At 46.7% G+C, this 230,686-nt stretch carries 200 protein-coding genes, 5 pseudogenes and 3 riboswitches (2 of these 208 only partly in view); of the genes and pseudogenes, 80 read left to right on the top strand and 125 right to left on the bottom strand.

Features of this window, described 5'->3' with window-relative positions:
* Positions 1-860: the 5' portion of an ROK family protein gene (locus ABN764_RS10345; protein ID WP_446671970.1), read on the bottom strand. Its footprint begins 115 nt before the window's first position; 860 of the gene's 975 nt are visible here — the first part of the coding sequence; the start codon lies at positions 858-860; its stop codon lies beyond the left edge, outside the window.
* Positions 861-1,261: 401 nt separating this feature from the next.
* On the opposite strand from ABN764_RS10345, the gene ABN764_RS10340 reads away from it, so the two are divergent.
* Positions 1,262-1,471 (top strand): hypothetical protein, encoded by a 210-nt coding sequence (locus ABN764_RS10340; RefSeq protein ID WP_021254746.1) that lies wholly within the window; start codon positions 1,262-1,264, stop codon positions 1,469-1,471.
* 185 nt (positions 1,472-1,656) lie between these two features.
* Here ABN764_RS10340 and ABN764_RS10335 read toward each other — a convergent pair whose 3' ends face one another.
* The 3 genes from ABN764_RS10335 to ABN764_RS10325 form a co-directional block, all read right to left on the bottom strand.
* Entirely contained in the window at positions 1,657-2,349 is a 693-nt protein-coding gene (locus ABN764_RS10335) for a YkyA family protein (protein WP_268625645.1), read from the bottom strand.
* A 23-nt stretch (positions 2,350-2,372) separates the two neighbouring features.
* The gene (locus ABN764_RS10330) at positions 2,373-3,233 is read right to left on the bottom strand and encodes a polysaccharide deacetylase family protein (RefSeq protein ID WP_021254750.1); all 861 of its coding nucleotides are present in this window, start codon (positions 3,231-3,233) and stop codon (positions 2,373-2,375) included.
* Positions 3,234-3,625: 392 nt separating this feature from the next.
* Entirely contained in the window at positions 3,626-5,773 is a 2,148-nt protein-coding gene (locus ABN764_RS10325; RefSeq protein WP_446671818.1) for a DNA topoisomerase III, read from the bottom strand.
* A gap of 134 nt (positions 5,774-5,907) precedes the next feature.
* Between ABN764_RS10325 and ABN764_RS10320 the strand changes: the two genes are divergently transcribed.
* The 5 genes from ABN764_RS10320 to serS all read left to right on the top strand — a co-directional run bounded on the left by ABN764_RS10320 (position 5,908) and on the right by serS (position 10,468).
* On the top strand, positions 5,908-6,639 hold the full coding sequence (locus ABN764_RS10320; protein WP_268625649.1) for a TraX family protein: 732 nt from the start codon (positions 5,908-5,910) through the stop codon (positions 6,637-6,639).
* A gap of 98 nt (positions 6,640-6,737) precedes the next feature.
* Positions 6,738-7,463, top strand: a complete 726-nt coding sequence (locus tag ABN764_RS10315) for a TraX family protein (RefSeq protein ID WP_446671817.1) — start codon at positions 6,738-6,740, stop codon at positions 7,461-7,463.
* 422 nt (positions 7,464-7,885) lie between these two features.
* Complete coding sequence (locus tag ABN764_RS10310) at positions 7,886-8,365, top strand: glutathione peroxidase (RefSeq protein ID WP_021254754.1); 480 nt, start codon at positions 7,886-7,888, stop codon at positions 8,363-8,365.
* Between the two features lie 21 nt (positions 8,366-8,386).
* On the top strand, positions 8,387-8,863 hold the full coding sequence (locus ABN764_RS10305; RefSeq protein ID WP_446671816.1) for a MarR family winged helix-turn-helix transcriptional regulator: 477 nt from the start codon (positions 8,387-8,389) through the stop codon (positions 8,861-8,863).
* A gap of 321 nt (positions 8,864-9,184) precedes the next feature.
* A complete protein-coding gene (serS, locus tag ABN764_RS10300; RefSeq protein ID WP_174809957.1) occupies positions 9,185-10,468 on the top strand; it encodes a serine--tRNA ligase in 1,284 nt (427 codons plus the stop codon).
* A 53-nt stretch (positions 10,469-10,521) separates the two neighbouring features.
* Here serS and ABN764_RS10295 read toward each other — a convergent pair whose 3' ends face one another.
* From ABN764_RS10295 to ABN764_RS10285, 3 genes are all read right to left on the bottom strand, one after another.
* Positions 10,522-11,040 (bottom strand): VanZ family protein, encoded by a 519-nt coding sequence (locus ABN764_RS10295; RefSeq protein WP_021254757.1) that lies wholly within the window; start codon positions 11,038-11,040, stop codon positions 10,522-10,524.
* 13 nt (positions 11,041-11,053) lie between these two features.
* Positions 11,054-12,019: a copper amine oxidase N-terminal domain-containing protein gene (locus ABN764_RS10290; RefSeq protein ID WP_446671815.1), complete on the bottom strand. Its 966-nt coding sequence runs from the start codon at positions 12,017-12,019 to the stop codon at positions 11,054-11,056.
* 319 nt (positions 12,020-12,338) lie between these two features.
* Complete coding sequence (locus tag ABN764_RS10285; protein ID WP_446671814.1) at positions 12,339-13,004, bottom strand: tetratricopeptide repeat protein; 666 nt, start codon at positions 13,002-13,004, stop codon at positions 12,339-12,341.
* A gap of 168 nt (positions 13,005-13,172) precedes the next feature.
* Between ABN764_RS10285 and maa the strand changes: the two genes are divergently transcribed.
* The gene (maa, locus tag ABN764_RS10280; protein ID WP_446671813.1) at positions 13,173-13,739 is read left to right on the top strand and encodes a maltose O-acetyltransferase; all 567 of its coding nucleotides are present in this window, start codon (positions 13,173-13,175) and stop codon (positions 13,737-13,739) included.
* Between the two features lie 176 nt (positions 13,740-13,915).
* Here maa and ABN764_RS10275 read toward each other — a convergent pair whose 3' ends face one another.
* Positions 13,916-14,875 (bottom strand): MraY family glycosyltransferase, encoded by a 960-nt coding sequence (locus tag ABN764_RS10275; protein ID WP_021254761.1) that lies wholly within the window; start codon positions 14,873-14,875, stop codon positions 13,916-13,918.
* A gap of 252 nt (positions 14,876-15,127) precedes the next feature.
* Between ABN764_RS10275 and ABN764_RS10270 the strand changes: the two genes are divergently transcribed.
* Positions 15,128-16,048: an aldo/keto reductase gene (locus tag ABN764_RS10270; RefSeq protein ID WP_446671812.1), complete on the top strand. Its 921-nt coding sequence runs from the start codon at positions 15,128-15,130 to the stop codon at positions 16,046-16,048.
* Positions 16,049-16,312: 264 nt separating this feature from the next.
* On the top strand, positions 16,313-16,939 hold the full coding sequence (locus ABN764_RS10265; RefSeq protein WP_090509824.1) for a nitroreductase family protein: 627 nt from the start codon (positions 16,313-16,315) through the stop codon (positions 16,937-16,939).
* A gap of 147 nt (positions 16,940-17,086) precedes the next feature.
* Here the strand turns inward: ABN764_RS10265 and pstA are convergent, their stop codons facing one another.
* The 7 genes from pstA to ABN764_RS10230 form a co-directional block, all read right to left on the bottom strand.
* Positions 17,087-17,968 (bottom strand): phosphate ABC transporter permease PstA, encoded by an 882-nt coding sequence (gene pstA, locus ABN764_RS10260; protein ID WP_174809707.1) that lies wholly within the window; start codon positions 17,966-17,968, stop codon positions 17,087-17,089.
* Positions 17,965-18,918, bottom strand: a complete 954-nt coding sequence (pstC, locus tag ABN764_RS10255; RefSeq protein ID WP_090509827.1) for a phosphate ABC transporter permease subunit PstC — start codon at positions 18,916-18,918, stop codon at positions 17,965-17,967. Before pstC ends, pstA begins: the two co-directional genes overlap by 4 nt.
* An 82-nt stretch (positions 18,919-19,000) precedes the next feature.
* Positions 19,001-19,864, bottom strand: a complete 864-nt coding sequence (locus ABN764_RS10250; RefSeq protein WP_090509840.1) for a phosphate ABC transporter substrate-binding protein — start codon at positions 19,862-19,864, stop codon at positions 19,001-19,003.
* A gap of 26 nt (positions 19,865-19,890) precedes the next feature.
* Positions 19,891-21,333, bottom strand: a complete 1,443-nt coding sequence (locus ABN764_RS10245; RefSeq protein ID WP_446671811.1) for a stalk domain-containing protein — start codon at positions 21,331-21,333, stop codon at positions 19,891-19,893.
* Positions 21,334-21,620: 287 nt separating this feature from the next.
* The gene (locus ABN764_RS10240; RefSeq protein ID WP_446671810.1) at positions 21,621-22,334 is read right to left on the bottom strand and encodes a class I SAM-dependent methyltransferase; all 714 of its coding nucleotides are present in this window, start codon (positions 22,332-22,334) and stop codon (positions 21,621-21,623) included.
* Positions 22,335-22,360: 26 nt separating this feature from the next.
* Positions 22,361-22,990: an HXXEE domain-containing protein gene (locus tag ABN764_RS10235; RefSeq protein ID WP_174809709.1), complete on the bottom strand. Its 630-nt coding sequence runs from the start codon at positions 22,988-22,990 to the stop codon at positions 22,361-22,363.
* 128 nt (positions 22,991-23,118) lie between these two features.
* Positions 23,119-23,724 carry a TetR/AcrR family transcriptional regulator gene (locus ABN764_RS10230; RefSeq protein ID WP_446671809.1) on the bottom strand — a complete coding sequence of 202 codons (606 nt, stop codon included), beginning with the start codon at positions 23,722-23,724 and terminating at the stop codon, positions 23,119-23,121.
* 255 nt (positions 23,725-23,979) lie between these two features.
* On the opposite strand from ABN764_RS10230, the gene ABN764_RS10225 reads away from it, so the two are divergent.
* From ABN764_RS10225 to ABN764_RS10215, 3 genes are all read left to right on the top strand, one after another.
* A complete protein-coding gene (locus ABN764_RS10225; RefSeq protein ID WP_021254771.1) occupies positions 23,980-24,738 on the top strand; it encodes a DeoR/GlpR family DNA-binding transcription regulator in 759 nt (252 codons plus the stop codon).
* A 22-nt stretch (positions 24,739-24,760) separates the two neighbouring features.
* Entirely contained in the window at positions 24,761-26,035 is a 1,275-nt protein-coding gene (locus ABN764_RS10220; RefSeq protein ID WP_446671808.1) for an NUDIX hydrolase N-terminal domain-containing protein, read from the top strand.
* A 90-nt stretch (positions 26,036-26,125) separates the two neighbouring features.
* A complete protein-coding gene (locus ABN764_RS10215) occupies positions 26,126-26,704 on the top strand; it encodes a thymidine kinase (protein WP_446671969.1) in 579 nt (192 codons plus the stop codon).
* Between the two features lie 78 nt (positions 26,705-26,782).
* Here the strand turns inward: ABN764_RS10215 and ABN764_RS10210 are convergent, their stop codons facing one another.
* Positions 26,783-27,814, bottom strand: a complete 1,032-nt coding sequence (locus ABN764_RS10210) for a polysaccharide biosynthesis protein (RefSeq protein WP_446671807.1) — start codon at positions 27,812-27,814, stop codon at positions 26,783-26,785.
* 49 nt (positions 27,815-27,863) lie between these two features.
* The gene (locus tag ABN764_RS10205; RefSeq protein ID WP_446671806.1) at positions 27,864-28,184 is read right to left on the bottom strand and encodes a hypothetical protein; all 321 of its coding nucleotides are present in this window, start codon (positions 28,182-28,184) and stop codon (positions 27,864-27,866) included.
* 202 nt (positions 28,185-28,386) lie between these two features.
* Here ABN764_RS10205 and pepV point away from each other — a divergent pair, with 202 nt between their 5' ends.
* A complete protein-coding gene (pepV, locus tag ABN764_RS10200) occupies positions 28,387-29,817 on the top strand; it encodes a dipeptidase PepV (protein WP_174807986.1) in 1,431 nt (476 codons plus the stop codon).
* A gap of 68 nt (positions 29,818-29,885) precedes the next feature.
* Here pepV and ABN764_RS10195 read toward each other — a convergent pair whose 3' ends face one another.
* From ABN764_RS10195 to ABN764_RS10170, 6 genes are all read right to left on the bottom strand, one after another.
* A complete protein-coding gene (locus tag ABN764_RS10195) occupies positions 29,886-30,251 on the bottom strand; it encodes a YybH family protein (RefSeq protein ID WP_446671805.1) in 366 nt (121 codons plus the stop codon).
* 135 nt (positions 30,252-30,386) lie between these two features.
* A complete protein-coding gene (locus ABN764_RS10190) occupies positions 30,387-31,850 on the bottom strand; it encodes a PAS domain S-box protein (RefSeq protein ID WP_268625682.1) in 1,464 nt (487 codons plus the stop codon).
* Positions 31,851-32,422: 572 nt separating this feature from the next.
* Positions 32,423-33,175 (bottom strand): iron ABC transporter ATP-binding protein, encoded by a 753-nt coding sequence (locus ABN764_RS10185; RefSeq protein WP_021254779.1) that lies wholly within the window; start codon positions 33,173-33,175, stop codon positions 32,423-32,425.
* On the bottom strand, positions 33,172-34,236 hold the full coding sequence (locus tag ABN764_RS10180; protein ID WP_021254780.1) for an iron chelate uptake ABC transporter family permease subunit: 1,065 nt from the start codon (positions 34,234-34,236) through the stop codon (positions 33,172-33,174). Before ABN764_RS10180 ends, ABN764_RS10185 begins: the two co-directional genes overlap by 4 nt.
* Positions 34,233-35,243 (bottom strand): ABC transporter permease, encoded by a 1,011-nt coding sequence (locus tag ABN764_RS10175; RefSeq protein WP_370510394.1) that lies wholly within the window; start codon positions 35,241-35,243, stop codon positions 34,233-34,235. The genes ABN764_RS10180 and ABN764_RS10175 overlap by 4 nt, the downstream gene beginning before the upstream one ends.
* A 34-nt stretch (positions 35,244-35,277) precedes the next feature.
* Positions 35,278-36,291, bottom strand: coding sequence for a siderophore ABC transporter substrate-binding protein (locus ABN764_RS10170; RefSeq protein WP_028532135.1), 1,014 nt, complete (start codon positions 36,289-36,291; stop codon positions 35,278-35,280).
* Positions 36,292-36,758: 467 nt separating this feature from the next.
* Here ABN764_RS10170 and ABN764_RS10165 point away from each other — a divergent pair, with 467 nt between their 5' ends.
* A complete protein-coding gene (locus ABN764_RS10165) occupies positions 36,759-37,493 on the top strand; it encodes an endonuclease/exonuclease/phosphatase family protein (RefSeq protein ID WP_446671804.1) in 735 nt (244 codons plus the stop codon).
* On the opposite strand, the gene ABN764_RS10160 is transcribed toward ABN764_RS10165, so the two are convergent.
* The 6 genes from ABN764_RS10160 to ABN764_RS10135 form a co-directional block, all read right to left on the bottom strand.
* On the bottom strand, positions 37,463-37,855 hold the full coding sequence (locus ABN764_RS10160; RefSeq protein WP_446671803.1) for a hypothetical protein: 393 nt from the start codon (positions 37,853-37,855) through the stop codon (positions 37,463-37,465). The genes ABN764_RS10165 and ABN764_RS10160 overlap by 31 nt on opposite strands.
* Before the next feature lie 14 nt (positions 37,856-37,869).
* Positions 37,870-38,610, bottom strand: a complete 741-nt coding sequence (locus ABN764_RS10155; protein ID WP_446671802.1) for a MerR family transcriptional regulator — start codon at positions 38,608-38,610, stop codon at positions 37,870-37,872.
* A 19-nt stretch (positions 38,611-38,629) separates the two neighbouring features.
* Positions 38,630-38,944, bottom strand: coding sequence for a magnetosome magnetite crystal formation protein family (locus ABN764_RS10150; RefSeq protein ID WP_174807979.1), 315 nt, complete (start codon positions 38,942-38,944; stop codon positions 38,630-38,632).
* A 509-nt stretch (positions 38,945-39,453) separates the two neighbouring features.
* Positions 39,454-40,266, bottom strand: coding sequence for a DNA alkylation repair protein (locus ABN764_RS10145; protein ID WP_446671968.1), 813 nt, complete (start codon positions 40,264-40,266; stop codon positions 39,454-39,456).
* Positions 40,267-40,508: 242 nt separating this feature from the next.
* A complete protein-coding gene (locus ABN764_RS10140) occupies positions 40,509-41,438 on the bottom strand; it encodes a manganese-dependent inorganic pyrophosphatase (protein ID WP_446671801.1) in 930 nt (309 codons plus the stop codon).
* Positions 41,439-41,555: 117 nt separating this feature from the next.
* Positions 41,556-42,188: an NAD(P)-dependent oxidoreductase gene (locus ABN764_RS10135; RefSeq protein ID WP_446671800.1), complete on the bottom strand. Its 633-nt coding sequence runs from the start codon at positions 42,186-42,188 to the stop codon at positions 41,556-41,558.
* A gap of 253 nt (positions 42,189-42,441) precedes the next feature.
* Between ABN764_RS10135 and ABN764_RS10130 the strand changes: the two genes are divergently transcribed.
* The 7 genes from ABN764_RS10130 to ABN764_RS10100 all read left to right on the top strand — a co-directional run bounded on the left by ABN764_RS10130 (position 42,442) and on the right by ABN764_RS10100 (position 49,305).
* The gene (locus ABN764_RS10130) at positions 42,442-43,536 is read left to right on the top strand and encodes an ABC transporter substrate-binding protein (RefSeq protein WP_021254789.1); all 1,095 of its coding nucleotides are present in this window, start codon (positions 42,442-42,444) and stop codon (positions 43,534-43,536) included.
* Positions 43,526-44,386, top strand: a complete 861-nt coding sequence (locus ABN764_RS10125) for an alkaline phosphatase family protein (RefSeq protein ID WP_446671799.1) — start codon at positions 43,526-43,528, stop codon at positions 44,384-44,386. The genes ABN764_RS10130 and ABN764_RS10125 overlap by 11 nt, the downstream gene beginning before the upstream one ends.
* Before the next feature lie 329 nt (positions 44,387-44,715).
* A complete protein-coding gene (locus ABN764_RS10120) occupies positions 44,716-45,561 on the top strand; it encodes an ABC transporter permease (RefSeq protein ID WP_174807976.1) in 846 nt (281 codons plus the stop codon).
* Positions 45,558-46,415 carry an ABC transporter permease gene (locus ABN764_RS10115; protein WP_446671798.1) on the top strand — a complete coding sequence of 286 codons (858 nt, stop codon included), beginning with the start codon at positions 45,558-45,560 and terminating at the stop codon, positions 46,413-46,415. The genes ABN764_RS10120 and ABN764_RS10115 overlap by 4 nt, the downstream gene beginning before the upstream one ends.
* A complete protein-coding gene (locus ABN764_RS10110; RefSeq protein ID WP_446671797.1) occupies positions 46,416-47,432 on the top strand; it encodes an ABC transporter ATP-binding protein in 1,017 nt (338 codons plus the stop codon).
* Positions 47,416-48,201: a DeoR/GlpR family DNA-binding transcription regulator gene (locus tag ABN764_RS10105; protein ID WP_446671796.1), complete on the top strand. Its 786-nt coding sequence runs from the start codon at positions 47,416-47,418 to the stop codon at positions 48,199-48,201. The genes ABN764_RS10110 and ABN764_RS10105 overlap by 17 nt, the downstream gene beginning before the upstream one ends.
* Before the next feature lie 87 nt (positions 48,202-48,288).
* Positions 48,289-49,305: a histidinol phosphate phosphatase domain-containing protein gene (locus ABN764_RS10100; protein ID WP_446671795.1), complete on the top strand. Its 1,017-nt coding sequence runs from the start codon at positions 48,289-48,291 to the stop codon at positions 49,303-49,305.
* 88 nt (positions 49,306-49,393) lie between these two features.
* Here the strand turns inward: ABN764_RS10100 and ABN764_RS10095 are convergent, their stop codons facing one another.
* Positions 49,394-50,317: a MerR family transcriptional regulator gene (locus tag ABN764_RS10095; protein ID WP_446671794.1), complete on the bottom strand. Its 924-nt coding sequence runs from the start codon at positions 50,315-50,317 to the stop codon at positions 49,394-49,396.
* 200 nt (positions 50,318-50,517) lie between these two features.
* A riboswitch (TPP riboswitch) is annotated at positions 50,518-50,620 on the top strand.
* Positions 50,621-50,751: 131 nt separating this feature from the next.
* Between ABN764_RS10095 and tenA the strand changes: the two genes are divergently transcribed.
* From tenA to ABN764_RS10070, 5 genes are all read left to right on the top strand, one after another.
* Positions 50,752-51,453, top strand: a complete 702-nt coding sequence (gene tenA, locus ABN764_RS10090) for a thiaminase II (RefSeq protein ID WP_446671967.1) — start codon at positions 50,752-50,754, stop codon at positions 51,451-51,453.
* Positions 51,450-52,295, top strand: coding sequence for a hydroxyethylthiazole kinase (gene thiM, locus ABN764_RS10085; RefSeq protein WP_446671793.1), 846 nt, complete (start codon positions 51,450-51,452; stop codon positions 52,293-52,295). Before tenA ends, thiM begins: the two co-directional genes overlap by 4 nt.
* On the top strand, positions 52,286-53,110 hold the full coding sequence (gene thiD / locus ABN764_RS10080; RefSeq protein WP_446671792.1) for a bifunctional hydroxymethylpyrimidine kinase/phosphomethylpyrimidine kinase: 825 nt from the start codon (positions 52,286-52,288) through the stop codon (positions 53,108-53,110). The genes thiM and thiD overlap by 10 nt, the downstream gene beginning before the upstream one ends.
* Positions 53,107-53,820, top strand: a complete 714-nt coding sequence (thiE, locus tag ABN764_RS10075) for a thiamine phosphate synthase (RefSeq protein ID WP_446671791.1) — start codon at positions 53,107-53,109, stop codon at positions 53,818-53,820. Before thiD ends, thiE begins: the two co-directional genes overlap by 4 nt.
* A gap of 128 nt (positions 53,821-53,948) precedes the next feature.
* Positions 53,949-54,953, top strand: coding sequence for a linear amide C-N hydrolase (locus ABN764_RS10070; RefSeq protein ID WP_446671790.1), 1,005 nt, complete (start codon positions 53,949-53,951; stop codon positions 54,951-54,953).
* An 81-nt stretch (positions 54,954-55,034) separates the two neighbouring features.
* On the opposite strand, the gene ABN764_RS10065 is transcribed toward ABN764_RS10070, so the two are convergent.
* The 4 genes from ABN764_RS10065 to thrS form a co-directional block, all read right to left on the bottom strand.
* Positions 55,035-55,760 carry a polysaccharide deacetylase family protein gene (locus ABN764_RS10065; RefSeq protein ID WP_065290116.1) on the bottom strand — a complete coding sequence of 242 codons (726 nt, stop codon included), beginning with the start codon at positions 55,758-55,760 and terminating at the stop codon, positions 55,035-55,037.
* A 4-nt stretch (positions 55,761-55,764) separates the two neighbouring features.
* Complete coding sequence (locus tag ABN764_RS10060) at positions 55,765-56,352, bottom strand: YkoP family protein (RefSeq protein ID WP_446671789.1); 588 nt, start codon at positions 56,350-56,352, stop codon at positions 55,765-55,767.
* A 268-nt stretch (positions 56,353-56,620) separates the two neighbouring features.
* Positions 56,621-57,556: a GNAT family N-acetyltransferase gene (locus ABN764_RS10055; RefSeq protein ID WP_446671788.1), complete on the bottom strand. Its 936-nt coding sequence runs from the start codon at positions 57,554-57,556 to the stop codon at positions 56,621-56,623.
* Between the two features lie 48 nt (positions 57,557-57,604).
* Complete coding sequence (gene thrS, locus ABN764_RS10050) at positions 57,605-59,518, bottom strand: threonine--tRNA ligase (protein WP_446671787.1); 1,914 nt, start codon at positions 59,516-59,518, stop codon at positions 57,605-57,607.
* 585 nt (positions 59,519-60,103) lie between these two features.
* On the opposite strand from thrS, the gene ABN764_RS10045 reads away from it, so the two are divergent.
* Both ABN764_RS10045 and ABN764_RS10040 read left to right on the top strand, forming a co-directional pair.
* The gene (locus ABN764_RS10045) at positions 60,104-60,625 is read left to right on the top strand and encodes a TetR/AcrR family transcriptional regulator (protein ID WP_021254806.1); all 522 of its coding nucleotides are present in this window, start codon (positions 60,104-60,106) and stop codon (positions 60,623-60,625) included.
* A 107-nt stretch (positions 60,626-60,732) separates the two neighbouring features.
* Positions 60,733-61,905 carry a YhgE/Pip domain-containing protein gene (locus ABN764_RS10040; protein ID WP_446671786.1) on the top strand — a complete coding sequence of 391 codons (1,173 nt, stop codon included), beginning with the start codon at positions 60,733-60,735 and terminating at the stop codon, positions 61,903-61,905.
* Between the two features lie 112 nt (positions 61,906-62,017).
* Here the strand turns inward: ABN764_RS10040 and ABN764_RS10035 are convergent, their stop codons facing one another.
* The 6 genes from ABN764_RS10035 to ABN764_RS10010 form a co-directional block, all read right to left on the bottom strand.
* A complete protein-coding gene (locus tag ABN764_RS10035; protein ID WP_446671785.1) occupies positions 62,018-63,115 on the bottom strand; it encodes an iron-containing alcohol dehydrogenase family protein in 1,098 nt (365 codons plus the stop codon).
* A 5-nt stretch (positions 63,116-63,120) separates the two neighbouring features.
* Positions 63,121-63,966 carry a MetQ/NlpA family ABC transporter substrate-binding protein gene (locus ABN764_RS10030; RefSeq protein ID WP_446671784.1) on the bottom strand — a complete coding sequence of 282 codons (846 nt, stop codon included), beginning with the start codon at positions 63,964-63,966 and terminating at the stop codon, positions 63,121-63,123.
* Positions 63,967-64,133: 167 nt separating this feature from the next.
* Entirely contained in the window at positions 64,134-64,799 is a 666-nt protein-coding gene (locus ABN764_RS10025; RefSeq protein ID WP_028532156.1) for a methionine ABC transporter permease, read from the bottom strand.
* Positions 64,789-65,802 carry a methionine ABC transporter ATP-binding protein gene (locus ABN764_RS10020; protein WP_446671783.1) on the bottom strand — a complete coding sequence of 338 codons (1,014 nt, stop codon included), beginning with the start codon at positions 65,800-65,802 and terminating at the stop codon, positions 64,789-64,791. Before ABN764_RS10020 ends, ABN764_RS10025 begins: the two co-directional genes overlap by 11 nt.
* A gap of 95 nt (positions 65,803-65,897) precedes the next feature.
* Positions 65,898-66,005: riboswitch (SAM riboswitch) on the bottom strand.
* 132 nt (positions 66,006-66,137) lie between these two features.
* Positions 66,138-66,620 (bottom strand): DUF6773 family protein, encoded by a 483-nt coding sequence (locus tag ABN764_RS10015; protein ID WP_446671782.1) that lies wholly within the window; start codon positions 66,618-66,620, stop codon positions 66,138-66,140.
* 4 nt (positions 66,621-66,624) lie between these two features.
* Positions 66,625-66,816, bottom strand: coding sequence for a helix-turn-helix transcriptional regulator (locus ABN764_RS10010; protein ID WP_072727527.1), 192 nt, complete (start codon positions 66,814-66,816; stop codon positions 66,625-66,627).
* A gap of 289 nt (positions 66,817-67,105) precedes the next feature.
* Here ABN764_RS10010 and gnd point away from each other — a divergent pair, with 289 nt between their 5' ends.
* The 4 genes from gnd to gntK all read left to right on the top strand — a co-directional run bounded on the left by gnd (position 67,106) and on the right by gntK (position 71,894).
* Positions 67,106-68,005, top strand: a complete 900-nt coding sequence (gnd, locus tag ABN764_RS10005) for a phosphogluconate dehydrogenase (NAD(+)-dependent, decarboxylating) (protein WP_268625711.1) — start codon at positions 67,106-67,108, stop codon at positions 68,003-68,005.
* Between the two features lie 140 nt (positions 68,006-68,145).
* On the top strand, positions 68,146-68,823 hold the full coding sequence (locus ABN764_RS10000; RefSeq protein ID WP_028532157.1) for a GntR family transcriptional regulator: 678 nt from the start codon (positions 68,146-68,148) through the stop codon (positions 68,821-68,823).
* Positions 68,824-68,950: 127 nt separating this feature from the next.
* Entirely contained in the window at positions 68,951-70,312 is a 1,362-nt protein-coding gene (locus tag ABN764_RS09995) for a GntP family permease (RefSeq protein ID WP_446671781.1), read from the top strand.
* A 34-nt stretch (positions 70,313-70,346) separates the two neighbouring features.
* Entirely contained in the window at positions 70,347-71,894 is a 1,548-nt protein-coding gene (gene gntK, locus ABN764_RS09990) for a gluconokinase (RefSeq protein WP_446671780.1), read from the top strand.
* A 95-nt stretch (positions 71,895-71,989) separates the two neighbouring features.
* On the opposite strand, the gene fabF is transcribed toward gntK, so the two are convergent.
* Positions 71,990-73,225: a beta-ketoacyl-ACP synthase II gene (gene fabF / locus ABN764_RS09985; RefSeq protein WP_446671779.1), complete on the bottom strand. Its 1,236-nt coding sequence runs from the start codon at positions 73,223-73,225 to the stop codon at positions 71,990-71,992.
* A 335-nt stretch (positions 73,226-73,560) separates the two neighbouring features.
* Between fabF and ABN764_RS09980 the strand changes: the two genes are divergently transcribed.
* From ABN764_RS09980 to ABN764_RS09970, 3 genes are all read left to right on the top strand, one after another.
* Entirely contained in the window at positions 73,561-74,169 is a 609-nt protein-coding gene (locus ABN764_RS09980; RefSeq protein ID WP_446671778.1) for a class I SAM-dependent methyltransferase, read from the top strand.
* Between the two features lie 183 nt (positions 74,170-74,352).
* Positions 74,353-75,213 (top strand): helix-turn-helix transcriptional regulator, encoded by an 861-nt coding sequence (locus ABN764_RS09975; protein WP_446671777.1) that lies wholly within the window; start codon positions 74,353-74,355, stop codon positions 75,211-75,213.
* 345 nt (positions 75,214-75,558) lie between these two features.
* Positions 75,559-75,984, top strand: coding sequence for a hypothetical protein (locus ABN764_RS09970; protein ID WP_446671776.1), 426 nt, complete (start codon positions 75,559-75,561; stop codon positions 75,982-75,984).
* A gap of 277 nt (positions 75,985-76,261) precedes the next feature.
* Here ABN764_RS09970 and ABN764_RS09965 read toward each other — a convergent pair whose 3' ends face one another.
* The 11 genes from ABN764_RS09965 to ABN764_RS09915 form a co-directional block, all read right to left on the bottom strand.
* Positions 76,262-77,155: a DUF2268 domain-containing putative Zn-dependent protease gene (locus tag ABN764_RS09965; RefSeq protein WP_446671775.1), complete on the bottom strand. Its 894-nt coding sequence runs from the start codon at positions 77,153-77,155 to the stop codon at positions 76,262-76,264.
* A 123-nt stretch (positions 77,156-77,278) separates the two neighbouring features.
* Positions 77,279-78,418, bottom strand: coding sequence for a Ger(x)C family spore germination protein (locus ABN764_RS09960; protein WP_446671774.1), 1,140 nt, complete (start codon positions 78,416-78,418; stop codon positions 77,279-77,281).
* Positions 78,415-79,524: a GerAB/ArcD/ProY family transporter gene (locus ABN764_RS09955; RefSeq protein ID WP_268625718.1), complete on the bottom strand. Its 1,110-nt coding sequence runs from the start codon at positions 79,522-79,524 to the stop codon at positions 78,415-78,417. Before ABN764_RS09955 ends, ABN764_RS09960 begins: the two co-directional genes overlap by 4 nt.
* A 19-nt stretch (positions 79,525-79,543) precedes the next feature.
* Positions 79,544-80,998, bottom strand: coding sequence for a spore germination protein (locus tag ABN764_RS09950; protein ID WP_174810488.1), 1,455 nt, complete (start codon positions 80,996-80,998; stop codon positions 79,544-79,546).
* A 170-nt stretch (positions 80,999-81,168) separates the two neighbouring features.
* Positions 81,169-82,818 carry a methyl-accepting chemotaxis protein gene (locus ABN764_RS09945; protein WP_446671773.1) on the bottom strand — a complete coding sequence of 550 codons (1,650 nt, stop codon included), beginning with the start codon at positions 82,816-82,818 and terminating at the stop codon, positions 81,169-81,171.
* Between the two features lie 167 nt (positions 82,819-82,985).
* Positions 82,986-83,345, bottom strand: coding sequence for a hypothetical protein (locus tag ABN764_RS09940; protein WP_021254824.1), 360 nt, complete (start codon positions 83,343-83,345; stop codon positions 82,986-82,988).
* A gap of 244 nt (positions 83,346-83,589) precedes the next feature.
* A complete protein-coding gene (locus tag ABN764_RS09935; protein ID WP_446671966.1) occupies positions 83,590-90,324 on the bottom strand; it encodes a non-ribosomal peptide synthetase in 6,735 nt (2,244 codons plus the stop codon).
* Positions 90,315-91,070, bottom strand: coding sequence for a 4'-phosphopantetheinyl transferase family protein (locus ABN764_RS09930; protein ID WP_072727542.1), 756 nt, complete (start codon positions 91,068-91,070; stop codon positions 90,315-90,317). The genes ABN764_RS09935 and ABN764_RS09930 overlap by 10 nt, the downstream gene beginning before the upstream one ends.
* An 83-nt stretch (positions 91,071-91,153) precedes the next feature.
* Positions 91,154-91,240, bottom strand: a riboswitch (cyclic di-GMP riboswitch).
* Between the two features lie 570 nt (positions 91,241-91,810).
* Entirely contained in the window at positions 91,811-94,903 is a 3,093-nt protein-coding gene (locus ABN764_RS09925) for a stalk domain-containing protein (RefSeq protein ID WP_446671772.1), read from the bottom strand.
* A 222-nt stretch (positions 94,904-95,125) separates the two neighbouring features.
* A complete protein-coding gene (locus ABN764_RS09920; protein ID WP_072727544.1) occupies positions 95,126-95,332 on the bottom strand; it encodes a CatA-like O-acetyltransferase in 207 nt (68 codons plus the stop codon).
* A gap of 24 nt (positions 95,333-95,356) precedes the next feature.
* Positions 95,357-96,385: a LacI family DNA-binding transcriptional regulator gene (locus ABN764_RS09915; RefSeq protein WP_072727545.1), complete on the bottom strand. Its 1,029-nt coding sequence runs from the start codon at positions 96,383-96,385 to the stop codon at positions 95,357-95,359.
* A 235-nt stretch (positions 96,386-96,620) separates the two neighbouring features.
* Between ABN764_RS09915 and ABN764_RS09910 the strand changes: the two genes are divergently transcribed.
* Positions 96,621-97,670: a 2,3-butanediol dehydrogenase gene (locus tag ABN764_RS09910; protein ID WP_268625723.1), complete on the top strand. Its 1,050-nt coding sequence runs from the start codon at positions 96,621-96,623 to the stop codon at positions 97,668-97,670.
* Between the two features lie 108 nt (positions 97,671-97,778).
* Here ABN764_RS09910 and ABN764_RS09905 read toward each other — a convergent pair whose 3' ends face one another.
* The 7 genes from ABN764_RS09905 to ABN764_RS09875 form a co-directional block, all read right to left on the bottom strand.
* A complete protein-coding gene (locus ABN764_RS09905) occupies positions 97,779-98,774 on the bottom strand; it encodes a YdcF family protein (protein WP_446671771.1) in 996 nt (331 codons plus the stop codon).
* 204 nt (positions 98,775-98,978) lie between these two features.
* Complete coding sequence (locus ABN764_RS09900) at positions 98,979-100,085, bottom strand: hypothetical protein (protein ID WP_446671770.1); 1,107 nt, start codon at positions 100,083-100,085, stop codon at positions 98,979-98,981.
* A gap of 169 nt (positions 100,086-100,254) precedes the next feature.
* On the bottom strand, positions 100,255-101,838 hold the full coding sequence (locus tag ABN764_RS09895; protein WP_446671769.1) for a response regulator transcription factor: 1,584 nt from the start codon (positions 101,836-101,838) through the stop codon (positions 100,255-100,257).
* 20 nt (positions 101,839-101,858) lie between these two features.
* A complete protein-coding gene (locus tag ABN764_RS09890; RefSeq protein WP_446671768.1) occupies positions 101,859-103,664 on the bottom strand; it encodes a sensor histidine kinase in 1,806 nt (601 codons plus the stop codon).
* The gene (locus ABN764_RS09885) at positions 103,645-105,009 is read right to left on the bottom strand and encodes an extracellular solute-binding protein (RefSeq protein ID WP_446671767.1); all 1,365 of its coding nucleotides are present in this window, start codon (positions 105,007-105,009) and stop codon (positions 103,645-103,647) included. Before ABN764_RS09885 ends, ABN764_RS09890 begins: the two co-directional genes overlap by 20 nt.
* Positions 105,010-105,444: 435 nt before the next feature.
* Positions 105,445-106,200, bottom strand: a complete 756-nt coding sequence (locus ABN764_RS09880; protein ID WP_446671766.1) for a hypothetical protein — start codon at positions 106,198-106,200, stop codon at positions 105,445-105,447.
* A gap of 209 nt (positions 106,201-106,409) precedes the next feature.
* Complete coding sequence (locus tag ABN764_RS09875) at positions 106,410-107,564, bottom strand: epoxide hydrolase family protein (protein WP_446671765.1); 1,155 nt, start codon at positions 107,562-107,564, stop codon at positions 106,410-106,412.
* A gap of 245 nt (positions 107,565-107,809) precedes the next feature.
* Between ABN764_RS09875 and ABN764_RS09870 the strand changes: the two genes are divergently transcribed.
* A complete protein-coding gene (locus ABN764_RS09870; protein WP_446671764.1) occupies positions 107,810-108,373 on the top strand; it encodes a CGNR zinc finger domain-containing protein in 564 nt (187 codons plus the stop codon).
* 95 nt (positions 108,374-108,468) lie between these two features.
* On the opposite strand, the gene glyA is transcribed toward ABN764_RS09870, so the two are convergent.
* On the bottom strand, positions 108,469-109,728 hold the full coding sequence (gene glyA / locus ABN764_RS09865; protein ID WP_446671763.1) for a serine hydroxymethyltransferase: 1,260 nt from the start codon (positions 109,726-109,728) through the stop codon (positions 108,469-108,471).
* A 191-nt stretch (positions 109,729-109,919) separates the two neighbouring features.
* Here glyA and pdxR point away from each other — a divergent pair, with 191 nt between their 5' ends.
* The gene (pdxR, locus tag ABN764_RS09860; protein ID WP_174809456.1) at positions 109,920-111,350 is read left to right on the top strand and encodes a MocR-like pyridoxine biosynthesis transcription factor PdxR; all 1,431 of its coding nucleotides are present in this window, start codon (positions 109,920-109,922) and stop codon (positions 111,348-111,350) included.
* Between the two features lie 86 nt (positions 111,351-111,436).
* Here the strand turns inward: pdxR and ABN764_RS09855 are convergent, their stop codons facing one another.
* The 6 genes from ABN764_RS09855 to ABN764_RS09830 all read right to left on the bottom strand — a co-directional run bounded on the left by ABN764_RS09855 (position 111,437) and on the right by ABN764_RS09830 (position 115,902).
* Entirely contained in the window at positions 111,437-112,180 is a 744-nt protein-coding gene (locus ABN764_RS09855; RefSeq protein ID WP_446671762.1) for a YggS family pyridoxal phosphate-dependent enzyme, read from the bottom strand.
* 13 nt (positions 112,181-112,193) lie between these two features.
* Positions 112,194-112,730: a pyridoxamine 5'-phosphate oxidase family protein gene (locus tag ABN764_RS09850; protein WP_446671761.1), complete on the bottom strand. Its 537-nt coding sequence runs from the start codon at positions 112,728-112,730 to the stop codon at positions 112,194-112,196.
* Between the two features lie 251 nt (positions 112,731-112,981).
* Positions 112,982-113,554 carry a hypothetical protein gene (locus ABN764_RS09845; protein WP_174809459.1) on the bottom strand — a complete coding sequence of 191 codons (573 nt, stop codon included), beginning with the start codon at positions 113,552-113,554 and terminating at the stop codon, positions 112,982-112,984.
* Positions 113,555-113,556: 2 nt separating this feature from the next.
* On the bottom strand, positions 113,557-113,889 hold the full coding sequence (locus tag ABN764_RS09840) for a PadR family transcriptional regulator (protein ID WP_021259639.1): 333 nt from the start codon (positions 113,887-113,889) through the stop codon (positions 113,557-113,559).
* A gap of 200 nt (positions 113,890-114,089) precedes the next feature.
* Positions 114,090-114,980 (bottom strand): GNAT family N-acetyltransferase, encoded by an 891-nt coding sequence (locus tag ABN764_RS09835; RefSeq protein ID WP_446671760.1) that lies wholly within the window; start codon positions 114,978-114,980, stop codon positions 114,090-114,092.
* Positions 114,981-115,146: 166 nt separating this feature from the next.
* Entirely contained in the window at positions 115,147-115,902 is a 756-nt protein-coding gene (locus ABN764_RS09830; protein WP_174811182.1) for a cyclase family protein, read from the bottom strand.
* A 271-nt stretch (positions 115,903-116,173) separates the two neighbouring features.
* Between ABN764_RS09830 and ABN764_RS09825 the strand changes: the two genes are divergently transcribed.
* Positions 116,174-116,647 (top strand): GNAT family N-acetyltransferase, encoded by a 474-nt coding sequence (locus ABN764_RS09825; RefSeq protein ID WP_021254129.1) that lies wholly within the window; start codon positions 116,174-116,176, stop codon positions 116,645-116,647.
* 332 nt (positions 116,648-116,979) lie between these two features.
* Here the strand turns inward: ABN764_RS09825 and ABN764_RS09820 are convergent, their stop codons facing one another.
* A complete protein-coding gene (locus ABN764_RS09820; protein ID WP_446671965.1) occupies positions 116,980-117,156 on the bottom strand; it encodes a DUF6054 family protein in 177 nt (58 codons plus the stop codon).
* A 264-nt stretch (positions 117,157-117,420) separates the two neighbouring features.
* Between ABN764_RS09820 and ABN764_RS09815 the strand changes: the two genes are divergently transcribed.
* Together ABN764_RS09815 and ABN764_RS09810 are read left to right on the top strand one after the other, a co-directional pair.
* Positions 117,421-118,515 carry an ATP-binding protein gene (locus ABN764_RS09815; RefSeq protein WP_446671759.1) on the top strand — a complete coding sequence of 365 codons (1,095 nt, stop codon included), beginning with the start codon at positions 117,421-117,423 and terminating at the stop codon, positions 118,513-118,515.
* The gene (locus tag ABN764_RS09810) at positions 118,464-119,465 is read left to right on the top strand and encodes a hypothetical protein (RefSeq protein ID WP_446671758.1); all 1,002 of its coding nucleotides are present in this window, start codon (positions 118,464-118,466) and stop codon (positions 119,463-119,465) included. The genes ABN764_RS09815 and ABN764_RS09810 overlap by 52 nt, the downstream gene beginning before the upstream one ends.
* 28 nt (positions 119,466-119,493) lie before the next feature.
* On the opposite strand, the gene ABN764_RS09805 is transcribed toward ABN764_RS09810, so the two are convergent.
* Positions 119,494-119,637 (bottom strand): hypothetical protein, encoded by a 144-nt coding sequence (locus tag ABN764_RS09805; protein WP_446671757.1) that lies wholly within the window; start codon positions 119,635-119,637, stop codon positions 119,494-119,496.
* A gap of 257 nt (positions 119,638-119,894) precedes the next feature.
* On the opposite strand from ABN764_RS09805, the gene ABN764_RS09800 reads away from it, so the two are divergent.
* From ABN764_RS09800 to ABN764_RS09785, 4 genes are read left to right on the top strand one after another with little or no spacing between them, the layout of a single operon-like run.
* On the top strand, positions 119,895-120,812 hold the full coding sequence (locus tag ABN764_RS09800) for an ABC transporter ATP-binding protein (protein ID WP_446671756.1): 918 nt from the start codon (positions 119,895-119,897) through the stop codon (positions 120,810-120,812).
* A complete protein-coding gene (locus ABN764_RS09795) occupies positions 120,809-121,558 on the top strand; it encodes an ABC transporter permease (RefSeq protein ID WP_446671755.1) in 750 nt (249 codons plus the stop codon). The genes ABN764_RS09800 and ABN764_RS09795 overlap by 4 nt, the downstream gene beginning before the upstream one ends.
* A gap of 13 nt (positions 121,559-121,571) precedes the next feature.
* Complete coding sequence (locus tag ABN764_RS09790; RefSeq protein WP_446671754.1) at positions 121,572-122,303, top strand: ABC transporter permease; 732 nt, start codon at positions 121,572-121,574, stop codon at positions 122,301-122,303.
* Positions 122,304-122,327: 24 nt separating this feature from the next.
* A complete protein-coding gene (locus ABN764_RS09785) occupies positions 122,328-122,681 on the top strand; it encodes a YxeA family protein (RefSeq protein ID WP_446671753.1) in 354 nt (117 codons plus the stop codon).
* A gap of 198 nt (positions 122,682-122,879) precedes the next feature.
* Here the strand turns inward: ABN764_RS09785 and ABN764_RS09780 are convergent, their stop codons facing one another.
* Together ABN764_RS09780 and ABN764_RS09775 are read right to left on the bottom strand one after the other, a co-directional pair.
* On the bottom strand, positions 122,880-124,280 hold the full coding sequence (locus tag ABN764_RS09780) for a sensor histidine kinase (RefSeq protein WP_446671752.1): 1,401 nt from the start codon (positions 124,278-124,280) through the stop codon (positions 122,880-122,882).
* A 4-nt stretch (positions 124,281-124,284) separates the two neighbouring features.
* Positions 124,285-125,007, bottom strand: coding sequence for a response regulator transcription factor (locus ABN764_RS09775; RefSeq protein ID WP_268625745.1), 723 nt, complete (start codon positions 125,005-125,007; stop codon positions 124,285-124,287).
* A 280-nt stretch (positions 125,008-125,287) separates the two neighbouring features.
* Here ABN764_RS09775 and ABN764_RS09770 point away from each other — a divergent pair, with 280 nt between their 5' ends.
* Entirely contained in the window at positions 125,288-125,842 is a 555-nt protein-coding gene (locus tag ABN764_RS09770; protein ID WP_174811253.1) for a DJ-1/PfpI family protein, read from the top strand.
* 176 nt (positions 125,843-126,018) lie between these two features.
* Here the strand turns inward: ABN764_RS09770 and ABN764_RS09765 are convergent, their stop codons facing one another.
* Both ABN764_RS09765 and ABN764_RS09760 read right to left on the bottom strand, forming a co-directional pair.
* Entirely contained in the window at positions 126,019-126,879 is an 861-nt protein-coding gene (locus ABN764_RS09765; RefSeq protein WP_446671751.1) for a stalk domain-containing protein, read from the bottom strand.
* Between the two features lie 45 nt (positions 126,880-126,924).
* Complete coding sequence (locus ABN764_RS09760; protein ID WP_446671750.1) at positions 126,925-127,311, bottom strand: winged helix-turn-helix transcriptional regulator; 387 nt, start codon at positions 127,309-127,311, stop codon at positions 126,925-126,927.
* Between the two features lie 146 nt (positions 127,312-127,457).
* On the opposite strand from ABN764_RS09760, the gene ABN764_RS09755 reads away from it, so the two are divergent.
* Positions 127,458-128,270, top strand: a complete 813-nt coding sequence (locus tag ABN764_RS09755; RefSeq protein WP_446671749.1) for an alpha/beta fold hydrolase — start codon at positions 127,458-127,460, stop codon at positions 128,268-128,270.
* Between the two features lie 87 nt (positions 128,271-128,357).
* On the opposite strand, the gene ABN764_RS09750 is transcribed toward ABN764_RS09755, so the two are convergent.
* The 4 genes from ABN764_RS09750 to ABN764_RS09735 all read right to left on the bottom strand — a co-directional run bounded on the left by ABN764_RS09750 (position 128,358) and on the right by ABN764_RS09735 (position 134,951).
* Complete coding sequence (locus tag ABN764_RS09750) at positions 128,358-130,079, bottom strand: fibronectin type III domain-containing protein (RefSeq protein WP_446671748.1); 1,722 nt, start codon at positions 130,077-130,079, stop codon at positions 128,358-128,360.
* Positions 130,080-130,298: 219 nt separating this feature from the next.
* Positions 130,299-132,878 carry a metallophosphoesterase gene (locus ABN764_RS09745; RefSeq protein ID WP_446671964.1) on the bottom strand — a complete coding sequence of 860 codons (2,580 nt, stop codon included), beginning with the start codon at positions 132,876-132,878 and terminating at the stop codon, positions 130,299-130,301.
* A complete protein-coding gene (locus tag ABN764_RS09740) occupies positions 132,862-134,154 on the bottom strand; it encodes a class I SAM-dependent methyltransferase (protein WP_446671747.1) in 1,293 nt (430 codons plus the stop codon). The genes ABN764_RS09745 and ABN764_RS09740 overlap by 17 nt, the downstream gene beginning before the upstream one ends.
* Positions 134,154-134,951 (bottom strand): nucleotidyltransferase domain-containing protein, encoded by a 798-nt coding sequence (locus ABN764_RS09735; protein ID WP_446671746.1) that lies wholly within the window; start codon positions 134,949-134,951, stop codon positions 134,154-134,156. Before ABN764_RS09735 ends, ABN764_RS09740 begins: the two co-directional genes overlap by 1 nt.
* A gap of 306 nt (positions 134,952-135,257) precedes the next feature.
* Between ABN764_RS09735 and ABN764_RS09730 the strand changes: the two genes are divergently transcribed.
* Both ABN764_RS09730 and ABN764_RS09725 read left to right on the top strand, forming a co-directional pair.
* Positions 135,258-136,568 (top strand): helix-turn-helix transcriptional regulator, encoded by a 1,311-nt coding sequence (locus tag ABN764_RS09730; protein ID WP_446671745.1) that lies wholly within the window; start codon positions 135,258-135,260, stop codon positions 136,566-136,568.
* On the top strand, positions 136,555-137,361 hold the full coding sequence (locus ABN764_RS09725; RefSeq protein ID WP_446671744.1) for a WYL domain-containing protein: 807 nt from the start codon (positions 136,555-136,557) through the stop codon (positions 137,359-137,361). Before ABN764_RS09730 ends, ABN764_RS09725 begins: the two co-directional genes overlap by 14 nt.
* 78 nt (positions 137,362-137,439) lie before the next feature.
* On the opposite strand, the gene ABN764_RS09720 is transcribed toward ABN764_RS09725, so the two are convergent.
* The 8 genes from ABN764_RS09720 to ABN764_RS09685 form a co-directional block, all read right to left on the bottom strand.
* Complete coding sequence (locus ABN764_RS09720) at positions 137,440-137,976, bottom strand: tubby C-terminal domain-like protein (RefSeq protein ID WP_446671963.1); 537 nt, start codon at positions 137,974-137,976, stop codon at positions 137,440-137,442.
* 236 nt (positions 137,977-138,212) lie between these two features.
* Positions 138,213-140,204, bottom strand: a complete 1,992-nt coding sequence (locus tag ABN764_RS09715; RefSeq protein WP_446671743.1) for a methyl-accepting chemotaxis protein — start codon at positions 140,202-140,204, stop codon at positions 138,213-138,215.
* Between the two features lie 394 nt (positions 140,205-140,598).
* Positions 140,599-141,513 carry a DUF5655 domain-containing protein gene (locus ABN764_RS09710; RefSeq protein WP_446671742.1) on the bottom strand — a complete coding sequence of 305 codons (915 nt, stop codon included), beginning with the start codon at positions 141,511-141,513 and terminating at the stop codon, positions 140,599-140,601.
* A gap of 112 nt (positions 141,514-141,625) precedes the next feature.
* On the bottom strand, positions 141,626-143,872 hold the full coding sequence (locus ABN764_RS09705) for a homing endonuclease associated repeat-containing protein (RefSeq protein WP_446671741.1): 2,247 nt from the start codon (positions 143,870-143,872) through the stop codon (positions 141,626-141,628).
* Between the two features lie 72 nt (positions 143,873-143,944).
* On the bottom strand, positions 143,945-147,082 hold the full coding sequence (locus ABN764_RS09700; RefSeq protein WP_446671740.1) for a type I restriction endonuclease subunit R: 3,138 nt from the start codon (positions 147,080-147,082) through the stop codon (positions 143,945-143,947).
* A 20-nt stretch (positions 147,083-147,102) separates the two neighbouring features.
* The gene (locus ABN764_RS09695) at positions 147,103-148,380 is read right to left on the bottom strand and encodes a restriction endonuclease subunit S (RefSeq protein ID WP_446671739.1); all 1,278 of its coding nucleotides are present in this window, start codon (positions 148,378-148,380) and stop codon (positions 147,103-147,105) included.
* Entirely contained in the window at positions 148,370-149,893 is a 1,524-nt protein-coding gene (locus tag ABN764_RS09690) for a class I SAM-dependent DNA methyltransferase (RefSeq protein WP_446671738.1), read from the bottom strand. The genes ABN764_RS09695 and ABN764_RS09690 overlap by 11 nt, the downstream gene beginning before the upstream one ends.
* Before the next feature lie 16 nt (positions 149,894-149,909).
* Positions 149,910-151,502 carry a restriction endonuclease subunit S gene (locus tag ABN764_RS09685; protein WP_446671737.1) on the bottom strand — a complete coding sequence of 531 codons (1,593 nt, stop codon included), beginning with the start codon at positions 151,500-151,502 and terminating at the stop codon, positions 149,910-149,912.
* A 624-nt stretch (positions 151,503-152,126) separates the two neighbouring features.
* Between ABN764_RS09685 and ABN764_RS09680 the strand changes: the two genes are divergently transcribed.
* The 10 genes from ABN764_RS09680 to ABN764_RS09635 all read left to right on the top strand — a co-directional run bounded on the left by ABN764_RS09680 (position 152,127) and on the right by ABN764_RS09635 (position 163,557).
* Complete coding sequence (locus ABN764_RS09680; RefSeq protein ID WP_446671736.1) at positions 152,127-153,356, top strand: hypothetical protein; 1,230 nt, start codon at positions 152,127-152,129, stop codon at positions 153,354-153,356.
* Positions 153,357-153,808: 452 nt separating this feature from the next.
* On the top strand, positions 153,809-154,213 hold the full coding sequence (locus ABN764_RS09675; protein WP_446671735.1) for a hypothetical protein: 405 nt from the start codon (positions 153,809-153,811) through the stop codon (positions 154,211-154,213).
* Between the two features lie 96 nt (positions 154,214-154,309).
* Positions 154,310-155,539, top strand: a complete 1,230-nt coding sequence (locus ABN764_RS09670) for a hypothetical protein (protein WP_446671734.1) — start codon at positions 154,310-154,312, stop codon at positions 155,537-155,539.
* A gap of 26 nt (positions 155,540-155,565) precedes the next feature.
* A complete protein-coding gene (locus ABN764_RS09665) occupies positions 155,566-157,974 on the top strand; it encodes a hypothetical protein (RefSeq protein ID WP_446671733.1) in 2,409 nt (802 codons plus the stop codon).
* 5 nt (positions 157,975-157,979) lie between these two features.
* Positions 157,980-158,852, top strand: coding sequence for an ABC transporter ATP-binding protein (locus ABN764_RS09660; RefSeq protein WP_251488458.1), 873 nt, complete (start codon positions 157,980-157,982; stop codon positions 158,850-158,852).
* 418 nt (positions 158,853-159,270) lie between these two features.
* A complete protein-coding gene (locus ABN764_RS09655; RefSeq protein WP_446671732.1) occupies positions 159,271-160,533 on the top strand; it encodes a threonine synthase in 1,263 nt (420 codons plus the stop codon).
* A 1-nt stretch (position 160,534) separates the two neighbouring features.
* Positions 160,535-161,200 carry an amino acid ABC transporter permease gene (locus ABN764_RS09650; protein WP_446671731.1) on the top strand — a complete coding sequence of 222 codons (666 nt, stop codon included), beginning with the start codon at positions 160,535-160,537 and terminating at the stop codon, positions 161,198-161,200.
* The gene (locus ABN764_RS09645) at positions 161,181-161,837 is read left to right on the top strand and encodes an amino acid ABC transporter permease (protein WP_446671730.1); all 657 of its coding nucleotides are present in this window, start codon (positions 161,181-161,183) and stop codon (positions 161,835-161,837) included. Before ABN764_RS09650 ends, ABN764_RS09645 begins: the two co-directional genes overlap by 20 nt.
* Positions 161,838-161,872: 35 nt before the next feature.
* Positions 161,873-162,640 carry an amino acid ABC transporter ATP-binding protein gene (locus ABN764_RS09640; protein WP_446671729.1) on the top strand — a complete coding sequence of 256 codons (768 nt, stop codon included), beginning with the start codon at positions 161,873-161,875 and terminating at the stop codon, positions 162,638-162,640.
* Positions 162,637-163,557 (top strand): transporter substrate-binding domain-containing protein, encoded by a 921-nt coding sequence (locus tag ABN764_RS09635; protein ID WP_446671728.1) that lies wholly within the window; start codon positions 162,637-162,639, stop codon positions 163,555-163,557. Before ABN764_RS09640 ends, ABN764_RS09635 begins: the two co-directional genes overlap by 4 nt.
* Positions 163,558-163,719: 162 nt before the next feature.
* Here ABN764_RS09635 and ABN764_RS09630 read toward each other — a convergent pair.
* The 3 genes and pseudogenes from ABN764_RS09630 to ABN764_RS09620 all read right to left on the bottom strand — a co-directional run.
* Positions 163,720-164,052: pseudogene (locus ABN764_RS09630) on the bottom strand (Fic family protein); the annotation flags it as partial.
* A 75-nt stretch (positions 164,053-164,127) separates the two neighbouring features.
* Positions 164,128-164,820 carry a YjjG family noncanonical pyrimidine nucleotidase gene (locus ABN764_RS09625; protein WP_446671727.1) on the bottom strand — a complete coding sequence of 231 codons (693 nt, stop codon included), beginning with the start codon at positions 164,818-164,820 and terminating at the stop codon, positions 164,128-164,130.
* Positions 164,821-164,906: 86 nt separating this feature from the next.
* A complete protein-coding gene (locus ABN764_RS09620) occupies positions 164,907-165,059 on the bottom strand; it encodes a hypothetical protein (protein ID WP_268625770.1) in 153 nt (50 codons plus the stop codon).
* 129 nt (positions 165,060-165,188) lie between these two features.
* On the opposite strand from ABN764_RS09620, the gene ABN764_RS09615 reads away from it, so the two are divergent.
* Positions 165,189-167,774, top strand: a complete 2,586-nt coding sequence (locus ABN764_RS09615) for a TPM domain-containing protein (RefSeq protein ID WP_446671726.1) — start codon at positions 165,189-165,191, stop codon at positions 167,772-167,774.
* Between the two features lie 333 nt (positions 167,775-168,107).
* Here the strand turns inward: ABN764_RS09615 and ABN764_RS09610 are convergent, their stop codons facing one another.
* The 4 genes from ABN764_RS09610 to ABN764_RS09595 form a co-directional block, all read right to left on the bottom strand.
* On the bottom strand, positions 168,108-168,557 hold the full coding sequence (locus ABN764_RS09610; RefSeq protein WP_446671725.1) for a DMT family transporter: 450 nt from the start codon (positions 168,555-168,557) through the stop codon (positions 168,108-168,110).
* A gap of 12 nt (positions 168,558-168,569) precedes the next feature.
* Positions 168,570-169,271: a Crp/Fnr family transcriptional regulator gene (locus tag ABN764_RS09605; protein WP_446671724.1), complete on the bottom strand. Its 702-nt coding sequence runs from the start codon at positions 169,269-169,271 to the stop codon at positions 168,570-168,572.
* A 26-nt stretch (positions 169,272-169,297) separates the two neighbouring features.
* Positions 169,298-169,723 carry a DMT family transporter gene (locus ABN764_RS09600; RefSeq protein WP_446671962.1) on the bottom strand — a complete coding sequence of 142 codons (426 nt, stop codon included), beginning with the start codon at positions 169,721-169,723 and terminating at the stop codon, positions 169,298-169,300.
* A gap of 166 nt (positions 169,724-169,889) precedes the next feature.
* Positions 169,890-170,546 (bottom strand): DUF2306 domain-containing protein, encoded by a 657-nt coding sequence (locus ABN764_RS09595; RefSeq protein WP_174807641.1) that lies wholly within the window; start codon positions 170,544-170,546, stop codon positions 169,890-169,892.
* 265 nt (positions 170,547-170,811) lie between these two features.
* Here ABN764_RS09595 and ABN764_RS09590 point away from each other — a divergent pair, with 265 nt between their 5' ends.
* Together ABN764_RS09590 and ABN764_RS09585 are read left to right on the top strand one after the other, a co-directional pair.
* Complete coding sequence (locus ABN764_RS09590) at positions 170,812-171,429, top strand: ArsR/SmtB family transcription factor (RefSeq protein WP_446671723.1); 618 nt, start codon at positions 170,812-170,814, stop codon at positions 171,427-171,429.
* Between the two features lie 31 nt (positions 171,430-171,460).
* A complete protein-coding gene (locus ABN764_RS09585) occupies positions 171,461-172,294 on the top strand; it encodes an MBL fold metallo-hydrolase (protein ID WP_446671722.1) in 834 nt (277 codons plus the stop codon).
* A gap of 64 nt (positions 172,295-172,358) precedes the next feature.
* On the opposite strand, the gene ABN764_RS09580 is transcribed toward ABN764_RS09585, so the two are convergent.
* The 3 genes from ABN764_RS09580 to ABN764_RS09570 form a co-directional block, all read right to left on the bottom strand.
* Positions 172,359-172,784 carry a GNAT family N-acetyltransferase gene (locus ABN764_RS09580; RefSeq protein WP_446671721.1) on the bottom strand — a complete coding sequence of 142 codons (426 nt, stop codon included), beginning with the start codon at positions 172,782-172,784 and terminating at the stop codon, positions 172,359-172,361.
* 168 nt (positions 172,785-172,952) lie between these two features.
* Positions 172,953-173,825 (bottom strand): pentapeptide repeat-containing protein, encoded by an 873-nt coding sequence (locus ABN764_RS09575; protein WP_446671720.1) that lies wholly within the window; start codon positions 173,823-173,825, stop codon positions 172,953-172,955.
* A gap of 125 nt (positions 173,826-173,950) precedes the next feature.
* Positions 173,951-174,601 (bottom strand): MBL fold metallo-hydrolase, encoded by a 651-nt coding sequence (locus ABN764_RS09570; RefSeq protein ID WP_446671719.1) that lies wholly within the window; start codon positions 174,599-174,601, stop codon positions 173,951-173,953.
* A gap of 515 nt (positions 174,602-175,116) precedes the next feature.
* On the opposite strand from ABN764_RS09570, the gene ABN764_RS09565 reads away from it, so the two are divergent.
* A complete protein-coding gene (locus tag ABN764_RS09565; protein ID WP_446671718.1) occupies positions 175,117-176,253 on the top strand; it encodes an amidohydrolase family protein in 1,137 nt (378 codons plus the stop codon).
* A 214-nt stretch (positions 176,254-176,467) separates the two neighbouring features.
* On the opposite strand, the gene ABN764_RS09560 is transcribed toward ABN764_RS09565, so the two are convergent.
* Complete coding sequence (locus ABN764_RS09560) at positions 176,468-177,382, bottom strand: DMT family transporter (protein ID WP_446671717.1); 915 nt, start codon at positions 177,380-177,382, stop codon at positions 176,468-176,470.
* A gap of 252 nt (positions 177,383-177,634) precedes the next feature.
* On the opposite strand from ABN764_RS09560, the gene ABN764_RS09555 reads away from it, so the two are divergent.
* Positions 177,635-178,861 (top strand): MFS transporter, encoded by a 1,227-nt coding sequence (locus ABN764_RS09555; protein ID WP_268625780.1) that lies wholly within the window; start codon positions 177,635-177,637, stop codon positions 178,859-178,861.
* A 32-nt stretch (positions 178,862-178,893) separates the two neighbouring features.
* Positions 178,894-179,553 carry a PadR family transcriptional regulator gene (locus tag ABN764_RS09550; RefSeq protein WP_268625781.1) on the top strand — a complete coding sequence of 220 codons (660 nt, stop codon included), beginning with the start codon at positions 178,894-178,896 and terminating at the stop codon, positions 179,551-179,553.
* 113 nt (positions 179,554-179,666) lie between these two features.
* Here the strand turns inward: ABN764_RS09550 and ABN764_RS09545 are convergent, their stop codons facing one another.
* From ABN764_RS09545 to ABN764_RS09520, 6 genes are all read right to left on the bottom strand, one after another.
* Entirely contained in the window at positions 179,667-180,113 is a 447-nt protein-coding gene (locus ABN764_RS09545; RefSeq protein WP_021254086.1) for a hypothetical protein, read from the bottom strand.
* A 233-nt stretch (positions 180,114-180,346) separates the two neighbouring features.
* Positions 180,347-180,574, bottom strand: coding sequence for a hypothetical protein (locus tag ABN764_RS09540; protein WP_021254085.1), 228 nt, complete (start codon positions 180,572-180,574; stop codon positions 180,347-180,349).
* Between the two features lie 128 nt (positions 180,575-180,702).
* Positions 180,703-181,431 carry an ABC transporter permease gene (locus ABN764_RS09535; protein WP_446671716.1) on the bottom strand — a complete coding sequence of 243 codons (729 nt, stop codon included), beginning with the start codon at positions 181,429-181,431 and terminating at the stop codon, positions 180,703-180,705.
* Positions 181,432-181,442: 11 nt separating this feature from the next.
* Positions 181,443-182,156 (bottom strand): ABC transporter ATP-binding protein, encoded by a 714-nt coding sequence (locus ABN764_RS09530; protein WP_174807650.1) that lies wholly within the window; start codon positions 182,154-182,156, stop codon positions 181,443-181,445.
* On the bottom strand, positions 182,157-182,627 hold the full coding sequence (locus ABN764_RS09525) for a DUF3021 domain-containing protein (RefSeq protein ID WP_446671715.1): 471 nt from the start codon (positions 182,625-182,627) through the stop codon (positions 182,157-182,159). It lies immediately after the preceding gene.
* Between the two features lie 11 nt (positions 182,628-182,638).
* Positions 182,639-183,079: a LytTR family DNA-binding domain-containing protein gene (locus tag ABN764_RS09520; protein ID WP_446671714.1), complete on the bottom strand. Its 441-nt coding sequence runs from the start codon at positions 183,077-183,079 to the stop codon at positions 182,639-182,641.
* A 568-nt stretch (positions 183,080-183,647) separates the two neighbouring features.
* Between ABN764_RS09520 and ABN764_RS09515 the strand changes: the two genes are divergently transcribed.
* Positions 183,648-184,049 carry a RidA family protein gene (locus tag ABN764_RS09515; protein ID WP_446671713.1) on the top strand — a complete coding sequence of 134 codons (402 nt, stop codon included), beginning with the start codon at positions 183,648-183,650 and terminating at the stop codon, positions 184,047-184,049.
* Between the two features lie 173 nt (positions 184,050-184,222).
* Here ABN764_RS09515 and ABN764_RS09510 read toward each other — a convergent pair whose 3' ends face one another.
* The 9 genes from ABN764_RS09510 to ABN764_RS09470 form a co-directional block, all read right to left on the bottom strand.
* Complete coding sequence (locus ABN764_RS09510) at positions 184,223-184,846, bottom strand: response regulator transcription factor (RefSeq protein WP_446671712.1); 624 nt, start codon at positions 184,844-184,846, stop codon at positions 184,223-184,225.
* Positions 184,836-187,103, bottom strand: a complete 2,268-nt coding sequence (locus tag ABN764_RS09505; protein WP_446671711.1) for a sensor histidine kinase — start codon at positions 187,101-187,103, stop codon at positions 184,836-184,838. The genes ABN764_RS09510 and ABN764_RS09505 overlap by 11 nt, the downstream gene beginning before the upstream one ends.
* Before the next feature lie 67 nt (positions 187,104-187,170).
* Positions 187,171-187,971: a CPBP family intramembrane glutamic endopeptidase gene (locus ABN764_RS09500; protein ID WP_446671710.1), complete on the bottom strand. Its 801-nt coding sequence runs from the start codon at positions 187,969-187,971 to the stop codon at positions 187,171-187,173.
* Positions 187,972-188,357: 386 nt separating this feature from the next.
* Entirely contained in the window at positions 188,358-189,662 is a 1,305-nt protein-coding gene (gene hutI, locus ABN764_RS09495; protein ID WP_446671709.1) for an imidazolonepropionase, read from the bottom strand.
* Between the two features lie 126 nt (positions 189,663-189,788).
* Complete coding sequence (gene hutU / locus ABN764_RS09490) at positions 189,789-191,453, bottom strand: urocanate hydratase (protein WP_446671708.1); 1,665 nt, start codon at positions 191,451-191,453, stop codon at positions 189,789-189,791.
* 53 nt (positions 191,454-191,506) lie between these two features.
* Positions 191,507-193,075: a histidine ammonia-lyase gene (gene hutH / locus ABN764_RS09485; protein WP_446671707.1), complete on the bottom strand. Its 1,569-nt coding sequence runs from the start codon at positions 193,073-193,075 to the stop codon at positions 191,507-191,509.
* Positions 193,076-193,295: 220 nt separating this feature from the next.
* On the bottom strand, positions 193,296-194,243 hold the full coding sequence (locus tag ABN764_RS09480) for an alpha/beta hydrolase (protein ID WP_446671706.1): 948 nt from the start codon (positions 194,241-194,243) through the stop codon (positions 193,296-193,298).
* A 66-nt stretch (positions 194,244-194,309) separates the two neighbouring features.
* The gene (locus ABN764_RS09475) at positions 194,310-195,371 is read right to left on the bottom strand and encodes an LLM class flavin-dependent oxidoreductase (protein ID WP_446671705.1); all 1,062 of its coding nucleotides are present in this window, start codon (positions 195,369-195,371) and stop codon (positions 194,310-194,312) included.
* A gap of 171 nt (positions 195,372-195,542) precedes the next feature.
* Complete coding sequence (locus ABN764_RS09470; protein WP_446671961.1) at positions 195,543-196,805, bottom strand: MFS transporter; 1,263 nt, start codon at positions 196,803-196,805, stop codon at positions 195,543-195,545.
* A 250-nt stretch (positions 196,806-197,055) separates the two neighbouring features.
* Here ABN764_RS09470 and ABN764_RS09465 point away from each other — a divergent pair, with 250 nt between their 5' ends.
* The gene (locus tag ABN764_RS09465; protein ID WP_021259688.1) at positions 197,056-197,637 is read left to right on the top strand and encodes a TetR/AcrR family transcriptional regulator; all 582 of its coding nucleotides are present in this window, start codon (positions 197,056-197,058) and stop codon (positions 197,635-197,637) included.
* Between the two features lie 149 nt (positions 197,638-197,786).
* On the opposite strand, the gene ABN764_RS09460 is transcribed toward ABN764_RS09465, so the two are convergent.
* The 4 genes from ABN764_RS09460 to nadB all read right to left on the bottom strand — a co-directional run bounded on the left by ABN764_RS09460 (position 197,787) and on the right by nadB (position 202,274).
* Positions 197,787-198,443 (bottom strand): DJ-1/PfpI family protein, encoded by a 657-nt coding sequence (locus ABN764_RS09460; protein WP_446671704.1) that lies wholly within the window; start codon positions 198,441-198,443, stop codon positions 197,787-197,789.
* 198 nt (positions 198,444-198,641) lie between these two features.
* A complete protein-coding gene (nadA, locus tag ABN764_RS09455) occupies positions 198,642-199,739 on the bottom strand; it encodes a quinolinate synthase NadA (protein ID WP_446671703.1) in 1,098 nt (365 codons plus the stop codon).
* Positions 199,740-199,761: 22 nt separating this feature from the next.
* Positions 199,762-200,595: a carboxylating nicotinate-nucleotide diphosphorylase gene (gene nadC / locus ABN764_RS09450; RefSeq protein WP_446671702.1), complete on the bottom strand. Its 834-nt coding sequence runs from the start codon at positions 200,593-200,595 to the stop codon at positions 199,762-199,764.
* Entirely contained in the window at positions 200,577-202,274 is a 1,698-nt protein-coding gene (nadB, locus tag ABN764_RS09445; RefSeq protein WP_446671701.1) for an L-aspartate oxidase, read from the bottom strand. Before nadB ends, nadC begins: the two co-directional genes overlap by 19 nt.
* Before the next feature lie 235 nt (positions 202,275-202,509).
* Here nadB and ABN764_RS09440 point away from each other — a divergent pair, with 235 nt between their 5' ends.
* Positions 202,510-203,655: an IscS subfamily cysteine desulfurase gene (locus ABN764_RS09440; RefSeq protein ID WP_446671700.1), complete on the top strand. Its 1,146-nt coding sequence runs from the start codon at positions 202,510-202,512 to the stop codon at positions 203,653-203,655.
* A complete protein-coding gene (locus tag ABN764_RS09435) occupies positions 203,645-204,187 on the top strand; it encodes a transcription repressor NadR (RefSeq protein ID WP_021259883.1) in 543 nt (180 codons plus the stop codon). The genes ABN764_RS09440 and ABN764_RS09435 overlap by 11 nt, the downstream gene beginning before the upstream one ends.
* A 243-nt stretch (positions 204,188-204,430) precedes the next feature.
* Here ABN764_RS09435 and ABN764_RS09430 read toward each other — a convergent pair whose 3' ends face one another.
* Both ABN764_RS09430 and ABN764_RS09425 read right to left on the bottom strand, forming a co-directional pair.
* Entirely contained in the window at positions 204,431-205,594 is a 1,164-nt protein-coding gene (locus tag ABN764_RS09430) for an Ig-like domain-containing protein (RefSeq protein ID WP_446671699.1), read from the bottom strand.
* A gap of 304 nt (positions 205,595-205,898) precedes the next feature.
* Complete coding sequence (locus ABN764_RS09425) at positions 205,899-206,498, bottom strand: nitroreductase family protein (RefSeq protein ID WP_021254066.1); 600 nt, start codon at positions 206,496-206,498, stop codon at positions 205,899-205,901.
* Between the two features lie 338 nt (positions 206,499-206,836).
* Between ABN764_RS09425 and ABN764_RS09420 the strand changes: the two genes are divergently transcribed.
* Positions 206,837-207,796, top strand: a complete 960-nt coding sequence (locus ABN764_RS09420) for an NADP-dependent oxidoreductase (protein WP_174807293.1) — start codon at positions 206,837-206,839, stop codon at positions 207,794-207,796.
* Positions 207,797-208,160: 364 nt separating this feature from the next.
* Here ABN764_RS09420 and ABN764_RS09415 read toward each other — a convergent pair.
* Positions 208,161-208,911 (bottom strand): annotated as a pseudogene (locus ABN764_RS09415) (serine hydrolase domain-containing protein); the annotation flags it as partial.
* Positions 208,912-209,045: 134 nt separating this feature from the next.
* Between ABN764_RS09415 and ABN764_RS09410 the strand changes: the two are divergent.
* Positions 209,046-213,350: an S-layer homology domain-containing protein gene (locus ABN764_RS09410; protein ID WP_446671698.1), complete on the top strand. Its 4,305-nt coding sequence runs from the start codon at positions 209,046-209,048 to the stop codon at positions 213,348-213,350.
* 217 nt (positions 213,351-213,567) lie between these two features.
* Here ABN764_RS09410 and ABN764_RS09405 read toward each other — a convergent pair.
* The 3 pseudogenes from ABN764_RS09405 to ABN764_RS09395 all read right to left on the bottom strand — a co-directional run.
* Positions 213,568-214,432: pseudogene (locus ABN764_RS09405) on the bottom strand (alpha/beta hydrolase).
* 214 nt (positions 214,433-214,646) lie between these two features.
* A pseudogene (locus ABN764_RS09400) lies at positions 214,647-214,889 on the bottom strand (sensor histidine kinase); the annotation flags it as partial.
* Positions 214,879-215,289 (bottom strand): annotated as a pseudogene (locus tag ABN764_RS09395) (response regulator transcription factor); the annotation flags it as partial. The pseudogenes ABN764_RS09395 and ABN764_RS09400, both read right to left, overlap by 11 nt.
* Positions 215,290-215,534: 245 nt before the next feature.
* Between ABN764_RS09395 and ABN764_RS09390 the strand changes: the two are divergent.
* From ABN764_RS09390 to ABN764_RS09355, 8 genes are all read left to right on the top strand, one after another.
* The gene (locus ABN764_RS09390) at positions 215,535-216,896 is read left to right on the top strand and encodes an FAD-dependent oxidoreductase (protein WP_446671697.1); all 1,362 of its coding nucleotides are present in this window, start codon (positions 215,535-215,537) and stop codon (positions 216,894-216,896) included.
* 541 nt (positions 216,897-217,437) lie between these two features.
* Positions 217,438-218,433 (top strand): beta-ketoacyl-ACP synthase III, encoded by a 996-nt coding sequence (locus tag ABN764_RS09385; RefSeq protein ID WP_446671696.1) that lies wholly within the window; start codon positions 217,438-217,440, stop codon positions 218,431-218,433.
* Positions 218,423-219,739: an ATP-grasp domain-containing protein gene (locus ABN764_RS09380; RefSeq protein WP_446671695.1), complete on the top strand. Its 1,317-nt coding sequence runs from the start codon at positions 218,423-218,425 to the stop codon at positions 219,737-219,739. Before ABN764_RS09385 ends, ABN764_RS09380 begins: the two co-directional genes overlap by 11 nt.
* Positions 219,736-220,752 carry an NAD-dependent epimerase/dehydratase family protein gene (locus ABN764_RS09375; protein WP_446671694.1) on the top strand — a complete coding sequence of 339 codons (1,017 nt, stop codon included), beginning with the start codon at positions 219,736-219,738 and terminating at the stop codon, positions 220,750-220,752. The genes ABN764_RS09380 and ABN764_RS09375 overlap by 4 nt, the downstream gene beginning before the upstream one ends.
* Complete coding sequence (locus tag ABN764_RS09370) at positions 220,743-221,633, top strand: MBL fold metallo-hydrolase (protein WP_446671693.1); 891 nt, start codon at positions 220,743-220,745, stop codon at positions 221,631-221,633. Before ABN764_RS09375 ends, ABN764_RS09370 begins: the two co-directional genes overlap by 10 nt.
* A complete protein-coding gene (locus ABN764_RS09365) occupies positions 221,626-222,945 on the top strand; it encodes a F390 synthetase-related protein (protein ID WP_446671692.1) in 1,320 nt (439 codons plus the stop codon). The genes ABN764_RS09370 and ABN764_RS09365 overlap by 8 nt, the downstream gene beginning before the upstream one ends.
* Positions 222,942-224,099, top strand: a complete 1,158-nt coding sequence (locus ABN764_RS09360; RefSeq protein ID WP_446671691.1) for a GNAT family N-acetyltransferase — start codon at positions 222,942-222,944, stop codon at positions 224,097-224,099. Before ABN764_RS09365 ends, ABN764_RS09360 begins: the two co-directional genes overlap by 4 nt.
* Positions 224,100-224,127: 28 nt before the next feature.
* Entirely contained in the window at positions 224,128-225,006 is an 879-nt protein-coding gene (locus tag ABN764_RS09355) for an SDR family oxidoreductase (protein ID WP_446671690.1), read from the top strand.
* Positions 225,007-225,093: 87 nt separating this feature from the next.
* Here the strand turns inward: ABN764_RS09355 and ABN764_RS09350 are convergent, their stop codons facing one another.
* Together ABN764_RS09350 and ABN764_RS09345 are read right to left on the bottom strand one after the other, a co-directional pair.
* The gene (locus ABN764_RS09350) at positions 225,094-225,954 is read right to left on the bottom strand and encodes an AraC family transcriptional regulator (RefSeq protein WP_446671689.1); all 861 of its coding nucleotides are present in this window, start codon (positions 225,952-225,954) and stop codon (positions 225,094-225,096) included.
* A gap of 202 nt (positions 225,955-226,156) precedes the next feature.
* Positions 226,157-227,185 (bottom strand): alpha/beta fold hydrolase, encoded by a 1,029-nt coding sequence (locus ABN764_RS09345; RefSeq protein WP_446671688.1) that lies wholly within the window; start codon positions 227,183-227,185, stop codon positions 226,157-226,159.
* A gap of 559 nt (positions 227,186-227,744) precedes the next feature.
* Here ABN764_RS09345 and ABN764_RS09340 point away from each other — a divergent pair.
* Positions 227,745-228,824: an LLM class flavin-dependent oxidoreductase gene (locus ABN764_RS09340; protein WP_446671687.1), complete on the top strand. Its 1,080-nt coding sequence runs from the start codon at positions 227,745-227,747 to the stop codon at positions 228,822-228,824.
* Between the two features lie 181 nt (positions 228,825-229,005).
* Here the strand turns inward: ABN764_RS09340 and ABN764_RS09335 are convergent, their stop codons facing one another.
* The 3 genes in view from ABN764_RS09335 to ABN764_RS09325 are tightly spaced (at most 9 nt apart) and all read right to left on the bottom strand, a layout consistent with a single transcriptional unit that may run on beyond the window.
* Entirely contained in the window at positions 229,006-229,368 is a 363-nt protein-coding gene (locus ABN764_RS09335) for a hypothetical protein (protein ID WP_446671686.1), read from the bottom strand.
* On the bottom strand, positions 229,365-230,039 hold the full coding sequence (locus tag ABN764_RS09330) for an ABC transporter ATP-binding protein (RefSeq protein WP_446671685.1): 675 nt from the start codon (positions 230,037-230,039) through the stop codon (positions 229,365-229,367). Before ABN764_RS09330 ends, ABN764_RS09335 begins: the two co-directional genes overlap by 4 nt.
* A gap of 9 nt (positions 230,040-230,048) precedes the next feature.
* On the bottom strand, positions 230,049-230,686 hold the 3' end of the coding sequence (locus ABN764_RS09325) for an ABC transporter permease (protein WP_446671684.1). Its footprint extends 796 nt past the window's final position; the window shows 638 of its 1,434 coding nt (coding positions 797-1,434); the start codon falls outside the window, past its right edge — the gene reads right to left on this strand; its stop codon occupies positions 230,049-230,051.

Here is a 230,686-nt window from a genome sequence, read left to right as displayed (position 1 = left end):
CCGTGATATACATAACGCTTCAAGGTGTCTCGTACAGGCTTCATAATACGTTCGCCCGCGAGTGCACCGCCGCCGCCGATTACAATCATATCCGGGCTGAGCAGCGAGATGGAATACGCCAAGCCCTTGCCCAGCACCTGTCCTGTATGCGTCATTATCTCGATTGCGAGCTCATCACCCTTATCGTAAGCCTGCGAGACGTGAGCTGCGGTCAGTTCACCGCGCTCATATGGTGTGCGCAGCAAGCTCTCGCGCCCCTGCTCAAGCGCTTCCTTCGCTTGTCGCGCAATGCCCGTGGCGGATACGACCGTCTCTAGACAGCCCGTCAAGCCGCAACCGCATGGCGTCGTCTCGCCATCAATCGCTACATGCCCCAATTCGCCTGCCATGAACCCACTTCCATAGTGAAGCTCTCCATTGACAACCGTCGCAGCCGCAAGCCCCGTACCAATCGTTATCCCGTGTACAACTCCTGCACCGCGTCCTGCACCGCTCATCGCCTCACCAAATACGTACATACGCACATCATTATCAATAAAAACTGGTACGCCTACCTTAGCGCCAAGTCGACCAGATACATCTACGTTGTCCCACTTCAAGTTGGATGCAAACACACATACGCCGCGCACTGGATCAATGAAGCCCGGAATCCCAGCTCCAACCGCTATAAGAAGACTGCGATCCACCCCTGCCGTGATGAACAGTTCATCAACCATATCAGACATTTTATTCAATACATGCTCTACACCAAGATCAACCTCTGTCGGCCGCTTTACCTTGGCTATCAGCTCATATTGCTCATTGACCAACCCACATACAATGTTCGTCCCGCCCAGATCAATCCCAACCATATACTGCACCATTGATTGCTCTCCTCGCCTTCCCATTCTTTCTATTTGTTTTTTTGTAACTGCTTACATCACCAAATATACTCATATGTCGTATTTCGATTATAGCATGATGCCTTCCATCATTTGTGTGAAGATATCCTTTCATTTAATCATGGTTCACACGTATATGATCACATCGTACAATCCGTGATTCGAACCTGTCAATGCTCGCTTGCATCTCCTTCCATCGTCATAATTTCGCCTTAAAATCGCCTTAATATTGGAAACGAATTAACAGACGAGCGGCTATGAAATCGATATAATAGAAACTGTGATCCTTATCACACTGCCAGGTAGGAAGACTAATGATTCAGGTTAGACAATCGATACTGTCTTGCTTGATGGCAACGCTTATAAAGAGGTGTATATCCATGACGTATGTAGATATCAGTTCAATCTCGCCACAATTGTTCGTAACGATCCTATTTTTCCTGCTCATCGTCTGTCCGCTGCTTAGTCTTGGCGTTGTGCGCTTATTCCAGCAGCGAATCAAGGTAGGGATAACGTATATTGCATCGGCACTTGTCTCTTACGTTATCTTTCTCATTGTGGCAGACTTCGTACACCGAACATGGAGCTAGAGACAGAGCTCATTCCATGTGTTTACCTGTTCGAATTCGGTGCTCTTATACCATACAAAAAGACCGTTCCAAAGCAGTCCAGCTGCTTCGGAACGGTCTTCTCTTTTCTAAACGATAAGGGTGATTCTCCTATACGATTGCCCGCTTCTTGCTGACACGGTATGCCCGGCTCCACTTCGTATCACTTACGAAGTTGCACCTTCGCCTTCTTTCTTCTCTGTGCCAGTTACTTGCATTCCTGCCTCTTTGTAGAATTCAGACTTCTTCGTATTGAACGATTTCGTATAGTCATTGAACTGGATCTTCAACTGCTCAACCTGACGATAAGCCTCATTGCGATCAGATACAGCCTTCGTAATCGTCTTCAGCTTCGTATCCTTCTGCTTCAGCTCGTTATACAAGGCTTGCTCTTGCTGAATCCATTTCCCATACTTCTCGTACATGGAAGTGAAGGTTTCGTAGCGCTTCACATAAGCGTTATATGCCTCTGTTGCTTGCTTCTTCAAGCCTTCTTCCTTCAAATTGCTGATTGCGCCGTCGAGCTCGCCCATCTTCTTGCGAGCGTCGTCCAGCATGCTCTTCAGTTGATCCATCGCCTGTGTCCGCTCTTCAAGCGACTTGCTCGAATTGTCGATCAGCGTCTGTACATTGCGATTGTCCTGCTTGCCCTGAGACAGGATGTTGTTGTATTGCTTGCTGTCCTTCGCTTCCAGCGTGCTCAGCGTCTTCACCGCTTCAGCAACATCCGCTTCCGCTGCGGATGCCTTCTCGAAGCCTTCAAATATTTGTGTCGTCGGTGCAGCGCCGCATCCAGTCAAGCCAATAAGCAGAACGGATGCCAACGCGACAGCGGCGGTTAGCTTTTTCCAACTAGCCAATGTGTTAACCTCCTATCCCTATGCTACAATCGTTTGTCGTGATGGAAATTGCATACGAAATGCGCATTCGGGTCGTACACTTCGAACTCGTAGCCCTTGCTTTGAATGTAATCAATAATGGCTGGCAATGCATCTAAGGTCTGCTGACGATCATGAAGCAAAATAACTTCAACATCTTCCGTCAGACCTGCCTTTACTTGCTCTAGTACTCGATTTGGTTGACCGATATATTTCCAATCCCAGGAGTCGAGTGTCCAATCCCACATTTTAAACCCTGCATCTGCGATATCCTTACGGAATGACTCACCAATTTGCGGAGCGCTGCCATATGGGGCACGAATCATCGTAGGCTTGAAGCCTGTCAATTCTTCAACGATTCCCTGCGCTTCCTTGAATTCATTAATGAAGTTCTGGGAGCCGCCGCTCTTGTACAGCTTCGCATAATCATGTGTCATACTGTGAAGTCCTGGGTAATGTCCATCTTTCATCATGCGCTTCACGGCATCCGGGTATTGTCTCATGTTATCGCCAAGCATAAAATAAGTAGCTTTAATATTATGCTTATCCAATAAGTCCATCATATCATTGGAATATTTGCTCGGCCCGTCGTCAAATGTCAAGTAAGCGACCTTGCGCGTTAAGCCGTTATACTCCTTCGGTGATTCCTTCTCTTGTGATACTTGTGCTGCTGTTCCAAATGGAACGACTTCTGTCACGATCAATTCGCTGCCAGATGCTGAGTCTGATCCGAGCAAGCTCTTCGCTCCAGCGTATATTCCGACGCCGACGGCGACAAGAAGCATGAGCAATACGGTGCGTCCAATTAACTTTTTGCGTTTTTTACGGCGACGGTTGCCGGCCGACACCACACCTCGATCCATCATTATCCTTATCCACTTCCTTCTAGCGACTTGTTTCGACAACTACTATAATATAAATCTACCATTAGGGCATTACAGAAACATTACAACTCACTATATTTTATCAAAAAATAGAGACAATGTTGTTACCATTTCAAGAAAATGGTTACAAGACTATGAAAAAGTTAACAAAAAGGCCCTCTGACCACGAAGAATCGGTACAGAGGGCCTATCTATGACAATGAAGTATGTGCTCATATAGGCCATACGACCCTCCTAAGCCGCTTCATTTTACAAGTATGATGTCGCCTGTTTACGGTTCAACACCATTTGCTATTGTTTGACTCAATTCGAAGTCCCACAGTAAACACAATGGTCTCTTTTATCTATTTCTGCTCTTGATGCTCTTGCAGCTTTTACTTCTCCTCCTGCTTCGCCATCGCTGCCTTCAGCAGATCACCTAGACTGTTTCCAATTGGCTCCTGCTTCTCGTATTTCTTAATCAAATTCCGTGTCTCATGCTTGCGCGCCTTGCCTCCGCCCTCTTCCAGCTTCTCTGTAATATTGCATGCGAGACATTGTACATACTTGCCTGCCTTGCCGATCTTGAACTCCATCTTCTTATGGCACTGCGGACAACGGCGATTCGATAGCTGCTTCTCGTCAGAGCGCTTATATTCGCAAGACTTGCTGGAACAGATAAGACGTGTTCCACGTTTCGACTTCCGTTCCATCAGACGCGAGCCGCATTCCGGGCAATGACGGTTCGTCAAATTATGCGGTTTGTACTCGGCGCTGCTCGTCTTCACTTCCTTGACCAACTGCTCGGTCATATCCCGAATCTGATTCATGAACGATGATGTGCGCGCTTCGCCGCGGGCAATGCGCTCCAATTCCCGTTCCCAACGTGCAGTAAGCTCCGGTGAACGCAGCTGTTCAGAGGTAAGGCGAATCAACTGCTCTCCCTTGCCAGTCGGTTGAAGTGAAGCTCCTTGGCGCTCAATCGTATCCGAAGATACCAGCTTCTCAATAATATCCGCACGAGTTGCTGGCGTACCAAGACCGTGCTTCTCCATCTGTGTCAGCAATGTCGCTTCCGTATAGCGTGCCGGCGGCTTGGTGCGGTCTCTGCGCGTCATGACCCGCTTGACTGCAAGCTTCTCCCCTTGCGTCAAGCTCGGGAGACGCTGATCCTTATTCCACGCCGATTGATTGTCGTGCTCTTGCTCCTCATTCGAGGACGCATCGTCCCAATCGCCTTCATAGGCTTGGCGCCAGCCGCTGTCCAGCATCGTGCGGCCCTTTGCATATAGTCGTTCGCCGCCAATCTCGATGGTAACTGCAACTTGCTCGTACTTCGCTGCAGGCAGGAACAGTGCCAGATAACGCCGCGCGATCAGGTCGTACAGCTTGCGCTCATCTGTAGACAACGCTGACAACCGCAGCGGCTCATCAGTTGGAATGATCGCATGGTGATCCGTTACCTTGCTGTCGTCCACAATACGCTTCGTAACAGACAGACTGCCGCGCATGAGTGACTTCGCAACCGCAGCATATGGACCGATCGCCATCGCGCTCAATCGCTCCTTCAATGTACCGACCATATCTGAGGACAAGTACCGGCTGTCCGTTCGCGGATACGTGACGAGTTTATGCTGCTCATACAGACGCTGCAGTACATTCGAGGTTTGCTTGGCTGAGAATCCATAACGGCGGTTCGCATCCCGCTGCAGTTCCGTTAGGTCATAAGCGAGCGGGTGCGGCTCACTCTTCGTAGACTTCTTCAGTTCCGTCACGACCGCTTGCCGACCATTCTGCAGCTTAGCTGCTGTTGCCTGCGCTGACTGTTCGTTGAAGATGCGGCCATCTCCATTCGCACCGCGCCATACCGCTTCGAAACCGCCGCAATCGACGTGAATGGTGTCATACTCTTCAGAGCGGAAATTCTTGATCTCCTGTTCACGCGACATCATCATCGCAAGCGTTGGCGTCTGTACACGCCCTGCGGATAATGGAGTCTCGAACTTGCAGGTTAAGGCGCGAGTCACATTCAAGCCGATCAGCCAGTCCGCCTCTGCCCGGCAGCGAGCAGACTCATACAGCCGATCGAATTGATTGCCTGGCTTCAGCTGGCGGAATCCTTCCTTAATCGCCTTATCCGTCTGCGACGAGATCCATAGGCGGCGGAACGGCTTGTTCCACTTCACCATTTCCATGACCCAGCGCGCCAAGAGTTCTCCTTCCCGGGCGGCATCTGTCGCAACAATCAGTTCCTTAATATCCTGTCGCTTACACAGCTGCTGAACAACCTTAAATTGATGAGACGACTCCCGCAGCACCTTTAGCTTCATCTTCTGCGGAACCATCGGTAAGTCTTCTAGATTCCATGTCTGATACTTCTTATCATAGTCTTCTGGCTCCGCCAATCCAACCAAATGGCCTAATGCCCATGTGACAACATATTCAGGTCCTTCAAAATATTGTTTATGAGACGTGCGGCATCCAAGCACCCGGGCGATCTCACGACCGACCGACGGCTTCTCTGCAAGTACGAGTGATTTCATACATCCATTCCTTCCCTTCATTCTGCTGCCCCTATTATAGCATGACCTTCAACCGACTTCTGGCTTCTGATATGATAAGGGTGTTGTGTTTAGCAATTTGCATGGCATATGTAGGGAAAGGAGAAACTAAAGTTATGTCGTTCAACGCCTTTCAGCTGAAGCTGCTTGCAGCCATGCTCATGACATTGGATCATATACAGGCATACTTTCCGGACTCCGTACCTCTCGCTTTTCATTGGCTCGGCCGCATATCAGCCCCCATCTTTTTCTTCCTGCTTATCGAAGGCTATACATACACCCGCAATCGGAAGCGTTATATGCTCCGTCTTGCTGCTGGAGCTGCCAGCATGGCTATCGGAAGCACATTGCTCCTCCAGTTGCTGCCCGGCGGCTCGATCCCGAACAATATTTTTCTATCAATGCTCGGGGCGCTAGTCCTACTGGCATCCTATGAATGGTCGCTGCGTTCCGAATCCGGTGCTGCAGGATGGATGCTCTGTTGTGCGGTAGCCGCTGCTATGGTTGTTGGCGTCGAATTCAGCTGGCTAGCCGTATCCATGACCCTCGTGTTCTATTTGTTCCGTGGATGCAAGCGTGCGATGGCAATTGCATATATCGCCTCGTCTCTCGTGTTCACAGTCGGGCTCGATTTGTTCGATATGTTCATTTACGGTGGGACAGCGATGTGGGTCAATGAATATAGCTTGTGGACCTATTCACAGTGGATGATGGTATTCGCCATTATTCCCATTGGACTATACAATCAGCGCCGCGGGTATCAGTCCATGTGGGCCAAATATGGATTCTATTTGTATTACCCGCTCCATATCTGGATCCTGTATGCAGGCAGTATTATGTTTGAATGAAAGAAATCTATGAGCCAACGTTGACTAGCTCCCATTCTACAGCGAATTAAGCTGGCATCTACGAATAACAACATCAGAATAGAATTGGAGGATTCAATGTGCGTTTGGATGGTTTCAAATTAAAACTGCTCGGCATGACGCTTATGCTACTTGACCATATGAAGCAGTTTCTGCCGGATATGCCTATATGGTTCGGATGGCTTGGCCGCATTGTCGCTCCGATCTTCTTCTACTTCATCGTGGAAGGCTTCTTCCACACACGGAACCGAGGCAAATACATGCTCCGCTTATTTACATGGGCGGTCATTACCAAACTTGGCAGCACACTGCTTACGCTCTCCCTGCCAAGTGAGTCTGTCAGCATCATGAACAATATCTTCTTATCCTTGCTGCTGGCGCTTCTTCTCCTAACTGCTATCGAATGGACGAAACAGACTCGCAACTATGCGCTAGGAACCCTGTACATCATTCTTGCTATTATGGGCGGATCAATTACAGAAGCATCCATACTTGGTGTGGCCATGACGCTGATCTTCTACCTGTTCCGCGAGCGCAAGGGACTGATGGCATTCTCATACGTAGTCGTAATGCTGCTTATCTCCTTAGGGCTCGGATCACTCGGCGTCCCAATTGAAGAAGTATTCTCCTATGACAATTTATTTGTCCTGAACTACCAGTGGATGATGATATTCGCAATTATCCCGATACTGCTCTACAACGGAGCACGTGGTTATCATGCCAAGTGGTCCAAGTATATGTTCTATGTATTCTATCCAGCGCATATTTGGATTCTATATACAATCGGAATGCTCATTCGAGGATAAAGGGATTGGGCTATCTCTCCATAGTTATTGAACCACCATGGAGCGGGGTAGCCCTGTTTCTGTTGAACGCGATTGGATGGATAATGTGAACAATGAAACACTATGATTTTTCACCTAAATACGACAGCAACCTTCCATTTGGATCGCCTTTGAAAGCACAGCTATCTTGTGTGCAGTTGTTGCGGATGTACAATCAGAGGTACCACCACTCCTGTTAAATTGTACACAATTAAATTTTGTAAAATACAATTGCATCTATTCGTGTTCCATGCTATAACTATTACAACAACTATGCCACATCCCTTCCCTCACAGCTGTCACATGTTTGGCGTGACCGATTTGAAGGAATGAAGCGTGTATGTACGTGTAAACTGCCATTCATCATTTCATCTTAATGATGACAACAAAGGAGAGAACGAATAATGACTACGGTATATGATTATTCCGTTAAGAAGCCTAATGGAGAAGTAACATCGTTGGATAGCTATGAAGGTCATGTGATCCTTATCGTCAATACTGCCAGCAAATGCGGCTTCACCCCTCAATTTACTGAGCTTCAGCAATTGTATGATCAGTATAAGGACAAAGGGTTGGTCGTTCTCGGGTTCCCTTGTGACCAGTTCGGCAATCAAGAGTTTGGAGACATGAAGGAGACGATGGAGTTCTGCCAATTGAATTATGGCGTCAACTTCCCTATGTTTGCGAAGGTAGATGTGAAGGGCGACAATGCAGAACCGCTGTTCCAACACTTGGTAACAGAGAAGAAGGGGCTGTTGGGAAGCACTGATATTAAGTGGAACTTCACGAAGTTTCTCATCGACCGCAAGGGCATTGTCGTGAAGCGATACGCACCGCAGACGTCCCCATCTAAGCTGAAGGAAGATATAGAAGCCTTGCTGTAAGGCACAACAGGAGATGAAACCATGACTTCTAAGCCGGACAACACCATGCAGCCTAGCGACATGCTCAAGCTGGATCAACAGCTCTGCTTCGCCATCTACGCAGCATCCAAGGAAGTAACGAAGCTCTATCGGCCTATGCTGGAGAAGCTGGAGCTAACTTATCCACAATACATTACACTGCTTGCATTATGGGAGCAAGACAATGTCACCGTGAAGGAGCTTGGCCAGCAGCTGTTCCTCGACTCAGGGACATTGACACCTATGCTCAAGCGGATGGAGCAGCAGCAGTTGATTGAGCGGAAGCGGGGCGCACAGGACGAGCGGCAAGTATTCATTACCTTAACGAATAAGGGACGTGACTTGAAGTCAGCTGCCAGCTGCATTCCAGCGGAGCTCGTCAGCAAAGCGGCTGGCGCCGATATTCCAGTTGACAGCTTGATGCGCAATCTTAAGGAGCTTACCGCTTATCTGCAAGCTATCAACCATGTGGGCGAATAGTGCGTTGACTTTTGGGAAAGATGCTATATAATGATATCAACAAATTAGATACGGTTATTCGCCAATGAAGAGCATCCAACTCGGAGGCGTTCTCGTCAAGGCGTCGGCTTGCCCGGCGTGCCCTAAGTGAACCGGCACCGCCCGTTACCGCGGAACCAAGAGGATCTTCAGCATGCTTCCGGTGTGCTATCTGCTTACTTGCAGCGCTGAAGATCAAGTTGGGTGGCACCGCGAGCTAGCGCTCCTCGTCCCAATCGGATGAGGAGCGCTATTTGTATTTCTATTCGTACAATATCACTCGTGGTAAAGGAGACGGTTCACATGCTAGATATGAAATGGGTTCGCAATCATCCAGAAGAGGTGCAGCTGGCAGCTCGGCAAAAAGGAATAGACTTCAATGTTCAGGAACTGCTTGCATGCGATCAGCTTCGCCGAGAGCTGCTGCAGAACACGGATGCCTTGCGACAGGATCGCAATACCCTGACCTCCCGGATCGCAGCAGCGATGCGCCTAGGAGAACAGCAGAACGAAGTTGACACATGGAAGGCGCAAGTACGCCAATGCAACGACAAGCTCTCACAATTCGAAGCGAAGCTAACCGAGGCCGAGCAACAGTTCAGCCGCCTACAGCTGCTGGTGCCGAACATCACATCTGCAGATACTCCGGTCGGCGCTTCGGATGAAGATAATATAGAAGTGCGGCAGATCGGGGAAATCCCCAGCTTCGAATACCCACTGCTTGATCATGTCGAGCTTGGCGAGCAGCTGGGCCTCATCGATCTTCGCCGCGGGGTTAAGGTGGCAGGCTCTCGCGGCTACTATCTTAAAAATGCTGGACTGCTTCTTCATCGTGCTGTACAGCAGCTCGCACTCGACCTGCTCATGGATCATGGGTTCACTGTAATGGATGTTCCACTCATGGTTCGTCAGGACGCGCTCGTCGGTACCGGATTCTTCCCGCTTGGCGAGGATCAATGCTATGCCCTGCCGGAGGATGGCCTGTGGCTTGTCGGCACATCGGAAGTAAGCCTCGTCTCCTATTGCAGCAACGAAATTGTAGACGTCACCGAGCCGATTCGCATGGCTGGCGTATCTGCCTGCTTCCGGCGCGAGGTAGGCTCCGCGGGCAGAGATGTTCGCGGCCTATACCGCGTCCATCAATTTGCAAAGGTTGAGCAAGTCATCATTGCACCGAATGATGCCGAGATGTCGAATCAGCTGTTGGAGGAAATGGTAGGCTACTCGGAAGCCATCCTGCAAGCGTTGGAGCTTCCTTACCGTGTAATGGCGGTATGTACCGGGGATATGTCGCAGAAGACGCATAAGCAATATGATATCGAGACATGGATGCCGTCGCGTCATCAATTTGGAGAGACGCATTCTGCATCGAACTTGCTAGATTTCCAAGCTCGCCGCTGCAACATTCGCTATCGCGACGAAGCGGGAGATCTCCAATACTGCCATACGCTGAACAATACAGCAGTAGCCAGCCCACGCATTCTTATCCCACTGCTGGAGAATCATCAGCAGGCTGATGGATCCATTCGCATTCCAAAAGCCCTTCAGCCGTATATGCGTGGTATGGAAGTAATCAAGCCGCAATAAATTACAAGAAGGCCGCTGGAGATCATGCCTCCAGCGGCCTTGCTTCCTTAGCTTTATGGAAAATGCAGCCCTCTTCCCTTCCCCTTGCGGCGGCTGAACAAGCCTGCGATGAGGAACAACAGCACGACGAGCACAACCCCAATCGAGTCTACCGCGACGTCAATCGCATGTCCGGTTCGATTCGGGACGAAGCTCTGATGCCACTCATCGGATGCTGCATATGCTATAGAAATGACGGCGCCAATAACAATGGCCATCCAACGTTCCCATCTCATAGCGAGCAATGTTCGAATGACAAGAAAAGCTAATATCGCGTATTCCGTTACATGTGCTCCCTTACGAATGAAAAACTCCACAAAATCATAAGGCTGCTTCCAAGTCACCAAGCCTCCATCATACGTAAACTCAATATGCGGCAGCCACTGCTCCAGTATTGGCAGCGGCAGCCAGGCCGCGAGAGTCGGCCGTAGATCTTGGTCTGCATACGTCTGGGAAGACTTATAGAAAATAAAAGCCATCCATGCTGCTGTGGCAACCAGCCACCATACCATTTTCTTATTCCGTACCTTCATGTGTACTCCTTCCTTACATGTGCTCCTCCAGAAGAGGTCGCACATCCGTCCGCTTCTCTCCTCGAATAGACATTACTGCGTCGGCATTTGATCGCAGCTTCATCTTCACCTCGAACTTGCCAAGCTCCGTCGAACGGCCTTGCGCGTCTATTTTACCATATGTAACGAAATCCTCTACGGGGAAGGAATGACGGAAGTATACCAACGCTGAGCCGAAGTCTGGCTTGCTTCCGATTTCTTCAATAACCTTGTCTGCAGTCGAACCCGTTCTCCCCTGCCATATGACCTCGGCCAATCCGTCCTCTGAAATCGCAATGATGCTTGTAACATCCTTAATATGATAGCGGTAGCGAAGCGCCTCCCCTTCTGGGAACACAATGTTCGCCTCGAAACCTTCTGACCGCGGCTTGATCTCCCGGTTCGGATAGACAAGCGGCAGACGCAGCGCTTCCTGTCGGGCTGTTTCCAGGTCTCCCGCCCGTATCAACTCGTCACGCTTCACCCGCTCCGGTGTGCGAATGATGGCGGCCCTCTTCTTCACATCCCATTTGACCTTGCCACCGAGCGCTTCACTAATGAATCGCAGCGGCACATAAGTATGGCCCTCTATTATTCGAACAGGGGCATCAAGCGCCACCTTTTTCCCATTTACCCAAGCGATAGGCTGTTCCGCAACCAGCTTAATCGTACGTGATTTATCGGCAGAGTATACCCATACCGTTTTGGCAGCTGAATCCCATTTGTAGGTGATATCCTGCATGCCTTTATTGCCATCCTGAATGAAATAGCTATAATCATCAAATGCAAACAGCGGAACGACGATATGCTGCTGATCCCATCGCCACTCCGTTATATCGTATCCATTGAAGTACACCTTCGTCTGCTGCTTAGCGGATGGTGCTGCTTGTTCGGCCTGTGCCTGCATTGAGGAACCGAACCATACCAACATGCTTATCATGATGAGCAGCCACTTTCTCATATTCGTTCCGCTCCTTTCACAATCTTTACTTTCCTTAGGGATTCTACTTCTTTAGACATATCCCTGCTAGAAAAAGTTTCAAATTTCGACGAAAAACGAGGATAATGAGGCTCCAATCAGCAACATTTAATGTCTTGCAAGGAAACATGCAAATGAACAATCACTGTTCAATTTCTTCTGATGACCTAGCAATGATAGTATGCTTATGTCCTTCGAACGAAATCTGCATCGCACATCGCCAAAAAAGCTCTGTCATTCGACAGAGCTAGTTCAAACATAATTTGTTATTCATACCACTTTCATTCATGTGCCATGTTTGCTATTTCTTCATTGCACATCGCAGCATCCATTTGCGTTCCTTGCGCTTCATATATCGAGGCAGTCCCCGGTAAATATGGGTGCCCTCTTCCCATGCCTTCTTCGCATCTTCCTTCTGTCCCATCTGCTCATACAACACACCAAGCCGATAGTAAGCTTCACAAGAGGAAGCGTGAATATCTTGAAAAGACTGCAAGTAAGCTACAGCCTTCGCCTTATCCGCATTGGAATATATCGCAGCAAGCCGCAAATAGGGCTGCCCGTATTTGACTCGGGGATTCAATTCTAATGCGCGAACAATAGCCGCTTCTCCCAATTCGTTGTCCCCTGTACGTATATAGCAAGTTCCTAGATCATCCCAATACTCTGCTGATTGCTCCATTCGCTCCTGCAATGGTTCGAGATATTCGCGCGCTTCACGATAGCGTTTGCGTTCCATCAGCAGCCTTGCTAGTTCATGCTTGGTTGATACATCGTGGGGATTCGCCACCAGCTGCTGCCGAAGCTTCGAAGTCCGACTCCATCTCTTAAGCGGTTGGAAGATACTCGGGGATAATCCAATGAACTGCCGATCAACAAAGTATACAATCATTAGCAATACGATGATCGCAAGAAATGGATTGCCAAGCAGCCAAGTAAGCATTCCGAAGGCTAGTAATTTACTCAACGTTGTTTCACACCCTCTACTAAGGATGCAACTATCATACCATATTTTGGTGCACCAAAAATAGAATAGATTCTCTTCCTTGCAAATGATGCTGTCACCATCGATAATAACGGTATTACACAACCCCCCCCCTGCTTATTACAGGGATATGGAGAGGAGCAACACACGATGACCATACGTACAGAGAAAGAAAAAATGATAGCAGGCGACATGTATATGGCCGCAGATGAAGAGCTAGTTAGAGATCGTGAACAAGCGAGACGCCTAACCCGCATGTTCAACCAAACGATCGAAACAGACTATAGCGAACGAACAGAAATACTTCAAAAGTTATTCGGTGCCGTTGGTGAAGGCGCATACATTGAACCTACCTTCCGCTGCGATTATGGCTATAACATTTATCTTGGCAAAGGATTCTATGCGAACTTCGACTGTGTAATGCTGGATGTATGCGAGATTCACATTGGGGACAGCTGCTTCCTCGCACCAGGCGTTCATATCTATACAGCGACTCACCCATTGGATCCCATGGAGCGAATCTCCGGCGTTGAATTCGGCAAGCCAGTTACAATTGGAGATCGCGTATGGATTGGCGGTCGCGCGATCATTAATCCAGGCGTCAATATCGGCAATAATGTTGTTGTGGCATCCGGTGCAGTGGTTACGAAGGATGTACCGGACAACGTTGTCGTTGCTGGCAACCCTGCACGAATTATTAAGCATATTGAAGTCTAGCACGATGATAGAACAGGTCCCGAGCCAGTAAAGGTCGAGGCCTTCATTGCTTTGTAATGGGACATACGGACGCTCCGATAAAAGATATATCCACCTTACCAGCAACCCATTTGCTAAAATCGCAAAAAGAGCCTCTCCTGAACGGAAAGGCTCTCTGTCATCATGTATGAATTATCTTATACCTGAAGCAATGTCAAAATAATGGACGTTAATCCGAAGCACAGATTAACTAAGCACAACACGGCCACAACCTGCTTCTGATTCAGACCGCCTGCCAGCAGCCGGTAATGAGCTTGTGTAGCATCGGCTTTGTAAACAGGCTGGCCATTCAGCATCCGACGAATGACAACGAATACGTTATCAAGAATCGGAACACCTAAAGCCAAAATCGGAATGAACAAGGACAATACGGTCGCCTGCTTGAAGGCACCATCCAAGGCAATTACGCCGAGAATAAAACCTAAGAACGTCGCACCTGCATCCCCCATAAACACCTTCGCCGGCGGCTTGTTAAATCGCAAATAGCCAATAGATGCTCCCACGAGAATAATGGCCATCATCGCAGATACATTCTGTCCTTGCGCAAGTGCTACTGCGAACAAAGTTCCACCTGATATCGCCGTTAATCCACCTGCCAGACCATCCATTCCATCCGAGAAGTTAATCACGGTTGTCACACCGAAGATCCACATAACGGTCAAAATGCACTGCAACCATGCTGGCAAGTTTACAAATTCATGCGTGAATGGGTTCGTAAAGCCTTCGAAGGTAATTCCTGATAGATACACGATAACTGCTGCGCATATTTGTACGAGCAGCTTCGGCAGTGCTGGAAATTCCTTGCCATGCGTCTTGTACCAGTCATCAACGGTGCCGATTGCCAGAATCAACAGCCCTCCGCTAATAATCGCGATGGACTCGATCGCAGAATTTCGGACAAAAATAACATAGGATACAATAAATGCGATAAATATGGCAATGCTCGCCGTAAGCGGGATCGGCTCCCGATGAATTTTCCGTTCATTGTCCGGCATAGGCTTGTCCACAAAATCAATGCGGAATGCAAGCTTGCGCAGTGGAGGTATCAAAAACATCACGATACATGAAGAGATCAGAAAAGCTAATAAATAATACATACCTTCCTCCTGTAATCATGCGTTAATCAGATATAATCAGTTATCTTACTGAAACATACTTTGCAACTATAACTCATATTATCACGAATAATAGCGGATATTGAAATTAAATTTTTTTTATCTAGGTCCTGTCACACCGAAAACTCCCGTTTATAGGCTTGGCACAACTTCCTGTGCTATCATTACGGTAAGCAGCATACACATCAACCCTAAAGTCAATAGGTGAACAATATAGAAAGGTGTGAGTCTTCTATGCAATATCGCAAACTGGGCAAGACAGGAATGAAGGTGTCGGTGATCGGCGTAGGTACTTGGCAATTCGGCGGGGAATGGGGACATGATTATACCCAATCAGAAGTTGATCGTATCCTACATAAAGCAAAAGATCTTGGCATTAACTTCATCGACACGGCTGAATGCTATGGAGACCACTTGTCTGAATCATTCATTGGGGATTACTTAAGTCGGGACAACCGCGAGGATTGGGTCGTGGCAACGAAGTTCGGACATCATTTCCATTCCCACTTGAATCGGACGAATCAATATGGCGCGCCAGAAGTGTTGAAGCAGCTTGATGATTCCTTGCGTGCACTCAAGACCGAGTACATCGATTTATACCAATTCCATTCGGGCGATGACGAGGCATTCAACAATGACGCGCTCTGGACCATGCTGGACAAGCAGAAGGAAGCGGGTAAAATTCGCCATATCGGTCTATCCTTAAACAAAAGCAACAGTATGCATCAGACTACCAATGCAGCCGATATAGGCGCAAGCGTCATTCAAGTCGTCTATAACCGACTTGATCGAGGTCCCGAGCAGGATGTGTTCCCTTCCTGTACTCAGCAGAACCTGGGCGTTCTTGCACGTGTCCCACTCGCTAGCGGCTTGTTAAGCGGCAAATACAAGCCAGGAACATCCTTCGCCGACAACGATGTGCGTCATCGCCATGAGCAGCAGTTCATAGATGATCGTCTGCAGCAAGCCGAGCACATTCGCCAGACCGAGGTACCCGAAGGAGTAAACTTGGCTGAATGGGCGCTCGCCTGGTGTTTGCGTCATGACGCGGTTACAAGCGTCATTCCGGGCTGCAAGAACGAAGCCCAAGTCGAGGCCAATGCGAGAGCTGCACGACTCGTATCTGCGGATCATCCTCAGCTCTGGCAGAACTAATTTCATTTTGCCAATATCCTGTATCATCCGCATTTGCGAATTAGTACAGCTTCAGTAGACGAGAGGCATGCATGCCTCTCGTTTTTTTCGCATTAAAATGTGCCTCTATTCGCTTTTTACAGCTTGCCGATGTTCAGGCAGTTCAACAAAACGTGTGATATTTTTAATATTTTTTCGTAAATTACTTACTTTATTATAGTTAATATGATATGATCTTTTTACTACTAATTTAACGGATGATAAATGAACCAGGAGATGATACATATGCACGATGTAGAAACGATCGTTAAACAAAGACGTTCCGCGAACAAGTTCTTGAAGGATGTCGAAATCTCGGAACAGGAACTTACCGAAATGTTCTCGCTCACGAAGTTCGCTCCATCCGCCTTCAATCTGCAGCATACACATTATGTGGCAGTTACGGATAAAGACAAAATGAATATGCTGTACGAGGCTGCATTCAAACAATATAAAGTGTTGACCGCATCGGCTGTCATAGTTGTACTCGGTGATATGGATGCCTATAAGCATGTTGCCGCCATGAATGAGGGGCTGCTCAATCTTGGTGTCATCAGCCAACAGGAATACGATCAAATCGTAAGCAGTACGACGGATTTCTATCTTAATCGCGGGGAATCCTTCCGTCATGAAGATGCCGTACGCAATGCCAGCCTCTCTGCCATGCAGTTCATGCTGATTGCCAAGGATAAGGGGTGGGACACTTGCCCGATGATTGGCTATGATCCGGATAAGGTTCGCAGTGCGCTCAACGTCCCTGATCATCTCGTACCCGTTATGATGATCACCATTGGCAAGGAGGATACGTCCAGCCAGCGTCCACGCGGATATCGCAAGCCTGTTCACGAATTCGTTACGTTCCAATCTTTCTAAGCTTCTTAATCCATAATGAAGAAAGCTTCCCGAAACAAGCCGTCTCGGGAAGCTTTTTTAGGTTTGCGCTTGTTGTGGACGACCAGCACGATAACAATCCCATGCAGGAGAGCCTATTGGCTCTTCCACATGGGATGATGAATGGACTTACTTTTTCAATTTGCGATTATTGAACCAGAGTGGAATGCGGAACACGAGATTGATGAATAAGACGACGAAGACGAGCACCGCTGCTGCCTTATCGGCAATCTGACTAGCATCCTCAACAATTGCCTCGGATTGTACATACCAGAGATGAACGGCAAGTGTTTCGCCCGGGGAGAACAGATTAAAGTCCCACATCTCTCCGGAAGTACTCAAGCCCGCAGTAAGAATAATAACCGCTGATTCACCGAATGCACGGCCTGCTACCAAGCATATGCCCGTAATAATCGCTTGAAGTGCTACAGGAAGAACTACTGTACGAATCGTCTGAAACTTCGTTGTGCCAAGTGCATAGGCTGCATTGCGCAGATCAACCGGCACATCGCGGATCGCTTCTTCCGTAACACGGCACAGCATAGGCAGGTTAAGGAATGCCAAGCTTACTGCCCCGCCTAGTATCGTGAGTCCAACCTGGAAGTACTCTGCAAAGATAGCAAGTCCGAGCAAGCCGAACACGATCGAAGGAACGGATGATAAGGATTCCACGCACATGCGAAGTCCTTCTGTAAAGCGATTTGCAGGCGCATATTCCGCCATATAGATACCCGCCCCAACTCCAATTGGTACGGAGATTAGCAAGGACAAGATCAAGATGTAGAACGAGTTGAACAATACAGTGCCGATACCGCCCCCCGCATCCATCTCTTCCGGAACCTTCATTAAGAATTCCAAGGTGATGCCTGGCAGCCCCTTGCTCAATATGGTGTACAGCAGCCAGAAGATCAGCATCAGCACCGCTATTCCTAACGCATAGAACAGCCCTGTAGCCACTTGATTGTACAGCTTTGCGCGATTGTTTTGGCCGCTTGCTGTGAACGAACTCATGCGCGAGCGCCCCCTCTCTTGCTAATGAAACGAATAACGACAATCAGCAGGAAGGAGATGAGCAGAAGCAGGAATGCCATCATATGAAGCGCGTAGTTCCATGTTGAATCGAACTCCACGTTCGAGATTTGCATGACGATGTTGCTCGTAAGAACCGCAGTTGGCGTGAACAACGAATCGGCAAGCTGTGCCGTATTCCCGATAACCATAACAACGGCCATCGTTTCTCCAATTGCACGGGTCATACCCAGAATAATTGCTGCAACAATCCCCCGCTTCGCAGCCGGGAGTACAACTCTCATAATGACCTGCAAGCGGGTGGAGCCTAGCGCATAAGCCGCTTCCCGATATTTCTTCGGTACGGCTGCAATGGCTTCGTCACTGACCCGACATATTGTCGGCAATATCATAAGGGATAGAACGAGCGCGGCCGCCAGCAAACCGTCTCCCAAGTTCTCCCCTGTCCATTCACGAATAAGTGGTATTAAAACTGTCAATCCAAGATAACCATATACAATGGAAGGAATCCCAACCAGCAAGTCGAGAACTGGTCGTACGAACCTTTTGAACCACATTGGAGAGATCTCCACAAGCAGAACGGCCATGCCAACAGAAATCGGAACGGCAATCAGCAGGGTAAGCCCTGTTAACAGCAATGTATTGATAATAAATGCACCGGCCCCGAATTTCCCATCTTCCGGCGTCCAATCAAGTGATAAAAAGAAGTCTGATAGAGAAATGTCACGGAAGGTCAATATTCCCGTCTTCCCAATAAAGAAGATGACCAGACCGAGTACCACGCATAAGGCTAGAATGCACATCAGAAATAAGTATTGGAACAGGCGGTTCGTAAACCGTACGCGAGCATATCGGTCGAACTTGCCTTTCTTCGTTGTCGAAAGGATGTTGGCTCCGCTAAGCGGTGCTAATTCTTGAACAGGCGTGCTCATTCTCGTTCCCCCATAGAACAACCAGCCCCCGACTTCCTGAGGGCTGGCCGTGAATGAAATCTCTTACAGCGAATCGTTCAACTTACTTCATTGCGGAAATTGGAATGAATTTCAATTTTTTCAACGAACCTTGTTGGAACTTCGCGCTTTGAATGTACTCAATGAATGCTTTTGTAGCGCCAGTTGGTTGACCTTTTGTCATGTAGTAGCCATATGCCCATACAGGGTACTTGCCATTGATTACGTTGTCTGAGGAAGCTTCTACGCCGTTGAATTTAACAGCTTTCACATCGCTGTTCACGTATACAAGGTCGATGTAGCCGATTGCGTTAGGCGTTGTTGCAACAGCTGTCTTCATGTCGCCGCTGGAACCAACTTCTTTGTAGTTGTCCTTCTTCTTCGTAATGTCGCCGCCATCCAATGCTTTCAATTGGTAGTTAACGCGCGTACCGGAACCGAAGGAACGAGTGATAACTACGATATCCGCGTTGTCGCCGCCAACATCTTTCCAGTTCGTAATTTTGCCGGAGTAGATGCCTTTCAACTGTTCAGTTGTCAGGTTGTCTACCTTTACGTTTTTGTTCACGATTGTCGCGAATGGAATTACCGCTACTTTGTGAGCCACTTGACCTTCGAATGCTTTGAAGCCTGGAACGTCCATGCTTGCATCCCAGTCGCATGCGCCGATTTCAGCGATGCCTTTCTTAACAGCTTGTGGACCAGTGATGGAGCCTTTACCGGAAGCTGCAACTTTCACTTTTGGATGCAGCTTCTGGAACTCCTTCGCTGCTTGCAATGTCATTGGCAGCAATGCCGTTGAACCATTAATTGTTACTTTGCCTTTCAATTCGTCCTTAGCCAGAGCTGTAGACGCTCCTCCAAAAGCTGAAGATACAAGGAATAAAGACGCGAGAATTGCCAAAGATGCGATTTTTAATTTTCTCATTGTTAATGCTCTCCCTTCGGAACTGTTTATTTCGTTAACGTAACCGCTTGATTATTAGCTACCAATTTCACTTGTCCATCCTCGATAACCGCAACTTGAGAACCGTCTGCGGAAGGGAATACTTCAGTAATCGCACCTTCAGTTGTGTACAGCTTCGACTTGGAGCCATCTGCCTTCACCACATAGATGCTCGACTTGCCGTCTTTCTCTGTTGCAGCGATAATCAATTGGCCCTTCGCAGAAATAACAGCAACGGATACATCTACATCAGCTACGAGATCCGATACCTTCTTCTCCTTCGCTTGAACAACCTTCAGTACGCTGTTCTCAACCTTACCCTCTGTATCACCACTCACATAGACAGCTCTTCCGTCTGGCAGCAGGTTCGGATACAGCTTGTTGTCCGACGTAGTTGTCAGCTGAACCGGCTTCGCATCCTTCGCAGTCAGCTCCAGTGTGAACAACTGGGAGCCTGCTCCGGAGAAGTCGATGGATAAGGAGTCTTCTGTGCTATCCTTGTCATTTTTCGCTACGCCTGTAATGTTAACTGCGTACAGAACCGTCTTGTCATCTGCCGACAGGCGGATGTCCGACTTGTTTTCTACTTTATCAGCCAGCACGCTTGTAATCTTACCGCTGTCTACGTTCACGTATGCGATTTTCTCTTGCTTGTCCCCTTGTACGAAGTACACTTTTTTACCGTCTGCGGACCATGTTAGATCGGTCTTTACGGAAGTATCTTTACCAATTGCCTGTGCAGTTCCAAGGCTCAGATCCATCAAGTACAATTGACTGGACTCATCCGTAAATACGCCCCACTTCAGGTCAGGCGATACTGCTGTGTTTGCTGCGTTCTCATTAGAAGTCAATGCATCGTATATCCGGTATGTAGAATTCCATTTATACAATTGAACCGTTCCATCAGATTCGCGAGCCGCTATCACTTCACCGTTGCTGTTTACGCGCGGGGAGCTGAAGTCGCCCTCGAGAGGCTTCACACTAACAACTTCCAGCTTGCTGCCGGAACCAGATACTTCTCCGCCAAGTGCTTCAACAAGTGCGTTGAGCTCCGCGTAGATCACACCTTTTTGCTCTAGCGGTACAACTGAGAAGTTCTTCGTAGCGCCGTCTACTTCATAAGCGCCCGAGTTCACTCGAACCGTAATCGTCTGCGCTGGGTTGCCCCCAACGAGTGTAATTCCGCTCTTGCTTTCTTGGATATCTGCGCCAAAAATATTGGCGATGTCGCGAACGGAGTACAATACCGTTCCTTTGACATTCAGTGTGCGAATATTGCTACTAACACCATCAACCCCGATTGACAGATTGGATGCTTTTGCTGCTTCCTTCGTCACTGCTGCGATGCTTACTTGCCCTTTGTTTGCTTCCGCTGCGCTGACAGCACTAGTAGAAATGATCGTAGATAGTGCGAGCGACGTTGCGATGATCGTTAACATGTTACGATTCATGTCTTCACCCTTTTCTCATGGCAATAGGTATTGCAATAGGCTTCTGGAAGTATTTTCACATACGAATGTTAACGGGAATCGTGAGTAATATTTTGGAATTGTAAATTTTCAGATTTACGCAAACAAAAAAAAGCAGCCCTGATTACCCAAGGCCGCCTGCTCCGAATTCTCGCGTTTTTCGTTCACTCTACATACATTGCCTGCAGTTCGCTTACTCTGCCAGATTTACACCTAATCCCTTATTCATTAATCCATTGATAGAACCATATCTCGAGTTCATCGTGTCGCTACTTCTTCTTGATGTACAGCATTGTATTGCCGCCGCGCATGAATTCATAAGAAACCGTACGTTCCTGTACCTCACAGCCAAGATGCTTGGCCTGCTCGATCACGATGTCTACTTGAGGTGGCCGCTTCCCTGCCAAATCAATCAACGGGAAAATTCGTACTTCCTCCTTCGCTACACGAAGCAGCTCAACGAGCGTATTGCGGTGAAACGCTTCATCCAGCCGATCTCCGTACATGAAGAGGAAATGTGCGGAGAGAACCACATCAAACTCTCCGTCCTCGAAAGGGAGAGACGGAAGAGTCGCATGAACATACCGATGCGGTTCTTCTCGTCGATGTACTGAGCAGTCCCGCAATGCTTGCAAACGATGGGCTCGCAAGCCGTCGATATCACCGAAGAACCCCCACTCGTATTGTTCCGCAGCATGCGCCATCTGCTCCATCGCATGCGCTACATCCTGTATTCCCTTCCGCTGCAAATCATCAGCAGCATATTCATATGCGATGTCGCATGCCATAACATCAATCCCCTGACGAACTGCCGCTGCGGTGAAGGAACAAGCCCCTGATGGGCAGTCTAATATGCGCTTCCCTTGCAGATCTTCGATGTTCAAATCGAACATGCTGATATATTCATCGTAGGTTCGCCCGATAAATACGATACGCTCCAAATCAAGCTTCATAGCTCTGTCACTCTGTTCAATCCCTGGCATCTTCATCTCTCCCACCTTTTATTCATTTACATCTGCTTAGAATAGGGGCCTAATTGTTTGCCCGTAAAGCGATATGGGGAGTTCGGATTCTTGAGCCACATATTCCCCTTAACGATCAAGACATATACGGCAGCAAGGAAGTAAACCGTCCCAATGATCCAATCAGATGTATGGACAATTCCTGTCGTTGTAATATGAAAAACATACCAGCACCCGACAGGGATATGCAAGACTAACACAGAGAAGAGTCCGGGATTGTAGAGAGATCCTGCCTTACTATTTGCGAAAATACCATGCCAGATTAATTGAAAGAACCCCATGAACATGGGAGCGAGACCAAGCCATAACACTTCAGGGAACAAGACGGGCAGCAAATAAAACCCATAGGCAATAATCAGGTTAATAATCATAGCCGAATGCGGGTTCAGCGGATAATTGTGAGGATGCTTGCTCTTGAATAGAACTGCATTGAACAAGCCCCCGAAGTATCCGGGCCACCGATATTCTTCGAATTGGTGAACCAGAATTGCCACGAAGCTCAACCACAGCATCACCGTGATGTCAGGAATCGCAGTTCCTCTTACCAACAAATAGATACACACCATGACAGCAACAACCATTCCAAGATCCTGCCAATACTTTCTGAGAACATCCATCTCGATTGCCTCCTATTCGCAGGGACACAGCCTCTGCATGTGTAATGGACTTCATCATCATTGCAAGGTTGCTAGGTTCAAGAACGAGTTACTTCAGGAATGGCATCATTCGAGCAAATGCAAAAAATTCATGATTGTAATCTTGAATCTCGATGGAAATAGCGTGCAAACAACAAGTCAATCTGTGCTTCGACAGACGCAACTGCCACTCCCGTACCCGATTCAAGCAGAGGCTTCATTAAAACAGGGAGAAACACGGCACCGAATAGCTGCATCATCATCATTGTTAATCCTTCATGATTGTCCTCGCGCGTAATCTCTTGAATTGTACGCTGAACTTTGTCAAAGCCGACAGCTTGCAGAAATTGTCCATACTCTTGCTGAGAGGCAAACATGGCAGAGCCAGCAGTTATTGTACGTGAGATAATCGCTGGATATTGTTGAATGACCTGTACATATTGAATCAGGAACAAACGCAGTCGTTGCAGAGGATCTATGCTGCGATCATCAAGAACGTTGAACGAGCTGCGGAATCCCGATAACAATATTTTAATCGCCTCATTGATCAGAGCATCCTTCGATCCGAAGTAGTAGTTGATTAGTGCGATGTTCGTGTTGGAGCGCGACGCAACTTTGCGAATCGTAATCTGCTCAAATTCTTCCTCCTTGATCATATCCAGGGTCGCATTCAAGATCTTCTCCTTCGTCTCTAGCGACTTATCAGGTTGCTTCATTCCTAATCCCTCCCGCACATAATTTAAACAATGATTTAAACAGTGTTTTAATTATTGTTTAACCATATACTACCACTCCTGTTTTATCCAATCAACCCTAATTCGATCCATTTTCACAGTCGCGTCTTCAGATGTGTGTCCCCGTTGCATATCTACGTTTTTCACATAAAATAGAGCTTATATTATGCGGAATACTTACATCTACTTGAAATATTGCTTACATATACTTAATATTAGAAGTATGAGGTGGAGAATATGTACCAAGAAGAGCGCCTTCTGCGCATATTAACGCATTTAGAAGAGCAAGACACGATGACTGTCGGAGAAATCTGTGCGATGTTCGACATTTCCAGAGATACGGCAAGGCGTGACATCGTGAAGCTGACAGAAAGCGGTGCCGTAACACGTACCCATGGAGGAATTACGCTCCCCCGGCTGGAACAGAAGATTGAAGCCTATGCTGCTCGACTGCATAATGAACCAGACGGCAAGATGCGCATTGGACGCCATGCCGCTAAGCTTGTTCAAGATCACGACATGATCTTTCTGGACGTATCGACCACAGTGCAGTGCATCATACCGCATCTAAAGCCTGCTCATGCAACCGCCGTGACCCATTCGATTGATAATGCTTGTATGTTGGCTGAGCAAGCCACGATACAAACCCATCTATTAGGAGGCATCGTGCAGCCGAAGACAAGACATTTATCTGGCTACTCGACACTAGATAAGCTGCGTGATTTTCAATTCGATAAGGCGTTCTTAGGCGCAGCAGGCATCTCGGAAGCAGGCATTTATTATCATTATGAAGAAGACATATATATGAAGAGAGAAATTGTTAGCCGTTCAAGACAGACAATCGTACTTGCGGATTATACGAAGCTCGGACATACCCATTACTATCGGGGGCTATCCTTGTCCGACATCGATATTCTCATTACGAACCAGCCACTGTCGCCTGAGCTAGCCAATGCGATGAAGGCCAATCATGTGCAAGTGATCATAATCTCTTAACCCATCAAGGAGGATGAATGCAATGATACGAGCCGTTTTGTTTGACTTTGACGGGACACTAGCTGATACCCTTCCATTGACACTTCATGTGTTCCAAGACATATTCAAGCGATATGACAATCGAATGGTATCGAAGGAGCAAATTATTGCGATGTTCGGCCCGACGGAAGAGGGCATATTGACTGCAAATATGAAATATAGAGGTCTATTGCCTTCCGCCATCGAAGAATATTTTGAAATGTACCGCAATTGGCATCCCAGCCTTGTTCATGCTTCACCAGCAATTATTCAGATGCTGCATCATTTGAAGGAGTATGGCATATCGATCGGCATTATTACAGGCAAAGGGCGGCGAGCATATGAGATTTCCAGTGAAGCGCTCGGCTTGACTAAGTATGTGGATATCGCCATCACAGGCGATGAAGTAACGAGGCCGAAGCCCGATCCTGAAGGCATTCACGCTGCGCTGGACGCATTACATATTCGCGCCGACGAAGCGATATGGATCGGTGACAGCAACGCTGATATTCAAGCCGGCCTTGCCGCTAACGTGCATACGATAGGTGCTAAATGGTTCGATACTGTTCAGTCCGCCACATTCGAGACAGCTCCACATGACATCTATTCGAAGCCGGCAGAGCTTATCGAACTGATCGAACAGTCGGTAGAAAACCCAGCTCTCGATTGGAGACAGCTGCATTGGGCCAAGCGGATACAAGCTCTCGCACAGATCGGCTTAACGTACACAGAAAACACTTACGACCGCGAGCGTTATGAAGAATTGCGCGACATTAGTGTCGATATGATGGCTAGCTGCGCTGAAGCAGATAAGGAACAAATCCGGCTATCCTTCGCAAGCGATACAGGTTACGCAACGCCAAAAGTAGATGTCCGGGGTGTCATCTTCCGTGATGGAGAGCTTCTGCTCGTCAAGGAAAAGGCCGATGGAGCATGGTCTCTTCCCGGCGGATGGGCGGATATCGGCTTCTCTCCATCTGAGGTTGTTGTGAAGGAAATCCAAGAGGAATCCGGCTTCCAAGCAAGAGCCATCCGACTGCTTGCCGTGCTAGATAAGCGGTTCCACCAGCACCCGCCTGAACCGTTTCATGTGTATAAATTATTCATCTTGTGTGACATTATCGGAGGGGAAGCTGCCAGCGGCACAGAAACGAGCGAGGTAGGCTTCTTCCCCGAACATGCGCTGCCGACATTGTCGGCTGAACGCAATACGGAAGCGCAGCTGCGCTTAATGTTCCAGTTGTACCATCATCCCGAACAATCCGTAATCCTGGACTAAGCAGCATATCCATTCTCTGTTCCTGTACCTGAGACGCTTCCTATGCTATTCTATAATCTCATCAACAAAGAATGGAACGGAGTGGCGAAGTTGGCTCAGTTATATTTTCGATACGGCGCAATGAATAGTGGGAAATCCATTGAAATATTGAAGGTTGCCCATAATTATGAAGAGCAGGAGAAGTCCGTATTGATCTTCACCCCTGCTGTAGATGATCGGGACGAGAGCGGTTATATATCTTCTCGCATTGGTCTGCGCCGCAAGGCAATTTCGATCCATGAAGACACTGATTTATTTGAGATCGTACAGCATCATGAAGGACCCATTTCCTGCGTGCTGATTGATGAAGTCCAATTTTTGGATCATGCTCAAATTATGCAGCTTACCCGCATCGTCGATGAACTCGATATTCCTGTTATGGGCTTCGGATTGAAGAATGACTTCCGAAATGAGCTATTTGAGGGCAGCCGTTATATGCTGCTGTATGCGGATAAAATAGAGGAAATGAAAACGATATGCTGGTTCTGTGAACGCAAAGCAACGATGAATCTGCGCGTTGACGCCAATAACCGTCCTGTCTATACGGGAGAGCAAATCGTAATCGGCGGTAACGATACGTACTATCCGGTATGCCGGAAGTGCCATAAAAATCCGCCATTGCAATCCTAGAAACTTATAACGCCCTTGAAGCCACATGCTTCAGGGGCGTTCTCGTGCTATACATAAAAAACCTTCCATGTCGCTTGATTAGTCCCGCGAGCCTTGAGCTTGCTTGGATGCGTGCACCTCATACAACAAGCCGCTATCGAACAGCAATTCACGTATCTCTTCCTTCGTCATTGCCCCCTCTGCAGATGTGTATTCCCCCACAGCCATAGAAGGATACGACGCATAATGCTCATGCAGTCTCGGCAAGCCTAATAGAGGAAGAACGATCAAATAAGAATCATCAGCCTTCACGGTATGTCGGCTCTCACTTTCCGAGATGAGAATATCATGAATCTTCCCTTTGCCACTAGACGCTGAACCTGTAAAAATAAGCCGTATATCTCCCTCTCCACACAATTCCATGAATACCTCAGCCATATGCACAAGAGCGCAGGACGGCATCTTCCTCGTGTACAGTTCGCCGCCAACCCCAGATTGCAGCGCCTTCAGCAACAAGGCGACTGCCTGCTTCATCGGCGTGAAGAAGCACGTCTTCCCTCGATCCATCATACTAACCAGCTTCTTATTCTTGATCTGATCCAGCAGCACCTGAGGTACACTCCCGTGTGTTCCTAGAATACTACTGCTGCGAACAGCAATAAATCTCGTGGATTCGCTCACGATGTTGGCGTTCATTATTACATTCTCACCCATCGCCTTCGTCATTCCATAGCAATTCGTAGGCTCTACGGCTTGATCCGTCGATGCAAATATAACTGCCTGAACTTGATTCGCAATAGCGGCCTCAATCACATATTGTGTGCCGACCACATTCGTCTTCAATGCTTCTTGCGGATGCTCCTCACAAAAGGATACATGTGTGAGCGCAGCGAGATGGAAGATATAATCGACCCCTTGGCATGCCTGATGGAGGGAGTCTTGATCACGCACATCGCCAATCCAGAACGCCAGTCTTGCATCCTCAAACTTGCGGCTCATAATGAACTGGCTCGTCTCATTGCGCGAATATACGATGATGCGAGCAGGACGATGCAGCAATAATTGTTCAACGAGGGCGTAGCCCAATGAACCGGTTCCGCCTGTTACTAGAATCGTAGCATTAGCTAACACGCTGTTCCCTCCTATAGACATAGGTTGCTGGTGCAAAATGAAGATTATACTACTTATAAAATGCACCCATAGATAGAAGGGTTTGGACAATCGATCGGTAGACATCGAAAATAGGCCGCTTTACCCCTCGCACCGATTGAACACTGTTCTTATCCCACTGCTTCACTTGACGCACAATAGTCGACATGTGATCGATCCATTTCATATAACGGTTCGCCGCCTCTACCTCTATCCCTTGAAGTGAGAGATAAATCGAGCGGATCTTGCGTGATATCTGTACAAACAGCAGCGCTATTGGTTGAGCTGAACGATAGTCTGGAAGAACGGCCGGGCTTCGATATACGCCCATCCACCACAGAGCCCTCAGCATCTATATAAACACCCGTGAACATATTCTGGGGGATACTGCACCCTACAATCTCTGCGATTCGCCAGCTCCCTGTATGTTGTTACTGGACTTCACCTGTTATAATTATGCCAAGGCGGCAATCATATGTTCATGGATGAGCGTCGCATATACACGACCACTATTAACACATGTTCAATTTTCAATACAAAAGGAGTGCGGCTTGATGAACTGGATGGAAGAAGTATTGAAGCGCAAGGACGATCTGCTGCAGGATCTGAAGGGATTGCTCAGCATCGAAAGTGTGAAGGATGCCAGCACGAGCGAACCTGGCAAGCCTATGGGGCAAAATGTAGCTCGCGCGCTTGATTATGTGCTGGACCTGTCCCGTCGCGACGGGTACCGTGTGACGAACCTGGACGGATATGTAGGCTACGCCGAATATGGCGAATCGACGAGTGGCGAATATGTCGCAGCACTATGCCATGTTGACGTCGTCCCTGCAACCGGACATTGGACAACCCCGCCATTCTCCCCTGACATTCGTGAGGGCAAGCTGTTCGCGCGTGGCGCCATTGATGATAAAGGGCCTACACTTGCAGCTTATTACGGCTTGAAGATTGTGAAAGAACTCGGCTTGCCATTGAAGCACAATGTGCGCGTTATCTTCGGTGCAGATGAAGAGAGCGGGATGGAATGCATGAAGACCTATACGAAGCGTGAGAAAATGCCACTATACGGCTTCGCTCCAGATGCCGACTTCCCCATTACACATGCGGAGAAGGGGCAAATCAATACCCGCTTCCTGCTGAAGCCAGACGATTCTGCTTCCGGTCGTCAAGAGGGGCAGCTAGAGCTCGTATCCTTCCATGGCGGCGGTGTTGAGAACATGGTGCCGGAATCTGCAACAGCAACGATCTCTGGCGAGTCTGCTGCTCTTGCAGAATTGGCAGCCAAGTTCGAGAGCTATTACACAGAGCAGCAATTGAAAGGTTCTTCCGAAGTGAATGGCAATCAAATGACGCTCAGCCTCAAAGGGAAATCCGCCCATGGCATGGAGCCTCATCAAGGCATCAATGCTGCACTGAAGCTGTTCGGATTTTTGCGTTCGTACTCCTTCCAAGCCGATGCTGACCGCTACATTCGCTGCGTCGATGCTTATTTGACGGACGATCACTTGGGCAGCAAGTTGGGCATTGCATATGAGGATGACATTACAGGGCCATTAACTGTCAATGCAGGTATTTTCGAATTCGGAGCGGACAAGCAGCCATTCTTCCATCTGAACATTCGCTTCCCCGTCACACAGGATCTACCGACGATTCTGGATACATTGGCAGCGAAGATGGATGCATTCGGCTTCCTCGTAGAGGAGCCTGACTTGAAGGAGCCGCATCATGTTGATGCTGAGCATCCAATGATCAAGGTGCTGCAGAAGATTTATGCGGAGGAAACACAGCTTGAGCCTACCTTGCTGACAACAGGCGGCGGTACATACGCTGCATTCATGGAATATGGAGTCGCATTCGGCGCCTTATTCCCAGGAAGAGAAGAGATGGCTCACCGCGTAGACGAATACATCGAAATCGAGGATTTGTTGAAAGCAACTGCGATTTATGCCCGCGCCATTTATGAATTGGCGAACTTGGACGCATAACAATAACAGAGGTGTCATCCTGCTGAATACCATCAGCGGATGACACCTTTTTTACGTAAAAGACATTCTTATTTCAGTGCACTCAAATGTTCATGCACAAGCTTCCATTCGCCACTGGTTTGCTTGAACACATTGGTCGCTCTTCCGCTCCCTGCTGCCTGCTTCCCTTGATAAAGGCCGCTCCACTGATACGTGTACAAACAGACAGCCGTCTGTCCGTCCACGGCGATCCACTCCACATCTGCCGCACAATAGACTTCATCCTGAATCACGTCCCACGCATGTTCGAAATACGCCCTAATCTCAGCCATCGTTGAGCAGGTACGATCCGAGAACCAGTACACTGCACCATCATCCAAACATGCTTGCACATTTGTGAATTGATGCGTATTTGTCGCTTCGATGTAACGTTCCAATGCTTGCTTATAGCCCATTGAACTGTTCCCCTCCCCATTCATCTTATCCCATTATTTTCAACAACCAACTCGCTGGAATCAATCCAAAATTCTTCATGGAAGGGGTTCACCACGATATACGAATGGAACGAAATAGTCAGATAAGCTGAGCTGTTACACGGCGTCTTCCCCATCCTTGACTTGAACAAGCGGTAATCGAATGATGAATGTGGTTCCTACACCAATCACACTATCCACCTCAATGGAGCCGCCATGCTTATCAATAATATTGTAGCTCACCATCAGTCCTAGCCCTGTCCCCGTATCCTTCGTCGTATAGAAAGGCTGACCCAGTCTGCTCACTTTATCTGCTGGAATCCCACAGCCTTCATCCTGTATGGATATAGCCGCATAGTCGCCCTCCAGCTTGGCTCGTACATAAATGCTGCCTCCCCCTGACATCGCTTCGATTGCGTTTTTGATCAAATTAATGAACACCTGCTTAATCTGATTCGGTTCACAATCCACCCAAAGCGCCTCTTCCGATAAATCGGTTACAATATTGCTGTTCTTCAAAGTGGATTGCACACTCATAAAGGCGATGATTTGTTCCATGAGATGGATCAGATCTGTCCTTCGACTATTCACCACATTTGGCTTCGCGAGAATGAGCAGCTCATTGGCAATTACTTCGATGCTCTTCAGCTCGGATTCCACGATATCGAAATACTGCTCCTTATCTGTCTTCATCGTACGCATCAGCTTCAGGAAGCCGTTAATCGACGTCAGTGGATTCCGAATTTCATGCGCAATGCCGGCAGCAAGCTGCCCCACGATGGACAACTTCTCGGACTGCAGCATTCGCTCCTCTTCCTTGCTCCGATCGGTTATATCTTGATAGACCCCTATAGTCGCCTTCTCCCCATGAAATGTCGTGGGCAGCGAGAAACCTTCAACCCGCTTCATCTCTCCGTTTGCACATCGGATATCATATTTTACTGGCCCGAGCTTAATACCCTCCCGATACTTGCGTCTTCGCTCATACACAAGGTTGTGATTCGTAGGCTCAACAATATCAAGCACTGGCTTGCCAAGAATGCCGGCTGCTTCATCCGCACAAATTAAATTAATCGAGGCACGGTTCATATAATGTATAATTCCATTATGCGTCACGATGACAGCGAGGGGCAGCATTTCCAATAACGATTGGAAGGAATCCTCCTTCTCCCTCAGGATCGCTTCCGTCTGCAGATGCACTCGTTCTGTCTGTTTGCATACCGTAATATTTTGAAATTGAGAAAAAAAGAAAAGCGGCTTGCCGCTCTTATCCAGGACAAGCGATACGGTAAGCAGCATCCATATCACTTCTCCTAACTTGCCTATGTAACGTTTCTCAATATGAAAAGACGAAATCTGTCTGTCCAGCAGCTGCTGAATATGTAGAATACTCTCTTCCAGATCGTCTGGATGGGTAATATGCTGATAGTCCAGAGAGAGCAATTCACTTTCTGTATAGCCGATCATATCGCATAAGGCTTGATTTGCTTTCATAAATCGTCCTTCCAGCGAGACGATCGCCATCCCGATCGATGCATTGTTAAAAGCTAAATCGAACATATCAATTTGCTCCAAATGCATGTAAATCTCCCCTCCAATTCATCACAAACCCACATTTACCCATTTATCATTATAAATCGCTCTTCCTATCATCATCAATTAAAATCTTGCCAAATTCCCACAATCGGCGCAAAGAGGTACCGGCTCACCTGCATCAATATAAACTGGTACCCATAAAGCGAGTGGATCAGTGCGCGGATCGTTGGAAGAAAGCCTACAGAAGGACGGAATCAAGGGACTAGCGACTTGCTCAAGAACCAAGGACGTTAAAAAGGATGACCCCTGAACATACAGGAATCATCCCTTAAGTGTGGCTTAACTTTTGTTACGGCTCCAACAGGTCGTATTTCGTTTTGAGTGCAACAACTAAAGAGGCTCATGTCAGTTTCGTGTAAAATGGGAGTTATCATACACCCATTCATACAGAAGAACAAACATGAGCTACACCCATCTTAGCATAATTGAACGTAGTAAATTAGAAGACCAAGGCTTCAATGAGAACGGCAATCGCCCTTGTAAATGTCTAGGTTGGATACCTGCTAACGAAGCTTTCATGAATGAGCTGTCGCACATTGCTTGACAATCCCGTCTAACTAATAAACCGCAATTGGCCCATAGGGACCATCAATAATTTCTATTTTCGTTTCAAAAATATCTGTCAAAACCTCTGGATCCATAACCTCTTCTACTGTTCCAAAAGCGGCAATTTGTCCATCCTTCATTGCACAAATTCGATCAGAATATTTGGCTGCAAAATTAATATCATGCATAACAGTCAGAATTGTTCTTCCAAATTCATTAGCAGCAAGCCTCAAATGCTCCATCATTTGAACAGAACGAGCAACATCAAGATTGTTCAGCGGCTCGTCCAAAAGTACATATTCAGTCTCTTGGCACAGAACCATTGCTACATATGCCCTTTGCCTTTGACCACCAGAAAGCTCATCTAAATATCTATTTTCTAGATCAGTCAATCCTAAAAAATCGATATATTTAGAAATAATAGCCTCATCCTCTTTCGTTAATCTTCCCTTGGAATAAGGAAAACGTCCAAATCCAACTAGTTGTCTAATCGTAAGCCTCGTTACAAAATGATTTTCTTGACGCAAAATCGTTAAAATCTTTGCTAAGTCTTTTGATTTAGATTCAGTAACATCCATATTTGCTACCTTAATTTGGCCTTCATCCAAATCCAAAAGTCTTCCAATCATCAAAAGTGTCGTAGACTTTCCAGCACCATTTGGTCCAATTAATGAAGTGAGACCCGCTTTTGGTATTTCAATATTCAAAGGCCCTATTTTCACCTTGTCCGAATACAATTTTCTAACATTATCAATCTTTATCATAGAGCCCTCTTCCTTAAAACTGCAATTAAGAATATGATTCCACCAAATAATTCAATAATAACGGAAACGACGCCTTGGGCATTGAATACATGATACATTAAGAAGTATGCACCGGTTATTATCAAAAACCCTATAGCAAGAGACATTGGAAAAACATATCTATGATCATAGGTTGGCGCTGCTTGATAAGTCAAAGTTGCAACTAAAAATCCATAGAAAGTAAGTGGTCCAATCAAAGCCGTTGAAATTGACATCAAAATAGAAACTAATATAAGCGTATAAATGATACTCGATTGATGCTTTACTCCAAAAGAAGTAGAGACATCCTTTCCAAGTGACAATACATTTAGATTCTTAGAATGAGCAAGAATTAACAATGCTACAATGATTACTATAGGAATTACAATAGGAAAATAGGCAGCGTCTGCATGATTAACAGAACCAAACAATCTAGCCTGTAAAATATCAAACTCAGAAGGCGAAAGAAGTCTTCTCATAAAAGAAGACACAGATCTTAGCCCAGTGCCGATAATAATTCCAACCAAAAGCATAAGCTGCAAGTTTCCGTACTTTCCAGACAGCAACCACCCATAAAGGATCAAACTCATCATGACCATAACAATAACTTGAATGATAAAAGGTACAATACCAGTAAAATTCACCAATGCACCAACACCAAAGAAAAATATGGTGCTCGTATGAATGGTTGAGTATAGTGATTCAAAGCCTAAAAGTGAAGGGGTAATAATTCTATTATTCGTAATCGATTGAAAAGCAACAGTGGATAAACTCTGACAAATGGCAGCAATAATCATGGCAACAAGAGCTACCATCCTTCTTTTAGCAACTGGAATAAAAGAAGGCGAATCTATCGGAACTGGATTGTTATAAACTAAAAGTCCATATGAAGAAAGGAGGCCCAAAACAAGTAATGTTATGAGCAATATCCAATAACGTTTTTCTTCTTGCTTAGAACGAAAAGCTCTAGCTGATCTATTTTTGTTATGAAGGCTAGAATCGATAACGACATTGTCGTTATTTCTATATTCCAATGCGTTCATCTTAGCCTCCTTGGTTTTCTTTGTCTCAACAAAATAGCAATAAATACGACTGCACCCATTATTCCGAGTATTAAAGATACAGGTACTTCAAAAGGCATGATAATTGTTCGAGAAATGATGTCACAAACCGTTATTGTACCCATTCCTATCACACATACCCAAGGCAAATTACTTCTAAGATCGTCTCCCCTAAACATGGAAACAATATTGGGGACAATTAATCCTAAAAAAGGTAAGTTTCCGATAACAGCTGCAACAATTCCAACTGCTAAAGAAATAAGACCCGTACCCAAAAGAACGACTCTATTGTAATTGACTCCAAGACTTGTTGCAACATCTTCCCCTAGTCCAGCTAAAGTCAGTCTATTCGCATACATAAAAATAAGAAACGTAACGACAACAATGATCCATAAATATTCATATCTTCCAATTTGGACTGCCGCAAAAGAACCTACAAACCAAGATTCAATACTTTGCGTACTTTGAAAAAGGAGTCCAATAAAAGTGGAAACTGCAGAAATGACAGCTCCAAGCATCAACCCAATAATTGGGACAATTAAAGACGAACGAAGTTTCACTCTTCTTAAAAATAAAAAGAAAATCATAGTTCCTATAAAAGAAAAAACAATTGCACCAGTCATTCTTAGAACTAACGTTGGTGCAGGAAATAATAAATAAACAACAAGAAGTCCTAAACCCGCCCATTCAATAGTTCCTGTTGTGGTAGGCTCAACTAAACGATTCTGTGTAATAAGTTGCATAACAAGTCCTGCCATGGCCATGGCAGCCCCAGTAAGCATTAATGCAGCTGTTCTTGGAACACGAGTAATGAAAAACATCTCCATTCCATCCTCTTGTCCGCGTATATCATAAACTCCGGTAAATAGAGATATAATTCCTAAAATAATAACAACGATAATCGCAAATATAAAGGGTTTTGTCCATAACTTGTTATGGTTATAAAGCCGGGGTTGAGAATTATTCTCAACCCCAGAAATTTTTTGTATTGTCTTTTTCAGCACGATGTTATGCTCCTTTAGACTACTTAGCTAAAGTACTTGCCATGTTTTTAAAGATCTCAATGAAAGTTTGGATTGATTCATTTGTATAAGTGTCATTTGGTGCGAATATAATCTGTCCTTTAGAAACAGCAGTTACTTTTTGAAGAGCAGGTGAATTATTAATCACATCTTTTGCGGGAACAGCTTCACTTTCAGAAGATATTGCAGCATCACGATCTAGTACGAAAATCCAATCCGGATTACTTTTTGCAATAGCTTCAACAGAAATCTCATCACCTTTATGACCTGATGTAGCATTTGCAATTTCTAAAGCTGGTTTCCATCCAAACATTTCAAACATAGGTCCCCAAACACGTCCAAAACGTGGAGCTGAGAAGCCAATATTCCCACCAGAAACTTCAACACCCATAACTGTAGCCGTTCCGTTATAGGCAGACTTAGCGTCTTCGATAGATTTATCAAAATCAGCTACCAATTGTTTAGCTTCTTCATTTTTATCAAAAATTTGTCCTAAAATAATTGTGGAATCCTTAAGTCCTTTTACTAAGTTTTCCCCAGGCTTATCAGCTTTCTCAGAAACATCAAAATTCAGATCAATAACGACTGCATTCGGCACTAATTTTTTAATCGATTCATAATGGTTAGCAAATCTTTGACCGACAATGACAAGTTCAGGGTTTGCAGCTGCGATAATTTCAAGATTTGGTTCACGGTGATTCCCAATGTTTTGAACTGCTTCATCTTTTACATACGGTGATTCCTTAGGCATTACATCCTTTGGAGCAGCTGCTAATTTAATGTTCCAATCAGCCAAAGTTTCAAAAGTTCTGCTATCCAGAGCAATTACATTTTTAGGGTTTACAGGAACAGTAACTTTTCCATGAGCATCAGTAATTTCAACCGTTGAAGCTTTAGCAGCTTGGTTTTCTTGCCCAGTTGTTTCCGTTTTTCCATTTCCATTACTTGAAGTTGAGCAAGCTGCCAACATTACAACAAAAATTGCTAAAAAAACAGTTACTTTAAATTTTCCCATTTTCCATACTCTCCCCTTATATAATCTTAATAGTCAAACGGATTATTGAATTGATGAAATTATTATCTATGTATGTTTTTATGCGTGACTAAATTATGATTATCTCTATTTCACTATGGAGCACAGCGACAATATAAAAACAGAATCGATAATGATTATCAATTGCAACACTATACTTAGTATATCAATTCAAAATATATTGTCAATTATTTATTGCCAGCTTACATAAATTTATGGAACACCAGGCTATATAAGCCCAGTTAATCACAGAAGATTGTCCCACGAAAAAGCTATGACCAATAAGGGACAAATCATAACACTGCCAAGGGAATTTCTTATATGATTATAGAAGCTGTTATTAATATAGCGATAACGATTGCTGTCGCCTACCTGTGCTGTTATATTCGTTTTTGCAAAAGTAATTTGTCAAAGAGTCGTCATGATTGGCGTATTTAAGGGGTGAGATCATGCCCACATCGCAGATTGCGTTGTCGGTCATGTCGTACAACATACGACATGGTGAAGGAATGGATCACAAGTATGATGCGAACCGCATCGCGGAAGTGATTCGTGCGTCTGGAGCAGACATCATCGGTTTGCAAGAGGTCGACCGTTATTATTCAGCTCGAAGTAATTACGAGGATACCATCGCGGTGCTCGCTGAACAATTAGGAATGCATTGGTGTTATGGAGCCAACGTGATTCACGAGCCTGAGCCTGGGCGAATGCAGAAAAGGGAATATGGAATAGCCATATTGAGCAAGTACAAGATCCTTTCACATCAGCATTACCCGCTCAGCAGCGATGAGAGTGAACAGCGCGGTCTGCTTGCAGCTGTTCTTGATGTAGACGGAATAAATCTACATTTCTACACGACACATTTGGGATTAGCACAATCGGAACGGGTCGAACAAGTGAAGGAGATGATCAACATCGTCGCGAGCCATACAATGGAACCGTGCATCATTACGGGAGATTTCAATGCACATCCAGACTCTGTTGAAGTTGCTAGCATGTCTCCAGCATTCTGCAGCGCTTTCGCAGATGAGCATGATGCCTTCACCTTCCCTGCAGGCAATGCTGTCGAGACGCTCGATTACATATTCGTCAATCATCAATCGGGAAATATCGAAGATAGAACGGTTATTCATTCTTCACTTGCATCGGATCATTATCCGATTGCAGCCAAGCTGCTGCTATAGCGCCGAACCGTTATAGGGTTCATATCGCTCATCCACCCGCACAACAAGAGGCTGCTCCAGAGATAGAATCTCATTGGGAGCAGCCCCATTTCCGAAAGAGTATGTACATTAAGATGCTGCCAGAGCATAATCCGCCTCTTGTCTGCATTAGCAAGCACACATACGAATGCGCCTATATGATTGGCTCCAATGATGGGCCCGATGAGCGACAATCCTGGGGCCCCATAAGAATGGAAATATACTTGAGCCCTCTGAAAGCGTTTGTTGCGAAAAGGATCTGCATTTTTATTGGCCGATACTTTCGACCGTACAGCAGATGTGCCTGTGACAACTATCATGACGGACAGCCAGTTCGCCGCCAAGCCTAATGTATCTATTACCTCTCTTGGTTACCAGACATCACTTGGAACGCCTCTATTAGAAATTCCTGTTCTTCCTCTGTAAATGGAATGAGTATGTTTGGTTGATCCGTTGGTGCAACTTCCTGCGCCACTGATGCAGGGCTTATTTTCGCAACGGTATACTCGTACAGCTCCATAAATCGCTTCATGAAACGCTGTGCTTCCCCCGAATCTGGACTTACCTGGCTTGCAACCAGCTGTTTCAATTCCGTGAGCAATGCAAAATACTTTCGATCCAGTTCTGCCCGTTCTTCATTGCGAAAATTATAGATCGGATTGCCCTCTAGGTTGTGCGACTCTATGTGCTCTTCTTCCCATAGAATCGAATGCACGATGAAGCAGAACAACCGCAAATCAATGATAGGATGATTCGAAATGATCGTCCCCATATGATCCAATTGATCTATCATGAGCTGAATCCGCTCCTGCTCCGCTATAAGCTCCTTTTTCTTGAACGCAATCACGCTGCGAATATGCGCTTGTTCTGCCTGCTGCATGTCCAATAAATCGGCAATGTCTTTAAGGGAAAAACCGATGAACTTCAGCGCCTGAATTTGCTGCAAGCGGCTGAGATCATCTGCATTGTACAGTCTATGTCCACCTTCTTTGTAATCACTCGGTGTTAACAGCCCAAGCTTGTCATAATATCTAAGCGTTCGATCGGAAACTCCGGTACGAGCAGCCAGCTGCCCAATTGTCAGCATGTCGGTTGTCATGAGTAGGCCTCGTTTCTGACTAAGGTTTGATGTATGGAATGGCAGGATAACGATATGATTTTTTTCTAGCAATCCTTATCATCGCATATAAAATGATCACCGTTTCAACAAGTAAGACTATGTACTTGAACCATGGCGGCAGTGCATAGCTCACAATAAAGAACGGCAAAATGGTTAGATGAAAATTCAATGCTGTGCGGCTAGCATCACGATAATACGATTCTGTCCTTCTTGTCACGAGGAACATTACAAGAGGTGGCAGGACGCCAAGAATTAATGAGATGGCCAGCATGAATTGGACGATTGCAATTTCTTTGCGTGTTGGTTTGTTCATCGATTGTCACCTTTCTACTTGAATTTCTCAAGTACTAGCATAAAAGGTGACGCGAGTAGAGGTTCAACCCCTTGCCTATAAGCGGTACGACAAAGCAACATTACGGTCATTGAGTCCTTCTGGACTCATGGAATTAGTTTATTTATAACTGATAGGCTCATATTAAAAACGCCGACTGAGGGGAAAAGCATAAAGAGAGAGTTCTTGATGCTAGAACGATGGAAGACGAAAAGCTCTAAATAAAACAAAGAGCAACGCAAAAAGAGGGAGGGATACAAGAAAAACTGTACAGACCGAACAAAGAAAAATTCAGAGGAAGCTTCGGAGATAGATTGATAAGGGGTAAACTGAATCGAAAACGGAAATCCGAATCGAGCGAGTACCTAGAGATTCGAAATAGTCGCGAAAGAATGGGGAAGCGGATCAAAATAAAATATCCGCTGGAGAAGCTGCCAGCGGATACGATATGACATCGGTAAAGTCGACCAAGCTGCTGCTGTTCCGGTCTGCTATACCTGCTTCTGCAAGGTTCGCTGAGCCTTGCTTACAATTCGCGCTGTTGCCTTTGAGTCAGACTCATTCGTCCAGCGCTCGCACAGCTCCCTTACCCAGTCCGGATTCGTCTTGCTCGCATCATTCAGCCAGTTGCCAACCGAATCCTGCACATACTTCGTCGGATCAGATCTGAGAGGCTCTAGCAGCGGAAGCGCCTGCCAAGGACTCTGCTTCAATGCCTCAATATGCTTCGTCCACACGCCTCGTGGACGCGTCGCTTCCGTAGCGAATCTCCGTACATTGGCATCCGTATCAGATGTCCAAGTGGATAAGATGGATATGGCTCCCGACAAATTCGACTCGATATGAGCGCGCACAGCCATCCATGCAATCTCCCTAACGCCGAAATGGGAGTCAGCCGCAAATCGGTGAATACGTGACAATGCTTCGTCGATAGACATGGAGTCATCACCGCCTGCCATGTAAGCCCCCCAGCATCGAACGGAATCCGAGCGATGTTCGGCGATCGCCATAAACGGCTTGGAATCTGTGACGGGCGCATCATCGGTGCTGCAAGATTCATATAATCGCTGCCCGATAAGCCGTATCGCCTTCATGCCGCGTATACTATCCGTTTCCTTTATTTCTAGAAGCAGATCGGGAAGCTTCTTCTCTAAGCCAACTTCCGGCAATACATGCTCCAGCAAAGTCATATGATCTACAGCAAGCCACTCTGTTAAATTCACGCTTTCTAACCTTCCTGAATGTAATAGCTGCTGGACTTCAACCGGAATATTCGCTTCTTTCGTTGCACCTTTTCGCTGCATAATCGTATCTGGGATGGAACAATCCAATTCAATTTCCTCCTTTGCATCAAGACGAGGTAAATCTGACTCATCTTCATAGAGAACATATCCCTTACGTATTCTACAAATGGAAATGGATCCCTCTATCCTGTTCCCTTCCCTCTGCTCTCTAACCTCCTCCAATAAAAAACGACCGTTTCCCATCAGGGAAACAGCCGTTGTATAACAGATGAAATCATCTGCTTCATATAGAATGACATCAATTACTTGCTAAGCGTATCTGTCAGTACAGGCACGATTTGCTTCTTACGGGAAACAACGCCTTTCAGCAATGCTGTATTGTTTTCCAACGTAACATTGTACGCTTTCTCAACTGCGTCTGTCTTGGAACCAAGTGCCAACGCTACAGAGTCACTGTTCAAGATATCTGTTACCACGAATACGAAGAGGTCAAGACCTTTCGTTGCGATAATGTCGTTCAAAGCCGCTTCCACTTCAGCTTGGCGGGACAACACATCGTTCACGTCTACTGCGTTCACTTGTGCGATTTCAACCTTGGAGCTGCCCATGGAGAATTCTTTCGCATCAAGAGAGATCAGCTCAGCAATTGTTTTCTGGCTCAAGTCAGCACCAGCTTTGAGCATGTCCAATCCGTACTTCTCAACGTCTACACCAGCGATCTCAGCCAACTCGCGAGCAGCTGCTACGTCTTGCTCTGTGCAAGTTGGGGATTTGAACAGCAAGGAATCGGAGATGATTGCGGACAGCATCAAGCCAGCGATGTTTCTGCTGATCGTTTTGCCGTTTTCTTTGTACATTTTGTTCAAGATCGTCGCTGTGCAGCCTACAGGCTCAGCACGGTAATACAATGGACCGCTTGTCTCAAAGTTCGCAATGCGGTGGTGGTCGATAACTTCAAGCACTTCCACTTGTTCGATATCGTTTGCACTTTGCTGACGCTCGTTATGGTCAACAAGAATAACCCCTTTTACTTCATTCGCTACCGTCTCTACCAGACGAGGCGCTTCTGCTTGGAAGGTATCCAAAGCAAATTGTGTTTCTCCGTTCACGCTGCCAAGACGAACCGGTTCAACGTTGAAGCCCAATTGTGTTTTCAAGTCTGCATATGCGATTGCGGAGCAAATCGTATCGGTGTCTGGATTTTTATGTCCGAAAATAAGTACCTTTTCCATTTCGCTAACTCCCTTTTTACACGAGATTTGTAGTGAGAAGAGTATAACGTAGATCGTCTTCTTCATTCAAGATTATACCGCAAATGTTGGTAAAATCCCATTCCATTAGTAGGAATATTATTGTGAAATAAACGGTGTTTTTCGTAGAAAAGCAGCGTCTTGTACTTGATCTACGAGAAACCGTGCAATATGGGTATTTGATATTTTCGTACCCGGCATATCATATTGATCAACCTTTACTGACTTCATGACATCGCGTTCATGCACGAACGGCAATCGCACAAGCGTCCAATCCAGATCGCTATCCCGAAGCACGCCGAGCTCCCGCTGCCTGTCCCGAATAAAGTCCCCATAAAGTAAGCGAAATAAGCGTGCGCCCATTCGGTTCATCCAGGACTTGCGATCCCCTTCAATATCAAGCGATCCTCCTGCAACCCCAATGTACCTTCGAATACCTGCTTCCTTCATGGTTTTCAACAAGCGCAGCGTCACTTCACTATAGATTGGCTTGTCCCGCATTGGCTGACCAAATGCATTAACTACAGCATTACTGCCTGCCAGGAGAGAACGAATTGCAGTTTCGTCCGATACGTTTCCTTCTATTATAATGGCGTGCGGTGACTTCAATTGGACTCGCTCTGGACGACGAGCCAGAATGCGAACCGAATACCCTTGCTCAATTGCTGTCGCAGCCACATGCTTCCCTACTGTACCTGTTCCTCCTACGATCGCAATCGTTTGCCTAGACAAAATCCTTCTCCCCCATTCTTAGAAACACCAATACTCTTTGTTACGTGTCCATCCATACAATGATCCATATTTTTCATATCCATGCCATACTTCTTCCACCAATGCCATTCTGACGACGAGAACCTGTTCCGGTTCCGCCTTTACAATACCTTATCACCAGTTTGATGTTGGTTTAACTTTGTTTGTTTATGATTAGAGGCGTAAACAGAAGAAAAACAAAATGAAAACTAAATGAAAAAGGAGTCATGAACTCATGCGAACTCATCGTTTCATGAAATGGACAGCAACCGTACTTGCTTCCGCATTCTTACTTGCAGGCTGCTCATCTGGACAAGCTGCGAACGAAGCAGTCGACGCTTCCAAGCTGACCTTGGATCAAATTGTGGAAAAGGCCAAACAAGAAGGGCAAGTCAACTCGGTCGGCATGCCTGACACTTGGGCGAACTGGGTGCAAACGTGGAACGATTTAGGAACGAAATATAGCTTGAAACATACGGATACGGATATGTCCAGTGCTGAAGAACTGGCGAAGTTCGAGTCGGAGAAAGACGACGCAACCGCTGATATCGGCGACGTCGGTATCGCATTCGGACCGCTTGCGAAGCAAAAAGGTCTAACGCTGCCATACAAAACATCTTACTGGAACGACATTCCGGACTGGGCTAAAGATGATGAAGGACACTGGCTGCTCGGCTACACAGGTACATTGTCCATCATTTCTGATAAGAACAAAGTGGCAAACCCGCCGAAATCTTGGGCAGACATTAAAAATGGAACATTCAAAGTCGCTGTTGGCGACGTGATGAAGGCAAACCAGGCACAATTCGCTGTTCTTGCGGCTGCTTACGCATTCGGCGGTGACGAGAAGAACATTCAACCGGGCATCGACTTCTTCGCAGAGCTGGCGAAACAAGGCCGTCTCGCTTCCAATGATGCAGGTCTTGCGAACTTGGAAAAAGGCGAAGTCGAAGTTGGATTCCTGTGGGACTTCAACGCACTAGGCTACCGTGACAAAATCGACAAGAACCGCTTCGAAGTTGTCATCCCGCAGGAAGCTTCTGCAACAAGCGGCTATGCAACGGTTATTAACAAGTACTCGAAGCATCCGCATGCAGCGATGCTGGCACGTGAATACATTTTGTCCGATGAAGGACAATCCAACTTGGCTCGTGGCTATGCTCGTCCAATCCGCTCCAACGCGAAGCTGGCTGTCGATGCAAAGGCAATGCTTCTCCCGGATGAAATGTACAAAAATGCACAGCCCGTGAAAGATTTGAAGGCATGGGAAGAAACAACGAAGCAGCTTCCACAGCTGTGGCAGGAGCAGGTACTTATTCATGTCAAATAACATCACGAACCGCTCGCACAATCATAATAAGCTCATCTTCATCATGTTGGACGGCCTGCGCTATGACACCGCCGTCACGCAAATGGGATATATGCATCACTTGGTGGAATACAGCAAGGCGGCGCGCTACAAAGTGCGCTCCGAGCTGCCAAGCCTGTCTCGCCCGCTCTATGAGGTGCTGATGACCGGAACTCCGGTATGGAACCACGGGATTGCAACGAACCAGACTGTGCGGTTATCGCATGAGCGCAGTCTGTTCCACTTAACTCGGGAACAAGGACTTACGAACGCGACTGCCTCTTACTATTGGGTAAGCGAGCTGTATAACTCGGCTCCATTCCACCCAGCTGTTGATCGCATTCAGCTCGATACAGACAAGCCGATTCAGCATGGCATCTTCTACTTCGAAGATCACTATCCTGACTCGCACCTGTTCGCTGATGCGAACTTCTTGCTCACGCAATATGCTCCAGACTTCTTGTACGTCCATTCGATGAACATCGATGATGACGGACATAAGTTCAGTGGAGATTCGGCGCAATACCGCAACCGGGCACTGGCGGCGGACATTATTCTTGCAAGCGTGCTGCCAGCTTGGATGGAGGCAGGCTATCAGATTATTGTTACGGCTGACCATGGCATGAACAATGATGGCAATCACGGCGGAACGACAGACGCCGAACGCCATGTTCCACTGTTCGTCATTAGCAATCAGGTAACCCCTGGCATCTATGAACAGGAAGTACCTCAATTGCAGTTGGCGCCGCTTGCCTGCCGCTTGCTCGGCATTGCCCCATCGGAAGCGATGCAGCCGCTATCTATGTTGGAGTCAAGTCCGGCGTCTCCGTAAGGAGGCGCCTTTTCTTCACCAATTCGCTTTTGATCACGAAGTAAATCAGGAAGCATCTCGACATCGAATCTTGCGCTCACTCTCGAACTCCGCTGCTCATGTAGTCTCGCCTACACTCCGCTGCTCGTTCTTCGAGTTCACGCAACCTTCTCGGTGCTGAAAAGCGAACTTTTGATTATTCTAGAAAGTTAACGTGCAGTGAGACACGAAGGCTTTCTAGAATGGAAAAAAACATACCCTTAGACGCGGTCGCTCATCATGAGTTGCCTCGATAGAAGTTCGTTCACGGAGTAACTCAACAAGTACTGATTTTGGAAAGGAGTACGCACATGAAACGGATCAACAGCATGCTGTACATCACGATTATCCCGCTGCTTATCTTTGTGGCGCTATTCATGTTCGTCCCGCTCTTCACGATGATTTCGGGAAGCTTTCAAGAGGATAGCGGCGGGGCATTTACATTCAATCAATACAAAGAAATTTTTACGAACCCCTATTACTGGAAGGCATTTGAGAACAGTATTCTCATCTCCCTGCTGTCCAGCCTTATAGGCATCATTGCCGCCGTATTTGCAACGTATGCCCTTACCCGTTTTCCGAAGCGCGTACAAGAGCGGCTGCTTGTCATTACGAACCTGACATCGAACTTCGCAGGCATCCCGCTCGCCTTCGCCTTCATTGTCCTGCTTGGCAACAGCGGACTGTTCACGCTGCTGTTCCGCCAATTCGGCATTGACATGACGGCATCATTCAATCTGTATTCATGGTCGGGATTGACCGTTATTTATGTGTACTTCCAGCTTCCGCTGGCCATTATGCTGCTCTATCCGATGTACCATGCGATTCAAGACAACTGGAAGGAAGCCGCTTCCCTGCTGGGCGCATCACCGTTTCAATTTTGGAAGCGTATCGGTCTGCCTGTACTTCTGCCGGGAATCGCGGGCACATTCAGTATTTTGTTCGCGAATGCCATGGGTGCATATGCATCAGCTTATGCCCTGACAGGAAGCAACTATAACCTTGTACCTGTACGTATCGGCGCACTCGTCTCAGGAGACATCTTCGCTCGTCCCGAGCTCGGCAGCGCCTTGGGCGTACTGCTCGGCTTGACGCTGCTTGCAGCCATGCTCGTCAATGAATGGCTAACGCGCAAAGTTCGGAGGGATCTGCGATGAAACGATTGGCTCATTCTCTGCCAACGCTCGCCTTTGCAGCGGTATTGCTCTATTTGTTCATTCCGGTCATCGCTACCATGCTCTATTCCTTGGCGACATCATGGAATCAAACCATTCTACCCGAAGGCTTAACATTGAAATGGTTCGGCGAGCTGTTTCAGGATACACGATTCATACAGGCGTTCGGTCGTTCCCTGCTGCTCAGCAGCATCGCTACCGTAACAGCGGTGATCGTCATCGTGCCGGCTACGTTCGCGATTTCTCTGTATGCACCGAAGCTGGAGCACTGGGTTCAAACGCTCGTCATGCTTACCTATGCCGTTCCTGGAGTTATTATGGCTGTCGGCTTGATTCGCGCCTACTCTGGCAAAGGCTTCTCCATGATTATCATCGTCTTCGGTGCCTATGTCATCGGCATGCTGCCGTTCATGTACCAAGGGACGCGCAACAGCTTGCGCGCTGTTCAGGCAGGATCATTGATGGAAGCTGCCGAGTTACTGGGGGCCAGCCGCATGAAAGCATTCCTGCGCGTGATTGTTCCGAACATTATGCCGGGCATACTTGTATCTGCACTCCTCTCCTTCTCGATTCTATTCGGAGAGTTCGTGCTCATTAATATTCTCGTCGGAGGACGCTTCGAGACCATGCAGCTCTTCCTGTATGCACAGCTGAACAAGAGCGGCCATATCACGAGCGCCATTACCGTAACCTACTTCATTCTGATGGCCATATTGAGCGCGTGGATCGTGAAGCTGACGGGCCGCACTTCCAAGCCAGTCGCAGAGCCTGAAGAAGACATCGTGAGCAGCAGCATTCCGACTACCCAAGCAACAATGAGCAGGGAGGCTTCTTAAATGAGCTACGTACAGATGAATCAAGTAATCAAGACGTTCCATAAACAAAAGGTGCTGAACAGCATTGATCTTCATATACAAAAAGGCGAACTGGTGACACTCCTCGGCCCAAGCGGCTGCGGCAAAAGCACATTGCTTCGCATCCTGTCTGGACTGACTCCGCTCGACGGCGGAACGATTCACATTGATGGTAAAGATGTGACAGGGATCGAACCGAAGGATCGGGAGATCGGCATGGTGTTCCAGTCCTATGCGCTGTTCCCCAATATGACGGTAACCGACAATATTGCCTTCGGCTTGACGATGAAGAAGATGCCGCGTGATGAGATTCGCCAGGCAGTTGGCGAAATGATTGAGCTCACCGGGCTTCAAGGCAAGGAGAAGTCTTTCCCCCGTGAGCTCTCTGGTGGGCAGCAGCAGCGTGTCGCACTTGCCCGCTCGCTTGTTACGAAACCAAAGGTATTGCTGCTGGACGAACCGCTTAGTGCGCTTGACGCGCAAATTCGTAAAAACCTGCAGCAGCAGCTGCGTTCCATTCAACGTGAATTGAACATGACAACAGTACTAGTTACGCATGACCAAGAAGAAGCGATGTCCGTCAGTGATCACATATACATCATGAATGCAGGCAATATCGCGCAGCATGGCTCACCGCAGGAGATTTATACGCAGCCAAGCAGCGAGTTCGTCGCAAGATTCATTGGCAGCTATAACGTATGGAACGCCGAAGCCTTAGGGCAAATCGTACCAGACTACACGCTTGCAGACAGCAAGCTGTATGCCATTCGGCCAGAGACGTTCTGCGAGCAGCCGCTCGTTGGCGGCATGGCCGTAACAGGAACGGTACGCAATGTGACCATGCTTGGCAACATTACGCGTATGGAACTAACGGTTCAGGGTCAGCATGTCGTCGTCGATCAGATTCATCGCAATTCCGATTGGGTGAGCGTCGGCTCTACCACGACGGTATACCTCCATCCGAAGGACGTGATTCCGCTTCATGATGCTACTGCCTGAAGAACGTAGACAGCATATTTTAGAACAGCTGAATCGACATGGCAAAATTCAAGTTGCTTCCCTCGCCAGCGTATTAACGGTTACGCCCGAAACCATTCGCAGGGATCTCGACGAGTTGGAAGCGAAGCAGATGCTTAAGCGCGTGTACGGAGGCGCAGTTGCGTATTCGCATGTGAAGATTGAACCTCATTTTGATAAAAAACGAAGCAGCGAGCAGTCGGCAAAGAAAGCAATCGGGGAAGCTGCTGCCGCGCTCATTCAAGATGGAGATACAATCGTGGTCGATGTAGGCACGACGACTGTTGAGCTTGTTCGCGCCATACGCGGTGTCGTCGGCGTTACGATCGTGACGAATTCTATTCCTGCTGCCGAACTGCTCATGGAACGGCTGGAAGCCAAACGATTTGACGGCAAAGTCATTGTACTCGGGGGAGTTACGCATCCAGAGCAGAAATCGATTGCAGGCGCCCTAACCTGTGAACTGCTTACACGCTTCCACTTCGATAAGGCATTCATCTCCTGCGCAGGAATGACACCAGCGGGAATCAGTGATTACGACATGGAGGAATCGATCTGCTCCACCTTAATGATTGAGCAATCCGAGCAGGCATATGTGCTTGGAGATTGTACCAAGCTCGGGGAGACACAGCTGTGCCGCATCTGTGACATGAGCAAGGTCACCGCCATCATATGCGATGCACCAATGCCGGATAAATGGAAGCGCAGCGGATTGCAAGTAGGTTGGATTACGACGGCTTGCGAGCCATAAGAACATAGCGAAGTTATATTTCGAAGTAACACATCACTTCATACATCACGAATGAGCCACTATGACATAGGATGGGATGCGATCATTATGCTGTATTATGTAGACTACCATATGCATTTGGAGGAAGGCCCTTATTCGTTCCGCTGGCTTGATCGTACGAATCAAGCATTCGATCACTTCCATCCAATTACTGAACCACTCCATTCCCGTGCATGGCTCGAAGCGAGTTATGCGCGTATGCATACAAGACTGCAGCGAGGAGCTTATGACGAATCATGGCTCGATCTCTATTTGCAAGAAACGCTGCGCAAAGGACTGCGGGAGGTCGGAATCGTAGATCATCTCTATCGGTTTCGAGAGACGCTCCCCTACTTCGAACGTCACCTCGATATCGGAGACTCCCCGCTTGGTCACCTTCAGCATACATGGCTGCATCAAGTATGCACCGAGCGGATGGAGGATTTCGTAGCTGCCATTCAGGCTGCGAAGTCGAGATGGGCCGCACAGGGTGTCGAGCTCCGTCTCGGATTAGAGGCGGATTATTTTGCAGGTGGAGAGAAGGAGTTGGAATCTTTCATTGCGATGGCGGATTGGGACTATGTGATCGGGTCGATTCACTATGTGGATGGATGGGGTTTCGATAATCCCGAGACTCAGTTCCGCTTCGATCAGATTGATCTGCGTGAACTGTACGGACGCTTTTTCGATGATGTCGAACGAATGATTAACAGCGGTCTGTTCGATATTGCCGCCCATTTGGACAATTTGAAAGTATTTCATTATCGCCCATCTGAAGAGCTGCTTCTCCCATACTACGAGCGAATCGCACAGGCATTGCAACGGACAAATACAGCTACAGAGGTAAATGCAGGACTGTTCTATCGCTACCCGGTCAAGGAGATGTGTCCAAGTTCCTCCTTTATCGATGTTCTGCTTCGACATGACGTCCCCTTTACCCTGTCATCGGATTCACACTTTCCAGACGACGTCGGCAAATACGTGGCGGACAATGCCCTTATGCTTCAGCAGCGCGGTCTAGCCGAAATTGCCACATTCCATCAACGTAAACGCATCATGCGACCGCTCGCAACTTCGATTTCTTAATAAAGAAAACCTAAAGCGAGCAACCCTCTCTCCTGTCCCCAAATACACAATCCCCGGCGCAACGACTGCACCGGGGATTTCATGTTTATTATTTTATTTTCTTTCGAACCGGCTCGAATAACTGCAGCCAATAAGCGTTGCTGCTTCCTTCCGGGCTGTCATTTCGTATATGCTCCTCCAAGCAGAATCTTGCCTCTGAATCAGGCTCGTAGTCAGGATGCTTGTTCAATTTCTCCATCAATAATTCCCACGATCCCGTAATATCATCTGTACTCTCCATCATGGCATATACCCCGCCGAAGAACCTAACCTCCGTAAAATGGCTCGGTATGTCGATATTCTCTGGAATGGAGGCATATGCACCATAACCGTAAACGTTCGATTCAACATCAGGGAGTGGTTCTTCATTTTTTCCAAATAGCCGTGCCGTACCTTGCAGCTCAGCTTGCACGAGCCAGTCCGCTAATGATTCGATCGCTTCTTCTTCTGGAGATGCGCTTACGACAACATGGCTGACCATTCTCATTGATGGAAGGGTTACGAATTTGATTGATGCTGGAGAATAACTCCACTGATTACTCATCGGCATTGTCACCTCATGCTTCATATTTAAATGTAGGGACGGTACATGACTTAATTGCAACAGCAATTGAGCCGTAATCGGTTCATTGAGGTACTTGTACGACTGCTCCAACCATTTCTTCAATGTTATTTCCTTCGATATACACTCATTTTTGTGCTCAATCATCTCGTGTGCATACTGAGTCATTACCTGATGTGCGGTTCGGAACGTCATATCCGCCAGCACCACTTTAATCTCTTTAATCCCAATATCGAACCCTCTTAACCAGGCTGTAATACGGATTGCAAGCACGGTCTGTTCATCATATATCCTCCAGCCAGAACTGTCGCGCTGACTTGCGAATAGCCCTTGCGACTCCCAATGGCGCAGGGTACGGCTCGTCACACCGATTTCCTGCGATAATTTATCGATTCCTATCATGTTGCTCATCACTATCATCAACCTCTGTCACTTGACGTATCATAAGGCGCCTTATGAGGTTATTGTATCAGTTGTCGCAGCGTCAATTGCAATACGAAACTTCGCTCCAAGCACTAACAAATTATCGTTTTGACCGAATGGTTCAGAAAACAAACGTTTTACAATTATCTCCATCAATGCTAAAGTAGTTCGTAAGATGAATATGACGTGAAATCCACTAGGGGAGCCGCATAGGCGGCTGAGACAAGAATTCTTGGACCCTTTGAACCTGATCCGGGTAATACCGGCGGAGGGAAGTGGAGCCGGCCGGTTCATGGTCTTTATGTATGGACATGATGAAGCCGCTCCATTTCGGGGCGGCTTTTTTTGGCTGCCGCGAAGTGCTCCTTGACCAGATTTCAGCATGCATTCATCCCCTATCCAATCATGCGGAGGTGCTGTTCATGCTTACATTTACGGAGGAACTGAGACACGAAGCGGAGCCGATATACGATGCCATTATGGAGCATCCGTTCGTTCGGGGAATTGCTAAGGGTACTGTCAAGAAAGAACAGTTGATTCACTACGTAAAGCAGGATTTTGAATATTTGAATGCCTTTATTCGGATTTATGGCATTGCGATTTCCAAATGCGACAACCGAGAGACAATGGCTCTTTTCAACGAGCAAATCTCATTCGTACTGAATAGCGAGACACACCCCCATCATAATTTTTGTAATGTGGCAGGCGTGACGTTCGAAGAACTGCAAGGCTACCCGCTCGCCCCTTCTGCGAGCCATTATGTGTCTCATATGCTTACCGTGGCCCACGAAGGAACCCTGGAAGATATTATTGCGGCTTTGCTGCCGTGCCCATGGACATATACGGAGATCGGACAACGTTTGCTAAAGGAAGTAAATCCAGATGAGGCCCATCCGTTCTATGAGTGGATTCATTTCTATGGAGACCTCGGCGGCGGAGTTACGGACAAAATGCGCCGAATGCTGGATGAATGGGCAGAATCGCTGTCGCAAGCACGCAAGCAGCAGCTGAAGAAGCATTTTCTGACTAGCTGCCAGTTGGAATATCTATTCTGGGACATGGCTTATCAAGTAGAAGACTGGCCGGTAGGCTTGACGGAGAAGACAGAGGTGAGACAAGGATGAATGATATGCCTCTCTTCCCTCAACGTATTAAGGAACGGCGCCCCCTCATCCACAATTTGACGAATATCGTCGTCGCCAACTTTACCGCTAACGGTCTGCTAGCCATTGGAGCCTCCCCTGTGATGGCTTCAGCCAAGGAAGAGGTAGCGGACATGGCCAAGGCAGCAGATGCGCTCGTATTGAACCTTGGCACGCTCGATACTGACATGATAGAAGCTATGCTAATCGCAGGACGGTCGGCGAATGTACATGGCATTCCCGTTATTCTCGATCCAGTAGGCGCAGGCGCAACGCCGTATCGGACGAAGGTATCTGTGAAGATGCTTAAGGAATTGCGCGTCTCGATCGTGCGCGGCAACGCCGCTGAAATTGCCCAGCTTATGGGGGAAGCAGGCGAGATCAAGGGCGTGGATTGCGTGGAGTCTGAAAGCTCCCTCCGCTCCCCTGAAGCGTTGTTCGATCTTGCTGCGCGGGCAGCCGATCGATTCGGCACCATCGTTGCCATTTCGGGCAAAGAGGATGTCATTACAGACGGCACAACCGGCTACGTTATTGCGGGCGGTCATCCGATATTAACGAGCATAACGGGAAGCGGGTGCCTGCTGACATCGGTCATCGGCGCATTTGCCGCAATAGAGTCTGATTTATTGCTGGCGGGAGCCGCAGCGATGTCTTATTATGGGTGCGCAGCCGCCCATGCCTATCGAACAGCGGGTCATCGTGGACCCGGCAGCTTCCAGACCGCATTTCTTGATGCCTTGGCTGAGATCGACCAATTCGATACAGCAGTATCTACGATCACCCCCCATCAAGCCACCGCTAGAAGGAAGGTATGGCTATGACGGTCGCACGAGCATTGACGATTGCTGGTTCTGATAGCGGTGGCGGCGCCGGCATTCAAGCCGACATCAAGACATTCCAAGAGCTTAACGTATTCGGCATGTCAGCGATCACGGCCGTGACCGTACAGAACACGTTGGGCGTTCATGGCGTTTACCCGCTTGCTCCAGAAGCCGTCTCCGAACAGATGAATGTCGTCGTAGAAGATATTGGGGTCGATGCTGTAAAAACAGGTATGCTGTTCAGCGCAGGCATTATTGAGACAGTAGCGAATCGCATTGAAGCATTCGGTTTGAACAACGTTGTCGTCGACCCGGTCATGATAGCCAAGGGAGGCGCAGAGCTGCTGCAGCAAGATGCCATAGAGGCCATGAAGAATCGCCTACTGCCGCTTGCGCTGATTGTCACGCCGAACATCCCAGAGGCAGAAGCGCTTGCGGGTATGAAGATTGTATCCCTGCAAGATCGGCGCGATGCCGCGATGAGAATTGCCGAATACGGCGCCAAAATGGTCGTCGTCAAGGGCGGCCACGCAATGACGACCGAGCTTGCTGTTGACCTGTTCTATGACGGAGCCCGCTTCACACTGCTGGAAGACCGCAGAATCACAACGAAGCATACTCACGGCACGGGCTGCACCTACTCGGCAGCAATTGCGGCAGAACTCGCGAAGGGTGCTGCTCCCCGCGACGCAGTTCGTACAGCGCGGCATTATATTCAAGCAGCTATTGAGGAGTCGCTCGGGCTCGGCGGCGGCAACGGCCCAACCAACCATTGGGCATATCGGCAGCGGCAGATGCAAGAGGTGGTCAGATGATAAGTATAGATAGTCGCATTGAAGAAGCCCGCATGCGTTCCTATTTGCAGCTGTACCTCGTGCTCGGCAGCGGCAATTGCGAGGGTGACCCTGCAGCGGTTGTCGAGGAGGCCATTCGCGGAGGAGTAACAATAGTACAGTTTCGAGAAAAGGGCGCAAACGCGCTGAAGACTGCAGCTAAGAAAGAACTTGCAATGCGCATTCAGTCGGTGTGCAGAAGACACGACATCCCCTTCCTCGTGAACGATGATGTAGAGCTGGCGCTTGCCTTGAATGCGGACGGGGTTCATGTTGGCCAGAACGACGAGCCTGCGGCGCAAGTCAGGGATCGCATTGGCAATAAAATACTCGGCGTGTCCGTTCACTCGGCAGCTGAGGCTCTGCTGGCTGAGGAACAAGGAGCCGATTATCTCGGCGTTGGGCCGATATATTCGACTGCTTCCAAAGAGGATGCTCTAGAGCCGCAAGGCACTGCAATCATTCAACGGCTAACAGAGATAACATCACTGCCGATCGTAGGCATTGGCGGCATTACGGCAGAGCGTGCGCCACATGTAATTCGAGCTGGTGCAGACGGGATCGCTGTTATCTCTGCCATTACCCATGCGGAGAATGTATGTCATGCCGCGAGAGGACTTGCTTCCGGAACTGTTCTCTCGGCAGCAGGATCGAGTCACCCAAGCGTTGCTTGCCCTTCTGTCATACCATAGATACCATCTTTGTCGTTCAATTGTCGAACATCATGGAGGAATCCGCCTGAAAAGGCGGATTCTTTTTGTGTGCCGCTAATAAGATATAAAAGTACGCCGTTTCAAGAAAATGAAAAGGAGGAATTAGCATGTGTACAAATATATCGATACCGCGAAAATCGAAGAAGGGCGGCATCGTTTCTGCAAGAACAATGGACTGGACATTGAAGCTCAATTCCATCGTCAATTTTGTGCCTCGTGGACAGTCTTTTCCTGAAGCCAATCTTCCGGGAGATGAAATGAAATGGAAAAACAAGTACGGGTTTGTTGGAGCAGGCGATCCAATTGAAGACTTTATCTTTTACTCCGACGGATTGAACGAGCATGGACTTTCCGTTGCCGGGCTGTGGTTGTCCTGCAGCAAATATCCCATGCCTCGACCAGGTGCCCCCATCCTTTACAACTCCAATTTTGTTCCGTATCTATTGGGGAATTATAAAAATACCCATGAGGTAAAGGCTGCTTTGGCTGATTTGACCGTCATTAATATTTCAGAACTATATCCGTCCGCCTATGCGCTTCTGCATTATATTATCAGTGACGCATCCGGCAATCATTTAATCGTGGAGTTTACTGAAGGGGAAATGAAAATTTACCCGAGCAAACTGGGCGTATTGACGAATGAGCCTACATATCCTTGGCATCTTGTCAATCAAGAGCTATATCAGCACTTAAGCCTGGAAAACAATGCGCAAACCAGCTGTGGAAGTGAACTCTACGGCAGCGGCCAGCTCGGAATTCCAGGCGATCCGACTCCCCAATCCCGCTTTGCTCGATCTGCATTCCTACAGAAAACGACTTTTCGTCCTGCCAACACGAAACAAAGCATCGGGTTAGCTAGACAAATCTTGCAAACACTCACGGTTCCTAGCGGCACGGTCTATAATATGGGCTCCAGCACCATATACGATTGGACGCAGTGGTGTGTATACCGCGATCATACCAATCGCAGCTACTACTTTAACACAGACTTTAACAGCAAGCTTTACGGGATACACCTCACCCAATTAAATCTCGATGCCTCTGAACAAAGCCGAATCCAAATAGAAAGGCCTGCTTGGTACGAAGACATTACCAAAGCGTTTAACGCCTGACACGTATACCGTATGACCAATGAGCTCTCTCAGGCTGAAGTATTAAGAATAATACTATATTCTCATTAACTTCCCTATTTACTACGCATGCTCCAGCCTGATCAATTCATCCGTGCGTACGCATTTTAGCCCTCTACGTTCGGCCTCGTGCAATATATCGCGCAGCACCGTCAACATTTGTCCAGGGGCTTCCTTGTCAGCGCCGAACGTATCCCCACTGTCATGGAGTACGATAACTGCACCTGGCTCAATACGCTCAGACAGCAGCTTACGCAAGTTGCGTTCCCCCGTATCCAGCTTCCAATCCCGCGCAATAATCGACCATAATACGAGCCGATACGATTTGCGCAGCAGGAACAGATCTCCTAAATTCAGTATCCCCCATGGAGGACGATAGAAGGTCGGCCGCTCTCCTGTAATGCGTTCAATAATGTCCGCAGAACGTTCCACATGCTCGCGCCTGATGTTCCGAGGCGTCATGACCCAATTCGGCATATGCGTATAATTGTGAATGCCAATCTGATGGCCTTCCTCATGCATCCGTTTCACAAGCTCAGGATACTTCTCCGCCTTGCTGCCCAGAACAAAAAAGGTAGCCTTCACGCCCCGCTCACGCAATAAATCAAGCAGCTCTGGCGTGTAATCCGGGTCTGGACCATCATCGAACGTAAATGCGACATGACGATGTGCCCGCTTCCGTCCCGCCTTGCGAAATACACCCCATCCGCAGATTCGTGTTAATAAAAAGGGAAGCCCCATATAAATAGCGATTAGTGCAATTAATATTCCTGCGATAAGGTTATCCATGTTCTTATCCCTTCTCCCCGTTTACATATCGATTCACAAGTGCTGAACGTGACATCAACAGCATCTTCGGCACGAGCTTCGATCGCTGCTGCTTCAAGCGCTTGGCTCCCTCCGGATTCAGCATGCGGAGCAGCAAACGCAGATATATGGTAGATACTCGCTGCATCCACTTTGTCTCCAGAGGATGCAGCTCAAAGCCTAATCCATAAGTGATGCCGCGATGAAGCAGTGTTATCCCAGTCAGTGCCTTCACCTTAGCCAATTCTGGATCCGTATTCACAGCAGGGCCGACCTGCCTCAAAGCTTCTCTCAGCCTGCGGGCCGTAACGATTGCAGCCCGATTCGCCCCAACGGAGCGGGACAGCTTCAATATCTCCCGGTTATCAAGGTGAATTTCACCTACATAATCGCCTGTATAAATACAAGTTCCATCTTCACAACGAATAGGGGCGCCCCTATGTGTCCGTACGACAACTTTACATATCCCAAACTGTGACTGATATACACTTCGCAAAGGCGTAAACATTTCAAATACAGCCTCCCACGTCATCCACAGTGATTGCAGCATTTTGTTGCCCAAGGTGGAAATCATGAACAATCAAATCCTTCCTGTATGAAAAATCGTGATCTGCTTAACTTACTTTCATCGTACAGCCTGGAGTTCTCTTTTTTCTTACTCCATTCTTACGAGTTTCTTAAGTAATTGAGGTAAGCAGAGTCCTTTATATCCAAACCTTTCCTTTAGACAACAAAAAAGCAGTACAGCACTTCAAACTTTGTGCTGCACTGCTTATGCTAATTAACGAATCTCTCCGCTCTAACTTATCTAATGCTTCATTACGCTTCGGTTCCAGCGGCTATTAGACCACAATATTGTCGGAGGCAGCTTGTTCCGCTCTATCCAACGCTAGCTCTAATACGTAATAGTCATTGATATTGCGCACGTGGAACCCACATGACGTGTATAACCCTAGTGCCCGCTCATTCTCAACTGCAACTTCTAATTCAATCTTGGCAGTTGGCTGCTGCTCCTTCATGCGCTCAATAATACTACGAAGAATCCAGCGTCCGTATCCTCTGCCTCTGTGCTCAGGTTGAACACTGAAGCCGAATAGAAATGCACTGCCTTCTTCCCGCATAACATGAATCTTCCCGATAGGCAGCCATTCTCCATTCTCCTGCTGGCAGTCTGCAATAAAAATATAATCCTGCTGCGAGAGCATCGCCGTCTCTACATACCCTCTTGCATCTTCCTCATTCATATCGAAGCCATCCATGTTCAATTGTGTGAGAAGAGCCACATCGCTGGTCTCTGCCTGACGTAATTCGATTTTCGCAGGGGGTTCACTAGCATCTTGCACATGCTCTCCAGTAAGTGTCATCCAATATTCGGAGAAGCTGCACTTCGAACCGATGCTCTCCAAATATTCCTTGCCGGATAAGGAAGGTCGAGCGCAAATGAAGATGAGTTTCTCCACCCGACGTCTCCCACACTCCTGCTGAGCTTCCTTAACAAGCTGATTGAATATGCCTTGACGCCGATAGTCGGGATGCACCATCCCGCTTATCTCTACCTCCGATGCACAGAACTGATAGATACCGAGAAATCCAACAATCTCACCATCTACAACATACACATAGTCGTTAGCGACATCACCCGTGCGTGCACGTAGTGAATCCCAGTTCAACTTCAAAATGATTTGATCGTGTTCATTGCAAATGTCTTCCAACCTACGCAGTGCTTCAAGCTGGTCAGCATCCAATTGTGTATAGGTTCGCAAGCCTGTATTATTCATAGCTACTCATCTCCTTCGCTTTCAAATGCGAAATCATGAGATTGTATTCTACACCTTGGCTGTTATTTCCTTTTCAATCAGTTCAGCAAGTTGTTGAATTGGCTGCGTTCCCAGATCGCCCTCGCCCCGCTTGCGGACGGACACGCTTCCGCTCGCCTGCTCCTGCTCTCCTACAATAAGCATGTAAGGAACTTTGCTCTGCTGCGCTTCGCGTATTTTGAAGCCTAGACGCTCATTGCGCGCATCCACTTGTACCCGAATGCCCGCCTGTTCCAGCGATTCCTTCACTTCATACGCGTAGTCGACGAAGAGATCCGATACAGGCAGTACCGCCACCTGAACGGGCGCAAGCCATGTCGGGAATGCTCCTGCATAGTGCTCTGTCAATATGCCAATGAACCGATCAATCGAACCGTACACCGCACGGTGAATAACAACAGGCCGATGCTTCAGGCTATCCTCTCCGATATAGGACAGGTCGAATTTCTCCGGCATCTGGAAGTCCAGCTGAATCGTGCCGCATTGCCAGCTCCGCTTGAGTGCATCCAAGATGTGAAAGTCGATCTTCGGCCCATAGAAGGCCCCGTCCCCTTCATTAACACGATATTCGACGCCGCGGTTATCCAACACGTTCTGCAATGCCTGCTCCGCCTCATTCCACAGTTCCTCTGAGCCCATCGAATCCTCCGGCCGAGTAGATAACTCGATCTTATACTCGAAGCCGAACACGTTATAAATGTGATCGATTAAGGCCATAACCTTGCCGATCTCCTCTTCGATCTGATCCGGACGGACGAACAGATGAGCATCATCCTGACAGAACGTACGAACCCGAAGCATACCGTTCAAGGCGCCAGACATTTCATGCCGATGTACTTGACCGAACTCGCCAAGTCGAATTGGAAGCTCTCGATAGGAGTGCTGCCCATTTTTGTAAATGAGCATATGCCCCGGGCAGTTCATCGGCTTCAGTGCAAACGTCGTATCATCTACTTTCGTGAAATACATATTGTCCTTGTAGTGATCCCAGTGACCCGACTGCTCCCACAATCGGTTGTTCATCATAAGCGGTGTGCGCACTTCGTCATAGCCGCGTCTTCGTTGAAGTCCGCGCGCGAAATCCTCAAGCTCTGTGCGAATCGTCATCCCGTTCGGCAAGTAGAAAGGCATACCAGGCGCTTCCTCGGAGAACATGAACAGTCCAAGCTCTGTTCCAAGCTTGCGATGATCGCGCTTCTTCGCTTCTTCAAGCATATGCAAATATTCTTCCAGCTGATCCTTCTTCACAAAGGCAGTTCCGTATACGCGCTGCAACATTTTGTTATTCGAATCCCCACGCCAATACGCGCCGGATACCTTCATCAGCTTGAAGGCCTTAATGCGGCCTGTGGACGGAACATGTGGGCCTCGGCATAAATCCACGAATTCACCCTGCTTGTAAATGCTGATAACTGCGTCCTTCGGCAGGTCATGAATCAACTCCAGCTTCAACGGCTCATCCCGCTCGGTAAATAAGCGAATAGCCTCTTCCCGGCTGACAACCTCGCGCGTAATCGGCAGATTTTCTTGGATGACACGCGACATCTCTTGTTCAATCGCTGTCAGATCCTCTGTCGACAATGGCTTCGCGATATCAATGTCGTAATAGAATCCATCTTCAATGACTGGGCCGATTCCTAGCTTGACTGCATCGGCTCCATATATGCGTTGAATGGCTTGCGCCATTACATGTGCTGTACTGTGGCGAATGATGGAGAGACCATCCTTGCTGTCTGCTGTGACAATCTCGACGAGGCTGTCATGCTCGATCGCAGTGTCGACATCCACGAGCGTACCGTCCATTTTCCCGGCAAGTGCTTGCTTCTTCAAGCTTGTGCTAATCGATGCTGCAACTTCTTCGATGGTCGTGCCTTGCAAATACCTCCTGTTCGATTCGTCTGGAAATGTTACCTTGATCTCCATGCTTCAGCCTCCCTTTCCTCATAGTCGCAAGTGAATGGTGAACGCCTGAGAGAACGCAAAAAAACGCATCTCTCCCGAAAGGGACGAGTGCGTTCTATCTCGTGGTTCCACCCTAATTCAATCCTGCATTGCGTGTTGGAACGGGATAAGCCGCCATTCGCTGCAATTGCAAGATCCTTCATTGGACATCCGGTAACGAGGATGGGTCGGTGATGCTTACTGCTGAGAAGCGGATTGCAATGGTACAAGTACCATTTACAAATGATCACCCTCAGGTTCAACATCACGGCTGCAAAGGGGTAATTCCACAACCGTAACTGAAGAAGCTTGCACCAATCGCTTCTCTCTCTGGACAGCTCGTGCTGGAAATCATGTCTTTGGTCATCGCCTGATTGATATGGGAATTATCTTACTCCTTCCAACGAAAAAGTCAAGCAATAAAATCCAAAAATAAAGATGCGAGCCCTTCTTGAGGATGTTAGATTTATGTATACTATGGCCATTTCCCCACTTGACAAAAGGAAGCACACACATTAATTTATTGATTAATAAATAACAAAAATTCTGACAAGGTGTTGAACCAACATGTCACCAAAAGACCCATCTTTATCTCGTAAGGATCAAATCATTGATGCTGCTGTCGCCTCCTTTGCGGAGCATGGCTTTTACAAGACGACAACCGCCAAAATAGCCAAATCGGCTGGTGTAACGCAGCCATATGTGTTTCATTTTTTTAAATCCAAAGAGGAATTGTTCATCGCAGTTCTCGACCGCGCCACAGAGAAGATTGAAGAGGCCTTCTCCAGCGTGGATGCTCCTCCCGAACAGTTTGTAGAGACAATGGGACGCGCCTTCGGGAAGCTCATTGAGACCCATCGCGATGAGATGCTCGTGACGATGCAGGCATTTACAACTTCAGAGCCAGCAATTCGCGATTCGGTGCGCGACCATTTCACTGCGATACACCAGACGGTCATACGGCGCTTTGAACAAGCCGGGATTCCGAATGCCAAATTCGCAGCCAGCATGTTCATCGGCTCAGGTCTAATTATTACGATGTCAGAAGTGCTTGAAGCGCCTAATTTATCTCCGTGGCCATCTAAATAAAACATAGTGAAACCATTATTCATCTGCTGCCTTTTTGAGGTCGCACTTTTTTTGGCATCGTATTTATTGATTAATAAATAAATATTAAAAATGAGGTGTGTTGATTCATGAACAAAATGTCTGTAAAATCCACTTTTCTTCACCTGTTACAGTCGCCGTCGGTCATTATTGGCCTTATTACCGCGCTTACTTTTCAAGTGCTATTCAGCCTAATCTGGCTGACCGGGTACGATCATTTGACAGACAATGTGAATCGGTTAGCCATTGCCATAGTGAATGAGGATCAAGTAGTTGGCAAGCAAGCGGTGCAATCGATTATGGGGAAGCTGCCATTTCACATGAAAGAGGAAGCGAGTCTTGATCAGGCGATGACACAGCTTGAAGAACGCAAGGTGCAACTGGTTGTGCATATTCCAGGCAATTTCTCTAAGCAGCTAACGGATCCGACACAGAAAGCTGTCATCACGTACGCTGTGAACGAATCCAATCCAAGCATGGTCAAAAGTGTAATGCAATCTGTCTCCAGCCAAATTACGACTTCACTCAATGAACATGCGGTTCGTACGGGCATGACTCAAGTACTGGAGCAGGTACATGTTCCACAGTCGCAAGCAAGCAGCCTATCCGAATCCATGTCTGCACGCGTTGTAGCCGAAATGAATAACGTCCATCCAATCTCGAACTTCTCGTGGACGATGGTTCCCATGATGCTGCTGCTGGCTTCCTTCGTTGGCTGCATGCAGTTCACCATGGAAATGAATAAGGCTGCCAAAGCTATTAAACAAAAATGTGGCCAATGGACACTCCTGACAACTCGCTCCCTGCTCAATATTGTGGCCTCCTTGATCATTACAACGGTCGGCACGGGAATGGTGGCGCTGATGGGTGTTCATTCCGATCAAGGCTTCGGCATAATGTGGCTATTCCAACTCGCTTACGTCATCACGTTTCTATTTGTCGCTCAGCTGTCCTTTTACATCTTCAGCGATGCTGGTGCATGGGTCAATATTGCACTGCTGTCGATCCAGTTGATCACCTCGGGAGCTCTGCTGCCGCGCGAGCTGCTGCCATCTTTCTATCAGAAAATCAGTGAATTCTCCCCTGGTACCTATGCCGTAACTGGCATTATGAACCTAGTGAACGGGGGTCCAGCCATATCGGATTCAATCCATGCGCTCTTGCTTATCTTGACTGCGGTCATCCTACTGACGACTATGATTGTTGGAGGGGTGCAGTTATTGCAGCGTAAGCTGAAAGAACCTGCTCAATTGGCTTCGTAAGCAAACTTATTCGTGCAGCGAGGATGCTACGAGATACTGCGATATACGTATTTCAAAACAAAAAAGCGCCATCCGCCGCATATTAGCGAACAGATGGCGCTTTATTCCTTCCTCACGATACAATTTGCTCCAGCTTCACGATTGCCTCATATACCTCGTCCGAGGTTACGCCTTCTGGCTTCATCAGCTGTATGGATTCCTGTGGGAGAGTCGCTTGCCGCGCAATGCTCTCCAACGTTGGACGGTCTTCCACAGATAATCCAAGGTCACCTAATCGATAAGGTAAGCCCAAATCTTCATAGAACGGCAGCAAATTCTTCACTTCCGCAACATTATCCTCCAGCACCAATTGAACGAGGATGCCGTACGCGACCTTGTCGCCGTGCAGCAAATGATGTGTCGCTGGCGCAGCAGTGAGACCATTATGAACCGAGTGTGCTCCAGCTATTCGACCAAGATGATCGCCGAAGCCGCCAACAAGGCCGCCTGTCATAATGATCGTCTCCGCTACCTCTACGAACGCATCGGATAGCTGCTTCTGCTCTGCGTCGTGAATGCTCTGCCGTCCATGCTCCAGAAGTGCAGTCTGGCATAGACGAGCTGTAAGATGCGCAACCTGCACAGCGGCTGAACGATGCTTCAAATCACGAATGAGTACATCCGCCTCATACCATTTCGCTAATGTATCGGCAATCCCTGCGCGCAGATAATCAACAGGTGCATGCAAGGCAATGCGTGGTTCAAGCAGCACCATAAGTGTGCTTTTCGGAAAAACGGCATAGTGAGTGAATTGCCCTTCTTCGTTATAGAATACGCTGAGCGGCGTCCATGCTGCACAATTCGAGGCGAGCGTCGGCACGAGAATCGTATCCAGCCCCGATGTATTGCCTGCTGCCTTGACCAAGTCCATTACCTTGCCGCCGCCGAGTCCAAGAATGGCATCCGCTCTTTCGGACTGTGCATAGCATGCAATCCGATGCGCTTCCTGCAAGGTGCATTCTCCTTGATAGCGAAGATATATCAGCGTTATGTTCGTCTCCTTCGGCCAATAGGGCTGCGCCGCCTCCAAGGAGCGATCACCATGCACGACAATCACTCGCTTGTATTGATACGGTGCCAATAATGTATCTAGCTTGTCCAAAATGCCCGCTTCACAATGATAGACTGCCGGCGTACCTCTAACGACGATAGCTTTCTCTTCCTTCGTCATCGATGTCACTTCCTTTTCAGCATCCACTCTGGTTTGCCGAAGCCTTTGAACTGTTCATCTATTGTTTTCTCGAATTCGGCGGATTCAACCGCTTCCTTCAAGTCCTTCGCGAATTGCTTGTCCAAATCAGCTGTATTCACAACGACACGATTGCGGTAATCATCTGGCATATTTTCGAGCTTCAGAGCATCGAGCAGGTTCATTTTCGCAGCAAGCGCGAAGTTCCCCGGAACAAGAGACAGGTCAGCGCTGTCTACTGCGCGCGGAAGCTGAGCAGCCTCGATTGGCTGTAGAACAAGATGCTTCGGATTGTCCTTCACGTCCTTCTCCGATACACGCAGTGGATCGATGTCCTTGTTCACGGTAATGAGTCCAGCATCTTGCAGCAAGCCCAATGTACGCGCCAGGTTCGTCGGATCGTTCGCAATCGCTATTGTACTTCCGTCAGCAACTTCATCCAAAGATTTGAACTTGGACGAGTAGATGCCCATTGGTGCCGTCGGTACCGAAATAAGCTCGGACAATTCAATTTTATTTTCTTTTGCAAAGTTCTCCATGTAGATTTTGTGCTGGAACAGGTTCGCATTCAAATCTCCATTCGACAATGCCAGGTTCGGCTGCACATAATCTCCGAATTCAACCAACTCAATGGAATAGCCTTTCTTCTCCAATATCGGCTTAATCGCCTTCGTTATCATATCACTGTAAGGGCCTGCTGTTGCGCCGATCTTGATTGCTTTGCTTTCTTTCTGCTTTGTGTCTCCTGAACCCGTTGATGCGTCTTTGCTGCCGCATCCAGCGAGCAAGCCAATTGCTAGAATAAGAGATAGGACGAGAGCTGTTTTTTTCATAAATGATGACCTCCGTATGGATAATATTTTTGTATCATTTCGGTGCATTAAGACTGGTTTTCAGCACCAAGTAGGTTGCAGGAACTCGAACCATGCTTTCGAAGTAAGTGCAAGATTCGATGCCGCGTTGCTTCCCAGGTATGACTTTTTGAACAAAAGCGAATGCATTATCGCTTGTCTACTTTCTTTGCAATAAAGTCTCCTCCGTACTGAATGATCTGCACCAAGCAGATTAGAATGATTACCGTGGTAAACATTACAGTGTTGTCGTAGCGATAGTAACCGAACCGAATCGCCAAATCGCCGATTCCACCTCCACCGACTGTACCAGCCATTGCCGAATAAGCGACAAGGCTGATTGCTGTAATGTTCACGCCTTGAATGATGCCTGGCTTCGCTTCAGGGAGAAGTACATCCCTGATGATCATCCACGGTGTTGCACCAATGGAGATTGCCGCTTCGATGACACCTTTGTCAATCTCGCGCAGCGCCGTCTCTACCAAGCGGGCGAAGAACGGAATTGCCGCAATCGAGAGCGATACAGAAGCAGCCGTCGGTCCTATCGTTGAGCCAACAATGAGCTTCGTCAGCGGCAGCAGTGTCACCAGCAAGATGATGAACGGAATTGAGCGAATCATGTTGACGATGAAGCCTAGCACATTTTTCGTAAACGCATTTTCGAGGAATAGCCCCTTATCGGTTACAAATAATAGAATTCCAATGGGAAGACCCAGAATTATAGCAGCAAACAGCGAAATTCCAACCATATAGAGCGTCTGGACAAATGCCTTGCCCAAGTCCGGCAGCAGTTGGATGATCGAATCACTCAACATGATGGATGACCTCCAATCGATAGGTTCGTTCTTTGATGTAGTCGAGTGCTTCCCGCAGCTCTGATACTTCTCCATTCAGTTCCAAGATCAGAATGCCTAGCGGGTTGTCATGGATGTATTCAATTTTGCCATGCAAAATATTTGCTCTAACCTTGAAGTTCGTCATTACATCAGTAATGATTGCTTCCTCCGCTTGCGGCGCCACGAAGTGAATCTTCACGATCGTTCCCTTGCAATGCTGAATCAATCGTTCTGGAAGATTGAATTGGAACAGACTGCTGATGAACGAGCGGGTCATCGGATGCTGTGGATCAGAGAAAATGTTATATACCGGCCCCTCTTCTACCACATTGCCGTTCTGCATCACCGCCATCCGGTCACAGACGTCCTTCACCACTTCCATTTCGTGCGTAATCAATACAATCGTCAGGTTAAGCTCGCGATTGATTTTCTTCAGCAGCTCCAAGATTGACTGAGTCGTCTCAGGATCCAGCGCAGACGTTGCTTCATCACACAGCAGCACATGCGGTTCATTGGCCAGCGCTCTGGCGATACCTACTCTCTGCTTCTGCCCGCCGCTGAGCTGAGCAGGATATACATCTCGCTTGTCCGCCAAGCCGACCATGTCAAGCAATTCAAGGACACGCGGTTCAATCTCTGCCTTCGACTTGTTGTTGGCCTTCAGAGCAAATGCAATATTCTCAAATACCGTCTTGGAGCGGATAAGATGAAAGTGCTGAAAGATCATGCCGATCTTCAGTCTTGCTTGTCGCAAGCTCTCTCCTTGCAGCTTCGTCAAATCAACGCCATCGACGAGGATACTCCCAGATGTAGGTTCCTCCAGCAAGTTGATGCAGCGCAGCAACGAGCTTTTCCCAGCACCACTTCGTCCAATAATCCCGTAAATTTCTCCCCTATTGATTCGAAGAGAGACGTTATTTACGCCGATGACGGTCGATGTCTTGCTTCGATACTCCTTAACCAAACTCCGAATTTCAATCATTTCACACACCCCGCCATTCTGTTGCTATCACCTAGATGAAAACTAAAAAGCCTCTTTCCCTAAGAGAGAAAGAGGCTGAATTGGCAGTATCGCCACACTTATCTCTCAGAATGGAATCATTCCGTAGGATTTAGCACCGTTTACTCACAGGTAAGGTTGCCGGACGTCATAGGGCCTAGTCCCTCAGTCACTCTTGATAAGGTAGTATGAAGTTGTCATTTGTTGTTGAAGATAATACATCTGAAAATATGAGTTGTCAACAATATTTTCATTTCATTTTCAAAAAAGGTAATGAATCATGATCCATCATATTGCCTTACCTCACATTACAGCCTTTACTTCGTATCATCGAATATTTCCTTATTTTTCGCATACGACCTTCTCAAACTAAAGTAGTTGCCCGCGGCGAGAATAATCAAGAACAATACAGAAGGGCCAATGACGTCCATCCAAGGCTTGTCCGGTCTAAATAACAACTTCTGTCCAATCGTTACAATGAAAAAGATGCCGAATGCACTGAGTGAGATCATCAACACTTCTCGCCGCTTTTTGCGATACCCTCTATCTGTTGTTACATCCCGGTACTCCAATCCAGTGAATATATAGCGGAGCATAAAATAGATTGCATAGAAAAAGACAATTCCTAAACTCATCAGCACATTCTCTGAATAATCCCCCATGAGGATGCCACGAATCCCATTCAGAAGCAGCAAGCCGATAATCAGATAGAGCGCTTCAATTTTGAACTTATTTTTCTTCTGAATCACATACTCATCATTGCTCTGGTTGCTGGATGTAAACCATTTGTTGATTTCCATGCTGTTACCCCTCCCAGAAAAGTTCATCTAAAGTCTTGCCTAACGCCTTCGCAATCGCAATGCACAGCTGGAGAGATGGATTGAATTCCCCCTTCTCAATCAGACCAATCGTCTGCCGGCTCGCGTTGACTGCGTTCGCTAATTCCTGCTGTGTCATGTCTTTCTCCACACGCGCCATCTTTAACTTCTGATTCATGCTCGACCCTCGTCCTTCATCAATCTCGCCAATACAATGTAATATATATATGTCATTATGTAATGTATATTTTACAATTTAATTAATTTCTGTGCAACCTATTCGCAGATACATAATTCCCACCTCATGGAACCATTCTAAATGAGACTGCACTTGCTACGAACAATGATATAGCGCTTACAATTTCCACTTTACAGATAGGCCAGAAGACAGTAAGATAAGATCACACTAAGTTGTATACAAGTATACTTGTTGTACTTTACAGCATGATCACAGGAGTGAATACAGCATGAAATTAGGCATGATTGGCCTTGGAAAAATGGGTTTCAACCTCGTAGATAACATATTGCAGCACAAGCATCAGGTAGTCGCTTTTGATGTAAATGCTGAACAACGTCAAAAAGCAGCTGACCTAGGAGCAATTCCTGCAGATACGATCAAAGATCTCGTATCCAAGCTGGATTCGCCTAAAATCATCTGGATGATGGTTCCGGCTGGAGAAATCGTGGATCAAGTGGTAGACACACTGCTTCCTCTTCTCTCTTCAGGAGACATTGTCATTGACGGAGGAAATTCACATTATAAACAATCCATCGCTAGAGGCGAGAAAGTGCATGCACTGGGTGCCCATTACTTCGATATCGGAACATCCGGCGGAGTATCTGGCGCAGCTGAAGGCGGCTGCTTCATGATTGGCGGCAACCAAGAAGTATTCGCTACACTTGAGCCACTGTTCAAGGACATTGCGGTAGATCAAGGATATTTGTATGCAGGCAAGAGCGGAAGTGGACATTTCCTGAAAATGGTTCACAACGGTATTGAATATGGAATGATGCAGGCTATCGCGGAAGGCTTCGAAGTATTGGACAAGAGCAACTTCGATTTCGATTACGAACAAGTTGCACGCGTATGGTCTAACGGATCGGTAATCCGCAGCTGGTTGATGGATCTGACGCAGAATGCTTTCTCCAAAGATCCGAAGCTGGACAGCATTCGCGGCGTTATGCAAAGCTCTGGCGAAGGCAAATGGACAGTGGAAACTGCACTGGAGCTGCAAGCAAGCGCACCCGTTATCGCGATGTCCCTCTTCATGAGATATCGTTCGCTTGAGTCCGATTCCTTCCACGGTAAGGTAGTTGCTGCACTGCGCAATGAGTTCGGCGGACATCAAGTGGTAACGAAGGAATAGTCATTTCCTATTTCGATAGCGAAGATAGAATCACCACAAGCCCGATGGTCGCGCCATGCAGCACTGTGGTACAATCAGAACCAAATCTGTAAAGTGAGATATGGGTTCAGGAAACCAATCATGAGGAGAGTTCACGCATGATACACTATCCGAAACAGTGGCTGCAGGGCGCATCCCTTGGGGAATCCATCGCCTGTGAGCTGCGATTGCAAATTATTAACGGCTCCATCAAGCCGGGCGAAATTATATCGGAGAATCGAGTGGCTGCCGACTTCGGCACCAGCCGCTCTCCCGTTCGCGAAGCATTGAAAACGCTCTCTAACGAAGGGCTTATCCGCTTGGAGCGCATGGGTGCTGTTGTCTTAGGGCTCAGTCTTATCGATGTCGAAGAGCTGTACGATGTTCGCTATCTCATTGAGAGCTTTGTCCAGCAGCGGCTCGCCATCGTGAACACTGATGGTCTGATTCTGACGCTACTGCAGATTATCGATAAGATGGAACTCGCGGTTAAGTACAATGATGCCGTTGAATTCGCATATCAGGATTTATCGTTCCATGAAGCGATCATTGCTGCAGCGGAGCATAAACGGATCATGCATCTATGGACGAGCATTCGACTGATCGTGAAGACCGTCATGCTGATGACAACGGAAGAAATATTCTCTGAGGGAGAAGCGAAGCTGTTCACTGTAATTGAGAAGCACCGTACGATCGTAAGAGGACTCCAGTCGAAGGATACTCATACGATCCAGCAGGTTGTCTCAGCCTACTTCGCCGACTCGAACCGTACCTTGCATGTTAGCTTGCCGCATTCGTAACGGCAAGCTGCAAGGATACAAAGTTTTTTAATCCAAGTTGTCGACAAGTATTCAAGTTTGTTTTGGAAACGCTATATTTGGAATCCTTCATAACAATCGGCATTTTTCAAAAGGAGGCTCGTACATCATGAGCACACTATTCGGAATGAGTCACAATGTGACATTACTATTTTGGACACTTCTTACCATCGTATTTCTCATTGTGTTCATTGCCAAGCTGAAATGGAATCCTTTCGTGACGTTGCTTATATCAGCATTAATGCTCGGTCTGTTAACAGGCATGAAACCGCAAGATGTTGTGCAATCGATTACACAAGGCCTTGGCGGCACACTTGGCACGATAGCCATCGTCATTGCGCTCGGTACCATGCTGGGCAAGATGATGGCTGAATCCGGCGGTGCAGAGCAAATCGCCACTACTCTTATTGATAAATTCGGAGAATCACGCGTTCACTGGGCAATGCTCCTTGTTGGTTTTATTGTAGGTATCCCAGTATTTTTTGAAGTTGGTGTAATACTATTAATTCCAATTGTGTTCACTGTAGCACGCAAAACAAACAAATCATTGCTGCAGATCGGCATTCCAATCTTGGCGGGGCTATCTACCGTACATGGACTCGTACCACCGCATCCGGCACCGATGATTGCCATCGACGCTTATCAAGCGGATCTCGGTCGTACGATTCTCTACTCTCTGCTCGTCGGAATACCAACAGCAATTATCGCAGGGCCGCTATTCGGCAAGTTCATTGGTAAACGCATTCAATTACAGCCGCCAGCGAAGCTCGCTGAGCAATTCGCGCAGAAGAGTGATCGGCCGCTCCCAAGCTTCGGCATTACGCTGTTCACCATTTTGCTGCCTGTCATTCTTATGCTGATTGGATCCGTCGCAGACATCGTCGATCCTGAAGGCATTAGCAGCTTAGCCGTACTGTGCAAATTCATCGGCCATGAAATTATCGCGCTTCTGATTGCAGTCGTCTTCTCCTTCTTCTCGCTCGGTTATGCGCGCGGCTTCAAGAAGGAACAGATATCCCGCTTCACCAGCGAATGTCTCGCCCCTACCGCAACGATCATTCTTATCATTGGCGGCGGCGGTGCGTTCAAGCAAGTGCTCATTAACAGTGGTGTTGGCGGTGCGATCGCAGAGCTTGCCACACAAGCGAACATTAACGTCATACTATTCGCCTGGTTCGTCGCAGCATTGATTCGTGTCGCAACTGGTTCTGCAACCGTTGCCATGACGACTGCTGCTGGTATTGTTGCTCCAGTACTGGCGATGACTCCAGGTGTTCCTGTAGAATTGGTTGTACTGGCAACTGGCGCAGGCTCGATCGTTCTGTCCCACGTCAATGATGCAGGGTTCTGGATGGTGAAGGAATTTTTCAACATGTCCGTCCCAGAGACACTTAAGTCATGGACAGTGATGGAGACGATTCTATCTGTCGTCGGATTAGCATTGATTCTGCTGTTGAGCACAGTAGTGTAACATATATGGCAATGAAAGAAAGAAGGTTATCCCTATGAATCATCCCAACTACATGATCGGAATCGATATGGGAACGACAAGCACGAAGGCAGTCGTATTCGAAGAGAATGGCAAAGTCGTATCTACCGGCAGCCAAGGCTATCCACTGCATACACCGAACGCAACGATAGCCGAGCAGGATCCAGAACGGATATTCCAAGCCGTTGTCTCTTCTGTCAAGCAAGCGATGAGCGCTGCGCAAGCCCAGCCTGAGGATGTACTGTTCCTGTCCTTCAGTTCGGCGATGCATAGCCTCATCGCCGTCGATGCAGAAGGCCATCCGCTCACCCCTTGCATCACGTGGGCAGACAATCGGAGCAGCAAGTATGCAGCCCAGCTCAAGAAGGATCCGAAGGGACATGCCTTATATTTGCGGACAGGCACTCCCATCCATCCGATGTCCCCGCTTACGAAGTTGATGTGGATGCGGCATGAAGCTCCGGAATTGTTAAATAAGGCGGCTAAATTCATTTCCATTAAGGAATACGTACTCTTCAAGCTGTTCCATACGTATGTTGTCGATTACTCGATTGCGTCTGCTACCGGGATGATGAATTTGCAGCAGCTCGCTTGGGATGAAGAAGCACTTGAACTTGCGGGCATATCGACTGACAAGCTATCCGAGCTCGTTCCTACTACGCATCAGCTGACAGGAATGGATGAAGTCTACGCGCGGGAGATGGGACTCTCCCCTGCTACCCCAACGGTTGTGGGAGCCAGTGATGGTGTGCTCTCCAATCTTGGTGTAAATGCGATCGAGCCTGGTGTTGTTGCAGCAACGATTGGAACGAGCGGCGCGATCCGTACCGTTGTGGATCAACCGCTTACCGATCCGAAGGGCAGAATCTTCTGCTATGCCCTGACAGACAAGCACTGGGTCATCGGCGGACCTGTGAACAATGGCGGCATGCTGTTCCGCTGGGTACGCGATGAACTGGCTGCTTCCGAGGTTGAAGCAGCGAAGCGGCTTGGCATTGATGCCTATGATCTGCTTACTCGCATTGCCGAGCAGGTTCAGCCGGGGGCAGACGGGCTGCTCTTCCATCCTTATCTAACTGGCGAACGTGCTCCACTATGGAATGCGGATGCGCGCGGCTCCTTCTTCGGCCTCACGATGCATCACAAGAAGGAACATATGATTCGTGCCGTACTGGAAGGCGTCATCTTCAATATATACACCGTGTTGCTTGCAATGGAAGAGCAGATGGGACGCCCTAGCAAGATTCACGCCACTGGCGGATTCGCTCGTTCACCGCTCTGGCGGCAGATGATGGCCGACATCTTCGATCAAGAAGTTGTCGTCCCTGAGAGCTATGAGAGCTCCTGCCTTGGTGCTGTCGTGCTTGGTCTATACTCAACTGGAAGAGCCGATTCACTCCGTATCGTATCTGATATGGTAGGCGCTACGCACAAGCATGAACCTAATCCGGAGCATGCAGCGATTTATCATGAGCTGCTTCCGATCTATATCTCGATATTCCGCAAGCTGGATGAAGAATACGAAGCGATTGCCCGCTTCCAACGTAAGCGTCTTGAATCCTAAGCCCTGCTGATAAACGCCAAGCCCCTGAATTTGCGGATTTGCCGCAAGTCAGGGGCTATTTTGTACCGAACCGATTATCCGGTTATGCGTCTCAATCACTCATACTTCTTCAACACGATCACGGCATTATGACCGCCAAAGCCGAAAGAATTAGATAGTCCCACCTTCACATTGGCCTTGCGTGCTTCATTCGGCACATAATCCAGATCACAGTGCGGGTCAGGGTTCTCAAGGTTAATCGTCGGCGGAATCATTCCCTCCTGTAAGCTCTTCACGAGCGAAATGGCCTCTACTCCCCCAGCAGCACCCAGCATGTGACCCGTAATGGACTTATTTGCTGTTATCGGAATCCGATAAGCATGCTCGCCGAACATTCTTTTAATCGCCGTTGTCTCTGCCAGATCGCCAACCTCCGTACTCGTTGCATGCGCGTTAATGACATCTACATCCTCGGCAGACACAGATGCATCCTGCAGAGCCGTTCTCATCGCAAGATAGGCACCTCGCCCTTCAGGATGGGTCGCAACAATATGGTAAGCATCCGAGCTTATCCCATATCCAATAACCTCCGCATAGATTCGTGCCTTTCTACGGATGGCGTGCGACAATGATTCCAGAATGAGTATGCCCGCGCCCTCAGACATGACAAATCCATCCCGCTCCGTATCGAAGGGCCGACTGGCCTTCGTCGGATCATCATTCCTTGTTGATAATGCCGTTGCATTACCGAAGCTGGCTAGCGATAAGTCGGTAATAGCAGCTTCCGTTCCCCCTGCAAATACAATGTCTGCTCCTCCCGAGCGAATGAGTCGGAACGCCTCGCCAATCGCAGTATTCCCGATCGCACAAGCAGAGACATGGGACATCGTAGGGCCCAGCGCTCCCCATTTGATGCTGATCTGTGCAGACGCTGCATTAGCCATCATGGCTGGCACCAAGGTCGGACTGACTCTCCCAGGACCTCTGCTTCGCAAAATATCAACATTTTCAATCAAGGATTCAATTCCGCCAATGCCTGACCCCACGTAGACACCTAAGCGCTCAGGGTCAATCTGATCCAGCACCAGCCCAGAATCCGCCCATGCCTGCTCTGCGGCAGCAAGTGCAAATTGAGTAAAGCGATCCAGCCGTCTTGCCTCTTTGCGTCCAAGAAGTCCATCTGCATCGAACTCGCGCACAAGACCGGCAATTTTCGTTTTATGACCGCTCACGTCAAATGTATCAATAGAGGATATTCCTGATTGTCCAGCAACTAAGTTCTTCCAAAATGTCTCTACATCATTTCCTATCGGGGAGATAACTCCCATTCCTGTAATCACTACGGGTTCCAACTCTAATTCCTCCTCACAGATCTGATCGCACAAGCCTCTATAACGACACTGTCTTCATTGTGAAATATGAATCTACCTAGCTAATTGGATCATCCATGAGTCGCCTCATGCTTATTCATTGGTTTACGATATTGTCACACAGGATTTATCCTATTACAAGTTGTTGATTATACTAGTATAATTACTACCTGACTCCAGCAGTAAACAATAAATATCAGCCATATCGAGGACTCCTCTGTTGCTCTCTTGCATCATTCGTTGACATAATTAGGAATCCTTATCTATAATAAAGGAAACAAATGTTCGTAATATACTAGCAAAAAGGAGCAGATTTCATGTCCAACTTCAAAGCTGCACTAGCCCAATCGTATGATCAGGATGCCCAGAGAAGATCCAGCAGGTCCTTGTCTTCTTGGAAAATAGACGAAAGAAAGAAATTTCGTGAGTTGTTAAGCAGTGAGGGGAAAACTACTATACTCGAAATCGGCGCGGGAACAGGGATCGACGGCTTTTATTTTCAACAGAGCGGAGTGCAGACAACCTGCATCGATCTATCCAGTGAATCGGTGAAGAAGTGCATCGAAAGAGGCTTGAATGCGAAAGTAATGGATTTTTATCAGTTGGACTTTGCCGATCATAGCTTTCAAGCTGTCTATGCGCTAAATTGCTTGCTGCACGCGCCGAAGAAGGATCTGGATCAGGTCTTGCAAGAAATGCATCGAGTGCTCGCTCCGAATGGACTGCTTTTTATTGGATTATATGGTGGATACGACTCAGAAGGAGTATGGGAGGCCGATTGGTGCAAACCACAGCGATTCTTCTCCTTTCATACGGACAATGCCATTCAGAAGACCTTATCCTGTTGGTTTCAGATCGTAGATTTCCACACTGTCCCATTGGATGATGACAACTTGCACTTCCAATCGATTACGCTGCGGAAATGATATACTAGATAAGTCAATGGATCCATGCTTCGGCATGCAAGTTGGGAATCACAAACAACAATGTAACCTTTCACGATTATTCCTGATCCGTTGTTAATCCACTGCTGATCTGGTTATTCACTCTACATAGTCGATATAAACAAAACTAAATGAACAACTGGCTTGCAGTTAGGAGGTATAGCCATGTCCAGCCAAACGAGATTAGAAGCCCTGTCCACCTTCCTAAAGTCCAAGCGCTCAAGCATTCAACCGCAGTCCGTAGGGCTGCCTGCTGGTACTAGACGTCGAACACCTGGCCTGCGTCGTGAAGAGGTAGCGCAATTGGCAGGAGTCAGTACGACTTGGTATACCTGGCTGGAGCAAGGGCGCGACATCACCGTGTCTCCATCTGTTCTGGACGCGGTAGCTGCCGCTCTGCAACTGAATCAGGATGAGCGGAAATATGTATACGATCTTGCACTTGAGAAGCATATTAGCCCACCACAGCAGGAAATGAGTATTGCGAAAATTCCTCCATCGCTCGGGAAAATATTGAATGAGCTAACGCATTGCCCAACCATCATTACGGATAGGCACTTCCACATTGTTGGCTGGAATGCCGCTGCGGCATATGTATTTCTCGATTTCGATCAGGTTCCCTTAGAGCAGCGGAACTTGATTCGGCTCGTTTTTGTCAGAAAAGAGCTGCGCTCATTAGCCGTCAATTGGGAACACTTCGTCAGAGGCTTCCTCGCGATGTTCCGCGCCTACTATGGTCAGTACGTGGGAGATGAATGGTATACAGATTTCGTAGTCGAAATGTCAGAGCTTCATCCCGAATTCCATGCACTATGGGAAGCAAGCCAAGTCAGCATTGCCCCCGACGTTACGATCGAATTCCGTCACGCGAAGGCAGGCAAGATGCTGTTCAACCTTACCTCGCTTCTCTTGCAGGGGAACATGGACTTGCGGTGCAGTGTATTCACCCCAATTGAACACTCCTCTACCGAGGAGAAGCTAGTCCGTTTTATGAGAAGAGATGAACTACTGAATGAAACTGAATGAATAGCCCTGCCGTAACTAAATTCCAGCAACGAAAGCAACAATAAACCGAATAAATATCGAACGAAAGACCCCAAGCAGATTTCTGCCGCTGCTCAGGGTCTTGCCTCATCCGAATATCGGAACTTTATTTTTCAGGTAGAGATCTGGCAGTAGTTATTATACATAACGTATAAGGGACAGCAATGAATGCTGTCTTTTTTTGCGTAGAACTAGTCATTTTACCACTAGAAACAGTAATGATACTCCCCTGTTTATTTGATTTATTTATAGCTACAATAAACTCAACTTCAATAGTTCACTTCAAACTTATTGACTCAAATAACATTGAATTAGGAGGAACAGTTAATGAAAAAGTCATTAATTCTTATGACTGCGGCTGCTACGCTCTTGATGGCTATCCCAGCATATGCACAACCATCTATTTCAAATGTGGCTCAAGCTAAAAGCTCTGTTAACGCAGTAAATTACACGTGGGGTTTTGAAGTCAGAGTACGTAAAACACAGTCTTCTGACTCATTCTATCCAACTGGTGACAGATTAACTTTAAAGGCGAAGCAATCCAGTGACGGAAACACAAAAATTGAATATACGCTTTATGAAGAAACAAATCGTAATACTGATACTGAAATAGCCAGTAAGACAGTGCGGGGAGACCATGATGAGAAACTTGTGTTTGATGATGTTCCAGTAAATAAAAATAAAAAACACTATGTAGTGGCTCACAACTTAGGTGATGAAACAACAAAAGGAGTAGCATACATCTCCCGCTAAAATTTAATTCTATTGAAGCCCGTTATCCCCTTTTGTGGGAAGTGGGCTTTTTATTTGTTCATTATGCAATAAGGGGTGTTCAATGTAATGACACAGCCAATTAAGAGTAGCGAGTGTAAAATAAAAGCATTTGTTCACGAACCGCGTGTAGTGCAGTAGTTGTACAGAGAAAATAAAGTACTATATTTTCTCTCTATAAAACTTTATTTTTCAGTCGAGTACTTTATTTTCTTTTAACATTAAGAGCCTTACAATCAATCGATAATCCTACAAAATCCTACACCATGCCGCTCCCCTGTATGATGGTTTCCGCCGGCAGCAGGGTCGCTTCATAAATAGATACATCGTTCCTCTTCAAGAAGGACTGTACAACATGATAGCCAACCGCATACCCGGCCCCCGCAGGCAATCCAACTGCCGGATAACCATCACGCGCAGCAGCTTCATCGCCGAACATATAGCTGCTCACCTCAGCGAATCCCTTCGTATCCAATGCTCCTCGGATTACCTCGAAGCAATGATCCAGCTCCTTGCCCTGTATATTCGCCACCCATGGACCAAGCAGCTCCTCTCCATACATCTCAGTTGCAAAAGAATCTGCCAAGCCCTCAATGATAATATAGTCGCCTAGCGTAACATTTCCATGGTTCCAATCGAAATAGGAGAAGCGAACGTTATGGTGGAACTCATGAGCGATCAGCGCCGGCAGTCGCGGAATATTGTAGCTGTTCGGATCCAGGATAATGAGGATATATCCTGGAATACCGCCAAATCCGGTGTAACCCTGATAACTGCTTAACTTGTCAGGATCAGCAAGATACGCGCCAAATATCAATTCCTCTGCCTTGACTGCCAGCCCTGCTGAGTCTATTCGGTGGATACATCCCAACAAAGTCTCCTTCGCGAGTTCCAGAATGCGAATATCCTGCAGACGCTTCCCCGCCTTCTCGATTCCTTCCTGATGCTGAAGCGGAAGGAAGCCCATCATTTGAGTGGCCATTACCACATCATAGCCGTTCGGCTGCTGCGCTGTTATAGGTACATGAATGGTCTCCCACATCGATCGAAACGGCTTCATCATTGTATGCCTGAAATAGCCATTTCTCTGCTCATTTGGCATAGTCAACAATGCTTCATACTGACGTAACGTGTCTTCCATGTGAATGTTCATTAGGTTCACCTGCATCTCTTCATGGTATGTTCCTCTCCGACAAGTCGGAATACCATTAGGCTACACGATCACGTTACGTGAGAGTCAATCATTCAGCGCAATGTAACTCACAAAAAATTCCGATTACTCAATCGTACCTGTTCGGACAATGTTCACCTCGACCTGAGATTGAATGCTTGCCTCAGGGAACATCTTCTTCCACTTGTCAGCTGTCAGTTTGGAGTGCCTTACCGAGCTGCGGTAGACCTCGCCGAAGCCAATCGGATCCGAGCCAAGGCGCTGAAGCTTTTTAATAAGTGCTTCGGTTTCCTTCGTCAATGCTTCTCCTATTTTTTGTTGAAGCAGTTTGCTTGCCTGGGGTTTGCTAAAATCATATTCATCTGTAATTTCATGCAGCTCCACATTGATGCGTAAATTGGCTTGAAATTTCAGGGGAGAAGCTGAGAGGAGACGAATATGTTTTTTACTGCCCAGGTTCGCGAAGACCACTCGTACATGCCCGTCCTCCTTCCGATTCTCATGCAAATAAGGACGCAGCTCATCACGATCAATTTTGATCTCTTTCAATGACGCTAACTTTCCAAGCAGCAGCTTGAGCAAATAGCCTTCTCCAGGCCCGATCGTTCCGACTACTCGATCATTCTGAAGCAGGGCCAGTCCAAAAACCTCAACTCCGTTGGGCAGCTTGCGCAGCATTGGGAGTACCGGATCTTGTCCAGCACTGTAGAAGGCGCTCCGATAATCGTGAACCGTGCAGGAAGGAACCCAATCATCTTGAATATGCTGCTGCAGCATTTCATACAAGTAGGTTCCAATATTCGGAATCTGCTCATAACTGCCGGCCAGCAATTCATGAGACGGCCCTTCACTGACTGCGAGAAAAATCATATCACCGAAAAACGGATCCCTCGTCAAATTCTCAACAATATACGTAATCCCTTGCTTGGCCAGCTTATCATCAAAGACAACGACACGAACCTGACCGTTCACAAGTGTGTGGGCCAATTGCTGGTTGTTGTTAATTCGAGCTCCCTTGGTACTGCTTGCAATACCTGAGACGATCTTCGTCTTCTTCTTCGCTCCTGGCTCCGGATTGGTCAGAACTGAAGTGACATTAAACTTCTCTTCCGACAGAACGTCAAACCCGATCGCTACACTTATTCCCAACTTCTCCAGCACACTAGACTGTACACAGCCTACAAGAAGTGCCAGCACGGATAACACACCAACTACCCTGAACATCGGTTTGAGCAACGATCTCAATGCGCATCACTCCCCTTTTGACGTTTGCGCCACTTGTATACATACGTCAGAGCGAACAAGAGGAGCGGATAACAATAAGAGACAATCACAGAGTATATCCCGATAAAATCATTGAGTTGATTCACTTGTCCCCGATTATGGAGGGTGCTGGATGCCACGATCACAATAACAGCCAGGCCATACAGTGTCAGCTTCTCATTCCATCCAAACAGCTGCACAGTGCCCCTCAGCACGTTCCAAGCCAGCTGCATGATACCAGGAAGCACAACTAGCATCCAGAAGGGAATTGCAATGAACTCGATCCGCTCCAAAAAGGGGTACTTAATAATTTTCAATAAATTAATGGAGCCCCAAATCGTACGAAGCATCTGATTTTCACTGAAATAGATGATCGACACGATCATAATGAACAAGTACAGGATATTGGTGAAGAGCACGCTCGCTTGTGCATAGCGCATCACCTTATTTTTGTCCTGTACATGGCGATAGAGCATAAATATTACTTCAAACCCCGTAATCGTAAACCCCATCTTTATTGCCCCTACCCAAATATGTTGTGCAGTCGTATCATAAATCGGCAGTAAACGGCTCCATTCCACATAGCGGATCGGATAATTGAAGAAAAGGGAGGTCGCGATAATCAGGAAAAAGCTGATAAAACTCGTTTGTAAAATGACTCGAATTCCGCCCAAGCTGCCATACACCATAAGCACAAGCAATATAAGTGAAAGGAGCCATGTCGGAAAATCGGGGAAAATCCAAGATTGGATCGCTTCAATATACGTTCTGACAATGGTCGTCATATTCGTCAAGAAATAGAGCATCATGCAGATGCTCAATACACCGCCAATCCATTTGCCGAACAGCACGTGTTGAATGCCGTACAAATCAAGCGACTTATGCATTTCCAAGGTCTTGACCATAATCCAGACGATCAAATGGGTAGCTATTCCTGCAAGCAGGACCGACATCCATGCATCATGCCCCGCCTCCTTATAGATGTACCGCTGAAATCCGAAAATTCCTACACCGACCTGCACGTTGCATACGAGGAACAGCAGCATGTAGGCTTTGAATTGATATTTGTGTGATGTTCCGCTATTCATCTTTTTCACCTACAAATGACTAATCATCAATCTTTCCGGTCCATAGCGAACGAAGAGAAATGGATCGGACGTATTTACGAACCTTGTGCCCTGTTGCAGTCAAGCCCTTCGGTTCTGGAAGCAGCACCTCATCATAAGCCAAGTCAGATTCCTTAATCGGGTGAACTGGTGAAAAATACGGCCTGCCTAAGCTCGTCTGACGAATGAGGTGCATCGTTACCAAGGAGGTTACAAACACAATACCGATGCTGCCCCACATGCCCGCAAAGATCACCATCGGATATCGGACGAGGCGCAAGCTGCTGCTCATTAAATAGTCTGGTGTTGCGAAAGAACCAAGCGCCGCAAGTGCCACTAGCATGATGAGAATATTGCTCGTAAATCCAGCTTGAACCGCTGCCTGCCCAATGACAATACCGCCTACAATGCCCATTGTCTGTCCAACCTTCGTCGGCAGCCTCGCCCCTGCTTCCCGAAGCAGTTCCATGGTCACTTCCAGAATTATCGTCTCAAATAAAGGCGGAAAAGGGACTTTGGAGCGTGACTCAATTAAGGATACGAGCAAAGAGGAAGGAATAATTTCATAATGGAAAGTAAGGGCGGCCACATAGGCAGGAGTCAAGAATACAGAAAGAATTAACGCAACCATTCGCAGTGCGCGAATAAATGTCCCGATCCCCCATCCTAAATAGCGATCTTCCATGGATAAGAAAAAGTCAATGAATTCGCTTGGTCCTACGATCACAAGCGGACTCCCATCCAATAGAATAATGATCTTGCCTTCTATCAGCGAATGGCTAGCCAAATCAATCCGTTCGGTTAGCATCAATTGCGGGAAGACACTCAAATCATTATCCTGAATCATGTGCATGAGCTCTGAGCTGCCTGTCACATCATTGAATCGAAGCTGCTTAATTCGTTGACGTACCAGCTCAACCCGATCTGGATTCGCCCTATCTGCCATAAACATGAGATGGATCGTCGTATTGCGTTTGTTCCCCATCTTATATTCTTCACTGCATAGCTCCGTATCTGGAATAGAGGTTCTAAGCAAGGTCGTGTTCATGCCAATTGACTCAGTAAAAGCAACCATTGGGCCTAATATGGTCGTCTCATTCTCTGGCGAGGTAAGAGACCGCTTAGGCAAGTCCGCCACATTTGCCGCAATGCCTGCCTGAGGGGTCGCAATATAGACCCATCCCTTCACAATCAACGGTGCGCATTCCGGGATAGCCGCAATATCCATTATTTCTCCGATAGGAAGCGAACTGCGAAGATCCTCGATCGTCGGTGTCTGCCCCAACTGCAGCAACGGAGATAGAATAGAGGTGTGAAGCTGCTTCGTATCGACATGCTGGGGCATATAGCATATGGCAACTGACGGCGAAATGCTTCTTACCACAAGATGGACGCGATGATGAAACAATGCCGATATTTGTTCTTGCAGGGAAGCTGCGAAATCAAAGTCCGCCATAAGACAATTCCCTCCTGTAATCACTTTGAAGATGACGAACATGCTGGATGATCAGACAAATTATTCCCTGCTGCACGCAAATTCATGCGTGATCGCCATGACATAAAAAAACCGATACCTAAGTCAGGTATCGGTTCAAGTACGGTATAATCTAGTTGTCAAAATAAATATTAAAATTTAAATTTCGTCAATGAATCCTGCAATCCCATTGCCATGCGCTTAAATTCCTCGGCTGAGCTTGCCAGCTCTTCCATAACCGCATTCTGCTCTTCAGTAGCAGCGGCAATCGATTGCACACTTGATGCGGATTCCTCCGAAATGGCCACAACTCCCTGAACACGCTCAAGCATGTCTTGAGAGCTAATATTGACCTCCTGGACGATCGCCTCGACCATGTTGGCTAGATTGGATATTTCCTGCATCATCGCCACAATGGCATGGAAGACGTCACCCGTATCATTAACACTTTGAATGCCGGATTGGACGAAATGATGGCTCTTCTCCATTGTCTCGACTGCATTTCCCGTCTCGGATTGAACTTCAGCAATAATCTGCTGAATTTCGAGAGCGGCCTGATTCGATTGATCAGCCAGCTTGCGAACTTCATTCGCCACAACCGCGAAGCCCCTGCCATGTTCCCCTGCCCGAGCAGCTTCAATTGCGGCATTCAGTGCAAGCAGGTTTGTTTGCCCCGCAATATCCGTGATAATCGCTAGAATTTCGCCGACTTTATCGGATTTTTGCTGCAGGCTGCTCATCATGCCAGCACTTGCTTCCACATTATCAGACAGCTGTCTCATATGGGTGATCGTTTTATTGACGATTTCATTGCCATGCACAACCTTATCATTGGCCTTCGTGAATTCGCCTGTAATCGTCTTCACCGTTTGATCCACTTCGCCAATTGCCATCGTCACATCCTCGATCATTTGACCGACCTCAGCAAGCTTCTTGGCCTGCTCGTCCACGCCCATTGATATATCCTGCAGCGAGATTGTAATCTGTTCCGATGATTTACTTGTTTCCTGCGAGCTGATTGCAAAGTCATTCGAAGTTGTATTAATGTTCTCGCTCGTATCGACAACTTGATCGACCAATTCCTTCAGATTGCTATGCATGCTCGAAAAGCTGCGGGCTACATTTCCCCAAATATCCTTGCGCTGCTCAGCTATTCCAACACGATGGGTAAAGTCCCCAGACCCTATATGCTCAACGGTACGTGAAACCTTGTGGATTGGTTTGACAAACAGACGATTCACAAGCATCCAAGTCACACTCGTGATAATGAGCAAGGATCCAATGGTCACCGCCCACATCAGCCAATTGTAAGAATCAAGACTGCTGTCAAAATCATCAAATCGCGAGATTACTACTGCAGAATAATCTCCAGACTTCGCTGCATATGCGTATCCACCTAGTCCAATGTCCAACTTCATTTCATTCTGCTCGCCAGTGTAAAGTGCATGCAGACTATCTTCGATCTCACTGGACAGCTCCTTACCAAATCGGGCTATCACCTTGCCATCCTTCACAAGCAATGAAGTGCTGTTATCCTTGTATGCAACCATATTCAATACAGCCTTTGGATCGTCCTTGCCGTGCTGCACTACGAATTTCCCAATTTGCCGAACTGCCGTCTGTGTGTCTTCGATCATCATGTCAGTAACGACACTTCGAATAAAGCTGGCATTCACCATGCTGGTCGTTATAATGACAAGCAGAGTAATAAGACTGATAGGCAATAATATCCGCGCTAACAGTGATTGAAAACAGTGATTCCATAACGCCCGTATCCGTTCGTTGATAGATTGAGATTTCATTCCTGTCACACCTTTTATGTAATAGGGTATCTTCCGATACCACGCGTTGTCCTTCATTGCACTTGCTCAAGCTTGCTCGTCACCAAAAAAAGACCTGCCCGTCCGGGAACGGGCAGGTCATATCATTCAGTATCCTTCAATAAGACGAAAAGATAAGAACTATAAGACTACAAGCTGTCCAAGTAGCGATCTGCTTCTTCGTAGCTTTGAGCTACGCCGTATGCACCGCCGAGATCTTTAACCAAGCGAGACAATTGCAGCTTCGTCAGAGCGGAGCTTACGATCATAGAAGATCCCTTTGTTTTTTTGTTTGCCATGTAGTCGCGCAATCCTGCCAAATAATCGTTCACATCAGCTGGTGCTGGTTGTGCTTTCGCCATATCGATGCAGAATGTGTAGCCTTCCTTCGCTTTATCAACTTCACGACGAACAGCTTGATCGTATTCTTTGGCCTCTTCAATTGTCATCATACCTTCAAGCTTAACATACACACGGTTTTTAGATGCTTCGTATTTCGTTTCGAACATGGAAAATCTCCTCCTAGATGTAATAAATTCATAAGTATGGTGTTACTGATTGTCTACTGCACATACTGAATATTACCCAATATGTCGTTTCATGCCAATGCTTTTTGGTCTTTTTGCTGATTGACGTATGCCTATCAAGTTATGATAGGGCGCTCTTCGAGCTGCATATAAACCGCAATCAACCTCTCTTCTGCCATTCTCGATGCCATCCCCCCTGCACATAATATCGCTCCGAATTGCTGGCCTACTTGTTCGTAAGAGTTAGGAAGCCAACTTCGAACCCGTGTCGCAGCATATTCGTGACTTGAGCTTCACCAGGTACAGTCCAGGAAAAGCCTAATGCAGCAAGCGTAGATACCGTCCGTTCTGCAGTTAGCTCGAACGCTGTTAGCGCAGCGCCTTCATCCATCCACCCGTTATGCAGCATCACATTCTCGACTGCCTCAAGCTTCGCCCCCTGTTCATACTGCTCGAACAGATAGGATAGGAACTTCTCCATTGGCAGCTTCGCAACCTGAACATCATTCCGCCCAGCCAGCATTTCGGACATGCTGATCAGATGAGGATTATAGATATGGTAGATCTCATCATGTAGGGCAGGCTTGTCATGCAGTGTAATAATCGCACGGCTCACCTGATCTACGAAGGATAAGTCTGTATCCTGACCGGAATCAGGAACGGCCCCCAATTGGATGAAGGACTTCATCGTCTTGTAGAACGCATTGTCCTGGATATTCTCCTGGAACTGACCGCTCTCTGAGTGACATACAATGTTACCAACTCGGTAAATGTTCGTATGCAGCCCCTGCAGCCGCGCCTGTTCTACCAATTGCTCCGCTTGGAATTTCGTTTTTACATAATAGTTGTCATGCACTTGTCCGATGTCCAAGTCATCCTCCGTGAAGAGAACGGCTTCCTTGCCTTCAATCGTTCCCATCCCGACCGACATTGTAGAGACGTGGTGGAATCCCTTCTTCGTGCCGGTTGCTGCCAATTCCAACAAGCGCTCCGTCGCCGTAACATTGTTCAGTACGAATTCAGAATAGTGGCCATAATGCTTCACATTGGCCGCAGCATGGATGATGCATTCCACTTCATCTGCCAGCTTAGCATATTCGTGTTCAGCGAGTCCGAGATGTTCGTCACTCAAGTTCGCGTTAACGACTTCGATTCGATGTCCGTGCGTGTCTGTCAGTGCTGCACCGAAATAATAGGCCAGCTTCTCGTACAATCTGTGTCGAGCCTGCTCCGGAGATATCCCGCGAACAATAGCAACCACCTTGCTGTCAGTGCAATGCAGAAGATCGCGAAGCAGGTAAGCACCCAAGTATCCTGTTGCACCTGTAAGGAGAACCTTAGCATAGTTCAACTGCTGCGATAGCTCTCGATTGTGATAAGCTTCGTTGCGGCTGCGATACTGCTTCCAAGCTTCCGTTACAGCCTTATCCTCCACGACCACTACTTCCTCTGCATACATGGCACGAATCCGCTCCAGCTTATCCTTCATATGGTTCGGACGATACTTCATCCGCAATGCCAATTCTCGGATCGTCGGATATGCGAATACGTCGCTGACGTCAACCTCGTATTCCTGCTTCAACTGCGCAACAAGCGTGATCGCCTTCAAGGAATGCCCGCCTAGCTCGAAGAAATTGTCGCAAACGCCGACCGTTGTCAGGCCAAGCAGCTCCTGCCATAGCTCGGCAAGCTTCATCTCCGTCTCACTGTCAGGCGCTACATAACCGGCTCCTGTCCACTCTTGCTTCGATGGCGCAGGGAGCTTCGCGCGATCAATCTTGCCGTTCGTGGTCAGCGGCATCTGATCGAGGAACGCATAGTAAGTCGGGATCATATAATCCGGCAAATGATCAAGCAGATGCTGACGAATATCTGCAGCTGTCACCGTACCTTCCGTTACAATGTACGCACAGAGCGCCTTTTGTCCTGGCGATTCCTCAATATCAGTAACGAGTGTTTCCTTCACGAGCTCATGAGTTCGGATTTGCGCTTCAATTTCACCAAGCTCCATGCGATATCCGCGAATTTTCACTTGATGGTCTTTGCGTCCTAAGAACTCGACTGTTCCGTCCGGCAGCCAGCGAACAAGGTCGCCTGTCTTATACAGCTTCTCTCCAGCCTTGAACGGACTGTCGATGAACTTCTCGTTCGTCAAGTCCTCGCGATTCAAGTAACCACGCGCCACGCCATCGCCACCGACCCACAGCTCGCCCGCTACGCCAATCGGTTGCAGCTTGCCATAGTTGTTCACGACATAGGCTGTCGAGTTCGCAATCGGCGCCCCGATTGGGATCGATCCGTCCTGCTCCGCTGCAATATGGTGGCAGCAGGAGAAGGTCGTATTCTCTGTCGGTCCATATCCGTTCACGATTTGAATTGGCGCACAGGCATGAAGCACCCGGTAGATATGCTTCGGAGACAATACATCTCCGCCAACGAGCAATGTTCGCACAGGTTCGAATAAGCGCTCATTTTTCTCAACTAGCTGTGTGAATAACGGTGAAGTCAGCCACATCATAGTGATGCCATGCCGCATAATCGCTTGTTCTAACTGCTCAGCATCCAAAATTGTCGGCTTGTCAACGAGTACAAGTCGAAGTCCGTTCAGAAGGGCTCCCCATATTTCAAATGTCGAAGCATCGAATACAAGAGAACCAGTCTGCAAAATGCGATCATCCTCTTGGAATGATACGAAATTCGTATTCTTCACAAGGCGAATCACGTTGCGATGGGTGACCATAACTCCCTTTGGCTTCCCTGTCGATCCCGATGTGTACATTAAGTACGCGATATGCTCAGGATTATTGAGGTCTTCTATGTTTTCCGTTGACTGTACAGCTAGTTTCGAATCCGTGAAACTGATGCTGCTCAGTCCTTCCGGCAATCGTTCAGCCAAATGGTCGCTTGCGAGTACGATATTAACACGGCTGTCCTCCAGCATATATTGGATCCGTTCCTGCGGGTAATCTGGATCGATCGGCACGTAAGCACCGCCAGCCTTCAAGATCGCGAGTACACCGATAATCATTTCTGGTGTGCGCTCTGTGAACAGACCAACTGGCTGTTCAGCCTTCGTCCCATGCTTCTGCAAATAATGCGCCAAACGATTGGCCTCCGCATTCAGCTCCGCATAGGTAATTTCACGTTCACCAGACACAAGCGCAACGCGATCAGGCGTTACACGCACCTGTTCCTCGAACAGACTGTGTACAGTCGCATGGCGAGGATATTCGGCATCCGTATTATTGAAGTGGTGCACGATTTCTTCCCGTTCTTGATCCGTAATCAGTTCAAATTCTCCAATACTGCATGACGGCTGCTGTGCTGCCTGCATAGCAAGCTGCTCGAAATGCCCTGCCATTCGTTCTACAGTTTCCCGTTTGAACAGCTTCGAACAGAATTCAAAGTTGCATTCGAGTTCCTCTTCACGCTCGATTGCCTCCAGCGTAAGGTCGAACTTCGATGTGCCGTTATGATAAGGCAGCTCTGTGAAGACGGCATCTCCTGCTTGAAGCGAAAGATCCCCCATGTTCTGCATGACGAATACGGTATCGAACAATGGATTGCGGCTTACGTCCCGCTTCAGCTGCAGGCGTTCAACCAGGCTGTCGAGCGGGTATTCCTGATGCTCATAGGCAAGTAGAAGCGTATCCTTCATCTCATTCAAATAATCAGCAAAGGCCTTGCCGCCCTCTGGGAAGCTGCGAATCGGCAAGGTGTTGACGAACATGCCCATCATTCGATCTACATCAGTATGTGTTCGAGCAGCAATCGCACAGCCAACAATCATATCCTCCTTGTCCACATATTTGGACAAGAGCACATTATATACCGACAACAGCACCATATAGAGTGTAGTTCCTTGACGGAGAGCCAGCTGCTTCAATCCTTCCACCGTCTTGGCAGACAATGCTATACGCACCATATCGCCTTCAAATGACTGCACATTCGGACGAATATAATCGTATGGAAGATCCAGGAGTGGGATGTCCCCTTCAAGCACACTCAGCCAATACTGTTCATGTGCTTGTTCATCTTGTGCACGCTTGGACTGCCACTCCGCATAGTCCTTATATTGCAGCTTGATTGAGGCCAGCTCCTCGCCCTTATAGATTGCAGCCAGTTCTTCTGCAAACACACTGAGCGAGGTTCCGTCGAAGACGATATGGTGAATATCCAGCATCAGTATGTAGCTGTCTGCTGCCACTTTCGCAATCGCAGCACGTAGAAGCGATTGCTCCTCCAACTGGAATGGACGGACGAATTCATTCGCCAGTTCAGCAGCAGTACGGCCCTCGGCCTCTATAATCGGCACATCCATATCAACTGTCTCATGCACCTTCTGTACGATCTGTTCCTCTTCCCAATGGAATGAAGTACGGAATGCTTCATGACGCTCTACGATTTGGTGTAGAGCCTTCTTCAGGCGGCCGGTATCCAAATGGCCTTTCACTTCGTACACGAGTGGAATGTTGTAGGCCATGCCAACTCCGCCCCGCTGTTGCAGCGCGAACATACGCGTCTGTGCTGGCGCGAGATGATAATGTGCCTTCTTCTCGGCTGGCGTTATCGATTCGTATTGTTCTTGTGCTCCTCCGTCGATAATTGCAGCAAGCTTGCCGACATATGGATTCGAGAACAATTCCTTGAAGGACAACGAGATATGGAAGTCAGCTGCGATGCGTGCTTGCAGCTGTGCCAGCTTCAACGAATGCCCTCCAATCTCGAAGAAGTGATCCGCTGTGCCGATTGGAGAGATGCCAAGCAGTTCCTCCCATATCGCCGCAAGCTTCTTCTCCGTATCCGTTACAGGAGCTTGATATTCGGTAGACATGCGCTCCTGCTTCTCAGGCTGAGGCAGCTTGGCACGATCAATCTTGCCGTTGATCGTAAGCGGCATGCGCTCCAAGAACATGAAGTATGCCGGCACCATGAATTCAGGCAAATGCGAAGACAAGTACTCTCGCATTACACTCGCTGTCATGCCTTCTTCCGCTACAATGTAAGCACAAAGAGCCTTCTGGCCAGGCGACTCTTCAAAAGCTACAACCAGTGCTTCCGTTACTTGCTCGTGCGTATGAATCTGCGCTTCAATCTCACCGAGCTCCATGCGATAGCCGCGAATCTTCACTTGATGATCTTTGCGTCCGACGAATTCCAAGTTGCCATCTGGCAGCATGCGCACAAGGTCACCCGTTTTATAGATTCGCTCACCAGCTACGAATGGACTATCCGCGAACTTCTCACGTGTCATCTCATCCTTATTCAAGTAGCCACGTGCTACGCCTTCACCGCCGACCCACAGCTCTCCTACAGCGCCAATCGGCTGCAGCATGCCGTAATCATTGACAACATAAGCAGTTGAGTTCGTAATTGGCGTACCGATAGGAATTGTCCCGTCTCCCTCTTCCTTCATCAGATAAGAAGTAGAGAAGGTTGTATTTTCAGTAGGACCATAAATATTCGAAATCTCAATCGGTGCACAGTCCTTAGCCGCTCGATAGAAGTGCTTTGGCGACATCAGCTCTCCACCGACAAGCAATTGGCGAAGCGGCGCAAATATGCGCGGATTGCGATCAACCAATTGAATGAACAGCGCCGTCGTCAAGAACATAATCGTTACCTGATGGCGGATGAGCGCTTGCTCCAGCTGCTCAGCGTCCAGTATCGTCGTCTTATCGATGAGCACGAGCCCTAAGCCATTCAACAAGGAGCCCCAGATTTCAAAGGTTGAGGCATCGAAGACAAGTGATCCCGTCTGCAAAATACGGTCGCCTTCGCCAAACTTCACATAATTCGTGCGCTTTACTAGGCGAATGACATTACGATGAGTAACCATGACGCCCTTAGGTCTTCCTGTCGAACCGGACGTGTAAATGATATATATAAGATCTTCTGGCTGATTCACAGATACCAGATTATCGCTAGATTCATCAGCAAGGCTCGGGTCATCCATATGAACCTGCTCGATGGTATTCGGCAAATCTATATCTGACGATCTGCTAGTCAGTACCAGCTTCGTACGACTGTCTTCTAGGACATATTGAATGCGATCCTGAGGGTGATCGGGATCAAGTGGAACATAAGCTCCTCCCGCCTTGAGAATCGCTAAGATACCGACAACCATCTCTGCACTGCGCTCTGCCATAATACCAACAGACTGTTCCCGATCGATGCCAAGCTTCCGCAGCCTGCGCGCCAATTGATTCGCACGAGCATTCAACTCGCAATAGGTCAACTCGCGATCATCTTCGATGACAGCTACTCGATCCGGATGCAGCTTAGCTTGTTCCTCGAACAGCGCCTGAACCGTGAATGTATGAGGATATTCAGCTCGAGTCTGATTCATCCCCTCAATTAACTGGCGTTTGTCCTGTTCTGTCAGCATTTCCAGCTCGCCAATACGCTTCTGAGGATGCTTCACAGCTTCATCCAGCAGCTGCAAGAAGTACTCCCCCAGCTTCTCTACCGTCGATAACTGGAACTGATTTTCCTTGTAATACATTGTGAACATTGGTAATGCGCCCGTTCCAGCAGCATGCTGAATGCAGCCGTGCAGGTCACATACCTGCTCTCCCTCTGGAAGCACGGGCCGAACATCTTCTCCGTACCAGCAATACGTTGCCACATCACTGTCAGAAGCTATTTCAGAGCAAGTCAGGTTACGTCCTTCTGCGCAAGCCGACAAGCTGTTATGAATGCTCATAATTCCTTGCAAGGTTACGTCATCCTGACTGACTACTGTATGGTTGCCATTGCCGTGTCCCGCTTGAACGGCATGAAGAGTTACTTGCTGCGAGTTGTAGAACCGGGACAACAGCGTTGCCCACGCACTGAACATGACGGATTCCAACTTGACCGAATGCTCGGCCGAATGCTTCTTCAGAAGACGCATTGTCTCCTCAGGCAGTTCGATAGAATGTACGTCATAGCCTGCCAATCGTTCTACTGTCAATTCCATGAAAGCCAATTCTCGTCCTCTCCTTTATACGATCCAACCCATTTCGTAAACCTATGAGTCAACTGCTCCCATGTGATGTACTCTATTTGCTTGGCAAATTCCATATGCTGTGCGCACACAGTCATACTATAGCCTGTTACAGGAACGACATATTGCTTTACATAATTATGATCAACATTCCATAATTGATTATCCTGTATAGGTACAGCTGTCTCCTGCACAATCTCGAATGTGCTAGGAGGCAGGCTGAGACCTGTTCCTAATGCCTTCAGAACACTTTCCTTAGCCGTCCATATGTAAAAAAACAATTCCTGCCGCGCACGACTGTCGTTCGTATTTGCAAGCAATTCCAACTCACGCGGCGAGCATATCAGCCTAGCCACGTCCATGTTCCATTCTCCTGCTTGCTCTATATCAATCCCGATTGGCGCTTCATCCAATGCCACTGCTATGAACGCACCGGCGTGAGAGATGTTGAAAAATACTGGATCACCCTCCACATATGGCTTGCCGAAGGGATGAGTGTGAATAACAAGTTCGTTATTCGAACATTTCAAGGTTCGACATAGCAGCATGCGGGCCAATATGTCAGCCGCAACCGTGCAATAAAGATCTTCACGGTTCCGAAGTCTATCTAACCTTTTGTATTTTTCAGGTGTAACGAACGGGATAAATCGATCCATCAATGAATCTATGTCTTCGTAGGAAGTACACTCGTCCCATTTTAGCAACACAATTTCCATCATTTACCCCAGCTTCTGTGCGCAAAAAAAAGGCCATTCTGCATAGCCTTGTCACCGAATAACCGTTGTGTAGTTACCGCAACATTAATGGCAACCCGGCCGCCGTAATCCGTGAAGATGTTAGGCCCGCGGCTTTGCGTCCTCATCTTTCGAAGAGTTTGCCTTTCAATCCTGATGTTGTTCTTCTTGATGTATCCATTGCGTGTTGCAGATCGATTATCAGGCAAGAATGTCATAGCAATGTTACGCACTAGTTCTTGTGACATGTATCGCGTGAATAGGTCTAAAGTACATATTACATATCAGCATGTTGGACGGTCGCATCCCCTATCCAACTCAAGACCCATATTTTATATCGGTTGCTCGAATGAAAAGATTAATACTTTTTCATAACACTTTTCAATTTTTCGACACGAAAAATCATTTTTTGTCATTTTATAGTCATTTTCAAGGTTGTTTCACCCTATTTCCGACAAAAACATCCCTATCCTCTCCATCCTTGCTCCCATAGATTCGTGCAATCCCCTCCAACTGCTCGACACATTTGTCGATTTTCCTATAGAGCCACTACTGCTTAGCCCCCCCTCTCCCCTACCAATTACCTAATAGACAGCACTGAAGTCATTTCTTACTCATTACACAACTCTCTTGTACTCTTGGTGATACATAAAAAGCCTCGGAAATCATTCCGAGGCTCTTATTGAATGCCATCTATCTATCTTCTCTATTTCACATCATGGGGATTAATATCCGTCACCAACTGTCATTTCATTGGATGCGGTGGACAGTGCATTCACTGTTGCATTGCGCCCATCCGCTACGGACATAACGAATACTTTATAGGCAACGCCGCTGCGAATTGGATTTCCATATGCATCATTATCTGACAGCGAGAACATTCTAGATTCTTCGCCAATTACGCTTACTCCTCTTAAACGATTCGCCTGATCCAGGTTGAAGGAGTTCGCTGAGCTAGAAGGAACGACCATCAATGCATAATAGGCAATCCCGCTGTCGTTGCTTGGCTTCGAGAAGGAGGCCTTGAAGTTATTCCCCCCTTCTCTTGTCAAAAACACATTCGTAGGTGCCTGCACGAATTGATCTACCAAGGCAAATTCACCAGAAGGCGAAGACAAGGCATTTGAGGAGCCGCTTCTATTGTCAGCTACCGTAAGCACAAATACCCGGTAAGCAACACCTTTTTGAATGTCGTTGCCTTGAACATCCCGCAAGCCGCTTGTTAGCGATTGTCTTACATAGCCACTCTGATTCCCAACCCGAATGTAGCTGGATGATCTCACCTGTCCCGCACTATATGCGTCGAATGCATAGGACTGATCTGCGCGGACAACCATAATACGGTATTCATTTACGTACGAATTACTGGATGGTGCATTAAAGCCTACTTCAATGTCGCTGGCATTACCGTTTTTGCCAATAATCTTCGCTTCTACATTCGTCACGACATCAACCGAGGCATTGCCTTTAAGCGTCACCTCTGGAGATGGAGCAGACAACGCATTGTTCGCTTGACTATTGGAGCTTACAGACAGAACAAATACCCGGTAGCTGTTGCCGTTGCGAATCGGTGCTCCATCTACATCTCTTGCATCCGCATCGAATACATACGACAAGCTGCTGCCACTCCGATACACGACAGATGAGTTCCAATTGTTAACTCGATTGGCCTCTGTTAGATTAAAACGGCTTGCATTGGAAGACTTCACAACCATGACGCGATAATGGTTCACGTTCGATTCATCTGCAGCACGGTTGAATGTTACACTCAGGTTCCGTCCATCATTGTAGTTTCCACCCAAACTGCTTGCCGATACGTTCGTTGCAGGGTACACCGTCGAATTGTTAGACAACGTAATCGTATCTGAGGAGCTGGACAGGGAATTCACATAACTACCGCGTCCAACAGAAAGCACATATACTTGGTAGCTGGTTCCGTTACGGATTAGGTCCCCATCTACGTCTCTCGCAGTAGAGCTCAGCTTGAGGCTAACGTCTCTGCCATTCGGGTTCATCGACGTATAATTGTAGCTGGATACGTTGTTCGCTTCGGATATATCAAAGCGGTACGATCTGCTCGTCTTCACAACCATTATTCGATACTGGCTAATATTCGATTCGTCCGATGCCCGGTTGAAGGTAACCATCATGTCTCGACCGTCATTATAATCGCCAACATCGCTTGCTCTTACATTTGAAGCACTGTAAACCGTTGAGTTATTCGAAATATTAATGCTGTCGGACGCGCTCGACAATGCATTGTAATCGGAATTGCTATTGGATACCGACATGACGAACAGGCGGTACGTCTCCCCTCTGCGGATTAGTGAGCCATTCACATCACGCATATTAGATGGCAATGTTGAAGTAATGCTATAGCCATTCTTCGAGACATCATAATAATTGCTAGATGAAACCCGGTTTGCTTCGTTCAAATCAAAGCGATAAGCATCCGAATATTTCACTGCAAAAATCCGGTAGTAGCTTACGCGCGATTCATCGGAAGAGCGATTAAAGATGATCTGAATATCGCGTCCATCTCCATAATTACCCACTTGGCTGACCTTCGTAATCACTGGAACACCAGCTGATTGTCCAAGCGTGATCGAAGATGAGCTGGAGGATAGCTTATTAGCATACGAGCTCGTATTGCTGACAGCTACGACAAATACGGTATAAGGTACGCCATTGCGAATTAAGTCACCCGCTGTATCTCTAGTTGTCGAACTCAAGGTTGTCGTCAACGTCGAGTTGCTGGACTTCGGTACGGTCGTATAATTATTGCTGGATACGCGGTCTGCTTCATAAGCATCGAAACGAGATGCATCCTTCGTTTTGACGACCATAATCCGATAATTTTGAATTGGGCTGTCGTTAGAAGGACGGGAGAAGCTGACCTGCATATCACGGCCGTCGTTATAATTCGCCACATTGCGCACTTGCACATTCGTTGCCGCTGCAACCGCGTTGTCGCCTAACGTAAAGGTTGAAGATGGGTTCGAGAGCACCTGTTGGTTGCTCGTTCTGCCCACTGACAATACATAAGCTTCATACTTCACATTCGTACGGATGTAGTCTCCATCTACGTCACGTGCTCGGGAATCCAATCTGACTACAGGATCGTCACCGCTCTTGTTCACTACGGTATAATTGTTGGAAGATACCGAACGAGCCTTGTTCAAATTAAAGGAGTTCGACGCTTTAACAATCATGACGCGATATTGATCAAGGTTATTTTCATACTGTTCCTTGGAGAAGCTGACACGAATATCGCTTGCATCTCCGGATTGGCCTGAGATCTGTGTTGTCACATAATTGACGCCTCTAAGATCGCCGGAGTAGTCGGGCTCATCTGGATATGTCGGACGATCCGGATATGTTGGTGTGTTGCCTGAAGTCACACGCACGACTTTTGCATTATTATCATAGTTAATTGTTGCGCCCAACGATTCACTAACGAAGCGTACCGGAACCATCGTTCTGCCCTGCATTGTATTGGCTGGAACATCCATATAGACAGTTTTGCCATTGACCGTTGCCGCTGAGGAGCCTAGTTTCAGAATTACTGAGGTGCTCCCTTTGTAAGCTGATACCTTCTTCGTTTTGTAATCGTAGCTAACACTGGCGCCAAGCGACTGGAAAATAACTGCCATCGGCAACAACACACGACCCTGCGTGTATACCGGTGGCTGATCGGTACTAATTTTGCTTCCGTTCACATATACGGTGTAAGTTGCAGGCGCTGCTTGCACAGCTGTGGGCGTTACCACCGTAAAGCCGAGTGCCGCAGCAACAAAACCTGATACTAGTTTCTTCACTTTTTCATCCTCCTAAGTTGCATTCATATCCAAGTATAAAATTACCACCTTCAACTTAGATGCATCAAATGAGGAAAATGTTTCATACTCCTTTATAAAATTTATTGGATTGTGACAAAATTGTGTCAGATCATCATTTACCGATTCCACATCAATGAAAAAAGCCGTTGGAACAACGGCTAATTATGGCCTTCTTTCCAACGGCTTCATTACTTTGCTCAATCATGTGTATTCCTTCGGATCATTTATCCATTCCTTGCTATAATCAGCCAATCGCTGCAGCTCGCCAACTAATAAGCCTGCATGATACCCGCCGCACACCGCATGATGCAGCTGCAAGGATACGGGCAGCAGGACTCGACCCGTTTGCCCGAAATACTGGCCAAATGTGATGATCGGCAAATACGTTCCCTCATTGAACACATTCAAATTGAATGTACATCAAGATATAGATCAGTCCAACTGCTGCGAGCTGCGCGTCATCGCCACACTAGAATCCCTAACAATGAGACGAGGCTCAAACTGCACTCGTTCATATACACCGCGCTTCTGTTCGATGATCCGATTAAGCAGCAGTTCGGTCGCTACTCTGGCAACCTCTGCTCCCATGATCGACACAGAGCTAAGCCGCGGCGTCGTAATTGTTCCCCACAAAATATTATCAATGCCAACAATCGCAATGTCTTCGGGCACGCGGATCCCCAATTCCTTGAATCGGTTCAGCAGTCCCATCGCAATCATGTCATTGCCCGCATAGATCGCATCCGGCATTTTCGTTAGACCTGCGAAATAATCGGCTGCCTTCAATCCCGTTTGCATCGAGAAATCATCTCCGAGATAGACCAGAGAGCTGTCTACTTGCGGGAGGGCATCCTCGTAGGCAAAGAAACGCTCCTCAATGATATGCTTCGGCGCACCTGCGTACGCAATCCGCGTGCGGCCTATGTTCATGAAATGCTCCATGACAAGTTTGCCCTCTTGCGTAGATAGACTGACGATATCCGCCTTCACATCGTCACCGAGCTTCTTCCCATAATTAATAACGGAGATCGGAATGCTCGATTTATTAATCAAGTCAGGCAGCGTTGCAGGGTAAGCTAGCGGCAGGACAATCAGACCGTCTACATGAAGCTTCTTCACTTCCCTAAGTATTTCTAGCTCTGCTCGTGCATTCCCTAATGTATTGATCTGCACGACACGGTAGTCGTAATTTTTGGCCGCCTGCTCGACGGAATAGGCAATCTCCGGAACGAAGGCATTCCGAATATCGGGAACGGCTAGCGCAATTTGCTTCGTCTGCCGTACCTTAAGGCTGCGCGCGAAGGAGTTCGGTACGAAGCCCAGCTCTTCAATCGCCTGCATCACCTTGGCCTTCGTCTTCGGACTAATGCCATCTGCGTCATTGATTGCACGCGATACGGTGGCCAATCCGACCCCTGCACGCTGTGCAACGTCCTCGATTGTGACTTTTCTCTGAACCAATGATACATCTTCCTCTCGTTACAAGTGGAATTGCTTCCACCATTCCAACCAAGCCTTATTTCTGTATCATACCATCTGCATTCATATTATTCACCTGATCTTCCTACAATAGAAGACTGTGATTGACATCACGCTAATAGTGTGACATATTTAATATCGGAAACGTTTCCGAAAATATTTTCCCGTTTCCATTTCATACAGTATTTCATTTCTATACTTCTGGGGAGATGAGCACATGAAAGCATTAAGATGGCATGGCGTCAAAGATTTGCGCGTGGAGAACATTGCAGAACCAGCAGTCGGTAAAGGCAAAGTAAAAATTAAAGTTGAATGCTGCGGTATCTGCGGCAGTGACTTGCATGAATATACGGCAGGACCGATCTTCATTTCAGACAGCACTCCCCATCCTTTAACTGGAGAGAAAGCTCCAATCGTTATGGGACATGAATTCTCAGGACAGATCGTCGAGGTCGGAGAAGGTGTAACCAAATTCCAGAAGGGTGATCGCGTTGTTGTAGAGCCGATCTTCGCATGCGGTGAATGTGAAGCCTGCAAACAAGGCTTGTATAACCTGTGCGACAAGATGGGATTCCTTGGTCTCGCTGGCGGCGGTGGAGGCTTCTCCGAATATGTAGCAGCAGACGAGCACATGGTGCATAAGATTCCAGATAGCGTTTCTTATGAGCAAGGCGCGCTTGTTGAACCTTCCGCAGTAGCTCTCTATGCAGTTCGACAAAGCAAGCTTCAAGTTGGGGACCGTGCAGCCGTATTCGGTACAGGCCCAATTGGACTGCTTGTTATCGAAGCATTGAAGGCGGCCGGCGCATCGGAGATCTATGCAATTGAACTGTCCGAGCAGCGTAAGCAAAAAGCAGCAGAACTCGGAGCAATTGTACTTGATCCTTCGCAAGTCGATGTCGTGAAGGAGCTTCGCGAACGGACAGGCGGCGGCGTAGATGTCGCTTATGAAGTAACGGGAGTTCCTGCTGTACTGAACAATGCAATTGACGCAGCCAAGCTCGGCGGTGAAGTGATGATCGTCAGCATTTTCGAGCGAGAAGCTACTATTAAACCGAATGCAATTGTAACGAAGGAACGCACAATGAAAGGCATTATCGGTTACCGCAACGTATTCCCTGCGGTTATCAAATTAATGGAGCAAGGCTACTTCCCAGCAGAGAAACTGGTAACGAAGCGCATCCAATTGGATGAAGTCGTTGATCATGGCTTCGAGGCGCTCTTGAAAGAGAAAAACCAAGTGAAAATTATGGTGAAGCCGCAATAATCCGTAAACAAAAACACGAAGGCTTAGGGCGCTTCAAAGTCATACTGAAATAAAACAAAAGATCGAGTCAGGGGTTAATCAGCTCCCCCTTGCTCGATCTTTTCTCCATCATAATGCCGTTCTCAACAGCAAGACGGTAAAACATACGATCATTGATACCACTGCAAGATGCCACCATTTGTACATCATAATGATACCGATATACTCGCGGATGAACGCACTTGGCATGTAATATCTTGCTGTCTTCGCGCCAACACCCTCACACTTCTTCAATCCCGCGAGCCGCGCATAAATGCTTGCCCGAAATACATGATAGTTGTTCGTGACAAAGATGCTTTTATGATCGGGTTTCATCTCGTCCATAATGGCCTTCGAGAACAGCATATTTTGCATCGTGTTGCGAGATTTGTCCTCCATAAGCACGTCCTGCTCTGGAACTCCCTTCGCCACGATATATTTCTTCATTGCCTCTGCTTCACTAAGCAATTCGTCCGGCCCTTGGCCGCCCGACACGATAATTTTAGGCACTTGATGATACTTCATATATTGTTCAATGCTTTTATCCAAACGTGACGCTAGAAGCGGCGGGACTCGTTCCCCTCCGATTAGACCAGAGCCAAGCGCGATAATGAAATCGGGCTTGTACCATATTTTCCAGTAATGATAGAAGATCGCATACGCCAGAAAGCTGACGAATACAAAGGAAAAGTACATGAAGATGAGCAGCGTCCCGAGATAAAAAACAGCAAATTTATCATTATACGAAATAAAGAAAATGTAGAAAAACATGCCGATCATCGCAAAGATCAGGAGACTCAATAATAATGACAGCATATTCGCGAGCTTCTTGCTTTCCTTCTTCAGCATGATTCTGCCGTTAAGCAGCAAATAGATCGTGACGAACAGCACGCTTAACGGTACTGATGCCAATATCCCTGCAGCCACAATCAGATTTACCCATGGAATCTGGTTGGAGAATGCTACGAGACTCAGCGCTAAATTCGCTAGCGCCGCTATGAATAGGAACGACAGACTGATCCGTCTTTTTTCCCTGATAAATAAAAAAACAAAAAGCCCAAATAGAATCAAACTAAAAAAACTCATCATACACTCCCTTTCCAACCTTACTATTGTAAGCAATTCATTCCTTTTTGCAACCCTTTTCCCCCGTTCATTATTGAAATGGATCACGATGAGACATTCATGGCTTCGCCAACGGTTAACAGGATGCAGATAATCCCAGCAATCCTCCGCCCAGAAATAAAACAAGCCGATTCCTTCACAATAGAAGAATCGGCTTGCATAAACTCATTTTGTATAGAATTCGTTTACTTTATCTAGTATTTCTTTGAAGTATGGAATATTAAATCGATTTATTAAGCCTTTAGATCCCATGTAAAAGCTGAATCGCCCTTTTTCGCCTAGAAGTTCCTTGAACTTATCAACTGTCTGGTCATACCTTTCTCTTTTCCCTGTATCGGTAAAATACCCTGAATCAATCTCCATTTGAATTCCGATTTTCGTTTTATCTAAATGGTTCTTAGCAATCAGTCTACCGCCGTCCCCATATACTCTTCCTTCTCTTACGCTATCGTAAATCGGCTGCAAATTTATTTTGTAGTCTTTGTCAAAATAATAGTGGGGTTGAATATATACGTAATCAAAGATCGTTGTCTCGTCCACGATGTATGCAATTGTTTCCACTATTTTTTCCCTATGAGGGCCAAATCCATAATATGGAGCCCATGCAAAAGAAGTAGCTCCATCTACGTCGTCACTGTTCTTTATATACTCCGAAAGTTTTTCCAACAACTGAATTTGCGATTGATTTTTAAGTTGCGAGTAGCTGTAATTTTGAGTCCCGTAGAAGTATATGGCTTCGTTTGGATAATAAAATCCCGTTACCGAGTCCCAATTTGGACCAAGCTTTCGTTTTAACTCCTTTATATAGCTTACATATTCATCGAATAACTGATCAACATTTAACTTGCTCGAGACATCGTGTGCTGGCAGAGAAACAAGCACTTTATATTCGCTGTTCGTGTCCACGATTGTCTGAACCGTTTCATTTATATCATCAATCATATTTCTCTCTTTATAATTGTCAATTTTGTTTGTCTTATTATCTATCGCAATAACAAATTGCCTCACCGTATCCAAACGTTCAAGCTCTGCCGATTCATATGGAATGTACCGTTGACCGTCTCCAAAATGACCGCTGTATAAAAACACCATATTTCTTGCTGACAGGTCACTTCGAACCATCGCAATGCTATCCATTTCATTCTCTTCAACATCTTTTGCCGCTCTAATCACTGGTGTCGAGAACAAATTGACGAATAAACTTAAGGCAAACGTAATCGTCAGCACCCCTGCAAACCAAGCCTTTCTTTTCTTTGCTGGCTTCGTGTTCATAACATCGACTCCTTCGTTTAGTAGTTTCACAACAATTCACTTAATCCCCTTTATGAACCATTTAATTGTTTCTACAGAAGCATACAAGGAGTTGCGAGACTCTGGAACTAGACAATGATGACAATATTCGGTTGAAAAATGACATTTAGCCTATTCACTAGAGTGATATTTATTTCTTTACACTGCTTGGCGTTACGCCCCAGTATTTACGGAATATTTTAGTAAAGTAGCTGACGTCTCGATATCCGATCATGGCGGCAGCATCATACACTCTCGCCCCATTCATCAACGCCGTCCTCGCCCGTTCCATCTTGCGTTCCAGAACATATGAGGTAAATGACATTCCTATTTCTTGCTTGAATAAGCGACTTAAATAGGAGGCGTTCACATAAAAACGATCAGCGATCGTATGCAAGGTAAATTCCTGATCCTGTTCCGCCTCAAGCAGCTCGATAATCGCTTGAACAGTGGTATGGGTAACCTTCCTGTCATGGCTCTCTGCATATGTGATTATGCTTCTTACAGCACGATGCAATACATCGTACATATGCTCTGGCGTCGTAAGTGATTGTACATTCGAGAGAAAATCGAAATCCGCTCCTGTCACATCTTGTACAGACCATCCGCGTTTGCGGATAAAGAGCGTCAACACGCCAACGATGTACATTAACTGCTCCATCATGATTTCATACGAAGCAGAGTTGTTCTTCGCCGCCTCGCACATGTTCGAAATCATTCGCATGGCAAGTTCTTGATCCATCGTCTCCAATGCCATCTCTAGCTGCTTGTCCTCGTGCTCGTAATCCGGACGATTATTGAACTCAGCTTGGAGCGACTCATCATATGGAATTGCGATTCCTGTTCCATAAACGACCCGATTTTGCAGCGCCTTTTTGGCTTGAATATATAATGGCAGCAGTTCGTCTATCTTTCCGCTTCCTCCACTAATTCCCGCGCTTACGACAATGCCAAGACATTGCTTGATGTTGCGAATGAGCTTCTCCATCGCCACGTGAATCCCGAGCATCTGCTGTGGAGTATGTTCCAGCGCTCCCGTATTCCCTATCACAATAATGGTTTTATCCTCTTCCGTGCATACATAAAAATCAGGAGTCGGCAGTATATCTCGAATAACATGCACGAGATTATCCAGGGTCATGCCATCTTCATTGCTGGAACAGACATATTCGTCCACGTCCAGAACGATTACCGCATAACGAGATTCCATGTCTATATGAAGCCCTAATGAAACACAGGAAGCTTCCAGCTCTTCTATCTGATACCGCCCATATGCTAGATTGCGAATCGTATGCTGATGCAGGACGGGGAGGTACTGCGTCCATTGCTCCTGCATCATTAGTTGACGCGTTCGCTCCATCAACTCTGCTTGAATGCATCGGGCTGCGTCCGTTACAGCCTGGAGAATGTCCATTTCAGCAGCAGGCTTGAGCAAATACTTGTATACGCCAAGCTCCACCGCCGTCTGCGCATAGGAAAAATTGTCATGACCGCTTAAAATGATGATTTTCGTGTTCGAATAAGCCCGAGCCACTTGACTCGCCAAGGAAAGACCGTCCATTTCGGGCATTTGAATATCCATTAAAATAATATCGGGCTGCTTCATTTGTATCTGAGCGAGAGCTTCAGCACCGTTATTCGCCGACCCTACTACTTCGATATCGTGTTCTTCCCAGGGCATGTGAAGCAGATTTTGCAAAAATCTAATTTCATCTTCTACAATAAGAAGATTCAAGCGATCCTCTCCTTATTTCATTATTCATCTGTCGTACTTGATAAAGGCAGCTCAAGAGTTACTGTTGTACCTACTCCTAACTGGCTTTCGAATCGGATGCACGCTTCAGGGCCGTAGAACATCCTCATTCTGGAACAAACGTTGCGCAAGCCATATAGCTCCGTTTCTGGTGATTCCAAAAAAGATAAAGGAGCCGACTTGCCGTCGATTTCCTGAATCACTTGATGAATGGATTGCAGGCGCTGCTCACTTATTCCGCTTCCGTTATCTTGCACCGTTATCATCAATTTCCCCTGCTTCAAGAAGCTCGAAATGATCAACAACCCATCGCCCTTCATCTGCTCCAGTCCATGAATAACTGCATTTTCAACCAAGGGCTGCAATAGCAGCTTTAATATAGGGATCATTTTCGTTTCTTGGTGTATCTCATAAACGACATGAAAGCCATGTAAAAAGCGAATTTGCTGGATGCGTAAGTAGTAGTTTAGATGGGTAATCGTTTCCTCTACCGTGAATGTATCTTGCCCTTTATGAAGGCTTAATCGGAAAAAGTGTGACAGGTTCAGCACCATCTCGCTTATTTCCTCTGCCTCGTAGTTCTGAGCCGTCCAGTATATAGAGTTCAGCGTATTATATAAGAAATGGGGATTAATTTGAGATTGCAAAAACGTGAGCTCCGTACGGGCAATGCGAAGCTGCTGCTCATAGTGATCCTGAATCAGATGCTTTTGATGCTCGGCCATTCGATTATACGAGTCCATCAAATAACCAAATTCATCCTTCCTCCTTGTAAGCAGCCGGATATCATAATCTCCTCCGATTAATCCCTTCATTGCATGCTTTAATCTACCTAAAGGGGAGGCGATGCGGTTGTAAACACCCCAAGATATAAGGATGGAAAGCACAAAACTGCACGCTATGATTAAATAGGTAAATTGCCTCATCGTTTTCGTTTCTTGATAAATTTCTTCGATTGGCCGAAAAACTTCCAACCGGATTGGGTAACTAGACGACTCCGCGCTCACTTGGAGCATATCCCTATCTCGGTTTCCTCCTGAATCGGTAGTAGGAATGGACAGAATCGTTTCTCCTTCTCTATTCTTGATCTGCAAGCTGGTTAGTTCGGAATTCAACAGCGGGCTTATGAGGGTCCGGAGCGTATTTTTATGTAAAGTCACAATTAGTAAACTTGCTTTGTCCTCATCAGGGAAGGCATTCATCCTTCTGACAAGAGATATGGAATTGGCCTCCACTAAATCTGTAATTACAGGCTCTACTCCCTCTGTCGGTTGGGGGATCAAGAACGTACCCGCTTGATCCGCAAGCTGATTTAAATAGGCGAAACTGTCCCGCTCGGTCGCAGATTCGATCCTTTTCCCTCCATATTTCGTAGATATCATCGTATGGGTCTCCATCTGATAAATCGTGATCTGGGAAGCCACCAGGCTCACCGCCGAAATATTCCACAGCTCTTGCAGCAGCTCCGAGTACTGGACAATTGTGCGAGGCGACATCCCCGTTCCTTGCACCTTCAGCTTTTCATTAATTTTATGGTTCGCCGCAATTAGATTGGTTAATGTCTCAAAATGATGCAACGATAATTCAAGGTTATTCATGACAGACTCCACCTTATCTTGAGTCTGTTCTGTCGTCTTTTGCATAATAATTTGGTTTGCTCTGTTATTTACGTATAAACTAATGATCACTAGCGGCAGAAGCACGATGAAGAAATAGATGCTGAGCCGTAATTGTGAGGTTTGCAGAAACTTATGATATGCATGTTGGAATAGTTTCATGGCTACATCCTTATTTTTTATGCGATTCATGCCAATCGTTTACTTCCTTCGTAACTTGTGCGCCTCCACTCTCATACCATCGTTTCACGTAGTCGTCGAATGATTTCGTGGATTCTAGGCCGAGAATGATTTTTACGAAAACTTCCTGCAATGAATAAAGTTCATTCCATTTTCTTACCAAGGTAGGTGGGGGCGGGCCGCCATATGCATCTTGTACGATATGCTTTTCCAATTTTTCGATGTTCTCGTTGAGACGAAATTTTTTGTCGTAGGAATCCATGCGTGCACGCAACAACCACCGTTCGTCCACATTCACCAGTGCAGAATATATGCCTCTGTACAGGTGCTTGTCATGTTCATTAAATTCACTGACAATTTTCCCATCTTTCCAATCCCACACTTGATTTTGAAATCCTAGAACTAATGTGGTTCTGCCTCTACCTGCAATGAAATTTAAAAATTGAATGACTTCGCGAGCATGACTGCTCCCTTTTGGAACCACTTGATGCCCGAAAACTGGATTCAATGCACCTACTCCCTGCTTCCCTTTCTTGCCGAGCGGATAATCAATGGCTACCCAATTGGCTTTCGGATCCTTTTTCAAGCTTTGAGCAATAACCCCTCGTGTGTCATACCAAGCTCCGGAAAACATTCCGATCTTTCCATCTATTATTTTCTCGTTCATGACATTACTGCGGTAAATCGGGAAGTCCGGATCAATCCATCCCTGTCGATATAGCTCGGCAAAGAATGATAGCGCTTCCTTCATTTCCGGCAAAACGTTGCCATAGACAAGCTTCCCTTCACGTTCCGTCCATTGATTCAATTGAACTCCGAACGCCCCAAAAAGTGGTGAAGAATGATACAGATCCTTCATCATCGTAAAGCCGTATGTATCTCTCTTTCCGTTTCCGTTGGGATCGCCTTCCGAAAATGCTTTTATTGCTGCCTTATAATCTTCAAGCGTTACTGGTATCGGTAGGTTCAGTTTATCCAGCCAGTCTTTCCGGATGTAGATGATTTCTTTCCCCTTCACCAACTGGCCACTGGGAATTGCATAAATCGAACCGTTATACCGAACTCGGTTCCATAATTCCTCCGGTATGACACGCTTTAAATCTGCTCCGTATGCGTCTATCCAATGATCGAGAGGTTGAAGCTTGTTTTGCGTTACGAATTTGGCAAATTGGATCGGGGAATTGATAGTGATCATATCAGGGAGATCCTGTTCCGTCGAAATGATGGTGTCGATCGTTTTTTCATAACTGGGTACGGGCGGCAGTTCGACACGGACATTCAATCCGACATGTTTTTTAATGTAATCCAAATAAGGATTTTGATTTTCATCCAAGCCTGCCGGAAACGGAAAACTCAAACTATTGATCACAATGGCTATGTTTTTTCCATCCCGCAATTCTTTATTCTCAGAACTGATTAAAATTGGGTTGAACTTGGGTATAAAAAATAGGCCTAACACAAGAAGGGTTAGCATGTAAATTATCAGCATGAATCTATTTACAAATTTACCGCTGCTCAACACTACAAAAATCATCCTTTCGATTTTTTTATTTCCCCATGTAATTGAGAAGCTTCTACGATCCCTCCTACAGAACCATTTCGATTGCGACACAAGTCCTAATTCAAATTATAGTATAAAATTTGAACTTCAAACAATATTTCTCAGCAACATTTATATTATGTATGATACAAATACAAAAAAACTCTTCCCGGCCTAATTGAAATAGATACCGAAAAGAGGTTTCGCGGTCGTACAATATGCTCTTCTCCTGAGTACAGCCACCATCGAGTCCTACAACTTCCAATCCAGATACTCTGCCCAGGTTGAACGTAAAAGAGTTTTTATTTTAGCAGTAGGGATATGAATAATAACTACATTAGAAATGCTATTCGTATACATATTGGTTAATAGGTATTTTCCATCAGGAGATGGTTTATATGGCAGCATTCCTTGCGTATCAACCTGTATCGTAGAATGATCATTACCTGTTATGGAATCAATATGGACAACGTTCGTTTCGTTGCTCTGCTGGTATGCAATATATTTTTTATTGTAGGATAGTGAGGGATTAGAAGCATTCGATTTATACTCATCTAGTTGATGATTCGTAAGATTGAACGACATAATGTGCGGAGACTTTTGTTCATCTTGTGCGGTAAAAAGAACCCGATTGGAATCAAGCCAATCATAGTATAGATATCCACTATCAAGCGAGGCTATGGAAGTTAATGCCCCCGTGTCTCTATCATATACCTTCAACTCGCCTTCTTCTATAAAGCTAATGGCATGACGGCCAGGAATTGACTTTGGAAATTGAATGTTCTTTCCCGCTATTATTTTCTCTCTTTTCGAGTAACTAGCATTATCATCTTCAATTTCATAAATATCTTGCTCATCCCCGTTTTGAATGACAGCAAGAAGCTTATTCCCATTATTAACACTATAATGCGGTTCGAAAAAATTATTATGAAACGGTAAACGAGCATCTGTCTGCAGATTAAACTTGTACATAGGTGTTTCAGTCGGCTTCATTCGCTGCATGATCATGATCTCCCCCTCCATTGATGAGAAATCATTTGATTCTGAATAATTCTGCCATATCAGAAAAGCAACGAAAAACACACATATTGTTGCTACAAGTAGGATCAGCCTTCTTTTCAATTCGACCACCTTCCTCCTTATTGTAGTATGGGGGTTACAAACCCAATGAATTCAGAGGAGTTACTTCCCCCTTCACTGGGTCTATTACTATGATCTTAATATTGAATGGTTTTAAAAAATGAACGTATCGATTCTGCAACCAGCCCCGGCTGCTCCAGCGCAACAAAATGCCCACCTGTATTCAGCTCATTCCATTGCAGGATGTTCGGGAACAAGCGCTCCACATATTCTCTCGGCGGACGCTCATGAGGCTGCGTCTTCGTTAACGAAACGCCATGCGGTACAGGGCATGTCTCACCTTCACTCGGCCACTTGATATGCCTGCCTTCATAATAATAGCGGTTTGCCGCGTTGATCGTCTGGGTAAACCAGTAGATCGATACATTCGCCAGTAAGTCATCCTTGCAGAACTGCTCTAACGGCTCACCCTTTTCGGATACCGTCCAGTAATACCACTTTTCCAGAATAAAGGCTGCCAGACCTACAGGAGAATCATGCAGTCCATACGCCGCAGTCTGAGGCTTCGTCCCCAATAGATGCGCATACCCGCCCTCTTCGCGATACCATTGATCTCCACATGTAAGAAAGGCCCGCTCAGCCTCGGACATCTCCATGCCCTTCCCTATAAAAGGACTCGGATTCCCCGGTGATGTCGTATGATACCCAATGACCTTCTCCGGATGATCCAAGCATAGCAAGCCAAGCACGCTCGCCCCCAAATCATACCCATGTGCCCCGAACTGCTCATAGCCCAGCCCCTCCATCAACTTGACCAGCACCTTCGCGACCTGTCTATCCTCACAACCCGACTCCAACGGTATACTCGAGAACCCATGCCCCGGGATCGAAGGAATAATGACATCGAAGGAGATGGAATCATTGCCTCCATCGTTATCCGGCTGTGTCAAAAACGGAATCAGATCCAGCATCTCATAAAATGTACTTGGCCAGCCATGGGGAATTAGAATCGGTAATGAGCGACTTCCCTTCCCTTTTTCGTAAACAAAGTGAATGTCATTCCCGTCAATTGTCGCTTTGTAATTAGAGAAGGAATTGATACGCTGTTCCACCATGCGCCAATCGAAATCATGCAGCCAATAATGAACAATATCCTTCATATACGATATTGGTATCCCGTAATCCCATTCTGCTCCTGGGATTTCATCCGGCCATCTCGCCATTCGCAGTCTTTGCTTCAATTGTTCAATCTCTTCGTCTGAAATACTCACAGTGAAAGGATTCATGTTCATCGTTATCTTCGCTCCTTAGCAGAATAAATACGAGAATAGATAGAAAAGACTTGAGGGGGCTAGGCCGCGAGATCATCAAATCTATAATTTAGAACGACCTAGTGATACACTGTAATTGGAGTCATAAAGCAAGTAATAAGACATCGCCCACAGACATGACCAGTAAAATAGTTTAAATAGTTAGCTAACTGGTAAATAAATCTTAATGGTTAGCATGCGATGTGTCAATAGGAGCGGTTGAGCAGATGACGAGTGGATATGATCAGCTTGAAATAATTGCTGATTTCTTCAATACACAGGATAGACGAGCGCGGTACGAGGGAGATCCCGGGATCGAGCTTTTAACAGAGCCTAGCCGTTTAGTCGAGTGGCTCTTGCAGCACCAGCTTATCACAGAATCAGATAATGCTGCTTCAGAGGAAGAATTGCAATTGGCGCGCGAGCTTCGCAATGAACTTCGCAAAACAATAGTGAACAACGAGTACGATGGAAATGTAGAACAGGTTAAGCTGGAGCAGCTTACGAAGAGTTTCCAGTTCGGACTCGTGTTCCAGGAGAATGGAGAGCAGCTTGTGCCTCTGCATGTAAATGCAGCTAAGGGATTAGCTCAATTACTCATTATTGTGTACGAACTGAGACGAACGAAGATGTGGCATCGCATACGTGTATGTACAGCAGAGGATTGCCAGTGGGTATTTGTGGATCGATCCAGACCCGGAACGGGGAGATGGTGTTCGATGAAGGCATGCGGAAATCGAGCGAAGAATAAGACCTTCCGCCATAAACATAAATACGAATCGTCGCTGTAATGGAGTAGAGTAAAGTAAAGGGCTGGCTTCCCAGCCCTTCGTATCAGACCGGACGTGAGGTTTCCGCTTACCGGCCTTCCTGCAATGAAGCAAATTTACATGCTATCTAACGAATGAAGTCCTTCATATAAAGGAAACTGAGACGTCATTTCACGTACACTTTCTAGTATTTGATTTTTAATCGTCGAACTCTTGGGATTTTTAAAGGCCAGTCCAATAAGCTGGGCAATTTCTTTCATCTCCTCGGGTCCTAATCCCCTTGAAGTCATCGCAGGGGTTCCGAAGCGAATGCCACTCGTTACTAACGGGCTGGCCGTATCATGAGGAATTGCGTTTTTATTCGCCGTAATCCCCACCTCATCGAGTATGGATTCTGCTTCTTTGCCCGTAAGTCCAATTGTGCGCAAATCAACCAAAACAATATGATTGTCTGTCCCCCCCGATACAACGGTTAACCCTTCATTCATGAGTGCTTCCGCCAATACGTTAGCATTTTCAAGCGTTTTTGCTATATACGTTTTGAAGTCCGGTTGCAATGCCTCGCCTAGCGCAACCGCTTTTGCCGCGATAACATGCATAAGCGGGCCGCCTTGCGATCCAGGGAATATCGCTTTATCAATGGCTTGCGCCCATGGTTTACGGCACATGATGACACCGCCTCTTGGCCCTCTTAACGTTTTATGCGTGGTCGTCGTAACAAAGTGTGCGTGTGGCAGCGGGTTTGGGTGCAATCCTGCTGCAACGATTCCTGCAATATGTGCCATATCTACAAAGAAAAGAGCCCCAACTTCGGCCGCGATTTGGGCGAACAACTCAAATTCGATCGTTCGTGGATAGGCGCTGGCACCAGCCACGATGATGCGTGGAAGGTGCTTATGGGCGAGTTTTCGCACCTGGTCATAGTCAATGCGCCCTGTTTGTTCATCGACACCATAAGAAACAAAATTATAGAATCTTCCAGAAAAATTCACCGGACTCCCGTGTGTAAGATGGCCGCCATGGGATAAACTCATGCCCAATATCGTGTCACCAGGCTTTACTGATGCAAAATATACCGCCATATTCGCCTGTGCACCGGAGTGAGGCTGCACATTGGCATGCTCGGCACCGAAAAGCTCTTTAACTCGGTGAATGGCAAGTTCCTCGATCCTATCGACATGCTCACATCCGCCATAATATCTTCTTCCCGGATACCCTTCAGCATATTTGTTGGTCAGTACTGTGCCCGTCGCTTCCATGACAGCTCGGCTTACAAAATTCTCCGATGCAATCAGTTCTATTTTATCCCGCTGCCGTGTAAGCTCTTGCCGAATTGCATTAGCCACCGCTTTATCTTGCTGCTCCAAGTAATTCATGATCATCTTCCTCTCTACCTGTCTATTTCACTATTGAAATCTGATATTTCCGCCATAAGAAGAGAATTCAGTTGTGTTGCACAATCAACAATTGTCGTGCTAGTATACCAATCAATGGAGTGTTGATTAATATCCATAGTTGAGTAATTATAGCAATCCATAATTATGCCAAAAACGCGGGAGTTGTCTGAATGTTACAAGTCAATCGAAATGATAAACGTCCCATCTGGCAGCAGCTTCTGGATCAAGCGATACATAATATTACATCCGGAAAATGGCCTCCAGGGGAATTACTGCTCCCAACCCGTGAACTCGCTCCATTGATTGGTGTTTCACGCTCAACCATCCAGATTGTTTACGAGGAATTATTCAGCCGCGGGTATACCGTAACCTCTCGTCGCGGCGGAACAAGAGTTAGCGATTGGACATATGCAACTCGTCCTTCTGAAGATGCTGCCACACAAGGGCCGATCCCTCCTGATTTGCCATCATTAAACACGGGAATCGGCCATTTACACGATTGGTTTGGAAACAAAGATCATCGTCAAGTAGAGATCGATTTCACTCCTCATGAGCCATACCTAGACGAGCATTTCCGAAAAAATTGGAGACACTCCTTTTTGCACGCCTCTACAGAAACAGACCTGGACAATTGGGCTTACGGAAATGCATATGGATTTCTACCGCTGCGAGAGCAGATTCAACGTTATTTGTCGCTTGAACGGGGAGTTCATGTGGATGTCGATCAAATCATCTTGACCTCAGGCGCACAGCATAGCATTGATTTGATTGCCCAAGCTCTGTTACAGCAAGGAGAAACGGTTTCGGTTGAGGATCCCGGCTTCCCTGCTGCCTGGATGGTGATGAAGTATCGGCGCATGCAAGTTGAATCCGTTCCGGTTGACGAACACGGACTATGCGTTGACCGCATTCATCCTGAGTCCAAACTTGTATATGTTACGCCATCGCACCAGTGTGCGGTTGGAGCAATTATGTCGGAGCCGCGCAGGCAGCAATTGTTACATATGGCTGCTGAGCAGAGGTTCTGGATTGTTGAGGATGATTACGATAGTGAATTTCGATATCGCGGTGACCCGCTCCCAACGCTGTTCAGTCAGCGACCTCAGAACACGCTATATATGATGAGTTACTCCAAAATGGTCGCTCCTGGCATTCGGTTATCGGCAATTGTCGGACCCAAAGAGGCCATTCGTCAAATTGCCCAAGTCCATGAATTAACCTATCGGCATCTGCCGATTATGGAGCAATTAACACTTACTCATTTTATTGAGCATGGTCATTTTATGCGTCATATGAGACGAGTTCGGAATGTATATCGTCGTAGACATGAAGCCATGACGAAGGCTATTATCGCAACAGGTCTGAGCGACCATTTCACACTAAGCGGCGTAGAAACGGGATTGCATATGCTTCTTGAGGCTGATAAATCGTTTGATGAGGAAGCCGTGACAAAGTTAGCGTTCGAAAATGGAATCCGCGTGTATCCGCTGAGCACGTATTGCTTGGAAAGTGATCGAAAAGGTTGGGTACTCGGTTTTGCTAAAGTAGATGAAGCAGCTATTGAAGAAGGAATTTATCGTCTTGCGGGGATGCTTTTATAAGCCAAGCATCCCCGTCACGACCTTTGCCTGCTCACATCAACCATGTAAGAAAATGTTGTGTTCGTAATCGCTCTCCTGTCTCTCTCCTAATCGTCCTGGCGCGCATTTTCGTTCCAGTAATAGCTGTCCGGCAAGTAACGTTGCCCGAATACGCTTGTCCCTACGCGGATGATAGTAGCCCCTTCCTCGATAGCCACCTTGAAATCACCGGACATGCCCATCGAGAGGATATCCATTTCTACACGCGGAAACTTTTTCTCCCTAATTTGGGTTTGAAGCGATTTTAATAATCGGAAGCAGTGCCGAGTCTCGTCGTTTGTCGCATTTAGTTTTCCAATCGTCATTAAGCCTTTAACGTTCAACGTTTCGAACTGGGACAATTGTTCCACCAACTCCAATGCCGTTTCCGGAGAAGCACCAAATTTACTTTCTTCGTAGGAAGTGTTGATTTGCACCAGAATATCCATAGTCTTGTTCTCTTTGACGAGTTGATGGTCCAGGGCCTGCCCCAATTTCAGACGGTCTACAGAATGAATGAGCGTAACATATTTAACAACGTCCTTCACTTTATTCGTTTGCAAATGTCCGATAAAATGCCATTCCACCTGATTAGATTGCTGCATAAGCGGAAATTTGTCCCGAAGTTCCTGCGCTTTGTTTTCCCCAAATAGATTCTCCCCCGCCTGTATGGCTATTTGCAATTTTTCAAGCGGTACGGTTTTGGTCGCCAACAACAATTTCACGTCCTTTGTCTTGCGCCCTGATGCTTGGCAAGCCAATTCCATCTGCTGCCTCACGGTATTGAGATTCTCTTCAACTAAATGTCCCATGTCTCTTCCCTCTTTACACCGTTTTTCCAGGCTCAAACATTTTCCCTTCTTCAATCGGATTTTCTTTGGCGGTAATATGATGTGGATCTATTCGATACACCTGAACCGGGCCACCGAATACAGTTGATCGGTATTTGTCCACGTGCTGCTTGGGTAATGGACGATTAAAGTAATCTGGCACATACTTATCAATCATTTCCTGCAGCATATGTGTAGCTTCATCCAGATCGACGATAGGCTGTACCTTGCCAAAAATCATTACGCTCATATACGCTGTGTCCGTCTTGGCTGGCACCGGATTTGTAATCGTCCCGTACTCTTCACAAACCGTAAAGCAGACCTCCGGGTTTTCACCTATAACCTGATTTCTTCTCCCTCCAGTGGCTCCATGGAAATAAAGCTTGCCATCTGTCCAAACGAAATTAAGAGGAACAACATACGGCAGATGACCATCGACCATTCCAAGATGTCCAATTCGAGCTTGCCGCAGAAAGGTCTCAATCCTGCTCTTATCCAACACTTCTCTTATTTTGTAACGTACTCCATTCATGGCTTCACCTCTATTGAATTGAATGATCATGATGTGAGTTTATCAGCCATTGGAATGAGGTTAAATGTCCATAAACATGTAATTAATGCAATCCATATTAGACAGTAAGCGATCCCTCTTCGTCAAACCTGATAAGGAGCGCATCCGTGTTTAGTTCTATTCCGCTTAGCATATGCTAGGCGCACTCCATAAAAAAACCGGAATGAAAGTCATTCATTCCGGTTCTCTCTGGCTCCACATGAACTGCCAGCTTATTCTATTCGATCCCGCCCCAAGCTGATTTGTGCGTTCTTCATCATTCCGAGTGCCAAGCCAAGCATTAGGCCAATACCTGTGACGATAAAGAACAACAAGCCTATCCCCTCCTTCAGGACGACCATTTGCAGAATAACGCCAACAAGAGCACCAAGTGCCAAGCCAATGAACATGAACGCGCCGTAGTAGAGGCCTATCGCCTCCGCAACAGCAGGCTCCCCATAATGCAGCCATTTCGCTTCACTGTGCAGCAGCGGATTATCTGGATTCTCCACAGAGAACGCGGCCTTCGCACGCTCGAATGCATCCGCTTCAGAGATTCCCTCTTCGGCGACAAGGTCTTGAATGTAATCGGACATATAACCCATCAGATCTTCTTGCGCTTCCCGATTTTTCTGTGATGTCCATTTGAATTTGGCTGCCTGCTTCTTCGCTTCTCCTAACGTTGCATTCGCTTTTTGAACCAGTTTCTCAAAGTATGTTAGTTCATCGCTGCCCGCCATGTTTAATTGTGTATTTTGCTTAATGAACTGCTTCATTTTATGTTCTGTATCTTTGCTCATCGTCATAATCATTCCACTCCTTCTAAAAACTGATCCATTAGTTGCTTCATGAAGAGCCATTCTGCCTTCTTATGACTCAAATAGGCGCTGCCTGATTCCGTGAGGTGATAGTACTTTCTCCGAGCTGCCGCACTTCCCTCTTGCCAATAGCTTGTCACGTATCCATTGTTCTCAAGACGCTTGAAGGAGAGATACAGCGTACCTTCCTTCAGCTCGAAGGAACCCTGGCTCTGCTTCTTCACTTCCTTACTTAAATCATATCCGTACAAATCCTGATGATACAGCAGACTCAGGATGATCGTATCAATGTAACCACGCAATATTTCCTTATCGACGTTCAACAAAGTCACTCCTCGCTGATACCTTTCTTTATTAGGTACAGGAACAGTATATACGATCTATACCTTATAAAGCAATGTACAATTTAAAGTAAGGCATTGTTCATCATTCTCCCAATCAAAAAACCTCCACGCATGCCGCACCTTATAAGGGTCAACATCCAGTGAAGGTTAATTGGGTTTATTGTGGATTATCCATATATTTATCGGGTTATTTTATAAAACAATAGCCGATGCTTCTGCTGAAAACCTGCCTTCTGATAGAGGGAAATTGCCTTCCCATTCTCTTCCTCCACACATAAGGAGATTTCGTCAATCTTTCTGTCTAGGAGTAGGAAGCGCAGTGCCTCTTGTATCAGTGAAGTACCGAGACCTTGTCCTTGCGCATGCGGTGATACAGCGATGAATTCGATATTTCCTTCCTGCGCGTCGCAGTCTGCTTCCACATATACGTAGCCAAGCAAGCTCTGCTGGTGATCGACAGCAATAAATATCCGATGATCGTCCTGAAGGCGGCTCATAATTTCTTGTCCGCTGTAATATGTGTTCGGGAACGAAGCATCATGCAGTGCAATGAAGGCATTAACATAGTCTGGTGTGATCTCCTGTAGGGTATGGGCCCGCGCATAGGCAAATGCAGAGCGGGTACATACCAATACCAAATGGGCATGCAAATATGTTGACGACGATATGCCATCCATAAATTGCAGAGCCTGCTTGTTCTCCTCATTATAAAAGCTGTGCAGTGTCGTTACCTTGTCACCGAGCTGGTTAATTCCCGCTCTCCACAGCTCATGTGCAAGGTCGTTCCATCTCGCTCCCTCATCGATGAACGGCCCCCATACCTCTGCCACACCGCGTTCCAGGTCGACATCAAAGCCGAGGGCTCCAATGACTCGTTCATGTTCATAGGCAACCACGAAGGATGTATCTAACTCAAGATCAGAGAACTCCTCGGAAAGCGTGCCCGCAATTTCGTCTTCCTGATCCCCACAAAATCCAACATGATGCTGCTTCTCTTGATTCAATCGAGCGATAAAGGCAGCTAATTCTTTGATACGTTCATATGAAATGGTATGAATTATGATCGACATGAAGTAATATTCTCCTTATCATCTATCGTAATGCTCCAGCACCGTGCCCATTCCCTACGCGACATAATATCGGTCGGTAAGGTCTGTATTCAAAAGCCCAGTAGTGAAATGGAACTGCGATTTCCTGAACCTCTTATATGTAATCCGATTCTAGTCTCGTTACCGTTCATTCGAAAATAGCAACCGGACGCGCCCAGCCTGCGCTCGCCTTTTCAACTTTTACCGGGAAGCAGCACACCTTAAAACCGAACGGCTTCGGCAGCTGCTCCAGATTCGCCAGCTTCTCAATCTGGCAATATTCATGCTCTTGGCCGACAAAGTGAGCCGCCCATAACACTCCATCCTTCGGTTCACGCTTATACGCCTCAGCTTGAAGGTTCAATGGAATATCCCAGCCCCAGCCATCTGTACCTACTACCTTAATGCCCTGCTCAATCAGCCAACGAGTCGCTTCTGCAGATACCCCAGCGTGCAGAAAGGCATAATGCTCCTCATAGAGGCGCTTGTCTGCATCGGTACGAATGAGCACAATGTCATAAGGTTTCAACGTGTAGCCGATCCGTGCCAGCTCAGCAACCAAATCATCCATCGTAATCTCATAGCCGGTCGGCTTCTTGCTGAAATCAAACAGCACGCCATCCGAGAAGAACCATTCTAGCGGGAGCTCGTCGATCGTTCTTGCCGGCTTGCCCTCCGAGGTTGGCCAGTAGTGCCACGGCGCGTCAACATGTGTACCGGCATGCGTGTTCAAGGTCACCGTTTCGGTAGCCCAGGCTTGGCTCTCTGGAAAATCATCTGGCTTAAGTCCAAGAATGGCGGCTGCCTGCTGAGCGCCTTCCTTGTGGCTGGAATATTCAATCTTAGCCGGGAGCAGCTCGCAAATGCGCGGACTAATCGATACGCTTAAGTCTATTATCTTCATCTTCATTCCATCTCCTTCAAATGATCGGATATATCGAATGTTAGATGCAGCACGACTCGCAACGAGACGGAGCTCTATAACCAACAACTCTTGTCCTTACATTCAACAGAAAGGGAATAGTATCCTCCATATATCAAAAAGGTTCATATTTCATCGGAGATGAATCGCTTCCTTGATTCAGGTTTTTATTGAGAATGTGCATCCAAATTGCTACACTGATTCCAAAAAGGTTAATCCAAATTCCTGTATAAGTTGAGGTGAAATCGAGAAGATGAACCAGCTTACAGTAGAACTGCAATTTTACAAGCCTGCATATTTGGAGGCACTCCAATCCTATCAACTCCCTGCGGAGCAAAAACAGTTTGCTGCAATGCCGAATCAACGATTGGATACCTCTGATGGTCAGCACCCTATCGTCATAACAGCTGGCAATCAGCCGGTAGGTTTTTTTGTATTAAATAAGAATGCAAGAGTTCAGGAATATTCCGAGAATCCACATGCGCTGCTGCTTACGTCCTTCTCTATCGATTATGCGAAGCAGGGGCAGGGATATGCTTCAACAGGGTTAGAGCTTTTGAAGAGCTTTATACCTGAACATTTTCCGGATTGCAACGAAATTGTACTGGCTGTGAATCATAAAAATATCCCTGCACAACGGTTGTACATCAAAACCGGATTCACCGACACTGGACAAAGATGCGAGGTCACCATTGACGAGCAATACATTTTCTGTTTATCAATATAATTTCCTCCTTCCCTAGCAAATAAAAAAGCACGCGTTCCGCGTTATGCAGTTCGAACGCGTGCAGTTACTTTCATGTGGCATCTTCTTCTAATCTCCGGATATAACGATAATTTTGCTAAGCAAAAAAGAGGTAACAGGATAATTCCCATCTGCCTCTCGGTTCATTACTAATAAAGAAAACTAATCTTGAATACTCGTTACTACACCGTCATCCAGATAAATATATTTAAAACCATTATAGACCCACTGTTCATGAATATAATAAAAAGAACCGAGGATGCTCAGGAAATACTCCTGATACCGCTCGGTTCTACATAGTTATGATGTTAAAGCTAATCGATAATATACTCCTCAAGTATGCTCTCTACAGAGGATGCGAAATCGTCCGCAGCACCCCAATCGAAATTGAAGATCAAACCCTCGGAGCTGCCTGTCGCAACTACACGTACATTGGTTACTCCGCGTAAATTATCGATCATGACAATGAGAGCTGCCCGGTAGCCCTTAATTGTAACGCCAGCTGCACAGGCAGTGTATTGGTATTTGGATTGGCATTACAGCTACATCCAATGTTACCAATGATTCAAAGAATATGTAAATACCTCACAGAGAGATCACGATTCATTCTCTGCATGCATCCAGCACCCGCGCTTTGCTCCGACTCTTGGTGATCACGAATAAGAAGCAGTCTGTTGTCTTATCGATATTGCCAGATGAGAAGGGAATCGTTAACATGAGATATAAATGAATCACAAGGAGGCGCAGCCGATACCGTGCAGCTCCATTGGTTGGAACATACCAAACCATTCATCGGGCGCAGCAAAGAAATGAGTCACGTCATCGACTGGCTCGACGATCCCCAAGCCCCTTCTCGTATTCTATACATATCTGGCATGGGCGGCATAGGTAAGAGCTCGCTCATGACGGAGATGATGCTTGCCGTTCAGCAACGACATTGGACGAGCATCTGGCTGGACGGACGCTCATGCTTGACAACGCCCGTAGGATTTTTCGAATACTTAGCGTCCGCCATTCAATTAGAACGATTTAATCGTCAGCCTGTCGATCCGCTCGAAGTACTTATTTCTGCTCACGCTTCCCATCGCATCGCTATCTTTATTGACAATTCCGAGCATATATCACTGCTGGAAGGCTGGATTATGAATGCATTTTGGCCGAAGATGTCGTCACAGGGTGTCCTCCTCGTATTCGCCTCACGCTCCCCTATCCCACTTGTATGGAAAACGAATCCGCACAGGGGGAGACACATTACCGAATTGCCGCTGGCCCATTTTTCGTTTGCGGAGACGATGGACTATATTTCACACACAGGTGCATTCTCGAAGGAGATAAGCGGGGAAATTGCTCGGAGCTCAGATGGCCATCCGCTCGGTCTGGCACTTGCAGTAGAAGCTGTTCAAAAGAAACAGGAGCTGTCGAACAAGGATACGAGTATTGTCTCCCAGACGATCAGCGCCCATTTACTGCGTGAACTCACAACCGATGAAGTTCAGCCATGCGTCGATGCATTGATCGTGCTGCAGCAAGCCAACCAAGAGATGCTCTCGAAGTTCCTGGGGCGCCCTGTCACGATTCAGCAATATCGGCTGCTGCAGAGCATGTCTTTTATTCGAACCGTTCCTGATGGCATTGCTCTGCATGATATTGCCCGTATGCATCTGCATCGGGATTTCCGAGCAAGAGAGCCCGAGCGATTGGAAGAGCTTCGAACGAAGGCAGCCAAGCTTCTCTATCAGCAATTTCGCCATGTAGATCTTCATCATCGGCGCGAAATAGCGGCTAAGCTGCTCTATTTGTGCAAGGATATACCCTCCAATCTGATCGCCTGTATGCAGACTGGACGGTAGACTCGCCAGACTCGCCGCTCGAAATTGTGACCGAAGCCGATCTACCTGTGCTGCATGAGCTGCTGGATCAGTGGTGCGACTACAGCATCGATCCATGGCAGCGTAGCATTTACCATCAATTTTTGGATGAACTCGTTGAACAATTTCCAGAGAGTATTGTGGTTCTGCGCGAAGCGGATGGCAAGCCTATCGGCATGTTCATGTTGCTGCTTATGCATCGGGATACAAGCCGACTGATGGAACAATACATACCTTCCGAACTTCACGAATGCTTCACGGATGAGGAACTAGCCTGCAGCGCGGATCAGGCGGATACGTACTACGCTGTCTTAGCAGCAGCAACAGACAAGCATCCCATGCTCACTCGAGAAGAGATCGTCGGCCTGCTTACCCGAGATCGGCTCTCCTTACTCGGTCAAGGCTCCCGCGCAGTGCTTGTTGCCACCAATCCGAATTTGAAGACATTCCTGCAGCAGGTTGGGTTCCAGCTTCGTCCCACACGCACAAGGAATTGTGATACTTCATACGCAAGAGCGGATATTTTGGAGCTTGATCTCAGACAGGAACGATTCGGGGAATGGATCATGTCCTTCTTCTCGAAGCAGACAAGCGAGTCCAGCGAGCAAGGAAGCACGATCACCATACAAGATGTTCGGAAAATGCTATCCTGCCTGCACGAGCCCGGCAAACTAAATCACTATACCCGCTTCTTTCCTGCAATTGCGAACGGAGTCGCTCTGCAAGCACGCTTGCTATCTATCCTTGAGCACAACACATACCGCCTTCAAGAGCAGGATCTGCTTCTCCTAAATACGGCCTACAACTTGCATCCTCATAATCACATCGCGGCTTCTCTTGCCTGCAATATGAGCCGCGCCACCTATTATCGCTATTTGAACAAGGCCGTTCAAAATATGACCGAGATGATAAAAAGCAAGGGACTTCATTAACAGCACAGCAGGGCCTTGGGCTGATGATTCAATACATCTCAGCCTCAAGGCCCTCCTTGTGTACCTTGACCTCTTCCCGCATTTCCTCCAGAACGGCCCCCTCATCTAACCCTAACTGCTCGATAATATCCTCGACACGAACGACCACTTGTTTTTTCGACATTGAGCTCATACCTACTCCTCCATCTCCCATATCAGTTCCATCTGTTCCTCTCATCATCAACTCGTACATTCGAGAGTACTTTCTTGTTGCCTTTACTATAATCCAGAAGCCCGGGTCCTTCGTCTCAACTTTTTCTCATCTTTCTTACATACATCGTCATTTAAGGTTGGCGTAAGGTAATATTCAGCCTGATGAAAGGTGCGGGACTTACAGTTGAAGCATGAAATCATAATTTGAATGATACGAAATGGAGTTGAAGATCCTCGATGAATACCCAACCCGTCGTTGCTACTTGCGGCCTTTCGAAATTTTATAACCATGTATGTCGGGTGAACAAAATTGACCTTGAGGTTCCTGAAGGCGAAATATACGGCTTCCTCGGCCCGAATGGGGCGGGAAAATCCACAACCTTGAAGATGCTGCTTGGTCTAGCCAAGCCCACCGATGGCCGCATCACCCTATTCGGTCAGGAGCTCGGCAAACATCGGCGCTCTATCCTTAATCAGATCGGTTCCTTGATTGAATCTCCTTCTTATTACGGTCATTTGACTGGACTTGAAAATATGAGGGTCATGCAGACATTACGCGGGGTTCCGAGAAAAAATATAGATGAGGCACTGAGAATTGTCCGACTTGAAAACCAGAAAAACAAAAAAGTAGAGCATTACTCACTCGGCATGAAGCAACGGCTGGGCATAGCTATGGCTCTTATCTCCTACCCCAAACTGCTCATATTGGATGAGCCTACGAACGGGTTAGACCCGGCAGGCATCGGGGAGATTCGCGAGCTGATCAAATCAATGCCGCGGCAGTACGGAATTACCGTGCTTCTCTCCAGCCACCTGCTCTCTGAAATTGAGCAGATCGCCACCTCCGTTGGCATTATTAATGACGGAAATCTACTCTACCAAGGGAAAATAGAGACGCTGCAGGAGCGAAATAGATCGTCCCTCGCAATTCGAACGGGCAATAATGCCGCAGCCGCAGCATGGATGCAAACTCAGGGCTATATGTCCAATCTGCAGGACGAATGCTTATTTATCGAGCATATGAGCGATCAACAAGTGGCGAGGCTGAATAAGGAACTCGTGCTGAACGGCATTGATGTCCTTCGTATCGAAGAACGCAAAAGAACACTGGAGGATATATTCTTGGAGCTTACCGGAAGGGAGAAAAGCTTATGATTAGAGCTTTGTCCCTAGAATATTTCAAGCTTCGCCGCAAGCGTATCTTCGCAATGGCAGCCTTATTTCTGGGTGCTCAAATGCTATGGGCGTTGGTATCAGCAACGATGTCGATCGCTCGTAATCCCAGCAGCGCGGACTGGAAAACGATAATTGCAACAACAGCCTCCATGAACGGCTTATTTCTCCCGATTATCTCGGCTATCGTCGTATCGCGCTTGTGCGACATGGAGCACAAAGGAAACACATGGAAGCTGCTACTGGCAACGAATATGAATCGGAACAGCATCTATGCGGCCAAATTCATATGCGCTGCATCGATTCTCTTCCTTTACCTCGTCCTGCAGGCTGGCATCATTTTCGCATTCGGCATGATGAACGGTTTCAATTCGATCCCGTTGCGGCTGCTCATTTTGCATATTGGAGGAGCACTTCTGACAAGCATGGCCATCATTGCCTTGCAGCAATGGATTTCCCTTGTCGTAAAGAATCAATCCTTTGCCCTGTGCCTGGGCATGATAGGCGGTTTTATTGGCATGACAGCAGACCTATTTCCTGCATTCGTGCGCCGGATATTTATATGGTCTTACTATTCCGGACTGTCTCCCGTCACCTATCTATATACAGACAAAACCGCAACATACGTGATGCAGCCGCCAAGTCCCGTTCTGATAGCTGCAGTGCTGCTCATCGCTGCCGCATGTTACGCGGCAGGCAATATACATGTTTCTCGCAGGGAAGTATAGGAGGTTAATCGATATGTTACGAAGCGTTTACGCCGAAGTCTTGAAGCTGCGGCATTCTCGAATTTGGATCATTCTTGTTGTTCTTCCCGTTATTAGTCTCGTAATTGGCTGTGCGAATTATTATTTCAATCGAGAGGTTCTACAGCAGGAATGGTACAGCTTATGGACGCAAGCTGCTCTCTTTTATGGCATGTTCTTCCTCCCTGTGCTAATCGCTATCTGTTGTGCCTATGCATGCAGATTAGAGCATATGAACCGAAACTGGAATGCTGTACTGACGGCCCCTGTATCCATTGCCAGCGTCATCATAGCCAAGCTGATTGTCGTTGGAGCGCTCCTGTTTATTGTTCAGTTGATATTTTTCACTCTCTATTTCGGTATGGGACATTTGCTTGGCATCTCCTCGGCCTTTCCTTCCGATGCGATAGGATGGATCTTTCGAGGATGGATATCCTCTCTCGCGATAGCTGCCATCCAGCTAGTGCTCTCACTGCGAATCCGCAGCTTTGCGGCACCGATCGGCATCTGCTTATGCGCTGTTTTCCTTGGATTGGGGCTGTATGTCGCGAAGTTCGGCATGCTGCTTCCGTATTCCATGCTGACGATTGGTATGGGTGTACTCAGTCAGGAGAGTCTTAATGGTGCGGAGCTATTCCAATTCTATGTGATCAGCGGCATTTATATTGTACTGTTCACTAGTCTCGCCATTCGCAGCCTGCAGAGGAATGATGTCATACAAGCCTAATTCGCTCCAGAAAGGGAATCTGAAATGAAAAAAATAATTCTTATCGCCGCGCTGTTGTTCGCAGCCGTCGTAGCATCTGGTATATTCTTCCTTGCTCCGGAAAGACTAGCGCCGGACAACCCGGAAGGGAAGACGATATATTATGTACAAATCAACAGTAACGAAGCGATGAAAAACAAGAACGGCAGATATGAATACAGCCTCCTTGCTTTTGATAGCCAAGGAAGCCAAAAACAACTGGACTTTACCACCAGCAAGCAATTACGCAAGGGAGCTTATCTGGAGCTGTATACGACAAGGCTACGAGGTGTTACCTATTGGCATGAAATCTCGTATGACAGTCTTCCCGAGAACATAAGGGCAATTTATAAGCCATAGTAGTTTTATGCAACCAAGGGCCGCTATCTGGATCATACGCTGATCAGAGAACGGCCCTTTTCGTGATTGCTTAACTGAGGAGTATTAGCATATTCATTGATCAAGAACGTTGAACGTCATGATGTATATTCCATAAATACCAGAACACCATTATGCAATTCTACTAACTGTCTATGTTCGTCTTTTTGTTAGCTTAGATTAGCTACTAGCTGCCTTAGCCGAACAGCTTGGCAGCTCAATTGTAGCGCACATGCCCTGCCCCGTGTCACTCTCCAGCAACAGCTGTCCGCGATGTGCCTCGGCAATTCTAGCCACCATAGGAAGTCCCAAGCCATGTCCATTTTGTCGCAAGTGTCTCCTCTCCGCAGAGTATGGCAGCTTCAACAGATCCTCCAGCGCTTCACGCTGAACTCCTACTCCGTTATCCATTACCGTAAGCTGACAAGCCGAACCATCAGCTGATTGATTGACAAGGAGCGAAATGTCGCAGCCATCGGGATTATGGTCGATGCTATTCTGCACCAGATTCGTGATGGCACGAAGCATCAGCTTGCGATCGACTTCAGCCTGAATATGCTCTTCCTTGATCTGCAAATCAATCGCATACTGCTTATCCAGCCCTTGATTCAGAAAGTCTGCAGCAACCTGTCTGGCTAGAGCCGCCAATCGCATAGGCGCCATGTTCAAGGGCTGCATCTCATACTCCAGCTTGGAGACAAGATTCAAGTCAATAACGAGGGAGCGAAGCTTCTCTCCCTGCTTGCGAATAATTGCCGCCTGCTGCCTCTGCTCCTCAGGCACCTCCGCATGTTCCTCCAGCGCGCTCGCATAGCCAAGAATCATGGACAGAGGCGTACGAATGTCGTGGGAAATTCCCGCAATCCAATTCGACCGCGCCTCATTGCGAGTACGAAGAGCCGCCTGCCTTTCTCGAAGCATTTCAGAGGTGTCATTGATGCTTCGCGCGAGATTGCCGAATATCCCCTTCTCTTCTGCACGAACGGCCTCTTCCTTGCCTAGCGCGTTAACAACGCCCGTGAGCGGCTTCAAGGATCGGGCAAGCCGAGTACCGATTATGATAGCCAGCATGCATCCGAGTACGATGTTGCCTAGCAGCAGGAATAAGGCTCTCTGGGGTAAAGAACGTATCCATGGCACGAGAAAGTCGAAATGATACTTCGCATAGCTATCCTTCGGATAACCAAGTATGACCAGTCCATCTGTATGTTCCCATACGTATACCGGATACTCCTGCAGATAATGACGGGTGAACTTGGCAACCTCGGTTAAGGAATACGCACGCGGGATGTCTTCAGGCAGCTTGTAATCCCATATGACTTGGCCGCCTTCATCAAGCAGCATCGCCCATGCCTCGGTATCCTCCAGCATCTGGCGGGAGGATATGTCTAATACATGTGACTGTCCATTCCGCTGCAAATGATTCGCAACATACTCCACGGCATGCTGTGGAGATTGTCCGGCGTTAATCTCTTTGAACACGAAGAACCCGAGCATAACCAAATTCAAAGCAATAATTCCGGCAAAAATGACAAACGTAACGCCCATAAACCGGCGAATAAGTCGGATAATGTTATCCATCGTCCTATGGCTCCTTCACCATAAGCTTATATCCGAGCCCTCTAACGGTTAGCAGGCTGCAAGGCTTGGAAGGATCCACTTCGATCTTCTCCCGAATTCGCCGTATATGCACCATTAACGTATTCTCGTAGCTAGTGGCATCGTCACCCCAACCGGCCTGAAACAATGCATCGGTCGTCACTATTCGACCTCTATTCTCATATAGCTTCATAAGAATGGCGTGCTCCTTGGCTGTAAGCGGCTGCTCATCATCATCCCCATCAGTCTTGCGATACACTACAGCGCTCTCTAAATCCACTGTACATCCTTCCAAGTGGAAGGTCGGCAACCTCTCCTCCTGATGCGTCTGGTACACTCGCTTCAAAATGCCGTTCAGACGAAGAATCAGCTCCCTTGGCAAAAAAGGCTTCACAATATAATCATCCGCTCCAAGTCCTAATCCGAGCAGCCGATCCTCATCCTCGCCCCTCGCAGACAAGAACAGTGCCGGCATGCTGGAGAATTGGCGGATGGCCGTCAGCAGCGCAAATCCATCCTGATCCGGAAGCATTACATCCAAGATGGCGATGTCAGGCTTGTCCCTGCGGCACACGTCTAATGCAGATTTGCTGTCGGATGCCGTATAAATTCGATAATAGCCCTCTTTGCGCAGCAGCATATCGATCATGGTGCGAATGTCAGGCTCATCGTCCACAATAAGTATTTTTTTGCTTTTTAGATTGTCCACACTGCTCCCCTGCCTTCCTTTACAATAGTAGTTCATCAAACATTTGGTTGGAATCGACCGAGGGAAAATAATATCTTCGACAAGAAGATGTATATAACCTGCATAACAGAGACTCCAGGGCTCTGAAAGGAAGCTTAAGAACACCAGAATTGTGGAATAACGGGCAGGATAGTTCAAAAGTTTCGCGAATACCCCACATATGGAGTTATTTACGGAATTCGTAAATAAGACGTTGTGCGTAATTACAGTAAAACAATATAGTGAGGATGATTATTCGAAAATGAAAAAAACAGGTGTTTTACTATTTCCTCTATTCAGTGAGTATGAGTTAACCGTTGCATTGTCCATTTTGAAACAAGGAAATAAACCTATTACAACAATTGGGATAACTGCAGAACCGATCTTTGGAGAATCCGATTTGAAGTGTCTGTCCGATTATACTATTTATGATGTAGACATAGAGACATTGGATAGTATTTTAATTCCTGGGTGTATGGATATTACAACGCTATTCGATAATGATGATTTAATAGAATTTATTAGAAGATGCGTTGAGTTTAATAGCGAAGTGATTATTGGTTCAATTTCAAGCTCACCCTATTTATTAGCTAAAGCAGGGATATTAGAAAATCGGAAGTATACAATCGGTATGCATGAAGCAGGCCGAAGTCAAACAGGAGTCTTTAATGAAGAGAATTATTGTGATGATTTAGTAGTACAAGATGGGGGCATATTAACAGCTAGAGGAAGGGCATTTATAGAGTTTGGAATTAGATTCGGACAACTATTAAATTTAGATTTTGATTCCAGTTGGTATAAAGGGAATTATAAATAACATATAGTATTTCGAAGAGGACTGTAACTACGCATAACACAGTGTTCACGCTGCGGGGGACAAACCTCTTTGATTTCCTGCAGCCCTAATTTAACTATTCTCTTCTGAACACAAGTTATAAAAAAGAGCCTTGCCCGGTATTTGTCATAACCGGAGCAAGACTCTATTCATACTCCCTATTTCATCGTAATCGAAATTTTATCTTCCTTTTGCACCCATTCTGCCTTCGCTCCCAGCTTCTCGCTAATGAAGCGAAGCGGCAAATAAGAGGTTCCTTTAATCGCAAAAGGCTTGTTGTCCAACTGAACTTCCTTGCCGTTCAGCGTCATTGTCCCCGACTTATAGTTGACAACGATAGCCAATTCCGCGCTGCCAGTACCCGCATTGGAGCGGCTGACCGTGACAACCTTGCTTAGTATATCAAACTTGATCGTGGCACCCAGCTTCTCGAATATCGAACGAATCGGCACGAAAGCTTGACCGTTGCGAATAACAACGCCGTTGTTCATCTTAACAGTCTCTCCGTTCAACACAAGCGATACCGCACGGTGTACCGGAACGGCCTGCTCATGCATGAACTCATAGTCCCCGTATCCCAAATCCGCATCCTGATTAACGCCCCAGCCCCATAGAGAGCCGTCTACCTTCTGCATGATGATATGTCTCCAGCCAGCCTTTACCGAGCTGATATTCGAAGCAATAAGTTCAAACTTGGCGCCGCTTGACATCGATTCGGTTTCAATAGACGCTTGATATACGTTTCCGCCATTCGTGAGCGCAATGATTGAACGTTCCACAACATACGCTTCTTTCACATCAGAGATATTCTTCAATTGAATCGGCTTCGGATTGTCATGAACCGTCGTTACGTCGGACACCCCCGTCCACGTACCACCCCAAAACCATAGGCGAGATGCAGCGTCGATTGCCAGATTCGCTTCTCTATTTGAATAGATGGATCGGATCGCAGCCAAACCATCAACTTGCGAAGGAGCTGGGGTGCTTCCCGCCGGAAATTGAAGCGGCCAGCTCCACACCGTGCCGTCCTTTTTAAGAACCAGCCCGATCGCCACATGGCATGGTTAAAGGTCAGTTACCATGTTATTCTCTGCTGGGATCACCTCTCGCGGATTGGCCAGCTGGAATAGCTCTCCCCACTCTTGCAATTGATCGATAATCGGCTTTAATTTCATCCCAAGCTCAGTTAATTCATACTCTACCTTAGGCGGAACTACAGGATAGGCATGACGGAGAATGATTCCCGCAGCCTCTAACTCCTTAAGCTGTTCTGCGAGCATTTTATGATTAATGCCTACAATCCCTTTCTTCAGTTCCCCATAACGATGCTTGCCTGCAAACAGTTTACAAATAATAGTCGGCTTCCAGCGCCCCGAAATGATAGAGACTGCCAACTCGATTGCACACTGGTACCGCTTCCCATTGATTTCATACATAGACGGACTTGTCATCTCATACTCTCCTTACGGTAAGTATTTCACCAAAAAGTGCGTACTTACATTAATTATGTTCATCAATTATGATTAGCATCGAAAAGATAAGCACCAATCAAAATGATCAGTCGACAGCCTCAATATATCATATGGTGGTGGATACAATGGATAAAATTGTGAAGAAGGATTCTGTAGAGGTGTTATATTCCGTTGAAGGCAGCGGATCAGGCTTATTGCTCATCCATGGGACAGGAGCAACCCATCAATTGTGGGAAGAATTAAGTCATACCCTGTCCTCCCACTTCACCGTCATGTCACCCAACTACGGTCAGTTGGGAACAAACTCACGCCTGGAGCTGGACGATGTGGTCGAGCAGCATCTTGCCGTCGTTTCCCAGGAAGGATTCGAGCAATTTCATGTCATTGGCTACTCGCTAGGAGCAGAGATTGCCGCAGCTCTGGCAGCCAAATACCCAAGGCGTGTACAGTCGCTTACGCTGGTTGCAGGATGGGTAGAGTCAGACGTGTCGGTACATTTCCAATTCGATTTATGGCACAAGCTGCTCAAGTCCGATCGTACCGCATTCGCCCAATTCCTAATGCATACCGGCTATAGCTCCGATTATTTGAATCGGTATTCTATTCATGAGCTGCTGGCGATGGCAGATGATCTCGCTCAAAATCTTGCGCCGGAGATGAACCATCACATTGAACTTGATACCCGCATCAATCTGCGTCCGCTCCTAGGCAGCATTACCGCTCCAACTCTCATTATTGGATTGACCCATGACCGCATGGTGCCTGTCGAGCAGACGAAGGAGCTTGCGGCCCTGATCTCTGGTTCACAGTACCGTGAAATTGCTTCTGGACATTTGATCGTTACCGAGAATGGCGTCGCCTTGCTAGAAGAACTTCTGCTCTTCCTCACTCAAGTAGATGAGCGGCTTAGATCAGTGCTTGACGGTATTGTGCATTAATACAACCCACTTCGAACAAAAACGATAATGGAATGAAAAAAGATGACTTCTGAGTAAATTCAGAAGTCATCTCTGTTTTGAGTATGATTAATATTCTTCTCCCGGATTAGAGTGGTTCTCATCTCCACTATTACTAGTAGAGCCACCATCCGCATCATATCCATTCACTTCGAAGGTAATGATTTTATCAAAGAATACATATTCCCTACGGTTCTTGAATGGCCCTTTATTATTATTATGCTTGTCAAACGCAAACATCACGGAGCCATTTCCAGAAGCTCGACCTTCATACCATGCAATAAATGCATTTACTTCCTTCATGGAAAGATCGAATTCTTTTGAAATCCCGTTATTTAATACAATATTTAATAGAGCGCGATTTCCATACTGATCTTCGTCAGTCCCTGGTGGTGTAACTTCATCTGAGTTCGGAGTAGCAGATGCTTCATTGGACTGCCCAATCTCACCACCTTGTGGACTTACAGCGGTTACTACATAATAGTATTTAGTGCCGTTGGTCACTAGTGAATCGATGTAGTCATAAGTGCTCCCTGTAACAGTTGCAATTGTCTTATATGAGCCCCCTGCAACATTGCTCCGCTTGATGTTATAACTGTCTGCACTCTTAGTGTTATTCCAATGTAATGATACTTTTTTATTACCTCCTGTTGCAGTTAATTGAATGGCAGCAGGATTTGGTTGTTCTGTTGATTCTCCAAATATATTCCATTCCTTAATTCGCGTACCAGACGAGTACTTCAACACTACTGTTTTAACATTTCTAAATTTTTCAGGAAGTGTTTCTACTTTATCATTTACTAAAGGTTTATACGAATACAACAAATCATTATCTACACCATAAAATTCCATGGTTCCTAGATCATTTGCATTTAAAATAACAGCCGAAACTTCTACCGGTGAAGCAAAGGAGTACCATGCTATCTGTCCATTAGAGATGTACTGTCCAGAAGAAGGGTTATTATCCGTAAACTCACGAAACGTCTTTTCTGGTTTAGTTACTTCATCGCCAACATTGATGCGGACTCTGTCCAACAATCCGCCCGTATACTTCGTTGCATTCGGCGTTACGCTACTTTTATCGTTGGTCATGGAATTTGCGCTTTCCCCTGCCTCGTTCACAGATGACACGGCATAATAATAGGTAGTTCCGTTGTTAACCAATTTATCTGTATAAAAAGTATCCGTAACATTAGAAGCAATTACCTCAAAGAGGCCACTTGAAGAAGTGGAACGTTTCACAGTGTATGTCTTTGCTCCTGTAGAAGCCCACTCTAAATATACAATTTTATCACCGCCCTGACTCCAAGTGATCGTTGTAGATGAAGGTGCGGCAGAAGGCTTAGTAAATACATTCAATTCCCTTATAAAGCTGCCTTTTTCCGGTTTCACTACGACAGTGGATACTTTATCATTGATTGGTGGAAGAGACTGAATTCCATTAGTGTTTACAGCGTGATATGTAAGTAATAATTTTTTGCGGGAATCGTAAAATTCCATAGTAATATTTTTGTCGCCGTGGACGATAACGGCCGAAATTTCTTGTGGCGTGGTAAAAGTATACCAAGCAATGCTCCTGCTCTCTGTTCTAAAATATTCAACTGTTGAGGTATTATCATCTGTCATATTTTTTGTGCTTCCTGAAGCTTCTCCAACAGTCTTACCGATTTGAATAGGTACATCGTCCAATAATCCGCCCTTATACGGGCTTGATGCAGCATTCGCCGGACTCATTGCAATCATGCCCAACATAAGCATAAGCATCATAAAAGATAGACCTAATTTTTTCACTTTTTAGTTCCCCCTAGAAAATATTCTTTACTTTTCGAGCTGCTCTAGAGGTTAAATTATCATCAAATTTCATTTATGTCTAAACATAAAATTGAAAATAATGTAAGTATACACATTTAATTTAATTTATTTTTATGTACCAAACTAAACTGGCAAATAGGCAAACCGTCCAGTTCCTCCAATGAGACTGAACGGCGATCACCTAATTAAATATGCGACTTACAGTCTTGGATCAAGCTCCTTCTCTCTGCCTACTTCGAATAATAGGTTTGCAACCAGTTCCTTATACTCCGCATGCTGAGGTGTTATCTCATCAAGCCTTACAGCCAGCATTCGCTGTCCCAGACGATACTCATTGAGCGATGTCTTCAGCTTCTGGCGCACGTTTTTCTGCTTGATCAGCTTATCGTACTTATGCGGAAATTGATAATCATAGCCATAAACAAGAGACAAATAATCTGCATTTCTGACCTTCATATAAGGTACGGCATTGTTTACCGTACACTCTGGTTTCATGACTACGCCCTCCATATGTTTCTCCGTTGTCAGCTTAGAGAAATAGCGCTCTGCTTGCTCAACATAATCAGGGTGTGTTAGATCCACGATTACGTATTCATCATCGGACAAGAAGCTAAAGAGCACAGATGTATTCTCCGTTGGAATACGTTCCTCTCCCGACTCATCAATCACTTTAAGCAGGCCAAACGGTTTATATTCCAACTCCCCGTCCTCCGCGTACAGTTCCAGTTGCTTCTGATAGGTCTTGTATGCTTCCTCATGCTCGCTCAGCAGGACATGCGTCTTGAGCGCATCGTGAACATACTTATAGCTCTGATAGATATGACTGCCGTACTTTTCACTAAGCACCGCCTTCGACATATGATACTGGTCTTTTTCAAATTCCGTACTCTGATACGTCTCCGCAAGCTTCCCCCATGCAGCTTCAAAACCTTGCTGCTGTAAAAATTCAAGCTCGCTCTCCAGCGCTGCCGCAATCGGCTTGAACTGCCGTTCGATCAGCCCTTCCCCCATCGCTCTCCAAGGCAGCAATTCACCGTCCAACAGAAGCATCGCGATCTGGTTCTCTTCCATAAAAGCCCGGAGTCTGTGAAGCAGTTGCTCGTATACGTCTGTTAGATCCACTTGCTTGACTCTATATCCATTTCGACTCACCGCATAGCACTGCTCAACGTCACGATACAGATAAATATTGCATCTCGATCCCATATATTTCGGCTGCAGCACTACCTTCTCTACTTGATGTTCTGCAAAGTAATCCAATCCCCGCTTCAACGATTCCAGCTCATCATCTACATCTTTATCCGAAGGCGACATCGTTCCAGATATGAAATTAATTTGATTCCGCGTACAGTAGTGCAGCCTCCGTACTTCTTCATCATTTAGCTCCTGCAGGGATACCTTCCGCTGAACTTCAAATAGTGTCGGAAGCTCTTCTTCCATAATCGCTTGCTTAGCAGGATGCGATTTGAAGAATGGCTTGTAAGAGATACTTACAGCGGTCAATCGATTGCCATGCACACTGCCCGTGTCTACGTGAATTTTGTTCTTGATACGGAAGGCCGTCTTGGCCGCCACATGGCCGAATATATGATAAGGCTGATTGCTAACCGCTTCTTCTTGAATAAAGCGCAGCTGTTCTTCAAGCGGCGCATCCCGATCAATGCGGAAATTACGCTGACGACGAACGGCCTTCCCATCCAGCTTCCCAATATACTTGTTCCTGCAAGGTGCGTGGGTCACATAGAACGATGGCGCATGAGGCGAACGAAATTGATAGAACGGCTGAGATAGATAAACCAAGTGATTAAATTTATCCAACAGTTCTCGATCCCCCATTAACACCTGAATCGAATCAAAATACGTGCGTACCAGCTCCTGGTCGACACCACTAACCTCTCCCTGCAAGTACTTGTATACGAAGTTCTCATGGTTGCCGAGCACGAACCGGAAGTGCTCCCGATTGTTATATAAAAAGTCGATGGTTTCTTTAGTCGCCTTGCCTTTATCAATCCAATCCCCTACCAAAATAATGTCCGTATCCTGCACCCGCTCCGTGGCGCTGAGCTTGCCGTCCTCGATTCGGTAGCCGCAGCTGCGCAGCAGCCCTTGCAGGTCATGAATACATTCATGCACATCGCCCACAATCGTATAATTGCGTTCATTCGGCAGGAATGTAGCCGCATATTCGCTTCGATTGTGAACAATGACGCGGTATTCCGGATTAGCATCCCCCTGTTCAAGCCAGTAAAAGTCCTTGCTGCGCACCCGATGGATATTGGCATACCCTTCCCGCGCAAGAGAGCTAAGCACATCCTTTTTCAACCGATTCATATGGTTCGTAATCAATCTCTTCGAACGCTCCGAGGCATAATAGTCCTCGCGCTTGCGATAGTCGAAGAGGATGACCTCTACGTGGTAGTGATTGCGGTCAGCAATCTCTCGAACCTTGGCCCTGAAATCCTCGGCTAGTCCGGTCGTATCCAGGATCACGAACTCCGCATTCACCGGAAAAGAAGTGACCATATCCAGCTTCGTATATAGCAGATGAAAAGCCTGAGCGCTGGCCTCCAGCATAACCTGATCATATTTATCATAGTCGTGACCGAGTATTTCTTGCCGCATGCTGTCCGAGGACAAATATTGCACATTCATTTGCATGGCCCCTGATGCATCTCCCCTTAACTGCGGCATCAGCACTTCCTTGGCAAACGTCGTCTTGCCGCACTCCGTCGGCCCAATCATCATATAGATCGTATGAACGTTAGTGACAAGCTCCACATTCTTCCCCTCCCTTCCTGATAACGACGCCTTGCGTTGTCGGTATGCCATTCACGCGATCCCCGATCGCTACGAACTCGTATGTGTATGCCGCTCCATAAGCGGTCATTGCTTCTGCAAACCAGACTGCGAATTCCTCGCTTCCCATTTCCCAGCGGTGGTCGAGGTGCCGGAACGCTGTCAGTTCGTAGAAAACGTTAAAGTTCGCATTCGGCGTCGTAATGACGAAATGTTCAAAATCAATATTCGTGCAAATCGACTGGATCAGATGTTTCGCTTCATCCTTACTCATATGCTCAATCACTTCTGTCAACATCACATCGACTTGCTCCCCGTTGTAATGCTCCATGAAGTGCTCAAGTGACGGATAGGTTATAATGTTATCTCGTTCTTTGGACTCGGCCTTTCGCTGCACGACCGCAAGCAGATCTTCATTAATATCTATTGCATAGTAGCTGCTGCTTTCTACTTTCGAAGCATAAGGGATTGCATAGAATCCCTCGCCGCAGCCAACATCGAGAATCGATTTGTTGAAAGGCAGTATGCCTGCAATGAAATTTCTGCGCTGCATCGCTGTTCCGCCGTATTCGAACTGGATCGCATATCGAACTGTACGTTCAAGTTCCACCTTATGTTTGCGGAAATCCTGCTTCGAGGACAAGAAAATACGTGCGAACAGGCTGCGAATATAGTACGGGGCATCGATAATGTTCATGCTCTTCACATATTTCACGATCATACTGTCTGAAATATCAAGACTCTCATTGCCGAACATAGACAAGAATAAGCACAGCACACTCACGACATGAAGCAGTTCATGCAGGCTTCGCTGTGTCGTTATCTTAATAGAGTAGCTCTTATCCGTCCGGTGATGGAGGTCGAAGGTATATGCCGTTACATGTTTTTGAAAAAAATGAATGTACTGCATGCGATCCACATGAATCATGTTGATGGTAAAGGAATGCTCATAACCCGCGACATCCTCTTCGCTCTGCGCCTTGAAGGGTGCCGAGAAAAATTCGCCAATCGCATGCAGCGGGAAAATCGGCGTATTATAGCGGGATACATTCAAATACTCAAAAACCTCATCCTTATGCTGCTTATAGGAAACCTCATTGTCCGCATCCTTGAAATATACGTTATACTTCGCTGCATCGCTGTACCAGCCGTATGCCATCCCCTTGCGAATCTGTCTCAAGATCATTCCGTTATGCGGGTTTTTCCGAATGAGAAATGAAAACTGTGGATGCGTTGACGATAATTGCACGATTGCCATTATGCTTCTTCTCTCCTTACATCTGCGGTTGTAATCGACCTGCGGAATAATTCATCAAGCCTTGCATCATATCCGCCTGCTGCAACAGGCTGCTGTGCGGCAATCCGTTCATAGTACCCGATGGATTGTTCGATAAAGGCATTGATGACTTCGATTCTCGGCTCCATATTCAACTCTTCTCCCGCAATCTTGCGCGCAAGCAATTGTTGAATAACGGCATGAAGTTCACTGTTCGCCGGCACAAGCCGATCTACCAGCACCAGGAATTCAATAGGTGGCATCTCGTGATAACGCTCAATCCACTGGCAGGCCAGCAGCGGGCGCAGCACGTAAAAGTACTTTTTGATCTTCACGGACTCCCTCTGCAAATACTCTCTGTAGTTTCCTGTGGCCATGTGCAAATAGTGATACATACAGGCTCTTGGCGAAAAGGTATCGGAGGATAGAGCACGTATCTGCTCCACCACTTCCGATTCTTCTGCATATACAATCGGAGATTGCAGCCATTCAAGCAAAGGCGGATTCGACTTGCGGAATAAGGACAATACTTTCTTCATATCCCACCCGTTGATGTCCAGCATATTGCTGATCGGCCGCTCAATCACGTCTCGTTTTTCGAATAAGGATAGATAGCTGTCCACAGGCCTTACATAGATGAATCGAACATCATAATCACTATCCCTCGATGGAAATCCCCAAGCCCTGCTGCCTGATTCGCAAGCATATACTATTCGTACCTGTTCTTCTGTCTCGATATTTCGTAACGCATCTATAATTTGCTGCCGTATATTTTCCATATAAGTTTGACTCCTTCCCTATCAAAGCTATCCTTTTGCAAGCTGCTCGTTTCGTTGTACTCACTGCTTCGATTGATGATTTCCATCCTTCAACGCATGGTACTCAGGCGTTCCAGCATTTTGGCCATTCCCTAACGTCGAACCGATGCGCATTGCTTTGTGCATTCATCATCTCTTATTTCCGGTTTTGCGAACATGGCGAAAGTATTACGACCTACCGAGATTATTTCGTGCTCCCGCAAATGTTTACCTGATACAATAAAAGAGAACAGCATGGGTTACTTGGGAGAAGGAAGGAGATTCGACATGGCTAAGGAGAGTTTCGATAAGGAGATTCAGTATTTGCGCACGCTCATGCTGATGAGAGGGGCGTTCAATAGACAGCAGCTTGCAGATCGGCTGGGCATTTCCGTACATACATTGGACAAAACGGCTCGACGCTTGAAAGAAGTTGCCGCTGCCTCAGAGGTACAATCTAAGCATGCCTCAGAAATGGAACTGGCAGAATCTGTTCATCAACGTAATGACGATTCATCCGATCCTGCCCTATTGTTCTTGTTTCGAGCCAAGTCGCTGAAGGAGTCTGAATCGGTTCGGATATCGATTATTTTAGAGGCGCTGCAGGAGCAATCTATGACTGCTATGGAGCTTATGGATGAATGCTGCGGAAGAACGCCGGAAGAGCTGTCGCTGCCCGATGAGAAGACAATTCGAAGCGACCTGAAATATCTAGAATCGGTTGGCGTCATACGCAAAGCGAATGTATCCCGTCCATATCGCTACCGCTTGAACGATGAGCTCATACAGCAACTATCGGATGAGGAGCTGCTTGATTTATACGATTTCGTGGATGTAATGGCGAACACGCAGGTGCCTTCTGTCCATGGCTATTTGCTGCGGGACAGCTTGAAGAAGCAATTGCTGCTCGATCATGAGGGGCAATATCTTACCGACACCTTTTTATATAAATATCACTATCATTTTCGCATATTGGATGAGGCCCATCTGTTTACCTTATTAGGCGCGATCAACAAGCGATGCAGAGTGCAATTCCAATACTTCACGCCCAAGGCAGAGAAGAGCTATGCCGCGCAGCAGACGAATCCGCGCTTCGAGAGGGATGGCGAAGGAACTTGGCATAAGGCTCTGCCCTTAAAGATCGTATATGACCATCAATATGGAAGATGGTATATGCTGAGCAGCGATAGAGAGGGTGTCCGCAAGTTCCGCATGGAGGGCATGACCCACATTGAAGAAGTGGAGGATGTATCCGAGGACGTATTTCAGATGAAGACAGCGGCGCTCATGGAGAAGCTTCAGTACAGCTGGCTTATCGATACCGGACGGCCCGTGAAGGTGCGTGCCCGCTTCTTTAGTCCTCGCCCAGGAGAACCGGACTTCATTAAGCAGCGGGTACTGCTGCAAGGGCAGTGGGGGGAAATTGTTGAGGAGGATGATCAATCCTTCCTATACGAAATTACGGTAAATGGAATTACGGAGATTAAGCCTTGGCTGCGCAGCTTCGGATCGAGCTGCGAAGTGCTTGAGCCCAGACATCTACGCCGCGAGCTGATAGAGGAATGGAAGGAGATTGCTGCTTACTATGAACCCATTTGAGAAAATCTTTGGCTATCAAATTCTATCCCGTCTCGAAGATGCGGGTACATTTGTGGTTACCTCCCATGAACGGGCATGGTTGAAGACGATGCTTGCGCATCCAGCAGCGAACGATGCCTTTTCCGAAGATACGATAACCAAATTAAATGGAATCCTGTCCTCAGAGATGCTCATGGATACCTCCCATAATCTTATTGAGAAGGCCAAGAGCAAGGAAAAGCATGTCTATCATCCGATGCTAAAGCCGCTCCGGAGGTACATCTCTTCCGGAACAGGAATACGCATCAGCTACGCAATCAAGGGCGGTCGTATCAACGAGGAGCATGAGGGCTTTCCATATAAATTAGAGTATTCCATTATTAAGCGAGAATGGTACCTGCTCTGGTACCATCGTCAGCACCGTGGTCTCATGAACACCAAGCTGCGCAATATTACATCATTGACGGCAGAATCGCTCCCGCCTGCGGAAGCGGAGTACATTCTAGCGAAGCTTGCCCGCTTGCGCGATCGTCGCAAATCTGAGGTTGTGATTGAGGTCATCCGTGAATATAACCGCGAGCTGTCGCGCATCTTGTATGCCTTCTCCTGCTTCGAGACGGAGGTGATGTACGATGAGGAACAGCGCAGCTACCAGATTCGAATCCGACTGCCGTGGAATGAGCATGAGTTCCTCTTGTCCAAGATACGCTTTCTCGGCAAGCGCGTCCGTGTGCAGGATAACGCATACCTGCAGAAGCGCATGCGCGAGACGGCCGCCATGGCACTGGAAAGATATGAGGAAAGCAGGGTATAGAACTCCGATGGTGTGGGCTTGGGCTTGCCAAGCCTATACCAGAGGTTTTTCGTTTTCACAAATAAGCTATCAGGGTAGTCACGTATAATCTCTCAACGAAAATAAATAGTAGATACACGCCAAAGTATAAACGTCCACTTCATCGTCTAAAAGCTCGATCGTAATCGTCCGAGGAGGTATAACCTTATTGTAAGTAATCAAAGCTATGTCTCTGTCAGATTCAGATGAGCATGTTAACTTAGTGGTTCGATCCATGAAGTCCTTTTTTAACAAGTAAACTGTATTATTTATAACGAACTCCATACAGGGATTTGTTTTAATCTTCGTTCGATCTTTCAGCGCAAATCTTCCGAAGTTTGTAGAATCCACGTTCCATTCCGACCTAGTCATTGTCTTGAGCGACCAAATTTCAATAGCCTTGCTCATTGACCTCCCTTCGTTATTAAAGACTTCAACATTGACTAAATAATCGCTAAAAACATTATCAACAACATAATGGAGCGTACTGTTATAGTGTCTTTGAATATCCCCCACTCGATTCCCGTTCGCATCTGTTAACGCGAATTTTTTTCTGCTTTTGCGATAGATAGGGGATACATATTGATAACGGGGCATTGGATCACCACTTTGAAGGTAATAATCAACATTCAACACCAAGAAAATAATTCCTTTTATTTACTATCCCCCAGTATGAATGACCTTGTCAATACGAAGCCAACCATTCTATCTCGTGTTTTTCCAACCATACCCTTTCAACCAACTTTATGCTTAAGACTGATCAAATAAAAACGGCGGTATGCTGGGTTCATAGAAGATCCCAGCATACCGCCGCGTAACATCACAATGATAGCTTATATTTTGAATTTCTTCACTAGAAATTCCAATTCGCTGCTGGACTGGCTTAAAGATTCCGCCGATTGTGCAACTGTATCGATTGCTTTCAACTGATCCTGCGTCGAAGCGCTGACTTCTTCCGCAGCGGCTGCGGATTCCTCCGAGATCGCGGACAGATTTACGATGGACTGAACCACGTTTTCTTTCAGCTCGGACGCCGTCTGTATTTTGTCCGACATTTCCTTAATCGCCTCGATCACTTGCTGCATCAAACTTTGAATGCTTGTAAATGCAATCTCTGTCGACTGCACGGCCTCATTTTGTTCCGAGGTGATTTCCTTGGTCCGGCTCATCGCCCGAGTGGCATTCGCAGCCTCTTCTATAATACCTTGAATGGTGCTGCTAATTTGCTCTGTTGAACTAGCAGATTGTTCTGCAAGTTTACGCACTTCGGTGGCGACGACCGAAAATCCCTTGCCAGCCTCTCCTGCTCTTGCCGCTTCGATCGACGCATTTAAAGCAAGCAGATTGGTTTGAGCTGAAATCGCTTTGATCATTTCGGCCACAGCCTGAATGTCGTTGATTTTGGTCACGAGCAAGTTCAATACTTGTTCAATCGATTGAATTTCACGGAACGACTCATCGGAACGAGCTTGCAGCACAGCCAACGTTTCTCTTCCATCGATGCTTGCCTGCTGCGTCTGGTTTGACTTCGCCTGCATGGAGGACATCGTATCTTCCACCGATCTAAACTGCGAGTCGAGCTTGCCTGTGACCTCCTGCATATGATCCAGATTTGTTGCGCTTTCGGCCGAGCCTTGCGCGACATCCGACATGGCGTGGGCAATTTCTTCGCTTGCCGCTTTTGTTTCTTCCGATACGGCGCTCAGATTTTCCGCCGACTCCGAGAGATGTTCGGAGGAGACGATCACTCGGGACAAGACCTCCCTCACACTTTGAACCATATGATTAAAGTGGCCTGTTAATTGGCCAATCTCATCCTTCGAACTTACCTTCCCTTCCACTGTCAAGTCTCCATCAGCCATGAGCTGCACCTGCTTCGTCAATTGAACGATCGGCTTCGTAAAGAAGCGGGCGACAAAGTAGACAATAACATTTGAAACGACGATGGCGCACAAGGTTATGATGATGTTCATGTATTTAATATGGTTCGTGAGCTTTAACAGTTCGTCTTCTTGATAGACAGCACCGATTTTCCACCCTGTAAGACCGGACGTCTTATAGTACAGAATTTCTGCTTCGCCTTTATCCGTGTAGTTAACCTTCCCTGCATTTTCATTTGTAGTGTAAATTTTGTCAACATAAGGTCTTTCCCGTTGATTTTTCCCGGCTGCATCTTCTGAATCCGGCAGCACTACCGAGTTTCCTTCTGCATCCAAAATAAATCCAAACCCATTATATCCTACATTCGTTTCACTGATTTGCTTTGTCAATTGTTCCAGGTTCACATCAAGTGAAATAACCCCGAGGACCTTGTTGTTTTCCACAATGGCCTTAGAAATCGCTATTTTCATTTTCTGACTGACACTATCCTTGTACGGAGGGGTGAATTTCACTTTATCCTTGTCGTCGTTAGCCAATTTATACCACGGACGAATATGAGGATCATAATCCTCTTTGTATACATTAGCCTCGGGATCAAACATCTGCTTCGATGAATTCCCCATATAAATAGCAGATATTTCAGGGTTGATTTTTGTATAAGATTTCATCACTTGAATCATGTTAGGAGTTAGCTTGTCTCTATTTTTTACAATGTCTTTGATTTCTGGATTTTCACTAAAATGCAAAATATCATTTGCATAATTATGTAGACGCAAATCCGTAACCTGCAATAAAGCCTCCGCTTCTTCGCTTCCTAACTCGTCCAGCTCTTCTTTAAAGCTGTTCGTCATCTGCAAGTTAGTTGTCAATTGCAGAATGACCAAGGAGGAAACCAGCAATACTGCAAAAATTAACATAAGCTTGTTCTGTAACTTTTTAAACATGATGTCGACCCCCTATGAATTGTAAACGTTACAAAACTCATACTGGGATCTGAATGAAAACCCCAGATTAGACGTTATAACGTCTTTAACGTGGAAATTTTAGCACATGTTTAATATGTATAAAGTGATATAATTCCGAATGATTATGCGGAATTATACAAAATTATTGAGAAATTACCGGCGTGTTTATTAGAAAGGGACAGCCTTCTTTCTCTAACGTTGGAGCATTCTCGGATGACGTTGATCTCCCGGCTCCAATACTATCGAGAAATCCGTTATTTTTCCTGTATATATTAATATTTCGGTTCTTTTCATTTGAATTATGAGTTTTCACTTGAATCTGTAATATTCGAAATAAAAGAACGATTCTAAATCTAACGGATTTCCCTATAACCTAACTCAATTCATAACTTCGCTGAATAAGCTCCTTCGCCCGCTCCAACTGATCGTCATTCATGATCGTAATCTCTAAATCGCCAGTACCGTAGTGACCAATTTGGCGTACGTCTCTAGTGAAGGAAGGCTCCAATTGTATTGAATCTGGATTTACCTTTACATAGACGGAAATACATTTCGTCTGCGGATGAATTTCTACACAAGCAAAATTTTTAATTCGCTTAAACGCAAAATAATTTTTTAACGTGTTCATCTGTACATCATCGCCAAGCGCCATCATGAAAGCTCGCATCGCTTCAAAGCGGTCTGTCATCTCCTCGCTTGCTTGATCGAGGTAATCGGATACCGTTTTATATGAAGTAGACGACTTCGTGCTTGATGATTTATCGTGATCATTCTCCGTAAGTGCAGTTGTTGCATTTACTAAATCCAGCAGCAGCAACTCGTCTCCATAACGCTTATATGTATATAATTCAATATTTCGATTAATCTGTTGTACGGCATGCTCATCGTACTTCGTAAATCCGCCAGCCACGCATAGAAGTCTTGGAGCACTCCAATCAATGGATTGGGCTACTTCATGACCCAAACGGTTCATGACCAGTACCATAAAGTCCGCCTGATGATCCATCAGCCAATCCAGATAATACAAACCTTGGTTAATTACATTTTCATTCGTAGACCGCTTGTACTCAATAATAACTGGCGAGTTATTCTCATCAATGCCAAGTGTGTCGATTCTTCCCCGGTGTTTCTTGCCGGTAGAATATTCCGAAGCCAGGAATCGAATGCCCAATAACGCCTCCAAGTTTCTTTCCATCAATGTTTGCAAGGATTTTTCTACTGTTACTGTATATCCGCTTAGTTCTTCTACTCCATTACTTACAAGTCGAAATAATTTTATATCTCCCATCGATCATCCGCTTCCTTTCCAGCCTAGTAACTTCACCTTATTGCGGTTCTCTTATAAAAGAAAGAGCGAACTTCTCTTAATGAAGTCCGCCTTGTTCCTACAATGATTATTTCTACTCTGAATCTATAGTTGATACAGCAGCTTTTCGCTCAAAATACCAGTGCAATCGGTACTCGCAAATTTCTCTTGTCCACGCATACAATCGTTCCCGATCTGTTTCCTTCGCGGATACACGTATCTCGAAAGCTCCATCTGACAAACGAATTAGCTTATTGCCCTTCGCCCAGTGGGTCATCGGCATGCGAGCAATAAGCTGGGCAGTGCGTTCCACCGGAGCATCCCATAGCTTTTGCGTTTCATTATCCGAGAAGTCAATCTGTTTGCGGTCTGCGTCACTCATATAATAGTTATAAAACAATGGAGCAGCTTCTTCAGCCGTAATCGGCTTCATCCAATCGTTCGCACCTCGCTCCAACATCGCAAGCAACAGTACCATCTTATAGCTCTTGCGAATAATGGTGCTTTCTACTTCTTTTAGCCAGTCTGTATATCTCTTTGCCGTGCCCGCTTCTTCCCTGGTAAGCTCGCCCGCTTGCAGCAAGAACGTATAGTAGGAATCGAATAGCTGCCGATACTCCTGACTATCTGCCTTTCCAAGCTGATGAAGCTCCATATAAGTCGGTCGACGTCCTAACCTCTTCTTGAGTTCACGGTAGGCGCCTACAGCTTGTTCCTTGCGCTTGCCTGAACCGATGAAGCGTTTCTCTTCTACAATCGCATCCTCCAATTGCTTTACAAAGCGATCTATGGTTTTCGGTCCGACACCACTAATCTTGTCCGTCAAATTCGAAAGGTCCTCCGGAAGCTCATGAATCGCCGTTACGTTGCAATCCTCTTTCAGGAATTGAATCAGGCTCGCACAACCGTTAATTGGCAGATCATCAAGTCCCATATCAATCATTGACGCTGGGAAAATCAGTTCCTTGTTGAGAAAAGACTTACGTATTTCCCCTCTCTCTTCGTCCGCGACCTCTCCGTCTTGAGCAGACTGAACTTGAGCTTCTACTATATGAGCAGTTTCCTCTTGAAACGCAGCTACGTTTTGTAACTTCAACTGTTCATCGGACTGTACTTTAGATGAAACCCGCACACTTCGCTTATTCCCAGACTGCAAATCTGATAAATCTTCTCGATTCCCCACAATTTGATCTGCAACTTGTGCTTGCGTTCCGACCTCTACCGCTGTCATAACCGAATGTTGTTCCCGACTATTAGCCCCTTCACATTCTGTGTACTCTACTGCAACAGCCCCCATCGAAGGAGTAACGGTATCAGCAACCGGCTCTTCCGTAACGGCTATTTCTTCCTTACTTCCCTCTTCATCCGGGATGTTGACCCAGCGTAATTGGCTCGGTTCCTTCCCCATCATGAACCAGGCAGGCTTGCGCTTCGTGGACTGACTTCCGTTCTTGGCATACTTGAATAAGATCCCCTGCGGCTTCAGAGAGAACAACGCTTCCTTCAACTCCCAGCCGCCGACTATCCACAGTGCTCCTCCATTAGGCCGTTTATCCACCACGTTCAGTCCTTGATCAGAGAGGTAGTCGCCTACTTCTACCTTTTCTCTTCCTTCTTTGTGTGTCGGTTGCTCTGACATCAGCTCCGAAGGGGTAGATGCTTCCACTCTCTCAACAACAACATTCATTTCCTGCAGCGACGTCTCTACGGAGGCTAACATGTTCGTAGCTTCTACCTTAGGTGACGATGCTTCTGTAGAAACAGGAGCATTCATCCCCGCCACTTGACTAATCGTCGCATGTAGATGCTTGAACTGCTCCGTTATCGTGGGCAAGATTTTCGCTTCCAACTGTGCACTCAATAACTGCTCCAGCTGCTCGCTCACTTCAAGCCTTGGTACTACCTGTGCATTTGCAGGACTCGAAGGCATGTTAGGCATAATATAAGTCGGAAGTTCAATCTCTAACGGCCCATAAGATTCCACATACCATAAAGCTAACGTGAATAAATGTCGATGGGCGGTTAAGGCCAGATCCGGAGGCACGGGCTTCACATCATGAGCAGCTATATTTCCATTCCTGCGCAACCAATCGAAGCTCTCTTTCATTTCATCCGAAATGATATCTTTGCGAGCTAACAATTGCACACGTTCGCTAGGTTTTATAAAATAAACAGGTTCAACTTTCTCCTGCTTGGACACCGTCGTCGCCATTTCCTCGCTAAATAATCTGCCCTGGGTAAGAGTCGCGCGCGGATTGCTCCACACATCCGCCTCTGCTTGTACAGCTACTGCATGGAGCTCCTCGCTCACCTCACCCAAAAATGCAAATAGTGATGACATAGGAAGTCATGTATCCTCCTCTCTTAACAATTTTATTAAATGATCATATTTTCATATTTAAAATATCCATTCTTAATAGTGGAATTCTTCTAGCTCAGACTTCCCCATTACTTCCGCTTGCTCGATGACGAGATCAATCGCCATTTGTTCCAGATCCGGCGGATAACCGTATTTCTTCAGTAATCGTTTTACGATCACTCTCATCTGAGCCCGAACATTCTCACGCAATGTCCAGTCCACCTTAATATTGCTCTTAATCGCTTGTGTCAGCTCATGCGCAATCTGCTTCAATACAAGATCACCCATCATCTGCTTCGCGGATTCGTTGGAAGCAAGTGCATCATAGAAGGCAAGCTCTTCCTTAATCAGACCAAGATCTTCACCACGCTTGACGGCTGCATTCATTTCTTTCGCCATCCGGATCAACTCTTCGATTACCTGCGTCGTCTCGATCGTACGATTGTTATATTTCCGAATCGCTTCATCCAGCATTTCAGAGAATTTACGGGACTGAACGATACTGGTACGGGAGACAGCTTTCACCTTACCTTGGAGCAAACGTCGTAAAAGCTCAACTGCCAGGTTCTTCTGTTTTAAACCTTTTACATGCTCCAAAAACTCATTGGATAATATCGCGATATTCGGCTTTTGTAGGCCTACCGCTTCCAATATATCTACGACTTCATCCGAAATCACTGACTTCGAGATTAACTGATTTAACTGGGCATCCAATTCGCTAGTAGTCTTCCTTTTGTTCTCAGGTGTAATCAACTTCACGATTCCAGACTTGACTGCCTTATAGAAGCTGATTTCTACATTTAATTGTTCTGCCGCTTCCGTCGTCGCACAGAGCGCATAAGATTGCGCCACCTCAACTGTCCAATTCAGGAAATTACGCTTGCCTTCTTTGCCTAGACCAAGAACGTAGTCTACGGTCTCCACAATAGCCTGCATCCGTTCCGAAGCTTTCTCCGATGCAAACTTCGTATAGTTGTGACCATATAATAGCTCACGGATTAACTGCATTCTCTCTACCATATAATCGACGGCCTGATCTGTATCAATGCCTGCTGTCTTGCGATCATTCTCGGTATATTGCTGCAATGCCAATTTCAAATTATCCGCGATACCGATATAATCGACGATAAGTCCACCCGGCTTATTGCGGAATACCCGGTTGACACGAGCAATGGCCTGCATCAGATTGTGCCCCTTCATCGGCTTGTCGATGTACATCGTGTTCATACTCGGAACATCGAAGCCAGTCAGCCACATATCGCGGACGATGACAATCTGGAGAGGGTCGTTCAAGTCCTTCATCCGTTTCGCGAGGTGCTCTCGGCGGCGCTTGTTCCCGATGTACGGCTGCCAATCCTCCGGATCACTGGAGCTGCCTGTCATGACGATCTTAATCTTGCCTTCATTATCATCATCACTATGCCATTCCGGACAAAGCGCAATAATGGCCTTATACAGATCAATCGCAATCCGCCGGGACATGACAGCGATCATCGCTTTACCTGCCATCGCTCCCTGCCGTTGCTCGTAGTGATTAACGATATCTTGTGCTACCTTGTTGACACGTTTCTCTGCGCCCGCTAATGCTTCCAGTCGCGCCCACTTTGACTTTAGCTTCTCCTGCTGGCTGAATTCTTGATATTCAGTAATATCCTCGTAGTCATCATCAATCCGCGGACGCTCGTCATCGGACAACTCCAAGCGAGCAATACGGCTTTCATAATAAATTTTAACCGTTGTCCCATCTTCGACTGCACGCGTCATGTCATAAACATCGATATAATCGCCAAATACGGCTGGCGTATTTTTATCCGCTAATTCAATCGGGGTTCCCGTATATCCAATATAAGATGCATTTGGCAGCGCATCGCGCATATATTTCGCATACCCATACTTAACAGCCGCTTCCTCGTCTTTGCCTACCATTTCGGCATGGAATCCATATTGGCTACGATGCGCTTCATCCGCGATAACGATGACATTCCGTCGATCGGTCAAGACAGGATAAGCCGCTTCGCCTTCCTCTGGAGTGAATTTATGTACGGTCGTAAAAATAATGCCCCCAGACTCTACCGATAACAATTCCCGCAGATGTGTCCGATCATTCGCCTGCTGCGGTGTCTGCCTAAGCAGATCCTTCGACTTGCTGAACGTAGTAAAGAGTTGATCATCTAGGTCGTTACGATCCGTCACGACAACGATTGTAGGATTATCCAAGGTAAGCACAAGCTTGCCCGCATAGAACACCATCGACAAGCTCTTGCCTGAGCCCTGTGTATGCCAGATGACCCCGATCTTGCGATCCCCTGCTTGCAGCGTCGCTCGCTCTGTGCTCGCGATTGCCTTATTAGTAGCATGATACTGGTGGTATCCCGCTACAATCTTGTAAATATGCTCCCCATCTGTCTGGAACAAGACGAAGTGCTTGATAATATCGAGCAGACGCTGCTTCTCGAACATCCCCTTAATCAATACTTCAAGCTGCGGGATGGAGGAGGCGGCAACATCCTCACCGTCGATCGTCCGCCACATCATGAACCGATCCTCATCTGCTGTCAGCGTCCCGACTCTCGCATTCACTCCATCGCTAATAATCATAAAAGAGTTATAGGTAAATAGCGACGGAATCGCATGCTTGTAAGTCTGTACTTGATTGTAGGCGTCGCTAATCCCGACTTCTTCATTGGAGGCGCTCTTCAGCTCGATAACAGCAAGCGGCAATCCGTTGACGAATACCACGATGTCTGGCCGTTTATCAGTCTGATGCTCAATGACCGTAAACTGATTGACAACAAGAAAGTCATTATTATGAACTCGATCTGGATGAGTATCGAAGATCCAGACTTTCACTGTTGGGTAATCCCCATCGGCATTGCGATATTGCACGTCAATGCCATCGGTGATCATTTTCTGAAATGCTTTATTGTTAATTAATAGACTTGGGCTGCGCGGAATCATAATGATCCGCACCGCTTCCTCTATGGCTTCTCGCGGTACATGCTTGTTAATGCGTATAAGTGCATCGCGAAGCCGATCTTCCAAGATAACATCCTGATAGTACTGTCGTTCCGGATATTCCCCTTCAGGGGAAATATCCGGACCATAGGCCTTGTCGTAGTTCAGTTCTTCAAACCATTCTAGTGCGGCTTGCTCGAGATCGCTCTCTGCATAGGAAACGGTATATAGCGCCATGTCTCAACCTCCTGAAGTAGTTAAGCCTGATCTAGCGGTACGCGAATCTCTCCCGACATGAGCTTGGGGAGAAGGGTGTCGCGAATGTTTATTAAACTTTCGATTTCTTCTACGTTTTTTAATATATTTGAATAAACTGCACTAATAATAGTATTAAATTTAGAAACAATGTCACTAGTAGGAACGGTGGTCTTCAAGTTTTGAAAGGTTGAAACAGTAATAGCATCAAAAACCGCCCCACTAGCATTCTTTTTTAAAGCTTTAATTAGGTCGTTTACTTTGAGATAAACAAACTCTTGCGTAAAATCTGGTTTCGCAATTAATGCATAACAAGACTGATTCATAGCCATTTTTTTACCCGCCATTGCTAGTTTCCCTACTGTGCCTCTTGCTGTAATAAAAACAGTTCCTACTTTATATAACTTACTGTTGCAATTTGACAACCCAAGATCAGTAACATTTTTCTCAGTTTTAATTACAAAAAATGAATTGCAAGCATCTTTAGGTGTAAAAAAAGGAATATTACCATTCCAATACTCTGTTACTTTGGTTCTAGGCGTCCCTCCACTTTGTACGTCAAAAATCTCTGTGGATTTACCTATTCTCCACCCCTTAGGGATCAACCCCAACTCACTTTCTTCAAACTCACCGCCACTGGACTTATAAGGTTCTCCGTTTTCATTAGGAAATTCAAAATCTACAAACCAGCGTTTAAATAGAGCTTGGGCCATTTCTTCAAAATTTTTGTTGATGGAATTGTTGAGTTCGATTTTGTCGTCCAAGGATGAAAGAATATCAACAATTTTCTTTTGTTCATTTAGTTCAGGAACAGGAATATCAAAGTCTTGAATCATTCCTTTGGTTAGGGCGTGACGTGTTCCTCCTGCCTGTGCTAAAGAGAGCATATAGCCCTGCATTGCATTTGTTGTCAAAATAGATTTAACAAAAAAGGGATGAATTTTAGTTCTATCTACCCTAATAATAGATACATGTTGATTAACCCTTGCAGGAAGTACTTCTTTAGGAACAATGCAACACCGACATACGGAGTCTCCTGTAATATTTAATAAAACATCATCCTCCTGTATCGTTACATTGTCTAATTTTTTTGCCTGATTCTCATCTATAAAAGCAAGACCTTCATATGCAAAAAAATGATTATAAATATTTTGACTTCGAATCAAACTAATTCCAGATTGTTTATAACTCTCTTTTCCACCAGTTGGAGTTGAACCACTACCGATTTTTAGACATAAATCATGTAACTTTTGTTTCTCCCACACTGAATCAAAACTCAAGCCCGATCCCCCCAAGCTGCTTGCGAATCTCATCTTCCAGCTGCCGCGACTTCGCGAACTGCTCCGCCAGCTCTGACGTCAGACGCGCCATTTTATCCTCGAATGGTTCGCTATCTTCTTCCACATCTTCAATCCCGACATAACGTCCCGGCGTCAAAATATATTCATGCTCCTGCACTTCCTCAAGCTTTGCTGCCTTGCAGAAGCCCTTCACATCTTCATATGCTCCCGCTTCCGCTTGTCCACGCCACGCATGGTACGTATCGGATACCTTCTTAATGTCTTCTGCGCTCAGTTCACGATGCGTCCGATCCACCATATGCCCCATTTTGCGAGCATCAATGAATAGAATCTCTCCTCTGCGGTCGCGCAATCCGCGTGGTGTCTTATTTTTCGCAAGGAACCAGAGACATACCGGAATTTGCGTCGAATAGAACAACTGCCCTGGCAATGTCACAATACAGTCAACGAGGTCGGCATTCACCAGCTTGCTGCGAATCTCCAGCTCCGCTGTCGTGCTCGTAGACATCGAACCATTTGCTAGTACAAATCCCGCAACGCCGTTAGGAGCAAGCTTGTTCACCATATGCTGAATCCATGCATAGTTTGCATTTCCTGTAGGTGGTAGGCCAAATGACCATCGTGCATCTTCCGTCAGCCTATCACCGCCCCAATCGCTAATGTTAAATGGCGGATTGGCAAGAATATAATCGGCCTTCAAGCTCTTGTGAAGATCGTTATGGAATGTATCCGCATGACTCTCCCCCAAGTTGCTGTCAATACCGCGAATCGCCAAGTTCATTTTACAAAGACGCCATGTCGTTGGATTCGATTCTTGACCATACACCGCGATATCCCCGAGCTTCCCTTGACGTTCTTCCACGAATTTCTCACTTTGCACGAACATACCGCCTGAACCGCAGCACGGGTCATATACGCGGCCTTTATACGGTTCAATCATGGCAACGAGCAACTGTACGACACTGGAAGGCGTATAGAATTCGCCGCCGTTCTTCCCTTCCGCGCTCGCGAACTTACTGAGGAAATATTCATATACTCGTCCAAGTACGTCCTGTGAACGGCTCTCTTCATCCCCAACTTTGAAAGAGAACAAGTCAATGACTTCGCCCAATCGAGATTTGTCCAATGCAGGTCTAGCGTAATCCTTAGGCAATACCCCTTTCAATGAAGGGTTCTCCCGTTCGATATCCATCATCGCTTGGTCGATAATCTGTCCGATTTCCGGCTGCTTGGCATTTTTCTTAATATTGCTCCATCTTGCATCCTTCGGTACCCAGAATATATTTGCAGCCAAATATTCATCCCGATCTTCCGGATCTGCATACGGTTCATTTTTCAATGCTTCATACTTCTCTTCAAATGCATCCGATACATACTTAAGAAATAGAAGTCCCAATGCAACATGCTTATACTCTGCGGCATCCATGCTTCCACGCAGTTTATCCGCCATGCTCCATAGCTTCTCTTCAAATCCAAGATTCGCAGTAGACATAATTCAGTAATCCCCCTTAGAATATCTCGCTGTATACGTTATTCCTCACTTGTTCCCATCTAGCCGTAGCCTGCTGGATGACAGCCAAGTATCGTTCTTTTTCCTCAATATAGCGCTGAATCAGTTCATCCTGCTCTGCTTCCGGACGAAGCGGCAGTTCAATCTCACCTACATCAACCGGATTCAAGTTCATGACTGTCGTTCCCCGCTGATAGCTCTGGATAAGCGCCATGCCTGTTGGACTTTCCAGGAAGATTTTGGCGTAATGGCTGCGTATCGTTGACTTAAACCGAATGACGATAATATTCGCAGAAGCGATTACCGTAGAATCACACTGCGGAAATACAGCCAGTTTCGTCACGGTGCCTCTGCAAGTCATGACTAGATCACCAGGAACAATCTCATAACGCTTCACTTTCCGTTCTTCCTCGTCAATCGTGTCAAGTTGTCCATGCGTCACTTCGCCATCATCAATATTGGATATATTAAGCACTTTAATCTTGCCCGGCTTCAAATCATTTTTCATAATTGACTTACCACGGAAGATTTCGGCTATCTCGCTTAATTTCACCTTCGGTACTTGCGCTTCACGAAATGCACGCAGCGCATCCTGATTGTTATCCAGCAGCAGATCAATCCGCCAATCGGCCAATGCAGCAAAATGATCGGGAGATAGCTCCGCTTCTTGTTCGATGACAAGCTCCGTTCCCCTAGCTTGCATTTGCAAAAGCTTCACTTCTTCCGGCATCCTTGTTCCTAGCATTACTTGATACATGCGAACAGAAGTGTAGGGGCGAAGAAGTCCATCCGGAAGTAATGCTATGGCATGTACAGGTGCGGCCTGATGCAGTTGCTTGCGCCAACTCGCATATTCACCAGTTTGAAACATCATCCGTGCGGGCAGCGTTACGCTTAGAATCCCGTTATCTTGCAGCAGAGGCAGCAAATGATGAACCGCTACACCTTCCGAATCCCTGATCATTATGCTCTCTTGCTCATCTATTTTCATACCGAAATGAGGTATCGCCAGTATAGCATCATACTTATCTACTAAAGGCAACGGTTGATAAGTCGTGCCTTGAATGACCGATACATTTGGATAAGGTGCAAAGTATGTTCGAAATACTTGTGCCAACAGATAACTCTCGGTCAATAACGTGATCTGATAAGAAGCCTTCTTGTAACATTGCGTCTCCCATATACCACGTATATATTTCTCTGCTTCTGCAACAAGGATATTTTTGTGCTGCTTCCGCTCGCACACCTCAATGAACATCGTCATTATATTCGTAGGCACGATGACAGTACCGGTTAACCGGTCTTGCTGTAGGGTTTGAAGCGCGTACTCTAGTAGATCTAACTGCTTACCTACATGATACAATTTAAAGAATAAGTCCCGATCGCCCGGAAAATGCCCTAACTGTTGTACTTCAACATGCTCCTTCATCCACTGGAACAACTTCTCCGGTTCGGATTCCAATTGACTAAGAACTTTCGCATCTTGTTCCAAACTCTTCCTTGTCTGAATTACACGCAATGCTTCGCGAAGAAGCTGATCTCTGGTGTAAATATCATGCAGCAAGCAAATATTCCAAAATTGTTCGATCAAATCATCACCTTCTTGCCGCTAGGTATTTATACCTTAAATATACCATTTCTAAATTTAGTATTTCAATACCAAATTTCAATTTCATTCAACAAACTAATCTCATAGAATGAAAATCTGGATTTTACTTACTTCTAATGAATCAGTTCACGAATTATTTCAAGCCTTTATTCCTAGTATGGCAATTAATTTAAAATCACGTAAAATATGCATAGTGACAACAACAAAAGCCACCTGCCCAATTTAATATAATGGGACAAATGGCTTTTCTTTATGAATTCATGTCTGTCAATGTTACAATGTCAATAAAAAATGGTAAAATATCCATAACAGAAACACTATCAACATTCGTTACATTTACCCTCACCGTTTTTCATCAATCCGACAATGGCTACAAAACAAGTGTAGGTGCAACTGCCAAAGCAGGGAAGCGCAATCCAACGTCACTCAAAGCATACTCTTCTCACTTTGTAGCTAGTGGACAAGCTTCTTGGTCTGACAACACTAGTGTTACGTACTAATACTTCATAACGAACTCAATGCTACATTAATTGTATAGGACTCTGTTCATAATAGATGAAGCGATTCTCTATGAACGGAGTCCTGAACCTGTTTAGGAGTGATACGATGAACAAGTCATTTGCCTTATTCTCTATGTTGTTTTTGCTCATAGTCTTTCAATCCGGTTGTTCTTCGTCAGAGCAGTCGCTGAGCGATGAATACAACGCCGAAACCGACTATCCCTATATGTTTCACGTACAAACAAGCGGAGCAATTATAACCACTACAGAGAATGGATATTATATATTAAACGGAAATTATATCTACTATGCCGATAAGCAAACGATGAAGCCTGTAATATTAGATAACCGTCCCGATCATTCCTGCTTAATCAGTAAAGAGAAAAGCGAAGAAAATTGTAATGCTTATGTTGCCAATGTCGGCCCTATACATCCTAAATTATTACAGTATTACAAAGGGAAATTGTATACGTCAGAAAGTCGTATAAGCAAAAAAGATGCATCCTCCATCTTTCAGCTTGTTCAGCTCGATCTCGACGGAACCAATCGCAAAGTAGTAAAGACATTTCCTCATGCTATGTTGAGTGGAATTGCGATTCATCGCGGCTTTATCTACTATGGAGCTACCGACTACGATGTCAATAGTCAGAGAAAATATCAAGTACTCCGCCTGCCGCTAGACAACTTGTCGCAAGAACCAGAAGTCTTATATGCTGGACAATTCAAAAAAGGAACCATCTTAGACATCACACCTTATGGTTCACAAGTGTATATGCTTGAGTTCACAGACAAGGGGTATCGCCCCTTGCGTTATGATCTCGCTACTTCTTCCTTATCATCACCATGGGAAAGGACGGACGATGGATTTGCTTCTATCGGTTCCATTCATAAAAATAAATTGTATTTCTCATACTATTACCCTACAGTGAAGGGAAGCAATGCGGATCTTACCGATCCACGAGCATTACGAATCTATAGCTCTGATCTGAAGGGAGAACACATCCAAGAAACCGATATAAAGCCCTCTTCCATAATTTCGATTTATTATATTGATGATCGATTCAGCTATGTTCGCCCTGCATGGTTCCAATTAAATCGAACAAAGAACATTCCTAACGAAATGACAATATACAAGAACAATGTAGCGATTCATAATGTGGATATGACGAAGTTTTCCTCAACTCAACAACCTTTTGTAGGTGATGATAGATATATGTTTATTAATGAAGACAGCGATGATAAAAAAACATATACGATGTATATACTGGACAAAAATGAAATTGAAACGGGAAAAGCAACCTTTCAACCGTTTATTGAATCACCTATGCACTTCTAAATATTCATCGATGTGAGGGACAAGCATGAGGTTACTCTACTATGAGCTGTATAAATTAGGGACAAAGAAATTACTCATAGGTTTCATACCTATTCTGCTCATCATGAATATTTCCCTGTATACCTATACCGAATGTCAGCAGAATGGATCACTCATACGTAACATGCATCATTACCAGCTTGTTGAATCAACCTATCAAAGCCAGCCCATCCAAGAAGGATATGAGACTACAAGCAGCAAATTGTTTTTTACTAGCCTACTCATCAAACAATTCATTCAGAAAATATTAGGAAAAATAGCGGCTTTCACAGAAATAAATATATTGCCTTTTTAATGATACAGTGCTAGATTGTAATTGGAAGAATATTACATATATTAAAAAACATAACATTGTTTCCTCTCATCAGGAATGACTCACATAATCAATATATTTGAGATTAGGAGGATTCTGTATGAAAGAGAAAATGAAAAAACGGATGGCGCTAGGCGCTTTAGTGTTGTCCGCAATGCTGGTGTTGCCAACAGGAGCCTTTGCTGCCAGAAGCGATAGCAAAAGTGGCACTGCTGGGGACGTGAGCACGTCTGCAAGCTTGTCTATTCACTCGGACTACGCAAATGGAAGCACCTCTGCTTCAGACCGTGCATACTGTAAAGTTGATGTCGTTTACAAATATTCTTGGGGTCTGAAGGGCTCTGTTTATAAAGCAGAAGCAAGTGACACTGCCGCTTACAGTACAAGTGCATCGGCGAGTGCAAGTTCAGCTTGGACCAACCCAGAATCTCTCAGTGCAACTGCTGCTCACCTTGTAGGTTACGGCTCAAATTCTTGGACTGCCTCTACTTCCGTAACGTATTAAATAACCTGAATACTACATGAATAATATAGGACTCTGTTCAAATGGATGAGTTGCTTATCTTCGAACAGAGTCCTGATCCTGTTTAGGAGTGATATGATGAACAAGTCATTTGCCTTATTCTCTATGTTGTTTCTACTTATAGTCCTTCAATCCGGCTGTTCCTCGTCGAAGCAGTCGCTGAGTGATGAATTCAATGCCGAAACCGACTACCCCTATATGTTTCATGCAGAAACGAGTTCAGCGCTCGTCACTGCTACAGAGAATGGATATTATATATTGAATGGAAATTATATCTATTATGCCGATAAACAAACGATGAAACCTGTGCTATTAGATAACCGCCCTGATCATTCCTGCTTAATTAGCAAAGAGAAGAGTGAAGAAAATTGCAATGCTTATGTTGCCAACGTCGGCCCTATACATCCTAAATTGTTGCAATATTATAAAGGAAAATTATATACAACAGAAAGTCATATAAGTAAAAAAGATGCCTCCTCCATCTTCCAACTCGTTCAGTTCGATCTCGACGGAACCAATCGCAAAGTAATAAAGACATTTCCTCATGCTATGTTGAGTGGAATTGCGATTCATCGCGGCTATATCTACTATGGAGTTACCGATTACGATGTCAATAGTCAAAGGAAATATCAAGTCCTTCGCCTACCGCTAGACGACTTGTCTCAAGAACCGAATATCTTATATGATGGACAATTCAAAAAAGGAAACATCTCCGACATTATCCCTTATGGTTCGCAAGTGTATATGCATGAGTTTACAGACAAAGGGTATCGCCCCTTGCGTTATGATCTCGCTACTTCTACCTTATCATCACCATGGGAAAGGACAGATGATGGATTTGCTTCTATCGGTTCCATCCATAAAAGTAAATTGTATTTTTCATACTACTACCCTACAGTGAAGGGAAGCAATGCGGATCTTACTGATCCTCGATCATTACGAATCTATAGCTCTGATCTGAAGGGGGAACACATCCAAGAAACCGACATAAAACCAAGTTCCATTATTTCACTTTATTTTGTAGATGTTCGTTACAGCTATGTTCGTCCTGCATGGTTCCAATTAAAGCGGGCAAAGGACATTCGCAACGAAATGAAAATATATAAGAACAATAAAGAGATCCACAAGGTAGATATGACTAAGTTATCCTCAACTCAACAGCATTTTGTAGGTGATGATAGATATATGTTTATTAATGATTACAACGATGATAAAAAAATATATACGATGTACATCCTAGACAAAAATGAAATTGAAACGGGAAAAGCAACCTTTCAACCGTTTATTGAATCACCTATGCACTTCTAAAATATTCATCGATGTGAGGGACAAGCATGAGGTTACTCTACTATGAGCTGTATAAAATAGGGACAAAGAAATTACTCATAGGTTTCATACCTATTCTGCTCATCATGAATATTTCCCTGTATACCTATACCGAATGGCAGCAGAATGGATCACTCATACGCAACATGCACCATTACCAGCTTGTTGAATCAACCTATCAAAGCCTGCCCATCCAAGAAGGATATAGGACTGCAAGCAGCAAGATGCAAGAACTTGAATTATTTAATCTGTTTGCATCCGAAGCTGTCATTGCAACCCACAATCCGGAATGGAAAAAAGAAATTGAAGCAAAGAAACAGCAGCAACCTGAAGCGGTCACAGCATATTTGTCCAGTCCATACGTGAATAACAATAATTTACTAAAACGTGACTTGTTACTATACAGTAAAATCGCACAACAATACAAAGCCATAATCGACTACCGTTCACGTATGCTAGAGATGCAGCAGCGAGCTGCCGACATGTTATCTGTAACTATTTTCCAGGATAATGCATCTTCTCGCAACATTCACAAAACATTGAAAGACTTTGCGCCGCTTCAACAATTACCGCTTCAGATTGGACTTGAAGAAGGCATTGTATCTTCCACATCCTTTACACCATTGGATGTAACTGTGGTAGTGTTGCTATTTCTGATCACGATATATATCTTTCATCGCGAACGCGAAGCCGGGCTTCTGCCTTTATTACATACTACTCGGCGCGGCAGACTGGACACTGCCGCTGTCAAGCTCGGCATACTCACGTTCGTGACACTCCTATTAAGCCTATTATTCTATGGCTCTATCCTGCTCGTTGCCAATTATTTATATGAATTCGGGGATTGGAATCGATATATTCAGTCGATGACATCATTCCAAGGAGCGGTACAGCCCTTAACTGTGTTGGAATACCTCCTTCAATATCTCATTTTGAAATCATTTGCTTGTTTACTGATCGCCATTATGATGGCCTTATTATTTATTGGGTCACAGCGTCCAACTCCGGTGTATGTAACTCTGTTGGCTATGCTTGGCATTAGCTTCATTTGTTATACGCAGATTCATCCTAATTCCTACGTGAACAGCTTGAAGTATCTTAATCCCGTTGCCTTTCTCGATACGTTTAACTTCATTAGCGATTACCGCAATATTTATTGGTTTGGGTATCCTGCTTCCAAAGCAACATTATCTTATATCACGGGCGGATCATTCATTGTTATAGGTACATTAGGTGCTCTCTGGCTGTACACGCTTCAACGCAGCATTGGCATCTATCTTCCATGGAGTAATGTATGGCAAAACATTCGCATCTGGACATTCCGGATTCGCCGTTCCAACAGCCTATTCCTTCATGAATGCTATAAATTGATGATCACAGGAAGAGCGTGGATCATATTAGGGATTGGACTCTTCCTGACTCTGCAAATGATCCAAACAGAGGCGCGCACATACAATCTGGAGGAAGCTATCTACAATCAGTATCTGATGAAGCTGCAGGGGCCGCTGACATCAGACAAAAAAGTGTTTATGGAGGCAGAAAGACAACGGTTCAATCAATTGGGCAATGAGCAAGCAGAGTGGGAACAGAGGTATATAAAAGGAGAAATTACACGGTCAACGTATCAGGATAAACAATTGGAATGGAAAATATTTCTGGATAAAGAGAAATCGTTCCGCCTTGTAGAAAAGCAATATCAATATTTGTTAGCTATACAAGCGCAAACCGGGCATACCGCCAGCTTTGTTAATAAGCTGACTAGCGATCAACTCTTTGACCGCCCTTCCAGAGATATTGTGCAGGGTATTTTATATCTATCCTTGCTATGTGCATTGGTAAGCCCTATATTCACGCAAGACTATCACAATAACAGTGTATTTTTGCTGCGAGCAACGCTGCACGGAAGGAGTAGATTATTCACATATAAGCTAGCTATCGCTCTTTGCTTGAGTCTTGTCCTGCTAGCGATGACTTATAGTCCTATGTATATCAATCTCACTCGTCATTATCCTGCAATCGATTGGACGGCATCGATCCAGAGCGTAGAGCAATTTGAGACATTGCCATGGAATCTGTCGATCATCAATTATGTATGTCTTGTGAACGTTCTGCAAGCGCTCGGTTGTATGCTGCTTATTCCTGTTATCCAGCTGCTTTCGATCTTTGTTCGCAAGCAGGCGCTTAGCTTAATGCTACTAACGGCGATACTCATCAGTCCGCTTGCGCTCGCATATATCGGATTCAAGCAACTTGCTTCTGTTACATTCAATGGACTGTTCCTATTGACTTCGTTCCTTCGTGATGAGAGCGCCACGATGATGGCAGCCACCTACTTCGGCAGTTTACTTGTCATAAGCGCTGGGGCCGCTGTATTTGGCTGGAGAAAGTATAACGGACAGTTCACGAGAAAGGAGTAAGCAATATGGAACTATCTATACAGCATGTGACCAAGCGTTACCAGCGTGGAAGGAAGACCGCCCTCTGCAATGTTAGCGCGACACTAACACCGGGCATTTATGGCATATTGGGACCGAATGGGGCGGGAAAGTCAACACTGATGAATCTGATCACCGATCAGATTCGTCCGGACGAAGGAGCAATCACCTATAATCAACAGCCTATTCGCAAGCTTGGACGAGCCTATCGAAATGTTCTTGGATATATGCCACAGCAGCAAGGAATATTCGGGGAATTTACAGCAAGACGCTTTCTATGGTACATCGCTGCACTCAAAGGTCTACCCGCCAAGCAAACCAAACAACGGGTGGAGCATTTACTTGACACCGTTAACTTAGCCAGCGAAGCAGACCGACGATTGAGCACGTACTCTGGAGGAATGAAACAGCGCATCCTCATTGCTCAAGCACTGTTGAATGACCCTGAAATCGTCATATTGGATGAGCCAACCGCCGGACTTGATCCAAAGGAACGTATTCGGCTGCGAAACTTTATTTCAACGATCGCCGTAAATAAAATTGTACTTATCGCTACACATGTCGTCTCTGATATTGAGTCTATAGCCAAAGAGATTCTTTTGATGAAGAATGGTCAGCTTATCGCTAAAGATACTCCACAACATATAGTTACAGCGATAGAAGGAAGCGTATATGAAGCATATATTTCTATCGATCAACTCGATCAGATACAGACAAATTATAAAGTAAGTAACATTATGACGACGCCAGAAGGCTTACAAGTACGCTTCATAAGCGAGAATGGCGTGTTGCCCATGAATATTGAAACGAGGCTTGTTCAGCCAAATCTGGAAGACTTGTATTTGAGTCAATTTGAATAGTTTGGGTGGAAGTTAAGCAAAAGGGAATATGTCGATTAAATACAATAGTTTCATAAGAAGCAGGGGAAGGGATCTAATTTTTATTTTGACCTATTGGCTCCCCTGCTTTTTTGGTAGCATAAAATCTGTATCCTTGTTCGACATGTATATCGCGTATTGCTATGAATCCAACGATAACGGACAACTATCAGAAAAGTATCAGAAGGAGACAGTAAGAGCCATCCCCCTTTATTGCCTAAACGTAATCGGGATGTTTAATTCATAAATCAGAGTTGACAAATTGGATTAATCGTATTTATGATTGAGGTAATCATTTATTACTTATTTTTGGATGTTAGTCAAAGTTACATCATTCCGCTGACCGTACCGACGGAGGCTCCTAATACCATTACTGCATGTGCAGAAAGGGGAGCTCACCGTGTCATTCAGTTATATCTCTCATTTGCATTGCCCGAAATGCAGAACAAGTTATTCCCCGCACAGGCAGGCACATCTATGTGCTTGCGATTCCCCATTACTTGTAGCCTATCGGTTGGATGAACTGAAGGAAACCGTCCAACGCTCCGAACTGGCTGCAAGAGAACCAAGCCTGTGGCGCTATCATGAACTGCTCCCTATCAAGCAGGAGCAGAATGTGATTTCTTTAGGAGAAGGTTTTACCCCTCTCCTCCCCCTGCCCAAGCTTGGACACCGAATTGGTATTCCCCAGTTGTATATGAAGGATGATGGGCTTCTGCCGACCGGCTCTTTCAAAGCCCGCGGCGCGGCTGTTGGTGTATCCAAGGCCAAGGAGCTCGGCGTTGAGGAATTAGCATTGCCGACAAATGGCAATGCAGGTGCAGCCTGGGCACTTTATGCGGCTCGCGCGGGCATACGTTCCACAGTCGTCATGCCTGTAGATGCCCCTGCTATAACACGCAGTGAATGTACAATTGCAGGAGCTCGACTCCATCTGGTCAATGGCTTAATTAGTGATGCTGGCAAAATTGTCTCCCAAGCGATCAGCGACGATGACAGCCTGTATGATGCCTCTACTCTTAAAGAGCCTTACCGGATCGAGGGCAAGAAGACGATCGGCTTCGAAATTGCCGAGCAACTAAGCTGGAAGCTGCCCGATATCATCCTGTATCCAACAGGAGGCGGTGTCGGCCTCATCGGCATTTATAAGGCATTGACAGAGTTGCTGGCACTAGGCTGGGTTCAAGGCAAGCTCCCTCGGTTCGTCGCTGTCCAATCTGCGGGATGTGCCCCCATCGTCGAGGCATGGAAGAACAAGCAATCCGAGTCGATACCTTGGCCGAATGCTTCTACCCTTGCGTTCGGCATCAATGTACCGAAGGCACTAGGAGACTTTCTAATATTGGATGCCATCTATCGAACCGAGGGCTGTGCAATTGCGGTGGATGATCGCGCACTGTTGGGCGAGCAGCGCCTTATTGCTGAGCTTGAAGGAGCCTTCATCTGCCCGGAAGGCGCATCTACATTCGTCGCCGCACGCCGATTGCGTGATAGCGGCTGGATCCAGGACAGCGACACCGTCGTTGCGATCAATACCGGGCTCGGCTTGAAATACCCGCATGTCGTCCAGACCAGCATCCCTGTCTTGGAGCCTGATGATTCCTTGAACCGAAGAGGCACTATCTCCAGCAGGCAGTCCACCTCACGGGAGGAAACCGGCTAACATGACACTCGATACCTCCTTCATGCTGGAGCATGTGCCCGACTTCTTGCACGCAGCCCTAGTCACGATCGGAATTGCTGGAGCCGCAATCGCTGCTTCTCTGCTCGTTGCCGTGTTCAACTCGATTCTCTTGTATTTCCGAGTACCGATATTGACTGCCATTGTACGTGCCTACATCGAGTTAGCTCGCAATACACCCTTGTTGATTCAATTGTTCTTCCTGTACTTTGCACTGCCGAGTATCGGAATTCGCATGTCAAGCTACACCACAGCCTTACTAGCGATGACGTTTCTCGGCGGCGGATATTTGACTGAAGTGTTCCGCGCTGGAATCGAGGCCGTCCCCAAGTCGCAGTTGGAGTCAGGATTGGCACTCGGGCTGTCTCGTTGGCAGTTGTTTCGCGACATCGTCCTACCTCAAGCGCTGCGAATTGCTACGCCATCCTTATTTGCTAACTTTATTTTTCTACTGAAAGAGACGACGGTTGTATCTGCAGTTGCCGTGCCGGAAATTTTGTACACGACTACGAACTACATTGCACTGTACTACAAAACCTATGAAATGCTGCTCATGATGACGGCCCTGTACTTGCTTTTGTTCCTGCCATTATCCTTTGTGCTGTCTTGGCTGGAAAGGAGGTTTCAGTATGGCCAGTTCGGGACTTGATTTGCTTGTCGTATCGCTTCCCCAACTTGCCAAGGGGTTGTATCAGACAGGGCTTATCGCCATCTGGAGCATCGCGCTAAGCACGATTGGCGGCCTTCTATTCGGAGCCCTGCGTACCTCTGCTAGTCCGTGGCTGAGGCTAATTACCCGTACTTATCTGGAATTGTTCCGCTCTATCCCGATTTTGGTATGGTTGTTCTTTTTCTTCTTCGGTCTTCCGATCTTCTTCGGTCTGGATGTTCCAAGCTCTGTATGTGCGGTGCTGGTGCTGTCACTATGGGGGATTACGGAGATCGGTGAGGTTGTACGGGGGGCTCTCATCTCACTACCGCAGGGACAACGGGAAGCAGGCAAAGCGATTGGACTCAGTACCCTGCAATTGTACGCATACATTCTGCTTCCACTAGCGCTGCGACGCATGATCCCGCCTACGATTAATGTGTACACGCGCATCATTAAGACGACATCACTGACTGTTCTTATCGGCGTAACCGAAGTGATCAAGACGGGGCAGCAAATTATAGAGCGCACAGGAGAGGCCGTCCTTATTTACGGCGCATTATTCCTGCTCTATTTCATACTGTGCTATCCGTTATCTGCCCTATCAAGAAGGCTGGAGAACAAGCTGCTATCCTAATACCCCACTGGTTGAATAGAAAGGAGGAAGCATTCATGCCCGGCGCATTGCTTGAACTATCCAATGTCGGCAAGTCGTTCGGTAAGCATTGGGTCCTGCGGGACATCAACCTGCAAATTGCTCAAGGAGAAGTGACTGTTATACTCGGGCCAAGCGGCTGCGGCAAGAGCACGCTGCTTCGGTGCCTGAATGGACTCGAGACAACGCAGAGCGGCAGCATTCGGTTCCACGGTCAAGAATTGACCAATCCAGCAACGCGCTGGCAGTACATTCGCCAACAGATTGGAATGGTGTTTCAAAGCTATCACCTATTCCCCCATCTGACGGTACTCGATAATATCCTCCTCGGACCAATCAAGGCCCAGCGGCGTCCCCGTGCAGAAGTGATCGTCCAAGCCGAGAAGCTGCTAGAGCGCGTCGGATTGCTAGACAAGAAGGACGCTTATCCTCGGCAGCTGTCGGGCGGCCAGCAGCAGCGAATTGCGATCGTGCGGGCACTATGTATGAATCCCGAGGTCATCCTCTTCGACGAGGTGACGGCTGCGCTTGATCCCGAGATGGTGCGCGAGGTGCTGGAAGTCATGCTTGTATTGGCGGAACAAGGCATGACGATGGTTATCGTAACCCATGAGATGGGGTTCGCCCGTGCTGTCGCCGATAGGATTGTGTTTATGGATGAAGGCCGAATATGCGAGACAGGAGCGCCGGATGCTTTCTTTGCAGATCCCAGAACCGAACGAGCCAGGCGCTTTTTGGATAAATTTTTGGACATTGAAACATGGAAAAGGAGAGAGATTGGATGAAGAACAAATTGGGATTTACATTATTGATGATACTGCTCACGGTCGGGATATTGTCCGCATGCGGCTCAAGCAGCAGCAGAAGCGATGCAGGCAGTGGCGCGAAGGAACAACCAACCACGGCAACGCAGCAAGAGAGCGGAAAATCATCAAGTGCAGATACCGGTGCACTGAGCAAAATTAAAGAACGCGGCAAAATTCTCGTAGGTGTGTTCTCCGACAAACCCCCATTCGGGTTCACGAATGAGAAGGGCGAGTTGGTTGGCTTCGATAATGACTTAGCGAGACGCTTCGCGAAAGATCTGCTTGGGGACGAGAACAAAATTGAGTTCGTCATCGTGGAGCCGGCAGGTCGTATCCCGTATTTGCAAAGCGACAAGGTAGATCTGATTGTGGCCAACATGACCGTGACCGATGAGCGCAAGGAAATTGTTGATTTTACAAATCCAAATTTAAAGGTGACCACACAGGTACTCGTAAACGATAAGAGCGGCATTAAGTCGTTGGCTGATTTGAAAGGAAAGAAAGTTATCGTAACGAAGGGAACGACAGCTGATATTTTCTTCACCAAAAACTACCCCGACGTTGAACTGGTCAAATTCGAGAAAAACACCGAATCCCTCCAAGCATTGAAGGATGGACGCGGCGACGGGTACGCACAGGATAATTTCATCCTACTCGCTTGGGCACGAAAAAACCCTGGCTTCGCCCTTATTCCAGAAAAGCTGGAGAAAGAGGCGCCGATCGCGCCAGCTGTCAAGAAAGGCAATACTGAGCTGCGCGATTGGGTGAATCAAGAGCTGGAGGCGCTGGGAAAAGAGAAATTCCTGCTGCAGTTGTACGATAAATACGTGAAAGAGGAACTCGGCCCGGATGTCTCTCCAGACGATATTATCGTGGAAGGCGGACACTGGAAGTAACACAAGCGCCGTACAATACAATAGCATCCGAACATAGAACGAGGCTGTCTTGCCGTCATGATTAACATGACCGCAAGACAGCCTCGTTTTTTATTATTCCACAGCGAATAAATATGCCTGGAGACTATCTGCAACACACTCCATAATCAATTGAATAAAAGTATTTTTAAGAACAAGATGATGAATTGATTTCACCACATACTCAGTTAGCTCCTGATCCTGGCGAAGGAGCTCTTGAATGTAGGCAATCGCTTCAGCGTGGTTAATAACTTCAAAATGCTCCCGAAGCTTTTTTCCACCGATCGTTAACCCCTGTTCGAGCACAAGCTTCGTTTCAAGCAGCGTCAGTGTATTTCCTTCAATCGCATTCGAGTTATACGTCCATTCAACACGATATACTTCCTCTAAATTCCGAACGGCTTCGGCAGGTAGTGGTCGCAGCGAATCCAATCTATTCTTTAACTCATCAATCAAAGTAAGATCCACACCTATCACCTACCTTTTCCCTCTTTATTACTAGTATTATAACAAGTCTATTGCGTTTCTAGACATTCATTTATTCCAATACCATCACTTCAATCCTAATATCTGATACAGCTCCTGAAGCGAACGAATTTCATAGGTTGGAATAATATCCGTTTCATTCGCTTTCCCCTCGGGATTGAACCAGCAGGTATCCAGACCTGCCAGCTGTCCGCCCTTCATATCCGAGCTTAACGAATCCCCGATAATCAATGCCTGCTGCGGGTCAAAGCTAGGAATGCGTGCGAACACAAAATCAAAGAATTCCTTCATCGGCTTCTGGTACCCTGTATCCTCCGATACGAAAATACTTGTAAACATTGGATGCAGACCGGAATCACGCAGTCTTCTATCCTGTGTCTTGGAGACGCCATTCGTCACAATGTGCAGATCATACGCGCCATGAAGTTCCGTAATCACTTCCATAGCCCCGTCAATGAGCTGATGTCCCTGTTCCAAATAGCCTCGATATTTTTGCTCCAGCAGAACGCCATCCACTTCGTGCCCATATTCCTTCAAAAGTAGAGAGAATCGAGTGTTCACCACCTCGTCGCGATTGATCTTTCCCTCTTCATACGCCCTCCACAATCCCTGATTCATCTGTTTATAATGGGCTTCCATTTCTTCTGTCAGCTCGATTTGCTGTCCTTCGAACAACAAACGCAGCGCCAGCTTCTCCGCCGCCTTGAAATCAAGCAATGTATCATCAACGTCAAATAATAATGTTCGATATATGCGCATCTTATCTCCACCTATCTATGTTATAGCCTGCTCTACAAGCTGTACTTTCTATTTTATTTTCATATCCATCAACTCTGCAAGCTGCTCTACATCTGCACGACTTGTGTGAATTTCCCTCTATTTTCACGTGCGTGCATCTGTTGTACTGGATATAGGCTGCACTCCTTAATGCTCTCATCCAGCCCTGCTGGCTGCACTTTTCCTAGTTGCTCGTCCTTCGTACTTCTTCCACTCACCATGACAATCCCTTCCTTGTAAGAAAAGTTCTTTTCCCGCTTCCGACTGCACCTTATACTTGTATCAAACGTAATACGTAATAGGAAATAGGCACCAATAACATATCACACGACTGGAAACGGAGGATCACCGTGAAGAATGCAATGCGATGGCTGTCCGCCATCATGATGATTGTCATGTTGCTTCATCCGGGAATTGTTCAGGCAGACGCTATTCCGAGCAAATCGGGCATAGTGCGCGATATAGCCAAGATGATTCCTAAAGAATCGATTCCCTATATCGAGCGAGCTGCCAAGGGGAAGCCCTATACGTTCTATCTCCTGACTATCAATCGTTTGGATGGCCAGGATGCAGCAGAATATGCAACCGAAGTATATCACAAATGGAAGTTGACAGCGGATGACATCCTCATCCTATTGTCTAAGGAAGATCGGCGCGTAGAGATGAACTTCAACAATCCGGCTTTGCAAGAGAAGATCGACGCACTGCCCCATGATGACTCGTCTCGCTCTAAGCTCAGCGCATTCGTTGACAAACATTTTATTCCGAAGGCGAAAGAGGGCAATTTCGCTAGGGCCACTATAACGCTTATGGAAGCGACCAAACAATTGAAGCCTGTGCCGATTGTACCAACGCCGGAGAAGCCTGCTAAGGATCTCCCATCCGGCAACAAACCATCGAAGCCCGCATCGGAGAACGAAAGTCAGCCCGTAACTGTGCCGAAGGAACCGGAAGGTCCAAGTGCGCTCGTCCTTTTCTGGAATAGCATTCCGTGGCCTAGGGTCGGTATCGCAGCAGGCTTAGCTGCATTGTGCATCTTGCTAGTTGCATGGATGTGGCAGCTTCAGCGGCTGCGCAAAATTCGTACCCAAATTCCTGCCGTTATGGCCACTGTCAGTCAAGCGCTCGAGCGTGTGCACCACTACACTGAGCTGTATCAAGGCGCGACGCAGCAGCAAGCTGCGGCTATCGAGCAGCAATTAACGGCATCCATCATTGCGCTGGAGTCCAGCTTGAAGGAAATGAAGCAGATCAGCTTCGCCCACACGCTGCTGCCGAAATTCAAAAGCCAGCTCGATGCGGCAGACAACGTGCGGCAAACGCGAGAAAAAGAAGCAGCAGAGCTAACGAAGCAAATTGAACAAATCGAGGTCACGGAGCGCCAGCTCGTAGACAGCATTCGTGAAGCGCGAGCGCGTCTTCAGCAGCTCGAATACGAATATCGCCAAGAAATCAGTACACGCGGTTGGACGCTTGAAGCAATCGACCAACGCTACCATACGCTCGTCAGCCGTGTGCAAACCGTGGATGATATGGATACCTTCGATCCGATGGGCGCCAATGCCATCATGGATACCTCCAAGGCAGAAATCGAGCAATTGGCGCAGGATATTGCGTCCATCGCTCATTACGCCAATCTGTACCAGCAATTTCCGAATGAGGTAGCCAGCAGTCGCGCCCGCTTCGAAAGCATCGTACAAGAACATAGACTCAAGCTAATCCGCATCGATCCTTACGGTTGTCTGGAGCAAGCTAGAGACACGAATGAACGGATGCTGGAACAACTGCGAAGCGGCAAGATTTCGGAAGCTGTGCAATTGGCAGAACGCAGAGGCCAGCACCTGAAGGATGCTGTACATATGACACAGCGGCTGGCAGATTTGAAGCTGAAAAATGCGGAGGACATCCAAGCCATCGCGAATAGATTTTCCAACCTGCCAGAAGAAGAGCGGCACATGAATGGGCTGCACCAGCGAATTAGCCATACCTACCGTTCCAACTACTGGAATCATGCTTGGGAACTGTATCATAACGGGCTTTCCGTCATTGCCAACATGCGTTCCAGACTGGACAATGTGCGTTCCCTCTCTTCGGAAGAAGTGCAGGAATACGAGATGGCTCGTCAGGAACTTGATGGCATGCTGCAAACTTGGCAGGATCAGGATCGCAATCAAAGGCAATATGAAGAACTTGTCATGAAATTGGATCAGGCGCTCGAACTAATCAACAGACAGATGAAGAGCGGTGAACAAGCTTACACCCGCGCCCAAGATGTTATTAAGCGCAATCGTCTCGTGCAAGCATGGCGATATGCGGAAGAATCTTTGATGAAGCTGGACTCCGGACTGAAGCAGTTGCTCGCCCAGCCTCCTTATGACCTTGACTTACAATCAGAGCTAAGCTCGCAATATGCACGCGAAGCGGAAGCCTACTTGCAAGATGTCGAGCGAACTGCCATTGTGAAGCGCGATGCAGAACGCACGATGAACGACATGGAAGCACGGTATCGTTCCACGTATCATCGTACAAACCGAAAAGTAAGATTATCTCACTTTGACTCCCAATATTCGCAGATCATGTCCTCTGCGAATGACTATATGTACCGCGGCGAATACGAACGCGCCAGTCAGGAAGCTGCTGCGGTGGCAGGCATTATTAGCGCTATGAATGCCGCCTATGATGCTGTGATAGCAGAGGAACGGCGCCGAGAAGAAGCCCGCCGGGCGGAGGAGCGAAGACGCCAAGAGGCTCGCCGAGCAGAGGAACGCAGACGCGAAGAGGAAAGACGCCGAGAGCAAACCAGTAGATCGACCAGCTATAATTCCAACTCGAATAGCAACAACTCGGGCGGATCCAGTTCGAACAACTCCAATAGCTCGGGCGGGTCTAGCTGGGGAGGCGACAATAAGAATTCTTCCGGCGGATCGAATTGGTAGTAGCGGAAGTGAAGGGGTATCCTACCTTCAAACTTCAACCTGCAATCTACAATAACCTTTCAAGCACAAAAGGGCCTCACCATCCACGGCAAAGTGGATGGTGAGGCCCTCCTTCCTTTCCAACAAAAATCCAGAACGAACTAGCACTAAGCCAACCCCTTCATCACCCCAGAGAAACCATCAACCCGCTACTTCAACACAACAAGCGGTTCAGTGACCGTTGCCATCACATTTCCGTCTATCTTCTTATAGAAATCATTCCACTGATATCCATCTTCTACATCCAGCATCGTATCCAGCGCGCATCTAAAAAAAACGAAGTAGATAGGGAATCTACAGCGGTTCTACTCTTTTCCCCGTCTTAAATACAATAACGCCGCCAATAATGATCAAAACCCCGATTGCTTGTTTTCCCGTAAAAGGAACCTGATCGAGGCCAAGCAACCCCAAAGAGTCGAACAACAGCGCAAAACTAATCTGGGACGCCATCACAATCGAGATGGCAAACGTCGGGCCAAGCCGCTTCACTCCCTGTACCACACTAAGCACGACACCGACCCCGATGATGCCGCTGAACCAGTACCATGTCTTCATATTAGGCAAATCAAATAGCTGCTTTCCTTCCACTAAGAGGCCAATGGTGAGTGACGCTAGGAATCCCATGCCCAGCACGATTGCTGTAGTCGTCCACGTTCCCACGCCTTCATTTACTTTACTGTTGAACACATTCTGCACACCAACAAGCGAGCCAGCGATGAGCGCAAATACTAAGCCTGCAATCATAAGCGTACCCTCTCACCTTTCATATATATTATGGCCTGCCAGAGCACGCAATCGCTCCCGATCCTTCACGGAAATAAACCCTCGACTGCGCTCGACCAAGCCTTCTTCACAGAACTTATGAATAACTCGATTCAGATGCCTGTAACTGGTGCCAATGAAGTTGGCTACATCCCGCAAACTCACCGCGTTAAGCTGTCCATTAAATCGCGGATCCGATTCATCATACGATATCGACAAGAGATAACTCGCCAAGCGCGCCTCCACCGGATACATCAAATTAAAGCTCAAGGAATCTGATTTCATGCAAAACTTCGTCGTAATCATGTTAAGCAGAAATTGAAGCAGAGGCGGATCATGCTTCCCATATTGATGAAGCCATCGATAGTGGACGCCGATCAAATGCACAGGCGATACAGCCTCAACTGAATTCATAAAGTCGATCCCCTGCACATATTCAATATCACCAATCGCCTCTAGCGCCGTTTTAAACGATACAATCAGCGCCTTGCCTTCTGCCGAGGTGTTATATACTTTGACCTTCCCTTTCACGAGAACGTAAAAGTACTCCGCAGGATCGCCCTGCGAACAGATAAGTTCGCCTTGCTCATAGATGTAAAGCGCCAAATGCGGCATTATGTCCTTATTAAATATCGATGTAATCTGATGAATCTCCAAATAATGAGCGAGTTGTTCACGATCCTTAATCTCTTTCATAGCGCACCTTCACCTCTGCCGCAAAATTACATCTTCAATATAATCACTCCGGCGATCATCATCCCAATGCCGATGAACTGCGCCAGCTTCATCTTCTGCTTCGCTACACCGAACCATCCTCTACTGTCGATGATGAAGGTTACACTTAGCTGGGCAATTAACACCATTGCAATCGTCAGAGTCACTCCAATCTGATGAATGGCTGTGATATTGCTCGATATGATAATTGCTGCCAAGGCACCTCCAGCCAGATATATCGGCTTCACTTGCTTGACTCTTCTCCATTGTCCATCACGGACGAGCAGCAGAAGGATGAAGGCCAGTACAAATCCCGTGAACTGGGTAATCGTTGCTGCTTGCCATGTGCCAATATGTTGACTGATATGGGAGTTCGCCACGCCTTGCAGCGTTATGAACGCTCCGCCTAACAATGCAAATAGGATTCCCGCCATCATTCCCGCTCCTCTAGACATGAATTCAATTTCACTATTATTTAAAATCAGACCCATGTCTTGGGGGAAGGACATATGTCCCAAGTGTATCAAAAAAGCAAAAAACAGCGTAGAGGCGGAATATTGAATCAGCATCCGCGTTCACACTGTTTAGGTAAACAAACCGCTATTGTATGTATGACTTTCTACTACCTACTGATGGACGGCGCGCGACCAAACTCTCTGCAACTAACAGATTTGGCACCCAGCATAGCCAAGCGATCACTGCAAATGTGTCATTGGGATCTGAAAGCCCGAAGAGTATCGCTGCCAGCGGCATATACAGGCGCAGAGTAATTGCCGCACATGTAAGCGCATAGTTGCGAATCATCCAGCGGCCATGTCCAGCTAAGTCGCGAGCGACAACAATGCGGACTATTCCTTGATACAGAGTATACATCCATAAAGTAGACAGTACTCCGAAGCCTGTTGCGGCGAGCCAACCGCCATCCGCGTACCAGGATAAATAGAGCCCTGTAATCCCCCCAATCGCAATCAGGCACGCATACACATAGCCGATTGCGCGGTGTAGATTAGGCTTTTGTACTCGTAATCGCTTGATGAATTGAAGCCATCCGATAGTAATAGCAAGTCCTGAAGATATGGCGTGCGCCCACAATACTGGATACCACAACGTCGGCAATTCCCCTTTGCCTTTTACAAGCGGAGCTTCTTGGATATGAGATGGTATAGCATACATCGCTAAAGCATAAATTCCGACCATGATTGCCAGAAATGCCATTATCCCAAAGGCCCATGAGCGAGCCGCACTCTGCACTTTCATCCATCATCCTCCATTCCTCTATACTGGAAGGAGTGTATCATGCACCCTTAGCTACTTCACTCCGTCTGCAGAAGTATTTTGCTTTAGAGCTAATCCTAGTTACACACCATGCGTCTCAATTTCTCAATTTCTCAATTTCTCTATTTCTGAATCATAGTATCTCACATCCAAAATGGAATGATTGCCCAATTGTGTAACTCGTGTTAATATAAACACACCAAACAGTAAATTATATTTTACCGGTAAATTGTAGTGAGGTGTTTCGATGACTGTGACTAGCGTATATAAAATTCAGACTCATGAACAGCTAAAGGCAATCGCTGATCCGCTTCGCACGAAAATACTCATGAATCTTGTCAAGCAAGAGTATACCGGGCAGCAGCTTGCCGAAATGCTGGGCATAACGCGGAACAATATTTATTTTCATCTGAAGGAACTTGAGAAGCATCAGGTGATTCAAATTGTTCGCAAAGAGGAGAAGAACGGTATCGTTCAAAAATATTACCGCGCAGTTGCGAGCCGCTTCATTCCCGAAGATCATCTGCTGCCGAGCATGGATCTGATCGAGACATCGCGACAAGTGTTCATGGAGACGGTCGAGGTCACCCGCACTAAGATTGAGAGCGCACCGGCTGCATCATTCGCTTTGAACAGCAGCAATATGGAGCTGCGTAAGAACATCGCATCCACCTATCAAGTGATGGCAACGGAAGAGAACTTCCACGCCTTCGTCGAAGAATTCAAGCAGCTGCTGGACAAGCATTTCACGAAGCATGAGAAGCAAGAAACAAATGAGACGAAAGAAGAAAATGAGGATCAAAAAAGCTATTATTTGTCCTTGATCGCATTCCAAGATGACAGCGAAGAGATCGCCATTCAATAATTACATTCTTCACTTCCTGGAGGGATACCGTATGCAATCTAATACAGCCAATCGTGAGCAGCACGCAACAAAATATCCTATCGTAATAGACGATACTTGGTTCACCGTCTCGAAGCTTGACGACTCCACGTATGCCATTAGCGAATACGGCCATTGGGAGAGAGTTCATTCTTATCTGCTCATCGGCAGTGAACGAGCCGCTCTCATCGACACCGGACTCGGTATCGATGATATTACGCGAATGACTAGTCAGCTAACCAGCCTGCCCATCACGGTGCTTACCACCCATGTTCACTGGGATCATATTGGCAGCCATGGCAAGTTCGAGCGGATTTACGTCCACGAACTGGAAGAAGATTGGCTCATTAATGGCATTAAGGGATTGCCGATTGAGCAGATTCGCAAAGATGTGTCGCGTGATATTACGAGACCCTTACCGCCTACCTTCGATCCTGCTGCCTATACTCCCTATCAAGGCAAACCAACTGATCTGCTTCAAGATGGAGATACCATCGATTTAGGGAATCGTAAACTCATCGTTTATCATACGCCCGGCCATTCCCCCGGACATATCGTCGTACACGATACAAGCAGAGGCTACTTATTTACTGGCGATCTGCTGTACGATGAAACACCAATCTATGCATTCTATCCTACGACGAGTCCAGAAGACCTTGTGGCCTCCTGGCAGAAAATTTCGGGGATTGAGGGTATTGTACAAATATTCGGCTCCCATAATCGGCTTGGGCTGGAGCCCGAATTATTAGTTGCTTTGAAAGAAGCGGCTGCAGAGCTGCTTGAGAAGGATCTTGTCCGCTTCGGAACTGGCGTTCACCAATTCCGTGGCTTTTCGGTTCAGTTCTAAGGCGCTGGTCGACCTTCTTATGCAAAAAACGCTTGGGCATCTGCCCAAGCGTTAGCGCTTTTATTTACCTCGCCTCTATTTCCTTCTGATTCCCAGCTTGCATGTGATAATTCCGGAATATCATTCCGTTCGCCTTCATCATGCCGAAATGCTCATAATAGGGAACCAGGTCATCGTCGCAGCATAAATCAATCATATAGATGTCATCCAACGCTTTCATCATTTGACTGACTAATTCTTTGCCGATCCCCTTGCCTTTATATGCTGGCAGCACTTCAAGCAGTGGAATATAGGCAGACAGTACACCGTCACTTATCGCCGTGATAAATCCTACGACCTGACCCGTTTGTTCATCCATCGCCAGAACCACTTTGCTGCTGTTCTTCAATAACCGCAGGTGAGTTTCCGGGCTTGGCGGATTCGGCCAATCTACAAAAAAGCCTTCCAGCATTTCATCTGTAATCCCGTCGACTGAGTGCTTGTATATCATATTCGATCATCTCCTCATGTAATTGTTCTGAGGTAGATCGACAATATCAATAGTAAAGTAACAAACCAATACCCTCCATATCATTAAAAGAAGCACTATACACCATAGTACGGAAGATTCATATATTCCACAACCATAATTTTCTTTCTCCAGCCTGCCTTCTGCTGGCTATGCTGTCCAATGGGCCGGTCGAGACAGCCTTCCCGGCAGTTGAGTATGCGAATCTCCCTTCGCTGCGTTAATCTGTACCTGAGTCAGAAAAATACTGTCTCTCAAATCCGCGCCGCGAATATCTGCATCGCGCAAGTCCGCTCCGATGAGGTCGGCTGCGCGCAAATTCGCATGCTGCAAGTCAGCCGCGATCAGATAGGCTCCTCTTAAATCTGCCCCTCTGAGATCAGCTGCTTTTAATTTCGCACCCATGAGATCGGCTCCGCGGTAATTCTTCCGTCTCTCCTTCGAATTTGCCTGCAGATTGCAGCGTACGTCCATCCATACCAACTCGCTCGTTTGCAATAACAGCCTATTTACATTTGCGCGATGTGCGTGAACATCCACCTTCAGAATTTCATCTGCACGGAGCTCTGTCAGACGTACTGTCTCCTCCACCATCATATTAAGCTCTTGACGAATGGAACGCGCTGCCTCTAGCACAAGTCCTTCATGTAAATACCACAGCATTTCGTGGAGCTGATGCATAATCGGAAAGACGTTATACATGGTTTTCGCTCTCTCCGAGCTTTCTCGCCAATCAATGCCCTCAAACGTAATCTGCGACACTTTCTGTCCTGCACCGAAGCACTCGAACACGGTGCACCCTTTACATCCTCGTGCCCGCAAATTCGCGTGAATTCCGCATCGATAGTCAGCTTGCAAGTTCGAGCAGGGTACTCCCGCATCCTTGCTCATCGCAAAATCAGCCGAAAAAGAAAATGGGAGCGCAACACAACAAAGCCCGAAGCAATTCTCGCAATCCGCCCGCAGGTCGGCCCAATGTATATTCTTACGTACATGAGAGTGATCTCGGTTTTCCTCTAGCAAGTAGAGCACCTCCGATGTGCTAATAATCTGAGACGATTATAACGGATGTGCTTGGTACTTTCTAGCAAAATGATAATGGTGTCATTTCTACATTACCGTCAAGTTCGTTCATTACTCCACTGCCCTCAATATTGCATGATGGCTACGCCCGCGGCTTGAGACAAACTGTCTTGTGTAATATCCAGCTCTTTATAGCTTCTAACCTGCTGATCGGATGCTGCGAGAAATTTATCTACCTTATCAAAAATCAGAAATCCTAGCGGACGGAGCGCCTTCGTACGGTAATGCATCGGAATGGTTATCGTTGCCCGCAATTGACGCATCAGTTGAGCCGCTTCATCTCCGTTAATGGTCATCCTTCCGCCTACCGGAGCCATAAGAACGTCTACCTTGCCGATTGCTTGGCTTTGCTCTTCAGACAATAGATGACCCAGATCCCCACAATGACAGATAGTCAGGCCATCGACTTGAATGCGGAATACAATATTATCACCCTTTTTCGCACCGTTCACTTTATCATGAAAGGTCTTAAAGCCGCTGATCAGCACCTCACCGTCACCATAGGTGTATTCCTTCGGCTCATTCACAAGCAAGTAATCGCCAACCGCTACCTGAATCTGATTATGATCGCGATGTTCATGCGTAACCAGAACAATATCCGCTTCTACCTCAGGCATTCGATAACGAAGCAGACGTCCGTATGGATCAATCAAAATCCTTGTTCCTGCCTGCGAAGTCAATAAAAAAGCCGATTGCCCGAACCATTTGATTCGCATAAACATACCACCTTTCATATATAAAAAATGCTGCCCGAACAAATGCCCATCTGTCGTATCCAACATACGATCACATTGGAGCTCTGCTTCATGCAAGGAAGTATAAATGCTGATCCATGTTGCATTGCTGATGAACACAATCTGCTTTATCTATAAGATATTTCTTTGCCCTGTCAAAATCAATTGATTTCCCGTATTCGATCCCCTCCATTGCCTGATCACGCTATATATATGCGTGTCTTCCCTTCGGCGAAAACCGAATGAACATCTCATCTTCCTTTTCCTGCTAGGTGTGATAAGCTAAGTACGAAGTAAAAAATGTTATCCTAGCGTGCAAATGATTAGCCCTCCAACTCTTCAAACGTGTCCAAGGCTGCAAGACGGGTTGCTAGTCTCTATGCAAGTACATGACCCAATATAGTTAGCAATAAAAAAGTAACTTCCTCATAGGCACTGTTCTACAAAAGAGAGCTATCAACTAGTAGATAAGGGATCAACGTACTGGGAGGATCAACATGACCAAGCAAACCAAAATTCGCACGGCATTACTTATTGCAATACTCGTTCTGATCTTAGCAGCTTTATTCATGTATGGGTCTACACAGCAGGAAGAACCAGCCGCCATTTCAAGTGCTGCTCAAGACGATATAAAAGAGGCAGCTTCTGTACCATCGACCAAGAAATTAGAAGATTGGGCGCAACAATATAAAGATATAAAACTAATAGACGCTCACAATCATAGCGCATCAAATCGGGCATACGATTGGAAGCTAGAGATGATGTGGGATAAATACGGCGTGGATCGTATCGTACTATTTGGAAATGTTTCCGAACCAGGTGCTATCGGAACAGATAAAATCGCATGGAAGGCCTATCAGCAGTATCCTGAACGGTTCATCCCTTTCGCCTCAGGCATTCATTTATTAGAGCCATCTGGCTTGAAGGCGGCAAAAGATTATTTAGAGCAGGGCTTTTTCGGATTAGGAGAGCTTGCGATCGCATCTACATACTCGGAAGCACTCGCACATTCCATATGGAAGACAGAGCATCCAATGGATGGTATTTTGCCTGACCTCTATGCATTATGTGCCGAGTACAAGGCCCCTATATTGATGCATATTGATCCTCCTCAAGGCATCCCGCTGCTGAAACTGGAGGAAGCGGCCAAGAAATACCCAGATACTATATTTATCTTTGGGCATGCAAATGCCTACAATTCTCCCGAAAATATACGCTCACTGCTAAGCGAACACCCGAATGTCTACGCGGATTTTTTCGCAGGCTTTACGGCATTTAACCCGTCCAGTGCCTATAAGCTGGAGGATTTCGTTCCTATCATCAAGGAGTTTCCGGATCGCTTTTTGCTAAGCACAGATTCAGGTTACGGCCTCACGAGCGAAGAAAACGCAATTCAAGCCATGTACATGCTGCTTAACGCATTAGATGATCCGGTGTTGGCAAAAAAGATCGCTTCAGGCAATATCGAACAGCTCATCAGTGAACAGCCGGCTACACATTCTCAGCTTGCCGCAATTCGGCAACTGGAAAATAAGACAGGCAAGAAATACGACATTACGAATCTATCCAAAGAAGATGCCAGCAAGCTATTGCTCGAAGCAGGTCAACCGTTACCAGGCACTGAAGATGAGTAGACGATTTTGAGCATTCCTTTGCTCCCGTACCCCCGTGACGGCAGGTAAGGGAGCATCCATTATTCTCAGATAAATCAAACTTTAGCCATGAATCATAGTCTGATATAGTACCACAATAAAAAACTGCATCCCCTTCGATGGATACCATCTAAAAAGGGGAGATGCAGTTTTTTTACAATAGTATTTAGAAATGAGTATTCATACTCTTTTCTATCTATGCCCCAATTTCCTTACGATTTGTCTGCTGCTCGGTCACCTGTCGTTGCTGCAGTAAGAACATGGCAAGTCCAATCAAAATGAGTGCAATACCAATGCCTTGCTGTACCGTAATAACCTCATCCAAAATGAAATAAGCAAGGATGCACGTCCCGACCGTCTCTCCGAGTATACTCATAGAAATGACTGACGTACTGAGCCATTTCAACAGCCAATTGAATAACGTCTGACCTAAAATCGTTGCGATGAAGGCGAGTCCAATAAAGGACCACCATGTGTTCGTGGAATAATCGAAGAAGGATGCTTGCTGACTTAAAGAAAAGAGACTTAACAAGAGCGCACTGCTAGCATAGCCGATAATGGAATAAGGAACGAGCGACAACTGTTTGCGAACATGCTGGCCAACAAAGAAGTAAGCCGTAATGACTCCTGCCGCAATAAAAGCAAGAATATCGCCGAACAGCGCCTGCCCGCTAATCTGGAAGTCCTGCCACCCGATGACGAAGCTGCCTGCAATCGCTACGATACAACCGAGTATGGCCCCCATACGGAAGCGTTCTTTAAACAAAAAGTAGCCTCCCGCCATGGAAAAGAGCGGCTGCAAGGTCACGATCACCGTTGAGCTTGCGACTGACGTGTAATTCAATGACTCAAACCAGAGCACATAGTGCGTGGCTAGAAATAAGCCTGACAGCAGTCCATACCCCCATTGCTTCTTCGACAATGAACGTATTTCTCGCATGCTCTCTTTGTCCGCGAGAAGAAACGGCAGCAGCATAACCGCTGCAAAAAGCATCCGATAAAACGCCGTAATGCCAGCCGGCGCATCTGCTAACTTCACGAAGATAGCTGAAGTCGATAATGCCAACACCCCGAGAAATAAAGTCGCATAAGACATAAGCGGTGATTTCAATACTGCTCCCCCTAAACAATGTGTTAATCAACTATACAGCGTTCGTTACCATATACACATGTAAGTATAATTAGAAAGGCACACAAAAAATAGTAGGGAATGCAAGCCTATTGAAGGCCGCTCATTCGGTAAAATGTTACGTTCCAAAGATTTTTATATTTTATAGATAAATATTTATATATAATACTTTACTCATGAAGTGATATCATTTACAATGACTACACCAACATTAACCAAAAAGGTGGTCATTACATGCTGCTGCGTCACAAAGCCTTCAGGCAATTATTTGCCGGAAGAGTCCTGAGCGTTTTTGCGGACTCCATACTCTTTTTCTCGCTACTCAAATGGATTGAAATCAAGTCGAGCGGAACAGAATCCTTTACGTTTTTCTATGTGGCATACTATCTCCCTATTGTGCTGCTAGCCCTGCCTGCTGGAGCCTGGATATCCGGAAAAACGCTGCAGCATGTGATGGTATGGTCAAATGTCGTCCGCATGAGCGGTATGATCCTGTTCTTTTTACTCTCAAACATGATCCCGATGCCGTGGGTATATGCGCTCCTAATTGCAGAAAGCATTGTCGGTTTATTTTTCATGCCAGCCAGTCAGTCTCTCCTCCCTCAAATCGTTAGCGAAAAAGAACGTCCATCAGCGAATAGCTGGCTTCAGATGGGCTATACGGTCGTCAAAATAACAGGTCAGATCTTTACCGCCTTTATGCTCAAAAACGGATCTTCGCCTGCTTCGTTGCTGCTGTTTTCAGCCTTTCTTCTCCTATGTTCGCTGATGTGCATTATGCGTATGAAGCCAAAGGTGAAACAGGAAATGCCGGAACGCCGTGGCCAATGGACTTTGATGAAAGAAGGTGTCCTTTATATTGCTCGTCACCGCCAGCTCGGCACGTTGTTTGTTTTTTTGACGATTGCCATGTTCATTGCTTCCTCAGTGGATTTGATTCTGCTCTCCTTTTTAAGGGATGTGCTTGGTTCAGGCGTTGAAAATCTAAGTTTTATCGGAACAGCTTCCCTTTCCGGCATGATCGTGGGTGCGGCTCTCGTTCCAAAATGGTATAAAAAGATAGAGAGAAAATGGCTGATAGTCCCTCCATTTTTCACCCTTTGTATCAGCATCGGCAGCTTATATGCAATCCAAAATTGGCTGGTGATATTGCCCCTCTTTTTCGTGCAGGGAATTGCACTAGGATGCTTTAACATTACATTTGTGACCTACGTTCAGGATATTGTGGAGAAGGATAACTACACTCGCGTTTTCAGCATGTACCATATGATTTCAACCAGTGCGGCTCTGCCAGGTATATTGCTGACCGGAGTGTTGCTTTCGATATGGGGAGTAACAACGACGGTTCTCGTGATCAGCGGAATGTTGCTTGTACTCGGAATTGCCGGAATTTTGGCTATACCATCTCTTGGTAAAGGAAACTCCGCAGAGCAAACGAATATTGAAACAGTGGCGGTTTAATATATGAAAATGACAGAAAGGAAGTAGAAACGATGTCGTTGAAGTTTGGAATTTTGGGCTTTCTTAGTAAATGGGAAGCGACTGGTTATGATCTCAAAAAGGAATTTGATGATTTTATGAGCATCTTTTGGCATTCACATTTATCACAAATCTATCCTGAACTTGGACGTTTGGAACGGGAGGATTACATTACAAGCCGCATGCAGCCGCAGACGGGCAAACCCGACAAAAAGATCTACGCCATCACGGAGAAAGGCAAGCAGGAGCTGATCTCCTGGCTGCTTTCGCCTCCGGAAACGCCGAAGCTTAAGGACTCCTTTCTGATGCAAGTCTTCTTTATGGACAACATTCCCGCAGAGGAGGTTATTTTCCAGCTAAAGGCCTATCAAAAGGAGCGGGAACAGCGGCTAGCCAAGATGAAACGCATTCTTCATGAGCGCTGGGAAAGCATCCGAGAGCGTAATGTCATGAATTCACGGATTTTAATGAGCTCATCGGTCATAAGAAGAGGTTTGGAACAAGAAATCCATTATATAAGCTGGTGTAAAGACACGATCGAACTAGTGGAGTCCTGTTCCGCACTTTGGTCGCAGGATATCGACAAATCAGATTTGCCTGATGAAGCCTATATTCGATTTTCGGACGTCGAACCTTTATTCAAGAAGTATTATGGCAATTTAATAAAAGATTAACACATAGATAATTATTTTCCGTTATCTGGTTAATCAACAGGCGTGACCTAAATGAAAAATCCCGATGAATAAATCATTCATCGGGAAAACGAGTCGACATTTTGATGTTGCGATCAGTTTCTTTTATAAACTTCTAAAATATAATCATAAAATCTGCTGGAATTGTTCTCTACTCGAATAAAATATTCCTGATCCTTTATCAACTTTTCAGAAAATTTCAATTCGTTGCGCGAGTCCACTTCTCCGCTCGTGATTTTCTTTCTATTGGCATCATACAGGGTCACTTCGGCTCCCTCAACAGGAAGCTCAATGTTAGCAGCGCCAAAGTCAAATGTATAGAATGTAGTCTCAGGAGCCTTAAACTTAAAATAGTCGTAATCGTCATCGCGGGATGCTTTACCATTGATCATGGTATGTGTTTTTAGAGGAAACTCATTAGCACGCTTAAACGTATCGTTATTTTCAATCTCATTAAAAAAATCAATTGCTGCAAACGCTGGCGTGGATAGGCCAGCTACCATAGTAAGCCCCAAAATACCTGCTATGATCTGTTTTTTCATCAATTAATGACCTCCTAAAATAGTTTGAAGCGCAAGGAATCTGAGGTGTCGTTCTATCTATCATTTTACGATTCAAATATGCTGCCTACTAGGGTAGCGATATGACATGATTCAATGAATAAATTTACTTTTTTATGAAATGAGTAGACTCAAACAAAACAAAGAATATGTAAGCCCGAAGCTCGTCATGAGACGAAATCGACCGGCAAATGCCGAGCTCCGGATCCACCTAGTTATATCAATGCAATAGCGAGTAATGTGAATAAGCTTAAGGTTATGATATCGTTATTAACGAAAGGAAAAAAGCCTGATGTTCTTACAGCTCCATAATTCGCTTCGGGACGCAAATAGACATTTTGATAATCTACCTTAACAACCGTCCCTCGGTATTCTTGGCGATCCATTGTCAGGATACGAACTTTTTTGTTCATACAGTACAAGCAATTCTGATAGGCTTCCAATTTTGTTCCCCTCCTCCCTATTCACCATATGACACAAATCCAGTTGGGACACGGCGAATATACATCGTAGCGAGGGGATTTTATCTACCTAGCTGCCTCTCCTTACCATTTTTAATCCATGAACAAAGTCATTGCCCCTTCATTTTCTTCTTAAAGCTCATCACCGCGATAGAAAAAATGAAGACCGCATAGCCTGCTACCCAAATAAAAGGGACAACTAGCTTGCTGTATTCGCCAGCCAACGCATATCGTGCAGCATCTACTGCATGAGCGAACGGCAATACATAGGCGATTGACTGGAATGCACCCCCGATCATATCCAGTGCAAACCATGTTCCGCTAAGCCATGCGGATAGATTAACGAAAATCGCAAATATCCCTCCAACTTGCTTGTCTGTGAAAGTTGTCCCCAGCAGCAGTCCAAACCCAATATACAGAAGCGCCATCATCAAGAGCAGAATAATAGCTACCAGCACATTCAAATGTATGGAAAGTCCTAAGAAAAAGGCTGTAAGCAAGCACACAGCAATTTGCAGAGCCGCAATTGGCAATAAGGGAAGCGCATATCCGATGATATAATCGGATGCCGACATGGGCGAAGCGAAGATCCGCATCAGAAATGAGCTGCTTCTATCCTTCCCGACCAGCATTCCTGAGAATAACGTAATGAATGAAAAGCCAAAAACGATCACACCTGGCGTTATATTCTCGATTTGAAATAGAGCAACGGGCATGTTCTTCTGCATGAGTGAAAAAAGACAGATCATGATAACCGGAAGCCCCATTCCAAATAGAAGGGTCAATGGATCTCGTAAAACTTCCTTACGATTGCGTGAAGCAAATGCGAAGTATTTCATAATCAGGCCTCCTATTCCGTTAATGCGAGGAATATTTCTTCTAGCGAAGATTTCCCGGTTTTTCTTTTTAACTCCTCGACTGTTCCGAGCGCATGCAAGGTACCGCTGTGCATAATACCAACTCGATCCGCAAGCGCCTCTACCTCTTCTAAATAGTGCGTCGTTACGATAATCGTGATCTTGCCTTTCAACTCCAGTAAAATCCCCCATAAATCACGTCTAGCTCGAATATCGAGCCCTAACGTCGGCTCATCCAAGAAGATGATTTTCGGATTGGAAATGAGTGCCATCGCAATGCTTAGTCGGCGCTGAAGCCCGCCTGATAGTGTCTTGGCTTTGCTTCTCGCCCGATCTGTAAGCCCGAACCTATCCATCAAATCCATCGATTTATGTTTGGCCTCTCGCTGGTTATATCCATAAATGCTCGCAATGAATTCTAGATTCTCCTTCACCGTAAGATTCGGGGCGACTGCCGTTTCCTGCGGCGAAAGGTTTATGTTCTGCTTTACAGCCGTCGGATTGGTGACAATACTATCGCCTGCCATCCATGCATCGCCGCTCGTAGGGGGAAGCAGGCAGCTTAGCATTTTAATCGTGGTCGTCTTTCCGGCACCATTTTGACCAAGCAATGCAAAGAATTCTCCCTGTTCAATCGTCAGCGATAGATTGTCGACAGCCTTGCGCCCTGTATAAGTTTGGGATAGGTTCTTGACTACAATGCTCATCTATTCCTCGCCTCCCTCTTCGAATCGCTTCAACTGAATCGCAGCATTAATCTGTTTGATGTCATTCTTCGATATGACGTATTGCGTTACCCAAGTAATGATATAGGTGCCTAGAAAGCTGAGCAGGAACATAAGCACATTACGGGACGTCTGCGGCATCCACAGCAGAATAACGACCGGAATCCATACAGCTGCCGTGATGCAAAAATGAATGAAATACTGCTTCAATAGTCCCCACTTCGCCACATCGAACACGAGTGAGCTAGTTGCGAAGGTAATCCCTATTATTCCGGTCAGCAGATTCTGCAGAATAACGGCGGTCGTTCCATTATGGAAGTATGATCGAAATTGTTCGACAACCGGCATATATTCCCCCTGACCTACGGAGAACGAAATAATGATCTGAACGATTTGTCCAATGATTACGCCGATAATGAAGCCACCGGCAACTCGATTAAGTAGATTTTTCACGATGATTCACCTCATATACCGAATAGTTTCTTGATTTTTGCAACATAGCGCCGAGAAGCATAGGTTTTCACATTTCCAGTGAGTGACACACCAATCGTTCCCGTCATGCTAATATCCATGTTTCGAATCATCTTGATGTTCACGATCTCCGAATTCGAAATGCGGACGAAGCACTGGCTGTCGAGCTTCTCTTCCAATTCATAGAGTCTGGAACGAACGGTGTAGATACCAGCGACCGTTTGAAGGAACACCTTCTGTTTCTCCGCGTAAATTCGGATAATATGCTTGCAATCGACGATTTCAACACCGCGATCTGAAAATACAGGCAAGGAATCCATATAAGTCTCTGACAGCCGCTTCATGATTTCTGATATTTCATCCGTCATTTTATCGGTTAGGATGATGATCTTCGGCTCTGTACAAGATGGATCAATCGATACTTCGAATTTCACGTCATCTCATCCCCTTCTCTCGGTTTTAACTATAGGAAGATTCTCCCCTGCTGTAAATGAATTCACGATAGATGGTCGAATTCGGATGATAACTGGTTGTAAATGAAACTTTGGACAAAAAAATACACGGAGTGCGATCCTCCGTGTGCTCTGATTTCGTATCGATTTGTCCATGCTTCTTCTAGTACTATTGTCTGGCGGTCGTGGCAGTCATATTGTTCAACTTCTCAATCGTTGCTATCTTGATACATAGGCATACGATCGTGATTGCCAGTTCAAGCTCTTGTATGGTTGGGGAATGAAGGCGCAATTCGAAACTCTGTCATTTTTTCATGTGAATATTCCCTAGTTTTGAAGCAGATCTAATGCTATAATTTAGGTGTTTTACGTCAAATGATTCGCTTTTAAATGGGAAGGAGTGAGTACCTGATGAAAAAGAGAGCTTTGAAAAACCTATCCTCCGGTATCGGGTATTCTACTGCTGTTTTCTTCTAGAATTCAATGTGACGGGATAAGTCTGTCCATTTTGAAGGAAATAACCGAAACCATTTAAAAGGAGATATTACTTATGACACAAATCAATCCTATCGTTTCCAGATATAATCCTGAATCAATTGCCAAGCCGGTTGGACACTACAGCCATGTAACCAAAATTAGCAGAGATGCGGAACTGTATGTTTTTTCTGGTCAAATTGGAATCGATCCAAACAATCACATTCCAACTGACTTCAACGAACAAGTAACGAACACGATGAGCAACATTGTTGCCCTCCTTGCTTCTCAGAAGCTGACGCCTGATCATGTCGTGAAAGTGAATATTTGGGCGACGGAAGAAATCGACTGGGATCATTTCGATGCGGAGTGGAATAATGTATTCGGCGCTCCCTCTCCTTCCATGACGATTGCCTATGTTGCTGGATTAGGTCTTCCTGAATTGAAAATTGAATTGGATGTATGGGCCGCAGGCTGATAAACTGTTCTCAGTTCCTATATGAAAATCCCCCCTCATTGAGGAGGGATTTTCTTTATTATAGTAAGATGGATCGTTCTCATACAGATTGCCTTTAATATAATTAACCTCGCGCTCATGAGGATTACAGAAGAGTACGAGCTGCATATGGATCACGAGCTGTATCTGCCGTTCTACTGGGTTTGATTTATTAGCATACCGGATTCGTAACCCTTTACGACAGCACCAATGCGCGTCTTAACTCCAAGCTTATCAATAATAGATGCAATGTGATATTCAACGGTTCGCTTGCTCATCGTTAGAATAACAGCGATCTCTTGATTGCTCTTTTCTTGAGCAATTAGTTTAAGCACTTCCCTCTCCATAGCGGACAATTGATCTTGCTTTAGACCGCTTAGAACTTTCTCCGGTATTAGGATATGGCCTAATACACTTTGTCTAATCGCATTAATGATTTCCTGGTAAGTGGCCTGTTTGGATAAATAAGCATGGACTCCAATATCATACGCTTTTTGGTAGAACTCCTCATAAGTGTAGCCGGACAACATAATAATTTTCATAGCTAGCCCGAATTTCTCTTTGCATAGCTTTGCCACTTCGAAGCCATCCATATGCGGCATTGAAATATCCATAACGAATACACTTGGCTTTAAATGGTCCAGCTCTTGAATACCTTCGCGCGGATCCGTGAAAGTTCCGACTACATGAAGATCATTCTCCTCGTTTATTCGGTTCTTTAATCCTTCCATGACTAAAGGATGGTCATCCAGCAGCATCACTTTAATTTTATCCAACATGGCAATGATCCTCCATTACTGGCACACAAATATGAACATCTACGCCTGTCCCTATTGAAGAATGAATATTCATTACACCGCCCAAATAAGTGACCTGATGATGAATGGATACAAGACCAAAGTGACGTTGATCAGAGCTATGTCGGCCCAGTTCCGCGACGTCAAATCCTGCTCCATTATCCTGCACCCTACATTGAAGTACACGCCCAGTATTCCAAATCGCTAGGACTACCCTTGAAGCATTGGCATGTTTGACTGCGTTCGTAAGCAATTCCCGGATGATTCTGAAAATATTGGTTTTCACTAACGGTTGCAGCACCAGATCGGGCGAAAGCTTGTATTGAAATTCGATTTCAAGCTCCGCTCTCTCCTTCGTTGAACGAATCAGCCATTGCACAGCGTCCTTTAAATCGGTTTTATCAACAATATGCGGATGAAGGCGGTCACATAACAGGCGAATCTCACTCTGTGAGTCATAGATACAATGAAGCCAGAGCTTCACTTTCTGTTTATTGATCACTTTGGAGTCATACAGCTCTTCTAAATCACGGGAAAGAAAAATGAGGTTTTGCAAGATTTGATCATGTAAAAAGTAAGAGGTCTGTATTCGCTCGGATTCTTGTGCCTCCAATATTACATAATTCATCTTGTTGTTAGGATTGGCTGCCTCTTTGGTATCATCACCATCTTGAACTTTTACCGATAGATAGTTTTTTTGCATGTTGGAGAGTAATTGGGCATTCCTTAACAGCCGAAACACTTCCATATGTATTTTTTCTAAAAACTGAAGTTCCTCTGCCGAGAAAAACGTATCATTGCTCTTATGCCCAAGGCATAAATAATCCTTCTCCCCTACACGTAACACTTCACTAAAACGATATTTTTGCCTTAAATCCAGCTCGCTACAATCCTCCATGATTAACTGTTCTTCCAGCTCTTCGAAAACACCTACGCAATAGGCATGTTGTTGAACGCCGTCTCTCCATATGACACAGATGCCTTCTACGTCGATTACTTCTTGGATCATCTCCACCAGCATCATCATTAAATCACGGTTATTCTTCTTCTCCGTAAGTTGAATCGAGAGTTTAAGTTTTTCTTTCTCTAGCCATAGCTTTCTACCGTTCACTTTGTCGTTAGCCCATTTCAAAGCCCACTGATAGCTTCCTGTATAGGCGAATAAGAAAAAAATAAAAATCATAGGTGACCACTTAAATGAAATCGAGCATAAATAAACAAAGAACAGTCCGGCAACAAACAACGTATGGATAGATAGCCGGGAAATATAAAGTTGCATATCAACCATTCTCTGTTTAATCAAAATGTACATAATCGTGGAGGAGAAAGGGATAAGCCCAATCATCGCATATTCTGGTGCTAACATGTACCGTAATCCCACTACATTCGGGATCGCATATAAAAATAAAAAGGGGAGAAAGCTGAGAGAAATTCCAGTGACAAGGATCAACAAATAGTTCTTTCTTATTCGATCAAAACGACTCCAATGAAGTCTCCCCAAAACTAATATAATCCCAATAACAATCATAAATTGAATAAGTGTAATATCCCTGATCCAATCGGGAATTCTGCCAATCGTGATGGTGAATGAGGCATAAAGGGTAAAAACAACGAGCACAGCTTTAGCGCAGGTAAATAAACTTTGCACCACAGGTCTTACCTTTGTAAAAATCAATTGAAGGAACATGTCGAGCATCATGTAAGGAATCCAGATCGAGCATGCGGCCAAGATTACATTCGCTATGATCAATTCAGTCGCATAAATCGTCAAAATGATGAACGCCAACACAATATTCATTTTGAAAAAATCGCGTATCAGATGTGATTCAGGCTTCCTGAAGTAAGTAAAGCTTCCGATTCCGACGAGTATCCATTCAACTCCAATCGCAAAGATCTGTTTAAAAAAATCCCGCTGATCCACCTTGCCTTGTATTTCTGTGCCGTGATGGAGGAACGTATACGTCTTCACTTGTTTCATATCGATATTCTTGCTGTGTTGCCAATCGGTTAATCTCTTTCCATCCAAGGCTATGAGCTCGTCGCCTGGTTCGATTCCTATTTCTTCTGCTTTCCCGCCAGGATCAATCCCTGTCACGAACCATTTTTCATTCTTATTCTCCAATTTAACGCCTATATATGGGTATTCAAAAGACTGCCAATGAATATAGAATGCAGCGAATAAAAAAAGAAACAAAGATAGATATACGAAATACTGATGTTTGCCCCTTACATTTTTCATTACATTCACCTTGGTTGACATTTAATATTAGTAATATTAGTCGTGTAGCATAGATTCTTTACTCATTTTACACTCCAACTAGTTTAAAAGTAATGATACCCCAAATCGTATTCACAAAAAGATGAAGCAAAATGGCACCATAAATATTTTTCCGGAGTTTGACTAATATCTCTTCGGGAATAAATATAGATAGAGGAATGAACGCCCAGTTCTGCGGTGCTTGCCACATATGATAAATTTGAAATAACACTGCAATAATTAACCAATCAAACTTAAGCGAGCCCACTTTTCTGAGCAAGTAACCACGAAAATAGATTTCTTCTCCCACAAAATTCCCGAACACCCCAATCACCAACAAGTACCACGGAAAATCATAATAACCTTGCTGCCAAATATGCCACTCTCCCATGTGGAAATACGGGAGGCTATTTAAATATTCATGTAAAGGCGGAAAAATGAACCTCATATAGGGAAGGGAGATCAATGTAAATAGAATCACAATTACTGGAAACACAATAATAAGACCTTTTAGATCCAGTCTTGTAAAGCCTAAATATCGAAGGGATTCTGTAAAGGAGAGCTTATCAGCATATCGTAACATTGCAAATGGAAAAAATACATGCCAGACCGATGCCATAATAGCCAAGATGAAAAACTGCGTGTTGTGGCTAGATAAACCCGTCAATTCCATAAACGGCTCACGGAAAAAATAGATAAGAATATAAGTCAGCACCCCTGGAATGAGAGCAAGCATTAAATAGAATGTAATTTGCTTCTTCCCTTTTGCTTCATATTTTCGCAGAAAATCAACATAGTCTGGATCCTGTAAATTAAAGAAGTTTTTCAGCCTCTGATAAAATACCGTCATCTGTATTCACTCCAATCTATTGAACTTCAATGCTTTTTAAAAATATCATGAAGCCATAGATTGGCGAATCTGTATGTAGCGCATGATTTGCATGCGACGACGCAAATATTTTTGCGTGATCTCGCAAATAATGAGGCTCCTGTCTTATATTCCATTCAACTTCATGTCAGGCAGCGAAATGGAAATAAAAAAGATACTGCCTCGCTTTTGCGTCAGGCAGCATCCATCTTGTAGACGATTTTTTAGGTAATTTGTAGATATGGAAGGTCGGCAATTATAGTATTACGGTCGCTTCACCATACCGCGCCCCGAATAGGCTGCCTTCATTTCCGGTTAATCACGGAAGGCAGCTTCTTCCGCTACACGCAGATGAGGAATGCAAGTATTCATCGCACACCTCCTCCTTGCACTACTTGCGTCTTCAGGGTACGATTCCACACGACCTGCGTTCCGTTCTTGATTACACCGAATGTATGATTAATGCCGAAATGATATGGCAAGTAAGCTAGGTTAGGCGCATCAAAAATGGTCAAGTCCGCCCGCTTGCCGACTTCGATAGAGCCGATGTCTGCTGCGCGTCTGATCGCAGCAGCTGCATTCAACGTGCATGCTGTCAAAATCTCTTCAGGCTGCATTTTCAGATTCAAGGATGCCAGCATGATGATGAGTTGGATCGATTCCGTCGGGCATGATCCCGGATTGTAGTCGGTCGAGAGAGCGACAGGCAGCTGGAACTTGTCGATCATATCGCGGGCGCGGGCATGCTGGGACAGACCAAGATTGAAGGTCGTTCCCGGAAGCAAGACCGGAATCACGTTACCTGCGGCCAGACTGGACAATCCTTGATCAGTCGTCATCACCAAATGCTCGGCTGAGATCGCTCCTACCTCTTGGGCCAACTCAGAGCCGCCTAAGGCTACAATTTCATCCGCATGAATTTTCGGAATGAGCCCATGGTGTCTGCCCTCCATCAAGATAACGCGGGATTGCTCCACGTCAAATACGCCTTCTTCGCAGAAGATGTCGCAAAATTCCGCTAATCCTTCTGCTGCTACGGCCGGGAGCATTTCCTCAATGATTACGGCCACGAATTCCTCTGTCCGTCCTTTATACTCTTCGGGTACAGCGTGTGCACCCATAAAGGTAGAGACGATGTCCACCGGATGCGTATCATGAAGTCGACGCGAGACACGCAACTGCTTCAGTTCTGTCTCCAGGTTCAGGCCATAGCCGCTCTTCGCCTCGATCGTCGTCACCCCTTGGAGCAGCATTTCATTTAGGCTTCGATAAGCCTTGTCGTATAGCTCTTGCTCGCTCCATTGCCGAGTCGATTTGACCGTGCTTAGAATTCCGCCACCCTTCGCCAGAATATCAAGATAGGGCACTCCTGAGCGCTTCATTGCTAACTCGTGCTCACGGGAGCCGCCATGAACGAGATGCGTATGCGGATCGACTAACCCAGGCGTCACGATGCGGCCTCCGGCGTCAATCATCTCGCGAATAGCTGCTCCTGCCAAGGCAGCCATCACTTCATCCTTCTGTCCAACCAATACGATCTTTCCTTTATTTATTGCGACAGCTGCATCCTTAATTTCCCGAATCTGTCCCATCTCATCCCCATATCTGGGCCCATTACCTTCGGGGGTGTATAAGCATCCGATACCTGTTAGAAGCAAATCAATCTGTTCCAATGAAAGAAACCTCCCTCGTTGCGTATTTAGGTAGGGCAATATTCCGTTGGTACTTCGCCGTAATATCGGCAATTTCCCGTGCTGTCAGGACTGCGGGCATTGCAATGTTGATTCCGTGCTCTGCTCTCAGGACTGCTGACGCATTGGAATACAGATTCCATGCTGCTCCGCGGTTGCAACCGCTTCGTCATATCCTGCGTCTACGTGGCGGATGACCCCCATCCCCGGATCGGTCGTCAAGACGCAGCGCAGGCGTTCCGCAGCTTCATCCGTGCCGTCGGCAACGACGACCATACCGGCATGCAAGGAATATCCCATGCCAACGCCGCCGCCATGATGAACAGATACCCATGAGGCTCCCGCCGATGTATTAATAAGTGCATTCAAGATTGCCCAGTCTCCTACAGCGTCGGAGCCGTCCTTCATCCCCTCCGTCTCGCGGTTCGGGGAAGCAACGGAGCCGCAGTCGAGATGATCGCGGCCAATAACGATCGGAGCGCTTAGCTCGCCTGACTTCACCATCTCATTAATCGCCAAGCCGAACTTGGCGCGATCTCCATATCCGAGCCAGCAAATACGGGCCGGAAGGCCTTGGAAGGACACCCTCTCTTGAGCCATCGCAATCCAGCGGCGCAAATGATCATTATCCGGGAACAGCTTCAATACGAGTTCATCTGTCTTGCGAATATCTTCCGGATCGCCCGATAAGGCGGCCCAGCGGAATGGCCCTTTGCCCTCGCAAAAGAGCGGACGAATATAAGCCGGAACAAAGCCTGGAAATGCGAACGCGTCTTGCACACCTTGATCGAATGCCACTTGGCGAATGTTGTTGCCGTAATCGAATACAACAGATCCGAGCTTCTGCAAGTCCAACATCGCCTGCACGTGAACCGCCATACTGGCCTTCGCCAGCTCGATATAATGCTTCGGATCGCGGACACGAAGAGCAGCCGCTTCCTCCAAGCTGTATCCAGCTGGGATGTAACCGTTGAGCGGATCATGAGCAGAAGTCTGGTCGGTTACGAAGTCGGGCTTGATGCCGCGGCGCACAAATTCAGGGAACAGCTCGGCCGCATTGCCGAGCAGTCCGATCGATAACGCCCTCTGCTCATTGATTGCTTGCTGTGCGAGTTCCAATGCTTCATCTAGGGTCTCGGCCAATACATCACAGTAACGCGTTTCAATTCGGCGTTCAATCCGAGAACGATCTGCCTCGACTGCAATCACAACGCCATCGTTCATCGTCACAGCAAGAGGCTGGGCACCACCCATGCCGCCAAGACCGGCCGTTAATGTAAGCGTGCCGCTAAGCGATCCTCCTGCATGCTGACGAGCAGCTTCCGCGAACGTTTCATATGTGCCTTGGAGAATGCCTTGCGTCCCAATATAAATCCAGCTTCCCGCAGTCATCTGGCCATACATCATCAGCCCTTTGCGTTCGAGCTCGCGGAAGTGATCCCAGTTCGCCCAATTCGGTACGAGCACAGAATTTGACAAGAGTACGCGGGGTGCCCGCTCATGCGTGCGGAATACACCGACCGGCTTGCCGGATTGAATAAGCAGCGTCTCATCGCTCTCCAGCCGCTGCAGTTCACGGACAATGGCCTCGTAGGAAGGCCAGTTGCGTGCCGCCTTGCCTATCCCGCCATAGACCACCAAGTCTTCCGGTCGTTCCGCCACTTCTGGATCCAAATTGTTCATCAGCATGCGCATGGCTGCTTCCTGTACCCATCCTTTACATGTCAGTTCGTTACCGCGCGGTGCACGAATGCTTCTCTTTACCTGATTCATCTTGTTACGCCTCCTTTTCATATGAAACCTGATGTTCTCTTCTTGAAGTCGACTTAATATAATCGGCCTGCTACTTCCTCTACGGCATGAAGGAACTCCCCTCTGCTAAGCGCAGATGCAACGGCTTCAATCTCCTTGCTTAAAGAGCGATCCGTTGTTACCGGCGGTACAAGCTTGCGCACCGAATCGAAGAGCGCACGCGTCGAAGGAGCCAGCTTCTCTACGCCTCGGAACTCGGCGGCTTCTGCCGCACAGATCAGTTCAATGGCCAGAACCTTGGACACATTGTCTACCACTTGTACCGCATGGCGGGCAGCCGTCGTGCCCATCGATACATGATCCTCCTGATTGGCGGAGGAAGGGATCGAATCGACACTCGCCGGATGAGCCAGTACTTTGTTCTCCGAGACGAGCGATGCGCTCACGTACTGCGGAATCATCATGCCAGACGCCATACCAGGCTGATGGCTAAGGAAAGCGGGCAGCCCGCCAGACAATGCCGGATTGACTAGCCGCTCCGTGCGCCGCTCCGCTATATTGGCTAGCTCGCTCATCCCTATTTTCAAGAAATCCATCGCAAACGCCATCGGCTGTCCATGGAAATTCCCGCCCGAGATGACTGTGCCCTGTTCCAAAAACAAGAGCGGATTATCGGTCGCTGCGTTCATCTCCACATTCAACTTATCCTCCACATAAGCAAGCACCTGTCGCGATGCGCCATGAACCTGAGGCAAGCAGCGCAGGGAATAGGCATCCTGCACACGAATGTCGCCTTGCTTCGTCGTCAACTGACTGCCGCTCAGCAGTGTTCTCAGATTGGCAGCGACGCCAATCTGCTCTGGATACGGGCGGACGCGCTGAAGCTCATCCGCGAACGCATCCGTAATCCCAAGCAAGCACTCCACCGTCAGAGCCGCGATCGCATCCGCCGTCTTGGCAAGCCGCAGTGCATGCACATAAGTCAGTGCACCGATTGCTGTCATAATCTGTGTGCCATTGATGAGCGACAGTCCTTCCTTGGCCTGCAGCTGCACGGGCTTCAGACCTGCCGATGCCAATGCAACATGACCGGACATGCGCGTTCCATGATAGACAGCTTCCCCTTCACCCATAAGAACCAGCGCCAAGTGCGACAATGGGGCCAAATCTCCGCTCGCGCCAAGTGATCCTTGCTCAGGGATCACCGGATGAACGCCCCGGTTGAGGCAATCGATGAGCAATTGAAGCGTTTCCAGACGAATGCCGGAGAATCCCTTCGCGAGGGCGTTCGCCCGCAGCAGCATGATCGTGCGCACCGCTGCCTCTGGCAAGGAAGAACCAACGGCACAGGCATGACTCCGAATTAAGTTGGCTTGCAATTCTGCCGAATCCTCCGGCGAAATCATGACATCGCTGAATTTGCCGAATCCAGTCGTAACCCCATATACCACTTTATTCGCATCCACAAATTCCTCGACCATTTCACGGCATCGCATGACGCGCTGTACGGCGTCGGAGGCGAGAACCACTGGAGCGTAACCATAGGCAATCGCAGTCAGTTGACCTAGTGTCAATTGTCCTCCGTCCAGCGTGATTGGCCCCGTATGCTCTTTCTGTTGCAAATGTTTAACTGCCACAACCATCCCTCTCCTTTCTTGCTTTACCAAAAGAAAGAGGCTGTGCGGAAGTCGTTAGCTTCCACACAGCCTCTTGTTCAAAAGGGCCGACCTATGAAATTGCTCATCCCAGTAACAATGATGAACGCGCATCACTATGCATCGCCCTTTCATTTGAATTAGATAGGCAAATATATCCATTTCATTTACTATTACATGTGTATTCATTTCTGTCAAGTATGGTGCATCAGCAGACTGACGGATTAAGCGCCTTGGCCATCGCATCCACATAGCCCTGGCTTGCGCGCCGGCTCACTTCCGCGTCGGGGACGAACACTTCGAAGCCATGATAGCTTCCAGGATACAGATGGAACTCAACATCTACACCCGCTTCCGCAAGTCGAGTCACATAATCGATCGTCTCATCTTGGAACAGATCGAGCTGGCCAATACACGTATAGGTCGGCGGCAGCCCCGCCAAACTTTCTGCGCTCGACGGCACCGCATATGGGGATACTTCGCGAGTGTCGCTAGCATCTCCCAAATACATGCTCCAGGCTGCTACGTTATTCGTACGGCTCCAGGTTGCATTGTCGGCCACAACTTCATAGCTTGATGCCGACTTATTTCGGTTGTCGAGCATCAGATACAGCGGCATTTGGAAGATAAGGGGTGGACCGCCTTTGTCGCGAGCCATTAAGGCAAGCGCTGCGGTTAGACCGCCGCCTCCACTCGCACCAGCTATCGCGACTCGATCTACATCAATGCCTAACGATTCGGCTTCATTCGTCATCCATATCAGGCCAGCATAACAATCATCGATTGCAGCTGGGTAGGGATGCTCGGGAGCAAGTCGATAATCGACCGATACAACGATGCAATTCGCTGCCTGCACGAAGCGTTCGCATAAGGTATCGTCCATATCCGGATGTCCCATTACATAGCCTCCCCCGTGAATCCACAGCATGGCCGGAAGCTTGGCGCCTGTTCGTGAGGCAGGCTCGTAAACTTTGGCCAACATCTCGCCTGCTGCCCCCGGAATCATCTGGCTTGTCGTATGTACATGCTCTGACTTCTCAATCGGAGGATTCGACAACAAGCTTCTGCTCCACGCTAATTTCTCCTCTAGTTGAAAACCTGGAAACTGTGCTAATGCCGCTCTTAATTCCGGCAATACCCGACTTTCAAAATTCATGTAAGCTCCTCCCATACTGAGATGTAGTTTCGAAGCACTTGTTCTATTATCTATAACAACTCTGCATTACGCTTGAATTCCCACTTCAGCTTCCCACTTGCTAATTTCCTCCCGAACTCGTGGCGCAACCTCTGTCCCTAACAGCTCAATCGCCCTCATCACTTGGTCATGCGGCATCGTGCTTAGGGGCACATACATCATAAAGCGTGTAATGCCTACCTGCTTGCGAAGGTGTATGATCTTGTTAGCAACCGTGTCCGGATCGCCAACATATAGCGCTCCTTCAAAGCTGCGGGCGGCGTCGAAGCTGGAACGGTCATAATACGCCCAGCCCCGCTCCTTGCCGAGTTTATTCATGCCTGCCTGGGTAGACGGGAAAAACATATCAGCTGCTGCTTCCGTATCCTCTGCAACAAATCCTATCGAATGTGAACCGACCTGGAGCCGCGATTCATCGTGGCCAGCATGCGCGGCTGCCTTCTTATACAGCTGCACAAGCGGTGCAAAGTTCATCGGACTCCCACCAATGATCGCCAGCATCAGCGGCAGCCCTAGCAGACCTGCACGGATAGCGGACTCCTGATTCCCCCCGCTCCCAATCCATACCGGCAATGGCTCTTGAACCGGACGCGGATACACGCCCAGATTGTGAATCGCTGGCCGATGACGCCCTGACCAGGTAACCCTCTCAGACTCTCTTATGTGGAGAAGCAATTCCAAATGTTCTTCAAATAACTCATCATAATCGTTCAAATCATAGCCAAACAGGGGAAAAGATTCGACAAAGGAACCCCGGCCCGCCATAATTTCAGCACGTCCATTTGAAATCCCATCAAGCGCAGCAAAATCCTGATATACGCGCACTGGATCTGCTGAAGAAAGTACCGTCACCGCACTCGTCAGCCGAATGCGCGACGTTCGTGATGCAGCCGCTGCCAACACGATTGCTGGTGAAGATGCCGCATAGTCCTCGCGATGATGCTCCCCTATGCCGAACACATCAAGTCCCACCTGATCAGCAAGTACAATTTCCTCTACGACTTCGCGCAGTCGCTGTGCGTGACTGATCACTTCACCAGTCTGAATATCCGGCTTTGTTTCTACAAACGAAGTAATACCAATCTCCACGGACAATCTCTCCTTATCGTATCGTTCACGGCATATCGAGTAGGCTTGATAACATTTATTTAATGTCGTATACATCTTCATTTCGCGTGATTATTCAGTTCTGTTGAGTAAGGTGATAAGCAATTCGATTCACGATGCTGAATCTGTAGATCATAGGACACCAGCTTACCTTCATGCAGCAGCCCCAACGCGTCTGGTTATTGCCCAAAAAAGGAGAGCTGCTGCACTGACAGAGGCTCCGAGCAAGCATACGCCTCCCCAGCCATAATGTGCATAGACATGGGTTGAAGCAATTGAGCCGCTTGCGCTGCCGATCGAATAGAACACCATGTATCCGGCAGTTAGTCGACTGCGCGCCTCCGCGCACAAAGGAAGAATCATCGTCTGATTCGTGACGTGTACGGCTTGCACCGCCAAGTCCAGCAGAACTATGCCAATCATTAATGCGAATAAGGACTGGTCCGTATAGCGGATGAACAACCATGAGAGCAGCAGTAGAACCAGGGAAAAGCCCGTCGTTCTCTGTCCATAGCCTCGATCAGCCAGCTTCCCCGCTCGTGCTGCCGCTAACGCTCCGGCAACACCCGCCAGTCCAAACGCCCCGATAGTACTGTGTGAAAGCGATAGCGGCGGCGCACTAAGCGGCAGTACGAGTGAAGTCCACAAAATGCTGAAATCAGCAAAAATCAGCAGCGCCAGGACAGAGCGGATACGCAGCATCCGTTCTTGTACAAACAACGTAATCACGGATCCGAGCAGCTGAGCATAGGACAGTGACCTGACCTCACGCTCATAATGGGGCAGCACTCTAGCAAACATACAAACGATAAGCAGCAGCATCACGGCGGAGACCAGATATACGGCACGCCAACCTGCAAGATCCGTTACAATACCGGCAATGGACCTTGCAAGCAGAATGCCGATGACAATTCCGCTTGTGACCATGCCAACGACGCGTCCTCGTTCAGCGGGGGCAGCCATCGTTGCCGCAAACGCCACAAGCGTCTGCGTCACTACGGCAAGCAGCCCAACCAATGCCATGCCAACAAATAAAATGGTGCTGGTAGGAGCCGTTCCCACGATAACGAGAGCGATCATGGACAATAACATCTGTCCGATAATTAACCGGCGCTGGTTCAACAAATCCCCAAGCGGTACCAGCAGAAGCAATCCCAGCCCATAAAAGATCTGAGTGATCGTAATAACGATGCCAATGAGCGAATGCTCAATACCAAACTCAACCGACAGCTGATCGAGCAGTGGCTGGGCGAAGTAGATATTGGCGACAGACATGCCGCAAGCAGCCGCAAACAACAGGATCACATAACGAGACATCGTCGTGCGCTGATCAGGATCAGACGTAAGCTGTGATTCCTGTGCGGAATTTCCCTTGGCATGAGCAGGGATCGCTGCCTTTTCAAGAATCTCCTCCATGTTGGACACACTTTACCTCCATTCGCTTAACTTAGTGATTATCATACTGTACCGATCGGTATGTTATAATTCCCAGTAAATATATCTGACGCCAACTCCTATTGTCAACAAGTATATTTGAATTCATTAGCGTTTGTTGAAATGTCCATCCTCTCTCAATTAGGATAGTCCGACCTATATTTGACAAAAAGAACAGCAAATCATAAAATAATAACATACTGTTCAGTACGTAAAAAGAGAGGTATGTATTGTGGCAAGAACTCGCGAATTTGACGAAGGTAAAGTATTAGATGCGGCCATGCAGCTATTTTGGGAGAAGGGATATGAGGCTACCTCGTTAAGCGATTTAACCTCCAGAATGGGTATTCAGCGCCCTAGCATATACGCTGCCTTTGGAGACAAAAAAGAATTGTTCGAAACTGCGCTGCGCAAATACATGATGTCCCGGGCTTCTGAGACACGTGACAAGCTTCAAAGCCACTCTTCTGTCAAAGAAGCATTTGCTGCGTTTTTTGCAGATGTGGTTGCTGAGGAATATGCAGGTGATTGCAGTCGGGGTTGTTTTTGCATAAATACCATGGTCGAACTTGCGCCTCATGATGAGAAATTCGAAATTCTAACAAGAGAACATCAAATGTACTTGTCTGTCATTTTTCAAGAAACGATAGAGCGCGGGATTCAATCAGGCGAGCTCGATGCTCATATAGAAGCGAAGGCTTTGTCACAAGCGCTCATCATCTCGCTAATTGGACTGACTGTTATGTTGAAGTCTCGTCCACAGCAATCATTTATTGATAATGCGATCAGAGCGACGCTTGCGTTGCTGAAGTAATGTAATGTAGGTCGTCTAGGAAATGAAAAAGCAGCAGTCTAGCACCCGAATAAAGTCCTAGACTGCTGCTTTCTATTTTCAGCTGCTGATAACTCTCTCTGTTCTAATCCTCGCCTGTCTGTATCCAGACCTGATAGACGGATTACGATTTATAAATTCGGCTCCTGCTGTGAGAACTGTTGAAGCATTCCTCTTATCTGTTCTACCAATAGGGCCGGCGCTTTATGGGGCGAACCTGCATCAAACGGAGGCTGAGGATCATATTCCAAAATCAACTGCACTCCTTTGCTCATCTCTTCACCCATTTCCCAGGCTACCAATTGGAGTGCCATGTCGATACCGGAAGAGATGCCGGCCGCTGTGACGATTTTGCCATGGCGAACCACTCTCTCATCTGTTGGAATGGCTCCAAGCGAACGAAGCAGTTCGAAGGATCCCCAATGACTTGTTGCCTTGGCACCATTCAACAAGCCAGCAGCACTCAAAATCAAGGAACCGTTGCACACCGATGTCGTCCAAGTCGTGGTCTCATGCAATTGGCGTATCCAATTCAACATCGCTTCATCATACATCGGAGCTTTATAGTTTGGTGGGCTGCAGCCAGGCACGACAAGAATATCAGCTGAAGTAATCTCCGAAAAGCTGTAATCGGCATGCATATAGCCCATTTTCGAATCTAATTTAATCAACCCTTTTTCTTTGGCGACAAACTTCACTTTGCATTTCATTGTAGCCGCAAATACTTCGTAGGGCCCAATTGCGTCTAAGGCTGTGATTCCATCGTATAGCATGATTGCGATTTCCATCCAAGACCTCTCCCTCGCGCAGATGTTTGATTCGTATCCACACAGAATATACCATACCCCCCTATAGTATATAGGTGTCAATACTGTGAAACCACTGCCGGGTATAATGGAAAATAACGTGTACATTCACTACGCACCACCTGCGGCTCGATCAGCAATGTTATCCCCAATAATGCGCTCGCCCCTGACAGCTCTTACCTAAATCTGCAGCATTCGATCCAGCGCCTTAACAGCATCGACCTTGATCGATTCTGGCACCGTAATGATGCCTACCGGCTTGCCTTGGTCAATCTGCTCCAATGACCAGAGCAAATGAGGCAAGTCGATCCGATTCATCGTTAAGCACGGGCACATATTCGGATTGAGCGATTCAATCTGCTTATCCGGGTGAGTATGGATGATGCGGTTCACGAGATTCATTTCCGTTCCGATGGCCCACTTCGTTCCAGGTTCCGCGGCATTGATCGTATCAATGATATACTTCGTGGATCCTGCATAATCCGATAACGCAACGACTTCACGCGAGCATTCAGGATGAACGATAATCTGAATCTCCGGATCCCGCTCCCGAACACTGCGAATATTATCTACTGTAAATTTCTCATGCACAGAGCAATGTCCCTTCCATAAGATAACCTGAATGGCTTGCACATCCTCATGATCTGTTACCAGCTCCCTCAGCTCCGGATCCCACAACGCCATGTCGCGCAGCGGAATGCCCAGATCATAAGCCGTATTCCGCCCTAGATGCTGATCCGGCAGGAAGAGGATTCGTTCCTTCTGCTTGAACGCCCATGCCAATACTTCCTTCGCGTTAGATGAAGTTACTGTCGCGCCTCCATGTCGGCCAACGAAGGCTTTAATCTCAGCCGATGAATTGACATAGGTTAACGGAATAATGGTATCTCCATACACTGCCTGCAGACGTTCCCACGCCACCTCGGTCTGCTGCATATTGGCCATATCCGCCATCGAACAGCCAGCACGCATATCTGGGAGCACAACGACTTGACTCGAAGATGACAGCATGTCAGCCGTCTCTGCCATGAAGTGAACACCACAAAAGACAATAAACTCTGCATCTGTAATTCGCTGAGCAAGCTGCAGCGAGTCCCCTGTAATGTCGGCAAACTGAATGACCTCATCCTTCTGATAATGGTGGCCGGGAATCAACAATCTCGAGCCGAACCGCTGCTTGATATCACGCACCCGCTGCTCCATCTCTTCCACACTTAGCCGCTTATAGTGCTCAGGCATCATGCCATGTTCGCCTCTCATCACTTCCAATATGGACATCGTCTCTCTCCCCCTCTGTTCCTTAACGAAGTTCTACATCCATGCTAATGTCTAGACTGTGTACTGAATGAGTCAAAAATCCGAGCGATATATAATCCACACCTGTTCCCCGATACTGGTGAAGCGTGTTAAACGTAATCCCGCCTGATGCCTCAGTTATGATGCTTTCTGGTGTTAATGATGCGAAGTGCTTCACTTCTTCCGGTGAGCGGTTATCGAACATAATGACATCTGCCTGCGCGGCAATGGCCTCTACCAGCTGTGCCTCCGATTCAATCTCTACCTCAATCCGAATCATGTGGCCGGCATAAGATCGCGCTCGTTTAACCGCCTCTGTGATCGAGCCGCAAGCCGCAATATGATTGTCCTTGATCATAATGCCGTCATATAGACCGAAGCGATGATTATAGCCGCCGCCTACACGCACCGCATACTTGTCGAGCATGCGCAGACCCGGCATCGTCTTGCGCGTATCACAAATTCGGGTATGCTCGTCATCGAGCAGCCGAATCGCTTGTCGCGTCTGAGTCGCAATCGCAGACATGCGCTGCAGCAAGTTCAGGACAACGCGCTCTCCAGTCAGCATTGCTCCCGCAGGTCCCTGTAAGACTGCTATTGGTTCTCCCTTAGATAGAGAGTCCCCATCTCGCTTCTGCAAGGAAATCTGAATCCCCTCTGACATCAGCCGAAATCCCTCTGTAATGACATCCGTCCCTGCAAGCAATCCAGCAGCCTTACTTTTAATAACCGCTTCGCACTGTTCGCCGTCAAATAGAAATGACGATGTCTGATCCCCGCTTCCGATATCCTCCGCATAGAAGGATTCCAGCAGCCGTCTTAACTGAAAACGTTCCATGATGGCACAATCCTTTCGTTACGCACAATTTGAATTCCTGTCAGGGAATGGACAATTTGTCTACTTCCCCAATTATGATAATCACGATTCGGACAATCGCTCCGGTAATGAGCCCCGCGGCTCTCCTCCCGCAGCAAAGCAGACTCGGTAACAAGTTGTGCCAGCTGCCACAAGTTCGCAAGCTCCAACTGTTCCCTTGTGATTTTTTGCACTTTTAAGGCCTGTGTCGGCATCTCCATTAACCACTGCTTCATGCCCTGCAATTGTTCCCGATTCCGTTCAATTGCTGCTGCCGCCGTCATTCTACGCTGAAGCTCAGCAAGCGACGTCTGCGGAACCTGTATCGAAATGGAGTGCTGCACATTGCCATCAACTATTTCAGCCTCGACTTCTTTAGCCATGCCTACTTCGCCAGTAATTGCTGCTTCACCCGTGATTGCTTCAGTCGCTCTGGTTCCTCTGACAACGTTTGCCTCAACCTCGTCGGCCCGTGATCCCAGTTTCCCGAGTTCACTCGTACGAATTCGCATTGCCGCCCTGCGCCCTGTAACTAGTGCTTCCAGCAATGAATTGCTCGCTAGACGATTAGCTCCATGGAGTCCGTTGCAGCCAGCTTCCCCAATTGCAAATAATCCGTGAATACTGCTCTCTCCCCATTCATTAACTTGAATGCCCCCCATGAGGAAGTGCATGCCCGGTGCTACTGGAATCCGTCCCTGCTCCAGATCTACACCAGCTTCTTCACAAAGTCGTGTAATACTCGGGAAGCGACTTCGAAACTCTCCGCATGCTTGAATATCTATATACACCGCATGCCCTTGCTGCATCTCTTCATGAATTACACGAGCTACGACATCACGTGGGGCCAAATCCTTAAGTTCATGTCTGCCTTCCATAATCAGGCGGCCATGCTCGTCAATTAACACACCGCCTTCCCCGCGCACCGCTTCGGACACTAGTCCATAGCTGCGGTCATCCTTCACAAGCAACGTCGGATGAAACTGCATGAATTCAAGATCCGTTAGATGCGCTCCTGCACGATAGGCCAGCATCAGCCCATCGCCGGTTGCAATCTGATGATTGCTGTGATGGCGATACAGGCTGCCACTTCCTCCTGTGGCTAACACGACATGATCAGCATGAAGCGTCTCGATCTGCCCTTCCTTGCTTCGGAGAACAACACCATTACAGCGTCCGTTCTCCACAAGAAGATCTATTACAGTAACAAATTCACGGATTTGAACATGTCTTGGGATCTGCTGCAGCAAATACTCCACCAGCATCCTGCCAGAGGCGTCACCGCCAGCATGAAAAATCCGATTCGCACGGTGAGCTCCCTCACGTCCCAGCATTAGCCTGCCATCGTGATCACGGTCAAAAGGAAACTGAGCCTCTACAAGCTCAAGCATAATCTCCTTGCCCTCCCGAATGACCGTCTGCACCATGTTCAGGTCGTTATGCCCCGCTCCGGCTTCAAGTGTATCTGCGATATGACTAAGCATCGTATCATCTGGCAAGTAGGAGGTAGCAATCCCCCCTTGTGCCAGAATCGAGTTGCTGTCTGACACCGTTCCCTTGGTTAATACAGTTGCGTGTATATGTGGAGGCAGCGAGGATAGTAACGACAGTGCCGCGACTCCAGAACCCACAACAATAACGGAGTGTTCTCCCTTTTCCATATCTCTTCACTTCTTTATTTCGAAAATAAGTGCATGAACTTTACAAACAGATAATCATATAATATACATGTGTCTTTACACCTGTATTGACAGTAAATCTGATACAACATTACAATAAGCTCAGTCACTTTGCAAGCAAGGATTTTGATAAAGGCAACTCATTCCTGGATAGACATAGGAAAAGTGACTGCATGATGAGTAACAAATAACAAGAATATAAAGGGGACTTTCACCGTTGATATATTTGGATTACGCCGCTGCTGCACCTATGGATGAACGGGCGCTGCACCTACTAACCGAATTGAGCCGCGAAGCATACGGCAATAGTCACAGCCTTCATGACACAGGCGGCCGTGCAGCAAATGTGCTGGAATACTGCCGAGAGAAGCTGGCAAGTATGATAGGTGGAGTTAAGGAAGGCATGTATTTTACGAGCGGAGGATCAGAGTCGAATCTATTGACGATTCAATCCATTCTGAACGGGTTGCCAGAGGGGAGAAAGCATCTTGTCACAACGGTAATGGAGCACGCCTCCATCCGAAATGCCATTCCCTATCTGGAACGGCTAGGATACCGGGTGACGCTCATTGAGCCAAATACGAGAGGTATCATCACGAAGGAAATTCTTAAACAAGCACTTGAACCGGACATAGGTTTAGTATCCATTCAGCATGCCAATTCCGAGACAGGAATTGTGCAGCCGTTGGCAGAGCTGTCGCCTCTACTCAGAGAACGAGGCATTTTCCTGCATAGTGATATGGTTCAGACATTTGGCAAGCTCCCGATTGATATCCGCCAGCTGGGAGTGGATGCCTGCTCGCTGTCCAGCCACAAAGTGTATGGCCCCAAAGGGGTGGGAGCCGCCTTCCTTCACCCACGCGTCCCTTGGCAGCCTGTCCTTCCAGGAACCAATCATGAGCGCGGCTTTCGTGCGGGGACAGTCAATGTTCCCGGTATTGGCGCCTTCGTGACCGCTGCCGAACATTGCATGGAGAATCAAGCTGAGCTGTTCTTACACTTCCGGCAGCTTCATACTTATTTGTTCACCCAAGCTGAACGGCTTGGAATCCCACTCACCCCTGCTGTGAGCGAACAATACGCCGAAGTTGCTCCACATATTGCCGGGTGCCTCTTTGACGGGATGGAGGGCCAATATGTTATGCTAGAATGTAATCGCAACGGAATCTGCATTTCGACCGGAACGGCCTGTGCAGCAGGTCATCAGGAGCATTCCCCCTCTCTTGCCGCTATTGGACTTTGCAAGGAGGAAGCGCTTCGGTTTATCCGCATTTCCTTCGGCAGATCCACAACAACTGAGCATCTGGACAGCCTATTAACATTGCTGGCGTCCTTGAAAGGAGCAAATCCAATTGGCGACTAACATCAAGCTGACAGGCGAAGAGCGCCGAACGAAGCTGCTGGATTGGCTGAAGTCCTCCTCCCCACTCACGGGAACCGAGTTGGCCCAACGAGCCAATGTATCACGCCAAGTAATCGTGCAAGATATGACCTTGCTAAAGGCGCGCAATGAACCCATTCTCGCGACTAGCCAAGGATACGTATACATGGATCAAAGCACAAAAGAAAACGCCTCGTTGTTCGAGCGAGTAATTGCCGTTCAGCACGCACCCGAGCAAAGTGAGGAAGAACTGCTGCTTATCGTCGATTATGGCGTAGGCGTCAAGGATGTTATCGTGGAACACCCCATATACGGGCAAATCTCGGCACAAATCCGCGTTAATACCCGCAAAGAGGTATATGATTTCATGAACAATATCCGCAGCAGCGGAGCAGCCTTCATCTCAGAGCTTACGAATGGAATTCATCTCCATACCTTGACCTCCCCAAGCGAAGAGCGATTGGATGAAGTATGCGAAGCGCTCAAAAAGGTCGGGTTCCTTATTACGGACTAAGCACGGGCACATTCTTACGGATAGAGGTCTAATTGACGTCTACATAGTTGCCGTGAGACAAAGAGATTCTCCATAATGGTAAATGAAAAGCGGCAGTATCAGGAATGACGAATCCTGAGCTGCCGCTTTCCGATATATACATCTTCATGACGCTGACATCACGAGCAACACGAACATCATGCTTTACTTCTACAGGTCATCAACCTGTGCAGGCCTTGTATAGAACTAGAACTCAAGATCATCCTACTCTACTGTGATACGCAGAGATACTTGTTTGCCGCCATATGAAAAGGTAAGGACAGCCTTCCCTTTACTTACTGCAGTAATCATCCCTTGATTGGCAGTCGCCTTGCCGTTCGACTTCGACTTGGCAAGTGACGTGACATCAGACGTGTTACCGCTGCTGTATACTGCCTGTACTCGATAGCTCGTCGACTGATGAGGCGCAAGCTTCGCCGTTGATGCCACAACGGTCAGCTTTTTCAACTTTGGTGTGACTTGAACCGGGATTTCAAACGTACGATCACCGTACACGCCCACAATTCTCGTCGTTCCCTCCGTAAGTCCTTTTACGCCGGAAACGGTTACTTTGGCAATTTGATCATTGCCGGACTTCCATGCTATCTTGCCAGCAAGAGACACCTTTTTGCCGCTCGATAAAGTGCCGATTACTTTAATGGGCTTCGCAGCTCCCGCTTCCACCACGAGAGATGTAGGCTGAACATCAATATTCACCAAGTTTTCCTGTAGTACAACGGGAAGAGTTACACCTTTCCCTCCATAATACAGTTTTACGCTGACGCTCCCCTTTGGCTGCCCCACCGCCGTAACCACACCGCTGCCAACATCGATGCCCTGACCTGACGCTTTCGCCGTCACCTGTGAAGTTACATCTCTTGTGCTCCCGCCCGCATAGACCGCTTGAACGGAAAAAGCCGCAGACTTCCCGGGAGACAGTACCACCTTCGTAGGAGTTACAATTAGTTTTTTAATCGTAGCAGTAACGTGTACGGAAATATCAAACCTTTGTGATCCATATACGCCTGTAACGATCGTACTTCCTTCCGCCACTCCTTTAATTGTTGCGCCGCTCATTTTCACAACTTGCTCATTGTCTGACTGCCATTGCACCTTCGATCCAAGCGATACTTTTTTCCCATTGGATTCATATCCGTATACTTTAATCGACTTGGAGGAACCCGCACCTAATGTGACAGAATTAGATGGACTCACGTCATATTTCACAAACTCCTTAACGGAACCTGGCTGATTGCCGTATGTCACTGACACCGCATCGCTCTGGGCATGTAAACTTGTTGGGCATGATAAGGCCATGATAAGCATCGAACAAACGATGAGCCACCCAATGCCAATGCGGCCTTTTCTAACTTCAATTACTGACTTCATAATTTCTCCTCTCTCAACGACTAGGTTCTCTATGTATAGCTAACGATTAGACTATGGTGGAATCAAAAAAGTTCACCTGTCCAATTATTTACTATATTATTTATTAACGGCTTATCGTGAGAAAAAGTGAACATCTCGCACGCGTATACGATTTCCTTCTCAATCCTTCGGCTAGGTTGTGCAAGAATCTACTGCAAAGAAATCTTATGAAAATTACTTATTGGCACAAAAAAGAACCCATTTTGAATAATGACAAATCAAAATGGATTCTTTGTATTGAATGTTCCGTTTACATAGTACTTAATTATTTATGAAACTTTACACGCTCTTCTAACGGTTTGAATTGCTTTTCACCTGGTGCAGCTGTTGGATTACCAAATGGCATTTGCGCAATAAGTTTCCAATTAGCAGGGATATTCCATTCTTTTTTCACTTCATCATCAATCAGTGGATTGTAATGCTGCAAAGATGCTCCCAATCCTTCTGCTTCCAATCCTGTCCATACCACTAATTGGTGCATACCTGATGCTTGGTTTGACCAAATTGGGAAGTTGTCAGCATATGCAGTAAATTGTTCTTGAAGTGATTTCACTACAGCCTCATCTTCAAAGAATAATACAGTACCATAACCTGCTTTGAAGGAATCCATTTTTTGTTGTGTTCCTGAGAAGTCTCCATCACCAACTACTTTTCTCAATGTTTCCGTTGTAATGTCCCATAATTTATTATGTGCCTCACCAGACAATACAACCAAACGCGAAGATTGTGAATTGAACGCTGACGGAGTGTGTTTCACAGCAAATTCGACGATTTCTTTGATTCTTTCATCTGATACTTTGACCTCTTTATTGATTCCGTAGTAAGTACGTCTTTCTTTAAGTGCAGTGTAGAAATCTTTTGTCATCGTTTTCTTCCTCCTAAATTCGATTATCCTTTAAATCGATGTATGTTGTGGAAACATGTGTAAATAAATTAATTGCATCATTTTCGATACTTTTTCATCCATCCTCACTTAATGTATCCTGCTTGTTTCGCATTTATACAAATATGAACAACAGCTGTCTGGGATGGACTCATTTTATCTTTGGTTAGAGTATCTTTAATTCGAGATAATTATATAAAATAAAATGAGTATAGTCAACAAGAAAGAGAAATGACTTTTGAATTTGAATTATCTATACTAAATGAAATAACAAGTAAATAACCTACCGCACTTCCAAATATAGAAGGAGAGATTTTGATATGAAAGGGATTGGCATTGAAACATACGGAGATGAAACGACGCTTACGTTGGTTCACGTTCCGACAGAACCAGTAGGCCCAAACGACCTGCTCATTACGATAAAAGCTAGTGGGGTGAACCCTGTAGACTGGAAAGTACGGGAAGGATACTTGAAAGAAAGCTTTCCGTATCAGCTTCCTCTGATCTTGGGGTGGGATGCGGCAGGTAAAGTGGCGGCTGTCGGAACGGATGTAACCGAATTTCAAGTAGGAGACAATGTGTTCTTCCGTCCAGAAATGGAGAAGCAAGGCACGTACGCCGATGAGATTGTTGTTCCTGCAAATCTTGTTGCTCCAATGCCTCGTTATATGACGTATGTTGAGGCAGCATCCCTTCCACTCGTGGGCCTTACCGTATGGCAGGCTCTCGTAGAAGTGGGAAATGTTCAGGCAGGGGATCGCGTGCTTATTTTAGCCGGAAGTGGTGGAATTGGATCCTTTGCCGTTCAATTGGCGAAAGCGCTGGGAGCTCATGTGACCACGACAACAAGCGCTAAAAACATCGATTTTGTAAAAGAGTTAGGCGCAGATCAAGTGATTGCATACGATCAGGAAAGCATCCGAGATTCAGGGCTAGAGTTTGATTTCATGCTCGATACGCTCGGTGGTTCTTCATTCGAAGAGGCATTATATTGCATGAAGTTGAACGCAACGGTGGCTACCATATTCGGTGGGCCAGATGAAGTTCGCCCTGATTCCATAAATAAAATAGAAGCAGAGCGTCAATTAAACATTAAGTACGTGTTCACGCGTCCCGATGGCGAAAACATGAATCATATTCGCAAACTGGTTGAATCACAAAAAATTAGACCAATCGTAGGGGAAGTCTACCCGATGACGGTTGATGGAGTAAGAAGAGCACATCTGTCTAATCAAACAGGACGAACGCGAGGTAAGATCGTTCTAAGCAGAGAGGATTGAACATCTTTTTTACTAGATGTAAGTTGTATCCGTATTTGTTCTATAAATGATGTAATAAATGAATAAATGGCCCATAAAAAAGTAAAAAAGTGCTGTCTCCAAGGTCGATAATGATCTTAGAGACAGCACTTTGAACTTTTATCTTTGGACAAGCCTTCCTATTCCTTTTTCAATGAAATCTCAAATATAGAGCCGACCTCTCCAGCAAATACAACCCTTCCGTTATCCGGCAGCACAACTTGATTGTTACCGCTGACCACGGTGTGATTGATACATATCCCCGCCTAAGTTCCAGCGAATCTCGGCCAGCCATCGCTGGGATTTGCAGTCTGTTCGCTGCTTTGTTTGCATCAATGATTTTGAGGTTCGGAGTCGTGATCGTGGATACAGCCAACTCCCCCACTGGATTCATTTCTATCTTCATAATCGCACCTGCAGCGCCGCCATAAAGTCCTGCATGCAGGGACAATTCCTGCGGCATATTTGCCTTTATAGGCACGCCATGTGACTTTTCTGGCTTCCGTTCTTTAATAATTCCTTTCTCTTGCAGCGCGCTAAGCAGCAGTTCAATAGCCAACAATTGATCGGTTGCACTCGAACCACCTGACAAGACAACAGCCGCAGACATGTTGTATTCCGGGAGTACGACTAGCGACTAATGATAGGACGCGGTATCTCCGCCTTTCGTAATCGCCTTGATGCCATATTGGTTGAACGGGAACAAATTCACACTATCCCATCCTAACCCGTACGATAATGACGAATTAGCCTCTTCCGGTGGCCATATACCTCTTTTATACTCTGCTTGTTCCATTGCTTTTACCGACCTGGGAGATAGAATACCATCGACTTCTCCTGTGAAGATCCGCGAGAATGTAACCAGATCTTCAGCAGTGGAGTAAACGCCTCCGGATGCAATGACGTTATAATTTTCTGTTGGAAGTTGTCCCTCATAATTTGGATGATAGACCCCCGCCAATGTCACTGGATTTACAACATCCTGCGGTGTTCATGCCGCTAACTCGCTCTACCAATATTTCAGCTAACGAAAAACCAACGTTATTATATACCGAGTATGCACCCGGATCTGCTTGTAAGTCCGGAGCCGCCAATTTTTACATCTATAAATGACGATATTATGACTCTCTTAATTTGCCAGCTACAAATGTCGATATTTAAAGGATGAGTTCAAATTATGTCAAACATACATTATAGAACTTAAACATAATTACGAGAGGCGATGTAGTAAATGAAACCCAAATTACGCATGCGAAAAACAATCGCTGTACTGATGGCATTCCTGCTCATCTTTACAGCAGTCCTTCCTCTGTCGTCTGGCATTACCAAGGCCATGGCTGCAACTGGTTGGCAACCAATTGGAAACAGCACAATTGGTTTAAATGTGGACGCCACCAAAGAAACGTCACACCCTAACACGGTCAATTATAATAACGAGCTGTACATGGCATGGTCTGAGAGAGCAGGCCAGAATAATAATCTCACGATCCAAATCAAGAAATATAATGGTAGTAGCTGGGAGTATGTTGACGGCGGGACTAGTTTCAGCGCAGATCCATTGGCTACTGCAACTAATCCTGTCATGGCCGTATTCCAGAATGAGCTATATGTGACATGGTATGAATTATCGAATCATGGTAATCAGATAAGGGTCAAGAAATATGACGGCTCAAGCTGGTCTTTCGTAGACGGTGGAGGCAGCAAGGGACTGAATATGAACTCCCCCGCTATTGCATTCAGCCCTCATTTAATAGTCTATAATAATAATCTCTTTATCGTATGGGTAGAGAATACCAATGGCAATTATCAAATCCGAGTCAAAAAACACAATGGTTCAAGTTGGGAATGGGTAGATGGCGGCAGCAACGATGGATTAAATGCAAGCCCTTCTTCAGTCGCGAGTAACCCTGAGTCTGCTATTTACAACGGAAATTTATACATATCCTGGGATGAAAAAAACGGAGGAAAGTCACAGCTTCGAGTTAAAAAGTTCGATGGCACTACTTGGTCTTTTATCGACGGGCCTAATGGCTTGGGAAGTGATTCATCCGTTATTTCAAACGGTAGTTTAACTGCTTTTAACAACGAGTTAGTTGCTGTATTTTCCGAAAAAAATGGAATTCACGCCCAGCTACGTGTCAAAAAGTATGATGGAGTAAGTTGGACTTCCGTTGATGGTGTTAACAATGCCGGATTAAACGTAAATGTTTCAAAAAACGCGAAGCATTCAAGCTCTGCAGTTTACGACAATGCATTATACGTAATCTGGACCGAAGCAGCCGGCAGTGATTGGGGTGGTACAATACATATTAAAAAATACGATGGAACAAACTGGAGTGGAACTAGTGAAACCATTCTAAATGTAGATCCATCATCGCCTACAGCAATGAATCCTACTTTGTCCTCATATAACGGCAAGCTGTACGCTGCGTGGATTGAATCTAACAATTATCAGAATCAAATTAGGGTCAAACAATATGATGGTGTCGCTTGGACGTCTGCTCATAATGAAATTAACGTCGGGTTAAATGGAAATTTGATTTACTCGTATCATCCTGATTTGAAGGAATTTAACAATGCGCTTTATGCAATCTGGGTCGAGAATGGAAGAATTGTAGTTAAAAGCTATTCCAATGGAGTCTTATCCACCCTTTCTGACCCGGAAGGCTTAAACGTTGATCCTACAAAAGAGGCTGAAACTCCGAAATTAGCTGTTTTCAACAACGAATTATACGCACTATGGGTAGAACGCGACAATGCCAACGTCCGAACATTAAGAGTCAAAAAATGGGATGGAATGTTTTGGGTTGAAGACAAAAACGGACTAAATGCTAATTCCCAGAATCAAGCTTTGTTTCCTAATCTGTTATCAACGAATGATGCAATTTATGTAGCTTGGTCTGAGTCTTCGAGTGTTGGGTATGACATCCAGGTTAAGAAATTTAATGGAAGTTGGGAATCGCTTGGGCGCGCTGCATCACACACTGTTGGCAAACCAAGCTTGGCTATGTTCCAAAATGAATTGTATGGAACTTGGCTAGAGTGGAATAGCGCAAACCATTACCAACCAAGAATTAAGAAATATAACGGCCAAGATTGGGTGTACGTGGATAATGGAGGCGTTAATGAATCTGTAGATATCGACAGCTCCAACAGCTCTATAATTGAATTCAACAATGAGTTGTATGTTGTATGGGTCGAGAATGGCACTAATGGTGTTCTGTTGAGAGTAAAACGTTTTGATGGAGCAAGTTGGGAGGCGGTAGAAAATATTGCAACTGATATCGCGCTCGACAGCCCTCCTGCTTTGAAAGTGTTCAGAAATACACTATTTGCAACATGGACGGAAACCAACGGAAAAGCCCCGCAAGTACGTGTCAAACAGTTTAATGGCACAAGTTGGTCTACTGCGGACGGTGACGGTGTTGACGGGCTGAATGTCGACGCAACGAAACGGGCGTTTGCTTCTGTACTAGAAGAGTATAATGGCGAGCTTTTCGCTGCATGGACTGAACATAACGGGGTGTCAAATCAAATTCGAATGGCCCGCTACACAGGGAACATTAATCCACCTGTAACTCCAACGGATCCAAATACACCAGGGTCTACAATTACGTTAGCTGCACCGACTGGATTTATCGCTACACCAGAAGATGGGCAAGTGAACTTACGTTGGAATAGTGTAACAGGGGCCACTTATTATCAGGTTTACCAAGGCATATCCTCTGGTAGCTATGGAACCGCACCTGTAGCAAGGGTAAGTGGAGCAGCGAATTCAGCTCTTATTACGGGACTTTCAAACGACTTACCTTATTATTTTGCAGTTCAGGCAGGCAATGAGAATGGTGTGGGTGCACTCTCTCCAGAGGTAAGCGTCGTACCACAAGTGAATCGCAAGACGGATTTGCAAGCTTTAGCCTTGTCTCAAGGGGCGCTTAATCCAGCCTTCGATTCTAGAATTCTGGATTACACAGCGATTGTTCCGAACAGCGTCTCATCGTTAACAGTGACTGCCTCGGTATATGATCATCAGTCTCCGTTAACAGTGACCGGTTCGGTATATGATCAACCGTCTTCGTTAACAGTGAACGGAGCACTTGTTACTAGTGGTCAAGAAAGTAGTCCAATTCAACTTTCTGTAGGACAAAACATCATTTCAGTGGAAGTGACAGCAGCGAATGGATTGAAAAAAATCTATTCCATCAACGTAACTAGGGAATCGGCATCCCCGTCATCAGGAACGCGCCCTTCCGATTCTAGCAATTGGATAAGCGATCCAAACAGCGGTAAGTCGACACGCAATCAATTGGCTTCAAGTATCGTAACGCAAGAAAACGGGCAAACCGTTGTGAACGTATCCCTTGATTCAGCCATTATGGCCTCACAGCTGACAAACGGTGGAGATAAGCAAACATTGTCTATTCCTGTGAGTCAAGAAGCAGATAAAGTGTCAGTAAACCTAAATGGAGAAGTATTAAAAACATTGGATCGATTCAAGCAAACCGTGCTTGCAATTTCAACGCCTATCGGTAATATCAAGCTGCCAGCAGCACAGATTAACCTCAATGATTTGTCTGCCAAATTTGGTGGGCCAGCGAAGGCAAGCGACCTATCTGTTCAGGTCGTTATCAACAAGAGTGATTCATCTAAGGAAAAATCAGTTAGGGATGCAGCGAATAAAAGTCATTTTACTGTAATGGCTGCACCTGTTGATTTTTCGGTTATGGTCTCTTACAAGGATAAAGCGGAAAAAGTAGGTCGGTTTAGCAACTTTGTTGAGCGTGAAATTCCGATTCCTAGCGGCATCGACCCTAACACAGTCAAGACAGCAGTCGCTCTAAACGACGATGGATCAATTCGTCATGTGCCGACGCAAATTATAGCTCGTAACGGAAGCAGTTACGCCGTTATTAAGAGCTTGACGAACAGCACTTATTTGCTGATCTCACATCAGAAATCTTTCGATGATTTGCAGGGACATTGGGCACAGGGTATCATTTCCGACATGCTGTCGAGAATGGTGATTAACGGAGTCGACGATACCCATTATGCGCCTGACGCAGCAATTACTCGGGCTGAGTTCGCTGCAATTATTGTTCAAGCGCTTGGCATGGACAATAAAGGGAAAACCGTTACCTTCAAAGATGTTGCTGCATCGGATTGGTTTAATGCTGCAGTTGTGACAGCACAGGATTACGGTATTATTAAGGGTTATGAAGATGGAACATTCCGCCCTGGAAAGACAGTTACCCGTGAGGAAGCCATGGTTATGATAGCCAAAGCCATGCAGCTGACTGATTTGAAAGCTTATGTTAACAATGCCGATGCGGACTCCGTATTATCCGCATTTATCGATGGTGCATCTGTTGGAGCATGGGCTAAACAAGGCGTCAGCGCAGTAGTGAGCAGTAAGCTTATCAACGGAGCCGGCAATGGATTGCTGCCAAAGAAAGACATTACGAGAGCCGAAGCTGCCGTGCTCGTACATCGTATGCTAGAAAAGGCAGATCTGATTGACGTAGTTCAGACTAAATAATCTCCCGTATCTCAACGAACCTAATTCGCAAACAAAAAAAACCTGGAATGGCTGACTCCCCTTATGTAGACAGCCGCTCCAGGTTTTTCGTTATGAATCGTTCAGCGGTCGTGTGAGTGAACGCGAGCCGAAAGCAAAATAATCCCCCGTCCCGTCACCTTTGGCAAGATTGAAACGGAGTACCCGGCAAAGCTTGGTCTTTATCCAAACAATACACTTACTTTACTTCTTTCATATTATGCTCTAACATTCTCAGCGATTTCTTTGAATTTGGTGTGGTGCAAATAATGCGATCCCACCATAGTGATTATTTTTCCATGTACCGAGTCTTTGACCTGCTCTTCATGCAGAGGTACCCAGTCTTTTCTCCCTTCATTATTCGCTTGTACAAAGTATCAAATTCATTTGCTCTACGGTTTTTTCATCGAATGCCAGACCCTTGTAGGGGTCTGCACTAAATATAAGAGCAAATCGTAAGAGACCTGATTTTTTGAGGAATTCTAATCTTTTTAATGGAAATTCAACATCCATACCTGGTTGTGTTGGAACACTGCTATCGATTCCGACAAATGCAGTCACCTCGTTTGGATATTTGTCCACATAATCCAATGCGTAAATGCCTGCAATCGAATGACCCATGAGCATGTATCGGTTAATATTAAGCTGCTGCAGCGCTTCATGAACTTCACCTACGATATTCTCTGTGGTTCGCTCCTTTTCCGTTTCATCACTTAATCCATAACCGAAGGGCTCAACCGTGACAACTTGGTAAAATGAAGATAACTCATCGATGAGCAGCTTAAAATCAAGTGCTGGTGTAGCTGTTCCGAAACCAGGCAGGAGCACGATCGTTTCTTCGCCTTTTCCTTGAATGAGCACGTTCATATTTTTTCCGTCTACAGATACATGCTGACCATAGGGCTCTATTTGTTTTTTCTCCGAATTCGTACTTATCACATTCATATATAAACATTCCCTAGAAAAAGAACAATAACGATTGCTGCTATGATTTTAAGTAAAATGCTTCGCACTTTCTTAAATTTCGTTCCATTCCCCGTTCTCTTTTCCTCTGTTAGTGTCACTCTCATCTACTCCTGTCCTGATCTGTTTATTCAGTTACCTTAACAGTGCGACTTATGAAAGTTTAACCAACAAAAATGTACTCCTCATGACGTCAATATGAACTGAATATGAACAAGTAAAAATGCTGCGGCCTACATACAAGGAAGCTTGCATGTGGGCCACAGCATGGAGAACTCGGTCTTAGTCAATCCGATGGATACTCTATGAATCTAACTAATCTGTTGGCGTATTGATTGGCAAGGTGACAAAGAAGGTCGTTCCTTGATCAGGTTCACTTTCTACTCGAATTTCGCCTTGATGAAGCGATACAATCTGTTTAACGATGGCAAGTCCCATACCGCTGCCGCCATACTTGCGACTATGGGAAGGATCGGCCTTAAAGAAACGTTCGAATATACGCTTCTGATCCTCAGGAGAAATGCCAATCCCCTTGTCGGATATTCGGACGGTCAAGGACGATGCTGCCGAACTGAATCGATTGCGTGGAGCCAATCCGGTATCGTTTCAGCAATGCCCGAATACGAACCGTCAACTCTAGTGGATCGAATGGTTTCGTCAAATAATCGTCCGTCCCAAGATCGAAACCTTTCACTTTCTCCCATGTTTCGCCTCTCGCAGTCAGCATAAGCAAGGGGAGATCGGGATTCGCTCTTCTGAGCTCCTTGCATAACGTCCAGCCGTCCATCACCGGCATCATAATATCAAGAACAACAAGATCGACATGCGTTGAGGCATAGACGGCCAGTGCTTCCTTACCATCTGCAGCTTCAACTGTTGTGAACCCATCTTTGCGTAAAAATAGACATACAAGTTCGCGAATGTTCACATCATCATCAGCAACTAGTATAGTAGGCATTTGTTCCCTCTTTTCCTAGTTTTTCATCTATGCTGTTAATAGTTCATTATACTATAAATGGTTTTAAAGCACAGAATAATGCATCTAATCACACATTAATTCAATATTGTGAAAATCTGAACAAAATAGTTGTTGACTTGTGAAATAAATCACAGTACACTATGGTTGTGAAATAAGTCACATTAATCACATTAAAATTCAACCTTTTTGGTTTACCTATATTTTATTTTCGAGGAGGAAATACAATGAAAATTGCAGTGATTGGTTGTACGCATGCGGGAACAGCAGCAGTGGTGAATGCCGCCAAGCTATACCCCGAAGCCCAGATTACCGTTTACGAACGCAACGACAATATATCGTTCCTATCTTGCGGGATCGCATTGTATGTGGGCGGTGTCGTGAAGGAGCCGGAAGGACTCTTCTACTCCTCGCCGCAGCACTTGGCGGATTTGGGTGTCATTACTCACATGCGCCACGAGGTTCTCTCCGTTGATACAGATGCGAAAACGATGCAGGTGCGCAACCTGCTGACTGGAGAAGAATTCAATGATTGCTTCGACAAGCTGATTGTTACGACAGGATCATGGCCAGTCATTCCTCAGCTTCCAGGCATGGATCTGGACAACATTCTGCTATGTAAGAACTACGAACATGCGAACAACATCATCGAAAAAGCAAAACAGGCAAACCATATCACGGTAGTCGGTGCAGGATATATCGGTGTAGAGCTTGTGGAGGCGTTCCAAGAGAGCGGCAAGCAGGTGACCTTGATTGATAGCGGAGATCGGATTCTGAACCGTTATCTGGATGCTGAATTCAGTAGTCAAATTGAGGAAGCGTTCCGCGGCAAAGGCATCGAGCTTGCGCTTGAGCAAACCGTGAAGGGATTTGAAGGCAAGGAGGGCATCGTAAACAAGGTCATCACTGACAAGGGTGAAGTAGAAACAGATATGGTCATTCTTTGTATCGGTTTCCGCCCGAATACCCAACTGCTTAAGGGTCAAGTGGATATGCTGCCAAATGGCGCGATCATCGTCGATTCCTATATGCAAACCAGCAAGCAGGACGTGTTCGCCGCCGGCGATAGCTGTGCTGTGCATTACAATCCGACTGGCAAAGCTGCCTACATTCCGCTGGCTACCAATGCGGTACGGATGGGGATGCTGGTAGCCCGCAATCTGATGGGGCCAACGACAAAATATGTAGGCACCCAAGGGACATCGGGCCTCAAAATATACGATATCAATCTAGCTTCGACGGGTCTTACCGAGGTTGCATGCGCAGATGAGAATATCGATGCCGAAGCAGTTACGGTAATCGACGCCTACCGGCCTGAATTTATGCCATCGGCAGAGACCGTAACCTTGAAGGTTGTGTATGAGAAAGAAAGCCGCCGCCTGTTGGGAGCGCAAATCATGTCCAAAGTTGACTTGACCCAAGCGATGAACACCTTGTCGGTATGCATTCAAAATGGGATGACAATCGACGAGCTGGCCTTCATCGACTTCTTCTTCCAGCCTCACTTTAACAAGCCTTGGAACTTTTTGAATACGGCAGGCATTGCCGCACTTCCCCAGTTCGTAGACGAAGAACTGCAGCACGCTTAAAAGCACTGCCATGAAGGGAGTGTCCCAATCATCATTGAATATGACGAGGGACACTCCCCTTCATGGGATTTACCTTCATGACCACCTTCGTTTCTGACATTTGTATGAAATGAAACAAGGAGGCTATTGATTCTCTATCAATAGTTTCTCCTATATGCATCACTCCTCTTATTAAACAAACACTTCGGCTAGTATCCTTTTGAGAATAGCGATAGTTTGGCTACTCTCCCCTTTTTGCCAGCTCTTCTTGAGCCCAACCTTTTTTCGCTCAACAAACTACAATTTTATTATGTTACAACAGCAACACATCTGGATAGGAACGTAATGGCATTTTAATCGTAAGGTTTTTTTACATTTTTTTGCTAGACAGATTATCACGCCAATGTAAAAGTACTTCGATATATAATAGAAGAATCAACCGAACGAGTAAATTGATGGAACCACCAAGAGAATGTGCATTACAATAGAGGGGGCTTTTGGGTAATAAGCAAGAGCTTCACGTCATGATCGAAATCAACAAGAGGAACGAGGCCATGGGATTATGGAGAGAAAAGTGAAAATTATCGGTACGGGGGTATATTTACCGAAGCAACGCGTTACTTCGGAAGAGATGGATCGGAAGCTTGGCGTACCCGCCGGGTGGTCCTTGAAAAAGTCGGAGGTTCGCGTACGATATTTTGTTGAAAACGAAACAGCCGCCGAGATGGGGGCGTTCGCTGCGCAAGCCGCACTGCATGATGCGGGACTTACCTTCGCTGATATCGACTGCATCGTATGCGCGAGCGGTACAATGCAACAGCCGATTCCATGCACAGCCGCTTTGATACAACAAGCAATGGGGAAAGGAAACTCCGGGGTGCCGTCTTTTGACATTAATTCGACCTGCCTTAGCTTCCTAGCCGCGCTCGACGTCATGTCGTATCTGATTGCCGCTGGACGCTATCAGCGTATCCTCATCGTCTCGACAGAGGTAGCCTCAGTCGGCCTGAACTGGGAGCACAAAGAAAGCGCAGTTCTATTCGGCGATGGCGCTGCTGCCGTTATCGTAGACCAGGCGACAGCATACGAGCAATCTCGTATCGCAGCCTCATTAATAGAAACCTATAGTACCGGAGCCTCATACTCCGAGATACGCGGTGGAGGTACGGGGCTGCACGCTAAATATTACGATGATGCTCGAATGAGCGACTATATGTTCCATATGGATGGTCAGCCGATTTATAAAATGGCGTCCAAGCTGCTGCCTGACTTCCTTGAACGGCTGCTCGGATCGGGAAATACGGCAATGTCGCAATTCCCGCTTATCATACCGCATCAAGGCAGCGCTATGGCGATGCGCCTGATTAGCCGCAAGCTGGGCATTGCTCCAGAGCAGCTCATGAACATTACATCGGATCACGGCAATACGATTGCCGCCTCGATTCCGATGGGATTGCATGAGGCCATTCACCAAGGGCGGGTGCAGCGGGGAGACCGTATTCTGATGCTTGGAACTTCTGCCGGGCTGTCATTGGGAGGGCTGGTGCTTGAATACTAGCAGTTTTAGCAGTCCGTCCAACGATATTCCGCGGGATGGGAGGCGAACTATCCTAATTACCGGCAGCCGCTCCCCCGTCTCCTTGGAACTGGCGCGGCTATTGGGTGGTGCTGGGCACCGGATCATCATGGCTGATAGCTTGCTCGTCACAATAGGCTCGGCCTCCCGCTTTGTCACCCGCCATTACTGTTATCCGCCTCCCCGCCATGAACAAGAGCGGTTCCTAGCTATGATAGAGCGTATCGTGATAGACGAGCAGGTGGATTGCGTAATTCCGACCTGCGAGGAAGTGTTCTATCTAGCACAGAGACAGCGGGCATGGCCCAATGGATGCGAGCTATTTGCTCCTCCGTGGGAGATGCTTAAGCAGCTTCATCATAAGGGACAATTCATCGAAATGATCCGGCAAGCTGGCTTACACGCACCTTCGACACAGCTGCTGACATCACAAGCGGAAGCATGCGGCTACATACAGGCGCTTGGGGAAGATGCTGCCGTGCTGAAGCCGGCCTACTCACGCTTCGCGAGCCGTGTATTATTCGTACGGGCTGGCTATGCCCTTCCGGACGATATCCTAATCACCCCGGACTATCCTTGGGTCGGGCAGCAATATATTCGCGGCACATTGTACTGCACGTACAGCATTGTCCGCGATGGCTCTGTACGTGCTCATGCCTGCTATCCCTCCGAATTCACTGTTGGTGCAGGAGCAAGCATCGCCTTCAAGCATGAGCCGCAGGCCGATCTGCTGGCATGGGTGCAGCGATTTGTCGCCCCGCTTCGATATACGGGGCAGATTGCGTTTGACTTTATCGTCACGCCGGAACAGAACATCTACCCAATCGAGTGCAATCCCCGTGCAACAAGCGGCGTCCACTGCTTTACCGCATCTGATCAGTTGGACAAAGCGTTCTTCGAGATGAATGGTGGGAGAAATGGCGACACAGAGGTCGGCATGGACGGCTGCACAAATAACACTGCTAATCAAAATACATATCTTGATGCAAATTTTGATGCAAATCTTGGCGAGCATCATGCGAGAGCCTACCCCATCGAGCCAACATCCACCCGCCCTGCCATGTTGACGCTCGCCATGCTGGTGTACGGCTGGAGGAGTCCTCGGCGGGGCTATTGGTTGAGGGAGCTATGGAAAGGACGAGATGTCATCTTCCGCTGGCAGGATCCGAAGCCGTTTGTCGCGCAGGCCGTTATGCTATACCGCTTCTGGCAAGAGAGCAAAAAGCGCTCCATCTCACTAATAGAGGCCACTACATCAGATATAGAATGGAATGGTGAATCATCATGAGCCGACGAGCATTAGTGACAGGAGGAACCGGATTTCTAGGGCAGCGGTTGGCATTAAGATTGGTCGAAGAAGGCTATACCGTCAGCGCCATTGGCCGCAATACGCATGTAGGCCATGTGCTGGAACGAATGGGTGTCCGATTTATTCCGCTTGAGTTAGGCGATGCCGAGCGGATTAAGGAGATATGCCACGGTCAAGATACCGTCTTCCACTGCGCGGCACTGTCTGCTCCATGGGGCGCATATGCCGACTTCTACGCCAGCAACGTCATAGGTACGCGCAATGTCGTGGAAGGATGCATAAGCGGCGGGGCCCGTCTTGTGCATGTATCAACGCCGAGCATTTACTGGAGTTGGCGTGACCGATTGAATATTAAGGAGACGGATCCACTGCCTTCTAAACAGGCTACGGCCTATTCTGCCACGAAGCTGCTAGCCGAGCGGGAGGTGGATCAGGCCGTAGAAGAGGCTGGGCTGCACGCCATTACGCTGCGGCCGCGAGCGATCTACGGTCCAGGTGACCGCGCCATCCTCCCACGGCTCATAGAGGCGAACCGAGGCGGCTATATGCCGCTCATTCGCGGCGGCCGGTCGATGCTCGACGTTACGTATGTCGACAACGTGGTCGATGCGCTGCTGCTAGCCGCCGCAGCCTCCCCGGCTGCGCTTGGCGGCAAGTACAATATTACGAACGGCGAGCCCAGCCTGCTGAATGATTTGCTGGCTAAGCTCTTCGCCCTGCTCGAAATGCCGTTCCGCCCCATCCCGCTCGCTTACCCGATCGCTTCGGCGGCAGCCGGAATGCTGGAGCTTAACGCCCGCTGGTTTGCCAGAGGCAAGGAGCCGAAGCTGACCCGGTATACAGTTGGATTAATCGGACGGAGTCAGACGCTCGACATTACGGCTGCCCGCGAGATGTTGGGTTATAAGCCTAGAATCGGTATCGAGGAAGGCATGAAGCGATTTGCTGAAGCATGGGTACAAGAAGGAGGTTCGTCAGCTGCATGGACGTGAACAAAGGAGCCATAACAGAAGTTTCCGTGAACTTGATGACCGCAGGGTACTGCACGCATCGGGAATGGCTTACGATTCAAGGCGGGAGCGGCGCTTCCGTGCGCTTTCCGGCCATGTTCGCCTATATCGATCACCCGCGGCTCGGATCAGTCCTGTTCGACACCGGCTATTCCACGCGTTTCTATCAGGCTACATCAGCCTTTCCCGCGAGGCTGTATCGGTGGACGACGCCGGTCTATATCGGCGAAGAAGAGAGTGCAGCCAATCAACTGCGCAATCTTGGCGTAATGCCGGAGGACGTGCGGACGATTATTTTGTCGCACTTTCACGCAGATCATATCGGCGGTGTGCGCGACTTCACGAATGCCGAGTTTTATTATTTGCGCGAGGCTTATCGTCCTCTGCAGGACATGTCTCCTTTCCAAGCTACGAAAGCCGGCTTTCTGCCTGGGCTATTGCCGGATCGATTCGGTGATCGGTCCCGTCTTATTGAGGAGACATGCAGCAAAATAAACTTGGACGAGGGATATGCGCCCTTCACAGAGGGATACGATCTGTTCGGGGACGGTAGCATCATCGGCATCAACCTATCGGGGCATGCGCTGGGTCAGCTTGGCCTGCTTCTGCGCTCTGCAGGGCATGAATACTTCCTCTGCGCCGACGCTGCTTGGTCAATGGCAGCCTATGCATCGCATCGGCGTCCGAAGTCCATCGTCAAACTGATCAAAGCGGATTGGCAGCAATATAAAGACAACCTTCACCGATTACATATCCTGCATCGTAGGCGACCGGATCTTCACATCATCCCAACGCACTGCCGGGAGGCCGAACAGAGGTACGTAACAAGCCCTAAGGTTCAAGGAGGTGCTCAGCGTGGATAAAGGTATGATGATCGCTGCCCGGGAATATATCCGCACGAAGTACGGACGAAGCTGGAGTAGCAGGGAAGCACTGGAGCGGTGGCAGCATCGTCAAGTGATGAAGCATCTGGGGCGAATCAGGCAGTGCTCCCCCTTCTTCCGCGAGCGCATGGACGAGCTCCCCGACGATCAGTGGCGCGGCATGCCAGTCATGGACAAGTTGCTGATGATGGAGCATTTCGACGCCCTCAATACCGTCGGCATCCGCAAGGAGGAAGCGTTCGCCATGGCACTAGCAGCTGAGGAGAGCCGCGACTTCACTCCTGAATGGAATGGCATTACCGTTGGTATGTCCTCGGGGACGTCAGGCAATCGCGGCCTCTTCCTCGTCAGCCCACAGGAGAGTATGGCATGGGCCGGAGCGATGCTCGCCAAGGCCCTGCCTGGTTCTGTATTGGCTCGGGAGCGCATCGCGCTCTTCCTGCGTGCCAACAGCAACTTGTACGGGAGCGTAAGCAAGCGGCGGCTGCAGTTCGCCTACTTCGACCTGCTCGACCCGTTGGAGGAGCAGGTTATGCGACTGAACACTTACGCCCCTACCCTGCTCGTCGCGCCGCCGTCTATGCTCCGCATGCTTGCAGAGCAGCTGGAGCAGGGCCTGCTCGCGATACGTCCACGCAAGCTTTTTGCCGTAGCTGAAGTCCTTGATCCGCTCGATGAAGCGATAATTAGCGCGGCGTTCCAGCAGCCCGTGCACCAAATCTATCAATGCACGGAAGGCTTTCTCGGCATTACGTGTGGACATGGGACGCTTCACTTGAACGAAGACCTCGTCTTCATAGAGAAAGAGTGGCTAGACAAGCGGGAAAGAAAATTCACACCGATTATTACTGACTTCCGGCGTATGACTCAGCCGATCGTTCGTTATCGGCTGGACGATGTCTTGACAGAGAGAAACGAGCCTTGTCCGTGCGGATCTCCCTTCACTGCACTGGAGCGCATCGAAGGGCGGCACGATGATATGTTCTATATGCCTTCACTAAGAGAAGGCACTCTTACGACTGTATTTCCCGATTTTATTCGCCGTGCAATTCTGTCCGCCTCATCGAAGATTGAACAATATGCGGCGGTGCAGCATTCGCCAACGCACATCACGGTGGCGCTGCGAGTGTCTACGCAATATCGAGCAGCATGTGAACAGGACATAGTGCTCGAACTACATAAGCTGTGTGCAATCGTTCAGTGTGCAGCGCCTGACATTCAATTTACCGAGTGGAAGCCGCAGCCTGCCGGGCACAAGCTGCGCCGGATCGAGAGGAAGTTTACAGTATGAGTATCGCAGTTCTATATGATGCAGCGAATATCGATCGGCTGCCTTGGCCGAACGATGAGGAGGGGCATGCGGCTAAGGCATGGATAGAGCCCTGGATACGACATGGGCCGGAACGCGACGTGGATAATATTCAGACCCGGATGATGGTGATCGTCATCGACGACCAATATGTGCTGCCGATTACCGTTAATGAACGAGAGTACGACAACGCATATGTATGCTCGCCGTATACGCACTATGTTACTTATGCGAAGCAAGAGCTCGGCATGCTGAAGCAGCCGCTGCTGGAACGGCCGCTTGCGTGGCTGTTAAGTGGAATCGGATTAGGAATGAAGTTTGCGCAGTGCAATCGCGTCGTGCATGTGAACAATTGGCTGCTGTCTACGAATTTGTATCCACGTATGACGGCAGAGCACGTATTAGCCATCATCCCCCTGCTGCAAGCTCGGTTCCCCGATCACTCGATCGTGTTCCGTTCGTTGAATCGCCACTACTACCCGGAGCTGTGTCGCAGTTTGGAGGAAACCGGATGTGCGCTTGTGCCTAGCCGCCAAATCTATTGCTTGGATACCCGCGATTCCAGAACTCAGAATGCCAAGGCGAGATGGTTAATCAAGCGTGATGAAGGACTGCTTGCGAAGCATGAATACGAGATCGTTCGGCATGAAGAGCTTGTACCGGCCGATATTCCCCGCATGGTTCAACTGTACAACTTGCTCTATATCGATAAATATTCACCGTGTAATCCGCAGTTTAATGAACGCTTCTTCGAACATGCACTGGCGACGAAGACACTGCGCTTCGTCGCTCTGCGTACATCGAGGGGACGAATAGACGGAATTATGGGTTACTTCTGCCGCGACGGTATACTGACGACGCCAATCTTCGGTTACGATACAGCCCTTCCGCTGGAAACAGGCCTGTACCGCATGCTCTCCGCTGTCCTGTTCCGTGAGGCGCAGCGGCTTGGCATGCAATGGAACGAGAGCTCGGGCGCAGCGCAGTTCAAACGCAACCGGGGAGCTGCTGGGCATTGGGAATATTCCGCCATCATGGATCGGCATCTGCCTGTGTACCGCCGTAGCTGCTGGTCGTTCATTTCCTTGGCCGCCAATCGAATCGGCGTTCCACTAATGGAACGACATAAATTATGAGGTTACAGACGAGAAAGGAGGATTCCTTTTGGCAAGACCACAGACGAAGTTGCAGCATTCTGCAGCTTCCCCTTCGCGCCCAATCGCCGTCGTGACCGGTACGTCCAGCGGCTTCGGGCTCTATACGAGTGTCGCGCTGGCGAGCGCAGGATATGATGTCGTAGCGACGATGCGTAATACGGCCAAGCAAGGAAAGCTGCTTGCTGAAGCACAGACATGCGGCGTCTCCGCATACATCCATGTGTTGCCTCTTGATGTCACGAATCAGGAGAGTATTGAAGCTGCATTCGTGCATATTCACAAGCAGTATGGAAGGATCGATTTGCTCGTGAACAATGCGGGCTATGCCGCAGGTGGATATGTCGAGGAAGTAGCCATGGACGCTTGGCGCGCCCAACTGGAGACCAATTTTTTCGGCACGGTCGCTGTTACGCGCGCAGTGCTGCCTATCATGCGGGAACAAGGCAGCGGAACCATTGTGAATGTAAGCAGCATTAGCGGCCGATATGCTTTTCCAGGCTACGCCCCATATGCCGCCTCCAAGTTCGCCGTCGAAGGCTTTACAGAGGCGCTGCGGCTTGAGATGCTGCCATTTGGCGTATATGCCATACTGGTTGAACCAGGCTCCTACAAAACGGATATATGGGAAAAGGGATTCTCCTCTATCCAAAAACGCGAGAATTCGCCGTACAGCAAGCTGCTCCAAGCGGTTCTGCAATTCTCGAAGCGCAGCTCTGAAATGGCCCCTCCTCCGCAAGAGGTGGCGCGTCACATCGTCAAGATTGCGCGTACACCAAGACCGAAGCTGCGCTATTTCATGGGTCGAGGGGCGATGCCCCTACGCCTTATCCGTCTATTGCCATGGAAGTGCTATGAGAAGCTCGTTCTGTGGGCTTTACGACGATAGACAAAGAGGCTGTGCCCAGTGTACATGTTGGGCCAGCCTCCTTTTCTAACAGGTAATTGATGAACCGTCAATTCTTACTCTTTGTATTTATTTCTTAATAACCGGAATCCATACTTCGCTGCGATAGTCCTCTGCCCACGGATTGCCTGGAGGATACAGCTCGAAATCAGGGATTTCGGCTTGCTCATAATCTGTAGCGGGGAACCACTCCTGATAGATGCGGCCCCATACGTCTTGAATGGAATCAGGCATTGGGCCTGTTGAGGTGAATACAGCCCACGTCGCAGCTGGAATTTGAATAAAATCATACTCACCTTCTGATTCTGTTCGATCCGTCTCTACCGCAATCGCGTAGTTAAAGACTTCACCGCCCTGCTGCGCGCCATAGCAAATGCCTAGGGTATCTTGATTTTTGCCCAGTGCAGCAATTTTAGCGACGGTTCCATCCGCGTGACTGTCTTTCCAAAACTTTGGAATTTCTCTTGTGTTCTCCCCATCTCTTGTTGTAGTCTGAAACGACTTTCCTATAACGGTAAACGCCTCTCTCTGTACAATTCTATAATCCATTTCTTTGTCTCCCTTCAATGATAGGTGGAAGGAAATGCGAGGAAAGGCCTTCAGCTGAACACCCGAATTTCGAGCCTCAGAGGGCGAGATGCCGTGCAGTTTGCGGAACGCCTTAGAGAACGATTCTGGCGAATCGTAGCAATACTTCATCGCGACATCGATCACTTTAGCACCACTCATCGCTAACTCTTGAGCCGCCAAGGTTAAGCGCCGTTTCCGTATATACTCAGCCACTGTCATACCAGTCACCATATAGAACATCCGCTGAAAGTGGTGGGGAGAAGAATACGCTGCCTTCGCAAGCTCCGCCATATCCAAAGGCTCCTGCATCTTCGCTTCAATTAAATCAAGCGCCGACATCATTCGGTTCAGCCATTCCATTCGCAATCACTCCTCTCTGAGTACATCTTATCAAGGCTGCCTCTTGCCATCCTGTCATTCTGTGCGATCGTGTGACAGACCTATCATCTGTTCGTATCATCGTCCCCGCTTATTCTCATCTATTCAACCCATACAATGCCTGAGTCATTCATTGGATTAGCGGCAGTCATGAACAAGGGTTCGACTTTAGTGCTGGAATCCATCATTTTGCGAACGTGTCCGCCATCCATTGCGAGAACTTTTCTTTTTCTTCAAATTGTGGATAATGAGCGGATTGATCATATGTGATAAATTCCTTTTTAGCTGCATCGATTTGGTCAAAATACGTTTTGGCAGCTTTCGCAGATGTCATGTAATCGTACTGCCCCATAATGAAATAGACCGGTACATCCAGCTTGGTAACAAATGTAGGCAATGGCTTCTTCAATGCCTGCCCTATCAATACTTCTTGTGCATTCGAGACACTGCGATAAAAACGGATGCGATCCAGCAAGTTATACTCCGGTCCGAACAAGCCTCTATCCATGTCTGCATTCACATCAATCAATCTTGCCGTACCGCCATATTTGCGCACATAATTGCGTGGAGTTAATTGTTCTCCGCTTTGCACCTTTTCCGTTAATCCTTGCAAGAACTCCACATCGGTTGTGTCGCCGCTCATTTTTGCTTGATCAAGTGTGAACTGCAATGCATCCTTTTCACTTTCTGTAACATTAGACATCTGTCCGATGCCAATATAGGCTTTATATTTCTCAGGTGCTTGCTGCGCAGCTTGTATGCCTATATAAGTTCCAAAGGAATGGCCCGCTAATATAACCTTCTCCTGATGGAAACGGGCCGATATGTAATCTGTCAGAGCCAGTACATCTTTCACTAATAAATCTGTAGACAGGCTGGAATAATCCTCTCCAAAGTGATACGACTTCCCTCCGGCTCTCTGGTCGTAACGAACAACCGTGAAATGCTTCTCCAATATGTCTTGATATTTAGTTACATAGGGGATTTCCGATACAGCCGGTCCACCGTGTAAGAAAATGACAACCGGATTGTTCTTATCCTGTCCCCGTATCATCAATTCATGGCCCGTCCCATTAATTTCGACTTCCTCAAGTACGCTTATGCTGTTTGCGCCGTCTATACTAGGAGTCCATGTGGGAAAAACCAATGCTATCCCAACCAATAAAAGAATGGTGACTCCGATGTAAATGAACGCTTTTCTAACTTTTTTCACAGTTTCAGCTCCCTAGTCTTGATAGACGCTCTCATTCTATCATCCGATGATCCATACGAATGATGCTCTTCCACCATTGTAGTCGAGGAAAAATTTGAGAGAGTCGTACAAACGTCGGGAATTATACTGGACTAGGGTCGGGGAAAAAGGGATATCAACTGCGCCTGCTTCCCCATTCCAAATATATTCCACTTCAATAGTGCCCATAGGTTAGTCCAGTATTTCGTTGAAAAGGAGCCCTTCTCCTTTTATTTTTATGATTTTCAGACGCTTCGTGTTTTTAATAAATGTTCCCCCCTTCATTCTAACAATAAGCGCTTCCCATAATCTAGATTCAGTCTTAGATAATCCTATAGCCATGTTCACCATTCATGAGTCGCTATCTGTAATCGAATCATAGATGGATGGGAATGCGGATGGGCGGGCAAGATTGAAATGAGCGACTGGCCGAGGATAACAAGCACCACAAACGGGACAGCTTTTTGTTGTTCTTTTAAACTAACTATAGTTATGTTACTATACATTATAAAGCAATATCTAAATAAAGGAGGCGAACACGATGACCGATAAACCGGTTGTTGATCTGGAAATTGGAATTAGTACGTTTTTGGAGGCATCGACGGATCCGGTGACAGGTGAGCGCATTAGCCATACCGAGCGAATTCGTCGGTCGGTAGAAGAGATTGTTCTTGCCGATCAGGTCGGACTTGACGTCTACGGCATCGGCGAGCACCACCGGTATGAGTATGCTTCTTCGGCCCCAGCGGTCATCCTGGCGGCAGCGGCGGCACAAACGAAACATATTCGGCTGACCAGCGCCGTGACCGTCCTGTCCTCCGATGATCCGGTACGCGTCTATCAACAGTTTGCGACGCTGGATGCCATCTCGAACGGACGCGCCGAGATTATGGCGGGCCGCGGCTCGTTCATTGAATCCTTCCCACTGTTCGGCTACAACTTGAATGATTACGATCAATTGTATGAAGAGAATCTGGAGCTTCTGCTCGCTATCCGGGAGTCAGAGAAGGTAAGCTGGCGAGGCAGCCGTCATCGTGCGGCTATTGACAATCTTGGCGTGTACCCACGGGCCGTTCAGGAACCGCTTCCCGTCTGGATTGCCACCGGGGGTAACGCAGAATCTTCCGTCCGGGCCGGCAGACTCGGCTTGCCGGTTGCTTATGCGATCATTGGCGGCATGCCAGAGCGCTTTGCGCCGCTTGTCGAGCTCTATAAGAGATCCGCAGCTAAGGCTGGACACGATGTGAACAAGCTGCAAATTGCAACCCACTCACATGGCATTGTAGCCGATACCGCCGAGAAGGCGGCAGATCTTCTGTTCCCAGGGACACAAGCGATGATGAACAAGCTCGGACGTGAGCGTGGCTGGGGAGCTCAGTACACACGCGCAACCTTCGATGAGGACAGCAAGTTGCGAGGCTGCCTCTATGTCGGCGATCCAGAGCATGTCGCTGAGAAAATCGTATTGCTCCACCGCAACTTGGGCGTGACGCGCTTCTTCCTGCACTGTGACATTGGTTCAATTCCGCACCGTGATATCATGCGCTCGATTGAACTGCTCGGCACCAAGGTCTCCCCGCTCGTACGGAAGGAGCTTGCACGTACCGAGGGCAAAGCGTAAAAATTAATGGAGTAAGGAATGATTCCCGCAGAAGGTAGCGCGTCAAATCGTCAAGATTCCGCGAGACCAAGCCCGAAGCTTCGCTATTTCACGAGTCGGGGGCCGACGCCATTTCACCTTCCCCCAGGATTTCTCGACAATTTAAAGGCGTGCCCAGCAGGGCACGCCTTTAGACGAATTCTCATTTTTCATTGTTCTGAAACCACGTTTCAAAATCAACCTCGTCGCTTTCATTCTTGCGTATACCTCTAGCGGAAGCGGCTTGATCACTACGGTTAGGATTTCCTGCATGAGAGGATGAGTTCAAATGCAAGTTCCACCCTAATGTAATTAGGGTAACAGCAAAAATCATATATTGTGCACAGCTTGTCATAAAGAAGTTTACAATTTCGTATCTATTTTCGCTGGCCACCATCTGATTCATCGCTATCATTTCGGAAATATAACCATAACTCTGGGACGCTGACCAGGCCGTATATAGTATCAGCAACCCAGCGAGAGCATATAGAACCATGCTCAAAATGGGAATTTTCTTTTTTCTCATGTAGTTTCTCCAACTACAAACAGTCTTCCCGCATGTATCCCCAAAACCTCATCCGCAATCGATGTAACCTTCTTAGAGTGGGTAACGATAATGACACATTTACCTTCATCATGGGCAAGCGAAGTGAAAATCTTTAAAATCTCAGCTTCCGTATCTTTGTCCAAATTTCCGGTTGGCTCATCGGCTATGATAATGTCTGGATGATGCGACAGTGCTCGTGCGATTCCAATGCGCTGCTGTTCGCCACCCGACAACTTCAGTACCGTACGATCGGCTGTTTCACGGTCAATTCCAACTTTATCAAGAATTCCATAGGCAAACGCTTTCTTATCCTTTTCAGGGCTCTTGCTGATATTCATCGAAAGCACAATATTTTGAACCGCTGTAGTGTTTGTCAGCAGGTTATATGCCTGAAAGATTACTCCGATGCTCTTAGCCCTGTATTCATCGCGGTCAATTGTTTTTAGATCATCGTCTCGATATAAAATCGCGCCTTCCTTACAAGTGTCAAGCCCTGCCATCAGCGACAACAGCGTGGACTTACCAGAACCCGACTTGCCAATAATCGTATACACCTTGCCTGGTTCGAACGCTGTGCTTACCTCTTTCAGAACGTGCTTTTTGGCGCCATCATATTTGTAGGAGACGTTTTGTAATGTCAATACACTCATATTTATCACTTAATTCCTTTCCATAAGAATTTTGATCGGTTCGTATTTGGTAATTCGACTGATAGATATGAGACTGGCTGCGGATACAAGCAATAACGCGATTCCTATAATTTGAAGAGCCGAGTCCACATTTAAGGAAAGATCGATGCTGCTGAGCGGCTCCACGTCTGTACTTGGAAAGGAACTCTTCGGACCCATCATCATCATATTGCCCCCGCTTGGCTGCTGATTGGCTGCCTCTTCTGCCAATTCAATCTGGTTGGCAAGTAGGGCGTTGGTGACAGGCTGCGCCGTCAGACTGCCCACGCCAAGTCCGACCGCCAAACATATACAGGTAATCATCATGATTTCAGACCACAATCCAAAAGCGACCTTCCTTTTTTTCATCCCCATCGCCCGCAAGACGCCGATTTCATACTTTCGCTCTCGGATAGACATCGAGGAAAGAAGGGTGATAATGATGCCTCCGAGAATTAACACGACCGCCATGAACGTCACGGCAATGCCTCTCAGTCCTTCCACGGGACCGATGATTTTATTATAGGAAGCCTCATCGGTAGTAACGTTAAAGGTTTTCTCCAACCCTTTATCATATACTTCCTCAGCGAACGCATCCAACATGTCGGGCTGCTTCAAATAATAGGTCG

This window comes from Paenibacillus wuxiensis (genome assembly GCF_040195695.1).
GTDB classification, from domain to species: Bacteria; Bacillota; Bacilli; order Paenibacillales; family Paenibacillaceae; genus Paenibacillus_B; species Paenibacillus_B suaedae.
Note: the sequence above shows the minus strand (reverse complement) of the source record. Positions and strands in the feature narration are given on the sequence as shown.

Coding starts and splice junctions, on each gene's coding strand:
- ABN764_RS10340 (WP_021254746.1), top strand. CDS start 1,262: ATGACGTATGTAGATATCAGTTCAATCTCGCCACAATTGTTCGTAACG.
- ABN764_RS10330 (WP_021254750.1), bottom strand. CDS start 3,233: ATGATGGATCGAGGTGTGGTGTCGGCCGGCAACCGTCGCCGTAAAAAA.
- ABN764_RS10325 (WP_446671818.1), bottom strand. CDS start 5,773: ATGAAATCACTCGTACTTGCAGAGAAGCCGTCGGTCGGTCGTGAGATC.
- ABN764_RS10320 (WP_268625649.1), top strand. CDS start 5,908: ATGTCGTTCAACGCCTTTCAGCTGAAGCTGCTTGCAGCCATGCTCATG.
- ABN764_RS10310 (WP_021254754.1), top strand. CDS start 7,886: ATGACTACGGTATATGATTATTCCGTTAAGAAGCCTAATGGAGAAGTA.
- ABN764_RS10305 (WP_446671816.1), top strand. CDS start 8,387: ATGACTTCTAAGCCGGACAACACCATGCAGCCTAGCGACATGCTCAAG.
- serS (WP_174809957.1), top strand. CDS start 9,185: ATGCTAGATATGAAATGGGTTCGCAATCATCCAGAAGAGGTGCAGCTG.
- ABN764_RS10295 (WP_021254757.1), bottom strand. CDS start 11,040: ATGAAGGTACGGAATAAGAAAATGGTATGGTGGCTGGTTGCCACAGCA.
- ABN764_RS10290 (WP_446671815.1), bottom strand. CDS start 12,019: ATGAGAAAGTGGCTGCTCATCATGATAAGCATGTTGGTATGGTTCGGT.
- maa (WP_446671813.1), top strand. CDS start 13,173: ATGACCATACGTACAGAGAAAGAAAAAATGATAGCAGGCGACATGTAT.
- ABN764_RS10275 (WP_021254761.1), bottom strand. CDS start 14,875: ATGTATTATTTATTAGCTTTTCTGATCTCTTCATGTATCGTGATGTTT.
- ABN764_RS10270 (WP_446671812.1), top strand. CDS start 15,128: ATGCAATATCGCAAACTGGGCAAGACAGGAATGAAGGTGTCGGTGATC.
- ABN764_RS10265 (WP_090509824.1), top strand. CDS start 16,313: ATGCACGATGTAGAAACGATCGTTAAACAAAGACGTTCCGCGAACAAG.
- pstA (WP_174809707.1), bottom strand. CDS start 17,968: ATGAGTTCGTTCACAGCAAGCGGCCAAAACAATCGCGCAAAGCTGTAC.
- pstC (WP_090509827.1), bottom strand. CDS start 18,918: ATGAGCACGCCTGTTCAAGAATTAGCACCGCTTAGCGGAGCCAACATC.
- ABN764_RS10250 (WP_090509840.1), bottom strand. CDS start 19,864: ATGAGAAAATTAAAAATCGCATCTTTGGCAATTCTCGCGTCTTTATTC.
- ABN764_RS10245 (WP_446671811.1), bottom strand. CDS start 21,333: ATGAATCGTAACATGTTAACGATCATCGCAACGTCGCTCGCACTATCT.
- ABN764_RS10240 (WP_446671810.1), bottom strand. CDS start 22,334: ATGCCAGGGATTGAACAGAGTGACAGAGCTATGAAGCTTGATTTGGAG.
- ABN764_RS10235 (WP_174809709.1), bottom strand. CDS start 22,990: ATGGATGTTCTCAGAAAGTATTGGCAGGATCTTGGAATGGTTGTTGCT.
- ABN764_RS10230 (WP_446671809.1), bottom strand. CDS start 23,724: ATGAAGCAACCTGATAAGTCGCTAGAGACGAAGGAGAAGATCTTGAAT.
- ABN764_RS10225 (WP_021254771.1), top strand. CDS start 23,980: ATGTACCAAGAAGAGCGCCTTCTGCGCATATTAACGCATTTAGAAGAG.
- ABN764_RS10220 (WP_446671808.1), top strand. CDS start 24,761: ATGATACGAGCCGTTTTGTTTGACTTTGACGGGACACTAGCTGATACC.
- ABN764_RS10205 (WP_446671806.1), bottom strand. CDS start 28,184: ATGCTGAGGGCTCTGTGGTGGATGGGCGTATATCGAAGCCCGGCCGTT.
- pepV (WP_174807986.1), top strand. CDS start 28,387: ATGAACTGGATGGAAGAAGTATTGAAGCGCAAGGACGATCTGCTGCAG.
- ABN764_RS10195 (WP_446671805.1), bottom strand. CDS start 30,251: ATGGGCTATAAGCAAGCATTGGAACGTTACATCGAAGCGACAAATACG.
- ABN764_RS10190 (WP_268625682.1), bottom strand. CDS start 31,850: ATGCATTTGGAGCAAATTGATATGTTCGATTTAGCTTTTAACAATGCA.
- ABN764_RS10185 (WP_021254779.1), bottom strand. CDS start 33,175: ATGATAAAGATTGATAATGTTAGAAAATTGTATTCGGACAAGGTGAAA.
- ABN764_RS10180 (WP_021254780.1), bottom strand. CDS start 34,236: ATGAACGCATTGGAATATAGAAATAACGACAATGTCGTTATCGATTCT.
- ABN764_RS10170 (WP_028532135.1), bottom strand. CDS start 36,291: ATGGGAAAATTTAAAGTAACTGTTTTTTTAGCAATTTTTGTTGTAATG.
- ABN764_RS10165 (WP_446671804.1), top strand. CDS start 36,759: ATGCCCACATCGCAGATTGCGTTGTCGGTCATGTCGTACAACATACGA.
- ABN764_RS10155 (WP_446671802.1), bottom strand. CDS start 38,610: ATGACAACCGACATGCTGACAATTGGGCAGCTGGCTGCTCGTACCGGA.
- ABN764_RS10150 (WP_174807979.1), bottom strand. CDS start 38,944: ATGAACAAACCAACACGCAAAGAAATTGCAATCGTCCAATTCATGCTG.
- ABN764_RS10145 (WP_446671968.1), bottom strand. CDS start 40,266: ATGCAGCGAAAAGGTGCAACGAAAGAAGCGAATATTCCGGTTGAAGTC.
- ABN764_RS10140 (WP_446671801.1), bottom strand. CDS start 41,438: ATGGAAAAGGTACTTATTTTCGGACATAAAAATCCAGACACCGATACG.
- ABN764_RS10130 (WP_021254789.1), top strand. CDS start 42,442: ATGCGAACTCATCGTTTCATGAAATGGACAGCAACCGTACTTGCTTCC.
- ABN764_RS10125 (WP_446671799.1), top strand. CDS start 43,526: ATGTCAAATAACATCACGAACCGCTCGCACAATCATAATAAGCTCATC.
- ABN764_RS10120 (WP_174807976.1), top strand. CDS start 44,716: ATGAAACGGATCAACAGCATGCTGTACATCACGATTATCCCGCTGCTT.
- ABN764_RS10115 (WP_446671798.1), top strand. CDS start 45,558: ATGAAACGATTGGCTCATTCTCTGCCAACGCTCGCCTTTGCAGCGGTA.
- ABN764_RS10110 (WP_446671797.1), top strand. CDS start 46,416: ATGAGCTACGTACAGATGAATCAAGTAATCAAGACGTTCCATAAACAA.
- ABN764_RS10105 (WP_446671796.1), top strand. CDS start 47,416: ATGATGCTACTGCCTGAAGAACGTAGACAGCATATTTTAGAACAGCTG.
- ABN764_RS10100 (WP_446671795.1), top strand. CDS start 48,289: ATGCTGTATTATGTAGACTACCATATGCATTTGGAGGAAGGCCCTTAT.
- ABN764_RS10095 (WP_446671794.1), bottom strand. CDS start 50,317: ATGAGCAACATGATAGGAATCGATAAATTATCGCAGGAAATCGGTGTG.
- tenA (WP_446671967.1), top strand. CDS start 50,752: ATGCTTACATTTACGGAGGAACTGAGACACGAAGCGGAGCCGATATAC.
- thiM (WP_446671793.1), top strand. CDS start 51,450: ATGAATGATATGCCTCTCTTCCCTCAACGTATTAAGGAACGGCGCCCC.
- thiD (WP_446671792.1), top strand. CDS start 52,286: ATGGCTATGACGGTCGCACGAGCATTGACGATTGCTGGTTCTGATAGC.
- thiE (WP_446671791.1), top strand. CDS start 53,107: ATGATAAGTATAGATAGTCGCATTGAAGAAGCCCGCATGCGTTCCTAT.
- ABN764_RS10070 (WP_446671790.1), top strand. CDS start 53,949: ATGTGTACAAATATATCGATACCGCGAAAATCGAAGAAGGGCGGCATC.
- ABN764_RS10065 (WP_065290116.1), bottom strand. CDS start 55,760: ATGGATAACCTTATCGCAGGAATATTAATTGCACTAATCGCTATTTAT.
- ABN764_RS10060 (WP_446671789.1), bottom strand. CDS start 56,352: ATGATTTCCACCTTGGGCAACAAAATGCTGCAATCACTGTGGATGACG.
- ABN764_RS10055 (WP_446671788.1), bottom strand. CDS start 57,556: ATGAATAATACAGGCTTGCGAACCTATACACAATTGGATGCTGACCAG.
- thrS (WP_446671787.1), bottom strand. CDS start 59,518: ATGGAGATCAAGGTAACATTTCCAGACGAATCGAACAGGAGGTATTTG.
- ABN764_RS10045 (WP_021254806.1), top strand. CDS start 60,104: ATGTCACCAAAAGACCCATCTTTATCTCGTAAGGATCAAATCATTGAT.
- ABN764_RS10040 (WP_446671786.1), top strand. CDS start 60,733: ATGAACAAAATGTCTGTAAAATCCACTTTTCTTCACCTGTTACAGTCG.
- ABN764_RS10035 (WP_446671785.1), bottom strand. CDS start 63,115: ATGACGAAGGAAGAGAAAGCTATCGTCGTTAGAGGTACGCCGGCAGTC.
- ABN764_RS10030 (WP_446671784.1), bottom strand. CDS start 63,966: ATGAAAAAAACAGCTCTCGTCCTATCTCTTATTCTAGCAATTGGCTTG.
- ABN764_RS10025 (WP_028532156.1), bottom strand. CDS start 64,799: ATGTTGAGTGATTCGATCATCCAACTGCTGCCGGACTTGGGCAAGGCA.
- ABN764_RS10020 (WP_446671783.1), bottom strand. CDS start 65,802: ATGATTGAAATTCGGAGTTTGGTTAAGGAGTATCGAAGCAAGACATCG.
- ABN764_RS10015 (WP_446671782.1), bottom strand. CDS start 66,620: ATGGAAATCAACAAATGGTTTACATCCAGCAACCAGAGCAATGATGAG.
- ABN764_RS10010 (WP_072727527.1), bottom strand. CDS start 66,816: ATGAATCAGAAGTTAAAGATGGCGCGTGTGGAGAAAGACATGACACAG.
- gnd (WP_268625711.1), top strand. CDS start 67,106: ATGAAATTAGGCATGATTGGCCTTGGAAAAATGGGTTTCAACCTCGTA.
- ABN764_RS09995 (WP_446671781.1), top strand. CDS start 68,951: ATGAGCACACTATTCGGAATGAGTCACAATGTGACATTACTATTTTGG.
- gntK (WP_446671780.1), top strand. CDS start 70,347: ATGAATCATCCCAACTACATGATCGGAATCGATATGGGAACGACAAGC.
- ABN764_RS09980 (WP_446671778.1), top strand. CDS start 73,561: ATGTCCAACTTCAAAGCTGCACTAGCCCAATCGTATGATCAGGATGCC.
- ABN764_RS09975 (WP_446671777.1), top strand. CDS start 74,353: ATGTCCAGCCAAACGAGATTAGAAGCCCTGTCCACCTTCCTAAAGTCC.
- ABN764_RS09970 (WP_446671776.1), top strand. CDS start 75,559: ATGAAAAAGTCATTAATTCTTATGACTGCGGCTGCTACGCTCTTGATG.
- ABN764_RS09965 (WP_446671775.1), bottom strand. CDS start 77,155: ATGAACATTCACATGGAAGACACGTTACGTCAGTATGAAGCATTGTTG.
- ABN764_RS09955 (WP_268625718.1), bottom strand. CDS start 79,524: ATGAATAGCGGAACATCACACAAATATCAATTCAAAGCCTACATGCTG.
- ABN764_RS09950 (WP_174810488.1), bottom strand. CDS start 80,998: ATGGCGGACTTTGATTTCGCAGCTTCCCTGCAAGAACAAATATCGGCA.
- ABN764_RS09945 (WP_446671773.1), bottom strand. CDS start 82,818: ATGAAATCTCAATCTATCAACGAACGGATACGGGCGTTATGGAATCAC.
- ABN764_RS09940 (WP_021254824.1), bottom strand. CDS start 83,345: ATGTTCGAAACGAAATACGAAGCATCTAAAAACCGTGTGTATGTTAAG.
- ABN764_RS09935 (WP_446671966.1), bottom strand. CDS start 90,324: ATGGAATTGACAGTAGAACGATTGGCAGGCTATGACGTACATTCTATC.
- ABN764_RS09930 (WP_072727542.1), bottom strand. CDS start 91,070: ATGATGGAAATTGTGTTGCTAAAATGGGACGAGTGTACTTCCTACGAA.
- ABN764_RS09910 (WP_268625723.1), top strand. CDS start 96,621: ATGAAAGCATTAAGATGGCATGGCGTCAAAGATTTGCGCGTGGAGAAC.
- ABN764_RS09905 (WP_446671771.1), bottom strand. CDS start 98,774: ATGAGTTTTTTTAGTTTGATTCTATTTGGGCTTTTTGTTTTTTTATTT.
- ABN764_RS09900 (WP_446671770.1), bottom strand. CDS start 100,085: ATGAACACGAAGCCAGCAAAGAAAAGAAAGGCTTGGTTTGCAGGGGTG.
- ABN764_RS09890 (WP_446671768.1), bottom strand. CDS start 103,664: ATGAATCGCATAAAAAATAAGGATGTAGCCATGAAACTATTCCAACAT.
- ABN764_RS09880 (WP_446671766.1), bottom strand. CDS start 106,200: ATGATCATGCAGCGAATGAAGCCGACTGAAACACCTATGTACAAGTTT.
- ABN764_RS09875 (WP_446671765.1), bottom strand. CDS start 107,564: ATGAACATGAATCCTTTCACTGTGAGTATTTCAGACGAAGAGATTGAA.
- ABN764_RS09870 (WP_446671764.1), top strand. CDS start 107,810: ATGACGAGTGGATATGATCAGCTTGAAATAATTGCTGATTTCTTCAAT.
- glyA (WP_446671763.1), bottom strand. CDS start 109,728: ATGAATTACTTGGAGCAGCAAGATAAAGCGGTGGCTAATGCAATTCGG.
- pdxR (WP_174809456.1), top strand. CDS start 109,920: ATGTTACAAGTCAATCGAAATGATAAACGTCCCATCTGGCAGCAGCTT.
- ABN764_RS09855 (WP_446671762.1), bottom strand. CDS start 112,180: ATGGGACATTTAGTTGAAGAGAATCTCAATACCGTGAGGCAGCAGATG.
- ABN764_RS09850 (WP_446671761.1), bottom strand. CDS start 112,730: ATGAATGGAGTACGTTACAAAATAAGAGAAGTGTTGGATAAGAGCAGG.
- ABN764_RS09845 (WP_174809459.1), bottom strand. CDS start 113,554: ATGACGATGAGCAAAGATACAGAACATAAAATGAAGCAGTTCATTAAG.
- ABN764_RS09835 (WP_446671760.1), bottom strand. CDS start 114,980: ATGTCGATCATAATTCATACCATTTCATATGAACGTATCAAAGAATTA.
- ABN764_RS09830 (WP_174811182.1), bottom strand. CDS start 115,902: ATGAAGATAATAGACTTAAGCGTATCGATTAGTCCGCGCATTTGCGAG.
- ABN764_RS09825 (WP_021254129.1), top strand. CDS start 116,174: ATGAACCAGCTTACAGTAGAACTGCAATTTTACAAGCCTGCATATTTG.
- ABN764_RS09805 (WP_446671757.1), bottom strand. CDS start 119,637: ATGAGCTCAATGTCGAAAAAACAAGTGGTCGTTCGTGTCGAGGATATT.
- ABN764_RS09800 (WP_446671756.1), top strand. CDS start 119,895: ATGAATACCCAACCCGTCGTTGCTACTTGCGGCCTTTCGAAATTTTAT.
- ABN764_RS09795 (WP_446671755.1), top strand. CDS start 120,809: ATGATTAGAGCTTTGTCCCTAGAATATTTCAAGCTTCGCCGCAAGCGT.
- ABN764_RS09790 (WP_446671754.1), top strand. CDS start 121,572: ATGTTACGAAGCGTTTACGCCGAAGTCTTGAAGCTGCGGCATTCTCGA.
- ABN764_RS09785 (WP_446671753.1), top strand. CDS start 122,328: ATGAAAAAAATAATTCTTATCGCCGCGCTGTTGTTCGCAGCCGTCGTA.
- ABN764_RS09780 (WP_446671752.1), bottom strand. CDS start 124,280: ATGGATAACATTATCCGACTTATTCGCCGGTTTATGGGCGTTACGTTT.
- ABN764_RS09770 (WP_174811253.1), top strand. CDS start 125,288: ATGAAAAAAACAGGTGTTTTACTATTTCCTCTATTCAGTGAGTATGAG.
- ABN764_RS09760 (WP_446671750.1), bottom strand. CDS start 127,311: ATGACAAGTCCGTCTATGTATGAAATCAATGGGAAGCGGTACCAGTGT.
- ABN764_RS09755 (WP_446671749.1), top strand. CDS start 127,458: ATGGATAAAATTGTGAAGAAGGATTCTGTAGAGGTGTTATATTCCGTT.
- ABN764_RS09740 (WP_446671747.1), bottom strand. CDS start 134,154: ATGGCAATCGTGCAATTATCGTCAACGCATCCACAGTTTTCATTTCTC.
- ABN764_RS09735 (WP_446671746.1), bottom strand. CDS start 134,951: ATGGAAAATATACGGCAGCAAATTATAGATGCGTTACGAAATATCGAG.
- ABN764_RS09730 (WP_446671745.1), top strand. CDS start 135,258: ATGGCTAAGGAGAGTTTCGATAAGGAGATTCAGTATTTGCGCACGCTC.
- ABN764_RS09725 (WP_446671744.1), top strand. CDS start 136,555: ATGAACCCATTTGAGAAAATCTTTGGCTATCAAATTCTATCCCGTCTC.
- ABN764_RS09720 (WP_446671963.1), bottom strand. CDS start 137,976: ATGCCCCGTTATCAATATGTATCCCCTATCTATCGCAAAAGCAGAAAA.
- ABN764_RS09715 (WP_446671743.1), bottom strand. CDS start 140,204: ATGTTTAAAAAGTTACAGAACAAGCTTATGTTAATTTTTGCAGTATTG.
- ABN764_RS09710 (WP_446671742.1), bottom strand. CDS start 141,513: ATGGGAGATATAAAATTATTTCGACTTGTAAGTAATGGAGTAGAAGAA.
- ABN764_RS09705 (WP_446671741.1), bottom strand. CDS start 143,872: ATGTCATCACTATTTGCATTTTTGGGTGAGGTGAGCGAGGAGCTCCAT.
- ABN764_RS09700 (WP_446671740.1), bottom strand. CDS start 147,082: ATGGCGCTATATACCGTTTCCTATGCAGAGAGCGATCTCGAGCAAGCC.
- ABN764_RS09690 (WP_446671738.1), bottom strand. CDS start 149,893: ATGTCTACTGCGAATCTTGGATTTGAAGAGAAGCTATGGAGCATGGCG.
- ABN764_RS09680 (WP_446671736.1), top strand. CDS start 152,127: ATGAACAAGTCATTTGCCTTATTCTCTATGTTGTTTTTGCTCATAGTC.
- ABN764_RS09675 (WP_446671735.1), top strand. CDS start 153,809: ATGAAAGAGAAAATGAAAAAACGGATGGCGCTAGGCGCTTTAGTGTTG.
- ABN764_RS09670 (WP_446671734.1), top strand. CDS start 154,310: ATGAACAAGTCATTTGCCTTATTCTCTATGTTGTTTCTACTTATAGTC.
- ABN764_RS09665 (WP_446671733.1), top strand. CDS start 155,566: ATGAGGTTACTCTACTATGAGCTGTATAAAATAGGGACAAAGAAATTA.
- ABN764_RS09660 (WP_251488458.1), top strand. CDS start 157,980: ATGGAACTATCTATACAGCATGTGACCAAGCGTTACCAGCGTGGAAGG.
- ABN764_RS09650 (WP_446671731.1), top strand. CDS start 160,535: ATGACACTCGATACCTCCTTCATGCTGGAGCATGTGCCCGACTTCTTG.
- ABN764_RS09645 (WP_446671730.1), top strand. CDS start 161,181: ATGGCCAGTTCGGGACTTGATTTGCTTGTCGTATCGCTTCCCCAACTT.
- ABN764_RS09640 (WP_446671729.1), top strand. CDS start 161,873: ATGCCCGGCGCATTGCTTGAACTATCCAATGTCGGCAAGTCGTTCGGT.
- ABN764_RS09635 (WP_446671728.1), top strand. CDS start 162,637: ATGAAGAACAAATTGGGATTTACATTATTGATGATACTGCTCACGGTC.
- ABN764_RS09625 (WP_446671727.1), bottom strand. CDS start 164,820: ATGCGCATATATCGAACATTATTATTTGACGTTGATGATACATTGCTT.
- ABN764_RS09620 (WP_268625770.1), bottom strand. CDS start 165,059: ATGGTGAGTGGAAGAAGTACGAAGGACGAGCAACTAGGAAAAGTGCAG.
- ABN764_RS09610 (WP_446671725.1), bottom strand. CDS start 168,557: ATGATTGCAGGCTTAGTATTTGCGCTCATCGCTGGCTCGCTTGTTGGT.
- ABN764_RS09605 (WP_446671724.1), bottom strand. CDS start 169,271: ATGAAAGAGATTAAGGATCGTGAACAACTCGCTCATTATTTGGAGATT.
- ABN764_RS09600 (WP_446671962.1), bottom strand. CDS start 169,723: ATGGCGGGAATCCTATTTGCATTGTTAGGCGGAGCGTTCATAACGCTG.
- ABN764_RS09595 (WP_174807641.1), bottom strand. CDS start 170,546: ATGAAAGTGCAGAGTGCGGCTCGCTCATGGGCCTTTGGGATAATGGCA.
- ABN764_RS09590 (WP_446671723.1), top strand. CDS start 170,812: ATGACTGTGACTAGCGTATATAAAATTCAGACTCATGAACAGCTAAAG.
- ABN764_RS09585 (WP_446671722.1), top strand. CDS start 171,461: ATGCAATCTAATACAGCCAATCGTGAGCAGCACGCAACAAAATATCCT.
- ABN764_RS09580 (WP_446671721.1), bottom strand. CDS start 172,784: ATGATATACAAGCACTCAGTCGACGGGATTACAGATGAAATGCTGGAA.
- ABN764_RS09570 (WP_446671719.1), bottom strand. CDS start 174,601: ATGCGAATCAAATGGTTCGGGCAATCGGCTTTTTTATTGACTTCGCAG.
- ABN764_RS09565 (WP_446671718.1), top strand. CDS start 175,117: ATGACCAAGCAAACCAAAATTCGCACGGCATTACTTATTGCAATACTC.
- ABN764_RS09555 (WP_268625780.1), top strand. CDS start 177,635: ATGCTGCTGCGTCACAAAGCCTTCAGGCAATTATTTGCCGGAAGAGTC.
- ABN764_RS09550 (WP_268625781.1), top strand. CDS start 178,894: ATGTCGTTGAAGTTTGGAATTTTGGGCTTTCTTAGTAAATGGGAAGCG.
- ABN764_RS09545 (WP_021254086.1), bottom strand. CDS start 180,113: ATGAAAAAACAGATCATAGCAGGTATTTTGGGGCTTACTATGGTAGCT.
- ABN764_RS09535 (WP_446671716.1), bottom strand. CDS start 181,431: ATGAAATACTTCGCATTTGCTTCACGCAATCGTAAGGAAGTTTTACGA.
- ABN764_RS09530 (WP_174807650.1), bottom strand. CDS start 182,156: ATGAGCATTGTAGTCAAGAACCTATCCCAAACTTATACAGGGCGCAAG.
- ABN764_RS09515 (WP_446671713.1), top strand. CDS start 183,648: ATGACACAAATCAATCCTATCGTTTCCAGATATAATCCTGAATCAATT.
- ABN764_RS09510 (WP_446671712.1), bottom strand. CDS start 184,846: ATGTTGGATAAAATTAAAGTGATGCTGCTGGATGACCATCCTTTAGTC.
- ABN764_RS09505 (WP_446671711.1), bottom strand. CDS start 187,103: ATGAAAAATGTAAGGGGCAAACATCAGTATTTCGTATATCTATCTTTG.
- ABN764_RS09500 (WP_446671710.1), bottom strand. CDS start 187,971: ATGACGGTATTTTATCAGAGGCTGAAAAACTTCTTTAATTTACAGGAT.
- hutU (WP_446671708.1), bottom strand. CDS start 191,453: ATGAATCAGGTAAAGAGAAGCATTCGTGCACCGCGCGGTAACGAACTG.
- hutH (WP_446671707.1), bottom strand. CDS start 193,075: ATGGTTGTGGCAGTTAAACATTTGCAACAGAAAGAGCATACGGGGCCA.
- ABN764_RS09480 (WP_446671706.1), bottom strand. CDS start 194,243: ATGAATTTTGAAAGTCGGGTATTGCCGGAATTAAGAGCGGCATTAGCA.
- ABN764_RS09470 (WP_446671961.1), bottom strand. CDS start 196,805: ATGGAGGAGATTCTTGAAAAGGCAGCGATCCCTGCTCATGCCAAGGGA.
- ABN764_RS09460 (WP_446671704.1), bottom strand. CDS start 198,443: ATGGAAATCGCAATCATGCTATACGATGGAATCACAGCCTTAGACGCA.
- nadA (WP_446671703.1), bottom strand. CDS start 199,739: ATGTCCATATTGGAAGTGATGAGAGGCGAACATGGCATGATGCCTGAG.
- nadC (WP_446671702.1), bottom strand. CDS start 200,595: ATGGAACGTTTTCAGTTAAGACGGCTGCTGGAATCCTTCTATGCGGAG.
- nadB (WP_446671701.1), bottom strand. CDS start 202,274: ATGGAAAAGGGAGAACACTCCGTTATTGTTGTGGGTTCTGGAGTCGCG.
- ABN764_RS09430 (WP_446671699.1), bottom strand. CDS start 205,594: ATGAAGTCAGTAATTGAAGTTAGAAAAGGCCGCATTGGCATTGGGTGG.
- ABN764_RS09425 (WP_021254066.1), bottom strand. CDS start 206,498: ATGACAAAAGATTTCTACACTGCACTTAAAGAAAGACGTACTTACTAC.
- ABN764_RS09420 (WP_174807293.1), top strand. CDS start 206,837: ATGAAAGGGATTGGCATTGAAACATACGGAGATGAAACGACGCTTACG.
- ABN764_RS09410 (WP_446671698.1), top strand. CDS start 209,046: ATGAAACCCAAATTACGCATGCGAAAAACAATCGCTGTACTGATGGCA.
- ABN764_RS09390 (WP_446671697.1), top strand. CDS start 215,535: ATGAAAATTGCAGTGATTGGTTGTACGCATGCGGGAACAGCAGCAGTG.
- ABN764_RS09385 (WP_446671696.1), top strand. CDS start 217,438: ATGGAGAGAAAAGTGAAAATTATCGGTACGGGGGTATATTTACCGAAG.
- ABN764_RS09375 (WP_446671694.1), top strand. CDS start 219,736: ATGAGCCGACGAGCATTAGTGACAGGAGGAACCGGATTTCTAGGGCAG.
- ABN764_RS09370 (WP_446671693.1), top strand. CDS start 220,743: ATGGACGTGAACAAAGGAGCCATAACAGAAGTTTCCGTGAACTTGATG.
- ABN764_RS09360 (WP_446671691.1), top strand. CDS start 222,942: ATGAGTATCGCAGTTCTATATGATGCAGCGAATATCGATCGGCTGCCT.
- ABN764_RS09350 (WP_446671689.1), bottom strand. CDS start 225,954: ATGGAATGGCTGAACCGAATGATGTCGGCGCTTGATTTAATTGAAGCG.
- ABN764_RS09340 (WP_446671687.1), top strand. CDS start 227,745: ATGACCGATAAACCGGTTGTTGATCTGGAAATTGGAATTAGTACGTTT.
- ABN764_RS09335 (WP_446671686.1), bottom strand. CDS start 229,368: ATGAGAAAAAAGAAAATTCCCATTTTGAGCATGGTTCTATATGCTCTC.
- ABN764_RS09330 (WP_446671685.1), bottom strand. CDS start 230,039: ATGAGTGTATTGACATTACAAAACGTCTCCTACAAATATGATGGCGCC.